The sequence below is a fragment of the Convivina intestini genome, assembly GCF_003096575.1.
Classification (GTDB): Bacteria; Bacillota; Bacilli; order Lactobacillales; family Lactobacillaceae; genus Convivina; species Convivina intestini.
This window is the reverse complement of the sequence record NZ_QEKT01000002.1, coordinates 57,672-281,128: the sequence shown is the minus strand read 5'-3', so window position 1 is coordinate 281,128 and position 223,457 is coordinate 57,672. Positions and strand designations below refer to the sequence as shown.

The following is a 223,457-nucleotide window of genomic DNA, read 5'->3' as shown; positions in this document are numbered from 1 at the left end:
GGTCAATTGCTTTTAATTTAGTTGCCAGTGAATATTTCGCCATGATAAAAGGCGCCCCCTAGTTTGGATTTCTCCAATCTAGGGGGCGCACTTCACGTTAGGCGTTTTTTTATTTGGTGATAACTTTTAGAATTTTTACCTTAATGCTCTCTCCGTTAGGAAGCGGAACATTAACCGTGTCACCAGTCTTCTTACCGATTAGGGCAGTAGCCATTGGCGACTCGTTAGAAATCTTACCGGCCAATGGATCAGCTTCGACTGAACCCACAATGGCATAAGTTTCAGGATCTTCATCTGGTAATTCTTGGAAGGTAACTTCTTTACCAAGCGATACTTCATCTTTTGCAGTGGCGTTTGCATTGATGATTTCAGCATTTTCAATCATTTTACGTAAAGTGATGATCCGACCTTCGACAAAGGCTTGTTCATCCTTGGCTGATTGATATTCTGAGTTTTCTGATAAATCACCATACGAACGGGCGATTTGAATTCGTTTTGTAATTTCTGGACGCTGGTTAGTAATTAAATCATCCAGTTCTGCCTGCAGCTTATCGCGGCCCTCGGCAGTCATTGGAAATGTCTTTTCTTCTGACATGAGATTGTCCTTTCAATGCGCAGGTGCGCTTAGATACAGCAAAAAGAATATATCACGGCCAGCCTATTCTTGCAAGCGGGGGGATGATCGGCTGATTATAATTTGACTACCCAAAATGATGACCCCAATCAAAGTGATGATTAAGCCCCAGTATAGGTAAGGCGGTACATAGCTAAATTGAACCTGATGATAACCGGGTTTAGTTTTAATGGCCAGTAGGAAATTACCAACCTGGCTGGTGGCCACCTTTTTACCATCAATTTTAACCTGCCAACCTGGTGCTGCTGGAATAGAAGTCATAATCACTGGTTTACTAGTGGTGGTGGTGATGTGTCCGCTAATCTGATTTTCTGTCCGCTGGGTAATAGTTAATGAATGTTGTTTTAATTGTGCGACGTCTTGGTTAATTGCTGCTTGATTTAAGTGATACAGGGCAACATTGCTGAGCGTTAGACTGGCAGCATTTCGCAGTCGAATCGTTAATTTTTGTTCCTGACCAGCGGCGTGATCAGTTAAGTTGACAATGACGGTATTTCGATATGAGCTAAATTGGGTGATAACTTGGTCATTAATTAATAGATCAAAGTTTTCTATTTTTAAATTACCACCTAAGGTTAAGTAATAGGGGTCATTGGTTTTAGGGGTAAAGGTTAATGTTAGTGAGCCAGGTTGACTAGAATCTTTTTTTTCTAATTGGCTATTGGTAATGGTGGTTGGTAGATTGACATTATTAGCTTGGGAAAAATCAAAATCATCTTTACTGATTAGCTGATCTTTTCGACCAGTTAAGGCCTGCCATAAACGGGCTTGATTTTGAATTGGTAGGGCACTGTTAAGATAAGTTTGTAATACTTGCTGGTTGGCTGCAAAAGCAATCGGCAGGGCCTGCGGGTTTTTGAAGATTGTTGTCGTACTAGTCTGGGCATACCGTTGATATTGCGTGAAATCAGCCCGATAGCCGGTTTTACGACTTTGGGGGCTTCCTTCGGTTTTATTAATTTGTGGACTAGGACTGAAGTAATATTTAAAGCCCAAAAGATTATCAGTTAATACAGTACCGTTACTATAATTAACAAAATTATCACCTTCGGGTTGGCCCATAGCTTGATAGAACTGCACCATCTTGTTGGGCATTAAGGAACTAAAGTGGCCACCGCCATAGAAGTCTTCCATCATACTATCCCCACGGGTACGTTGATAGGTTTGCCCAACGCGATACCAGCTCCGGTCGTTATGGATTTTATTTTTATCTGCTTTTAGGGCAGTAATGGTGGTTTGGTAATCACTTAAATTGATATAAGAAAAATTATTGAGAGTGGTGGAGATATTGGTAGTTAGGCTGATACAAGTAATAAAACCTAGCAATCCTAAACGAAGGTAATGGGGCATGGGCGCGGTGATGACGAGTAGACAAATTGAGCTCAATAGCCAAAAAATTAGGATATTATTGTTTGTTAGAAAGCTAAGCTGCTTGAGCTGGCTTAGAGCATAGAGGGTGATGGCGGTAACGATGGCAAATAAAATCGAGCAGGTAAGAAGCCGCGGTTGCCAATTGGGTCGATAGCCCCAGGCAGCTAAGAAGATTAAGAAAAAACTGATTAAAAAACTAAAACGGTAAGGATACCAGACTGGATATTGGCCACCGTGAAAGGCAAGGGTTAGTGGCGCCCAACAAGTTGCTAAGATAAGGATTGCCAAAAGAAGCAGGGCCGTTAATTTGCTTACATAAGAGATGGTCCGATTAGTGACAAAAGCCCCTAAGGCAACTAAAACAAAGGCTGAGATAAAAATATTAGCCTGTCCATTTTGCATCTGCTCAAAATCAAAACTGCCAGGAATTAGTTTGATTAGTAAATGTAGGGGATTATTTTCAAAAGCCAAGCTCCAAGCGGAATTATGGCCAATTTTCCCCTGTTGGAGTTGAAAGTAAGCCGGTAAAATTAGCCAGGCTGACATGACTGCGCCTAAGACGCTTTGGCCAATGAAAATCAAAGGGATTTTTATGGTTTTATGGGCTAATTGAGGAAAGCGCCAGAGGGCATATAAGACGATGAAAATCACCACCATAAAGGCGATGTAGTAGTTACTAATAATGGTTAAAGCTAAAAGAATACTGTAGGGCCAGCCCTTCTTACCGCCTAAGAGCCCTTCTAAGGCTAAGATTAGTAATGGTAGCAAAATGGCAGTATCCAGCCATAGTAAATTTAGATCATTGGCAATAAACCAACCACTAAGCGGGTAGGAGATGGCAAACAGACTAATATAGTGGCCTTCTTGGAGTTTTAGGCGATGAATGAGATAGGCCATGCTTAATCCGGCGGCTCCAAATTTAAAAACGGTTACCCATAAAATCGCACTAGGTAAGTGTAAATCGCTCACAAACAAGAAGATTATATTAAATGGACTCATTAAATAATAGGCCCATTCGCCCAACATATCGCCACCCAGGGCATTACTAAAGGAGTAAAGAAAGTTACTGGGATGGTTTAAGAAGGCGGCTTTGAAGGCAGCAAATTGATCAATATATTGCTGGCCGAGATCGACGGTTAAAATAGTGCTAGTGCCAAAGGGCGCCATGCCGCGGCTGGCAAAATAGCCCGTCATAAAGATGACTGGGAGCCAAAATGAAATGGCTAAGGGGGAAAGTAAGTATTTTTGAGTAAATTTACTAATTTTTTGCATGTGTTTAGGATACCAAAAACTACCTTTTTTTAGCGACAAAAATTGGATTTATGGTAAAGTAAATAGGACTATTATCACGAATTTTTGGTGAGGAATCATGAAACCTAATCCCTATTTAGAAAACCGAAATAAAAACGATGCACGGGCTAACTTACCGAACCGACTAAAAATCTTATTAGGGGTTGTTTTAGCGCTAATGGCACTCTTAGTGGTGCAATTGGCTTTTTTAACAATTAAACAAGGACCTGATTTTCAAGCCGAGGTAAAGCGCAGTGATGAGACTGTTGAAAAGGGGAATTCTCCACGTGGTCTTATTTACGATACAACCGGCCGCGTGATTACTGGTAATAAACCCCAAACAGCTGTGACCTATACCCGTGGAAAGGCGACAACCTCGACGCAAATCGCCAAGATTGCAGCGGGCCTTTCTAAGTATCTAACTATCGATACCAAGCGTTTGAGTGACCGTTCTAAGGCTGATTATTATCTAACGACCCATCCTAAGCAAGCCACTAAGATTCAAGCAATTATTGAAAAAGAATATCCTAAAGCCTCTCAGAGTTGGACAACAACTCAATTGAATACCGCCATGTCTAAATACGTGCGGCAGCAGGGCTTAGATAAAGATGTTGATGCCAACCAGGCTATGATTTTTCAGCGCATGAGTGGGGCCTATGCTTTGTCAACGACCTTCATTCAAGAATCAGGCGTTAGCGATCAGTCTCAAGCTGAAATTGGTGAGCACCTTGGGGATTTCCCAGGAGTGAAGATTGGTTCCAGCTGGACCAGAGATTACCCGCAGGGTGATGATTTCCAGCCTTTGGTAGGAACGGTAACGGATGAGGCGACTGGTCTACCGGCTGACCGTTTGCATACCTTATTAGCTCAAGGTTATTCGCAAAATGAACCGGTTGGTAGCAATGCCTTAGAAAAGCAGTATGAAAGCATTCTGAAAGGTTCTCCTTCCCAAACCTTAATTACTAGTAATGCCAACGGCCTTAAGACTAGTAAGGTTAAGTACGAGGGACAAGCCGGTGATAGCCTGAAGCTAACCATTAATTCTGAATTCCAGAAGAAAGTTCAGCAAATTTTGGATAGTAATATTCCTGGTGGTAATGTGCAAGGAATTTATACGACCGTCATTAATCCCTATACTGGCGGCATTTATGCTATGGCTGGGGTTAATCGAGATTCGTCGACTGGTAAGAAAACGGCTAATCCACTGGGAAATATTAATCAGGGGATTGTCATGGGATCGGTGGTTAAGCCAGCCATCCTAGCCACTGGTTTCCAAAAGGGAATTATCACTGCCAGCAATAATACAATGTATGATCAGGCGATTAAAATTGCCGGCACTCCGGTAATTACTTCTTACTGGAACAAGGCTGGTACGCCAACAGCAATTGATGCCTTGACGGCCTTAGAGCGTTCTTCTAACACTTACTTTGTTCAGTTAGGAATGAAAATTGGTGGGCAAACCTATGTTCCTGGTGATCATTTGGCACTAGATAGTGATGCCTTCCAAACCCTTCGAAATGGGTTAGCTCAGTTTGGCTTGGGTACCAAAACCGGTATTGATATCGAAGGTGAAACGGCCGGTTATCGAGGACCTACTACTGGGGAGGCCCAAGGAAAGTATCTATATGAGTCCTTTGGACAGTACGATTCCTATACGACGCTGCAGTTGGCCCGCTATGTTTCCACGATTGCTAATGGTGGTTATTTGGTTCGGCCGCACTTGGTCGGGTCAGTCCTTCAAAATGATATTAATAATAAACACCAAAAAGAAGTTTGGGCGGCAACGCCTCAGCTGCAAGGGCAAGTTCAGTTAACTGCTGACCAGTGGAATGTCATTCATAAGGGGATGGAACGCGTTGCCAATGGAACCGACCCCAATAACACTGGTGGTGGGGTGCATAATTTACAGCCACGAGTTTATGCTAAGACTGGAACGGCGGAAACGACGACCAACGGTAATTCAACCTTTACGGAGTCAATTGTCGTTTATGTTCCGGGTCAGCCATTTGCCATGGCTATGGCGATTCCTGGAATGGACAGTTACCTAGATGGAACCAACGGCCGTGTTGCATCAGAGATTATTAATGCTTTCTGGGACACAGTCATGCAAAAGCCATCTTAAAATAGAAAATGACGCGATTATTAGAATTTAATCGTGTCATTTTTTTGTGGACAAAAGAGCGGTAAAATTAAACGAGGAGGAGTTTATGGCCCTGAATTATCAACAATTATTATTGGCTGTGCCAGTGGTTTTAAAGGCTGGGCACGTGCCGACCATCGTCGGTGAAGCTGGAATTGGGAAATCAGCCTTAGTAGCTGATTTAGCCCATAAAATGGGGGCTAAGTTATTTACAACGGTAGTTTCACTATCTGAAAAGGGCGATTTAGCCTTGCCAATTCCCCCCCTTAATCAGCGAGATATGATTCAAACCAAGCATTATGGCCAATTGGCAGATGTTAAATTTGGTTATACGCACACCTTGATTCAAATTATTAAGCAAGCTGAAAGGCATCCCCAGCAACCAATTATTTGGTTTTTAGATGAATTTAATCGGGGAAATAGCGCCGTCCAAGCGGAATTGATGAACTTGGTGCTACAACGACAAATTAATGATATTAAGCTGCCTAAAAATACCCATTTGGTTTTGGCTGAAAATCCCGATGATACGATGGAGGGATTTGAAGAGGATCAATACACAGTTCAAGCTGCTGATGCAGCCCTAAAAGACCGTACCACGCGGTTGGTCATGGATGTCTCCGTTAAAGACTGGCTCCAGTGGGCCCAGCAAGGTAATATTGATCCGCTGATTTGCCGCTTTATTGCCGGAAACACTGATTTGCTTTACCCTAAAAATCGGAGTGGCGATTTAGATCCAACGCCCAGAGCTTGGCAACGCGTTTCTGATAATTATGGTCAGTTAAAGGCGCTGGGATCTGCTGCAATAGAAGATTTGGCTTTTGATTTATTTGCCGGTGATCTTGGTTTAGTAATTGCTAGTCAGTTGGTTAGTTTTCTTCAGGAAAACACGGTCCTGCTAACTGCCCAAGAGGTCTTTGATGGCCAGCCAGTGGGTCCACGTTTACCTAAAGCGATTCGCCAACGTTTTCAAAAGATGACTGAAATTCAAAAAATGACTGCCATGAAGTCAATCTTGGCTACGGCTAATCTTACGACCAATGACCACGCTGGTCGTTATGGGGCTTTATTAGAATTATTGGCACCTGATAGTCAATATGCCGTGGTGCAACAATTGGTTAACGATCCTGTGCTAGATGATTTGTACCAGTCAGCTGATCATTATGCCAATGTCTTATACCAACAAATTATGGATATTGCGACACGCTAATGAAAAGTTCAACTGATAAATTATTAATAATTGCAATCAAAACCCTCTTAGATGTGGCGCCTCTATATGGCAGTATTATTATTCACTTACCCCGGCAAGTTACTTCGGAATTAGCAGTGGCCTTTGCGCTGGGATGGAATGGCCAGCATTGGGTTTTAAATTATAATCCTAAATATTTTGACCAATACCAAACGCCTGATCAAATGGCCCAAGCCTTGGCTCATCAGGCCTTGCACTTAATTTGGCAGCATCCGATTCGGTATTGTCGTGCCAGCCAAAGTCAAACTGCTATTGATTGGGGGACGGATATTGCCGTTAATCAGTATCTGCCCAATAGTTTAGGGGAACTTCCCGGTGCAATTACCCTGCAAACGGTTTTTGAAAACTTTAAACAGATGTTACCAGCACGGGCTGATTCGCAGGCCTATATTCAAGTTTTAAACGATTTATTAGATAATGATGATAGTCAATCAGACGCTAAACATGGCGATAGTCATCAAGGCTGGCAGGAAGCCGGTGGGCAGCTAGCCCAAGCCCAAACAGATTTGACCAATATTATGCAGCAGGCGCAAGAGGATGCTAAACGTGCCGGTCGGGGCGAGGTGCCCAGTGATGTTTTAATGCAGGTTCAATCATTACGCCCGGTAAGACGTTCCTGGCGTCGGATGCTATCTTTGGCGCTCAGTCAAGCACCATTGAGTTTAAAGGATACCCATGCGCGTTTTAATCGCCGCCAACCGTATCGTATGGATTTGCCTGGCCGTATTAGTCGCCAAAGTGCGCAACTTTGGATTTTTATTGATAATTCTGCTTCAGTATCCAGTCTTGAGGTAGCCTCATTTTTAGCATATGCTCAGCAAATCCAAAAACAACTGGATGGACAGATTCATTTTTGCCGTTTTGATGCTCGGGTACAACCCATCGACAATATTAAAAATTGGCAACGACAAGTTGGCGGGGGAACTGCCTTTCAAGCGATTTTTGACTGGTTACTAGCCCAGCACTGCCAACCCAAAGAGACCGTGTCCGTAATTTTTACGGATGGTGCCGGTGAAAAGCAGCTTGATTCTTATCATTTTAACCGCGTATACTGGGTCATAACAGCGGGCGGAAAACTCAGTATCAATCCAGTAATTGGAAAAGTAATTCAAATGGAGGACCAAGCATGACGAGTGTGTTAAATCCAAATGATTTACGTAGTATTAGCAGGCGTGACCAGCGTTATCGTCGTGCCCAAGCAATTTTAGAACATGATTGGGCGCGGATTTTAGTGGAAGAAGATCATGGTAGTGATTTGATTACGGCTGCTGATATTAATTTTGCTCAAAAAATTAGTCAATATTCGGATCAATATGCTACCCTTGAGTTGAATTCTTTTTCCAAATTACAGCATTTTATTATAGATTTTCAGTCCTATTTACCACAGCTACTCATTCAAAAACTAAAGGAGCCATTTCTATGACTATTAATTACGTTCTTTCACCTAACCAACCCGTAAAGCAATTATTAGATTGGCAAAGTGCTGATCCAAAGCACTTCTTCCTTTTGAAAAAAGCAGACGGTATGAATGCTTTACTATTGCCAGGCGCCCAAGCCACCGCTAATTTCAGCAGTCCCTTGCAGTATCAAAGTCTGCAGGTAGGTAGTGATTTAACGGGGACTTTCGTTTATCAAATTGACTTTAAATATAGCCATGATAATGATCAAACGCTTCAAAAATTACTAGGGGATAATGCGGTTATGGCCGGTGACATTAAGGGAAAGGCCAGTGGCGTGATTTGGACTTTTTGGGATAGCCAAAAAGCGATTAATGACTTTGTTACTGGTAAAACTTTTGAAAGTTTGCAATCCTTAATCCAAGAACCCTATACCATCTTTTATCGCCGAGTAATGACCATGGATGATATGGATGAAGTCTAAAAAAAGACCTGTTAAGGTCTTTTTTTGGTGCTTTAATGATTATTTATCGATTGATTTTCAACAAAATGAGCTTGTAAAATCCGACTGGCAATAAAAACCATTAGCCCCACTAATAGACTAGAGACAGTTACATCACTGAGCCAATGGGCACCAATGCGAACACGGCTGAAGGCGGTTAAGAGACCCATCGCTAGACCAAAAATAGTTAGTCGTTTTTGCCAGAGATAGTTGCTACGCGGTACAAAGAAAGTTAGATATAAGAAGAGCCAACCGGACATGGTATGTCCGGAAGGAAACGAATTATGATGGGTATTACCATTGAGATGGTACCAAGGGGTAAAATGACCCAAAGAACCATGTAAAATATCAGTCATTTCATAGGGACGGTAGCGGCCCCAGAGCAGTTTCATTTCACCCACGGTTGAAGTCGCAACAAAGACGGTGGCGATGCCGGCCAAAGCGGCTAAGGTTAAATAATTTTTTTCTTGGAAGCTACGATGACTAATCCAACGTTGAAATGCAAAGGATAAAATCACTAGAATTACGACGGCTAGACTCCATCGTAAGGGTTCGGGATAGTTTTGAACGGCTGCGGTATTGTTGGCTACCCCCATGGGGATTCCATGTTGGAGATTGTGAATCATGGAGAAAGTATAACTGAGCATATCTTGGAGAGCGGCTAGAATTTGATTAAACGCCATTCCTAATAAAGCACCAGTTGATAAATAGCGGGAAAAAGTATCTGACATTTGCTGCCAGGCTAACCAAGCCAGCACCTCAAAAGCAACAATTAAAACAATGTTGGCGCCTTGATCAGCGTAATTTTGGAAAATATTGCCAAAAATTGAATTTTGATTCATCACAGTTTGACTAACAAGGGGATCAAAAAAAGTTGCTAAGGTTAAACTAGCTAAGCCAACTAGAACTAGCGTATAGACGAACTTATACTCGGTTTTAGTTGTGCGGAAGGGACTGGTTTTCAATTTAGCAGCAGATGACATCGGTAATTCCTCCTTTTTTCCTAACGGTGGTTTCATTTTAACAACATGTTAGTGAAATAAAGAGACTAAAGATTTATGAATTTGAATGTTATACTGGTCGTGATTTACATCTTTTCTACACAAAATACAAAACAATTGAAAAAGAACAGAAGTCAAAGCCCTTGCGGAGCTTGACTTCTGTTAGAAAATTATTTTAGTAATCTGTTTAGTTCGCATTGACGGACTTGTGAATTATTTTGTAGCAGTTTAAATTAAACCCCAAAGTCGGTAAATTTTTTTGCTTTCACCAAATTAATAAAAGCGCCCATAACAACGTTATGGGCGCTTAGTTATTTTAGAAGGCCATCAAAGTTATTCTTATTTTTTTTGCGATGATAGTCTTCACTTATTGATAGGTGATAGTTATAAATATCTTGGAAAACTCTAAAATCAGAAAATTTTAATTTTTGTAAGGTACGTAGAAATTCATAGCATTCGGTTCGTCCATGGTTGAAATCGCAATCAAAATAAAGATTAAACAGTAAATCACTAAAATTTAGTGTCAATGTTGCTGTAAAGTCTGTCAGTTCAGTAGAAAAAGTACGACTTAATTTTAAATAGTCATCAATAAAATTATACTTTCTATTTGTTAATTGAATTTGCAAGTAATTTAGGATGATACTTCCCATATTTTGGTCAATTTCCACTTTAGAATCGACCAAATCTTTATATTTTAAATGAGCCTTAACAGCGCGTTTCATGCATAAATCTAAATTGAAATTCTCCAATCTAAAAATAAAAATGCCATCAACAAATGCTCTAAACTCAACCAGTGACCATTCAGAAGATTCAAGCAAATGGAGCTTCAATGGGTATGTTGGTTCTAATGCCATATTGAAAGGATTATTTCCGTGTACATATAATTTTACATACGCTAATGCTGAAAGTATTTGACTATCCAGCGAATTCTCCAAATGGTACTGCTTATATATACTCTTCAATGCAGAAAAATTATTTGCAGAAGATGCATTATCAATGTCACGTAACACTTTTTTTAACTTATACTCATTATTTTTATAATGGATATATTCAAACTCATTTGGGGACACACTCAACCTTTTTAGAATTTTAAAAAATTTACTAGTTTCAATACCTGAAACGCCATTCTCGAATCTAGATGCAAAGTTTCGCGAAATTATTCCAGTATAAACCACACTTTGTGTTAATTTTTTTTGTTTACGAATTAATCGAATACTTTCTCCAATTTTTTTCAAATAGTCCTACCCCTTCTAAATAACAGTATTTATGTTATATAACGTATCCTTTATGCAACAAAATAGCAAACAGATTAAAAATAAAAGTGATAAATTTAATTTAACAAGGAGGCAGACATGTTAAAGAAAATTTCACTAATTTCAGCAACCAATATTTTATTTAATCTATCTGTAACAACCCTTAATTTTGTGTTTGGCTTGTATTTTTTTGAATTAACGGGTTCTGCCTTCATCTTTGGTACATTAACAATTATTGGCCCTATAGTAAGTCTATTACTAACGCCAATAATGGCCAATATTGTAGATCGTATTAACCATAAAAAAATATTGATTTACTCACAATTTTTTGCGGCTATTTCTCTTCTTACCTACGAATTTTTTCCGGTTCTTATTAGGTCGCAAAAGTTATTACTAACTTATTTGTTAATGATTTTAATTCGAATCTGTGAAGAATTGTTTAGTGTCACCTTGAAAGCGTCTGTTACGCAACTAACTACAAAAAGTAATTATTAAAAATTCAATAGTTTGATTCAATCTACTACGGCAACCGCAAATATTCTAGGGCCTATACTCGGTGGCATTATATACAGTTTGATTGATATGAAAATATTTACATTAGGTATTATTGGTATTCTTCTAATATCAATAGTATTTACCCACTATATTTATTTTGAATTTGAATCTATTCAAGAAAGCCAAGAAAAAATAAATTTTCTTTCGGTCATAGATCTTATTAAACGTAGGCCAGAAATTTTTTCCTTAATACTTATAGCAATGTTTCTTAATTTTTATGCCTCGTCAATTAATATTGGTTTACCTGTGCTTATTTTGCAGAAATTAGAGTTATCAAAATTGATTTATAGCTTTTTAGAGAGTTTAACCAGTATAGCTATGCTTGGCGGTGGCATATTGCTTGTATTTCTAAAAATAAAAAATCAATTAAAGGCTATTTACACTTCAATGCTTGCCTTCACTATCGTATTAGTGTTATTTGGAATTCCTTTACAAAGTTTCGGAGTATTTATTACGACTGGTTATATCAGTATTCTCGTACTTTGTTTTGGCTTGATTATCGTTTTTGCGAATACTGCAATGACTACATATTTGCAAAATACTGTACCAACTAATCAACAAGGCGGAGTTTATTCAATTATCAATGCAATTTCGCAATTATTTGTTCCTTTAGGAGCACTGGGTTATGGACTATTATTCGATAAATTTAATTATACTTTTGTTTTTTCTATCTCAGGCATAAGTGCACTTTTCATAGTTGTGCCATTACTACTTAGAAGTAAAAATATTGTCCTTAAAGGAGATAAATCATGAAACCATATCTAATGCAGAGGGCTACTGGCTATCAATCAGTCAGCCACAAGATATCGATTTTAAATATTTGTTGAATAGTCAAAATACATCTATCAAAAATTTTCAAAAAACCATTATTATTTTCACTCGTCGATCAGACGATGAAATCACTCTATTAGGGCCTTACTTAATTGCTGAAGGCGTCAATTATATCTGAATAGATGAAAAAGATTTTATAGATGAGTAAGAATCTAATTGAAAAACAAGCCCCTGTATCGCAAAATTCAAGGGCTTGTTTTTATTCAGCATCTTTAGGGTCAACACCATAGAGTTCAATATGATAATCGGTAATATCAAGACCGGTTGCTTCCCGGCCAGCTTGTAAGAGGGGCTGGACATCAAAATTATTGGCATCAAAAATCTCTTGGGTTTTGGTATTGATAATGTGATAGTGCGGTTCGCCGTAGAAATCATAGTGGCGTTTACCGTCGGCCGTTCCTTCAATAATCACGACCAGACCGACTTCGACCAATTTATCGAGGGTGTTGTAAATTGTGGCTAAGGAAATTTCAGGCAATTCAGCATGAATCATCTCCGCGGTTGGATGAGTTTCGTGTGTTACTAGATATCCCAATAGCGCAAGTCGTTGTTGCGTTACTTTTAGACTGTGTTTTTGGAGTAATGCTGGTATGTCAATTGCCATATAAAATCCTCCTAATGATATAGCTAACAGAAGTATATCATTTAATTAGAATTATTCCAAACAACTTGACCAAAGTTCTAATTCTTGGTATAACTTATTTAGAATCATTCTAACAGGAGATGCATATGGCAAAAGACAATAATTTGATGGAGCGAAATAATGTCATTCGAGCCGGCGTTATGGGCGGTAATGATGGGATTTTATCTATCTCAGGAATTATTTTAGGGGTGGCTGGAGCCACTACCAATGTGGGCACCATCCTGCTGGCAGGTTTTGCCGGTACCTTAGCGGGGATGGTTTCCATGGCGATGGGGGAGTATGTTTCGGTTAGTTCCCAGCACGATGCGCAAGCTAAAGTGACCAAGATTCAAACTGAAGCATTGGCCACTGATTATCAAAAGGAATTTGATTTTGTGGAGAAGAAATACCAAGATGTCGGCATTTCCAAAGAATTAGCTCAACAGGCAACTAAGGAAATGATGGATAAGGACGCCTTAGTAACCACTGTTCGTGAACGATATGGCTTTTCACCAAATAGTGTATTGAACGCTGGAAGTGCTGCTTTGGCTTCCTTTATTTCCTTTCCTTTGGGGGCGACTTTGCCTATGCTAGCCATGTGGTTAACACCAACTACTTACCGTGAAATTGTGACCTTCTTAGCTGTTTTGTTTGCTTTGGCTTTGACAGGTTACTCGGCAGCTTCTCTAAATGGTGCTGATCGTAAGCATGCTGCTATTCGTAACATTGTGGCGGGAATTTTTACCATGATCGTAACCTTTGCCATCGGTTCACTATTCCGTTAAGAGAGGGACAAAATGTTTAAAAAGAATAAGAAAAATAAAGACCATATGACCATTGATGAGCGTTTGAATGCGATTCGAGCCGGTGTTTTGGGTTCTAATGATGGTATTTTAACTGTGGTTGGGGTGGTGTTCTCGGTGGCTGCGGCGACCACGAACCGTTTTACAATTATGATTGCGGCCTTGGCCGATCTATTAGCCTGTGCTCTGTCGATGGCTTCGGGAGAATATGCTTCGGTTTCGGCCCAGTCCGATAGTGAAAAGGTTGTCGTCGTTAAAGAGCAAGAATTGCTGAAAACTGATTTCCAAAAACAATTTGATGTCATTGTGGATCACTATGTCGAGCGGGGAGTTACGCTTAGTACATCCCAAGCGATTGCTAATGAATTAATGACCAAAAAGCCCTTGGAATCAATTTTGAGTATTAAATATGATATGACCTTGGGCCATTATATGAACCCTTGGCAGGCCGCTTGGGCTTCATTATTTAGCGCAGCCTTGGGTGGTAGTTTGCCGCTACTAGCGTTAGTTATTACCCCGATTGCCTATCAATTCCCAGCTACCATTTTAGCTACGGTAATCGCCGTGGCAATTACTGGACTGATGAGTGCCAAACTTTCCAACGGAATGGTTATGCGGGCAATCGTTCGAAATATCATTATTGGTTTGATTACGATCGTGATTCACTTTGGAATTGGTAAGTTATTCTAATTTGGTATATTTCAAATTTTATAAAAATACGTGCAATTATAAAGTGAATAAATTATACTGAACTTGTGAACTTTATAAATAAGAATGGAGGATTTAAAATGAAAGTTGTAATCGTTGGTGCGTCACACGGTGGACATGAATCAGCAGTTGAGTTGTTGAGCCGTTACGAAGGGAATGATGTTACGGTTTATGAAGAAGGGGATTTTATCTCCTTTATGTCCTGTGGTATGCAGTTATACCTAGAAGATAAGGTAACTGATCGTGATGAAGTTCGTAACTTTAGCCCTGAGCAAGTTGAAAACTTGGGTGGTAAGGTTTTGACTAATCATAAGGTGACTGCCATTGATGTAGATGCTCACAAAGTTACTGTGAAGGATACAACAACCGGTGAAGTTAAGGAAGATAGCTACGACAAGTTGATTCTTTCATCAGGAGTAACACCAGCTACTTTGCCAGTTGCTGGATCAGACCTAGACAATGTTTACTTGATGCGTGGTCGCGACTGGGCCACAAAGATTTATGCCAAGGCTCATGATGAACAAGTAAAGAATGTTGTGGTGGTCGGTGCTGGTTATATCGGGGTTGAAGCTGCTGAAGTCTTTAACAAGGCTGGTAAGAAGGTTACGATCATCGATATGATTAACCGTCCTTTGGGAAACTACCTTGATGATCAATTGGCAGACAAGATTGCTGCTACTTTGACTAAGCACGGTGTTGACTTGAAGTTGGGTCACTCAGTCCAAGCTTTTGAAGGGCAAGGACAAGTAGCATCAGCTAAGAGTGATGATGGCCAAGAAATCCCAGCTGACTTAGTAATCGTTGCTGCTGGGGTTAAGCCTAATACCAAGTGGTTGGAAAACACAGTAGCTTTGGATGAGCGTGGTTTTATCAAGACTGATCCTTACTTGCGCACTTCAGCTAACGATGTTTTCGCTATTGGAGATGCAATCTTGCCACTCTTTACGCCAGCCGGTCAGCCAGCGCCAATCGCTTTGGCTTCAACTGCTCGTCGCGAGGCCCGCTACTTAGTTGAAAACATTACGATGGCACAACCAAGCCGAGTATTCCCAGGTGTTAACGGTTCTTCTGCCTTGACAGTCTTTGAATATAAGCTGGCTACTACTGGTGTTAATGCTCATAATGCTCAAATGCTAAACCTTGATACGGCTAGCAGCATTTATGAAGCGACTTTGCGTCCTAAGTTTGTCAAGGATGGTAATCCGGAAGTGACGGTAAAGTTAACTTTCAATCCTGAAAGCCACGTCATTATGGGGGGGCAATTCCTCTCTGAAGCAGATGTAACGGCTCAAGCCAATACAATTGCCTTGGCGATTAAAGCCCACATGACTTTGGAAGATTTAGCTGAAGCTGACTTCTTCTTCCAACCTGGATTTGACCGTCAATGGTCATTGCTCAACTTAGCTGCTCAAGTAGCTTTGGGTGAGACACCTAGTGTTTAATTCTTTCATTGGACATAAATAAATGAATGTGGATACCGATTTTTTGGCATAATAGAGATATTATGAATAAAAAATTGGTATTTTTTTGGAAAAAGCTGGACCAACGCTTTAACCTAGGTTTGTTAGTGGAATATTTTTCACGCTCCGAAGTCGGCTTAGTTGGTCCAACTTTTGCTTATTATTCACTTTTGACTATTTTTCCAATTATGATTGCGTTAGTGGTTATTTTATCTTTGATTAATGCTGATTCAGAAGCGGTGATGCACGTTTTGAGTCGTATTCTACCTGATAGTATTGATCAAATTATCCATCCGGTTTTAGAATCGGTGATGACTACTAAGAGTAAGTCTTATTTGTCTTTTTCAGTTGTATTCATTATTTGGTCGGTTTCCCAAGTAGTGGCCGTATTACGCCGGACTTTTAATAGTATTGCTGGGGTAGAAGATAAGGGCAGTAACATCTTAACCCGGGCTTGGTCCTTCATTTGGCTATTTTTATCCTTAATATCGTTTGTTTCCTTAATTTTTGCGGTTAATATCTTAACGATTGTTGTCCATAGTTTACCGATTAGTCCCTGGACCGGTTTTTTAAGTCATCAAACCCATTGGGCCTTGATTTTTGGGATTTGGTTGGTTTTAACGATGTTGAATTTCTTTTTACCGACGAGAGAAGCCCGTCCTCGATGGCGGTATGTTGCCTTTGGGTCGGTAGTAGAACTATTTTTCTTGAATTTATCAAATCGATTTTTCTCCTGGTATGCTAATTTACAAGTTGGCCGCTATGGGTTTTATGAATCAATTAGTTCGATTGTGGTATTTTTGATTTGGTTGAATTTAATTGCCACTATTTTAGTCTTAGGTTATGTCTTCATTATGTGGTTATCATCATTTGATAATAAAAAGGTAGAAGAGGAGTAAGAATGTTTACGAATAGTGATTTTGATGTATTCTTGGCACCAGATTTAGAGGGACGGATGGAAAAAATCCGAGCGATTATCGATCCAAAATTTGAAGCGTTTGCCAACAAGGCTTTGCCAATTTTACAAACTGATGGGCAGGAGTGGTATGCCCATGTTGCTAAACATCGGATGCGTAAAACCAATGCCCCTGATAATACCTGGGTGGCCTTTGCCCCTAATAAACGTGGGTATAAGATGATGCCTCATTTTGAGCTGGGACTATGGGCTGATAATTTGTATTTATACTTAGCGGTGGAAGAAAACATGAAACCCGCTCAGTTGGCAACCATTGGTCCTAAGTTAAGAGAAATTACTGATTTAGTGGCGCAACTGCCTAATGATTTTGTTTTAAGTCAAAATCATATGGTCAATGAAAACCAGCCGTTGACAGCCTATGAGGACCTAGTTGAGCGTTACCAGCAGGTTAAGGCTAGTGAAGTCTTGATTGGCATTAAGATTAATCAGGGAGATGTCCGTTTGGGAGACGCCCAGCTAGAAGTTGACTTGTTAGCAGCTTTAAAAACTTTACTACCTTTATATCAAAAATTGCGTTAATAAAAAGACCATTCGACTGGTTGTCGAATGGTCTTTTAACTTTATTCAATGGCTAAAGTTTCTTCCTTATTTTTCATTAACTGTAGGGCCTGGGCTTGGTTGATTTCATTAAATAAAATATTAGCAATAGCTGGTTTAATCGATTCATCCTGGACGCCCTTTTGCACATAATCATATTCATAGCGGAAGACCTGAATAAAAGTATCACTATTAATGCTGATTTGCTTTTGATGGAAATCATGTTGAATCATGGTGAAGAAGCGGTCCATGGTCTTTCGAGCCAGATAAAGCTCATTACTATTGGTCTTACTTTGTAGATTTTCTCTTAGAATATCATCTAAATGCGTATCGACGGCCTGCATCACATCGTTATTTAATTGCAGCAGGACTTCTTGATTTGCCTTCCAAGTTTTGACTTTTTCAGCAAATTTTTCGTCGGTATTTAAACGCTTTTTATAAAAGGATTTACGCTGTTTCTTCGTGATGGTTCCCGTACTAATATGGAAGCGCATTTCATGCCAAATTCGCCGGAATTGGTGTTCCAAAGAGCGAATTGGGTGGCGACGACGGTTGGGGTTTAACAAAGTTTTTTGTAAAATCTTGTTGTACATATTAATGACTTCATCACTATAAGTGGCATTAACATAATCCCCGTGGGTATAGGAACTGACAAAGTCGGCAATGTCATTTAATTCGGTTAGATATTCTTCGGAATAGCGTACTTGATCGAAATTACGAAGGTTTGTTTTTTGGGAGTTGAGCTGGGCCGAAATAGCCTCACGTATATCACGATTACTGATTTGTTCCTGGCTACGTAGCATGGCATAGTCAATCATCTGGTCCCGAATCTGATTGATTTCTTCCGGTGTGTAGTCGGTTTGTTCCCGTGGTAATAGGCGCGGAAGCATTAAGGAAGCGACTAGCATACTAATTAAGATTACCAGAGTAGCGATGATGATTAATTCAGTTCGAAAGGGGAAAGGCTGACCATTGATTGTAGTGGGTAAGGAGAAGGCCATGGCTAAGGTAATCGTCCCATGGACACCACTAATGCCAAATAAGCGGGCATTTTTGAAGCGTTCTGGTTGATCTTGATGGCCAAAGAAAGGTTGGAGTCGTTGGCTTTTTTCAACTCGGACCCAAACGAAACGGCCAATGAACATGACGGTATAGATGGCTAGACTTAGGCCAATTAATTCGAAGCTATAGTCAAAACCAATTTGAATCATTTCATTAATCACGGCAGGTAGCGATAGACCTAATAGTAAGAAGACGACTTCGTTTAAAATTGTGGTTAAAGTCTCCCAAATAGTGCTGGTTGTTAGTTGGACTTCGGTTGAATTTAAACGTAAACGGCTACTGTCCCAATTATGAACAATCCCACTGGCTACTACGGCTAAAATACCAGAAACACCCCAGTGCTCAGCCAAAAGATAAATAGCAAAGGGGGTCAAGATATTGATTGGGATAATGGTGGCGGCCGCATTAACGGCATGGGTGGTTAAATAGGTTCGGATTTTAATGATAATCAGTGAAGCTAAAATACCAACTAAGACTCCACCACCAGCGACAATTAAGAATTGGTTAATCCCATTTACTAGGGAAAAATGGCCCTGCTGCAAAACCGAAAGGGCTAAATTCAGCATTACTAAACCAGTCGCATCATTAAAGAGTGATTCCAAGCCCAAAGCGCGGTCAACGCCTTTAGGCATAGATAGACCACTGGTAATTGACTTTACGGCCACAGCGTCGGTTGGGACAACGATGGCCGCTAGGGCAATTGATAGGGGAAAGGACCAGTGGGCTTCGAGACGATCGGTTAAAACACCGACAATCAGCGCCGTGAAAATGGCTAAGGTCACTGAAAGCTCAATGATTAAACGAAAGTTGGCCCGAATCGTTCGAATCGACTGCTCCTTACCATCCATAAACATCAGTGGGGCAATGATTAATAACATAAAGAATTCAGGCTCAAGGGTGAACTCATTAAAAATTGGGATAAAAGAAAAAAGGGCACCAATGATAATTAGGACAAAGGACTCCGGAATTTTTGGAAAAAAGGGTTTGACGATATTGGCGGTAATGACACCGACCAAAATAAAGGCAATCAAATAGAGATTGGTCATGAAAGGTATTGCTCCTTAATTTGTTTGAAAGAGGTTAGTACTCTTATTATAGAGGGATTGGAGGTTCCTGACAAATAGGCAGTTAGTACATAATTATGAAAATAATTTTAATTTAATCTGAATATGTTTATAATTGGAGTAACTAAGACGATAGGTAGGTAAAATATGACAGCGATTAAGCGTTTTTATGAAACTTTTAAACCCGAGCATTATGACTTGTATTTTGACATTAGTCGAGCTAACAAGATTATTAAGGGGCAAACCAAGATTACGGGAACAGCCCTACAAGCTGATATTGCCCTACATGAACATGATTTAACGGTTCAGGAATTAAAGGTCAATGGCCAAGCAGTTGATTTTCAGGTTGATAATGACCAGGATGCTATTTTCTTTAATGTTGGCCAGGCCGGTCAAGTAACTATTGAAGTGACTTACTCAGCACCATTAACTGATAATATGAATGGTATTTATCCTTCTTATTATGAAGTGAATGGTGAAAGTAAACAGCTAGTTGGTACCCAATTTGAAACGTATTTTGCTCGCCAAGCCTTTCCTAGTATTGATGAGCCTGAAGCTAAGGCGACCTTTAGTACAGCCATTCGCTTTGATGAGCAACCTGGTGAAACAGTAATTGCTAACATGCCCGAAGACCATGAAAACGACGGGGTACACTATTTCCAAAAGACAGTTAAAATGTCCACTTATTTAGTGGCCTTTGTTTTGGGTGATTTACAAAGTAAGCAAACTCAGACCAAGAGTGGTGTTGAAGTGGGCGTCTTTAGTACTAAGGCTCATCCAATTGCTGACTTAGATTTTGCCTTAGATATTGCCAAGCGTTCGATTGAATTTTATGAAGATTACTACCAAACGCCTTATCCTCTGCCTCATTCTTGGCAGGTCGCTTTGCCTGATTTTTCAGCCGGGGCGATGGAAAACTGGGGAATTGTTACCTATCGTGAAGCTTATCTATTAGTTGATTCAGCCAACACGGCCCTATCAGTTAAGCAGGTTGTTGCCACGGTGATTGCCCATGAATTGGCTCACCAGTGGTTTGGTGACCTAGTAACAATGAAGTGGTGGGATGAGTTGTGGTTAAACGAAAGTTTTGCCAATATGATGGAGTTCGTCGCCATCAACGCCCTGGAGCCAGATTGGCACATTTGGGAAAGCTTTAACGCTAATGATGTCCAGGCAGCCTTAAAGCGTGACGCGACCGATGGTGTGCAACCGGTACACGTGGCCGTGAACCATCCGGCTGAAATTGATGCTCTTTTTGACCCCGCCATTGTTTACGCCAAGGGGGCTCGTTTATTGGTAATGGTGCGTTCTTTGATTGGGGATGATGCCTTACGTCAAGGGTTGAAAGCCTACTTTGCCAAGATGTCTTATGGTAACGCCAGTGGGGCTGATTTATGGGAAGCTTTGGGACAAGCCTCTGGTCAAAATATTGGGGAAGTCATGAAAACTTGGTTGGAACAACCAGGATACCCAGTTGTCTCAGTTAAGTTGGTTGATGGCCATGTGGTCTTACATCAAGAGCAATTTAACATCGGTAAACAGGCTGATGCTGACCGTTTGTGGCAAATTCCGCTTAATTCAACTGATCCTAACGCACCAAAGTTGATGGATACAGCTGACCTTGATTTGGGTAGTTATGATGATATTTTGGCCCGGACAGACGGTTCTTTCCGGTTAAATGTTGGCAATGCAGCCCACTATATTGTCCAATATGATGAGCGTTTGTTGGCCGACTTGCTAGAGGATTTTGAGAATTTTGATCCAATTACTCAAGCACAGTTCTTGCAAGATAACTTGTTGTTAGCTGAAGGTGGCCGTACGGGTTACGCTGATTTGCTTTGGTTGCTACCTAATCTAGCGGACAGTTCTTCGAGTTTGGTGATTGATTTGGTTTATCGAATTGTTAGTCAAATCAAGGACTTTGTCACGCCGGGTAGTGAAGAAGAACAGCTCCTAAAAGAGTTTGTGGCGCAATTAAGTGCTAATCAAATTGCCCGTTTGGGTTGGCAGCAAAAAGATACTGACAGTAATGAAGATTTGCTAATTCGGCCAACTGTGTTGGCGGCTGGTGTTTACGGCGAGGATGCTGCCGTTTTGGCCCAGGCCCATGCGCAATTTGAGGCAGTTAAGGGCCAAGTGGCGCAATTACCAGCCGATAGTCGCAGTGCCGTGTTGGTCAATGAAATTAAAAACAATCAAGGAACGAGCAATTTTGCTGATTTCTTAGAACTTTACCAAAAGAGTGCCAATGCTAGCTTGAAGGCTGATTTGCGGACGGCTTTGACTAGTAGCAAAGACAGTTCCGAATTGCAAAGTTTGGTTGATAATTTCCAAAACGCAGCAGTGATTAAGCCGCAAGATTTGCGGGGATGGTTTGCTGGTGTACTAGCTAATTCAGCCGGTCAGCAAGCGGCTTGGGATTGGTTGAAAGCACAATGGCCATGGTTGGAAGAACGCCTTGGTGGTGATATGGAATTTTCAAGTTATGTCACGGTCATCAGTCGTATTTTTCATACCCAGGATCGTTTAACTGAATTTAAGACTTTCTTTACCCCTAAAATTGATCAACCAGGTTTGAGTCGTGAGATTCAAATGGATATTGATATTATTGCTAGTCGTGTTGCAGTAATTGAAGAACAGGCGAATCAAGTGGCGATGACCCTCCGGGCCTTGGTTCGCTAATGATAGAATTATTAGAAAATGAATTACTTAATCAAAGTAGTTCATTTTTTTATTTGTAAAATAAAGGTTTTCAAATTAGAATAATTAAGATAACATTAGAAAATTATTATTTTTTGAGGAGTTGAGCTATGACAACATTAAAAATCGAGGACTTACACGTTAATGTCGCGGGAAAAGAAATTTTAAAAGGGGTTAATCTAGAAGTTAAGACCGGTGAAATGCACGCCATTATGGGGCCTAATGGTACTGGGAAGTCGACTTTATCACAGACAATTATGGGCCATCCGGCCTATGAAGTGACTGCCGGGCATATTTACTTGGATGGAGAAGATTTATTAGAACAGGGTGTTGATGAGCGTGCTCGAGCAGGATTATTTTTAGCCATGCAATACCCATCTGAAATTCAGGGTGTGACTAATGCTGAATTTATGCGGGCGGCTATCAATGCTCGACGGCCTGAGGATGATCAAATTGGGATCATGGATTTTATTACCCAATTGGATGAAAAACGAGAATTTCTATCGATGAGCGAAGAAATGGCTGATCGTTATCTAAATGAAGGATTTTCTGGTGGGGAAAAGAAACGAAATGAAATTTTACAGATGATGATGATTCAACCTAAAATTGCCATTTTAGATGAAATTGATTCAGGACTGGATATTGATGCTTTAAAGGTGGTATCGCGCGGAGTGAATAGTATGCGTTCTCCGGAGTTTGGCACACTGATGATTACCCACTATCAACGCTTATTAGACTATATCGTACCGGATTATGTGCATGTAATGATGGGCGGTAAAATTGTTAAAACTGGTGGCGCCGAAATGGCTAAAAAGTTAGAAGCTGAAGGCTATGCTGGTTTACGGGATGAATTGGGCTTGGATATTAGCCTAACGGATGAAGATGCCAATGAATACGTAATGGGGGATTAAGATGATTAAGCAAGCAAATGAAAATTTACCCATGCCAGTTTTTGAAAAGGTTCGTTATGGCCCCTGGCAGTTAGAAAAGATGCAGCCCAGTCAGTCCATTGCTGCCAGTGAAGATTTTCAAGAAGATTTTTTGGGATTAAAAGTAACCGGTTCCACGACAACTCATCAGCAACTTAGTCCCGATTTGGTGGCAGCTGGTGTTTTGTTAATGAACATTAAACAGGCCTACCAAGAGTATCCAGAATTGGTTAAAAATATGGTCGGTACCGTGATTGGACGCCATTCTGACCGCTTAGCAGCCAATAATTATGATCAGTTTAATACGGGATTTTTCTTATATATTCCGGCCAATGTTCAGATTGAACCCGATGTCCAAGTAGTTTTAAATCAAATTGCTGATGGGCAGGGGGACTTGATTGCCCGTATTTTGGTTTATGTCGGGGAAAATAGTCAGGTTAAGTTGTTGCAACGCTTGCAAACGCTAGGAAATCAGGCCAGTAAAGCTTCGGTTGTCGTCGAAGTTTTAGCCCAGCGGGGGAGTCGACTAACTTATGCTAATATTGATGACTTTGGTCCCCATACTAGTGCCTATATTAATCGCCAAGCCGATGTATTGGCTAATGCGCAGGTGGATTGGGTCAATGCTTCCTTTAATGATGGCAATACGATTACGCGTCTGGCCAGCCATGTTGATGGGGAAGGTTCAATTAGTCACGCCAAAGTGGCGGCTTTTACCAATCGAAAACAAGTCCAAGGCTTTATTACCGAAATTCAAAATAGCGGACGACATAGTTTGGGACATATTTTCCAACGGGGCGTTATTTTAAATTCCTCAGCCTTAGTTTTTAATGGTATTGGGCGAATTATTAAAGGAGCTAAGGGTTCTGATGCTCAACAAGAATCACGGGTATTGATGCTTTCTCGGCGTGGACGGGGGGAAGCCAATCCCTTGCTATTAATTGATGAAAATGATGTTACAGCTGGTCATGCGGCTTCGGTTGGGCGAGTGGACGAGCAACAACTTTATTACTTAATGAGTCGTGGTTTACCGGAAAAAGTGGCAAGAAAGCTTGTTATTCGAGGCTTTATCGGCGAAGTACTGTCGCAAATGCCAACGAACCAGGCCCAACAAGACTTAATTGATGCCATTGAAAGAAAGTTGCAGTATGAAAGAGCGTAGAGCTGATTTTCCAATTTTAAATGAAAAAATTAATGGGCAACCACTGATTTATCTTGATAGCGCGGCGACAGCTCAAAAGCCAGCCCGGGTCATTGCTAAAATACAGGATTACTATCAGCATCAAAATGCCAATGTCCATCGGGGCGTTTACACGCTTTCGCAAGCCGCAACCGATTTATATGAAGGGGCTCGTGATCAGGTCCAAACCTTTATTAATGCCGCTAATCGGGCTGAAGTACTCTTTACTCGTGGTACCACTGAGTCGATTAATTGGGTTGCGACGGCTTATGGTCCGCAACATTTGCAGGCTGGGGATGAAATCTTAGTGAGCTATTTAGAACACCATTCTAATTTAGTTCCCTGGCAAGTGCTGGCCCGTCAAACTGGTGCTAAATTACGGTACGTAGCATTGGATGAAGCCGGCCGCTTAGATTTGGCCGATTTGCATCACAAACTAAATCCATCCACAAAAATTGTTGCTTTGACCCATGTTTCCAATGTAACCGGGGTGATTAATCCAATTGCTCAAATTACTAACTGGGCCCATCAAGTGGGTGCCGTTGTGGTGGTAGATGGGGCTCAAGCAGCACCGCATTTGCCCGTTGACGTTCAAGCATTGGATGCTGATTTTTACGTTTTTTCGGGTCATAAATTAATGGGACCAACTGGTATCGGGGTTTTATATGGTAAAAAGGCGCTGTTAGAAGAAATGCAACCAGTACAGTATGGTGGTGAAATGATTGAATATGTTGGCTTGGATGAGGCTACTTTTCAACCGTTACCCTGGCGCTTTGAGGCTGGGACCCCCAATATCGCTGGTGCAATCGGGCTAGGAGCAGCTATTGAATACTTAAGGTCAATTGGCATGGCACAGATTGCAGCAGATGAGGCACAGTTAACTACTTATGCCTTAAACAAACTAGGAGCCATTGAGGGATTGCAAATTTATGGGCCAACCACTGGGCAGGATCGAACCGGAGTGATTACTTTTAATTTAGTGGGTATTCATCCCCATGATGTTGCCACTGCTTTAGATCAAGAAGGAATTGAAGTTCGAGCGGGTCATCACTGTGCCCAGCCGTTGATGCGTTATTTGGGTGTGACGGCCACTGTGCGAGTAAGTTTGTATTTGTATAATACAGCAGCTGAAATTGATCAACTAGTGGCGGCCTTAGTAGCGATTAAGGAGTATTTTGCCGATGACTTTACATAATTTAGATCAATTATATCGTCAGGTTATTATGACCTATGCCAAACATCCGCATCACTTTCAGAGCCTTAGCGTTGATAGCGGTCAAGCGGTGACTAAATACAATCCAACTTGTGGGGATTTAATTAAATTAACTTTAGTGATTGAAAACGGTAGGGTCCAGGACCTGAGTTTTGATGGCGATGGCTGTGCCATTTTTAAAGCCTCGGCTTCGATGATGACTGATTTGATTGATCATAAATCATTGGCCGAAGTACAAAGTCTAAGTCAGCAATTTTCAACAATGATGACCGATGGACAAAGCAGTAAGGCTTTAGGAGATGCTTGCAGTTTAACTGGGGTTCGTAAGTTTCCCACCCGGATTAAATGTGCGACCTTACCCTGGCATGCTTTAGATGAATTATTAACTCAAAATTGAGTCCTGAAAGGAGTATTTATGGGAGAAACCATGGAAATTGATCGCCGTGAGGCCTTAGAAAAAACACGAGCAGCGATTGGGGCTGACAAGGAATATGAGCAAGGTTTTCAAGATGATTACCAAGCTGTTTATTCAACTGGTAGGGGAATTAGTGAAGATATTATTCGTAAAATTTCTGCTAAAAAAAATGAACCGGAGTGGATGCTTGATTACCGTTTGCAGGCTTATCAGACCTATTTAGACATGCCTATGCATGAATGGGGACCTGATTTAAGCGGCATTAATTTTGATGATATTTATTATTACAATAAGCCGACTGAAGAAAAATATCGAGATTGGGACGACGTCCCAGCTGAGCTAAAAGAAACTTTTGAACGGTTAGGGGTTCCAGAGGCCGAGCGGAAGTGGTTGGCAGGCTCTTCCGCTCAGTATGAATCAGAAGTTGTTTACCATCGAATGAAAGAAGAATTTGCTAAGACGGGGATTGTCTTTACCGATACTGATACGGCCGTACAAGAATATCCGGAACTAGTTAAAGAATACTTTGGTTCCCTAGTTAAGCCCACTAATAATAAATTAGCCGCCTTGAACTCGGCGGCCTGGTCGGGTGGCACTTTTATTTATGTTCCCAAAGGGGTGCATGTAACTACCCCAATTCAATCGTATTTTCGGATTAATACTGAAAATGAAGGGCAATTTGAGCGAACTTTGATTATTGTGGATGAAGGTGCTCATGTTGACTATGTGGAAGGTTGTTCGGCCCCAATGTATTCTGGGGATGCCTTGCACGCTGCTGTGGTAGAAGTGATTGTTAAGCGGGATGCTTATTGTCGTTATACCACCATTCAGAACTGGTCAAATAACGTGTATTCTTTGGAAACAAAGCGGGCTGCGGCCCATGAAAATGCCACGATGGAGTGGGTTGATGGTAATTTTGGTTCTAAAACCACAATGAAGTACCCGTCGGTTTACTTGGAAGGTGAAGGAGCCCGGGGAACGATGTTATCAATTGCGGTCGCTGGCAAGGGGGTTAATTTGGACTCCGGTGCCAAAATGATCCACAACGCCCCCAATACTTCATCGTCAATTGTGTCTAAATCAATTGCCCATGATGGTGGCGCTACGGATTATCGGGGGACGGTTAAATTTGGCCGGGAGTCTGACGGTTCCTTTGCCCACGTTGAATGTGACACGATTTTAGTCGATGACCAATCTTCGGCCGACACGATTCCCTACAACACAATCTTAAACGGGAATGTTTCTATGGAACATGAGGCCAAAGTTTCGCGGGTTTCTGAGGAGCAATTGTATTATTTGATGACGCGGGGTATCTCGGCAGAAAAGGCCACTGAAATGATTGTCATGGGCTTTATTGAGCCCTTTACCAAGGAACTACCAATGGAATATGCCGTCGAATTAAACCGATTAATGAAATTTGAAATGATCGGATCAGTGGGGTAATGATATGGATGAAAGTCAGCATAATCGAATCATGGCAGTGTTAACAACGGTAATTGATCCAGAGTTACGCCTTGATGTTGTGAATTTGGGCTTTATTAATCAAGTTACTTTTGACCAATCTGGTTTGTTGGTGATCAAATTGGACTCAGCGACGATGGGGTGTCCAATCAGCGCCATCATTGAAGCGCTAGTGAAAGAAGCGCTGGCAGTGCTACCAGAGGTTGTTTCCGTGCGGGTTGAACACGTTTGGCAACCTCAGTGGGCGATTAATCACATGTCGCCTTTTGCCCGAATGAGTCTTGGTTTATATTGAATTGTGAAAAATATATAAAATTTCCCTTGACTTTAAATGATAATAATATTAGAATTAGCTCATAAATTAAATTAGGAGGAACACGAAATGCAAAACACTCAAAAGAACATTATTATTAATCAATCATCAGCCCTCCTCAGCTTGCTCAGGTATTCCTAGCAAGCGGGGCTTTTGAGGCTGGTTGTTAGGTAGAAACCAATGACTAGCCGCAGGAGTGCAATTCGTGTTTCTAACGGACTAGTCTATCAGATTAGTCCGTTTTTTTAGTATAAAGGAGAGAAGTAAATGAGAGAAATAACATTTTACGATACAACTTTACGTGATGGTGAGCAAACAATTGGCGTGAACTTTTCTAATCAAGAAAAGGTGAGCATCGCTCAGTCCTTGGAAGCCTATGGTGTTGATGCAATTGAAACCGGTTTCCCTGCGGCTTCTGACAAGGACTTTAAGGCCGTCCAAGCGATTGCTAAAACAATTAAGGATAGTAAGGTTGTTGGCTTGGCGCGGATGGTTCGAAAGGATATTGATGCAGTCATCGAATCAACCCGGGGAGCCGCTCATCCAGCTATTCATATTTTCATTGCAACATCGCCAATTCATCGACAATCAAAGCTGCATATGAGTAAGCAAGAGATTTTGGATAAAATTACCGCTGATATTAGCTATGTTAAAAACTACATGGATGACATTATTTTTTCACCAGAAGATGCCACCCGAACTGAACCTGAATTTTTAGTACAAGCAGTGCAAAGAGCGATTGATGCCGGAGCCAAAATGATTAATATTCCAGATACAGTGGGTTATTCCACGCCGGATGAATTTGGTCAGATTTTTGAAAACTTTAAGAGTCAAATTAAGGAATTTAATCAAATTGGTTGGTCCACCCACACCCACAATGATTTGGGTTTGGCCAATGCCAATGCCTTGGCAGGAATCGAGCATGGTGCTACCGAAGTACAGGGAACGATTAATGGGATTGGCGAACGGGCCGGTAATGTTGATTTGATTGAAACAGCGGTAGCTTTGCAAGTTCGACAGGATAAATTCCAAGTATCGACCAATATCGATTTAGTCCAATCAAAAAAAGTTTCTAATCAAATTGCTCGGATGTCTAAGATTGCTATTGCACCAAATAAACCGATTATGGGTCGCAATGCCTTTGCTCACGAATCCGGTATCCATCAGGATGGCTATTTAAAGAATCCTGAAACCTATGAAATTTTGAGTCCGGCCATGGTCGGTGCTAAAGCTAGTTTGCCGTTAGGGAAGCTATCAGGATCGCATGCGGTAATGTCCAAATTAAATGAGATGGGTTATGAAATTGGCAAAGAAGATATGCATAACATCTTTCCCCGCTTTAAAGCCATGGCTGAAGAGGTTGATATCGTCGATGAAGATCAATTGGAGAGCATGATGGCGAGTATATATGAAAAAAGGGTGGTGAATGGCTAAATGACTGGCAAGAAAAAAATCGTTGTGCTACCTGGTGATTATATTGGACCCGAAATTATGGCGGCCGGCTTGACCGTTTTGGCTGCCGCAACCCAGGGAACCGACTTTAAATATGAACTAATTGAATGTCCCTTTGGTGGGGCTGGCATTGATCAGGTTGGAGATCCCCTACCAGACGAAACCATCCAAACGGCTCAACAGGCAGATGCAATTTTGCTGAGTGCGATTGGCGGTCCGAAGTGGGATCAAGCCCCAGTTCGACCAGAAGCTGGTTTGTTAGGCATTCGTTCGGCTTTGAATTTATTTGCTAATATTCGCCCCACGCAAGTGTCACCAGCTCAGATTGAGCGCTCGCCTTTAAAGGGTGAAAATGTAACCGGTACCGATTTTGTGATTGTTCGTGAATTAACTTCGGGGGCTTACTTTGGGCAACCGCGGCGACTTGATCAGGATGAGGCAGTCGACACAATGTATTATAGTCGCGCTGAAATTGAACGGATTATGGCCGTTGGTTTCCAGTTAGCTCAACAGCGCAAGCGCCATGTCACTGTGGTTGATAAATCCAATGTTTTAGCCACTTCAAAATTATGGCGACAAATTGGGCAGGAATTTAGTCATCGTTATCCGGATGTGCAAGTTGATTATCGTTATGTTGATGCAATGTCAATGGCCATCATTGCCCATCCCGCTCAGTTTGATGTGGTGATTACGCCGAATTTGTTTGGTGATATTTTAAGCGATGAAGCCGCTCAGATTACTGGTTCAATCGGACAAATTCCATCGATGTCAATCGGGGTCAATGGGCCTAATTTATATGAACCAATTCACGGATCGGCACCCGACATTGCTGGAAAAGGGATTGCCAATCCACTTTCGATGGTTAATACCGTGGCGATGATGATGGCACAAAGTTTTAATGAAAACCAGATTGCACACAAGATTCAAGCTGCTGTTGACTATGTAATTGCCCATAAAATCGTGACATCGGATATGGGTGGGAGTCAGACGACAGCAAGTATGACCCAAGCCCTAGTTGACTTTATTAGAGAGGAGAATTAGGTCAATGAGTAAGACATTATTTGACAAAATTTGGGATGCCCACGTAATTGCTGGACAGGTGGGCGAACCACAGTTGCTCTATGTTGACCTCCATTTGATTCATGAAGTCACTTCCCCCCAACCTTTTGATGGTTTGCGGTCAATGCATCGTCGTTTACGTCGGCCGGATTTAACCTTTGCTACCATGGACCACAATGTGCCGACCAAGGATATTTTTAATGTACAAGATGAAATGTCACGGCTACAGATGGAAACGCTGGAACGCAATTGTAAAGAATTTGATGTACCCTTGGCTTCCATTGGGGATGATCAGCAGGGTATTGTGCACGTAGTAGGACCAGAACGGGGATTAACGCAACCGGCTAAAGTCATTGTCTGTGGAGATTCACATACAGCAACTCACGGGGCTTTTGGCACGATTGCTTTTGGAATCGGTACCTCTGAAGTTGAACACGTGATGGCCACACAAACGATTTGGCAGGTAAAGCCTAAAACCATGGGCATTAAAATTACGGGTACTCTACCGGCTAATACATATGCCAAAGATATTATTATGGGCATAATCGCTAAGTATGGTGTTTCCTTTGGAACTGGCTATGCGATTGAATTTTATGGCGAAGCGGTTGAAAAGTTGTCGATGGAAGCCCGCTTGACCATGTGCAACATGTCCATTGAAGCTGGTTCAAAAACGGGGATGGTTCGGCCTGATCAAACTACTTTTGATTATATTAAGGGCCGTGAATTTGCCCCCAAGGATTTTGCGGCGGCACAAAAATATTGGGAAAGTTTTTATACCGATGATGAAAGTGCCTTCGATGAAAGGCTAACCTTTGATGTCAGTGATTTGAAACCGATGATTACCTGGGGAACTAATCCGGGGATGGCCATGCCAGTCGATCAACTTACGCCGGCCATTAAAGATGGCAATGATCAGGCGGCCTATGACTATATTGGTCTACATCCTGGCATGAAGGCCGAGGAAATTCCGCTAGATTATCTGTTTATTGGTTCTTGTACTAATAGCCGCTACGAGGATCTAGAAATTGCTGCTCAAATGATGAAAGGTAAGCACCTAGCACCCAATATTACGGCCTGGATTGTCCCCGGTAGTCGGGCCATTCGAAATAAGGCCATTAAAAATGGCCTTGCTAAAATTTTTGAAGATGCTGGTTGTGAGTGGCGCGAGCCAGGTTGTTCGGCCTGTTTGGCCATGAATCCAGATAAAATTCCAGCTGGCATGCATGCTGCCTCGACTTCTAATCGTAATTTTATTGGTCGTCAAGGAGCTGGTTCACGGACGCATTTGGCCTCACCAGCCATGGTTGCAGCGGCTGGTATTGCTGGCCATTTTGTTGATATAACACAATTAGATGCTGGAGAGGGGGAGTCAAAATGAAAGCTTTTACAGAAGAAATTGGCCGGGCCGTTGTGATTCCAAACGACAGTATCAATACTGATATCATTTTGCCTAAGCAATTTTTGAAAAACATTTTAAAAACCGGATTTGGCAAAGACTTATTTTTTGATTGGCGCTACTTGGAAGATGGGTCTTTAAATCCTGATTTTGAGTTAAATAAGCCAGAACATAAAGGGGCCACCATTTTAATTACAGGAACTGATTTTGGCTCTGGTTCTTCAAGAGAACATGCCGTTTGGGCCTTGACTGATTACGGCTTTAAAGCTGTGATTGCCGGTGGCTTTTCCGATATTTTTTACATGAATGCTACTAAAAACGGCCTCTTACCCATTGTCTTGCCCGAAGCTGATCGGGCAGTCTTGCGTCAGGTCAAGGCCGATGAGTTGATTACGATTAATTTACCGCAACAAGAAGTTATTTATAATACCCAGGCTTTTCATTTTGATATTAATCCGCAATGGAAAGAAAAGTTTATTAAAGGCGAGGACGATATTGACCATACACTGCAATTTGCCAATCAAATTACGGCTTTTGAACAAAAACGTCCCAACTTTGGCTAGGAGGCAGGATGGATCCAGCAATAGAATTAAAAAATCGAATGAATATTAGTCGGGCGACACCACTTTTTTATAAGGTTTTCGCCATGGTAGCAGCCGGGATGATTTTGGATGGGGCCGATGTTTATCTGGCCAGTGCCGTCAACAGTGCCATTATTGCCAATCATTTTGCCACGATTGCCCAGGGATCAATGTTTTTATCAGCCGGCTTCCTAGGCTTATTCTTTGGATCACTTTGGGCTGGCTTAATTGGTGATTACTTTGGTCGTCGGCAGGCCTATCAAATCAATTTAGTGTTGTTTGGCTTTTTCACCGTCTTAGCTGCTTTTGCTCCAAACGTTTGGGCTTTAATTGTCCTCCGTTTTATCGCCGCGATTGGTTTAGGCGCTGAAATAGTGACTGGGTTTGCTCTTATTAATGAATTTGCCCCAGTGGCCACCCGAGGCCGTTGGTCAGCTTCAGTGTCAGTGATTGCTAATATGGCTGCCCCCTTGACCTTGGTTTTGGCAGCTGTAGTGATTCCACGCTATAGTTGGCGGTCAACTTTTATCATTATTGGTATTGCAGCCTTGATTTTATGGATTATTCGGCATAATTTTCCAGAATCCCCGCGGTGGTTGATTAGCAAAGGGCGTTATCAAGAAGCCGAAGCAATCATTCAAAAATTATAAGTCAATGGGCATACCCAATTCAAACAACCAATCAGTGACCAGGGACCCGTTCGAATTAGTTTAGGACGAGGTTTGATAGTGGCGACCGTGGCAATTTCGGCGGTCAATTTGGTTCAGTATACCTTTACCTCCTGGATGCCCACTTTGTTAGTAAAACAGGGGCTAAATGTCGTCCATTCCTTAGGGTTTTCAGCGGTAATGATGGCTGGGGCACCTTTAGGAGCCTTGATTGGGGCAATCTTAGTTGATCGAATCGGTCGAAAAACGGTCATTGTACCGGCATTTATCATAACGGCCATTTTAGGGTTAATCTATGCCCAACAACGCCAAATTGCTTGGGTTTTAATCGTTGGTTTCTGTTTGGTTACAACCATTTATATCTTGATGGCTTCAATCGTCAGTGTCTATATGTCTGAGTTGTTTCCAACTTATTTCCGCTTCCGTGGAGCCGGTTATGCCAATGCAGTGGCTAAAATTTTAACGGTCTTAACTCCCTACTTAGTGGCTTGGGCGCTAACCCGAGTTAACGCTAACTTAATTTTTTACTTCATGGCGACGGTTGCCATTATTGCGGCCATTGTAGTTGCAGTGATGGGGCCAGAAACTAAACAACGCACAATTAATTAAAGGAGAATATAACAATGTCAAATAAACATATTAGCTGGAATGGTGCTATTCAACCCGAAGCAATTGAAATTTTAAAAGGAGAAGGGGGTATGATTGTTAGTCCAACTAAGGTTGGTTACATTATCATGACTTCTGATAAGGCTGGTTTAGAGCGGAAATTCGCTGCTAAAAATCGCAAGCGGAATAAGCCTGGTGTCGTTTTGTGTGGTTCGGTGGAACAGGTCAAGGAATTGGCCCAAATGACACCTGAAATTGAAGAAATGTATCAACGCCACTGGGATCAAGATATCTTGTTGGGGTGTATCTTGCCCTGGAAGGATGAGGCTAAGAAAATGATTCCAGCCGATGGCAGTCAGGAACTAATGATGGATGGCCGCGATACCAGCTGTTTTGTGATTAAATTTGGCAGGCCTAGTGAAAAGATTGCTAAGCATATGTGGGAAGAATATGGCAAGTTCTCCTTTGCCAGCTCAGCTAATCCGTCCGGTCAGGGAAATCGTGGTTTGGTTACCGGTATTGGTGATCAAATCGAACAAACTGCCGACTTAATTATTGAAGCTAATGACTACGTGGCTTCAATTCAACCCAATGAAACAGCCGAAACTCGTTACGAGCAAGGGGTGATGGTTTCCATGGTTGATGAACAAGGAAATTTGATTCCCCAACAAAACGGTCAAGTCGGTGTTCAACCGGCCCCAATCGTTATTCGAAAGGGTCTAGATGTCGATAAAATTATGAAAAATATGAGTGATATCTTTAACTCGTGGGACTATCGCCACGGTTTCTACTACTAAGGGGTCCATAGCTGGCCCCCCTTCGCAAACAAAGGAGATAATGCGATGACTAAAGCAAATACTTTTAAAAACGACGTCATAAAATACGGAACTTTTATTCTTTTGATTCTTGTAGCAGGAATTATTTTGTTGGGTTCTGGAATGGGCCAATATCCTGAAATTATTGGTATGGCAGTATTATCCTTTACCTTTGGTTTGCGACATGCTTTTGATGTCGATCATATTGCTGCCATTGATAATATGACCCGTAAAATGTTAAACGATGGCAAGAATACTCGGGGAGTCGGTTTTAGCTTTTCCTTTGGACATTCAATGGTTGTCGTGTTGATGGCACTTGCCACGGTGGTTTTCGTTGAATGGGCCAAGAATTCTATGCCAATTTTTGAAAATATTGGCGGAGCCTTTGGGACGATGATTGCCGGGGTTATGCTGTTTTTCCTAACGGTTGTGAATACTTTTATCTTGTTTAGCATCTGGCGTAACTTTAAAAAAATTAATCAACAGGCTCAAAATGGGCAAACGGCAGAAGAATTTGTACCAGATTCGAAAATTTATACTTGGTTTACGAAAATGTTGCAAATGATTCAACATAACTGGCAAGTTGGTATTGTTGGTTTCTTGTTTGGTTTGGGCTTTGATACCGCCACGCAAATTGCAGTCCTAGCAACTTCGGCTACCGCCACTAGTGCTGGGATTGCCTGGTACACCACCTTAGCCTTTCCCTTATTATTTACAGCAGGAATGTGTTTAATGGATACTATGGATGGCTTTTTCATGAGTACCACCTACAATTGGATTATTTCGTCCTCCTATCGGAAGGTTTACTATAACTTAATCTTAACTAGTATCTCAGTTTTGGCCGCTGGTTTTATTAGCTTTGTTGATTTTACCCAATCTTTTTCAGCCATTTTTGGTTGGAATAATGGTTTGACAAATTGGGCTAGTAGCCTGGACTTTAACCAACTAGGCATTATCTTAGTGATCATCTTCGTAGTGGTATGGACGTTGGCTTTGACTATTTGGCGGGTTATGAATCTGTCTGAGCGTGAAATTGCTGATTAAAAAAATGACGTCAATCTTAGTTGACGTCATTTTTACTGTCTAACCCTGGCGGGGTTAGGGTGTCATTTTTAATAAAGCTTCTAAAATTATGATGAATCTGGGCAAAGAGTTCATCGGGCCCAGTATTAAGCATCTCTTTTGGAAAGAAGAACCGCTGATCAACTGAAGCCCGGCCTTTAATGGCAGCCACCAGGGGTGAAAGGGCCGATAACTCCTGATGGGTGCCGTCCTCTAGAATAAAGTCAATCTGAGTCCGAGGCTTTTTATCACTGGGTTTGTAATCGTCATACGGAAGGTCGTAGGCATCGTTGCGGGCGGTATAATAGTCTGGATTGTAGCCTGCTTTTTGCACAATTTTTTCGAGGTTATCCAAATAAGGCGCCGTCTTTTCATTGATTTGAATTGATTTTAACGGCCGGCGTTGTAGGAAACGTTGGGCCAAATCAGAAAGAATTTGATCAGGATGATCCTGCCAAATATTAATATAAGTCATAAAGACATGATCATCTAAACGTAAGTAATCCCTAACTGACAGGGGTTGGTCGCTAAAAAGTGGCCGCAATAGCGGACCAACAAAGTCCTCTTCGGCGACATTTTGGTTTTGCTGGAGTTCTTTAACACGATGCAATAGATGCTCTAGGATGACTTCCATGCCTCGTGAAACCGGATGGAAATACACTTGCTGATACATCTGATAGCGACTGACAATGTAATCTTCAACCGCGTGCATGCCTCGAATATCAAAGCCGATGCCCTGAGTGGTGGGCCGCATGGTGCGCATAATCCGGTCAATATCAAACTCACCGTATTTAGTACCCGTGTAATAGGCGTCACGGAGTAAATAATCCATTCGATCAACATCTAATTGACTAGAAATTAATTGCACCACCTGTTGATTAGGGTAGGTTTTAGCAATGACACTGGCGACCTTATTGGGAAAATCGGGTCCCTGTTGCAATAAAATCCGATTAATTTCAGTATCGCCAGTAATGATGGCCCGAGTCATGGCTTCGTGATCGGTCTGGAAGAGATGCTCAAAAGTATGTGAGAAGGCGCCATGACCAACGTCATGGAGTAAAGCTGCCACCATGGTTAGCAAACTCTCAGCGGGGTCCCAGCAGCCATTGCGACCATTATTTTTACTATAGTATTGATTAAAATATTCAGTGACACGTCGGGCTAATTCGTAAGCCCCCACCGAGTGACCGAAGCGGGAATGTTCAGCGCCATGGAAAACACTGCTAGTAATCCCCAACTGTTGTACTCGGCGTAAACGCTGGAATTCTGGTGTATTGATGAGATCCAAAATAATCTGATCTTGAACGTGAATGAAATTATGAATTGGATCTCTTAAAACTTTTTCTTGAACTAGTTGTGCTGACACGGTTTAACCTTTTTCCTTTTAGCTTGTTTATATTATAATGTAAAGACTTACAACTGTCATTTCTGGAGGAATATTTTGTCACAAACATTTACGGTTCAGGTGGACTTAATCACCCAAATTTGGCAGGACAGCGGCGATGAGAAGTTTGATTTTCATCTGCCAGGACAATTAATTATACGAAATGGAACCGCCTATCTTAGCTACACCGAACAATTACCTGACCAAAATGACACGGAGGTTCGCTTTAAATTAAAGCCGCAGCAAGTTGGTTTAACCCGCACTAATGAAAATACGACGCATCTAAGTTTTAAAGCCCAGCAAGATCAAGAAACGGTTTATCAAACCGCAGCGGGTCCAATGGTGCTCAATACTTATACAACTGGTTTAGACTTAGAGTTAGACCAAGCAAAGGGTGCTGGTCAACTTTTATTGGAGTATGTTTTATCCAGTCAGGGCCAAGTTGTTGGTCGTTATCGAGTTGATTTGCAATTCAAGCCATAATTGAGTATATTTAATTAGTTAGAAATGTGAAAGGACGTATGATATGTCGATACAAGCAGATGGCAATCTTAAAGAAGAAATGGCCTTAGTTGAGATTGCAACCGCCATCTTGTCAAAGCATGGTGATTCAATGCCCTTTAGTAGCCTAGTAGAGGAAATTCAAGACTTTTTAGGGGTTGATGCCGAGAGTTTTCGACCTCGACTATCACAATTTTATACGGACTTAAACACAGATGGTTCCTTTATTTCCCTGGGAAATAATGAATGGGCCTTGCGTGCTTGGTATCCAGTTGATGCCATTGATGAGTCAATTCATGAAATTGATGATGACGAAGAGAAGCCAAAGCGTAAGAAGGCCAAGAAAAAGGTTAACGTCTTTGCTGATAACGCCGCTGATGACGATGTCATTGACTATAACGATGATGATCCTGAAGACGACGACTTTGACGATGTTGCCGAAGATGATAAGTCTGATAATGACGATGATAGTTCCGATAGTGACGATGATGATTCAGTGGCTGAAGAGTCGATTGACGACAATCTAACTGAGCTAGCTGGAAGTGATGATCTTGATGACTTGAGCGATGGCGACGAAGAAAAATAATTTAAAAAAGTATTGATTTTTTACCGCTGAGAATGTAATATATATAACTGTGCTACGGCGCAAGATTATGCTCCTGTAACTCAGTTGGTTAGAGTAGGGGATTTTTAATCCCAAGGTCCTCGGTTCGAATCCGAGCGGGAGCACTGAGTTAATCAGGAGACCTTGGGAGATTCCAAAAAAGCAACTTTCTTCGGAAGGTTGCTTTTTATTTTCTTGCAAATCATTTTTGAATTGGCTACAATTGTCCTAACGTAGTGAGGATGAGTAGCTTAAAAATCCTATTCAGCGACGTCATGGATGGTGAGAATGGCGAGGGTTTTAGGTGAAGACTACTTCACTTTTGACATACTAGTAACTAAGCGTGAAACTATGACCGGCCTAACCAGCCGTTATCCTGGTCGATTAAGTGTCGCCTATGTGGCGGAACTTGGGTGGTACCACGCACAAGCGTCCCTAGATTTCTGGGGGCGCTTTTTTATGTCATGCGTAGAAAAATTAGGAGTTTGCAGATGGCAAAACAGGGAAAAGAATTGAGTCGAGATTTATCCTCTTTTCAAATGGAAATGATTGCTCTGGGAGGAACAATCGGGGTTGGACTCTTTATGGGTTCAGCCGCAACAATTAAATGGACAGGTCCATCAGTCTTATTGGCTTATATGTTGGCTGGTTTGGTCCTTTATATTGTTATGCGGGCCTTAGGGGAGATGTTATACGTTGATCCGGCAGTGGGTTCTTTTGCTAATTATGCCAGTCGCTATATTCATCCTTTGGCGGGCTATTTAACCGTTTGGGCTAATGTTTTTCAGTGGCTAACAGTTGGTATTAGTGAAACGATTGCCGTGGGGGTCTACTTGGATTATTGGTGGCCGGGCATCCCGGGGTGGGTTAGTGCGATCGTCGTTCTGGCGACCTTAACTGCTGCCAACTTATTTACTGTTAAAGCCTACGGCCGGATGGAGAGTTGGTTTTCCTTGATTAAGGTCGTAACGATTGTCTTTATGATTATCTTGGGATTCTTAGTGATTTTATTTGGTATTGGTAATCATGGGCATCCGCTTGGTTTTTCAAACCTTTGGACGCATGGTCAGTTCTTTGCTGGTGGTTTCAAAGGCTTTATGTTTGCCCTGTCAATTGTCATGACTTCTTATCAAGCGATTGAAATTATTGGCATTACCGCCGGAGAAGCCGCTAATCCACAAGAAGCAATCGTAAAATCGATTAAGTCGATTGTCGCTCGAATTTTGATTTTCTATATTGGGTCAATTTTTGTGATTATTACGATTTATCCTTGGAATCAACTCGATCAAGTTGGTTCACCCTTTGTGGAGACCTTTGCTCGGGTAGGAATTACCGCGGCGGCTGGTATTATTAACTTTGTCATGCTAACAGCGGCTATGTCAGCCCTAAATTCCGGTATCTTTTCTTCGAGCCGGATGCTTTATACGCTGGCTTTAAGTAAGGAAATTTCACCAAAATTTTTGAAACTATCCAAGCGCCGTGTTCCTGAAATTTCGGTACTAGCAATTTCGGGCGGAATTCTATTAGGTATTATCATTAACGCAGTTTTGCCACTATTTTGGCATGGTAGTTCCAGTGTCTTTGTTTTGGTGTATAGTGCCAGTACCTTGCCGGGAATGGTGCCCTGGTTTGTGATTTTGATTAGTCAAATTCGCTTCCGCAAAGCCAATCCGGGACTACTAACTGACCATCCCTTTAAGTTATGGCTATCGCCTTGGACAAACTATTTTGCCATTTTCTCTCTGGTGATTACCTTGGTCTTTATGGTAATTAATCCAGATACGCGTATTCCACTTTTTATTGGTTTAGGCTTTCTAGTGATTATGTCCCTTGTTTATCTAATGACTCATCGGAAACGGGGATGACTTTGCGAATGGCAGCAAAATTCTGATATGATAGATTGGTAACTTACTTAGGAAACTGAGTAATGTCAATCTAAATCATATGGGAGAAATTATGAATCGAAGTGAATTAAAACATTCAGTCAAAGAACGTTTAAGTGGTAATTATGGTTACTTAATCCTCGTTACTTTGCCAGCAATTATTGTGGGCTTGTTTACAGCAGGCTGGTCGGGTGCTCGTCCTACCAACTATGATAATGTTGCCAATAATACTGCAACGGCAATTGACTATATTAATATGGCTCATTTGGACTTTAACAGTGACTTTTTAAGTATTGTCGCCTTCTTTGTCGAAATTGGGGTTGCTTTTGCTTTGTTGGACTTTTATCGTAATCAAGAAAAAAAGGCCCATCCATTTCTACAATTTATCTATGTTTACCAGCAAAAAGGTCTATTTTTAGGAACTTTGGTCATTGGTATTTTGCAGTATGTTTGGATTTTATTATGGACCCTGCTATTGATCGTGCCAGGGATTATCAAGTCGTTGGCTTATTCACAGGCTGGTTTTATTTACCGAGATGCTTTGGATAAGGGCGAAAAACTCGGTTATACTGAGGCGATTACTCAGAGTCGTAAGTTGATGGACGGCCACAAGGCGGAATATTTTGTCTTGAACCTGAGCTTTATCGGCTGGTTCTTGTTAATTGGTATTACCTTTGGTATCGCTGCGATTTGGGTAGTACCATACTATCAAATGACTATGTCAGCTTATTATGACCGTCTTAGTGGATCAAGCGATGATGGTTTGATTATTGATTCTGCGGCAAACTAAAAAATAAGTTGACAAGATTAGGTCGACTTTGTAGTATATATAAGGGCTCACATTTAGTGTGAAAAACGTTTAAAGCTCTCAAGCACAGGCTTGGGGGCTTTTCTATTTTTTATTTTAGAAGGATAAGTTCCCAAAAGACATTGACTGGAAGAATTAGGAGGCATTATGGCAGATAAGCAGGTTAAGTATATTTTTGTTACCGGAGGGGTTGTCTCTTCGTTAGGAAAAGGAATCGTAGCAGCTTCATTAGGACGCTTACTAAAAAACCGGGGACTGAAGTTAGCGATTCAAAAGCTTGATCCATATATTAATATTGATCCCGGTACCATGTCTCCTTACCAGCACGGAGAAACTTTCGTGACTGGCGATGGCTTGGAAACTGATTTGGACATGGGTCACTATGAGCGTTTCATGGACATTGATACAAACATGTATTCCAATGTAACGACCGGCCGGATTTATTCTGAAGTTTTGAGTAAGGAACGGCGTGGTGACTATAATGGCGCTACGGTTCAGGTCATTCCACATGTCACCAATGCCATTAAAGATAAAATTATTAAAGCTGGCGAATCTAAAGACGCTGACGTTGTCATTGTTGAAGTAGGTGGCACGGTTGGCGATATTGAAAGTTTGCCATTTATTGAAGCCTTGCGTCAGATGAAATCCGACCTTGGTAGTGAAAATGTCTTTTATATTCACACGAGTTTGATTGTTTATTTGCGAGCTGCTGGAGAAGCTAAAACTAAGCCAACCCAACACTCAGTTAGTCAGTTGCGTTCGCTAGGCATTCAACCGGATATGATTGTTTTACGGACTGAAAAGCCTTTGGATGATAGCTTGAAGTCTAAGATTTCCACCTTTACTGATGTCAACACTCAGGCTGTGATTGAATCACGTGATGTGGAAACATTGTATGAAATTCCTTTGAATTTACAAGCACAACACATGGACGATGTAGTCTTAGAAAAGTTACATCTTCAAGCGCCAGAAGCTGATATGAGTCAGTGGAAGGAAATGGTTGAATCAATTAAGCATCCGAAAAAGAAGATTCAAATCGCCTTGGTTGGTAAGTATACTGATTTGCCAGATGCCTATATTTCAGTTAATGAAGCTTTGAAGCATGCTGGTTATTCACAGTCAACTGATGTCATTATTAAGCACATTAATTCTGAAACGGTCACGGCTGATAATGTGGCTGATCTGGTTATGGGTGTTGACGGCATTATGATTCCAGGTGGCTTTGGTTCACGTGGAACTGAGGGTAAGATTCAGGCTATTCGCTATGCGCGTGAACGTAATATTCCATTCTTGGGCGTATGTTTGGGGATGCAGTTGGCCTCAGTTGAATTTGCCCGCGATGTCTTAGGACATAAGGATGCTAATTCAACGGAGTTAAATCCACAAACGCCCGATCCTGTGATTGGTTTGATGGCTGATCAGGCTGATGTGGAAGACTTGGGTGGTACGCAACGCCTTGGTTTCTATCCAACCTGTCTTTTGGCGGGTACCAAGACGGCTCATGCCTATGGTGACCAAGCTGAAGTGCAAGAGCGTCACCGTCATCGTTATGAATTTAATACCGATTATCGTCAGGAATTTGAAGATGCCGGCATGGTCTTTTCGGCTACTTCACCGGATAATCGTTTGATGGAGGTGATTGAGTATCCTAAGAATGATTTCTTTATTGCTGCTCAATACCATCCTGAATTCTTATCACGACCAAACCGTCCCGAAGGTTTGTACAACGCTTTCATTACGGCGGCGCTTAATTACAGCGGTCAATAATTTTTAAAAGCGTACTTGCTGGTACGCTTTTTTCTATCCCATAGAGGGGGTTATAATAGGGACATGCTTGCACATCCATCACAACATATTGAAGATAAATTAACCCTTTTACCCAGTGAACCAGGCTCTTACCAAATGAAAGATGACAACGGTAAGATCATTTATGTGGGAAAGGCCAAGAATCTTAAAAATCGTGTTCGTTCCTATTTTAAACAGGATCATACCGGTAAAACGGCGGAATTAGTTAGTAAAATCGTTGATTTTGATTTTATTGTAACCAATTCCGATAAGGAAGCTTTCCTATTAGAAAATGAATTAATTAAAAAGTATAAACCTTACTACAATATTCGTTTGAAATACGGTACCGGTTATCCCTATATTAAAATAACTAAGGAACGCAATCCTAAAATGGCCCTGGTGAATGAAGTCCGCAAGGATGGGGGTTTTTACTTTGGTCCCTATCCAAACGTCTACGCTGCCCAAGAAACCTTGCATTTTTTAGAAAAGAACTATCCCTTACGGCGTTGTAATGGTTATCAGGGACGCCCTTGTCTGTATTACAGTATGGGCCAGTGCTTGGGGCCGTGTTGGCATACGGTCCCAGAAGCGGAGTATCAAGCCCAAATTGATAAAATTAAACACTTTTTGGATGGGAATACCAAGACCGTTAAGCAACATATTGCTGATCAAATGCATCAGGCCGCCGAAAATTTAGAATTTGAACGGGCAGCTGATCTACGTGATCAATTAAAATACATTAATGAAACAGTTGAAAGCCAACGAGTCTTATCCAAAGACACAACGCCACGTGATCTCTTTAATTACTATTTAGACAAGGGTTGGATGACGGTAACGGTCTTTTTCTTACGCCAGGCCCGTTTGATTCGGCAGTATAAGCGTACTTTTGCTGTTGTGGAAGATGCCTCAACTGAGTTAAGTAACTTTATCCAGCAGTTTTATTGTCAGCGTAATATTCAAAAGCCTCGGGAAGTTTTGGTACCCAAGGGGATGGATGTTCAAATTCTATCCGATATTTTGGCTGTACCGGTCCGCGTTCCAGTCCGGGGTGAAAAACGTGATTTATTAGACTTGGCTCAAAAAAACGCTCAAATTGTATTGGAAGAAAAGTTCCGTTTGTTAGAATTAAATGAACAAAAAACGACTGGCGCCATGCAAGAAATCACTGATGCCTTGCATCTTTCAGCCGGCCATCGGATTGAAGCCTTTGATCATTCTCACACCCAAGGAGTTGAGATTGTTTCCGCCATGGTGGTGTTTGAAGATGGGGTGCCAGAGCGGAAGTTGTACCGGAAATATAAAATTAAGAGTGTAGATCATGCCGATGAATGGAAAGAGACCCAAGAGGTTATTCGACGTCGTTATAGTCGTCTTTTAAAAGAAAAAGGTGACCTGCCAGACTTGATTCTGATGGATGGTGGTGAAATTCAGGTCCATGCCGCCAAGGAAGTGCTGGAAGACGAACTCGGTTTATCAATTCCGATTGCCGGGATGGTTAAAAATGATAAGCATCGGACAGCTGATTTGATTGATGGTCGCACTGGGGAAGTGGTCTTTTTGGCCCGGCAGTCGCAAGGTTTTTACTTGTTGCAGCGGATTCAAGATGAAGTGCATCGTTTTGCCATTACTTTTCATCGGCAGTTGCGCTCTAAGAACTCGTTAACCTCGCGCCTGGATAGTATTCAAGGCGTGGGGCCAAAAACTCGGCAAAAATTATTGCGTAATTTTGGTTCCTTACCTAAAATTGAAGCAGCTAGTATTGAAGAGTTACAATCATTAGGGATTAATGAGAAGCTCGCGCGGGTCATTCATTGGTCACTGACCCAGAACCATAGCTAAATAGTGATAGCTATGATACACTAAACTTTTGAGTTAATAGGAATAGAAGAGGGGTTTCCCTTAGTAGGTAAAAATATATGGCATTTGTCGATCAAGCACAAGTTGAACTAAAAGCAGGAAAGGGTGGCGATGGAATCGTCTCCTTCCGACATGAGAAATTTGTTGCTATGGGTGGTCCTTTTGGTGGGGATGGTGGCCATGGCGGCTCAATTATCCTTAAAGTTGATGAAGGTTTACGGACCTTGATGGACTTTCGTTATAACCGTCATTTTAAAGCCCAAGCGGGTGGTAATGGTGGTACCAAGGGGATGACTGGGGCTTCGGCTGACGATCGGATTATTAAAGTACCGGAAGGAACCTTAGTTTATGATGCTGATACGGGTGAATTGCTAGGAGATTTGTTGGAAAATGGCCAAACCTTAGTAGTTGCTAAGGGTGGCCGTGGTGGTCGTGGTAATATTCGTTTTGCCACGCCAGCCAATCCGGCTCCAGAAATTTCTGAAAACGGGGAGCCGGGTCAAGTTCGTAATATCCGCATGGAATTACGAGTTTTGGCCGATGTCGGTTTAGTTGGTTTCCCATCAGCTGGAAAATCTACGCTGCTATCAGTAGTTTCTAACGCTAAACCTAAAATTGGCGCTTATCACTTTACCACCATTGATCCTAATATCGGGTTAGTTCGTTTGGCGGACGGTCGTGACTTTGTTATGGCCGATTTACCTGGATTAATCGAAGGAGCTTCTCAAGGAGTCGGATTAGGATTTGAATTCCTCCGTCATGTGGAACGAACCCGTTTAATTTTGCACCTAGTTGATATGTCTGGCATTGAGGGCAATGACCCTTACGAACAATATCGCAAGATTTTAACGGAGTTAAAGGAGTATGATCCAACTTTGTTAGAGCGCCCACAAATCGTGGTAGCCACTAAGATGGATATGCCAGATGCCGCTGACTTATTAGCAACCTTTAAAAAGCAGGTTCAAGCTGATTCTGGTTTGCCAGCAGTACCTGAAATTGTACCGATTTCGGCTATTCAGCAAAATGGTGTTAATCAGTTGATGATTTTGACAGCCAACACATTAGAAACGGCACCAGTACCAGAAAGTTACCACCTTGAACCAGAAACAACTGCCGAAAAGATCTATAAATTCAAGGAAGAAAAGCCTGAATTTAAGGTTGAGTGGGTGGCTGATGAAAATACTTGGCTCATTTCTGGTCAAGCAGTCGAAAAGCTATTTGCAATGACCAACATGCAACGTGAAGCAACGATTATGCGATTTGCTCGTAAGTTGCGTCATATGGGGGTTGATGAACGTCTGAAAGAGGCCGGTGCCAAGAACGGTGATGATGTCCGTATCAATAATTCCGACTTCGTGTTTGAGTTTAGCGAATAAGGTCCTTTACAAAACTTGGCTTAGGCCAAGTTTTTTGTTTTATTACAGTGTTTTTGATGCATGAAAGGGGTAAACCATGTTGCGATTAGGAACAATTGGCACTAGTTGGATTGTGAAACAATTTATTGAGGCAAGCCATTTAGCGGGCGCTTTTGATTTAGAAGCAGTCTATTCACGGCGAGTAAGTCGGGCGGAAGAATTTTTGGCTGAGTTGATGCCAGCTAATTCATCAGCCTTAGCTTTGGATAGTTTGACTGAACTATTTGAGGCCAGTGACCTAGTCTACATTGCTTCGCCCAACTCCTTACATTTTGAACAGGTTCAAGCGGCTTTGAAGGCGGGCTGTCATGTAATTGTCGAAAAACCAGCTTTTAGTAATCCCCGTGAATTCGCTCAGATTCAAGAGCTGTTAGGACAACATCCAGACTTGAGGTTGATGGAAGCTAATCGGCATCTATACCAACCTAATTTTATCGCCTTACAAAAAGCTGTCGCACAATTACCACAAATTGATGGGGCTAACTTTGTGATGGCGCAGTATTCGTCTAAATATGACGCTTACCTAGCCGGTAAAAATCCCAATGTTTTCAATAAGGATTTTTCAACAGGAGCCCTGTATGATTTAGGGGTTTATCCCTTGTCAGCTGCTTTGGCTTTGTTTGGTCAACCGCAAGCACTACAGTACTTACCGGTTTTACTAGACAATCAAACCGATGGCAGTGGTCAAGCGACCCTGATCTATCCGGGTTATCAAGTCAGCTTACAATTTAGTAAGACTTACAATGCCTGTCGACCTAGTGAAATTTATGCTGGCCGTCAAACTGTATCAATTGACCATATTGCTGATTTAAATCACATTGATATTATTGACGATGGGCAAGTCCAAACAGCGATTGCCGAGGTGCAAGCTGAAAATCCAATGGTAGCTGAAGTGCAAACCTTTGCCCAGTGGCTAGCTGAGCCACTGGCTTATTACCAGCAATACCAACAAGCCTTACAACTTAGCCAATTGATTAATCAGACCCTGTTTGATCTACGTCAGTCGGCTCAAATAGAATTTCCAGCAGATGAGAGAGTTTATGACAATTAATCCAATTTTAAGTGAACGTTTTAATCAAGAATTTGATCAGGCGACGCCGATTCAAAGTGCAGTTTGGGAGCATATGGTTGCTGGTAAATCCATTTTTGGTTTAGCTCCAACTGGTAGTGGTAAAACTTTAGCCTTTACTTTGCCAATGCTGACTAATATTGAGGCCAACAAACAGGTTCAGTATCTGATTTTAGCACCAAGTCAAGAGTTGGCCGTCCAGTTAAGCCAAGTTATCCGGGATTGGGCTAAGAACTTGGATTTAAAGGTTATGAGCCTAATTGGGGGCGCAAATGGCCGTCGTCAGGCGGATAAGTTAAAAAAAGATCATCCCCAAGTAGTGGTTGGTACCTTGGGTCGCACCTTAACTATGTTGGCTAGTGGTGCTTTAAAGGTTACCAATTTAAAGGGGTTGATTGTTGATGAGGCCGATGAAATTTTAATACCGGAACGGACTGAAGACTTAGAAAAGTTGGCTGGGTACTTGCCCGATGACTTACAAGTGGCTCTTTTCTCAGCCACGGATGGGGTGGATTTGAAGTGGATTACGGAACTGTTTGGCCAAGCGATTTTGCCTGTCTCAGTTGGACAAACCGTACCGGCAACGATTCAACATCGTTATCAATATGTTGACGAACGTGCCAAGGTCAAAATGTTGATTCAATTAGGACGACATCATCAGCAGGCCCTGGTATTTTTTAACAGTATTAATGCTTTGGTAGCTGTCCAATCGGCCTTGCGACATGCCAATGTTCGGGTGATGAGTGTTGGTAACAATGAAAAAAGTCAGATTCGCCGGGCGGATGCGATTCGGTTATTTAAAAAGGGGGAGCTCGATTTGCTCTTGGCCACTGACGTAGCGGCTCGTGGTTTGGATATTGTGGATTTGCCCCTGGTGGTTAATGCTCAGATTCCAACCAGAAAAAAAACCTATATTCACCGGACGGGTCGGACAGGTCGAGCTGGTAAGGCTGGGTTGATTTTAAACTTGGGTAATGATCACGATGTCCGCAATCTTAAGCGAGAATTAGGGCCTGATTTTGATTTGCAGCCCTACGATGAATCTCTTTTGATAAAAGAAAAAGTGGCTACTGACCCAGATACTGTCGCTGAGACGGTGGCTTCAGCTGCACCACAGCCGGTTAAAAAAGAGCGACAGTCTGAACGGCCAGTGAAGGCAAGACCTAAAACTAAAGTTAAAGCCGCAAAGGTTGTCGATGAGCAGCCAATTAAGCCAACAAAAAAGAAGAAAAGAACCAAGCGTAATAAAGATAAAGGTAAGCCTAAGTGGGCTAAATCATAAGGTTTTAATTCAAAGAATCTACTTGGGTTCTTTTTATTTTATCCAAATGTAAATGATATAATAATTAGTAATTAATAAGGTTTAGTCCTTGATTAAGCTAACCAAAGGGTTGGCCAATTACACTAAAAATTTCATAAAATACTGATAAAAAGCCATTTAGGAGGTTATATGCCAGAGTTACCAGAAGTAGAGACGGTACGGGCTGGGCTGAGCGCTCTAGTACAGGGCGCTACCATTCAAGAAGTGGTGGTTCCTTACCCCAAAGTGATTACTGGAGATGTCGACCAATTTAAGGCCCAGGTGCTAGGTAGCACTTTTGAACGCTTTGATCGACGTGGCAAGTACCTATTATTTCGCCTGTCTAACAAACATACGATTGTTTCCCATTTACGTATGGAGGGGCAGTATTCGGTTGAACCAATTGAAGCTAAGCCACACAAGCACACTGAAATTATTTTTAAGTTAACTGATGACCGTGCACTAATGTATAACGATACTCGGCGCTTCGGTCGTTTACAGTTGGTAGAAACTGGTCAGGAAGGCCAAGCCGTTGATGGGCTGGGCAAGCTGGGACCGGAACCAACGGCTGCGGACTTGAAGTTGGATTACATGGTTAAAATTTTCCAAAAATCTCATCGAATGGTCAAACCATTTTTACTAGATCAAAGTAAAATTGCTGGACTAGGTAATATCTATACCGATGAGGTCTTGTGGCAGAGTAAAATTCATCCGGAAAGTTTAACTGATCATTTAAGCCCGGAGCAACTCGCAACATTGCGCACTAACATTATAGCTGAAATTAAACGTGCAATTGCTGAGCATGGTACCACGGTGCATAGTTTTAGTAACATCTTTGGTAAGGTGGGTGAGTTTCAAAATAAGTTGGAAGCCTACGGCCGGGTTGGTGAGCCTTGTCACCGCTGTGGCACCCCGATGATTAAATTTAAAGTGGCGCAAAGAGGCACCACAATTTGCCCAGTATGTCAGGTAAAACAGTAGTTGATACATAGAAAGGAACGCATGACAGAAGAACAAATCAGTATCCGCCGCGTTAAATTAACGGCTCGTAAACAGTTAACCGATAATTTTTTCGCTGCCTTTAAAATCAATATCTTTGTGATTGTGCGCATGATGATAAATGTTTGGGCCATCATTCTGGGTGCTGTTTTAGCCTTTTATTTAAGTACCCATTCTAATCAGACTTTGGTGAATAATGTGCAGCCTAATTACCTGACGATGATTCTTCAGCACAGTTTGATTTTGTTGGTTTCTTGGTCAACACTGTGGACGATTGTGGATCAATTCCAACAACCTAAAGAACCAGTTAAGTTTAAACGCGTCTTTCAAATTATTACCAATGGTTCTTTTTGGACAACTTTCGTACTAGCCCTGGTGCAAAATATCTTGATTTGGTTTTGGACCCTGTGTTTTATTATTCCAGGCGTGGTTAAGTATTTTGCCTATTCGCAGACCTATTATGCCTATAAAATGGACTTATTGTTTAAGCGGCAGCAACAATCGCTAACAGATTACATTACGATCAGTCGACGGGTGATGAATGGTAACAAATTGCAACTGTTTAAACTAGAAGTGAGTTTTCTGGGTTGGCATTTACTGGGTCTACTCAGTGGTGGTTTGGCTTATATTTACGTTGCGCCTTACTTAAATGCTAGTCGGGTCGTTTTTTCCAGTCAGGTATTTAATCGGGCGATGGGGAGGCTCAAGGAATGAAAGTTATTGGATTAACGGGGGGCATTGCCTCCGGTAAGAGTAGTGTGAGTGCCTTGTTCAAACAAAATGGCTTACCGATTGTTGATGCCGACCGGGTTGCTCGTGAAGTGGTTGAACCGGGGACAACTACGCTGGAAAAAATTAAATTGGCTTTTGGCCCTAATATTATTGATAATGGCGTTTTAAATCGCGCAGCCCTTGGTAAAGTTGTTTTTAGTGACCGGGCGGCTTTAGATCAATTAAATGAAATTATTCAGCCTGTAATTGCCAGCGCCATTGAGGATAAGCTGGCTTTTTGGCGCTTACAAAAAGCGCCAGTAGTGATTGTGGATGTGCCTTTGTTGTTTGAGCGGGGCTATGATCAAAAAGATTTCTTCGATAAAATCGTGGTTGTGACCATTGATCCTAAACAGCAGCTTCAACGGTTGATGGAACGTGATCATCTAGAAGAAATGCAGGCCCGGCAACGGATGGCCAGCCAGTTGGACTTAAATCAAAAGGTTCAAAAGGCTGACTATGTCATTAATAACAATGGCGATAGTGAACATCTTCAAGAGCAAGTCCTAGCTTTAATCAAGCAAATTAAGGAGTAAGTATGGCAGAATCGGCTTTGACAATTGAATTTCATGTGCAGGCGGGCGTTTTTTTGCAAGCAGACCAAGAAATCAGCACAGCCGATTTAAACCGCACTTTTGACCTTTATCTACCATTTCTAGGACCAAGTGGCTTTAGCCTTTACCAACTGCTGGTTAATGAGTTAAATGATCGCCAAAATACATTAGCTGGGCAGGATCATAACTTTATTTTGGACAGCCTCAATGTCAATTTAATCAATTTTGTTAAATTACGGCGGCGGTTGGAGGCAGTTGGTCTACTAAAGACTAGTTATTATCAGGATGCTTTGGGAGAAGCCTACACGTACCAGCTACGGCCTGCTCTAGCAGCCAGTGATTTTTTTGATGAAAAATTACTAGCGGGACTATTGTTTAAGTTTGTGGGTGAAGAGCGCTTTGTCACCCTTCAAAAACGCTACGGTAAGGTTGGTATTGCTGAGGTAAAGGGGACCAATATTTCAGCAAATTTCTTACAGGTATTTAGTCGTGAGGAAGAAACTGTTTTACCTGAGAACCTTTTGGAAAAAAATATTTTTAAACCAGTTGGTCAGCAGGATAGTTTTGATTTTGATAATTTGACCCTGCTTATTCGGGGCATGAGTAAGGAAAAATTGGCTCAGCATCGTGAATTTATTCTGGCTCAGCACGCTTTATATGGCCTAAATGAAAGTCAGTTGGCCCGGGTAATTAACGCCAACATTAGTTTGGATTACCAGGATTTAAATGAGCAGGGGGTCATGACCTTCCTGTTGGAGAACTTCGCCAATCATCCGGTCAATGCGACTGATATAACTGATACAACGGTGCCAATCCAGACCGTTCAATCCGATTCAAAACCCGCAACATCGACACTGGCTAGTTTGTATCAAGCCGCCGAACAACTCTCACCAGTGCAGTTTATTGCCCAAATTAAAAGTAATAATGGGGGCTTTGTAAGTCGCGGGGAAGAACGGATATTACGGGATTTAATCAACCAAAAGATTTTAAATCGGGCGGTGATTAATATTTTGATTTATCAAGTTTTGGTGGGCATGGACAATGCCTCTTTGAACCGTAATTTGGTCGATACCATTGCTAATTCCTGGGCCAAGGCCAAGTTAGAAACCCCTCAACAGGCCGTGGACTTTATCAAGCAACGGCAGGAAAAAGCAACTCAGACCAAGCAAAAGAAGAGCTACCGGCCAGCTAAAAAGGTTGAACCAGCCATGGTTAAAAATAGTACTAGTACAGGGGTAACTACTCAAACCAGGGCTGACGTAACGGCGGCCTTGGCCGATTTGAAACAACTGAAAACTAAGAATTGAGGTTTCAATTGAAAAACTTAGCAGATGTATTAACTGAATTTAAACAAAAGCATCCCTTGCCAGGGGACACAACCGTAGCTGATATTATTCAAAAGATTGGTCAGGATCAAGATTTACGTGACTTTTGGCAGGCCCATCAAGATGAAATGAAGGCTGATGCTTTTGAAGTAAAAATGATGGATTTATTTGAATATATCCAGCAAAAAGAGGCTAAAGTGCAAGGATTACCCAGTTTATATCCGGGTTATCAGGCCCAATTAGCAATTCAAAAGGGCTATCCGCAGGTGGTCTATCAGCCGAGCGAGCAGATGCAAAAAAAGCTCAACCAAAAGGCTAAATTAAAAACTTATCAAGTGCCCAAGGCGATTGCGCAAGCTGATTTGGCTCAAATTGCCGAAGAAAGTGCTCAGGATGGCGATCGCACCCCGGCCTTAACCGCGACGATTCAGGTGTTAAAAGAATTAGTCGCCGGTGAGGATCATTATGTTCCCGGCCTATATTTAGCTGGTGATTTTGGCGTTGGAAAAACCTATTTGATGGGGGCTTTGGCCAATGCTCTGGCAGCCAATCAGATTGGCGTTTTAATGTTGCACTTTCCGTCTTTTATTAATAACCTGAAGGCCACTTTTAATAAACCTGATCAAAGCCTAGAAGATTTAATGGTCCAGGCTAAGACCGTACCAGTTTTAATTTTAGATGATATTGGTGCTGATACCTTAACGGCCTGGAGTCGGGATGACATCCTGGGCGTTATTTTAGAATATCGGATGCAAAATGAGTTAACGACTTGTTTTACTTCTAATTTCGACTTGGCTAGTTTAGAACAATACCTAGCTCAAACGCGTGATGGTCAGGAACCGGTTAAGGCAGCGCGTTTGATGCAACGGATTAAATATTTAGCACGTCCTGTAACCATGGCCGGTAGAAATCGCCGATTAGAGTCTTAAAAATATGAAGAAAATATCAAAATGGCTAATTTTAGGATTACTGTTACTACTGACCTGGGTCTTAGTTGAACATGATAGCTTTCTTTACCAGCAGCCCGTGGGCCTAGTGACTGCCACTAAGACGCTTAGTAGCAGTGAGGTAACCGATGAGCATGGTAATGTTGACCATTTGCATACCCAGCAGGTGCAGATTAAATTTTTAAATCGTTCTGGGCAAACTAAGCTAGAGAACCAATATACTGATTCCCAGTCACTAAGTGAGCATTATCAAGTGGGTAACCAAGTCCTTTTAACCAAGCGTTCTGGGGCCTGGCAGGTGGTTAGTCTTAAACGGGATAGCCTCTTAGCAGTGCTACTGGTGCTGTTAATTTACCTTTTAATCATCTATTTGCGACCGGTGCGGGCTAGTTGGCTTCTACTAAGCATGTTGGTCAATATTGTCATTTTTATCACGGCCTTATATTTAGATGTTCATATTAAAAATATTAATGTCGTGGCTTTATTTACCATCACTGCCGCCTTGTTGGCTGGGGTCAGTTTGTTAATGGTGTTGGGGAAAAATCGACAGGCCCTCATTACCTGGCTGGCGACCATTTTATCGACCGGTTTAGCACTGGCGGTGATGACGCTCGTCTTAAACTTAACCCATCATGAAGGCGTTCATTTTGAAACCATGTCCTACGTGACCCAAGTTCCAGCAGCGGTTTTTTATGCCCAGGCCGTTATTGGTGTATTGGGAGCGGTGATGGATGAATCTTCGGATATCGTGGCCGGTTTGTTTGGGCTTAGACGGGAATCTGATCAACACCGTTTTCATGATTATTGGCAGGGGGGCTTGTCAGTCGGCCGTGAAATTTTAGGCACCCTGATTAATGTTCTCTTTATGATTTTTATTGCTGAAACCATTCCCATGGTTATTCTTATGTTACGAAATAACAATAATTGGTCATATATTTTAGATCAAATTATGAACTTGGGGATTTTGCAAAGTGTCGTTTCAGCCATCGGTATTGTTCTAGCGGTACCGATTACCAGTTTAATCACGGCGCAATTACTAACACGGGAGCAAAAACATGAACGCCATTAGTGTTTTAGCGATAATTTTATTTTTCCTATTAATTTTGATTGCTGGCCGACAGGGCTTGAAGTCATTTATCGGCTTGGTCTTAAATTTTTTGGTGATCTTCCTGCTGATTATTTTAATTAATTGGCAGTTTAATCCCTACCTTGTAACCGCCATTTTAGCCGTGGTTATTTTAGCCATTGCCATTTATTTGAGTTCCGATCGCATCACAGTGATGAATATTGCCTTTAAAACTAGCTTGATGGTGGTGGCCTGTCTCATGATCTTAGCGATTGGCGTTCAACATTTTGGTCAATTACAGGGCTTTGCGGTGGAAAATTCGGATGAATTGGAAGGTTTATCCCTAAATGTTGGCATTGCCTTTGGTAATTTGGCCATGATTGTCATGGTCATCTCAGTTCTGGGGGCTGTGGCCGAAGCAGCTATGGCCATTACCGCCGATTTATTTGAGGTGATTGAACGTTCCCCCCAGATTACGGTTCAAGGGCTCCAGGCCCAAGCCCATATAATTGGACAACAGATTTTAGGCACGGCGATTAATACCTTGTTTTTTGGCATGCTGGGGTCTAATTTACCCCTGTTAATCTGGTTTTTGCGTCTGCGCTATTCGCCGGCCCTATTGGTTAATGCCAAATTATTACTAATGGAAATTGTGACCATGCTACTAGGCATGTTAGGCATCTTATTAAGTATTTGGTTGGCCAGCTGGTTGGTGGTACACACATTTAAAAATAAAGGAAGGAGTTTAATTGATGAAACAGACCTTTGATATGATTGAAGAAATTACCCGTCTGGATGGTAGTATTTATTATCAATTGGCCAATATCAGCGAAAATAGTCGAGCCGAATATGCAGCCGACCATGGTTATATTAAAATGGTTCGGATTCTAAAAATGAATATTCCTCGCTCTAAGCACGTTGAAAAGATTGAACGTTATATTAACGACAATTATCCCCAACGAGGCTTGGAATATGATGGTTGGGAAGACTGGGATTTATCGGATGAGATTGCCGCAGAAATGAAAACAGTCTTATTGGATAATAAACTCGGATAGTTCAACTTGTAATTTTCGTGATTTTTTTCTATAATTAAACATTGTGTTAACAACAAGTTGACTATGGTGGTATAGCCAAGTGGTAAGGCAGTGGTCTGCAAAACCGTGATCGCCGGTTCGACTCCGGTTACCACCTCTTTTGACAGTAGGGTTTTGGCCTTACTGTTTTTTATTGCCTAGAAAAAGGTTAATTTTCTAATTGTGTTATAATATAACTTATAGTTTTGTTTATATAGTGCAAAAGGGAGATTTAATTTTACATGCGTATTGATAATTATGTACCAGCTGATCAAAAGAAAGCTGTCGATGAACGTCGCATTAAAGCGTTAAAAGCATTAAGCAAATTGGCGACTTTAACATGTATTTTGATGTATGTGTCGTATATTCCACAAATTATTTCAAATTTTAGCGGCAATCCCGTTAATCCTTTACAGCCAGCCGTGGCAATGATTAACGCCATCCTATGGACGGGTTATGGTTGGTATAAAACCTACCGTGATTGGCCAATTATTATCGCCAATGTTCCCGGGGTAATTTTTGGTTTAGTAACTTTAATCACTGTTTATATTCATTAACATTGTAGGCATCCATTTGGGTGCCTTTTATTTAATTTTCTGGAAAATTAATGTTAAAATGGGAAAGATTTTTAACCATAAAATCCTGACAAGGGGGACTTAATTGGGATGGCAAATTACCAAGACCAAGTGGAGACCCTGCCGGGGGTAGGGCCCAAACGGGCAGAGGCCTTGCATGCTTTAAATATTTTTACAATTGAGGATTTAGTTACTTACTATCCTTACCGTTACGAAGATTTAGCAGTCCGAACGCCGCAAGAAAGCCTGGATGGGGATAAGGTGACCTTTAAGGGTATCGTTAGTACCCCAGCAGTGGTGCGCCGGTTTGGGAAGCGCTCGCAAACTTATTTTGGCTTAATGGTTGATCAGGCTAATATTCGGGTTAATTTTTTTAATCAACCTTGGTTGGCTAAAAACATTGTTGTTGATCAAGAATTAGCCGTTTATGGCACCTATAATGCTGCTAAGGCGTCGCTAACGGGGATTAAATTGGTAACGGCTAGCAGCGATGAGTTAGCTGCCATTTATCCCGCCAGTAAGGAAATAAACGCCAAGACGATTCAAAATTTAATCGAGTTAGCTTGGAGTCAGGTTCGAGGAACTTTGCCATCCTTGGTACCCGCATCAATACGAACTAAATATCGCCTTTTAGACCGGAATCAGCAGGTCGAGTGGATGCAATTTCCACCAGATCCTTACCACGCCAAACAAGCCCGTCGCAGTGCGGCATTTGAAGAGTTTTATATTTTTCAAATGCGACTTCAGCTATTAAAGTTAAGTGATCAAAGTTTTGCCGGTGAAAAAATTCAAGTTGATCTTCAGCGCTGGCAAGCCTTTAAAGATCAGCTGCCTTTTAAGTTAACGACCGCCCAAGAACGGGTAGTTGGTGAGATTTTACATGATCAGCAGCGACCTTTGCATATGAATCGTTTGCTGCAAGGAGATGTCGGTTCGGGTAAGACGGTGGTGGCCGCTTTAGCCATGTATGCCGTGGTGACAGCTGGTTTACAGGCGACTTTGATGGCACCAACTGAAATCTTAGCCCAACAACATGCTCAGGGTTTGGCCAAATTATTTGACCAGGCGGGGGTAGATTTACGGGTCGAATTGCTAACAGCTGGCTTAAAAGCCAGTCAGCGCCGTCAAATTTTAGCTGATTTAGAGGTCGGTGACATTGATATTTTGATTGGAACGCACGCTTTGCTCCAGCCGGATGTTCATTTTCATCATCTTGGTCTAGTTGTCATTGATGAGCAGCATCGTTTTGGTGTTAATCAACGTTCTAAACTGCGAGAAGGTGGGGTGAATCCAGATGTCTTAGCCATGACGGCGACCCCGATTCCTAGAACCCTATCAATCACGGCCTATGGTGAAATGGATATTTCCATTATTGATCAGTTACCCGCCGGTCGAAAGCCGATTGAGACCCGCTGGTTGAATCATGGTCAGCTAGATCTGGCTTTAGCCTTTATGGCCGAGCAACTAGCCCAAGGTGCTCAAGCCTATGTCGTGGCCCCACTAATTGAAGAATCAGAAGTCTTAGACGTTCAAAATGCCCAAGCGGTAGCCAGTCAATTGACCGAGTCTTTTCCAAAATATCAGGTTGGCTTGCTGCATGGACGTTTATCCAATGCTGAAAAACAAGCCCTAATGGCCGATTTTAAAGCGAATCGAATTCAAATCTTAGTCGCCACCACGGTGGTCGAAGTTGGGGTGGATGTCGCTAATGCTAGTCTGATGTTAATATTAGATGCCGATCGCTTTGGCCTGGCTCAATTACACCAACTTCGGGGTCGGGTTGGTCGAGGAGAGCGGCAATCCTATGCCTTTTTGATTGCTGATCCTAAGACTGATTATGGTCGCGCTCGCTTGGAAGCAATGGTGGCGACCAATGATGGCTTTAAGCTAGCCGAAGAGGATTTGAAACTACGAGGACCTGGTGATATTCTTGGGACAAAGCAGTCCGGCGTACCCGAATTTCGGGTTGGCGATCCGATTAAGGATTTAACCATGTTGACCATTGCTCAGCAAGAAGCCATTGCTACCGTGGAAGAGTCAGCTTGGGATAATCAAGTAGAAAATCAAGCATTAGTAGAGTATTTATCACAGTCAATGGCTCAGTACCGCCATTTTGATTAATAATAGTTGAGGAAATATATATGATTACAATTGCCGTAGATGCGATGGGTGGCGATTATGCCCCTGGTGAAATTGTTAAAGGAATCGAAGCAGCCCGTGACCGCTATTTAGATTTGTCGTTTCAATTATATGGTTTGGCCGATCAAGTACCGGCGCTAATCCAAAATTCAGAACGAATTGAATTTATTTCGGTTAGTGAAGTGATTGCCATGGGCGATGAACCGGTTAAGGCTATGCGCCAAAAGAAGGATTCTTCGATGGTCCAAGCGGCTCAAGCAGTCCACGATGGCCGGGCCGATGCCCTCTTTAGTGCTGGTAATACCGGGGCTTTACTGTCCTGTGCAATTTTTATTGTCGGTCGACTTAAAGGAGTTGATCGCCCAGCCTTAGCGACTGCGCTTCCTAGCTTTGGTAGTCAACATGACCAATTTGTTTTTATGGACCTAGGGGCTAATGCTGAAAACAAACCTAATCATTTATACCAATATGGTATTTTAGGTAGCTTTTATGCGTCTCATGTTTTGGGTTATCAAAATCCACGAGTTGGTTTGCTTAATAATGGTGCCGAAGAGGACAAAGGCGACGAGTTGCATAAAGAGGCCCATCAATTGATGTTGCATACTCAGGCCTTTAATTTTGTCGGTAATGTTGAAGCCCGTGAACTCCTTGATGGTTCCGCTGATGTGGTGGTGGCCGATGGCTTTTCTGGTAATACAGCACTCAAAGCGATAGAGGGAACGGCCTTAACGATGTTAAAGCAACTTAAAAAGGCTATTTTAGGTGCTGGTTGGCGTGGAAAATTGGGTGGTCTTTTGTTAAAGCCAGCCTTTAAATCAATGGCTCAGCAGTTAGACTTTAATGAACAGGGTGGCGCGGTCGTGCTAGGGGTCAAGGCTCCAGTCGTTAAAACGCATGGTTCCGCCAAGGCGACTGCAGTTGCTAATACGATGGGGCAAATAAAAACCATGATTGACCAAGACTTAGTATCCGATACAGCGGCCTTTATTGTTGAAAATCATGAAGCCCTAAAGGTTAAAAAGTCGGCAAATTAAACTTGCCTTGCTCTAAAATTGTGTTATTATATTAGGGTTATAACATTAGAGGAGATAAAGATGGCATTAGAAAAAGAGGCAATCTATAACAAATTGGCCGATGAAGTTTCTGAACGTTTTGACGTTCCACGTGATAAGGTTGAGCCTAGTCTGAATTTAATCACCGATGTTAATGCCGATTCAATTGACTTCGTAGAGTTAGTTTTGGAAGTTGAAGACATGTTTAATGTCGAAATTTCCGACGATGATGTTGAGAAGTTAGATACCTTACAAAAGACGGTTGATTATATTTACGATCACCAAGAAGATTAATTAAGGTCAATAAAATAATTAAAAACGTTTTAGCCTTGAAGCCAAAGCGTTTTTTTAATGGCTGAGGATAGTAAAAATGGATGAAAAGCAGTTACAAGACTACGTCAAAGAGGTGTCACTGCAATACTTTAAGCGTCCCTTTGTGCATCAAGCCAATTTTAATCGACGGTTAAAAACGACCGGTGGCCGGTATCGGTTGGCTGACCATAATCTAGAATTTAATCCAAAAATGGCTGACTTACCAGAGTTTTTAGAGATTGTTAAACATGAATTAGTCCACTATCATCTTCATCTAACCCACCAAGGCTACCGTCACGGGGATAACGACTTCAAACAACTTTTAGCTCAAGTAAAGGGGTCGCGTTATGCCCCTGATATTGGTTTAAGACGGAGTAACTCAAAGTGCTTAACCTATCGTTGTGAGCAAGGCCATTTAATTAAACGCCAGCGCCGAATTAATACGCAGCGGTACGTTTGCGGTCGCTGTGGTCAACGGTTACAATTAATAACAGTAAAAAAATGAAATCATGAGGAAAGCCGTGCCAATTAAATTACAACAAATTATTTTAATTGTTTTAGGTTTAGCCTTACCCCTAGGCCTATTTTGGTTGAGTGATCGTCAGCAATGGCCAACATGGTGGACCATTTTAGCTATGGTTGGGATTGTGATTTTCGTGAATCTGGGTTTTGCTGTTATTGCTTACCAAAAATATTGTCAAAAAGAGCAATCTAAATAAATTTTTTAATTTTTGGAAAAATATTGTAAGCGTTTGCAGTAACTGCCTTTTATGCTTATAATATTAGACGAAGAAACACTTTTGAAAGCAGTGGGGGATAGGAATGTGGTAAAAAAACAAAATGCAACTATTTACGACGTTGCCAATCGAGTTGGTGTTTCCTTAGCCACAGTTTCACGGGTTGTTAATGGCAACAAGAATGTACGTGATTCAACTAAAGAAAAGGTTTTAAAGGCCATTGACGAGTTGGGGTATCAGCCCAATGCCGTTGCTCGGGGGTTGGCTTCTAAAAAGTCGACAACCATCGGGATTGTAATGCCCGATGTGACCAACCTGTATTATGCTGAATTAACCCGGGGAATCAACGATGTGGCTAACATGTATCATTATGATGTATTGCTAACCAATACCGATGATGATCCGGTTCGCGACGTCTTGGCAATCAATAGTTTAGAAAGTAAACAGGTTGATGGTATTATTTTCATGGGAAATGAATTGGATCAAGGGGTCAGGAAGACCATTGATGCGCTAAATATTCCGGTTGTCCTAGCTGGCTGTGTTGATGCGCAACAAAAGCTACCAAGTGTTAATATTGATTATATTGACGCCTTTTATGAGATAACCGCTAGTTTATTGCGGCATGGACATGAAAATGTGGCCTTGGTAATGGGTAGTTTGGATGAAGCTATTAATCGGGATTATCGCTTAGCCGGTTATACTAAGGCATTGAATGAAGTTGGTCGTCAAGTTGACGAAAAGCTCCTATTTACGACCGGTCGTGATTATCAAAAGACCCTAGAGCTAGCACCGAAAGTGGTCGCTAGTGGGGCAACAGCGATGATTGTTTATGACGATGTTGTCGCGGTTGCGCTCTTAAATTATCTCCATGACCACCATTTTGATCTACCTGGTCAGATGGAATTAGTGACTTCTAACGACACTAATTATAGTATTATCTCCCGTCCACAGTTAACGTCGATTGCCCAGCCTAAGTATGATATTGGGGCCGTAGCGATGCGGATGTTAACTAAGTTAATGAATAATGAAGACTTGAAAGAACAAGCCGTCAAGTTACCCCATACGATTGTTCAACGTCAAACGACACATGAATTGAATTAGTTCAAGCTTGATACCTCTGGTGAGTCAAGTAGTTAGGAGGTTATCTATCAATTCACAAAATATTGAAAAAAGTGACGCAGTTAGCCGGCCCAATCATCGCTATATAACTGGCCTAGATGGCCTCAGAGCACTGGCGGTGATTGGGGTCATTACCTTTCACTTACTACCAAATTGGGTCAGCGGTGGTTGGCTAGGTGTGCCACTCTTTTTTATTATCTCAGGGTATTTAATTACAACCTTATTAATTCAAGAGTATGAGCATTCGGGTAATATTGGCTTTTTACCATTTTGGGGTCGGCGTTTACGACGACTATATCCACCTTTAGTGGTGATGTTGTTGCTGACGGTGTTTTTAATTTTATTATTAGCTCCACAGCAGCTATATAATTTACGCTATATCGTTTTTTCTAATTTGTTGTATGTCTATAATTTTTGGGCGATGGGACATGGCGGTTCCTACTTTGATCAAATCAATGGGGCCTCGCTCTTTACGCATTTATGGTCTTTATCAATTGAAGCTCAATTTTACTTGCTGTGGCCAGGAATTGTTTGGTTACTGTTAAAAAGTCGTTTGAAAAAGATTGTGATTAGTACCATCTTAGTGTTAGGAGCCAGCCTGAGTGCCTTGTTAATGGGGCTTTTTTATAGTGGTGCTAGCCTTAACCGTGTTTACTATGGTACTGACACGCGGATCTTTGCGATTTTACTAGGAGCAGCCTTAGCCTTTGTGTGGCCAGCTCATCGCCTAACCACTCGCTTAGACCGAGAGATGCGCTTTTATATCAATGTTATTGGCTTAGTGGCCGCTGTAGATACTATCCTAGCCTTTTTGGTAATTAACGGACAGGCTCCCTTTGTCTATAAGGGAGGAATGTTTGCTCTAACCTTAATCATGACGATCTTTTTAGCCATCGTGGTTCATCCAGTTTCACTTTTGAATCATCTTTTGGATCGGTCTTGGCTGAATTACATTGGTAAACGTTCTTATAGTATTTACTTGTATCAACTGCCGGTTTTTGTTTTTTACCCTAAACTAGTGAAAAATTTTCATTTTTCAATTTGGCAGGCCTTAATTGAAGTTGCGCTGGTCTTAGCTATTAGTGAAGTTTCTTATCGTTATGTGGAAACGTTATTTAGACATCCTAAGCAAAGAAAACGGGCTTGGCAGTGGCTTAAGCAACGAAAATTACTCCTGTATCCAACCGCCATGGTAACTGCTTTCTTCTTGGTAACTATTGCTGGTGGCTTGATACGGCCCGAAGCGGGGATGGCTGCACCTAAAAGTGATTTACAAAAACGTCTGGAAAAGGCGCAAAAGGATCTAGCTCAGCAAAAAAGTCATACGGATCAAAAAAAGCATGACGAAGCTGCTGATGCTGCCTTAACACCGGAACAAATTAAATTAATTCAAGACTATCAGATTACAACTGACCAGTACCGGCATTTTAGCCAATTAGCCATCACGGTTGTAGGTGATTCGGTGATGCTAGATGTTTCTCCGAACTTACAAGAATTAAATGACCACTTAAGTATTGATGCGCAGGTTGGTCGTCAGGCTGATGATGCCATTCCGGCCTTAATTAATCAGATTAAAACCGGTCATTGTGCCGATACGATTTTGATTGGTTTGGGTACGAACGGGAACATTCGTGCTAGTGATATTGATGCTTTAGTGGCCGCTGCTGGTAAACAACGCCAAATTTATTGGGTTAATAATTACGTAGTTACCAAACCTTGGCAAGATAGTAATAACCGTGAGTTGGATGAAGCCAAGCAAAATAATCGCAATTTTCATGTAATTGATTGGTACTCTCTAGTCAAAGACCATCCGGAATGGTTGGCCAGTGATGGTATCCATCCTGAAACTACTGGAAATCATCATTATGCGCGTTTAGTTATTCAAGCAATTAGTAAGGACAGCCGTTAATGGTTGTTTTTTTTTTATTTTAATTTAGAATGGAAAGTAGAATGATTCTAAAGGAGAAACCATGTTTAAATCTTTGCGTCAGTTAACGCCGTTTTCATTGGTGCTATTGTTCATTGCCTTTGTCATGTCAATTAGTCAATCCACCATGACCACGGCCTATCCAATTTTAATGCACAGCTTCAACGTCAGTGCCAGCACCGTCCAATGGCTAACGACCGGTTTTATGGTAACGATGACCTTGGTGATGCCACTAAGTCCTTGGTTGTTAGATAATATTCCGCTTCGTTACTTGTTAAATGGAATTGTGATTGTCTTTTTAATTGGGACAGCTTGGGCGATTGTAACCCCTAATTTTACGGGAATCATCATTGGCCGTTTGCTGGAAGGAATCGCCGTAGGGGCCTTGTTTCCAACCTTCCAGTCCGTTATTTTAGAAAGTACGCCTAAAGACCGGCGCGGACCTTCTATGGGTGTCGTTGGTTTGGTTATGGGGTCAGCCCTAGCAGTTGGGCCAATTGTATCGGGGATTATCTTACAGTGGGGATCTTGGCGCCAATTGTTTGGTTTCTTCTTCGTTGTTTTGATTGTGCTAGTACTTTTAATTCAAAAGCAAATTAAAAATGTCCACACCCTGAAGCCTTATCGTTTTGATTGGTTATCAGCGGTGATGCTATTAGGCTTTGGTGGGATTTTATATAGCATTTCAGTGATTCCAACCCAGGGAATTAATGCCCAATGGTGGCTGATGATGGTTATTAGTACCATTGTTTTAGGAATTTTTGTTGCCCGTCAACTTAAATTAAAGACACCATTCTTGAACTTATCGGTCTTTCATTATCATGGTTATTTACCGGCCATGGTTTTGACCGGTTTATCTTATTCTGGTTTAATTACTGCCACAGTTTTGATGCCCCTCTTTTATCAAAAGGTGTTCCATTTTGATCCCTTGGCATCTGGATTACTGATGGTACCAGCTGCTATCTTCTTAAGTTTGTTAAACCCTAAGGCTGGTTATCTTTTACAAAAGATTGGCTTGAAACGCTTAGTGCGAATTGGTACTTCGATGATGATCTTAGGCTACGGCCTCTTAGCCTTAATGGGCCAGGCTAACTTTTGGGTCGGTTTAGTGGCTGCTATGTTACTAGAGGGGGGAAACGCCTTCATCATGATGCCAGCCGTTACAGCGGCCAACAATGCTTTACTAGAAGATTTAGTTGCGCACGGGACAGCGATTTTAACGACTTTACGGCAGGTTATTGGTGCTGGTAGTGTGGTGGTAGCGTCGATTTTGATTACTTCCTTTAATCAGAACATTTCATACGGGGCGGCCCTGAGTCAAACCAGTGCCTGGTTTATCTTTGTACCAGTGCTGGGACTGCTATTATCAACGCAAATTAAAGCTGAAAAATAAGTGTTTTCAAGGCTTAGTCAACTTTTTATTTTGATGAAATTGTGCTAAGATTGTCCTCATAGAAAAGAGGAGGATTGAGATGACTACATTAAGAGATGGTTCCAAAGAGAATCGGGAATCCTTTGAACGTGAAGATGACAAGCTAGCTAAGGAAAAGGTAGCAGAACAACACGAGCATAAGGAAAGTGCGGACGTTCTCCACGCTGAAAAAAAGGATGCTCGTTACGAAAAAGAAGCATTTGAACAAGAAAAGAAAGACATTGAAGGTTAATCACGATGGAGAAAAAGCACGAATTTGAAGCAGCTGATGCACGTGAAGTAGAAGATGCCAAGCGTGAAACTGAGCGTTTGGATAAGCAATCAGAATTTGTTGAATCTTCTCATGAACAACGTGAAAAGGCTGATCAGTAAGTTTAAGTGTACTGATATGCTAGAGCAACTAGATTTCTAGTTGCTTTTCTTTTGGTCTTTTTAATAAAAGGAGTAGCAATTTTTATTACTTTTGCTAAAATGGAAAAAGTGTAAATTTTTTACTCGGCCTAACGACGGTTATTATTTGAGGAGGAAGTCGTGACAAATAAGCCATTAATTATTGGTATCACCGGGGGATCTGGTTCCGGAAAGACAACGGTTAGTCGGGCGCTTTTGACCCGCTTGGCGACTCATCATCCTGTTTTATTGCAGCAAGATTCTTACTACCGCGATCAATCGGACAAACCAATGGCCGAACGAATTAAGACTAACTATGATCATCCAGATTCATTGGAAAATGATCTCTTTGTCGCCGATTTGGAACGCTTGATGCGCAACCAAGCCATTGATGTGCCAGTTTATGATTATGAGCAGCATACCCGTTCCAATCAAACCGTGCATGTCCAACCTACGGGCGTAATCATTGTGGATGGCGTTTTGTTGTTTAACGATGTTAATGTTCGTAATCTATTGGATTTAAAGGTTTATGTCGATACCGATGACGATATTCGTTTTATTCGTCGGCTACAACGAGATACCCATGAACGAGGTCGAACGGTTGAAGGGGTGATTGAGCAATACTTAGCCACGGTTAAGCCCATGCATAATCAATTTGTCGAACCAACTAAGCGCTATGCTGACATCATCGTACCCGAAGGTGGTCAGAACTTCATTGCCATTGATATGTTGATGAACCAAGCTTTGGCGATTGTTAATAATAATCAGTAAAAAAAGCCCGGCAGGGCTTTTTATTTTTGCCGGGTTTCTTCAATGACCTGGCGTAAATTGTCGACGACAATTTGGGTTTCTTTCGGTAACTGGGAACCAACTAAAGTAAAGAGGGTATCAATAATAGTCAGCTGGGCAATCAGCGAACTCATTGATTCACTACGAAAATTGACTTCTTCAGCCAATGATAAGAGTACTAGATCGGCTAAATGGGTGAGTGGTGAGTCAAAAAAAGAAGTAATGGCAATCGTGGGGACACCGTGCTCTTTGAGCATTTGAGCAATCAGGAGGGTATCTTCATTACGCCCGGAATGAGAAATCACAATGGCAGCATCTTGGTCGGTTAGTTTAACGGCCTGCATTAATTGGATATCGTAATCTGGATGGGAGACAACATTTAAAGGGGTTCGGAGAAACTTATGGTAGGCATTAAAGGCGACAATCGAAGAGCCGCCGATACCAAAGAAACCCACGTGTTGAGCCTGTAAGAGGATTTTTGCTGCTTGATCTAATTTATTAGCGGTTAGCTGGTCTAAGGTCGTATCCAAGGCGTTTTTAGCTCCTGAAAAGACTTTATTAGCAATCGCTTGGGTATTGTCATCGTCAGCAATTTCGCCGAACAAATCAACCGGTGGATTAGGTGCCGTCCGACTGGCTAAGGCTAAAGAAAAATCACGATAGGAAGCAAAACCAATTTTTTTTACAAAGCGTGAAATGGTTGCCGTGGAAACTCCGGTTTGATCAGCCATACTGCGAATCGTTAATTCACCGGCTAAGTGGGGTTGTTGGGTAATAAAATTAATGAGCTTTTTTTCAGTTTGGTTATAGTGATGATTTTGGGCGCTGAGTTGGGCCAAAACTTGATTAACCATAAATATTCTCCCTTGAAAACATCGGTAGCCCTAACTATACCGAATTAGAAAATTATTTTCAATAAAAGCGCTTGCATTGTGTAAATTATTTTCATATAATAAAAGGGTAGTTTAGTTATAGAAAAATAAAAAGGGGTAGTAAACATGAAGTTTGCGATGATTGGCCTGGGTAAGATGGGTCTTAACCTAGTTAAAAACGCCGTTGATAACGGTCATGAGGTAGTTGCCTTTGATTTGAATCCTGAATTCGTCAAGGAAGCTGCTGATTATTCTGACAAGATCGAAGCTGCAAGCAGCATCGATGATATGTTGGCAAAGTTGCCATCACCTAAGGTTGCTTGGGTAATGGTACCAGCTGGTGTACCAACTAACTCAACCATCGATACTTTGATTGATAAGATGGAAGCTGGAGACATCATCATTGATGGTGGTAACTCTAACTATAAGGACAACCTTGAGCAAAATAAGCGGACGACTGCCGCTGGTATCAAGTTCTTTGATGCCGGAACATCTGGTGGTATGAACGGTGCTCGTAATGGTGGAAACTTCATGATTGGTGGCGATGACGCCCAAGCATGGAAGGTTATCGAACCATTGTTTAAGTCAATCGCTGAACCTGATGGTTACTTGTACACTGGTCGTCTTGGTTCTGGTCACTATTTGAAGATGGTCCACAACGGTATCGAATACGGTATGATGCAGGCCATTGCCGAAGGATTTGAAGTACTTGAAGCTTCACAATTCGATTACGACTATGAAGCTGTTGCTAAGTTGTGGAACCATGGTTCGGTTATCCGTTCATGGTTGATGGAATTGGCTGAGGAACAGTTTGCTAAGGATCCAAAGCTTTCTGCTATTTCAGGACGTATGCACTCATCTGGTGAAGGTAAGTGGACAGTTGAAGAATCTCTTGATTTGGAAGTACCTGCCCCAGTTATTTATCTTTCATTGGCAATGCGCTATCGTTCATTGCAAGAAGATACCTTCACTGGAAAAGTTGTTTCAGCTTTGCGGAATGGTTTTGGTGGACACGCCATGGACGCCGCCAAGAAATAATTTAGGTTCTTCAAAAAAAGCTCCCAGTGGGAGCTTTTTTATTCTAAAACTTATTGAACGTTACCAAGGGTCATTTACAAGGACTAAATGGGTAACTAGATAATGGAGTATATGATGGAATACATGATTGGTGTCGATTTAGGCACAACTTCAACCAAGGCCGTGCTCTTTGATGATCAAAATCAAGTGGTGGCACAGGCTAATTATGGTTATCCCCTTTATCGTGACGAACCAGATATGGCCGAAGAAGATTTGGATGAAATTTTTGTAGCCTTTTCTAATGCCTTAGGTTCAGTAATTCGTCAGGCTAATTTAGCTGATGGAAACAAAATTACAGCGGTTTCTTTCTCATCAGCGATGCACTCATTGATTGCCTTTGACAAAGATTGGAAACCATTAACCCGGGTAATTACTTGGGCTGACACACGTGCGGTTGAATTTGCCGATGATTTGAAAAAAAGTGGCCTTGGACAAGAGATTTATAGTAAGACGGGTACGCCCATTCACCCCATGGCGCCTTTGTCTAAGCTTTTGTGGCTGAAAAATGCTCATCCAGATATTTTCCAGAAGGCGGCCCATTATTTGGGTATTAAGGAATATTTGTTCCACCGTTTGTTCGGTGCCAATAAAATGGATATTTCGATTGCCTCTGGAACGGGGCTGTTTAATATTTTCAATCTAGAGTGGGATTCTCAAGCCCTAGAATTGACTGGCTTAAAGCCCGAACAGTTGCCTAAACCAGTTTCACCTTACGAATATGAAACCAAGATGGTTGCTGAATATGCTGCTGTTTTGGGTATTCCAGCCGACACACCTTTTGTTTACGGTGCCGGCGATGGTCCTTTGTCCAACCTTGGGGTTGATGCCGTTAAACCCGGTGTAGCTGCCATCACTGTTGGAACTTCTGGGGCTATTCGAGTTGTTTCTGATAAGCCTGTGATTGACCCTAAGGGCCGGACTTTTACCTATGCCTTGGATAAGGACCACTGGGTCGTTGGTGGTCCCGTCAACAATGGTGGGGATGTCTTCCGCTGGGCCCGTGATAACTTGTTTGATGCCGAAAAGTCAACGGCTGCTTTGTTAGGTCGGGATGCCTATGACTTGATGACTGAAATTGCTTCACGGATTCCAGCCGGATCCAATGGTTTGCTTTTCCATCCTTATTTGGGTGGTGAACGAGCACCAATCTGGGATGCCAATGCTCGGGGGTCATTCTTTGGTTTGAACCATAGCCATACTCGTGCCAACATGTTACGGGCAGTGCTAGAAGGAATTACCTTTAACATCTACATGGTTAGTTTGGCCTTAGAAGAAGTGGTTGGAAACCTGGAATCAATTCAAGCTACCGGCGGTTTTGCCCATTCACCATTGTGGCGCCAAATGTTTGCTGATATCTTTGAGCAACCAGTAACGGTGCCAGAATCAATTGAATCGGGTGCTCTGGCAGCCGTGATTGTGGCTCAAAAAGCTTTGGGTAAGATTGATGATTTGTATGAGATTTCTAAATACATTGGGAAGTCAGCTACCTATCAACCTAACCCTGAAAACTATGAAGCTTACCGTGAATTAGCACCAATCTTCATTCGTTTGTCCCGTCAATTGCAAACTGAATACGACAATATTGCCAACTACCAACGTAAGCACAATATTAAGTAATCGTGATTTTTATTTATAAATAGGAGATGAAGTCTTGTACTTCAAACATATACTATGGCTTTTGTAATGTTATTCATCTCAATTTTAATTTTGCTTTTATTGATTACAAAATTAAAATTGAATACCTTCGTGTCCCTAGTGATTACGGCCTTTATCTTGGCCTTGTTGCTGGGTATGCCCCCAATGAAAATTCCTAATGCGGTCCTTGGATCGGAAGGAATGGGCAATATTCTAGGATCAAACGCCGTTATCTTCATTTTTGGTGGTATGATTGGTCGTTTGGTTGCCGATGCCGGTGGTTCTTACCGAATTGCTAAGACCTTGATTGATTGGTTTGGTCTTAAGCGCTTGCAGTGGGCGGTTCTATTAGCTTCCTTCATCATTGGTATTTCGATGATTTTTGGGGTTGGTATGGTTTTGCTAATTCCGATTGTCTTTGCCGTAGCGATTGAATCCGGCGTGCCTTTGTTGTACTTAGGTATTTCTATGACGGCCGCTTTGAGTTCAGCTCAGGGTTTCTTGCCTCCTCAACCAGCACCAACTGCAGTGGCTTCACAATTGCATGCCAACGTCGGTTTGATGTTGATTTTTGGCTTGCTCGTGGCTGTTATTACTGCCGTGGTTGCCGGACCAATGTTTACTAAATTAGCTCAGCGTTATGCACCGGATGCCTTTAAATTTACGGACCACATTGAAGCGGTCGGTGAAATGAAGGAATACGACTTAAAGGAAACTCCTGGTTTTGCTTTGTCAGTATTAACTTCAGTTTTCCCCTTAATCTTTATGATTATTGCCACGGTATATAAGTTGGTCGTGACCGGTGGAAAGACTCCACTTCATCCAAGCATGGTTTACCAAATTATTGATTTTTTGGCTAATCCTGCCGTAGCGATGACAATCTCTTTGATTTTTGCTATCTATACCATGGGTATTATGCAAGGTAAAAACATGAAAGTGATTGGTAATTCGCTTAACGAAGGAATGGCTGCTGTCTCTGGTATTTTGCTAATCGTTGGTGGTGGTGGCGCCCTACGTGGGGTTTTGGTTACTTCTGGTTTGTCAAACCAAGTGGCTCAGTTGTTCCAATCTAACGGTGCGATGAGTCCGCTAGCCATTGTCTTCTTTGCCTGGGCAGTTGCCTCTTTGCTACGAATTGCTGTTGGTTCAGCCACTGTGGCTGGTATTACGGCTGTCGGAGTAGTAAACGGTATTTTGGCCACTAATGCAACCAACAGTATGTTATTGGTCTTTGTAGCCTTAGCAATTGGGGCTGGTTCTTTGATTGCTTCTCATGTTAACGATGCTGGGTTCTGGATCTTTAAGGAATTCTTTGACTTGAGTGTTAAGCAGACTTTCCAAATTTGGACAGTGCTAGAAACCATCATCTCGGTGACTGGTTTAATTGTTATTTTGATTTTAACTGCTATTTTTGCTTAAAAACATTGATCAGCCATCCAATTCGGATGGCTTTTTGATTGTATTTGCAATTTAAAAAGTGAACCTGTAAAATAGTGACCATCGATTAATTAAAAAGAAGTGGTCACTTTGTGACCAACTATTTTAACTTGGAAGGGAAAACATGAAACAAAATAAAATCGGTCTGGTCCAGTTAGTACTGTTAGGACTAGGCTCTTTAATTGGCTCAGGTTGGCTATTTGGTTCCTGGGAAGCAACCATGGTTGCTGGACCGGCGGCCATTATTTCTTGGGTCATAGGGGCGATTGTGATTAGTGTGATTGCCTATAACTATATTGAATTGGGGACGATGTTCCCAGAGTCAGGGGGGATGAGTAAATTTGCTCAATACACCCACGGTTCTTTGCTGGGTTTCATTGCCTCATGGGCGAACTGGGTGTCTTTGGTAACTTTGATTCCGATTGAAGCCGTAGCGGCCGTCCAATATATGAGTACTTGGCCTTGGGCCTGGGCCAACTGGACCAGCCATTTTGTGGTGAATGGTTCCATTACTACCCCTGGTTTGATGGTGGTCTTTGGCTTTATTGTCATCTTTACCCTGTTGAACTTTTGGTCAGTAACGCTATTGACGCGTTTTACCACCTTCATTTCATTCTTTAAATTGGGTGTACCAATCTTAACGATTGTGATGTTGACTTTATCTGGTTTTCATCCGGGTAATTATGGATCGTCTTTGCACGAATTTATGCCTTACGGGAGTGCCCAAATTTTTGCTGCTACCACGGTATCAGGGATTATCTTTTCCTTTAACGCTTTTCAAACCATTATTAATATGGGAAGTGAAGTTAAAAATCCGAAACGTGATATTTCCTTAGGAATTGTTTTGTCCTTGGGCATTAGTGCAGTTTTGTATATTTTGATTCAAAGTACTTACATTACTTCGATTGATCCAACTATGTTGGCCAAGTATGGCTGGCATGGTTTGAACTTTCAATCACCATTTGCTGATTTAGCAATTTTGTTAGGCATTCACTGGCTAGCGGTCTTGTTGTATATGGATGCCTTTATTTCACCATTTGGTACGGGAGTTTCCTTTGCCGCTTCTACGGCCCGAGCCTTAGCTGCGATGGCTTCTAACAAGCATATTCCACAATTTGTCGGTAAGATTAACGAAAAGTATGGGATTCCGCGTTTGGCCATGATTGCTAATGCGATTTTGAGTATGTTAATGGTCTCAATTTTCCGGTCTTGGGGAACTTTGGCCAGTGTGATTTCCACTTCGACCTTGATTGCTTATTTGACTGGTCCAGTAACGGTGGTGTCTTTGCGGAAAATGGCACCTAACTTTAATCGACCAGTTAAATCTAAAAGCCTAAAATTCATGGCGCCGTTTGCCTTTGTGCTAGCTTCACTAGCAACTTATTGGGCGATGTGGCCAACCACAATTGAAGTTATTTTGATTATCGCTCTGGGCTTGCCCTTTTATTTCTACTACGAATGGCGTCAAGGCTGGGATCGGGAACGCTCCCGCAAGCAAGTTGCCGGTAGTTTTTGGATGATATCTTATCTAATTGTGCTTTCGGTGATGTCTTATATTGGAAGTAAAGAGTTTAACGGAATTGGTTTGATTCACTATCCGTTAGACTTCCTGATGGTTATCTTAGTTTCGCTTGGCTTTTATGCTTGGGGAACTGATAGTCGCTTGGTTACTAAATATTTCCGGCAAGCTCGAAAAGTTAACGATAAAGTTGATGAAAATTAAATTAAAACCTGTCTATCTTGATTGTTGTAGACAGGTTTTTCCTTTGTTTATGAAAAAATTGACAAAAATATGAGAAAAATGTTAATATAGTGGAGTTAATAATTTATATGAAGTCGTTGGAGGAAAGAGTATGTCAGATAAACGTCCAGGCGGTGGGTGGTTCCACCGTGCTGATCCATCTAAATTTGAACAAAGTGATGCCCATTTAAAGAAGACTTTGGGTACTAAAGAAATGTTGGCTTTGGGATTGGGAACCATTGTTTCAACCGCTATCTTTACTTTGCCAGGAATTGTGGCCGCTAACCATGCTGGTCCAGCCGTGGCCTTATCCTTTGTGGTAGCAGCAATTATTTCTGGTTTGACAGCTTTTGCCTATGCTGAATTTGCTTCAGCCTTGCCTTTTGCCGGCTCGGTTTATTCTTGGGCCAGTGTGGTCTTTGGAGAGGTCTTTGGTTGGATTGCTGGTTGGGCCTTGTTAGCTGAATATTTCATCGCCGTGGCCTTTGTTGCTTCGGGATGGTCAGCCAACTTTAAGCTTTTCTTGTCATCATTTCATTTGGCCTTACCAAATGCTTTGAATGGTTCCTTTGCCGCTGGTAACGGTGGGGTGATTGACTTGTTCTCACTTTTGGCCGTTTTGATTGTGGCCGCCTTGCTTTGGAAGGGAACTCACACTACTGCTGCAGTTGAAAACACCTTAGTGGTTGGTAAGTTGTTAGTTATCTTGATTTTCATTGCGGTTGGTTTAACAGCTATCCATCCAAGTAACTATGTACCTTTCATTCCAGCCCACAAGCCTGGGACTGAATTTGGTGGTTGGGAAGGTATTTCAGCCGGTGCGGCTCAAATTTTCTTGGCCTACATTGGTTTTGATTCAATTGCCGCTAACTCAGCTGAAGCTAAGGATCCCCAAAAGACGATGCCACGTGGAATTATCGGTTCCTTGGTGATTGCCACTGGTTTGTTTGTGACCGTGGCCTTGGTCCTAGTGGGTATGTTCCACTACACTAAGTACGCTAATAACGCAGCGCCAGCCGCTTGGGCCTTGTTAGAATCCGGTCATCCTTATGTTTCTAACTTGCTTTCAGTTGTGGCCTTGGCCGGTATGTTTACGGCGATTATCGGTATGATGATGGCTGGTTCGCGTTTGCTCTATGCCTTTGGCCGTGATGGTTTGTTGCCAAAGTTCTTAGGAGATGTTAACGGTAAGGGATTGCCAAACAATGCCTTGTTAGTATTGACCGTCATTGCGGTTTTGATTGGCTCAGTCTTTAGCTTTAATGAATTAGCCGCCCTGATTTCTGCCGGAACGTTGATTGCCTTTATCATGGTTTCGCTTGGTATGTATGCCTTGCGCCCTCGTGAAGGTAAGGATATTCAAGTACCAGCTTTCCGCATGCCGTTTTATCCAGTGTTACCAGCCCTTGGGGCAGCTGGATCAGTTTGGATTTTCACTAAGCTGGATGTTCAAGCTCAGATTTATGCTGGCGGTTGGTTCTTGCTAGGATTAATTGTCTATGCCCTTTATGGTTCTCGTCGGAGTAACCTACGTGACTAATGTAAAAAAACTCCCAGTAGTGGGAGTTTTTTTGTTCAATTAAACTAATTTGGAGGTTAAACAATGGACCAAAATCAATCAATTTTAGCAAATGAAGACCAACATTTAGCTCAGGCCAGTCGGATTAAATACTTTGATATTGTGATTGACCATGGGCAGGGCGCAACCGTGACTGATGCCGATGGGAAAACTTATTTAGACTTACTAGCCAGTGCCAGTGCCACTAATACGGGCCATTCTCATCCCAAAGTGGTTGAAGCGATTACTAAACAAGCCCAAAAATTAATTCAATACACGCCGGCCTACTTTTCTAATACTGCTACGGCTGCCTTAGTGGAACGCTTGGCAGCTATTGCGCCAGGTGATTTTGAAAAAGAAGTCGCCTTTGGAAACTCTGGTTCCGATGCCAATGATGCCATCATTAAATTTGCCCGGGCCTATACCAAACGGCCTTATGTGGTTAGTTTTACTGGGGCTTATCATGGTTCTACCTTTGGGTCGATGTCCATGTCAGCGGTTAGCTTAAATATGACCCGTAAAATGGGACCCCTCTTGCCAGGAATGGTTAAAGTACCTTATCCTGACCAACATCAACGCCGTTTGGGTGAAAGTGATGATGAATTTTCGGAGCGGATGTTTGAGCAGTTCCGCTTGCCCTTTGAAACTTATTTACCAGCCGATGAAGTGGCGTTGGTTGAAATTGAAGCAATTCAAGGGGATGGGGGGATTGTGAAAGCACCGCAACGCTACATGGACTTGGTTTATGAGTTTACTCGTCAACATGGGATTGTCTTTGCCGTTGATGAAGTCAACCAAGGACTCGGTCGAACGGGTAAGATGTGGTCAATTGATCATTTTGGCATTGCCCCAGATTTGATTGCGGTGGGAAAGTCGATTGCCAGTGGTTTACCACTAAGTGCCGTGATTGGTCGTAAAGAAATTATGGAAAGTCTCGATGCGCCGGCTAACGTTTATACGACGGCAGGTAATCCAGTTGCTGCGGCGGCTGCCTTGGCTACTCTGGATGTAATCGAAGAAGAAAAGCTCGCTGAACGCTCCGGCCAACTTGGTATCAAAGCTAAAAAATTCTTTGACGAGGCTGCTAAAAAATACAATTTCATTGGCGATGTCCGTTTGTACGGATTTAATGGGGGCATTGATATTGTGGATGCTGATGGGCAACCTGACGTTGATGCTACTACCAAATTGATTTATCGTATTTATGAATTAGGAGCGATTATGATTAGCTTGCGGGGCTCAACTTTACGCTTCCAACCACCCTTGGTCATGACCGATGAGCAGTTGGACCAGAGCTTAGCTATTATCGACCAGGCCTTTGGTGAATTGGCAGCTGGTAAATTAGCCTTACCTCAAACGGCTAATCATATCGGTTGGTAATTATATGGTATAATGAGCTTAATTCTGGATATGCAGCTGGTAAATTACTTTAAGCGAGGTACCGGTAGGTGAGAGGTGCTAGTGGTTGCCGGCTGTGCTCCCAGATTAACGACAAATAAATCAACGTGGCTCGGCGTTATTCGAGCAGAGGTAAAGATGAAAATCATTACAAATTGCGGTGGTACCACGGTAACGCGTCCGCATTTGTGGTGTTTTTTTGTTTTACAAGATAAAAGGAGAAAAAATGGAATCACGTTCTTCAGCTGAAATTCGGCAAATGTTCTTAGATTTTTTTGCTTCTAAGGGACATTTAGTTGTACCTTCTAAAAGCCTTGTGCCCGAGGATGATCCCACTTTATTGTGGATTAACTCTGGTGTGGCAACCCTTAAAAAATATTTTGATGGTTCAGTGGTGCCCCCTAAAAATCGAATTACCAACGCCCAAAAAGCGATTCGAACCAATGATATTGAAAACGTCGGTAAGACGGCTCGCCATCATACTTTATTTGAAATGATGGGGAACTTTTCTATCGGAGATTATTTCAAGGCCGAAGTTATTCCTTGGGCTTGGGAATTGTTGACTAGTCCGGAATGGTATGGCTTAGATAAGTCTAAATTATACGTAACGGTTTACCCTAAGGACCAAGAAACTAAGCAAATTTGGGCTGAAAAGACTGATTTACCCGATGGACATATTTATGAAGTCGAAGATAACTTCTGGGATATTGGGGAGGGACCTTCCGGCCCTGATTCAGAAATTTTCTATGATCGGGGCGAAGCCTTTTCTGATTTGCCTGCTGATGACCCTGAAATGTATCCGGGTGGGGAAAACGAACGCTATCTAGAAATTTGGAACATTGTCTTCTCCCAATTCAATCATTTACCTGGTTTGACGGATAACAGCCAGTATCCCGAATTGCCTCATAAAAATATCGATACGGGGATGGGATTAGAACGGTTGGTATCGGTCTTCCAAAATGGCCGGACTAACTTTGATACGGATCTATTCTTGCCAATTATTCACGCAACTGAAAAATTGACCGATAACCGGCACTATGATCAAAGCCAAGATACCGAAGATAATGTCAGTTTCAAAGTTATTGCTGATCACATCCGGGCCGTTTCCTTTGCCATTAGTGATGGCGCGTTGCCAGCTAACGAAGGGCGTGGTTACGTCATTCGTCGTTTGCTACGTCGAGCAGTTTTGCACGGTCAAAAATTAGGCATTCAAGAAAACTTCTTGGCTAATCTGGTCCCAGTAGTAGCTGAAATTATGGCTAGCTATTACCCTGAATTAGGTCAAAATACCGCTAAGATTCAAAAGACAATTGACAACGAGGAAACTCGCTTCAAGCGGACTCTAAATGCTGGGTTGGGCATGTTAGCCGAAGTGATTGCGCAAGCTCAAACTGATCATGAAAGTCAAATTAGTGGGGAAGATGCCTTTAAGCTTTCTGATACCTACGGCTTCCCCTTAGAGCTAACCCAAGAACAGGCTAGTGAAGCCGGTTTGACCGTTGATGTGGCGGGCTACCAAGTTGCCCTAGAAGCTCAGCGTAACCGGGCTCGAGCTGCTCGGAGCGACGATAAGTCAATGGGCATTCAAAATGCCGTCTTGACCGATTTGGCGGTTGATTCAACCTATGTTGGTTGGCAGCAAACTGAGGTGGATGGCGCTCAAGTTGTTGCAATCATTGGCCAAGATGAAGCCGGGGTGGACAGCCTACAAAAGTTAGCAGAAGCTGATACGGAAGTCTTAGTAGTCTTTGACCAAACACCATTTTATGCTGAAATGGGTGGGCAGGTACCAGACCATGGTCAAATTTTGAACCAAGCTGGTCAACTCCTGGGTAAGGTCGTTAACGTTCAAAAAGGACCAAAGGGCCAATACATTCACACCGTTGCGGTGGTTGCCGACTTCGCCTTGGAAGACACCGTTAATTTGCGCGTTGATTTGCAACGCCATCTTAATGTTTCTCGCAACCACACTGCTACTCATATGTTGGATCAAGCCTTGCGTAATATCATTGGTGGTGATATCCATCAGGCCGGTTCTTTGGTAGAACCAGACTACTTGCGCTTTGACTTTACCCACGAGGGTCCAGTTGATCCAGCTACTTTGACTAAAATTCAGGATTTGATTAATCAAAAAATTGCTGAGAACCTGCCCGTTACTTGGTTAGAAACTGATATCGAAAGTGCCAAGGAAATGGGGGCAGTGGCTGTCTTTGGTGAAAAGTACGGTCAAAAGGTCCGAGTTGTTTCAATTGGCGACTTTAACCGAGAATTAGATGGGGGAACTCACGTTCAATCCACAGCGGAATTAGGTCTCTTTAAGATTACTAGTGAATCTGGAATTGGTGCTGGGGTACGACGGATTGAAGCTTTGACCAGTCTACCAGCGATAGCAGCCTTCCAGGCCCAAGCAGACGCCTTGACGGCAGCTGCTAAGAGTTTGAAGGTAGCCCAGTCCTTGGATTTGCCAAGTCGGGTGGTTGAATTGCAAAATGATTTGAAGGCTAGTCAGCAATTAGTCGAATCATTGCAGGCCCAAGTGGCCAATCTAAGTGCCGGAGAAATCTTTAATCAGCTTCAAACCATCGGTAACTTTACAACGATCATGGCCCAGGTTAAGGTCGCCAACAGTGGCGCCTTGCGTCAAATGGCTGATACCTGGAAGGAAAAACAACCTTCTGATATCTTGGTTTTGGCTACGACCATTGATGATAAGGTGAATTTGTTAGTGGCTGCCAATCAGAATGCTAATCTGGCCGGTTTAAAAGCTGGAGATTTGATTAAGACCATTGCACCCCTAGTTGGTGGTGGTGGTGGTGGACGCCCTGATTTGGCCCAAGCCGGTGGTAAAAACCCAGCTGGTATTGCTGATGCTTTCAGTTCTGCTGAGACTTTTATTAAAGAACGATAATTTTTAAATTAGTATAAACTTCTGGAACTTGCTATAATATGGGCAGTACCTGCTATGAAGGGAAGGGAGAGTTACGATGAGTGTAAGTGATGAGACGGCAATCTTTGATTTTGGGAATCAATTGCCCAAAAATATTCATGAAACGTTAGACATTGTGTACGGCGCGTTAGAAGAAAAGGGATATAACCCCATCAACCAAATTGTGGGTTACCTGATGTCAGGCGATCCAGCCTACATTCCGCGTCTGCATGATGCCCGTAATTTAATCAAACGTCATGAACGGGACGAGATTATTGAAGAATTAGTGCATAGCTATTTAAGGAAATGATGCGAATATTAGGATTAGATGTTGGTAGTAAAACAGTTGGGGTAGCGATGAGTGACCCCATGGGGTGGACCGCCCAAGGGGTGGAAATCATCCGGATTAATGAAGATGAAAAAGAATTTGGCCTAGAACGTTTGGGCGAAATTATTCATCAACATAAGGTTACGGGGGTTGTGGTTGGCCTACCTAAAAATATGAACAATACGGAAGGCCCACGCGCTGAGGCCGCCCGTGATTATGCGCAAATGGTCGAGGATAATTTTAATTTGCCGACTGATTTTCAAGATGAGCGTTTAACCACGGTGCAGGCCGAACGGATGCTGATTGAAGAGGCCGATGTTTCCCGTAAAAAAAGAAAAAAGGTAATTGATAAAATTGCCGCTGAATTTATTTTGCAAAATTACCTGGATGCTAAGGGAAAGTTAGTTAAGTAAAGAAGGGGGGAGTGTGACATGCTTAAGAAAGATGGACATACTCATACCCGCTATTCCCACCATGGTAGTCAAGAAGCGTTGTCGGACTATTTGGATAAAGCCATAGCATTAGGCTTTGATGAATATGTGGTCACAGAACATGCACCACTGCCGACGCGCTTTTTGTCTGCCTTCAATCAACCGATTGCAGCGCGTTATAATTCTGCTCTGACTAAAGCTGAGCTACCAATTTATAAAAAATTAGTTGACGATGCGCAACAGCAGTATGCCCAACGCCTCCTGATTAAAAAAGGGTTTGAAGTTGATTATTTACCGGGCTATGAGGAAGAAACCCTTAAATTTTTAAAAGAGCAGGCTAACTGGTTGGACGAGGTGATTCTGTCTGTTCATTTTTTGCCAAATCAGGCCGGTGACTTAGCTGCCCTTGATTATGATGCCTTAACTTTTGAAAAATATTTTGGTCTAGATCTAGTTGATCCGCAGGCCTTATTTCAACGTTATTTTACAGCCGTCTTAGCCAGTATTGAGTTAGCTAATCAGACTAATATGCGGGTGCGAATTGGCCATTTAACCCTGATTCGAATTTATCAAAAGCGGTTTAAATTACCACCCTTTTCAGCGGATACTTTAGTTCAGATTGAGCAGGTTCTACAGGCAATTAAAGCTGGTGGGCACCAATTAGACTATAATGCGGCTGGCTTTCGTAAACCTGATAATGGGGAAAGTTATCCAACCTTAGCTATTGTAAGACGAGCGATTCAATTGGGCATTCCCCTTGTTTACGGGTCTGATGCTCATCAGGTTAGTGATTTAGGTCAACATTATGATGAAATGCAAAATAATATTAAAAAATACCTTGACTTATATGAGTGATATATTAGAATACAATTATAAATTAATACGAATTGCTAAAATTGGAAGAGTAATTAAAATCATTTTGTACAGAAAGTGCCTAAGCTAACGCATTGAGATGGGCGCCAAAATCTTTAACGAAACACACCAGTGAGCAGGACAATGCAAAGTTGTTCCGGGTCGTTCCGATATCATCGTCACCTGTGTTGGCAGGTGAGTGAGCTCTTTTACGTGAGTGGGAGAGAAAGCAAGGTGGGAACACGTAAGAACGTCCTTGTTAACTAACTTAAGTTAGTTAACAAGGACGTTTTTTATTTCTTCAATTTTATGGCGATTTTAAAGGGGAAAGTGATGGACAGAATATTAGCAGCCGGATCACGCGATGAGTATGGTCAGGTTCTTCAAGAAAAACAAGATATTATTTTTAAAATTAGTCGTCAATTAAACCAAGCCGGCTTTACACCAATTAAAACATCTTTAATTGAACGGCAAAGTACTTTTGACCGGTATCCAGGTACTGATATGTTTCATTTGTATGATCAGGCCGGAGAAAATTTGGTTTTACGACCGGATATGACGCTGCCGGTTGCCCGTTTTATTGAGACGCATTACCGTAGTCAAGCACCCAACCGGTTATATTACATTGACGATGTCTTTCGTAAGACTGATTATTTATCCGGTGATTATAACCAGGAAACTCAGGCGAGGATTGAATTAATTGGGGATGCCAGTTTGGGGGCTGAACAAAAAGCGATTGAGATTATGCTTAATTTAGCTGCTAATTTTAATTTAGGTCAATTAGAAATTGTACTGGGCGATGCGAGCTTGATTGATACGATCTTAGCCAGTTTTCCAGCCTTAAGTAATCAGCAGCGGCAAGCGCTAAAGAAATCAATTGAACAAAAAAATTTGTCACGTTTTCAAGAACTGACCAAGCATCTGCCAGATTTACCAGCCGTTTTGACTGACTGGCCGTTGGCTTTTGGTCAAAGGGGGGAAGAAATCTTACCAAAACTGGGGCAAATACCAGCAGTTAAGCCGATTATTATCAAGTGGCAAAAGATAGCGGACTTTATCCATCAGCATTTTCCAAATATTAAGGTGACGGTTGATTTAGCCGGTCAAGCGCCACAACCCTATTACACGGGAACCATGATTCAAGGTTTCTTACCAGACTTAGGAGAAACTTTGTTTAGTGGTGGTCGCTATGATTGTTTACTGAAGAATTTTCAAGGTGATTTTTGTCCAGCCTTAGGCATGGAATTAAACATTCAAAGGCTGATGGCTGCTCAAAAGCAGCCAGCTAAAGGGCAGCATCCGATTGTGGTGGTGTTAGCTAAAGGCCGGGTGGAAGAAGATGTTCGACCGCTCCTTCAAGCAGCCGGTATTGACACAAGTCCGTTAGAGCATCCTGGGCGACGATTGATTTTTGAAAGTGCTGATCACCAATTTCGTTTTATCTTGGTTAAACCGACTGATGTATTGAAATATTTAGACCGAGGGATCGGTGATATTGGGGTAGTCGGTTCCGATACAACCGATGAACAGGAACAAAATCATTATGATGTTTTAGATTTAAAGCGGGGGCAGGCTGAATTTGTGGTTGCTGCGCCGGCTGGATTCAATTTAAATAACAGTCAACGCCATCGCATTGCAACTAAATATCCTAAACGGGCCGGTAGCTATTTTAATAGTCGGGGTCAGGATGTGGAACTAATTAAATTAGAGGGTTCGGTGGAATTGGGTCCGCTAACTGGTTTGGCCGATGCCATTATGGATATTTCACAAACTGGTAATACCCTAAAGGCCAATCAGTTAGAGGTCTATGACACTGTTTGTCAGGTGTCGACCCATTTATTAGTTCGGCGGGGGGCTTTATGGCAGCATCAACAGCAATTAACTAAGGTTATTGAGGCGTTGATTAACGAGTTAAAGGGAGTATGAGCATGCAAATAATTCAAAATGAATCACTTAGTGCAATTAAAAATAAAATCCGCCAGGCTACGGAACAAACCGTCGATTCAGTAGTTGTTGAGCGGGTTGATCAAATTATTGCCAAGGTCCGTGAAAATGGTGATCAGGCCTTAAAAGACTATAGTCAAAGTTTAGATGGTGTTAGCTTAGATGATTTTTTGGTGGATCAAGCCATCATTGACCAAGCCTATAACCAATTGGATGTAGGAGTTCGCCAGGCCCTGCAAGCGGCTGCTGAAAATATTAAAAGTTTTCACCAAAGAGAACGGGCTGAATCGTTTGAAGATCGAACGGTAGCCGGTGTAGTTCGGGGCACAAAAGTAACGCCTTTGGCTCGCGTTGGTATTTATGTTCCTGGTGGCACAGCTGCCTATCCGTCTTCTGTTTTAATGAATGCGATTCCAGCTAAGGTTGCCGGTGTTCAAGAAGTTATTATGGTGACGCCACCACAAGCTGATGGGCTGAATCCAGCCGTTTTGGCTGCCGCTAAAATTGCCGGGATTGATCGAATTTACCAAATTGGTGGCGCCCAAGCAGTGGCGGCTTTGGCCTATGGTACGGAGACGGTTCCTCAGGTTGATAAGATTACCGGACCAGGAAATGCTTATGTTGCTGCTGCTAAGCGGGCCGTATATGGACAGGTTGATATTGATATGATTGCTGGTCCTTCTGAAATTGGTATTTTAGCTGATGAGGATGCTGATCCGCAAGCTTTGGCGGCGGATTTATTGTCACAAGCTGAACACGATGTTAACGCACGGGCGATTTTAATTACCAACTCACTATCCTTAGCCCAGGAAGTTTCAGAAGCAGTAGAATGCCAGTTGCTTACTCTACCACGGCAAAAAATTGCCCGACAGGCAATTGATCATAATGGCTTTATTTACTTAGTTGAAACCATTGATGAAATGATTGCTTTGATGAATGAGGTTGCACCAGAACACCTAGAAATTCAATTGAAGAATCCCGATAGTTATTTAGACCGTATTGAAAATGCTGGTTCAGTCTTTTTGGGAAAGTATACCAGCGAACCCTTGGGCGATTACTTTGCTGGTCCTAATCACATCCTACCGACTGGCGGAACTGCTCGCTTTAGTTCGCCCTTGGGTGTTTGGGATTTTCAAAAGCACATTCAATATTTGTCTTATGACCAGATGGCCTTACAACGGGACGCAGATGCGGTGATAGCGCTGGCCAATGTCGAAGGATTAGAAGGACACGCCCGAGCGATTGAAAGTCGAGGGACAGTAAATGACTAAACGACAAGCACAAGTCACACGAAATACCTTTGAAACTCAAATTGAATTAAGGTTGGATATTGATCAACAGGGCGAGATTGACATTAACACCGGGATTGCTTATTTGGATCATATGCTGACTCTCTTTGCTAAACACGGTCGTTTTGGTTTAACGATTCAAGCTCAAGGTGATTTGGTGGTTGATGCCCACCACACCACTGAAGATGTTGGGATTGTTTTGGGTACGGCCTTTCGTCAAGCCCTCGGGGACAAATCGGGGATTGAACGCTATGGTGCCCAGTATGTACCGATGGATGAATGCTTGAGCCGAGTTGTGATTGATTTATCCGGACGGTCATATTTAGTCTTTCAGGCGGAATTAACGGCTCCGAAACTGGGGAGCTTAGAGACCGAAGTGATTGAGGATTTTTGGCAGGGTTTTGCTGATGCAATTGGTGCCAATGTTCACATAACTAATTTGTATGGCCGTAATACTCATCATAAAATCGAAAGTATTTATAAAGCAGCTGGTCGTGCCCTACGCCAGGCGGTCACGATTAATGATGAAATTAAAGGTGTTAATTCTACGAAGGGGATGCTTTAAGGAGGATAGGATGGCCGTTATTATTGTCGATTATGGTGCCGGTAACATTGCAAATGTGATGAAGGCCTTGAAATATTGTGGTTTATCTGCACGTTTATCTGATGATCCGCAGGAAATTAGCAAAGCACAGGGTTTAATTGTCCCAGGCGTGGGCGCCTTTAGTACTGCTATGGATCGTTTACAGGCCAAAGGTTTGGTTCAGCCTATTCAGGCATATGCCCAAGCTGGTAAGCCCCTTTTAGGAATCTGTCTGGGGATGCAATTACTCTTTGATGAATCCGATGAATTTGGGCAAAGAGCCGGTTTAGGTTTAATTCCGGGTAAAATTATCCCTTTACCAACAGAAACTGGTTGTAAGGTTCCTCAGATGGGCTGGAATGATAATCAGGTTCATCAAAGCCGGACCCTGACGCAGGGCCTGAACCAACAAGCAACCTATTTTGTCCACAGTTACTATGCTAAAACTGATCCTAAATATATTGCTGCCAGTGTTGATTTTGGGAAATTAGCAGTTCCTAGTGTTGTTTGTCAAGATAACGTGATGGGGACGCAGTTTCATCCAGAAAAATCAGGTTTGGTGGGCTTAGCAGTTTTAAAAAACTTTAAGGAAATGGTGGATAACTATGATTTTTCCCGCAATTGATTTAAAAAATGGTCAATCTGTGCGCCTGTATCAAGGTGATTATCAACAAGAGACCATCATTAATCCAGATCCTTTGGCCCAGGTGGCACAAATTCAAGCCGCCGGACTCAGTCATTTGCATTTGGTTGATTTAGACGGTGCTAAGGCTGGTCGGCCCATTAATTTAGCCATTATTAAAAAAATCCGGGCGGCTAGCCCGCTCTTTATTGAATTGGGGGGTGGCATTCGAACGCTCAGCCAAGTCGCTCAATATTTGAATTTGGGTATCAATCGAATAATTTTAGGTTCAATTGCCTTAACCAATCCAGAACTAGTGGCTCAATGTTTACAGGAATATGGTCCGGAGAAAATTGCGATTGGCGTTGATGGTCGCAAGGGACGCGTGGCGACTGATGGTTGGTTAGAAAAATCAAATCAAAGCTTTAGTCAGGTAGTCCAGGCAATGCAAGCCCTTGGCGCGAAACATTTTATTGTGACTGATATTAGTCGTGATGGAACTTTAACTGGTCCCAATTTATCCTTTCTACAAGCTTTACAGCAGGAATTTCCGACCAGTAATATCATTGCCAGTGGTGGGGTTGCTAACCGGCAGGACTTAATTAATTTAAAAAACATCGGTATTCAGGATGTAATTGTCGGCCGGGCCCTTTATGACGGACAGTTGCACTTGACCGACCTAAAGGAGGTGGAGTAATGGCTTTAACTAAGCGAATTATCCCCGCCTTAGATATAAAAAATGGCGCGGTCGCCAAAGGGGTGCAATTTAACAATGTTAAAGCCGTGGGCGAACCGATTGCGATTGCTCAGGCTTATCAGGACAGTGGCGCCGATGAACTGGTGATGCTTGATATTACGGCTAGTTTGGAAGATAGAAAAACGATGCGCAGTGTCGTAGATGGCATTTCAGCGGCCGTTTTTATTCCCCTCACTGTTGGGGGTGGCATTCGTACTGTGGCTGATATGGCCGAATTGGTCAAAGCTGGTGCTGATAAAATTTTTGTTAATTCAGCAGCCATTAACGACCTATCGATTGTCACGCAAGGGGCCCAGATTTTTGGTTCCCAGGCGATTGTTGGCGCCATTGATGTAAAATGGGACCAAGAGGCTGGCTTTTACCGAGTGTATGTTCAGGGCGGAACTCAACCAACGGCTTGGGAAGTTGGTAAATGGGCCCAGGCATTAGTTGAGGCTGGGGCTGGTGAATTACTGGTGACTAGTATGGATGCCGATGGCATGCAAGCTGGCTATGACCTCCCCCTGTATCAAATGCTTACCCAAAAAGTGGCCGTGCCCATCATTGCTTCAGGTGGCGCCGGTACGATTGAAGATTTTGAAACTCTTTTTGAACAAACTGATGTTGACGGCGCTTTAGCTGCTTCCGTTTTTCACTTTAATACCATTCCAATTCCTAAGTTAAAGGCTGCATTGAAACAAAGGGGGATTAGTATACGATGATAGCACCGGATTTTAATAAGCAGGGCCAGGATGGTTTGATTCCGGCTATTGTGGTTGATGACCGTAATAATGAAGTTTTAATGCTAGCCTATATGAATCAGGCCAGTTATCAAAAGACGTTAGCGACGGGGCAAACTTGGTTTTGGTCGCGTTCTCGACAAGCATTTTGGCATAAAGGAGCTACTTCAGGTAATTATCAGCAGGTGGTTCAGGTCATGCTAGATTGTGACCAAGATACCCTGTTGATAAGGGTTATACCCCAGGGACCGGCCTGTCATACCGGTGCTCGGACTTGTTTTTTTACACCAGTAATGGATAGTCAAAAGGAGGCTTAAATGGCCAGTCAATCAATTGAAGAACTATACGAGTACGTGTTAGATCGTAAAAACAATCCCCAATCGGGATCATATACCGATTATCTCTATGATAAGGGCCTAGATAAAATTTTAAAAAAAGTAGGCGAAGAAGCGACGGAAGTGATTGTGGGTGCCAAAAATAATCGGGCTGAATTAACTTACGAAACGGCAGATTTACTCTTTCACTTAATGGTACTGCTAGTTGAATCAGGGGTTAGTTTGGCAGAAGTGAAGGCTGAATTAGGCGCCCGGGTGGGAACCAAGTCACGATTGCATGAACGTCAGGATTGGCGGGGAGGACAACAATGAAAGAATTGATTAAAAATTTAGCTGCTTATCAGGCCGAGGAACCGGCCGAACTGGTTAAAAAGCGTTATGGTTTAAAGGAGTTAGCGCGGCTATCAGCCAATGAATCAGTTTATGGACCGTCACCCTTGGCAGTTCAGGCCCTACAAGCTGTTGACCCTGCCGTCTTAAATTATTATCCAGATGGACAGGCGACTGCCTTGCGACAGGCGGTAGCACAAGTGGAACAAGTACCGCTGGAGAGTTTAATTTTTGGTGATGGGGCCGATGAGTTAATTGAATTATTAACGCGGACCATTTTAACGCCTGGTTCAGAGATGATTGTGCCCCAACCGACTTTTGGGGAGTATGCCATTCATGCGCAAATTGAAGCGGCGAAAACAATCCAAGTACCAATTGATGCGCAAAGTGGGCAGGTTGATTTTGATGCTTTATTGGCAGCGGTTACGGACCAAACTGCCTTAATCTTTTTAGCTAATCCGAATAATCCGACTGGGGTTTTAGAAAAGGTGGCTGATATTCGAGCTTTCTTGGATAAGTTACCATCAAAGGTGATTTTAGTAGTAGACGAAGCCTATTATGAATTTGCTAATAATCCGGCGGCGACTTGTGCGCCCCTGGTTGAACAATATGATAATTTAGTGGTCTTACGCACCCTTTCCAAAGCCTATGGCTTGGCTAATTTGCGCGTGGGTTATGGCATTGTGCCGGCTCAACTCTTTGATATCTTACAAGCGGTTCGCCTGCCTTATAATTTATCCACTTACCAAATTACTGGCGGGGCGGCTGCCGTCGCTGATCAACCTTACCTACAAAAGATTGTGCAACAAGTCAGTCAGGGGCGGCAGGATTTTGAAATCTGTCTAACTAAGTTAGGTCTGACTTTTTATCCTTCGGCCACGAATTTTATCTGGGTTAAGGTTGGGGATGCGGAGTTGGTCGGCCAAAAACTGTTAGAAAAAGGTTATCAGATCAATGCTCGCTTGAATCCAGCCTGGGTACGGATTACTTTGGGAACCCCTGATCAAAATCGTGCTATTCAAGAAATATTAGGTCAAATCTTAGCTAAGTGATTGCCCTTAAAAATAGCGCTTGGTCTTTGTCCTGAGCTAAGTTATAATAAACGTATTAAATTTAGGTAGGGATAAAACTATGACTGAAAACAACCCAGAAATCGACAAGATTACCTTAGTAGATGAAAATGGTGACGAAGCACTTTTTGAGGTGCTCTTTACCTTTCATTCCGAGGAATATGATCGCGACTATATCCTGTTAGTACCAGACGGTGTCGAAGAAGATGAACAGGTTGACGTTCAAGCTTATATTTTCAAGCCCGATGAAAACGGCGATGCCACTGAAGATGATTTGATTCCAATCGAAGATGATGCCGAATGGGATATGGTTGAAGAAGTATTAAATACCTTCTTAGACGATGACAGCAATTTTAACTAAGGATGACCACTACCGGGCGGTAGTGGTTTTTCTATGGACAAATGTTAAAAGTTTGTAAAAAGCTGGTCAAGTTGCTTATCAAGTGATAAACTAATCATGTAGTGAGCCTAATTTAAATAGGCTTTTTGGAAATTTCTGGAGGAAAAGTTATGAATGCTTTAGTGGGAATCGTTGATTTAGCGCGTTTCCAGTTTGCCATGACGACTATTTTTCACTTCTTCTTTGTGCCAATGTCAATTGGACTAGGAATTGTGGTAGCGGTAATGGAAACACTCTATGTCATCAAAAAAGACGAAATATATAAAAAGATGGCGCAATTCTGGGGTAAGATTTTCTTGCTTAGTTTTGCCGTTGGGGTTGTGACTGGTTTGATTCAAGAGTTCCAGTTCGGTATGAACTGGTCAGAATATTCACGATATGTCGGGGATATTTTTGGAGCGCCCTTAGCCGTTGAGGCCTTAGTAGCCTTCTTCGCTGAGTCAACCTTTATTGGTTTGTGGTCCTTTACCTGGGATCGCTTCAAGCCAGCGGTACATGTAATTTTCATTTGGATTACAGCCATAGCTTCGATGATTTCTTCATTATGGATTTTAGCAGCCAACTCTTTCATGCAAAACCCCGTTGGGTATGCGATTGATAATGAAAAGGGGCGGGCGGTTTTAACAAACTTTGGTGACTTGTTGTTAAACAAGCAGCTATGGATCGAGTTCCCCCACGTGGTGGTTGGTACCTTAGTGACTGCCGGCTTCATTGTGGCCGGTATGTCAGCCTTTAAGTTGTTAAAGCTAAAGCAAGATGACCCTGAGGTTCCTTTGTTCCGTAAATCAATTAATATCGCCTTGGTTGTTGGTTTGGTTGGTTTGGGCGGCGCCTTTATCACTGGTGACCAACATGCCTTTGAATTACAATCAATGCAGCCAATGAAGTATGCCGCTATGGAAGGAGTCGATGAAACCATTGATTCTTCTAAGCGAGCCGATAAGGCGCAGCCTTGGGCAGCGATTGCGGTAACTAACCCTAAGACGCACAAGTCAATTGCCAAAATCGAAGTGCCGTATGCCTTGTCAATTTTGGGTAACCACAGCTTAACTGGTGGAACGACCAAGGGTACGATTGAATTAAATAAAGAATTTGAGGCTAAGTACGGTAAGACCAAGGGCGACATTAAGGATTATTATGTTCCTGAAAATACGCTTTTCTACTCTTTCCGTGTTATGGCGATGGGGGCTGGTTTGCTAGCCTTGGTTGCTCTAGTAGCTTTGTGGTTTAATCGTAAGAAGTCGCAATTGATTTTGACCCAGCGTTGGTTCTTGTGGGTAATGGGGGTGATGACCTTCTTCCCATTTGTAGTCAACACAGCTGGTTGGTTAGTCACTGAATTAGGTCGTTATCCATGGGTTGTCTATGGCTTGATGACCATTGCCGATGCAGTTTCACCAAATGTTTCGGTCGCTTCATTGTTATTCTCAAACATTGTTTACTTCCTAACCTTTAGTACCTTAGGTGGGGTTATGATTTGGTTATCACGGCGTGTTTTGCACCAAGGACCTTATCATGAACAAGAAGCAACACAAACTGATCGTGATCCTTATGACGATTTGGCAGGAAAGGAGGCCCAAGTCTAATGTCAGTATTACAGCTTTTATGGTTTGTTCTTATCGGCGTTTTGTGGTCAGGCTTTCTTTTCTTAGAAGGGTATGATTTTGGGGTCGGCATGCAGTTTTTGACGCTGGCTCGTGATCACCACGAACGTGAAGCCCTATATAAAACAATTGGGCCGACTTGGGATGGAAATGAAGTGTGGTTAGTAACAGCCGGAGGAGCAACTTTTGCGGCCTTCCCTTACTGGTATGCTTCGCTCTTCTCTGGTTTTTACCTTCTATTGTTGGGCTTGTTGTTGGCCTTAATTTATCGTGGCGTTTCCTTTGAATTCCGTGAGCATATGCCCACTCGACAAGGAAGTGCAATTTGGGAACGTTTGATTGCGATTGCCTCTTTCTTTGCTCCGTTCTTCTTGGGGATTATCCTAACGGCCATGGTATCTGGAACGCCGATGGATGCCAAAGGTAATGTATCAGCCGGATTCTTTGATTACTTTACCCTCTTTACTTTGGTTGGTGGTATTGCGGTCGCTTTGATGAGCTATGTCCACGGTCTAAACTACACGCGTATCCGAATCGATGGACCCATGCGTGAGCGAGCAGCTGGTCAGTTGAAGGTCTTATACCCCTTGCTTTTGGCTGGGGAGGCCCTCTTTGCGGTCTTGCTCTTCTTCTACACTAACTTCATTCAAACTAAGCCGGTTGCCGTGCTATTAATTTTGGTAGTAATCGTGGCTACCACGGTTTTGGGTTGGTTCATGACGGTTAAGAAGGGTAAGGAAGTTTTGCCTTTTATCGCCTCTGGTTTGACTTTGGTCGAAGTAGCCATCTTACTCTTTGTTGGTCTATTCCCACGGGTAATGGTTGCTAACAATCCGTTGCACTCTCTTACAATTGAATCTGCCTCATCTAGTCCCTACACTTTGCAAGTCATGACGATTATTTCATTGACAGTTTTGCCAATTGTTTTGGGCTACCAAATTTGGAGTTTCTGGGTTTTCCGGAAGCGGATTATCGCTAAAAAAGTGGTAGAATGATTATCAAATAAAAACGTTTGCAACTTAGTTGTAAACGTTTTTGTACATATTTAGTTAAAAGAAATAGGTGATTTCATGTTTGATCGACGCTTATTGGCGCTTCCTAAAATTAAGGTGACCCTCCTTTATTTAATTGTGCTAACCGGCATTCAAGCCCTAGCCATTGTGGGGCAGGGAATTAGTCTTTCCCAGGCCTTAGTGTGGCTGTGGGAAGGCAAGGGACTAACTAGTATTACCCTGCCGGTGATTTTATTTACTTTGTTTTTTGGGCTACGTCAGTTGCTGGTAGTCGTAAAAAACTATGTGATGGCCAACTTTGCCGATCAGACGGTCGAAAATTATCGAATTGCCTTATTGGAAAAGTATGCCAAATTAGGCAGTCCGCTAATTGCTAAATTCGGGACGGGTCAGGCTGTGAGTGTTTTAGCTGCTGGATTGGATAATGTCAAAAATTATTTTCAACTAATCTTAATTAAGGTCGGGGATTTATCAATCATTCCTTGGATTGTATTAATTGCGATTACCTATTTTAAGTGGATTCAAGGCGTGTTCTTACTACTAATTTTCCCAGTTATCATTATCTTTTTCATTATTTTAGGTTTGGCGGCTCAAAAGAAAGCTGACGATGAGTATCAGAATTTTAAAAATTTAAATAATCGCTTTGTCGACGGCTTACGGGGCTTGCCAACCTTAAAGCAATTAGGGTTATCACGGGCCTACGGACAAGAAATTTATCAAATCTCTGAAGATTACCGTAAGACGACGATGCGGACTTTAATTATTGCCATTACCTCAACCTTTGCCTTAGATTTCTTTACCACCTTATCGATTGCCGTTTTGGCCGTTTTCTTAGGTTTGGATTTGTTAAACGCTCGTATGACCCTGTTCCCTGCCTTATCCATCTTGATTTTAGCGCCCGAGTACTTTTTACCACTGCGGAGTTTTGCTGACGATTACCATGCGACCTTGGATGGTAAAAATGCCTATGCCGAGGTCTTAGAAGTCTTAGATATGCCGGAAATGACTGACCAAAATCAACTGCATTTGGCAGAATGGAAGGCGACTAGTAATTTACAGGTGAAAAACTTAAACTTTTCCTACCAGGACCAACCGAATTTAGTTGATTTGAACTTTGATTTACGGGGTTATCAACGGGTTGCAATTGTTGGCGAAAGTGGTTCCGGAAAATCAACGCTTTTGAATCTGCTCGGTGGTCAGTTATTACCACAAGCGGGTAGTCAAATCAGTATTGATGGCCAAGACCTGCCGCATTTGGCCCAAGCTGACTGGCAGAAGCAATTTTTCTATTTACCCCAAGCCCCTTATATTTTTCATGCCTCTTTAAAGGATAATTTAACGTTTTATTACCCTCAGGCTGACCAAAAAGCCTTTGATTTAGCCATCAAACAGGCTGGTTTAACGGAATTAGTGGCTGAATTACCTGATGGTTTGGCCACTATTGTTGGAGAGGGCGGTCGTCAATTATCGGGCGGTCAGGTTCAACGAGTTGCCTTGGCCCGAATGTTTTTGGACCCAAAGCGGCGAGTACTGCTCTTTGATGAACCTACGGCCCATTTGGATATTCAAACCGAGTTAGCGCTAAAGCAAAGTATGGCACCACTTTTTGAAAATCATTTAGTCCTGTTTGCGACCCATCGCTTACACTGGCTAAAGCAAATGGACTATGTCTTAGTGATGCGGGATGGTCATTTAGTTGAGCAGGGACGACCAGCGGCACTATTGGCCCAAGCCGATAGTCAATTAAACGTATTGCGCGATGCCTTGCACCAGGGGGTTAATCTATGAAAGAACTAAAAAAATTATTAGCCCAAGATCATTGGGTCATGCCCTTTCTCCGCCAACAAAAACGTGGTTTGTGGAGTTCGATTGTTTTAGGCTTTATGACAACCTTTGCGGCTGCAGCTTTGATGTTTATTTCCGGCTATTTGATTTCTAGGTCCGCCCAGCATCCCAGTAATATTTTATTGATTTATGTGCCTATCGTATTAACCCGGGGGTTTGGAATCGCCCGGCCCGTTTTTCGCTATGTCGAACGCCTAGTTTCTCATAACTGGGTTTTACGGGTCGTCTCTAAATCTCGTCAGCGCCTGTATCAAAGTGCTGCGCAGAGTGCTAGTAGCATTCGCAGTCGTTTACAAACTGGTCAAGTTTTAGGTATTTTAGCCGAAGACTTGGAACAATTAGAGAATTTATATTTACGAACCCTATTTCCCCTAGGGGCGGGTATGCTTTTGTATCTGATTAGTAGCATTGGTTTAGGAATCTTTAGTTGGACCTTTATGTTGCTGTGGCTGTTGGTGTTAGCCTTGATTTTAATTGTGATTCCGTTAGCTAGTCTAACGCTAAATCGGGCGAAAGTTAGCCGGCAAAAGGCTTTACAAAGTGCTTTATATACTGACGCGACGGATGCCATTTTAGGTATGCAGGACTGGGTTTTGTCTGGGCGGCAGGCGGATTTAGTTGCCCAAGAAGGGAAAACTATGCAAAAACTTTCCCGAGTCAAGGGGAAGTTGATGGCCTTTGGTTGGTGGCGTGATTTTACCATTCAACTTTTATCCCTCTTACTAATGGTTTTGATCATGATTTGGGCTACCCATCAATTTGGTCATAATTTTTTGGCCAGTAATTACATCGCGGCCTTTACTTTGGCCATTATTCCATTGGTTGATAGCTTTATTGCGGTTAATCAAGGAGTCAGTGAGTCTTCATTTTATGAGGATAGCATTAAACGCTTGAATACCTTGCCTGAACCTAGCCAAAATTCAACTGCAGGAGTTAAGCCCCAATCAACGACCGTCGTATTTAACCAGGTTTCCTTTGCTTATGGTGATAAATTAGTCTTAAATGATTTATCCTTTGACTTATTAGCTGGCCAAAAAATGGCTTTGTTAGGCCCTTCGGGTGCTGGTAAAACGACCATTTTGAAATTACTAGCAGGTGATTTACAACCGACGAATGGTAAAGTGACACTTGGTGGGTTAAATCCCAATCAACTAGCTGATGAATTACCAAAAACAATGGCCGTATTGGATCAGCAGTCGTATTTATTTGATACCACGATTGAAAATAACATTCGCATGGGTAATCTAACCGCCAGTCAAGTTCAAGTTGAGCAAGCCGTTCAACAGGCTGGCTTAGCTGATTTAGTTGCTTCTTTACCCCAGGGTTATCAAACCCCCATGCAAGAAGCCGGACAACGTTTTTCGGGTGGCGAACGGCAGCGTTTTGCCTTAGCGCGAATTTTGCTCCAAGATGCGCCAATTGTGATTTTAGATGAACCTACGGTTAGTTTAGATCCTAAAACAGAGGCGGCGGTGTTAACGCAGATTTTCACGGCCTTAAAGGATCGAACGATTATCTGGGTAACGCACCATTTGACTGGGATCGAAGCTGTCGATCAAATCTATTTCCTAAATGATGGGCACTTTACCATGGCTGGATCGCCATCAGAACTATTAGCGCATTCCGAAGCCTTTAAGCAACTATACGCAATGGATCAATTTTAATGAGTCAAGGAAAAATTCTTAGATTACCTAAAAATAAGAAAAAACGTCAAATTTATTTCATTGTGGCCGGATCTCTATTGGGATTATTGATTTTAGCGATCTTAACGCCTAGCCAACCGGGTCCTAATCTTAATCCGACTTTAACGGCTCAAACCAAGCAGCATCAGGAATTGATTGCCAGCTGGGCCCCTAATGCCCGTCAAATGCAAAAGAAATATGGTATTTTAGCTTCAATCAGTTTGGCTCAAGCTATTTTAGAATCGAATTGGAATCAAAGCGAGTTAGCCCAAAAGTATCATAATTTGTACGGTGTTAAGGCGCATGGCAATCAGGCCAGTATTTTAATTGAAACCAGTGAATATGAGAACGGTCATTGGCTGGTGATTAAAGATAATTTTGCGGTTTATCCCAACTGGCAGGCCAGCATGGAAGATCATGCCCGTTTGTTAAAAGAGGGAACGCCTTGGAATGCCCTGCAATACCAGCACGTGATGGCCGCTAAGGATTATAAAAAGGCCGCCCAGGCTCTGGTAGCTGATGGCTATGCCACAGATCCAGCTTATGCCCAAAAACTTATTAATATTATTGAAACGTGGCATTTACAACGATTTGATTTGCCCACTTGAAGTCAGCAAGATATTTGCTGGCTTTTTTCAATCAAATACCAAACTGATGTTCGCCCCTGATTATGATAAAATTGAGAATGGAAATTCTGGAATAGGAAGTAATTATGACCGTTGAAAAATTAACTCAAGGAATGAATGATAAACAGGCCGAAGCGGTGGCTATCACGCAGGGTCCTTTGCTAATTATGGCCGGGGCTGGCTCGGGGAAAACCCGGGTTTTGACGCATCGAATCGCCCATTTAGTCGAAGATTTAAACGTCGCCCCCTGGCGGATTTTAGCGATCACTTTTACCAATAAAGCTGCTCGTGAAATGCGGGAACGGATCGGTCAATTAGTCGATCAAGAATTGGCTCAGTCGATTTGGGTTTCGACTTTTCACGCCTTGGCCGTTCGAATTTTACGTCGGGATGGGGAACAAATTGGTCTATCCCGTAACTTTACAATTTTAGATACTAGTGCCCAGCGGACGCTAATGAAACGAGTGCTTAATGATTTAGATTTGGATACTAAGCAGTACGATCCTCGTAGTATTTTAGGGACGATTTCCAATGCAAAAAATGAGTTAATCGAACCCAAAGCCTTTAAAAAACAAGCTCAAAATTATTACGAAGAAACGGTCGCTGAAGTCTATCAAAATTATCAACAGGCCTTATTACAAGCCCAAAGTGTTGATTTTGATGACTTGATTATGCTGACCATTCGGCTCTTCCAAGAGGTACCAGCGGTCTTAGAGCGCTACCAACAGCAATTTGAATACATTCATGTTGATGAGTATCAGGACACCAACGATGCCCAGTATCAAATCGTCCATCTTTTAGCTCAGGGTCATCATAATTTGGCGGTCGTCGGGGATGCTGACCAGTCAATTTATGGTTGGCGGGGCGCGAATATGGGCAATATTTTGAACTTTGAGCAGGACTACCCCGATGCTAAGACGGTCATGTTGGAACAAAATTACCGTTCGACCCAATCGATTTTGGATGCCGCCAACAATGTGATTAATCACAATAACGAGCGTATTCCTAAAAAGTTGTGGACTGAAAATGGTAGTGGTGAAAAAATTACCTATTACCGGGCTCAAAGTGAACATGATGAAGCCGATTTTGTCCTCAGTCAAATTAAAAAACGCCATGATAATGAGCAGGCTTCTTACAGCGATTTTGCCGTTTTGTACCGTACTAACGCCCAGTCGCGTGGAATTGAAGAAACCTTAGTCAAAGCTAATATCCCTTATACCATTGTCGGTGGACATAAGTTCTATGACCGGAAGGAAATTTTGGATATTATGGCTTATTTGAGCCTGATTGCTAATCCAGATGATAATGCTGCCTTTGAACGAATTGTCAACGTTCCTAAACGCAGTATTGGGGCTACGACAGTCGATCGCCTCTACGCCTTTGCTAATCAAATGGCTTACTCAGCCCTAAAAGCGATTGATAATATTGAATTAGCACCCGATATTCGGGCCAGCAGTGCCACCAAGCTGTTAACTTTTGCAGAAATGATGCATGATTTAAAGCGCCAGGCTGAATTTTTATCAGTTACGGAATTAGCTGAAATGGTTATGGAAAAAAGTGGTTATCGCAAGAGCTTGGCCAGTAAAAGTGACCCTGAAAGCCAGTCCCGCCTGGAAAACTTGGACGAATTTTTGTCAGTTACCAAAGAATTTGATGAAAAATATCAAGCCGATGATCCCGACGCCATTGATCCATTAACTGATTTTTTGGGATCCACAGCCTTAATGTCTGATATTGACAATGTCGGACAAGATGATGGGGTTGTCACCTTAATGACCTTACACGCCGCTAAGGGATTGGAATTTCCAGTAGTCTTTTTAATTGGCCTAGAAGAAGGAATTTTCCCACTGGGGCGGGCCAGTCAGGACGAAGATCAGCTGGAAGAAGAACGGCGTCTAGCCTATGTAGGTATCACTCGAGCCATGCAAAAGCTCTTCTTGACCAATGCCTATTCACGTTTGCTATATGGTCGTACCCAGGCTAATCCACCTTCTCGTTTCATTGATGAAATTTCACCCGAATTACTAGACCAGCAAGTCGGCGGTCAAAACCCTAATCCAGGTCTGGGTCGCCGCTTGCAACAAGCCACCGCTACTACTTATCGGGCCAGTGCCGTTCAAAAAGTAACCCAGGCCACGACCGGGGCTGAAAATACTAGTTGGCAGGCCGGCGACAAGGTTTCCCATAAAAAATGGGGTATCGGTACCGTTGTGTCAGTGAGTGGCAGTCAAGATGACCAAGAACTACAAGTGGCCTTTCCTCAAGAAGGGGTTAAGCAGTTATTAGCCGCTTTTGCGCCCATTACTAAAGTGACTGAAGACTAGGAGGAATGCGTTTAATGGCAGATAAATTACCAGTTGATCAAATGACGGTGGCCCAAGCACGCACCGAAATTGCCCAACTCCAAGACTTGTTAACTGAATATGGGATTGCCTACTACGAAAAAGATGAGCCAGTAGTTGAAGATCATGTCTACGATGAGTTATATGCCCGTTTAGTGGCTTTGGAAAATCATTTTCCGCAGTTTATTAAACAAGATTCCCCCACACAGAATGTCGGTGGGGCCCAGACTAAGTCCGATTTGGCCAAGGTAACGCATCCAGCACCCATGCTATCGTTGGGGGATGTCTTTAGTTTGGCTGAGTTACAAGAGTGGGAAGACCGCACTAAAAAAGCGCTAGATGGCCAGCAACCGCAATATAATTTGGAACTAAAAATTGATGGTTTGGCAGTCGCCTTACGGTATGAAAATGGCCGTTTGATTCAGGCTTCCACCCGAGGGAATGGGCGGATTGGTGAAGACGTAACCCAAAATGTTAAGACCATTAAGGCGATTCCACAACAATTAACCGAACCGCTAAATATCGAAGTCCGGGGCGAGATTTACATGCCCAAGGCCAGTTTCGTTAAATTAAATGAGGAACGTGAAGCTGATGGGCAAGAACCCTTTGCCAATCCTCGTAATGCGGCGGCCGGCTCTTTACGCCAGTTAAATGCAGCCATTACCCGGTCACGTAATTTATCCGCCTTTATTTACTACACGGCTGAACCGGAAGTCCTTTCGGCCACCCATCAAGACCAGGTTTTGCAACGTTTTGCCGAGTTGGGTCTACCAACTGATCACCATAACCGGGTCATCGGTAAAATGGCTGAAATCAGTGACTACATTGATGAATATACTCAAAAACGGGATGGCCTATCGTATGGGATTGATGGCGTGGTGGTCAAGGTTAATTCCTTAGATCTAGAATACGATTTAGGTAATACGATTAAAATTCCACGCTGGGCGATTGCCTATAAGTTCCCACCAGAAGAGGCCACAACCGTGGTTCAAGACATTGAATGGACGGTTGGTCGCACCGGGGCGGTGACACCCACAGCCGTCATGGATCCCGTTTTACTAGCCGGAACGACCGTGCAACGAGCTAGCCTACACAATCCAGATTACTTAATGGAAAAGGGCATCCGCTTAGGAGATACAGTCACGCTTCATAAGGCGGGGGACATCATCCCTGAGGTCGGCCAGGTCCTCTTGAGTAAGCGGCCAAGTGATAGTCAGCCCTATATCATTCCCACGACTTGTCCGGCCTGTCAGGCGCATTTAGTCCATGTCGAAGGCGAAGTTGTCTTGCGGTGTATTAATCCTTTCTGTCGAGCCCAAATTCAAGAAGGCTTGACCCACTTTGCTTCACGCAATGCCATGAACATTGATGGTATGGGACCCCGGGTGGTTCATCAACTATTAAAAGCCGGCTTTGTTAAAGATGTTGCCGCCATTTACCACTTGGAACTATCTCAATTATTAGAATTGGATAAATTTAAGGAAAAATCGGCCAATAATTTATTAAATGCTATTGATAATTCACGGGCCAATTCTTTGGAGCGTTTGCTCTTTGGCCTAGGTATTCGCTTAGTGGGGGCTAAAGCCGCTCAATTGATTGCACAGCGTTTCCAGACGATGGCTGCTATCGCTCAGGCTCCCAAAGCCGAATTAGCTAGTATTGATGGCGTCGGCGAAGCCATTGCGGATTCAATTGTGCAATACTTTGCCAAACCAGAATCACAGCAGCTCATCAATGAATTACAGACAGCTGGCGTTAACCAGGAATTTATTTCGACCCAGACAATCGCTGATGAAAATTCGTTTTTCTATGGTAAAAAGGTCGTACTTACTGGTAAACTAGAATTTAACAGTCGTCCTGCGGTAACTCAGTGGTTAACTGACCGCGGGGCCAATGTCGTTGGGTCAGTTTCAGCTAAAACTGATTTAGTGATTGCTGGAAAAGATGCCGGTAGTAAGCTTGAAAAAGCACAAGCGCTGAATATTTTAGTTTGGGATGAACAAGATTTTATGCAGGCCCAGGCAAGTAATTAAGCAAAAAAGGAATCGTCATGCTAAAACGAATTAGTGTTCGCGGATATATCATTATTGCCGTCGGGGTAGTCGCCCTAATTGCGGCAGGCTTATATTTTTTCAACGTGGTCCAGGTGACACCAACCACTCAGACGAAAAAAGGGGTTCAATTAACTCAAAATGCTAAAGGTCAGTACCAAACGGTGATTAAAGACGGGCGTTATCTAGTTAGTGCCGCCCGTGGGATCACTGCCACTTCTGAAACTAATACCTTAGATGTGAAAAATTTTGAATCTTCTTTGTTAGATTTATCAAAATCACATTTTAAAACGGGTCGTTACATCTTCCAAGAAGGACAGTATCTGTCAGCTGATAAGGTGTCATCTTTGTTAGCTCGACAGGGTAAAGATCATAGTGATGGTTTGAACCCCGAAGATAACGGCAAAACTGATAACTCACGAGCACCAATTTATGTACAAACGCTAACGGAACAAGATTTCATGACCAAGGAAGGCGACCAATTGAAGCTTTCTGGCATGGTCGTGGGTGTGGCGATGAACTCTCAAGATGCCTATCAAAAAGAGCAGTACGGTAGCACCTATTATCAAAATATTTCCAAAGAGGATCGGATTGCCTACGGTAAGAAAATTGCGCCCAAGCTATTAAAAGAAATCCGAGCTCAAAAAGGCGTTGGTGATAATATTCCAATCGTCCTAGCAATGTATGAAAATGCCCCCGGTGACTCTCTAGCACCCGGTAGTTTCTATTCCCAAGCAACTAGCCGTAAGGGTGATGATTTGTCTTCTTGGTCTGATATTTCCGAAGAAGCGGTCGTCTTACCTAAGGAATCAACTAGTAGTACTTCCCTTGGTAATGATGAAAATAATGGCTTTACCAACTTTAAAACCGATATTGCCAATTTCTTCCCTAATATCGCTGGTGCAACAGCAGTTGCGCATTATAAGAGTGGTAAGTTATCAAGTATGAACGTAACGGTTACCACCCAGTTCTACTCCCAAACAGAAATTGATAGCTTTACTAACTATGTGGCTGCTTCTGCGCTAAAGTTCCTACCTAATTCGGTGCCAATTCGAATTGTGGTCCAGACGGCTAATGAAATGCAAGCCATCCTGGTTAGAAATAGCGATGATAAGAACTTCACTGTGACTATGTTATAAAGCAAAAGGACTTCCCAAAGGAAGTCCTTTTTTATTGGTATAAGAAGCAGATTGCTAGCATCAGACAGATGAGGGCACACATCGGTTCCCAGCGCTTAAAATAGCGTTTGCTAAATTGTAATAAGAAGGGCGCTAGGCTGATGAAGATGGCTAAAAAGCTACCCAAATTGACGCCATGAATGATTAAAACGACCAACCAAAAGAGTAAAATGGTTGCTAAACTAAGCAGCCGGCCCCGGGCATTTGGTAAGAATAACGGGGTGAAAAAGTATAAAAAGGCAAAGAGCATCATCCAAGATTGGTGTAAAAATAGCTGGGTGATAAAGTTATTGGCCAAAAAATAAATGGAAACTGGAATAGCATAAGTGGCCAAAACGCTAAAAACAAGGAGTCCTAAGCCGTTTTTAATTTGGAAAATTTTCTGTGGAATCATGAATAAAAAGAAAATAAACAATAGCAAGAGCAATAAAATTTCAAACCGGGTTCGAATCTGAGAATTAGCAATCACCAGCATACTCAGGACGAGAAAGAAATAACTAGCTCGGTGGGTAAAATTACTGCGAATCATCAAGGCGATGGCAACACTGGCACTGAAGCTGTAGCCAACCAGGGGCCAGACATCCCAGTGTTGGGCCTGGGCTAAAAAGTGTTCGTAAAAGATGGGTTGTTGCCACCAAATAACATTTAAGCACAACACCATGATAATGATTGTTAACCAATGATGCTGATTGGCTGATAAATGTCGGCTGGAACGACTAGGAATGCTGTTGGTAGGAGCTGATTGTGATCGGGGCATTGATTGAAAACCTTCTTAAAAATGACATAATTGCTTTTTTTTATTTTATCATGTAAAATTTTTTAGTGAAATTAAATAGCTATCAAGAGTAGGCGAGTGATACAGCATTAAGACCCTACACCAGCCGGCAATTGCACGGTGGTACTTCTGTAAGATAGACAACTTGTTAAACGCAGCCAGTTGTCTGGTTGCGTTTTTAAATAGCATTTATTTCGACAATTACCTTGGAGGAATTACCATGACAAAATACCATACTTCTGAATCAGTTGCTAATGGCCATCCGGATAAAATTGCCGATCAAATCGCCGATGCCATTCTAGATGCCGTGCTAGAACAAGATCCTAAGGCGCGCGCTGCCATTGAAGTCACGACTTCCACCGGAGATGTTACCATTTTTGGTGAGTTAAGTACCAGTGCCTATGTTAATATTCGCCAAATTGCGACAGATACAATCCGTGCTATTGGTTATGACCGTCCGGAGTTAGGCTTTTCAGCTGATTCCATCAATGTGACCAATAAAATTGTTGAGCAATCTGGCGATATCGCCCAGGCGGTTGATCAAGCCCAAGATGATCCGGAACAATTGGGCGCCGGTGATCAGGGGATGGTCTACGGTTATGCAACCAATGAAACCGATAACTACTTACCCTTAGCCTTGGACTTATCCCACCAATTGATGCGTCAAATTCGCGACGTTCGTCAAAGCGGACAATTAGACTATTTGCGGCCTGATGCCAAGGGCGAAGTCGCCATTGAGACCGATAATCAAGGTCAGGCACAACGGATTGCCGCTGTAGTGCTTTCCACCCAACATGCCGAAAATGTTTCGTTGGCACAATTACGGGCCGATATTAAAGCTCAGGTAATTGACCCAGTATTGCCGAGTGATTTACTGGATGATCAAACGGATTACTACATCAATCCCTCTGGTCGCTTTGTTTTAGGCGGACCCCAGGCTGATTCTGGTTTAACGGGCCGTAAGCTGATCGTAGATACTTATGGCGGTGCAGCTCATCATGGGGGTGGTGCTTTTTCTGGAAAAGATGCCACTAAGGTGGATCGCTCAGCGGCTTATTATGCCCGTTATGTGGCTAAAAACCTAGTAGCAGCCGGTTTAGCCGATAAGCTTGAGTTACAGGTTGCCTATGCGATTGGGGTTGCTAAGCCGGTTTCGCTTAATATTGAAACTTTTGGCACAGAACACGTTGATTTGGCCTTAATTGACCAAATTGTGTCAGAATGCTTTGATTTTCGACCACTAGCCATTATTAATCAATTGGATTTACGCCGGCCGATTTATCAGCAAACGGCTGCTTATGGCCATTTTGGTCGTAACGACTTAGATTTACCTTGGGAACGTTTAGATAAGGTTGATCAGATTAAACAACTAGCCCATTTGGCCTAAATAAAAATCCCCGACAGATGTCGGGGATTTTTTGTGGTTTTAAGACCAAAAGGGATAGGCATAGGAATCAATAGTAAAGGCAAAGGTTCCGGTTCCTAATCGTTTACCATCGGCCGTAGCGGTTTGAATATCAGCGATGTGGACAGTGGTCATAGCCGAAACTTCTGTTTCTTCAAAGCCATGCACCTGGGCTGGTTCCTTTTGACGCTGGAGCTGCCAAAAAGCTAAAAACATCCCAATGAAATTCATTTTATCGACAATTAAGGCCGTAATTCTACCACTATCTGGATGATTAGTTAGGGTAAAGGTTAAAGTTTTACGATGACTTAAATAACGATTTTTTAAGCCTAAATAGGTTGGAAAGGAAGTCTGCAGGTTAAACTGTTCCAACCAACGCCACCAAGAAAAGAATTGATTTAAAAGATTACCCTTAACGGGTAGCTTAGATTCAAATAAGTCCAAACTAATACCCACCGTGAGCCGATTTAAAAAGTAACGGTCGGCTTTTTTGGGCAGCGCGCCAACTACATGAGCCAGGTACTGGGTGTGTGACTGCTTAACCTGTAGTAACGACTGGCTTTGTGTAATTAAGGGGTTGGGTTGATTAGTAGCTTCAGGTTCAATCGTGGCTGGAAATTGAAGATGGGCTATTGGTAATTGATAAGTTCGTTTAGCAGCAATCAGACCGTTGACAACTTCGGTCAATAGGGTGGTAGAACCAATCACTAAAACAACTGCTGGATCAGCAGTTGTATCAGGAATTCGGCGTCCTAATCGCTTGGCCCAGAAAAATGGATTTGTGTCGTCAGTCATTTGGGTCCAAGAACCTAACCGGTTGGCTTGGGTAAAGGTATTTTGAATTTGTGTCAGCAAGGAATCTTGTGCGTTCTCAGATTCAGAATTGCTGTAGAGTACATAAAAATTCTGCATGATAGCTTCCATTTGGTAGTTAAAGGGGGGCTTTTAAAAGGTCCGACTTTATTTTAACCTAAGAAATGTCGTAATTGAGCCATTGAGTTGATCAAGGCGGTTAAGGCAACGGGCGCACTGTGTTGGAATTGTACGACTTGTAAGGCAATTTCATGATGCTGTTGCTCTTCTAAGGTTTCTGGTTTGATTTCAAAGTTAAAGAGCTCTTGTAAAAACAAAATATCTTCTTCAACCTCGGCCCAGGCGGAACTATGGGTTTTTAAAATTGCCAGTGCGTCTAGATTAACAAAGCGAGCCAATTCCGTAAAGTCTTTTTTCATACTTGGATAGTGCCGGACCAAAGTTGATAGATGAGTCGCATCTAGGCTTTGAAGTGCTCGGCCAAAGCCAATAAATTCAGGCGGTACGCCAATTGAGTAGAAGGCCCCGGTAAAGTTAATGGCCCGGGGAAGTTCAATGTTGTCAACCGAACGTGAATAACCTAAGACCCCGACGTGCTGACGACGATCACGTCGTTTTGGAAAGGCCTTAAAAATCGGCTGCATATCGGGAATTAACTGATCGAGGGTGGCACGATAGTATTTAGTTGATTTTTCGGCTACTTCAATTAATAATTGTTCATCACGGTCATTTATTTCTAACGGTTTAGCCTGTGGTAAGTGCTCTTTAAGGTAGGCAATGCCGGCTTGAGCTTCATCAATTGAAAAATCGTAACGAAAGGCTGATTGCACTGTGGCCGTCCGAACACCCGGGAATTCTGTCAAATAGCGTTCTACCCGGCGAGGAGAAAGCCCCCCACGAAAAATTGGTGAGCCGGTTCCTGAAATTGGATAGATGGCAATATTTTCTTCTTCGGCAAAGCGATGCAGGCGGGCCAACGCGAGTTTGTTACCGACAATCGAACTCATAAAACCAGCCGATAAAGCCGAATCAGATCCGGCTAGGAAAACTCGCAGATATTTAGGACGGAACCCAAAGTGCTTTTCATGTAAACGTAAATATTCTTTTAAAATTTCAGGAGCATGGTATTGGGTTTCAAATTCCTCAAACAGGGGAATCATTTCAATGTAGGGCGTATTAGCCTCAGAAGGAGTAAAGGTTGAAGATTTAAACTGCGCCAAACGTTGAAAGAGATCTTGCATTTCAATGATTTGATTAGCCCGCTTAGCCATCGGTAAAATTGCTTCAAAGAGGGGGCGTTGATCAAAACCAAGATCATGGGCAAAATCCTCAGAGCTCAGAAAAGCGGTCATGGCTTGCATGAGGTTATAGCCCTTTTCCTCCCAAATGTTAGGAAAACGGAAGGTTAAAAATTTGTCACGTCCTAATTGATGACCTTTAAAATATTCATAATGGGTGGAAAATAGCCGGTCAATAACGGCAGCATCGGCATGTTTACCTTCCCAATCCCACATGTATTCTTCAATGTCTAAAATTTTAAAATTTTCATAGGCTTCTCGTGTCTCACGGTAAGCGCTGATGAAAGGCTGTTGAGAACTATCCCAGAAAGGTGCGTTGGCATTATCGGGATGCTGTGTACCCATTACGGCCGGAATATGACGATCACTCATAGGAAACTCCTTTACAAATAGCTTCATTGATTTGTATTAGTTCCAATATACCAGAAAGTTATAATAAAAAGTATGCTCTGATACACAGAGCATACTTTCTTAAATCATTATTAACATTGGTAAAATCATCGGTTTACGAGCAGTTTCCCGATGGAGATAACGAGCTAAGTCATCAATAATGGCTTGACGAATTTCTGACTCGTTAGGATTTTTGCCATTCATCACGCGACGAATGGTTGAAAAGATTACCCGACGACCTTCATTAATGAGGTCACCAGATTCACGCATATAAACAAAACCACGCGATAAGATATCTGGTCCAGATAAAATCTCTTTGCGCTTAAGGTTAATGGTGGCAGTAACAATCACCAAACCATCCTGAGATAGCTTTTGGCGATCATGTAAGACCACTGACCCAATATCACCAATACCAGAACCATCAATGTAGGTATCTTCAGCTGGGAAATGACCAGCAACTCGCGTACTTTCACCATCAAGGGCTAAAACGTCACCGTTTTGTAGGATAAAGGTGTGGTCGGTTGGAATATCAAGTTCGTGGGCTAAGCCGGCATGAACCTTTAACATCCGATACTCTCCGTGAATTGGCATGAAGAACTTAGGCTTCATTAAGGCTAACATTAACTTTTGTTCTTCTTGGCCACCGTGACCAGAAGTATGAATGTTATTAAGCTTACCGTGAATAACGTTAGCGCCACCTTCCTCTAACTTGTTAATAACGGCGTTAACTGAAGCCGTATTACCAGGAATAGGAGAAGAGGAGAAAATCACGTTGTCCTTAGGCTTAAGCTTAATTTGCTTATGACTACCTTCAGCAATTCGAGCTAGAGCCGCCATTGACTCTCCCTGGGAACCGGTTGATAAAATTAATAGTTCATCATCTGGTACGTTTTTAATTTGGGATTGTTCTAGTAAATATTCATCAGGAACATTTAAGTAACCCAGGGCACGACCATTGGTCATGGCTGATTCCATAGAACGTCCGAAGACCGCAATTTTACGACCATGGGCAATAGCTGCATCAGTTGCCATCCGGATTCGATTCATATTGGAAGCAAAAGTCGCAAAAATAATTCGGCCATGCTGCAACTGATCAAAAATTCGGTTAACTGATTTGGCAACCCAAGCTTCTGATTTAGTCCATTCAGGTCGTTCAGCATTGGTCGAATCACTTAATAGAAGTAACACGCCATCATGTCCGATACGAGCCATGGACCAAAGGTTAGGTGGCTGCTTGGTAGTAGGGGTCAGGTCAAACTTAAAATCACCGGTCTCCACAATGGTACCGACCGGTGTGTGTACGGCTACCCCAAAAACATCGGGGATGGAGTGGGTGGTACGGAAAAACTCGACACTCATTTTGTCAAAATCAATCACACTGCCATCGGTAATTTCGTGTAATTCGGCCCGATTGAGTAATTGCTTTTCTTCTAGCTTATTACGGATTAAGGCCATGGCCAGTGGACCAGCGTAAACAGGAACATTAACAGCTTGTAAAAAGTAGGCAATGGCACCAATATGGTCTTCGTGTCCGTGAGTAATTACTAGCGCCTTTACCTTGTCAATGTTGTCAACGAGATAAGTATAGTCAGGAATAACGTAATCAATTCCCAAAAGGTCATCTTCGGGGAATTTGATACCGGCATCCACAACAATAATTTCATCTTGGTATTCAATGCCGTAGGTGTTTTTACCGATTTCACCTAGACCACCAAGTGCATAAACGCCGACTTCGTTAGATTTAATGTCAACTGAATATGTCATATGTTAAAAAGTTTTGATCTCAAAGTCAGGACCAGCTTGCTCGTAAGTTAGGGCCTTATCTGAGAGTTCTTCGATAAATTCGATGTTATAGTTAGTGTTCTTTTGAACGATTTCGCGGGCATGCGCTAGACTTTCAGCTTCAATGTAGAAAGAGTGTGTGTCTTCACGCTTAGGATTGCGATCGATATCATCCTGGTAATAAATTTTAAAAACCACAATGTTCCTCCAATAATATTTTTTTGTTTGTCACGAACGAAAACCTTAAGAATAAGTATACCATATCTAGGGGTAAACTGGGCTGGCTATCTAAAAGAACAGGGCGGTTATCGCTGGTAATTGAGCTGGTTTCTGCTATAATGGAAGTTAAACAATGAATTGAAGAGGATACTAACTCATGGCAATTGGCATGAATGATTTAAAGACTGGTTTAACAATTGAATACAACAACTCGATTTGGCGAGTTATTGAATTCCAACACGTTAAGCCTGGTAAGGGAGCCGCCTTTGTACGGTCAAAGTTAAAAAACCTACGGACTGGAGCAGTCAACGAAGTAACTTTCCGTCCTGGTGATAAGTTTGAGCAAGCCGAAATTACGACGCGCCCAATGTCGTATTTGTACGCTGAAAATGGTGGCCGGGTCTTCATGGATACTGAGACTTATGATCAGATTAATATCAGTGATGACCACTTGCAAAATGCTTTGAAGTTTATGCTTGAAGGTATGGAAGTTAAGATTACTATGTATGGTAATGAAGTGCTGGGTGCCGAATTACCATCAAGTGTTACTCTTAAGGTTACAGAAACCCAACCGGGAATTAAGGGAGCTACAGCCACTGGTAGTGGTAAGCCTGCTACAGTTGAGACTGGGGCAACTATCACGGTACCTGATTTTGTTAACGAAGGTGATACTATCATTGTTAACACTGAAGATGGGTCTTATAAGGGTCGGGCATGAAGTCGACCTGGGAAAGTTACATTGATATTGGGCAGTAAGGCGGAATATGACAGTAAATAAGAATTTTGTCTTGGCAACCAGTAGTTCGGTTGCTGGTCAAACAATGATTACCCCAGAAGTATTAGAGATTATTGCCCAAAAGGCTACCCAAGATGTTGAAGGTGTATTTTCAATGCGGGGTAATCTAACTGACCGTGTTGTCCGGGCTTTTGGCTCATCAGCACGTGGTAAAGGGGTGCAGTTAACCAATACCGATCAGGGCTTAGAAATTTCAACCTATGTATTTTTGAAATATGGTGTTACGGTGCCGCAAGTTGCCCTAAATATCCAACGGGCTGTCATGACTCAAGTAGCTTCGATGACTGGTTTAGTTGTTAATCAGGTTAATGTTCACATTAGTGGTATTATTCCTAATCGCCATGAACACGGCATTGATCCCGATCACATGTTTGACCAAGCAGAAGATGGAGAGTAAAAGCATGACTGTAATAAGCCGACACCGTGAGCGACAAGCGGTGTTTCAAATTCTCTTTGCAACCGCCAAAGAAGTACCGCAAGAAGATCAACTTGATGGTTTGTACCAAATGGTACTAGGCGATGAAGAGTTTGATAGTTTCTTGCCCCAATTTATCAATGGTGTTTTGGGGAGCCAACGCGAATTAGACCAGGCCATTAGTCAACATTTGGTTGATGGTTGGAGTATCAAACGAATTAGCCGTGCTGATTTAGTTATTCTACGCATGGCGGTTTATGAGTTGCTTTACATGCCAGAAATACCTTACAAGGTGGCAATCGATGAAGCAATCGAGTTGGCCAAAGAATTTGCTAATCCAGATGATGCTAAGTTCGTCAATGGGGTCTTAAAGCACTTTGCCCGAGTAGAAAAATAAGTTAGGATCGCTAAGCGGTCCTTTTTTATTGGGGAAAATGAATGTGTTACAATTGGATGTTAGTGAATATTAAAAGTAAGGAAGATAACAATGGCCATATATGATCCTACCAAACGACCTGCTCCAACCTATGATTCTCATACTCACTTAAATGATGATCAACTGTATATGGATGTGCCCGCCTATGTCGGCCGAGCCCATGAATTTCAGGTGATGGAAATGAATGTGGTTGGTTATAATCGGCAAAGTAACCAACGGGCCTTAGAAATTGCTCAAGAATATGAAGGCATTCGGGCAGTATTGGGTTATCAACCCGAGGATACACCGGATTTTGATGAAGCTGCTTTGGCTGAACTTGATGCTGCCCTAGGTCAAGACCAGGTTGTCGGTGTTGGTGAAACTGGACTTGATTATCATTGGGATACGCCAGTTGAAATTCAAAAGCAGGCTTTTATCCAACATATGGCCTTAGCTAAAAAACACGATTTGTCTTTGGTAGTTCATAATCGTGAGGCTTTTGATGATGTTTTGGCCATGCTGAAAGCGGCCGGCATCACCCGAGGGGTGATGCACAGCTTTTCAGGAACACCTGAACAGGCGCAAGCCTTTGTCGACCTGGGCTTTTATATTTCCTTTAGTGGCGTGGTATCCTTTAAAAAGGCTGAAGAAGTTCGAGAGGCTGCCCAAGCTTTGCCATTAGACCGAATTTTAGTGGAAACCGATGCCCCATATTTGGCGCCAGTACCGATGCGCGGTAAATTAAATGAGCCGGCCTTTGTTAAATATGTTGTGGATGATTTGGCAAAAACTTTAGGTATGAAAGCGGACGAATTAGCTGAAATTACTCGTCAAAATGCTCGTCGTCTTTTCCTAAATCATGACTGATACTTTTAATGTTAAAGAGTTTATCGTGGTCGAAGGGCGGTCTGACACCCAAAATCTACGCCGTTTAGGACCGGTTGAAACGATTGAAACCGGTGGCAGTGCTTTAAATCAAGCCATAATTCAAACCATTAAACATGCCGTGGCTACGCGTGGGGCTATTATTTTTACAGATCCCGATTTTAATGGGGAACGGTTGCGACGTCTGATTACCCAGCAGGTGCCCGGGGTTAAACAAGCCTATATCAGTCAGGGACAGGGTCGAGCACATCGGGATAATCCGCATAAGTCTTTAGGGGTCGAACATGCCAGCTTATCGGTTTTAAAAAAAGCCCTGCAGCAAGCCGCTAGCTTTGACCAACAGGCATCGTCTGATGTGACGCCGGTCTTCTTACAAGAGCTGGGCTTGATTGGAGGGCCATTAGCGGCTCAATACCGTCAAGAATTAGGGGTGGCGTTGAAAATTGGTCATACCAATGGCAAGCAATTATACCGAAAATTACAGGCCTTTGGTATTGGCCAAGCTGAAGTATTACGGGTCATGAAAGGAATTTACCATGGTTGAACCATTAGACATCGCCACGCCGACTAGGACACAGGCAATTTTAACCAGTTATGGCTTACGGGCTAAAAAAAAATTCGGTCAAAACTTCTTAACTGACTTAAATATCATCGATCGTATTATTGATACGGCTGATTTAAGTGATGACGATTATGTCATTGAAATTGGGCCGGGGATTGGTGGTTTAACCGAGCAATTAGCCCGCCAAGCCAAGGCTGTTTTAGCGGTCGAAATTGATCCAGAAATGGTACGGGTCTTAAATGATACTTTGAGCCCCTATGATAATATTACGGTTATTGAAACCGATGTTTTAACGGTGGATTTAAAGAACATAATTCAAAAACAGTGGGGTCAGGTGCCTGCGGTTAAAATTGTAGCCAACTTACCCTATTACATTACGACGCCGATTTTGATGCAGCTCTTACAGGCTGGTTTATCTTGGGATACGATGGTAGTCATGATGCAACGTGAAGTGGCCGATCGCCTCACAGCACCAGTCGGGACCAAAGAGTATGGTGTTTTGACCGTCATGATGGCTTATTATGCGCAAGTACAATTGGCCGTCAAGGTCCCAGCTAGTGCCTTTAATCCTGCGCCCCGTGTCGACAGTGCCGTCGTGCGCCTACAACCTAAAAATCATCCTTATCAAGTCCAACAGCCGAAAGAATTATTTAACCTTGTTAAAATTTGCTTTGCCCACCGACGGAAAAGTTTGTGGAATAATCTGCTCCAGGCCTTTGGTAAGGATGCTGAGGTGAAAGAGAAATTAACCAGTGCGTTAGCTGAAGCGACAATTGAACCAGGTATTCGGGCTGAACGGGTAGATTTGGAGAATTTTTACCAGTTATTTTTGGCATTAAAAGCTCAAAATATTAAATTTAGGTCTTGACAGATTAGCCCTTAGTTGTTCTAGATTTGAATTTTTCCAGTAATTATGATAAAATGTAGACGATGACACTGGAAAGGTGGTTCACTATGGCAACTTTAGCGGAAATTAAGTCGCGCCTTGACGCGCATATTGGCGAGAAAGTTACAGTTATTTCACAGGCTGGCCGGAAAAAGGTTACAGAACGTTCTGGCATTTTACGGTCAACCTTCCCTTCACTTTTCGTAGTTGAGCTAAGTGATGATACACAATTTGATCGTGCTTCATACAGCTATGCGGATATTTTAACGCACAGCGTAAACATTACTTTTGCTGATTAAGATTACATATAAAACCCGGAAGGGTTTTTTATTATAGTTATTTTTACTTGAGAAATTTGGATTGGAGTTTTGCATGGACGTGATTACTGCCAAGGATTTAACCGTTAAATACGGGGAAAAAGTTATTTTACACGACGTAAATGTCACCATACCCCAGCAAAGTTTTGTGGCAATTTTAGGTGAAAATGGGGCTGGTAAAACAACTCTCATCAAAGCTTTATTGGGACAAAACCGCTCAATTACGGGCCAGTTATCCACGCAGGCCCGTCAAATCGGTTATGTGCCCCAATTTCGTAGCATTTCACGGGACTATCCACTCAGTATTCGCTCCTTTGTGGGCTTAGGTTTTAATCACGGTTGGCAGCCCTGGTATCGTGCTAGCGAAAAAAAGGCCATTACTAGAGCGATTGCCGAAGTGGATTTGACTGATTTGGCCGATAATCGTTTGGGCTTGGTTTCTGGTGGGCAAAAGCAGCGAGCCTTTGTCGCCCAAGCTCTAGCACAGGAACCGGATTTATTGATTTTAGATGAATCCACTGCTAGTTTAGATGCCCGCCATAGTATTGAATTGGTACAAACGATTGTTAAATTACAACAAGAACATCAAATGACCGTGCTTTGGATTACCCATGATACTAGTTGGGTTAAAAAATACGCGGATTATTTCTTATGGGTTCACGACCAACAGGTGACAGCTGGGCCAATTGATCAGTTACCAGCTACTGCGATTAGTCATGGACAGGAAGAAGAGGTTCATAATGTTTGAATATGCCTTTATGCAAAATGCTTTTTTGGCAGGGACGATTGTCAGTATCATTGCCGGTATGGTGGGCACCTTTGTGGTAGCGCGTAACTATGCTTTTTTGACCCACTCTTTAAGTGAGATTGGTTTTGCCGGTGCTGCTTTTGGTTTTTGGATTGGCTGGCCGGCTTTGCTGGGAATGATGTTAGCGACCGCAATAGCCTCACTTTCAATTGGGGCCTTAGAAGCAAGCTATACCAAACAAGATAACGTAACCAGTGCGGTATCGGCTTTAGCAATCGGTCTGGGAATTTTATTTTTGGCCTTGGGACATACGTCTACTAGTGCGGCTACGGGGATTTTGTTTGGTTCGGTCTTGGGGATTAGTCATCAAGATTTGTTAATTTTAATGACCTTGGCAGTTTTTGTGTTAGTTTTGCTATCAACTAATTTTCGGTCATTACGACAGTTATCATTTGACGAAGCGGGCCTATTACATAAGGGTGGTAAAAATCGCCTAGGTCGTTATTTGTTTTTGATTATTATTGCCTTATCAGTTAGTATTTCTTCGCAATTGGTCGGTTCTTTGTTAATTTTTGTTTTGGTTACTTTGCCCGCTGCGAGTGCTAAATATTTTACTGATACCGTACCAAAATTGATGTCTCTGGCCATTATCTTTGCCTTGTTTGGGACTTGGATGGGCTTAACTTTGGCCTATCTAACGAATTTACCAAGTAGTTTTTTCATTGCTGTGATTGAAGTTGCGATTTATCTAGGGGCTTTATGGCAATTTAGAATTAGTCAGTGAAAATGAAATATCCGAACGTTCGTTTTATTCTTTAATTAAAATGATATAATTACCTGTACGCTTATTAACTATAAGGAGGTAAGGTGCTGATTTAGCATCATTATCATCATGAAAACAAGACGATCCGACCGTTTGGTCGATATGGCGCGGTACCTATTAGAGCATCCGCGTCAGCTGATTTCCCTATCTTTTTTTGCTCAGCGATATGAGTCAGCTAAATCTTCAATATCTGAAGATTTAAGTATTATTAAGCGCACTTTTGACGAAAGAGGGACTGGCCTTTTACATACGGTTCCTGGAGCAGCCGGTGGAGTGCGCTTTATTTCGGCTATGTCACAGGCTGAGGCCCAAGAATTTGTCGCTGGTCTTTGTACGATGGTGGCTGATGAAACTCGGGTCTTACCAGGAGGCTATGTCTACTTATCTGATATTTTAGGTCGTCCTGATATTTTGCGACCAGCCGGGCGTTTAATTACTAGCCAGTATCTTGACTGTGAAATTGATGCAGTTATGACGGCTGCTACCAAGGGGATTCCTTTGGCCCAGGCCGTGGCTGAGGAACTCAATGTGCCCTTTGTGATTGTCCGCGATGATGCCAAGGTCACTGAAGGGCCAATGGTCTCAGTTAACTACCTTACGGGTTCATCTAAACGAGTCGAAAAAATGGCGCTGTCACGCCGTTCCTTAAAGCCAGGAGCCAGGGTTTTAATTGTTGATGACTTCATGAAGGCTGGTGGAACGATTCAAGGCATGCAGACGTTAGTGCATGAGTTTGATGGTACCGTGGTCGGAACTGCCGTTTTTGCAGAAGGTCGTTCAACGGTGCGTTTGCTGGATAATTTTACGTCACTTTTGCATGTGGAAACTAATCTAGCTAATGGAGAGCCAATTCGAGTTAATCCGGGGAATTTTGAGCAAGAGATATATCAATAGGAGTTACCATGAAAAAAGTAAATGTTGTAATCTTAGCGGCTGGCATGGGATCGCGGATGCGTTCCGATTTACCAAAAGTTTTACATCAAGTGGCCGGTAAACCAATGATTGACTGGGTATTAGATGCCGTTGAACCATTACAACCAGATAAATTAATTACTGTTACGGGCGTTGGGGCTGAAGCAGTGCAAGAACATATTGGCAATGATAGTCATTTTGTGGTGCAAGAAAAGCAATTGGGTACTGGGCATGCCGTTCAACAGGCCTATCCGGAATTAAAGGATAGTGAGGGGGTTACCCTGATTATGGCTGGTGATACTCCGATGTTTCGCACGGAAACCCTGAATGAATTAATTCAAGAACATGAACGTGGCAATAATGCGGTCACGGTGTTGACCGCCGATGCTAAAGATCCAACTGGTTATGGCCGAATTGTCCGTGGCGATGACGGTTTGGTGTTAAAAATTGTTGAACAAAAAGATGCCAGTGTTACTGAACGCCGGATTCATGAAATCAATACTGGGGTTTACATTTTTAATAATCAGCTCTTGTTTAGTGCTCTGGCTGAAGTTAAAAATGATAATGTTCAGCAAGAATTTTACTTGCCGGATACCTTGGATATTTTGCGGACCCAGGGCTATCAAATCGGGGCTCATCAAATTCAAGACTTTACCGAATCATTAGGCGTTAATGATCGGGTAGCCCTTTCAGTGGCTAACCAGGTGATGCGTCAACGGATTAACCAGCGCCATATGTTAGCAGGAGTGGAGTTTATTGACCCGCAAACTGCCTACATTGATGATCAAGTTGAAATTGGTCAAGACACGGTCATTGAAGGAAACGTTAGTTTGCAGGGCCACACGGTAATTGGCCAAGCTAATCGCATTACCACGGGGACAGTGATTAAAGATAGTCAGATTGGTGATAACAATGTGATTACTAGTTCTCATATCGAAGAATCAACGATTGCTAACGAAGTAACGATTGGCCCCAATGCTCATTTGCGGCCTAAAAGTCATCTGGCTGACCAAGTGCATATTGGTAACTTTGTGGAAGTCAAAGGGGCTGAGATTGGCCGCGGCACCAAGGTAGGACATTTGACCTATGTAGGCAATGCAATCCTAGGGGAAGATATTAATATTGGCGCTGGCACTATTTTTGTTAACTATGATGGGGTTAATAAATTCCAGACGACGGTGGGCGACCGAGCCTTTATCGGGTCTAATACTAAGATCATTGCCCCAGTTAAGATTGCTGAAGAAGCCATTACTGCGGCTGGTTCAACTATTACCGAAGATATTGAAAAGCACGCGATGGGAATTGCGCGAACTCGTCAAACCAATAAAGAAGATTTTTGGCAAAAAATGCCGCATAAAAAGGGATAGGAAACTGTCTCTTTTTTGTATATTTATGATAAAATATAAGCTATACCAATTTAGAAAAAGAGGAGTGTACAATGAATAAGAAGCTAATATGGGGTACTGTAGCAGCCTTAGTAGTTGTTGTTGCTGGGGTAGTAATCACGCTGCAAGCTAATGCTCACCAAAAGACCAATCAAGCTAAAAAAGAACAAAGTATGTCGGGGATGAACATGTCTTCGGATAGTATGAAAATGTCATCAAGTAGTACCATGCAGATGAAAATGGATGGCAAATTACCAGAAGGTCTAGCCACCGCTCAAGATCCTAAGTATAAAGTTGGTCAAGAAATCACCTTAAAGGCTACTCACATGGCTAACATGAAGAATGCTAAGGGCACTGTCGCCGCAGCCTATGATACGAAATTATATGCTGTTGACTACATGCCGACTAATGGCGGCTCGATGGTTAAAGACCACAAGTGGTTAACGATGATTGATTTTACCGATAAAATGGCCCATAAGGTTGGCGATGAAGTAACCTTGGATAGTGATCATATGGCTGGTATGCAGGGTGCGAAGGCTAAAATTGTGCAGGTTGAAAATGGACCAGCCTATGCGGTTAATTATCAGCCAACGAATGGTGGTCAAAAGGTTATGAATCATCTATACTTGGCTCAAGATGAGATTGAAGCACGTAACTAGTTAAAAGGGGATAATGATGGATTTTTCAGTATTATACATTGGTAGTGGACAGGCGACTTGGAATGGTGCGGTACCCCTGGCCAAGTCAGGGGTCAAAGTCGGCGTAATTGAAGAAAGCCAGTACGGGGGCGTTTGTTCCAACAAGGGTTGTAATGCCAAAATTATTTTGGATAAGCCCATTGAACTAGTTGAACGCATTAAGGCTTTGCAGGGACGCGGCTTAGATGGAGTTCCTAGCATTAATTGGGCTGACTTAATGGCCCATAAACATGAGCTGATCGTCCCTCAAGATCATCATGGTAAACAGCGGCTAGTTGACGCTGGGATTACCACGATTACTGGCCGAGCTGAGTTTGTAAACGCTCATACAGTTCTGGTTAATGGGCAGGAATATACAGCCGATAAAATCGTGATTGCCACCGGATTGCGGCCTCACCGGTTAAATATTGCTGGTAAGGAGCTTTTTCACGATAGTACTGATTTCTTATCCTTAGCGCAATTACCACAGCATATGACGATTTTGGGCGGTGGCTTTGTGGCCATTGAATTTGCCACGATTGCTAGTGCCTGTGGCGTTAAGGTGGATGTGATTACCCGAGGAGATCAAATCTTACGTCAGTTCCCCTCCCAGTATGTTGCCTTGGTTAAGGCTGATTTGAAAAAGCAAGGTGTGCGCTTTATTCCCAACATGACCATTAATTCAGCACAACAAGCTGGCCAAGAAATTTTGTTGCAGGGTAGCCATGAATTTAGTCTAACGACTGATTATGTTCTTGATGCTACTGGCCGGATTCCAAATCATGATCGGCTGAACTTGGATGCCCTTGGGGTGGCCTACACCGATAAGGGGATTGTCGTTGATGACCATTTGCAAACTAACGTTGCGGGTATTTATGCCGCTGGGGATGCAATTGACAAAAAGACGCCTAAACTAACCCCTACGGCGGCCTTTGAATCCCGCTACTTAGCTGCTAAGTTTATGGGTAAAAATGATCAACCAATTAAATATCCGGTGATTAGTGAAATCGTCTTTACTTCGCCAAGAATTGCCCAAGTCGGGGTTGGCTTGGATGAAGCCTTGGCTAATCCAGAACGTTACGACGTTAGTCAGGTCAGCTATGATGGTGATTGGTTCCGTCAGGTTGAAAATGAAAATGGGGCTTACTTATCATTAATTTTTGATAAGCAGGCCAATGACCAACTAGTTGGTGCGGCAGAATTATCACATGAAGCTGATAATACGATTAACACCTTGGTACCTTACATTCAAATGAAAATGACACGGGAAGCCTTAAATGATTTGATTTATGTCTTCCCTTCAATTGAATATACTTTACAACGACGGTTACCCTTAGTATAGTGATTAAAGGTAATTGGGCGATTGTTTGAACAGTGTGACCTCGGCCGCACTGTTTTTATGTTGAAAGGGTTCGTAAATGCAAATTTCCGGTGAAAAAATTTTAGCCGTCATTGAAGCACAAGACTATTATCAAGAGGCGCTAACGGTAGCCGATGGTCAGGCCATTGAGCTGGATCAACTGTTTCAAAAAGTTGATGAACATCTAATGGATGCCCAGCTAATGTCGATTAGTTTGGCGGTAAATGGCGGGGTCAGTGAAGGTGGGACTACCTTGACCTTAGAAAGTAATGTCATTAACTTGCCTTTGCGTTATCAAAATCAATTAAAAAAACTAGTCTATGTGGAAGAAGACTATGATGTCAATCTATATATGTACATTGAAAATATGGATGTCAGTCAGTCACATTTAAAAATTGCTAAAGTGAGTTCGATTACTGCTTATAGTGATGACCTTGAGGGTGGACAAGCTAAAATTTCGCAGTGGTTTGATGAGCAGTTAGCCCACATTGTCGAAGTCCAAAAGCAAGTAGCTGCAGAAGAAGTAGCTGAAAAAGAAGCCGAAAATAAAAAAGCCTAAGTTCAAGCTAATCTTCGACTTGAATGCGGGCTTTGAGGTGAAAACGCTGACTACCTTGCGTAAAAGTGGCCTGTAGGGTGGGGTTACGTTCTTGGCCTTGGACACTTTCGAGGACGCCTAAATCTAAGGCGATTAGGAGTGCTTGAGCCAGTGTTTTTTTACTTGGCTGGATTGAGTCGCTAAGTAAAAAATCATCAAAATGTTGACGGGTGCGCTCGCCATGCTTTTGTAGGGATTGGATTTGGATATCAGTTAGTTTAATCATAGCCTTATTTTAACTGAGAAGTTAGGCCGGATAAAGGACTGGTCTTCTGTAATTTAATCTGTTACAATAGTGATATGCGATGAGTCGAGCGCGTTATTGAAACGCGATCAGCGGCCTACTGTGTTCAATCACAAATCTCGGATTAGATGTAGGTGGTAACGAAATTGTGGAATTCCGTTATCTCACCATGACTATCAGTGGCAACACTGAGGTGACGTTACTTGTTTGATTAAAGTTTACTTTAATCACGCCTGTCAGAGCGTATCTGGCATGCCAAACTAACAGCTAACTTTCGAGTTAGCTGTTTTTTATTTTGCAGCTCCAATGGGACTGGTATAATAAAAATACGATAAGGAGGGTCCCATGGCCGACAAAAATCAGTACTTAAGTGTCAGTGCTTTGAGTGCCTATTTAAAATTAAAATTTGATGCGGATCCTTACTTGGGCAAGGTTTATTTAACCGGTGAGATTTCTAATTTAGGAAACCGGCGGGGGCGTCATCTATATTTTTCTATCAAAGATCCAGAAGGACAGGCAGTCATTAAGGCAGCTATGTTTTCTTATGCCAGTCGCTTAAAATTCAATCCCGAAGAGGGGATGAAGATTTTGGCTATTGGTCGGGTTCAATTGTACGAACCGAATGGTTCTTATTCGATTATCTTGGATGAAATGAAGCCTGACGGAATTGGGGAATTGTTTTTAGCCTATGAACAGTTAAAGCAGCGCTTACAACAAGAGGGCGTTTTTAGCCATCCTAAAAGACGCTTACCGAATTATCCTAAAAAAATTGCCGTTGTTACCTCGCCCACCGGAGCGGTGATTGAAGATATTGCCAAAACCGTAGCACGTCGTTTTCCAAAGGCGCAGGTGGTTTTATTTCCAGCCGTAGTGCAAGGAGATCAGGCGGCACCATCGATGATTAAGCAGTTAAATCGAATTGATGATTTGGACTTTGATGTCTTGATTATCGGACGTGGTGGAGGATCAATTGAGGATTTATGGGCCTTTAACGATGAGGCTCTGGTACGACGGATTAGTGAATTGAGTCTGCCCGTCATTAGTTCGGTTGGACATGAAACTGATAATACTTTAACTGATTTAGTCGCTGATTGTCGGGCGGCTACGCCTACTGCGGCGGCTGAATTAGCCACGCCAATCAATCAACAGCAGTTAAAACAACATATTAATGATTTACAAAATCGCTTGTTGGCGGCAACCAGTCAGACTGTCCGTCAACGACAAATCTTTTTAGATCAACTAGTTAATCGGCCGATTATGCGCCAGCCTGATCGGCTCTATACCGTTTATCAGCAACAGGTTGACGGCCTTTATGAACGGCTGGTTAGAGTTTGGGCGCACCGCCTCCAAGTTGATCGCAATCAATTAAATAACTTACAACAGCGCCAGGCCCAACTTGGGCGTCATCTATTACAACCCCAGCAAGAAAAGCTAGCTATGTTAGCCACTAAATTAAACCTAGTCAGCCCACTGACGATTTTGGGACGGGGCTATGCCATTGTGCAAAAGGATGATGCGGCCATTGTTCATAGTGTTAAGGACTTAAAGGTTGCTGATCAGGTTGATTTACGCCTGGCCGACGGTCAGGTTCGAGCTGAAATTACAGGAGTAGAAAATGACAGAAGCAGATAGTTTTGAAGATAAATTAAAACAATTAGAACTGATTGTCAGTGCACTAGAAAAGGGTGATCGGCCTTTGGAAAGTGCCCTAACGGACTTCCAACAAGGCGTTGTTTTAGCTAAGGAATTGCAGAGAACTTTGAAAAATGCCGAAGATACTTTGGCAAAAGTAATGGACGATGAGGGCCAATTAAGCGATTTGGCGTTAACCAATGAATAAATTTAGTCAATTTAGCCAAGAATGGCAACCTAAAATTAATCAAAAACTCACTGATGACCTAGCTCTAATTGCCCCATCAAGTAATAACGCTGAAATGGCGCCGATGTTAGCCTATGCCTTGTTAAATGGCGGAAAACGCTTGCGTCCTTTATTAACTTTGGCAGTTTTACAAAGTTTCCAAGCTAAGATTAGCTCTGATGATTTACGGATAGCAACCATGGTGGAGTGGGTGCACAGCTATTCATTAGTTCATGATGATCTACCCGCGATGGACAATGACCAGTATCGGCGGGGGCAACTCAGTGTTCATGCTAAGTTTGGCCATGCCAATGGGATTTTAGTTGGCGATGCGCTCTTGACCGCAGCCTTTCAGGTCGGAACGTTAGCGACTAGTATTAATCCCAAACGGCTTTTTAAAGTGATTAATAGTTTAGCCCTGCGAGCTGGTGTGACCGGTATGGTTGGGGGGCAGTTTTATGATATGCAAAACCATCAGGGCCAAGTAATTACGAAAGAATGGTTGCTAGACAAGGTGTACCAACCTAAAACGGCAGCCTTGATTAGTCATGCTCTTTTGGCTGGGGGTTATCTGTTAGATTTGTCGGCTGCAGATTGTGATTTATTGAGGCAGTATGGTGAAAATTTTGGTTTAGCCTTTCAAATTCAAGATGATCTTGATGATTATCAACAGGATGCTGACGAAGAAATTACCTCTTTACCACATCTAATTGGCCTGACAGCGACCCAGTCCGTCAAGGCTAACCTGCTAAGTGATGCCCGTTTTTGCTTGAAAAAATTGGGGCAGGGCCACTTGAATTTTAACGCCGAGTTGTTAGATCAATTTTTACAGCAATTGGAGAATAAGTAGTGAAGGTAGAAAAAGAGCGGGTTGATATCCTCTTAGTTCAACAGGGATTATTTAGTTCACGCGAACAGGCCAAGCGAGCGGTGATGGCTGGTCAAATCCTGGGTGAAAATGAAGAACGATTGGACAAGGCCGGACAAAAAATTCCAGTAACCACTAGTTTACACTTTAAGGGTGAACGCTTACCCTATGTTTCCCGGGGTGGTTTAAAGTTAGCCAAAGCCATTGAAGATTACGACTTAAAATTACAAGATCAAATCGTCTTAGATATCGGTTCATCAACCGGTGGTTTTACGGATGTGTCGCTTCAAAATGGGGCTAAGCGTGTTTATGCCTTAGACGTAGGGACCAACCAATTAGTGTGGCAACTACGGACCGATGAGCGGGTGACCGTCATGGAAAACACCAATTTTCGCTATGTACATTTGGCTGATTTTCAAGATGGGCAGCCAACCTTTGCGACCATTGACGTTTCCTTTATTTCATTAGGCTTGATTTTGCCAACCCTGGATCATATTTTGAGTCAAACCGGTCAGGTAGTCGCCTTGATCAAGCCACAGTTTGAAGCCGGCCGTGAATCGGTTGGTAAACATGGCATCATTAAAGATCCGGCCGTTCATTTGGCCGTTCTAGAAAAAGCTTTGCAAATGATGGTTGATAACCACTTTACGGTCCAGGGACTAACCTATTCACCAATTAAGGGCGGGCAGGGTAATATTGAATTTTTGGCCTTGTTGCAGCATGATTTGACGGCTCGTGTCGATGATAAAATTGACCCCCAGGAAGTGGTTAAGCTAGCCCATAGTCAGTTAGATCAACAATAAATCTATTGCTAGTTCGTACTATTGGTAAGAACGTCTAAAACGAGAAAGGTCGGTGGTTAAAATTTTAGCGGAATTAATTATTGAAAATTTTGCCATTATTGATAAAGTCGATTTAAAGTTAGACGAGGGGATGACGGTTTTAACCGGAGAAACTGGCGCCGGAAAGTCAATTATCATCGATGCTCTATCGATGTTAGTTGGCGGTCGGGCCAATTCAGGAATGATTCGTCTAGGGGCTCAAAAGGCAGTTTTACAAGCTATTTTTGATTTAAACCACCCAGATGGGCAACTGTTGGCCTTGTTGAGTAGTCAAGGAATTGCAGTTGACGATGCCCAACTAATTATTTCCCGAGAATTTAATTTAAAGGGCCGCAACACTATTCGCATTAATGGGATGGTTGTCAATCTTAAAACCTTGGCGCAGGTAGGCCGGTACTTAGTGGATATTCAAGGCCAACATGATACCCAGCGGCTATTGGATGCCGATGAGCATTTACCCCTCTTAGACCAGTATGCCGGAGAAGAGTTGATGCAAGTCAAGCGCCAGTATCAAGGTATCTTTAAGCAATTTAAACAGCTAAACCAGCAAATTAATGATTTAAAGCATAATCAACAGGCGACCAATCAACGCCTTGACCTTCTAAGGTTTCAGCAAGAAGAACTTAGTCAGGCGGCGCTAAAGGCTGGTGAAGAAGATGAATTATTAGAGCAGCGAGCTAAGTTACATAATTTCAAAAAAATTGCTGATAGTTTGCAATTGGCACAAGAGATTTTAAATGGTAACAGTGAAATTAGTCTGGTTGACCAGCTAGGGACGGCTAAAAATGCAGTTGATACTGCCAGCGGTTTTGATGGTGATTATCAAAATCTAAACCAAACTTTAACGGATAGTTATTATGCTATGCAAGAAGCTAGTCGTGATTTAAACGAACGTTTGGATAGCTTGTCATTTGATGAAAACGACCTCTTAGCCATTGATGATCGTTTACAATTAATCCACCAGTTAGAGCGTAAATATGGTAACAGTGTCGCTGAAATTTTGGCTTATCAACGCCAGGTTGAAAAAGAGTTGGATGATTGGGATAGTAGCGGTTTAGATTTAGGCCAGTTAACTGAAAAAAAGGCCGCTCTTAAAGAACAAGTCCAAGCTTCGGCAAAGCACTTGCATCAATTACGACAGGCGGCTGGTGAGCAACTAGCCCAGGAAGTCAATCAACAATTGGCCGATTTATTAATGAATGAGGCCCTGTTTGAGGTTCATTTAACGCCCATTGATGGCTTTTTACCTAGTGGTAATGATCAGGTAAGTTTTCATGTTCGAACTAATTTAGGCGAAGCCATGGGGCCCTTGGTTAAAATTGCTTCTGGTGGGGAAGCTTCCCGACTGATGCTAGCTTTGAAAACGGCTTTAATTGCCCAAGAACCAGTTGAAACAGTCGTTTTTGATGAAATTGATACCGGTGTTTCAGGCCGGGTAGCTGGTGCGATTGCTAGTAAGATGTTGGCGATTGCCCAGCGCTGTCAGGTCCTAGCCATTACGCATTTGCCACAGGTGGCTGCAGCTGCTGATCATCATTACTACATCGAAAAGCAGGCCGTAGCTAAACGCACCATTACCCAAGTAGAGCTGCTAGATGAACCTGGTCGTCAAACGGCACTAGCGCGGATGCTGTCAGGAGATCAAATTACCGAAGCAGCCCTAGAGAATGCACGCGCTTTACGGCAACAATAAAAGCCTTAGCTTATATAGCTAAGGCTTTTTTACTAGGCTAGGCATCTAAGGCAAAGAGGAAGACTAAGAAGACTAGGGCCAAAACATACATTAGTGGGTGAACTTTTTTAGCCCGACCCGTCACAATCATTGTAATCGGGTAAACGATGAAGCCCAAGGCAATACCGTTTGAAATGGAATAGGTTAAGGGCATACCGATCACAATTAAGAAACATGGGGCAGCAATGGCCAAATCCTGCCAGTGAATCTTACGTAGGTTTTCAGCCATTAAAATCCCGACAACCACTAGCGCTGGAGCGGTAACTTGCGGAGTAACCACGGATAGCAGTGGCGAAAAGAAGAGGGATAGGAAGAAGAGGCCACCGGTAACGACACTGGCAAAACCAGTTCGACCGCCGATAGCAATCCCCGAAGACGATTCAACAAAGGCTGAAGTTGGGGAAGTACCAATTACGGCACCCACGGTCATACCAACCGCATCTGACATCAAAGCCCGTCCAGCTCGAGGCATTTGATTATCCTTCATAAAGCCAGCCTGTTCAGCCAAACCAATCAAAGTACCTGCCGTATCAAAGAAAGTAACTAGTAGGAAGGTTAAGATAACAATAACCATTTGTAGAGAATTAATCGTGCCTAAAGCATTGATACTAGCGCCCATGGTGGGTGCTAGGGAAGGGGCGGGGGCCACGATTGAATGGGGAAGTTTAATAATACCGGTGACAATTCCAAGGAGGCTGGTCAAAACCATACCGATAAAAATCGAAGCTGGAATTTTACGACTCATTAGGACCAAAGTCACCACAATCCCAAAAATTGATAGCAAGGTGGTGGGTGTGCTTAGGTGGCCCAAGGAAACCATGGTGTCCTTGTTGGCGACAATTAAACCGGCGTTATGCAAACCAATAAAGGCAATAAAGAGACCAATACCAGCTGCAATGGCAACCTTTAAATCCTGCGGGATGATGTTGATGATCTTCTCGCGGATTTTAAAAAAGGTAATTAAAAGGAAGATGATGGCGGCCACTAAAATACCAGCCATGGCCGTTTGCCATTTAATTCCCATTCCCAAAACTACTGAGTAGGAGAAAAAGGCGTTAACGCCTAACCCCGGTGCTACGGCAATTGGATAACGGGCGACAATGCCCATAAAGAGGGTAGCAACCCCTGAAGCAATGGCCGTTGCCGTGAAGACAGCGCCCGCATCCATTCCAGCAACCGACAAAACGGTTGGGTTAACAAACAAGATGTAGGCCATGGCGACAAAGGTTGTTAAACCAGCAACAGTTTCAGTTTTGTAGGAAGTCTTTAATTCCTTAAACTGAAAATAACGCGCAATTGATGACATAAAATCCTCCCAGATTTGGTTATAAGACTACCTAACTAGTGTAACAATAAAAGCTAATATTTGTCGGTCTTTTTTCGTGAAATAAGCTTATTTTTTTATTTTTAAGAGAAAAATATAGATATATTACCGTAAAATACGAATTATAACTAATAATAGTTCGGATTTTAATTTATATCCATGTTAATGACTATCAGAAACTTACAGCGTATTTTGTTTTCTACTTTGGGCCTAGGTTATAATAAGAAACAGAAAAGTTTAGCTTAAATAAAGGAGTCGGTGAGATGGAAGACAGAACCTGGCAACGCATTCAAAAATATACCCAACTGCAAGGTACGTCGGGGCAGGAAGCTAACATTGCCCAAGCCTTTCGCGCTGACTTAACCCCCTTGGTGGATGAAGTTAGTCAAAACGGTTTAGGTGGCATGTTTGGTGTAAAAAATAATCAATCAACTGGCCCACGGGTCATGTTTGCGGCCCACATGGATGAAGTGGGTTTTATGGTCAAAGATATTTTACCCGCTGGAACCATTCAAGTGGTTGCTTTAGGCGGTTGGAATCCTTTAGCAGTTAGTTCACAACGGTTTAGCCTCTTTACTAAAAACGGAGTTTATCCGATTGTCAGTGCTTCAGTTTCACCACATTTACTAGCTAAAGACCAAGCAATCACCGGCTTAAAAATTGAAGATATGCTTTTTGATGCCGGCTTTGTTGATCGAGAAGAAGCCCACGAGTATGGCGTTCGTCCCGGCGATTTTATCGTACCTGATACCCAAACGACGATGCTGGCCAACCAAAAGCGTGTCGTTTCTAAGGCCTGGGATAACCGTTTTGGTTTGGTGACACTGTTAGAAGCCTTGACGCAGTTACAAGGGGTGGCAACACCAAATACTTTGATCATGGGGGCTAACACGCAAGAAGAAGTCGGTCTTCGTTCAGCAACAGCTGGCGTGGAACAAATGCGTCCAGATATTTATTTTGCTGTGGATTCAAGCGCTGCTGATGATAATCGGGGTGCTCAGGGTCATCAAGGGAAATTAGATCAAGGAACCTTATTGCGGGTTTATGATCCAACCCTGGTCACGCCGGTACGTTTGAAGGAATTTTTGCTGTCAGTGGCTGAAGATAACCATATCCCTTATCAATACTTTTTGTCTCAGGGAGGTACTGATGCTGGGGCGGCTCAAAAGGCTTTACAAGGGGTGCCTTCGGTCGCCTTAGGAGTGGCATCACGTTATATTCATACCCACGAAACAGTTTGGTCGATTGCTGATTTTGAAGCTGCCCAGGCCTTTGTGGTGGCGATTGCCAAGAATCTAGACCAAAGTAATTACGAACTAATAATGGGTAAGTGATGTTTAAAAAATTACAAAAATTAGACTACTGGATTGCCGTACCCTATGCGACTTTAAGTGCCATTGGGGTCGTGATGGTGTTTTCAGCTAGTGAAAATATCTATACTAGTCCACTCTTTAATTTTTTAAAGCAGTTATTATTTGTTTTACTAGGTTGGGGGATGGCCTTTTTAGCATTTCATTTTAGTCAAAAAGAACTCCGCCGACCTTCATTTTTAAAATGGACGATGATTGCGACGATTATTTTGTTGATTGTCGCGCGTTTAGCACCTGAAATTAACGGGGCTCACGGTTGGATTCAAATCTTGGGCTTTACGATTCAACCGGTCGAGTTAGCCAAGGTGATTTTAATTCTCTATTTTGCTGATCTCTTTGACCGCTATCCCTGGCATCAGGAATTGAGTTTGGTGCAGCAGTGGCGACGCTGGCGGCCTCGCATAACCAGCTTTTTTTTACCGTTAGTCATTTTAGTTTTAATTACGATCATGCCGGACTTGGGTAATTTGGCGATTACCTTAGGAATTATCGTATTATTGTGGATGGCTTCGGGCCTATCTCGTAAAGTAGCCTTTTGGCTGATTGTTTTGGGCGCTTTAGCCTTCATTTTTTTACCAGAAATTATTCAACTCTTTCATCTGGGTACTAGCCATTCCTATGCCATTCGACGCTTAACTAATTTCGTTGATCCCTGGGTTAACGTCGATCAGAGTCGGCAGTTACTGTATAGTTATTATGCCGTAGCCCACGGTGGCCTATTTGGCGTTGGCTTGGGCAACTCCTTAATTAAACCTTACCTGCCTGAAGCCAATACCGATTTTATTATGGCGGTAGCAACCGAGGAATTAGGTGCTTTAGTGGTTTGTGCCGTTTTAGTTTTCCTATTGGTATTAATTGGCCGCCTGTTGTACTTAGCCATTCGCCAAGGGGAGCAATATCGCCGATTGTTTTTGGTCGGTGTGTCGGCCTTGCTCCTCTTACAAGCCTTTGTTAATCTGGGTGGTGTGATTGGCCTCTTACCAATTACGGGGGTGGTTTTCCCCTTTATTTCGGGTGGTGGATCATCATTTATTGTCTTTAGTGCGGCGATTGGTTTTGCCTTAAATATTGCCGCTAAAACCAAGCAACCATTGCAACCCAATCCCCAAGATGTAATAGCTCAAAAGGATTATCGATGACATTTGAAATACAAGCACGTCGTGCTATTTATGTTTATTTAAGAAATTTAAAAAACGTCAATCAGTTAAAAAAATTTGGTCAGGTACTCTATGTTTCTGAAGCCATGAACTTGGTTGAACTTTATATCAATGAAGATCAGGTAGAAGCCTTGGTCAAAAAATTACGACAGTATCGCTTTGTCAAGCACATTAAAATTTCACCACGCCCTGATATTGATCCCGATTTGGAAAATAAGCATGATGATGTTTTCTTTGAAGATTATGATGATGAAGTCAGTAAGGTAGAGGAGCAGAATTAACATGCGCGTAATTGCCGGAAAATTTAGAGGCTTACATTTAGAAGCTGTCAAGGGTGCCAATACTCGTCCGACGACTGATAAGGTGAAAGAAGCGATGTTTAGCATGCTCATGCCTTATTTATCAGGTGGACAGGTACTGGACCTATACGCTGGTACAGGTGGTTTGGGGATTGAAGCAGTCTCACGGGGGATGGATCACGTTAGCCTAGTTGATCGCAACTTTCAAGCCATCCAAGTTATCACTAATAACGTGGCTAAGTTACATGCACCGGACTTATTTACTATCATTAAAGCACCAGCTAAGGTGGCTCTTGGTCGTTTGGCTCAGGCTGGTAAGCAGTTTGATTTGATTTTAATGGATCCGCCCTATGCCAAAGAGACGATTGCCGATGATTTGGCAGCCATGGCTGACCAAAATTTGCTTAATTCGGAAGCAATTATTTTAGTGGAAAGTGATCAAGCGGCTCAGTTGCCCTTGGATAGTGACAACTTTCAGCTTTTAAAACAAAAGCAATACGGGATCACCTATGTCACGCTTTATCAATATTTAAATCATAAGTAAGGTATGTAAAAATGAGAAAAGCAGTTTTTCCAGGAAGTTTTGACCCACTAACTAATGGGCATATGGACATTATTACGCGTGCTAGTCAGCTTTTTGATGAGGTGATTGTAGCAGTCGGAACCAACACCAATAAGACTGGATTATTTACTACCCAACAGCGTCTAGCCTTGGTGACCGAGGCCGTAGCGGATTTGGATAATGTCAGTGTGGGTGCCATTGATGGGTTAACCGTTGATTTTATGCAGGCTAAGGGTGCTAAATACATTATTCGGGGTCTTCGAAATTGTAAAGATTTTGAGTATGAACGTGATATTGCTGGGGTTAACAGTGTTTTAGCCGAAGTAGAGACAGTGCTCTTGTTGGCCCGGTCGGAAAATCAAAACATTTCTTCTTCGATGGTCAAAGAAATTGGTAAAACGGGGGCCAAAAACATGGATCAATTTGTACCACCGATTGTGGTAAAGGCCTTGGAAGAACAATTCAAATAAAAATTATGAAACTCCTCAGCTCGAGGAGCTTTTTTATGCTCATTTTTAACTTGTGATAGTTTTGGAAATTCAAACCGTACTATCTAGTAGAAAGGTGAGGTGGCAAATGGCATTTTTACAGGTAAGTCGGCAATGGCTTCAAGGACATCAACGCCTAGCATTAATGGGTGTGATTACGTTTGGGATAGTCTTAGTTTTAGTAGCTTGGGCAATGTTTAGTACTAATAGGCAACCGGCGGCTCGGCCCAATAAAGCTAATGTTGACATGGTTAGTTCGACTGATGCCAGCAGTAGTACTAGCCAGTCAACGGCGATTACTGTTGATGTCAAAGGCGCAATTGTTCATCCTGGTCTTTATCATTTGAAAGAAAATCAACGTTTGGCCGATTTAATTCAATTGGCCGGGGGATTAACAGATCAAGCTGATCAACGCCAAATCAATTTAGCCCAAAAATTAACTGACGGGCAGGCGATTTATTTAATAAGCCAGGGAGAAAATCCAATAAATCCGGATTTAAATGTTGGGAGCACACCCAGTAATAGTGCCAGAACCGTTAATTTGAATACGGCTAGTTTAGAGGTACTGCAGCAATTAGATGGGGTCGGCGCTAAAAAGGCCGAAAAAATTATTGCCTATCGGAACAGCCAGCATGGTTTTAAGAAGATTGAAGAATTAAAAGAAGTCGAAGGAATCGGGGAAAAACGATTTGAAAAATTAAAAGCTAAGGTTAGTGTATGACGACTAGAGCAGATCAATATATGCTCTTGATTAGTCTCTGGATTGCCTCAATGAGTGGGCTGATTTTTCAATTTAACGGGGTAACTGTGCTGTTAGCTAGCCTGGTTTTGGCCTTGCTTGTCTGGCAAAAGTCGCTATCTTTAATCCTATGGAGTTTATTGGTCAGTCTGATAGTTGGCTTATATTTTATTAGTCATCAAGGCCAATTAGAAAATCAGGCCCGGCAAAGTTATCCAACAACTGGGACCTATCGTGGACGGTTAATGCCTGATGAGTTAAAGGTTGATGGACAGCAGTTAAGTGGCCTAGCCCATTTTCAAAATGGCCAAACAGTCCGGTTTTTCTGGCAAATTTCTAGCCAAAAAGAGCAAAAGAATTGGCAGGTTAATCACCAAGTCCTGGATTTTGAGGCTCAGGGGAGTTTGCTGGCTCTAGAAGCTCCCAGTAATTTTAATCAGTTTGATGGTCAGGCCTATGCTAAAACGCAGGGCATCACCCATCAATTGCAGATTAAAAATTGGCATGTAAAACCGGTTCAAAGGGCTAATTGCTGGGATAGTTTTAGTTTTAACTTGCGGACTTGGCATGCCAGCTTGTTAAATCAAGCCGATCAGTTACCCCGCCCGTTAAGTTATTACACCCAAGCCCTAATCTTGGGGGCCAACTCGCAAGAACTGTATGCTGATAATCCCGGTATTTCGACCATGGGTTTGATACATTTATTTAGTGTATCTGGTTTTCAAGTTAATTTACTAACTGGTATCGTTTTTGCCATTAGTAAGCGATTGGGCCTTTTGTATGAACTGGTAGCAGGATTATTGATGATTTTGTTACCCTTATATTTTATTTTTTCTGGTAGTCCGGCCATTCTTATTCGAGCGATTGTGGCTGGGGAATTAGGCTTACTGGTTAAAATAACCACTTGGCGCATTAATCGCGTTAAGATTTGGTCAATTGGTTTGGTGAGTTCACTCATGATAGCACCGCAATTGCTATTAACATTAGGTGGGCAACTGTCCTTTGCCTTAACCTTTGGCCTACTATTTGTCAGACAATTAACGACTTGGCAACGTAATCTTTGGTTAGGCTTGATTTCTTTTCCATTAATTATTGGCCACCAATTTACCTGGCATATTTTACAAAGTTTAGTGAATTTAATCGCCATACCACTTTTTGAAATGGTCATTGTTCCCACAGTTTTAGTTGGATATCTCGGTCAGGGATGGCCCCTTATTAGTGGCTTTTGTAATGATATATTAAGAATTTTTGCTAATTTAATTGATTTTTGTGCCACCTTGCCGGGTAATTTTGTGATTGGAAAATTTCCGTGGCTGCTTAGTCTGGGCTTATTTTTAGTGGGGTGGTTTGTTTACCATGCCAATCGAAAAGTTAGTTGTGGGGCTAAAATCATTTGGGTCAGCCTCTTTTTACTGGGCTATCTTAGTGTTCATTTTCCATATCAAGGTGAATTTACGACCTTTGATATTGGCCAAGGAGATAGCGCCTTGATTCGAACGCCTTGGAATCAAAGTATCACCATGATTGACACGGGCGGAAAGGTCGAATTTGGAAAACAGGCCTCCTGGCAGCTGCGGCAATATCAGCGTTCACGAGCAGAAATGGTGATTGTCCCTTATCTTCATAGTTGTGGGATTAGTCGGATTGATAATCTGGTATTGACTCATCAAGATCAGGATCATATCGGGGATACCCAGGTGCTTTTGCAACAATTTAAAGTTAAAAACGTAATCATTCCTGCTGGTATGGAAAAACAAGCGGCCTATGCTAAAAAAATTAAGCCCTATCTGGGGAAAAGTCGCTTAATTTTAGCTACTAATCAAACCCAGGTCGCTAATTTACCCTTCCAATTTGTTCATCCTTTTCAAGCTGGTCGGGGAGAAAATGAAGATTCCTTGGCCCTGTATGGGCAATTGGGCCCTAACAAAATTTTTACCGCCGGAGATTTAGATCGTAAAGGCGAACAAGCGATTGCGAATTACTATCCAGATTTAAAAGTCGATATTGTTAAATTTGGACACCATGGCTCTAAAACGGCACGGATAGCCAAGTTATGGCTCGTTGGCAGCCAACAGTCGGAATTATTTCAGCTGGTCGCAATAATCGTTATCATCATCCTCACTTAGAAACCTTAGAAACGGCGCAGCATTATCAAATTGGCCTCTTCAATACGCAAAATAATGGTATGGTAAAATACGTGTACACTAAGCATCATGGTCATTTTGAGGTGAAATTAAACGATGAAATTAAGTCAGCTACAAGATCAAATTAAACAGGATAGTTTAGCTAGTTTATACCTAGTAGAAGGGCAAGAGGGGGCTTTGTTGGATCAAGCTCGCCGCTTGTTTATGCAAACTATTCCGGCTGACCAGCGGGACTTGAATTACAGTCACTATGATTTGGCAGAGGACCTAGTAGATGGTTTACTAGATGATCTAGCTTCCTTGCCGTTTTTAGGGGAACGTCGGTTGATTATGGTTGATAATCCGCTTTTTTTATCACCCAAAGTCAAACTGCCAAGTGCCGCTGAAAAGCAGTTTTTGGCTTTAATTCAAAATCCAATCCCTGGTAATATTTTGGTGCTAATGGTTAACGATTTAAAATTAGACCAGCGTAAAAAAGTCACTAAAACAGTAGCTACTCAATCTGAAAAAATTAGTTTACCGCTAGTACCAGAAGGGCAAATTCGTAGCATTGTTACGCAACGTTTAAATGCGCAAGGGTACGGCATTGATGATGAGGCTTTAAAGGAACTGATGTTACGAACCAATGCCTCTTACACAGATATTATGGCTCAGTTGGATAAATTAAAGGCTTATGCTAAGGATTCCCGCCAAATTGATTTAACAGCCATCCAAGGCTTGGTGCCTAAAAGTATTCATGCCCATGTTTTTGATTTAACCGATGCAGTCATGCGGGGCAAGGTAGCTGAGTCCCTTCACTTATACCAGGAACTGTTTTTAAACGGGGAGGCTCCTTTAAAAATTAATGCCCTTTTGCTAAACCAGTTTCGCCTTTTACTCCAAGTAGCAGGACTGACGGGCGATCAGGCTAGTAAAGCCCGGCTGTTAAATGTTCATCCCTATCGGATTAAATTAGCGCAGGCTTCTTTAAGTAAGTATCGGCCCAGTCAATTACGGACGGGGTATTTAGCCCTCCAATCAATCGAAATTGCTTTAAAAAGTTCACAGGCTGATCCGGCCCTACTTTTTGAAGAATTTATTTTAAAACAGAACCAGCAATAAAAGTCCTAGTAGGAGATGACATGCCTAAGATAACGAAAATTGCTACTCAAAAGCGGGTTGGCCGTTATAACGTTGAAATCGATGGTCGCTTTGCCTTTGGTTTGATGGAAAGTACCTTGGTTAAGTATGGTTTGGTTAAAAATCGAGAGCTGACGTCAGAATTGATTGCGGCCATTAAACATGATGACCAGGTGGCGCGAGCATTAAAAATGGCTTTGGATTATTTGGGGCCGACCATTCGGACGGTTCATCAGGTTAAAGAGCGTTTGCTCAATAAAGAGATTGATGCTGATATTGTGGCAGAAGTAATTGAACAACTCCTAGCTCAGCAATATTTAGACGATGCTGATTATGTGCAACATTTCATTGCCACTAAAAAAATCATTAACCCCAAGGGTCCTTTGATAGTAGCGCAAGAATTAAAACGAGCCGGCGTAGCTGAAAATCTAATTCAAGAGGGGCTTGTAGCTTATTCAATCAGTGACCAAATTGAAATTGCTACTAAAATTATTGATAATGCCCAACGTAGTTATCAGCGGGAATCAAGTTACGGTCGTAAACAAAAACTGATTAAATTACTCATGACCAAGGGCTTTGCTTATGAAATTGCCCAGCAAGTTTTGGCCAATCATGATTGGCAGGTTGATACTGAACAAGAGAAGTTAAACATTAGTCGTCAAGTAGAAAAATTAACCCATCGTTATCGAAACGAAACGCCATCGGCCCGCAACTATCGAATTAAGCAACAATTATATGCCAAAGGTTATCAAGGAGATCTGATTGACTGGGCGCTCAGTGACCAAGTTGATGACTAGTGACGATTTTTAAACTATGATATAATTGAAATGGAATTTTTTTCGGGAAAGTTGGATTAGCATGGTTGTTGATAAACCAAGTCGCGGTCCCCGCGAAGGCGATGTCATCACGATCAAAAGCTATAAACATGACGGCTCCCTGCATCGTACTTGGCGCGATACGATGGTATTAAAGACTAGCGAAAATGCGATTATTGGCCTAAATGATCACACCTTAGTTACTGAAGATAATGGTCGCCGTTGGGTGACGCGCGAACCAGCAATAGTATATTTCCATAAGAAATATTGGTTTAATATTATTGCTATGATTCGTGATAATGGAGTGTCGTATTACTGTAATTTGGCTTCTCCCTATGTGTTAGATAAGGAAGCCTTGAAGTATATTGATTACGACTTAGATATTAAGGTTTTCCCTAGCGGTGAAAAGCATTTATTAGATGCCGATGAATATGCCACCCATAGTCAGAAGTGGCATTACCCGCCTGAAATTGATCGAATCCTAAAAGATCATGTCAAAATTTTGGTGGATTGGATTAACGAAGGTAAAGGACCATTTTCGCAAGGTTATATCGACGTTTGGTATGCCCGTTACCAATATTTGATGCAGCAGCGGTTAAATGATCGTCGTTGACAAAAACACGCTTTGGCGTGTTTTTTTATTACAGATTTAGTGAGGATGATATGGCAGTAACAATCTTAATGGGATCAGGACGGCGTGATTTTCGCCAGGCAATGTTACAGGATGTGCAGAAAAAATTAACGCAAAGTCCGAATTTAACCGTCTATTATTTAGTACCTAACCACATTAAATTTGCCAGTGAAGTCGATGTGCTTGAGCGTTTTGCTCGCCTGAATCGGGTAGCCAAGGGCCAAGTCTATGCGCAAAGTCGGTTACAAGTTTATTCCTTAACTCGTTTAGCTTGGCATTTGTTACAACAATCTAGCAAAATTCAACCCAATATCATGCAAGAAGCCGGCCTATATATGGTGGTCGCTGATATTTTAAAGCAAAAGGCTAGCCAGTTACCGGTCTTTGCTCGAATGCAGGCTAAACGAGGCTTTATTGAAGCCTTAGTGGCGCAATTAGTGGAATTACGTAGTAGCCAAGTCCAAGCCAAAGAGTTATTAACCGTTTTGGATAACCTAGATCAGGCTAATCCTGACTTAGCTGGTTTGAAAGTTAATTTTAGTCAAAAATTACGGGATCTCGCCCTAGTCGCTGATGAATTTGATGCCGTTTTAGATCAAAATTGGCTTACTAAGGCCGAAACCTTAAACTTTTTTGCCGAGGAATTGCCTAATTTAACTTTAACTAACAGCGTCTTTTACTTTGATAGCTTTAATGGCTTTACCGGGCCAGAATGGGCGGTATTACAGCAATTATTAAAGCGAGCAGATATAACTTTTGCCCTATTAGGAGAGTCTGATGCTATCCAGTCGCCCATGGATGGGGCCGTTTTCCAAAAGCCCTTACAAAGTGCACAGATTTTATTAGGTTTAGCGCAACAGGCTGGTATTCCAACTGAAATTAAACCAGTTACCGTCCAGCGTTCTTTATCCCAAGATATGCAAGAACTGCTGAAAGCCTGGGAAGCTTTAGGACAGTATCAGTCCATAGAGCAAGCAGATTCGTTAGAACAGGTTCAATTTTTTAAAGCCGAAAATGTAGTGACCGAGTTAAACGAAGTGGCCCGTAGGATTCGGCAATCTTTGCTCAAAAATCCGGATCTGCATTTACGTGATATTTTAATCGTTGCCCGAGATTTGGGTCCTTATACTAATCATATTCCAGCTGTGATGCAGGCATTTGAGCTACCTTATTTTTTGGATAATGATGTTAAAATGCTTAATCATCCCTTAGTTGAGCTGATTACCAATTTGCTAAGGCCCAAGAACCAACGCTTTTATTATCAAAATTTGTTAGCTCTCTTAAAGACAGGATTTTTGCGGCCTATCCAAAATGGCCATTTACTAGATGACCAGCAGTATTTTGAAATTGTGGCTTATTTGGACAACTATGTGACGGCCCATCAACCAAGCGCTAAAATTTGGCATGCCTATGACCGGCCCTTTGTCTTATTTGAAAGTCAAGATGATCAACTATCACCTGTAGATCAAAAAATTAATCAACGGATGAATATTTTGCGCCGTTTTATTGGGGATGCCTTAGATAAATTCGAACAGGGCTTAGACCAAGCTCAGACTTTACAAGAGGCCGCAACTTTTCTAGTTAACTGGTTATATGATCAACAGGTTGACCAGGCGATTTTGCAAGTTCGTGACCAATTAGTGGGCCAAGGCGACCTTTTAAAGGGCCAGCAGGTTGAAGAAGTGTGGCAAATGTTTACCCAAACTTTAGATCAAATGGTTCAAGTCGCCGGACAACAGGCCTATCAATTGGATGATTTTCGGGAAGCACTTTTGGCCGGTTTTTCGGGGGCGCGTTTTGCCGGAATTCCTAACCAATTGGATCAGTTAACCATTTCTGAAGCTGGAATTGTACAAAGCCAACAGTATCAAGCACTCTATTTTATTGGCGGTAGTCGGCAGAATTTACCGGCTCAAGTCAAAAACCAGGCCTTAATCAATGATGCCGAACGGCTTTTAGTGCAACCAGTTTTAAGTCAGCAGGAGCAACCACGTTACCTGCAAGATACGGCTCAACAGCAAATGGCGAGTGAAAATTTACTGTTTTATGGGGCCTTAATGGCTAGCCAAACGGCAGTGACCTTTTCGTATCCAATTTTGGATGAAAGTGGTCAATTGACTGAATGTTCACCCTACTACCAACGTTTAATTAATCATTTTGCTGCACCGGTTCCTCTGGTTAAAGCCCACGCGGTAAATGGTAGTACCTTATTAAAAAATTATGTTGGTTCAGCCCGAGCAACCTTATCGCAGTTGGCTCAATTACCGGCCAGTCAACAGGACAGTAGTGCCTTTCGGGCCCTGTACGGGTTATTAAAAAAACAGCCCAACCTTCCTAATTTAGACCGTGTGTTAAGTGCTAGCCAGTATCAAAATCGAGTAGCGCCCTTACAGACTGATTTAGCCCAAGCCCTCTTTAAACAACCTTTAGCAGTTTCGATTTCCCAATTAGAAGCCTATTATCGTGATCCCTTTGAATATTTTTTGCGTTATGGACTCCGTCTACAAGAACGGCCTAGTCATGACTTAGATGTGGCGCAAACTGGTACTTTGTATCATGCGATTTTAGAAATGGTGGTGAGTCACCTGATTGGACAAAAGGCTAGTCTGAAGGAGGTTGATTTAGCTACTATTCAAAACCTAGTGGCTGAAGCGCTCAATTTGCAGTTGGCCCAGCCAACCTTTGAATTTTTGCAAGAAGCTGATCAAGGGCAGGCGATTGGACAATACATTGCCAAGGTTTCTGAGCAATTATTGGGCCAGTTAAAACAAGCGGCTGCGTATAATCAAAGCCGACCGGCTGCCGTGGAAACCCTTTTTGGTTTTCCTAAGGGACCTTTGCAAGGCTTGAGCTTGGTTGACCAAGGACAGCAAATTACAGTTCGGGGAAAGATTGACCGTTTTGACCTTCAAGATCCACAAGGCCAATTTGGTACGATTATTGATTATAAATCTAGCAATAAAAAATTTGAGTGGGGGCAGGCCTTTGACGGTTTGCAAATGCAATTGTTAACCTATTGGCAGGCGGCTCAAAATAATGCGCAGGCTTTAAATGTCAGCCAAATTGGTGGAGCTTTCTTTGCTCAAATCGCCCCTAGTAAAACCAAATTAACTGATTTTAAGGGCGATCTGGTAGCTATGTTGGCCGGAGAATTGCCTAGTCCTGATTTTAAATATCATGGTTTAATACTTTCAGATGAAACTTATCTGGATAATTTAGAAGTATTAGCGCCAGGCGAGCAGGCCGCCTATTATCAATTAAAAAAGCGTAAAGATGATCAACTAGCTGCTACTAGTGAAACGGTGTCAGCGGCTGAATTGGACTTACTGTTGGCACGTAATCAGGAAAATATTTTACGGGCTGGCCATCAAATTCAGGCCGGTGATTTTCCAATTTTACCGGTTGAAGGTTCCTTGGCCTATTCACCATATCAAGATATTGTGCGCTTCGATCGGATTTTAGGGGACCGTTATCGTCCGATTAGTCCGAACAAAAAAGCTGATATTTTAAAACGCCTGCAAGGAGAAGAGGATGCCTAGACAATTTACTGCTAACCAGCAACGAGCCATTGAATCAAGTGGTCATAATATTCTAGTGGCCGCTTCGGCCGGTTCGGGTAAGACCACCGTTCTAATTGAACGAATTTTGCAAAAAATTCTAAAAGGGCAAAGTGTCGACCAGTTCCTGATTGTCACCTTTACCAACGCGGCTGCAGCCGAAATGAAGGAGCGTTTGGAAAAGGCACTACAGGGACAACTAGTTCAAGCCCAAGGAGAACTGCGTCAACATCTACAGCGACAGTTAATGCTCTTACCAGTGGCTAATATTGCCACCATTGATGCCTTTGCTCTGAAATTAATTGAAAATTATTACTACAAAATTGGCTTGGATCCCTGTTTTCGTTTATTGTCAGATACAGCTGAACGGCAAATGTTACGCCAGGATGTTGTTGATGGAGTGTTTAGCGATTATTATGATCCTAAACATCCCCAATATGCTGATTTTATGGCACTGGTGGATAATTTTGCCAATCCAAACTATGATAATCCGCTCAAGGACCAAATTTTATGCTTAGCTGAATTTGCTCAAGCCCGTCCGGATGGGCTTGATTGGCTTAAAGAACAGGCTCAAAAAGCCAATGGGCCAGCTGATCAAGATTTATTGACCAGTCAGCCCCTTGGCCAGCATGTCCAGCAATTATTTTTAGATGAAGTCCACAATGGACAGGCCTTGTTAAAACCCCTATTATCCCAAGTTAGCGGGATTGAAGAACTGCAGAAAACAGCACAAGGTTTAAGTGAATTATTCAGTTATTTAGCCGCCATTGAAACGGGCCTAACTGGCCAATGGGACCAGTTGCAGCGTTTGGTGACTGATCCACCACAAATTAAACTAGATACCAATCGTTCCAAAAAAATCAAAGAGGCACCAGAATTAAGTCAGTTAGTCCAAGTTGCGACGCAAGTTAAAAATGATTTAATGGGTGCCCAAGCTAATTTAACCAAATTAAGTCAGACTTATTTTAGTCTAAATGCTCAGCAATGGCAGTTAGTTAACCAAAAGGGGCAGGATTTATTGCAAACCTTGGTGATGGTAACCCAGGACTTTATTCAGGCTTTTACGGCCCGTAAACGGCAGGATAATTTGTTGGATTTTGCTGATTTAGAAGTTTTGGCGTTAGAAATTTTAGATCAAGAGGATAGCCGGACCCTGATTGCCAGCCAATTTTCAGAAATCTTAATTGACGAATATCAAGATATTAACCAGCTCCAAGAAAGTCTGTTACAATCGCTATCAAATGGCCATAATCTTTATATGGTCGGGGATGTTAAGCAAAGTATTTATGGTTTTCGTCAGGCTGATCCACAACTGTTTAGTGCTAAATACCATGATTTTGAATTATCTGATAGTGATGAAAGAATTGAACTGGCTGATAATTTCCGGTCCCAGCAAAATGTGACTGAGGTGACCAATTTAATTTTCACGCAATTAATGGATCAAAATTTGGGAGATATTGCCTATCAAGATGCTGCTCGTTTAGTGCCTCGAGCCGATTACCCCAGCACGGTGGGGCCGGTTTTTGAATTGGACATTATTCAAAAAGGGGCGGGAAACCAGGCCGTTGGTACCAGAGATTCTGAAGAATTAGGAGATTGGCAAAAGCGGCAGGGACAGTACGCCCATTTGATTCAAAAAATTATTGATCTACAACAAAGTGGCCAAGTATATGACCCAAGTTTGCCCGATGGTGGCGGAATGCGCCCCGTCCGTTATAGTGATATTGCGATTTTAACCCGTTCCAAAGGGGGCTATGTTGATTTAGTTCGCATGTTTCATGAAGCCGGGTTACCGGTGCAAGCCGATGGCGTCGGTGATTACTTCCAGACGATGGAAGTTTACATTATGTTAGACACCTTACGGGTGATTGATAATCCGCATCAAGATATTCCCCTAGTAGCGATGTTGCGATCCCCGATGTTTGGTTTGGATGAAAACGATTTAGCAACCATTCGACTGCAAGATCGTGAGCATGACTTCTGGACGGCTTTTCAAGCAGCAGCCCGTCAAAATGAAAATTGGGACAAGATTTTAACGCAAATTCAGCGCTGGCAGGGACTAGCCCGTCAAAATGATTTGGTTGGCTTGTTACTGGCAATTTATGAAGATACTGGCTGGTTGGATTATATGGCCGGGATGGCCGGCGGCCCCCAACGACAGGCCAATTTACATGCCCTTTATCAGTACGCTGCTCAGTATCAGGAAAATCAACATGCTGGCTTATTCCGCTTTGTTCGCTACGTGGAAGAGTTACAAAAAAATGGGGGTCAATTGGGCGAAGTGGCGCAGGAATCAGAAGAAGAGGCTGTTCAATTGATGACGATTCATGCTTCCAAAGGATTAGAATTTCCGATTGTTTTCTTACCAGAATTAGAAAAAGATTTTAATACGAAGGATTTAAGTGGGGGCTTGTTAATTCAAAAATCGGCTGGGATTGGCTTAGATTATTTACAACCCCAAGCTCAAGTAGTGCTGCCAACCTTGCAAAAACTGTGGGTTAAAGAAGCTTTAAAAAAGCAAAGTTGGTCAGAAGAAATGCGCCTCTTTTATGTGGCCTTGACGCGGGCTAAACAGCAACTATATCTCTTGGCGACCGTTGAGGTTAATGAAGACGGACTTAGTCAGCACGTCCAAGGCTTATGGCAGGCTGCTCGGTCTAGTCGAACACCATTTTTACCAGAAAGTTTACGTTTGCGGGCTAGCAGCTATTTTGATTGGTTAAATCTGACGCTAGCTCGGACTGATAATCCAGTCTTACTAGACTGGCTGGGAGAGGTGGATGTCGCTGGTAATTTGGGACCACAAACGCCTAAAAATACCCAGATAGCGGTGGCTTTAATACCCGAAAATCAAATTAAAGCACCGCAGCAAACGAGGCGTGATTCAACTGAAGCGGTTACTGATCGTAATAATCAATATGATGCTACTGACTTTCAAGCGGCCCAGACGCTCATTGATTATCAGTATCCCAATCAATTAGCGACGCAGACGCCGGCCTACCAATCTGTTTCGGAAATTAAACGGCTCTTTGAAGATCCAGATCAGATGAATATGGTTAGTTTGAACCTGGATGAAAATGGTAAACTAAGTGACCGTAAGGTCTTGTTAAATCAAGAATTAGCCCGGCCAGACTTTATGACTAACGGCAGTCAGCGCCCTTCTAGTAGTGCAGTTGGTACTGCAACCCATCTCTTACTGCAACTCCTAGACTTTCAACATCTCTACACAGAAGCCGAATTGGTACAGTTGCGTGATGAATTGGTAGCCCAAGATCGCTTGCTAGGGCAGGTGGCTGATTTAATTAATCTAAATGATATTTTGGCCTTTTTGAATTCATCTTTGGGACAAGCGATTGCCCATCATCAAGATACTCTACGGCGGGAGGCCACTTTTGCCATGATCATGCCCGCCAATCAAATTTACCAAGACTTAACCGACAGTAGTTCGGTACTAATTCATGGAATTATTGATGGCTATTTTCTGGATGAAAGTCAAAAAACAATTACTTTATTTGATTATAAAACAGACTATGTCCGACCGGGTAGTCATGAAAAAGAAGATTTGGCCAAGCTCAAGAATCGCTACCGGGGTCAATTAAATTTGTACCGTCAAGCGCTGGTTCAGGAATATCCAACCTATCGGATAGGCGCTACTTGGTTGGTGGCTTTGAGTGTCGGTGAAAGTTTGGCAATGGATTAGGAGAGGTAGATGACTGATTTTAAAAAGGCTCCGGTGACGATAATCATCGTCGTTATGACAACTTTAGTTTTTTTAGTTGAAATATTGTTAAGTCATGGTCAGCCCGATAATATTTTCTTTTTAGTTAAATTTGGTGCAAAATACGGACCATACATTACTCAAGAACATCAATATTGGCGGTTATTGAGTCCTTTGTTTATCCATCTTTCTTGGTCCCATTTAATTCTAAATATGTTGACCCTCTGGTTTTTAGGAATGATGATTGAACCCCTGTTTGGCTCAATTCGCTTTGGACTTATCTACTTGATTGGTGGACTGGGTGGTAATTTACTATCTTACTGGTGGGCACCTCAAACAATTAGTGCAGGAGCTTCATCGGCTGTTTTTAGTCTTTTGGGAGCTTTCTTAGTCTACATTGCCTATCAAGGTCGGCATAATTCGTCTTTAAAGGCTCAAGGACAAACATTTTTAGTCTTTGTGGTGTTAAATTTGGTCGGTGATTTATTCACCCCATCAATTGACCTTTGGGGCCATTTAGGTGGCCTAGTAACCGGCATGATTTTAGCAATAGGGATGTCCTATCAGCGGCGAATACAATAAGATAAGTGGAGAAAAAACGTGCAAAATTTTTATGATGTATTAAAATATCTGAAGCGCTTTGGCGTTTACATCCATGTTGGTAAACGTTTGTGGGACATTGAAATGGCGGCTTTAGAAGTCGATAACCTCTATAAAGCCGGAGTGTTACCCGAAAAAGAATATGCCCAGATGAAGTTAGTACTAGCCCGGGAACATCGTTTAGAAGAGCGAAATGATGATTGAGCAAGGCTAACTTGATTTATTGAAAACGTTTGCACAAAGGGTCTGTTTTTTGCTAAAATAGGCTTGTAAAATTTTTTAGGAGGAATTGTGTCAGGGCATTACAAAGCTGACACAGCAGAACTATGGCTAAAGATAAATTAATTGGTGTTGACCTAGGTGGAACAACCATTAAATTTGCAATTTTGACTGATGAGGGTGAAGTTCAACAAAAGTGGTCAATTCAGACTAACGTTTTGGACGGTGGTAAGTATATTGTGCCCGATATTATCGAGTCTATTAACCACCATTTGGATATTTACCAACTTGATCGTGATCGGGTCATTGGCATTGGTTTGGGAACGCCAGGAACGGTTAATATCGCTGAAGGAACAGTCAAGGGTGCTTATAACTTGAACTGGGCGACTGAACAGCCTGTTAAAGAAGCCATTGAAGCGGGGACCGGTTTCTCACTAAAAATCGATAACGATGCCAACGTAGCCGCTCTAGGTGAAGCCTGGAAGGGTGCTGGAAACAACGATGATGATGTTTCCTTTATTACCTTAGGAACTGGTGTTGGTGGTGGTTTGGTTGCCAACGGCCAATTAATCCATGGTGCCGGTGGTGCTGGTGGAGAAGTTGGGCACATTATCGTTGAGCCAAACGGATACCTATGTACCTGTGGTAACCGCGGTTGCTTGGAGCAATACGCTTCGGCAACTGGGGTGGTTCACTTGGCCCAAGACTTTGCGGAACAATACGTAGGACAGTCTCGTTTGAAGCAAATGATTGATAACGGCGATGAAGTTACTTCTAAAATTATCTTTGATTTGGCTAAAGATGGTGATTTCTTAGCCAACGAAACAGTCAACAAGGTGGCTTACTACCTTGGTTATGCTAGTGCTATGATTGCCAACACTTTGAACCCATCGGCCATTGTTATTGGTGGTGGGGTAGCCGCTGCTGGTGAATTCCTACGTGAGCGGGTTGAAAAAGATTGGAAGCCATTTGCCTTTCCAACTGTTCGGACTTCAACACGGATTAAGTTGGCTGAGTTGGGTAATGATGCCGGTGTTATTGGCGCAGCATCCTTAGCTCGTTAATTTGTAACTATTAAGTTTAAAGCAGCCCTAGCTATTTGGGCTGTTTTTTTATTGTCACCAAAACAGATAAGAAATTCTTGTGGTAAAATTAAAATATGTGTATTTTTGAGATGATTTTCCTGGAGGTGATTACGTGGAATGGAAAAGTTTCTTACTCCCTTACACCCAAACTGTATCGGAGTTAAAAGTTAAGTTACGTTATCTACGGGATCAATATCTGGCAGCTGGAAAAGATTCCCCGATTGAATTTGTAACGGGCCGGGTGAAAACCCAGGCTTCAATTGAAGAAAAGATTGTTCGTCGTCACTTAGACGAAAGTCGGTTAGCTTTAGATTTGCAAGATATTGCTGGTCTAAGGATTATGACTAAATACATTGAAGATATTTACACGGTTGTTGAATTATTACGCAGCCGAACTGATTTTCAAATTTTAGAAGAACGTGATTATGTGATGAACGCTAAGCCTTCGGGTTATCGTTCATATCATATTGTGATTGAATATCCAGTGCAGCTGTATTCTGGAGAAAAAAAGGTCTTGGCCGAAATTCAAGTGCGAACAATGGCCATGAACTTTTGGGCGACAATCGAACATGATTTACGCTATAAGCATGGACAGTTGAGTCCTGATATGGCTGAGAAATTAACGCAGATATCGGATAATGCTTTCACTTTGGAACAGGAGTTATCCGATATTCGAAGTACTGGTCATTAGACTGGAAATCGGTTGAAATAAATGAAGATTGCGATTTATCATAATGATTTAACAAAGTCACAGGGGATTGTTAATCATCTTAAGCAGGCAATTGCCGAGCGGGGCTTGATTTTAGATAATCAAAATCCCGATGTGGTTATCTCAGTTGGTGGGGATGGGACCCTATTAGGTGCCTTTCACCACTATATTGATTTACCGCAAGAAGTGCGCTTTGTTGGTTTACATACTGGTCATTTGGGTTTTTATACGGATTGGCTGGGGAGCGAAGTACCTGAATTAGTTGACAGCTTAGTCCACGATAGTGGTCAAAAAGTTGCCTATCCAATTTTACAAATGCAAACACAGCACCAAGATGGATCAATTAAAACCTATTTGGCCCTCAATGAAGCCACGGTTAAGCAGCCGGTAGGGACTTTGGTAGCTGACATTTGTTTGGGATCGCAGACCTTTGAACTCTTTCGAGGCGATGGGGTGGCTGTGTCTACGCCAACTGGATCAACGGCCTACAATAAGGCTAATGGCGGTGCGGTTTTACATCCTGATTTGGCGGCCATCCAAATGTCTGAAATTGCCTCAATCAACAATCGGGTCTTTCGAACTTTAGGATCGCCCTTGATTGTGCCACGGGGGCAAACTATTCGGGTAAAACCTCGTTCGAATCGTTTTTTAATTACTTGCGACCAACTCGAAATTGTCGCTAAAAATGTCGTTTCCGTTGAATTTCAAGTGGCCGATAAGCAGGTATACTTTGCCAGCTATCGTCACTTGGATTTTTGGAAACGCGTGCAAAATGCATTTATCCGAGGCAACTAGTTTAGTGATAATGCTACATATTAGCAGGAAAGCAAATTATGGAATTTACTTGGACCTATCAAGGCGATGAGCAACGTAAAGTGCGAACTTTCCTACAAGGACATGGTGTTTCTCATCGGATGTTTAGTCAGATGAAACATAATGGGGGCGCTATTTTAGCCAATGGGCAGCCGGTGTACACCGCTGACTATATTAAAAATGGCGACCAGGTTACGATTGTGATGCCAATTGAAGAAAGTAACGACTTAGTGGTGCCGGACTTTCACCCCCTTGATATTATTTTTGAAAATGAGCATTGGCTCGTTGTTGATAAGCCTTACGGGGTAACGACTGTACCGGGACATGCTGACCGCTTGCATACATTAGTTAATCAGGTTAAGGGTCATCTAATTGATGAAAAAGCCGAAGATCTGGTACCTCATGTGGTAACCAGACTTGATCGGGATACTTCTGGTCTAGTGCTACTGGCTAAACACCGTTTTGCTCATGCCGTTTTAGACCAGCAGTTACAAGATCATTCGGTTGAAAAGTTCTACATTGCCTACGTGCAGGGGATTTTGCCAGAAGATCACGGCCTGATTGATGAGCCGATTGGTCGGATGGACGGCGATTTTATTAAGCGTATCGTGCGTGAAGATGGGAAAGTCTCAAAAACTGAATACTGGGTTGAGCGGCGCTATCAAGATGACCCCGATCATCCCATGACGCGGGTGAAAGTCCAATTGCACACAGGCCGAACCCACCAAATTCGAGTTCATTTTGCTCATTTGGGTTATCCCTTAGTCGGGGATGATTTGTATGGTGGCCCTTTGTGGTTTGGACTTAAGCGCCAGGCTCTGCACGCCTATCAAATGAAGTTTTATGATCCTTTCATTGAAGAAAATCGTCAGCTATCAACTGATTTGCCAGCTGATCTACTAGCTTTAAAAAATCTTTAATTGCCAATATTTTTGGAGGAAAATTACCATGGAAATGGATAATGAACAACAATTAGACGAAACAGTCCATTCGCTGTCGGACTTGTTGGAATCTGGTCAAGATGAGGAATTCATCAACGCCTTTGATAACTTACATGATTTTGAAATGGGTAAAGTTTATGCTGCTTTACCAGCCCGAGTGCGTGAAGTGGCTTGGCGGACCATGGATGATGAGACCCTAGCTAGCATCTTTGATAACTTGGAAATTGAAGATAGCGATGTCGTTGATTTGTTGTCGGAATTACCACCTAAAAAGGGTGCTGACATTTTGGAACGGATGTATGCCGATAACGAGGCTGATTTGCTTCAGGCCATGCCGGCCCGAATGGTCGCAACTTATCTCCAGCTTTTACCTGCTGAAGATGCCCAAGAAATGCGCAAGTTAATCAAATACGATGATCAAACTGCTGGAGCTTTGATGGCGACCGAATATTTGGCTGTACAAAAGGGAATGCGAGTTGCTGAGGTCTTAGAAAAGGTCAAAGAACAGGCTTCTGAAGCCGAATCAATCATCTACATCTATGTTATTGATGCCGACCAACGTTTAATTGGAGTGGCCTCATTACGGGATTTACTAACCCATCCGGATGAAATGTTGATTGATGAAATCACCAACACCCGTGTCGTTTCAGTTGGAGCCGAAGATCCGCAGGGGGATGTGGCTCAAGTTGTGGCTGATTATAATTTCTTCTCGATTCCCGTTATTGATAAAGAACAACATTTATTGGGCATTATCACTGTCGATGATATTGTTGATGTGATTGATGAAGAAGCGGTAGGGGAGTATTCGGGTTTGGCAGCCGTTGATGTTAGCCAAACTGATGATACCCCTTGGCATTCAGCCATTAAAAGAATCCCATGGTTGTTGGTCTTGTTAGTCCTTGGTCTAACCACAACAGCTCTGGTTGGTAGTTTTGAAGGCAGTATTCGTCAAGCACCAGTTCTAGCAGCTTTTATTACCTTAATTACTGGAACCGCTGGAAATGCTGGTACCCAGAGTTTGGCCTTGTCAATTCGACGTTTGTCAGTTGGAAATGATAAAAGTATTGCTAAAAATTTCTTCAGCGAATTGTTATCAGCGGCTATTTTAGCCCTAGCAGCTGGAATTACCATCGGTTTGGTGGTCTTATTATGGCGTCAAAATAACGATTTGGCCGCAGCCATTGGTTTGTCCATGGCGGCCGCAATCTTTTTGGCCAGCCTCCTGAGTGCTATTATTCCAGTTATTATTGATAAGCTGGGCTATGATCCAGCCGTAGCTAATGGGCCCTTTATTACTACCTTGTGTGACTTAACTTCGGTAGGTATTTACTTTATTATTGCCCAACAATTTTTAACTTACTTTGTGGGTTCATAAATTCGTTAAACATGCCACAATTAAAGTCGTTCATGCCAGCTGGGCCGTTCAGTAAATTGTTTTTATATATCATATAGGAAAGTTTACGGAGGTCAGTTGAAGCGAATGGTTGAAGGACAAACATCTTTTACTAAATTATTATGCCAATTAATGGTTTGTGGGGTTCACTTTGATTTGCAGCGAGTATTATTTAACGCCAATCAATCAAGTTCTTCCTCATAGAGATAGATTAGAGAGGGAAGTATGAAAAAAATAATTTTAGGTATCGTAGCCGCAGTGGTGGTTGCAGTTGGTGGGGCTACCGGCTATACCTACATGCAAAGCAGCAGTAATCATGCTAGCCACACTACGACTAAGAGTAGTTCGAGCGCTAAAAGCAGCAGTCAGTCTAGTTCAACTTCTAGTAGCTCTGCTGCCCAAAGTAGTCAGCCAATGAGCAGTTCTACTAGCGTACCAGCTAGCAGCCAAAGCCAAAATGACGCTGCTGTTAATCCTCAAACTGGTGCTAATTATGATCCCAACAAAACTTTAAACGGGACTGAAGTAACCAGTACGATGATTCAAAGTGCCCAGCAACAACTTATTCAAGCCGGTTTGCCAGCGGATCAGTGGGCACCAAGTGATATCAAAAAAATTATTACTAATGCTTCGCAAGAAGGTGTGTCAATTGTCGACTATGCCCGCGCGAATTTTCATGCCTAATCTAGGAATATAAAGTTAAAAAATCGGTAAGAGTCGGACTCTTGTCGATTTTTTTATCGTGATTAAAAGGGTGAATTTGTCAAGATATGATAAAATAAATATGTATGTCATTGTGGGCTCATTAAATAGAAAGTACCGGTTTTAAGTTTTTATGACAAAAAGTGATCAAGATATTATGGTTCAGGCCGAGGCCATTACCAAAAATTTTCAACTTTATGCGAATCAAACTGAAAAATTAAAATCAACTTTTTTAGGTAACCAGTCAGAAACAAATTTCTGGGCCTTACGTGGTTTGAGTTTTGAAGTAAAGCGGGGTGAAGTGATTGGGATTGTCGGGACCAATGGTTCCGGAAAGTCAACTTTACTTAATATTTTAAGTGGTGTTATTCCGCAAACCTCTGGAAAGCTAAAGTTAAATGGCTCCATTGGGGTTGTAGCGATTAATGAGGGCCTGAATTGGGAACTAACGGGACGTGAAAATATCCGCATTAAGCAGCTGATGATGGGAAAAAGTAATAAAGAAATTACGAAAGTTATGCCCTCAATTATTGATTTTGCTGAATTAGGAGAATTTATTGACCAACCGGTTAAGGATTACTCCAACGGCATGCGGGCTAAGTTAGGCTTTTCAATTGTTACCCATAATAATCCTGATATTTTGATTATTGATGAAGCTCTTTCGGTTGGAGATAGTAATTTTTCTAAAAAGGCTTTGGGTAAAATTCGGGAGTTTATTGCCGAAAATAAAACTATTTTCTTTGTTTCCCATGATTTAGATCAGGTACGTGAATTTACCACTAAGGTGATGTGGGTTCAATATGGTGAGATGCGTGCTTTTGGTCCAACTCAGGTTGTGGCCGATGAATATCAAAAGTTTACGCAAGACTTAGATAAATTGGATGAAGCCAACCGAGACCAATACGTTGAAAAACAAAAACAGGGACAACAAATTTTTACCTTGGAGCAGTTACAAGATCGCTTGGTTCACCAGGGTAAAAATTTTGACCAAGCTCGTAATTTAACAGCAATCCGAAGTTTTGAAGGCTTTAGTGCTATATCCTTGTATAGTACTTTAATTATTATTTTTGGTTTGATGGCGATTGTGATCTATTTCTATCTAACAAAGGGGCAGCAACCATGATTACGATTGTAAAATCAATTGGACAATTGATTATTGAACAAATTACTCACTTAGGAATGGCCATTCGTTTGGCCATTTATGATACGCGAGCTAATAACGCGCATAAGTATCTGGGTAATTTGTGGGAAATCTTAGACCCCTTGTTTCAGGTGTTAACCTATGCTGTCATCTTTGGTGGCGGTTTCCGAGCCGCTGCGCCAGTAGAAAATATTCCCTATTTCGTTTGGATGTCGGTTGGATTTTCAGCTTGGTACCTTGTTAACCAAGGCTTTAGTGATACGATTCGTTCGATTCAAACCCAGATATTTATGGTTCGTAACGTCCGTTTCCCGGTGTCCATTTTACCGACGATTCGGGTCTTACAAGTATTTCCAGCGGTTCTATCGATTACAGTCGTAGCAGCGATTAGTATGATTTTGAAAAATCAATTTCATCCATCGCTCTATTGGCTACAAATTTTTTACTACTTACCAGCAGCCCTGGTAATGCTCTTTTTCTTAGGAATCTTTAGTGCCACCATTAACATTTTGATTCCCGATTATGATTTGGCGATTCGTCAAGTTCTGCGGTTACTATTCTTTGTTTCCGGTATCTTATTCCAACCAGAAAAGGGTAATGTATTTAATACCTTTATTTTCTATATTTCACGAATTAATCCCTTTTATTACATTGTTAACGGTTGGCGGGAGACTTTCTTAGTTAATAGTTGGTTTTGGGATTCGCCCTTACAGATGGCTATGTTTTGGCTAGAAATTGCCTTATTTGCTGTGATTGGTACCAATTTATATCTGAAATTTAAAGATCAATTAATTGATTACATCTAAACCTTAGGAGAGAAATTATGTCAAAAACGGTTAGTGCAGCCATTGTGACTTATAACCGATTAGAATTGTTAAAGGAGTCCTTGGCGGCCGTTTTAGCTCAAAGTGATTACCTTAGCCATGTGATTGTTGTCAACAATAAATCTACCGATGGTACGGCTGAGTACCTAGACCAACTCGATGATCCCCGTTTGGTAATTTATAACTCGCCGGATAATTTAGGGGGAGCTGGTGGCTTTAATCAAGCTGTTAAGCTATTTGCTAATGAGCTAGATGATGACTACATCTGGTTGATGGATGACGATACCGTTGTTGAACCAGATGCCCTAAAGTATTTAGTTGAATTTATGGAAGATCATCCGCAGACTAGTTTTGTTAATTCTCAAGTTCGTTGGGGAGCTTTGGATGGTAATCCATCATGGATGAATGTCACGGCGCCGCGTGGTTTTACTTGGGCCCTTAATTTGGATCGTAAAAATCCTGGTGTTGAAGTAGTGAATGCGACCTTTGTGTCAGTTATGTTCTCACGCGAAATGGTGGGGATGGTTGGTCTGCCGCAAAAAGAATACTTCATTTGGGGCGATGACATGGAATATACGAATCGCCTAGCCGACGTTTATCGTGGCTATACGGTTATTAATTCAATTGCCGTCCACAAATCAAAAGAAAATACTTTACCCGGTGATATTGTTCGTGAGCGTGATGCTAGTCGATTGTGGCGTTACCGTTATGAATATCGTAACCGGATTCTAACTGCACGTCGTATTTCTAAAAAAGATATGTTCAGAACATTTTTTGGTATTTATCGCCATGACCTTCCACGGGTTATGCTAAAGCGTCAGGTTGCCTTCCGGTTCCGTAAAATCGGGATGGTTTCTTGGGGTGGTATCCGCGGACTATTTTTTAATCCTGAGATTGAATATGCAGCCGATTTGCAGCGGATTAAGCCACGTTCAATTAATAAGTTAATGAAGAATCTGATCAAGGAACGTAAGGCGGCCAACATTAAGGACAATCTCCTCTTAGATGACGAAATTAACTTGATTGAGAAAGGCTAGATAGGCTGTTTGTGACAGTCTAAATTTTGAAGGTGGTTAACAGTGAAAGAAAAATTATTATACGCTGTTCCCAAACGCACCCTTGATATCTTGGTTTCTTTGACAGCCATGATTGTCTTGTCACCAGTGTTTTTAATAGTAGCTTTGCGAATTAAGTTTGATAAAAAGACAAGTCGAATTATCTATCAGCAAGAACGAGTCGGCCTGATGGGTCAACCATTTAAAATTTATAAGTTTCAAACCATGGTCGATAATGCTGAACAGATTTTAAAGAGTAATCCAACTCTTTATCAAAAATTTTTAGATAATGGTTATAAGTTACCAACCAAAGAAGATCCTCGAATTACTAGCTATGGTAAATTTCTACGCCGAACCTCATTGGATGAGTTACCTCAGTTTATGAATGTTTTACGAGGAGACATGACTATTATCGGTCCGCGCCCAATTGTGCGCGATGAGCTCAAAGAATATGGCAATCAGATCGATACTTTTTTGTCAGTTAAGCCGGGTGTTTTCGGTCTCTGGCAGGCAGAAGGCCGGAGCAATATTCACTATCCACAGCGGGCTGAGATTGAACTTGAATATGTTAAACGGGCCAGTTTGAGTTTTGATTTTTATGTATTGTTTAAAAACGTCATTATGGTTTTTAAACAGGATGGGGCATTCTAATGGCTAAAGCAAAAATATACGTCGCCAGCCATAAAGAATACGCTATGCCCCAAAATTCACTCTATCAACCAATTTTTGTTGGGAGTAGTCTGAAAGATGGGGTTCCAGCCGGTTATCAACCTGATAATACTGGCGATAATATTTCCGGAAAAAATCCAAACTACAACGAATTAACCGCCCTGTATTGGATTTGGAAAAATGATCAAAATTCCACCGTGATTGGTTTAAACCATTATCGGCGTTACCTGGGTGCTAAAGCTAGCCATCAGTTAGCCGATCGCTTGACGACAGAACAGATTGAAAACTTGCTTAACCAGGCTGATATCATCTTGCCCAAGGCGCGCAACTACTACATCGAAAATCAAGGAGATCATTATCTTCATGCTCATGCGCATGCGCCTTATGAGATAATGAAGAGGGTCTTGGCTGAAAAGTTTTCAGCGTATTATCCGGCTTTCCAGGCCTTGGAAAAATCGACTTCAGCCCATCTGTTTAACATGTTCATCATGCCTCGGGCTTATTTTGAAGAGTACGCTGCCTTTGTGTTTGCGGTCTTGGCTGAGGTTGAGCAGCAAGTTGATATTGATCAGTTAGAGGGGCAAGAAAAGCGGGTATTTGGTTTTCTGAGCGAATTACTGATGGATACCTGGGTTAATACCAAGGGCTTGAAAGTAGTTGAGTGTCCGGTGATTAACTTAGAAAAAACCAATTGGTTGGATAAGGGGTATCACTTCTTAAAGCGGAAGTTTTTACCCAATACAAAAAAGAAGGTACATTTTTAACATGACAAAGCAATTTAACACTAAAAATTACGATTATCTAGTTGTCGGCGCCGGTCCGTTTGGGATGACTTTTGCTTATGAGGCTGCAAAGCGGGGTAAGCGTTCCTTGGTCATTGAAAAGCGCGCCTTTGTGGGTGGCAATACCCATACCCATACTGAAGACGGGATTACAGTTCACGACTTTGGGGCTCACATTTTCCATACTGATAATAAAGAAGTTTGGGATTATGTTCGTCAATTTGCTGAATTTAACGGTTTCCAAAACCAGGTGATTGCCAATTATAAGGGTGATTTGTATAACTTGCCTTTTAACATGAATACTTTCTACCAAATGTGGGGAACCAAGACACCGGATGAAGCCAGGGCCAAGATTGAAGAGCAAAAAGCAGCGGCTTTGAGCGAACTAGGTGATCGGCAACCTCGTAATTTGGAAGAACAAGCAATTTCATTGATTGGGACTGACATTTACCAAAAGTTGATTAAGGGTTATACCGAAAAGCAGTGGGGTCGTAAGGCGACCGAATTACCAGCCTTTATCATCAAACGTCTACCAGTTCGTTTTATTTACGATAATAACTACTTTAATCACCGGTATCAGGGAATCCCAGTTGGTGGCTACACGCAAATCTTTGAAAAGATGATTGAGCGTTCAAACGGTCTGATTGATGTCATGACGGATACTGATTTCTTTGAGCATCGTGAAGTCTTCATGGATGAATTCCCTCGAATCTTGTATACCGGTATGATTGACCAATTCTTTGACTATAAGTTTGGTGAATTGGAATATCGTTCTTTGCGCTTTGAAAGTGAAACTAAAGATAGTGATAATTACCAAGGAAATGCGGTTATCAACTATACTGATGCCCAAACTCCTTATACGCGAGTAATGGAATGGCGTCATTTTGATGGCTTGGCCGATGAAGGTAAAACCATTATTACCAAGGAATACCCACAAGATTGGGATCGCAGCAAGGAAGCTTACTATCCGGTTAACAACGAGCGCAATACTGAGATTTACAAACAGTATGCTAAGGAAGCTCGCCAAAACCACCCCGAAGTCATCTTTGGTGGTCGTTTAGGTAAGTACCGTTACTTTGATATGGATCAGGTGTTTAACGACGCCTTTAACACTGTTCGGGATGAATTTAAGGTCGATGACCAGTTTAATTTTGCCCATGATGTAGTGAAATAAGTTAGAAAAATATCCTAGAGATTCTGAGTAGGAAGTTTAGATGGGCGAACTGTCATGTCAACCACAGACTAAAAAATTATTAACGATTGTAGTGCCACTTCATAACGAAGAGGGAACGATTGAAATTTTTTATCATACAATCCAAAAAATTTTGCCTAAGTTAAATGTTGAAATATCATTTTACTTTATAGATGATGGTTCTAGTGACCATACCTTAGTAATTTTAAAACAATTAGCTAAGTTGGATAGTCGTATACATTTTATTAGTTTTTCTCGACAGTTTGGTAAGGAAGCCGGTATTTATGCTGGTTTACAGCATGCCAAAGGTGATTATGTAGTCGTAATGGATGTGGATTTACAAGACCCACCGGAATTATTACCAAAGATGTTAGCTGATGTGCAGTCGGGAGATTATGATGCTGTAGCGACCCGACGGATTGATCGAATTGGGGAGAAGAAACTTCGGGCCTGGTTTGCTAAGCGATTTTATAATTGGATGAACCGCATTAGCCAGACAGAATTTATCGATGGTATGCGTGATTATCGGGTTATGACTCGACAAATGGTTGATGCTATTTTAGCTTTACCCGAAAATCAGCGTTTTTCAAAAGGAATTTTTACTTGGGTTGGTTTTCGTACCAAATATATACCGCTATCCAATCATCAAAGAATAGCTGGTCGAAGTTCTTGGTCATTTTGGGAATTATTTAAGTATGCAATTGAAGGAATTGTGGCCTTTTCTACCGTCCCATTGACAATTGTGACAGTTGTAGGTCTGCTGTCTTCTGGATTAGCTGTATTAAGTATGCTGTTTATTATTATCCGAGCACTGGTTAGTAACAGTAGCGTGGCTGGCTGGCCATCAATGGTAACTATCATACTTTTTATTGGTGGTATTCAGTTGTTGAGTTTGGGAATAATTGGCCGTTATGTTGCTGCTGACTATATGGAAGCAAAGCGTCGACCAATTTATATTGTGAAAGAAAAGTGTTAAAAGGGAGAAAACGAATGGATAAGTTAGCGATTTTAATACCGGCTTATAACGAAGCACAAACAATTGGGAAAGTTGTTAGTGATGTTAAAGCGGTTACTAATAATATTCCTGGGACATCAATTTATGTCTATGATAATAATTCTAGTGATGATACAACGGCTATAGCTCAAGAAGCCGGTGCAATTGTTCGGCATGAATATGCTCAGGGCAAAGGTGCGGTTATTCGACGTATGTTTAGGGAAATCGATGCTGAAGTATACATTATGATTGATGCGGATGATACTTATCCAGTTGAAGCTATTCCAGAAATGTATAGTCGTGTTGTTAATCGGGGTGTTGATATGGTTGTCGGGGATCGTTTGTCTTCAACATATTTTGAGGAAAATAAGCGGCCATTTCATAACGTTGGGAATAGTTTAGTTCGTTGGTTAATCAATTTCCTCTTTAAAACTGATATTCGTGATATTTTAACTGGTTATCGTGCCTTTAGTTTCCGATTTGTTAAAACTTTCCCAGTATTATCACGGGGATTTGAAATTGAAACTGAGATGTCAATTCATGCTACTGAAAAAAGAATGTTAGTTGAAAATCAGGTAGTTTCTTATCGAGATCGTCCTGAGGGATCAGAGTCTAAATTGGATACATATGGGGATGGTTTTAAAGTTCTAAAGACCGTTATTAATCTGTATCGTGGTTACCATCCTTTTGCTTTTTACTCTATCTTTTCATTGATTGCTTTAATAGTTGCTGTATTATTATTTGTTTGGCGGGTAGCTATTCCTTACTCTAATACGCAGATGGTCGCTAACTTACCAACATTGATTGTGTCAATGATTCTATTGGTTCTTTCGGTCATTGCTTTCTTTTCTGGTTCGATTCTTAATGCAATTCAAACTAATGATAAACGAAACTTTGAATTAGCGTTAATTCATACTGAGGATCGACTAAAGGACCTCAATCATGAGCAATAATTGGTTTCATAGACAATTAAAAATTTCTTGGATACAGTGGCTATTTATTTTTTTAATTTCCACTTTTTTGGGCTTTTTTAATATTTTTGGTCAACTATTTAATGGGCATGATGGGACCTTAGCCAATAGTTTTACTATTACTCGTATCTGTTATTGGATTTTATGTAGTTTTGTTTTTGCTATTACTATGCTTAGCTTGTTATGGTTTAACCAAAAACTTGCATTAAGTAAAGGGACGATTCAGTTGTCTGGAACGTTCAAAAATTGCACTAAGTTTTTCAATAATCCTTGGAAGATTGCAGCCTTTTTAACTATTGTATGGGGATTATTTTTATTGCCCTTTATTCCAGTAATTTCTGGATGGGATTTTGTAGCTCAAGTCCGCGAGATGACTACTTTACGTTCGGCTGATCCAGTAAACGATATTTATAATATTTATCCAATCGGCCATTATTTAACCAGTAAGACGAGTTCAATGTGGAGTAATCAACATGGTGCTATCCTGACTGCTTTTTATGGATTAAGCGCTAAATGGAGTTGGCAGTTAGCTCATAGTTTCTTACCGGCATATCTATTCTTGGGAATAACTCACTTTGGTTTTGCTATTGCCGCTTACTCTTATGCTTTAAGTACTTTTTTACGAAGAATAAGCAATGTTTACTGGAAATTATTTACTTTTGTTCTGATTGTTTTTAATCCGATTATATTTTTGAACACAATTTCTTTAAGTAAAAATCCGTTATTTGTATCATCCTTTGTGCTGTTTATGGCGTTAATGGTCAAATTGTTCGATCAAAATGGTAAAGTTAATCGAACATGGATTCTCTCAATGTTTTTAACTGTTTTAATTGGTATCATTGCCGTTAAATGGGCTGCACAAATGTATCTTGTTGTATTAATTGGTTATTTAATTGTTTACCGTAAGGTAGCATGGAAACAATTATTAATTGGTATAGCCTTTCCTTTAATACTAATGAAAATTATTGTATGGGGATTGATGACTACCGGAGTTGTTATTGCTGATGATCCAATTGAGGCAAAGGGGATTCAAATTCAGCAAGTAGCACGATACATGAAAGAATATCCACACGATATTACCGATCAACAACGATCCGAATTAAATGAAATTTTTGTTGTAGATAATTTAGGAAAAATATATAATCCCAACATTTCTGACCCAATTAAGTCATCTGGCTATGCTAAATTTAATGATAAATTTGCAATGGGATATCGCTATTGGACTGCTAAACCAAAAGATTGGGTTCATTTTCATAAGATTTGGTTGTCTTTATTCGCTAAACATCCAGTCGTCTTTTTAGATGCCTTTATGGCTAAAATGGCAGGGTATTTCAATATCCGTGATATTCCTTTTAATGATATTAGTACAACCATGTATGCTGATGTGGTTGGTAATGGATATGGGTCACTCCAAACGGGTGTCCATCGTCTATATAATAATCAGTTTAGGGAACATGCTAGTAATCTTTTTTATAAAACTTTCAATCAACGATGGAAAGGTTTATTGATGCATGGGAACTTTTGGATTGTTCTAGGTTTATTATTGCTTCCTATTTTCCTAACTAATTGGAAATCATTTTTAATTGAGTTGCCGATTCTATTGCAAACGGGTATCGTAATTTTATCACCAGTGGAAAATTCACAAAGATATGCATTGGGAATTATGGTTGGTGTAATTTTGTTAATGATGATGCTTGGTACAAAAAAGCAGAACTTTTTGCTTAAATAGTAGATGTTTTGCCATGTCAAATAATTACTGAGTAATCAGGATATTGAAGTTTAAATTTTAGAGAGAAAAAACATGCGGAATAGATTGTCGAAAAGCTTTTTTCCATTAATAATATTTTTCCTATTTTCCTTGTCACTAGGAAGTTTATATATTAAAAATATTGGCCCTAAGTCTGTAGGAGACTACGACATGCATTTTTATAATACTTATATTTTAGCGACAGGGCAATTTAACGATAATTTTAAATCTGACTTAGAAAATCATAATATGAAAAAAATGGTATTTGTCGGGCCAGAAAATTTTTTAAACTTAAATGGCGCTGATTATGGTTATGAAGGTAAAATTCTATCTCCATTGGAAAAGGACCCTAATTGGCAAGAACAGCTAGATTCTTATAATATATCAAATGGATCAACTCGTCATTTGGTACGGACTCAGTATCCACCGTTAAATTGGATTTTTCAGGCAATAGGATTAAAAATTGGTATGTTACTACATCAATCACCATTTCATGCCTGGCAAATGGCTCGTGTTGCTAATTTTTGTGGTTTTATAACCATTATGATATTAGCCATTGTTATTATTCCACGAGGGAAATGGGTATTGACAGCTGTTGGCATTTTTCCTATTTCTGTTTTTCTTGCTTCCTCAATGAGTGGAGATGCAATCAATATTTCTATTTCAGCCTTGTTGGTTGCCTATATAATGCACCTTCGTTTTTCGTCTCAACAATATCAAATTATTAAATTGAGTCAAATTATAAAATTGATGGGGCTAGTTTTGATTATTTTTAATTTAAAAGTAGCCTATGTACCTATGCTGGTGATTATCTTTTTGATTCCAAATAAATTTTATAGTTTAAAGAAAAAAATAATTTCTGTTGGAATTGCTAGCTTATTAGGACTTTTGATGTATTGGTTATGGTCTTCTAAATTTGGGACTGTTTTATTAGGTTTCGCAGATTTACCTCAAAATATACTTTTTGTAAAAGAACATTTGATAACAGCACTATTCTCGGTAATTATATTTACGTTAAACATACCATTCTATTTTATAGCTGGATTGAGTACTGGTGGAGCTGTAGGTGTTTTAGGATTTATCACAATTATATTTGCTATTCTATTAATTATTCAAACAATTAGCGTTAATTATCAGAGTATTAATATTAATGTTTCAAAGCTATCCGAACGTATTATGTTGTATCTTCCTATTATGCTAGGATTGTTGGCGTTTCTAGGAGTTATGATGTTAACTAGTTTTGCACTTTTAACGACCTGGACCAAAGTTTATCCAGGTGGTGTGGGAAAGACATTTGGAATGACCGATATACAAGGTTTACAGGCAAGATATTTAGTTCCTTTAATGCCCTTAATTGCATTGATATATGGTGTTTCAAAAGATTTTATAGTTACAGCTAAAAATAGTATTTCAGAAAATTAAAAGTTGGGTGGATTTAAAGGTGGGAAATAAAATTAGTGCAGTAATCGTCACCTATAATCGTTTGTCCTTGTTAAAAGAAGTAATTAATAGTCTAAAAAATCAACAAATCTTATTAAGTCACATCATTGTGGTGGATAATGCTAGTAAGCAGGATACGCAGGATTATCTGGAATCATTAGGGAATCAAATTGATTATCTACGTCTTCCTGAAAATATTGGTGGGGCTGGTGGCTTTAATCGAGGTGTACGTCATTTTATGGAGCATACTGGCGATGATTATGTCTGGCTCATGGACGATGACACAGTACCTTATCCCGACACTTTAACAGCTTTGTTAAATTTTGCCCAGCAACAACAAAATTTTGGATTTTTGGCCAGTGACGTGCGTTGGACTGATGGACATCGCGCCAAGATGAATCGTCCAGCACCGATGAACCGCCTACAAGTCATTCCAGAAGATCAGATAGAGCCAGTGCAACTTCAAAATGCTACTTTCGTGTCTTTACTGTTAAAACGGTCAGTAGTTAAACAAATAGGGTTACCTATCACTGAATTTTTCATCTGGGGTGATGACATTGAGTATACGGAAAGGGCAGGACGAATAGCGCCAGGATATTTCGTACCTAGTGCAAAAGTGGTTCATAAAATGACTACTAATGTTGGTAGCAGTATTTTAAATGATGTGCCAGCACGGATCCCACGCTATTTTTATTCTTACCGTAATAAAATGTACTATGCTAATCAACGAGACTTTTATCGTAAAAATCGAGCTCGGGCGAGAATGTTGTACGAATATTTGCAATTGTACTTTTCAAAAGTGCCTCAGCGTAAAGAGCGTTTAGCAGTCTTTAAAAAGGGTATTAAGGCCGGGTGTTCTTTTAAACCTACTGTAGAATATGCTTCAGACTCTACAAATAAATAAGTAAGATTAGAGACTTTATTAAAGTTTAATCTTACTTCGATATAGTTTACTTATCATAAAATAAGGCTAGATAGTGGAGTTAAACATGATTGATACGGTAAAAAATTTATATCAAAAACATCGAGAAACAATTTTATATCTATTTTTTGGTGGTGCTACTTTTGTGGCAAATATGATTTGCTACTATGTACTGGCAGATTTATTAAATTTGGATGTGACCATTTCCTATCTCATATCGTGGTTTGTGGCGGTTTTATTTGCTTATTTAACCAACAGAATATGGGTGTTTCAGTCTCAGGTAAAACATTGGCAAGGAATTGCACAAGAGGTTTGGCAATTTTATTTAGCTCGAATTTTAACTGGAATTTTAGGGTGGTTAATTTTAGTTTTTGGAGTCGAATTACTACATCAAAACGGTTTATTATGGAACGGAATCCAAAATATCTTTGTAATTGTTTCTAATTATGCTTTAAGTAAGCTTTACATCTTTAAAGACAAATAAAAAAACCTGGTAATCATTGATTACCAGGTTTTTTAAATCTTACTTAACGTACTTTGATAAACGTGACTTTTGACGAGAAGCCTTGTTCTTCTTGATCAAGCCCTTTGAGTAGGCGTGGTCAATAGCCGCAGAAGCTTCGCGGTAAAGCTTTTCCAAATCACCTTCGCCAGCAGCAGCGGCCTTTTCTAAACGCTTGATAGTCGTCCGGTAAGCACTACGTAGTGGCTCATTACGATCGTGTTGCTTTTGAGTTAAGCGCACACGTTGAATTGAAGATTCAATAATAGGCATATGTCTTTCTCCTTAAATTTGATACGAGGTTTTGAGTTAATCCAGTGATTAACGACGCAAACCTAGGCGTTGAATCAACTCACGGTAACGGGCAATATCGTTGTTACGTAGGTAACGCAACAAGTTACGACGGCGACCGATCTTCTTCATCAAACCACGTTGTGAGTGGAAATCATGCTTGTGAGCTGCCATGTGTCCGTTTAATTCGTTAATGTCAGCAGTTAAAACTGCAACTTGAACTTCAACTGAACCTGTATCGCCTTCTTGACGGGCATATTCCTTAATGATTTCGTTCTTACGTTCTTGTGTAAGGGCCATAATCATATCCACCTTTCTAATTTGTCTCCGCTAGCTGAGTGAAACGACGGTGAGACGCTAAACTAAGGTAACGGACGGTTGTGTTATCACAACGCTCTCAATTATACCTACTTTTCTTTAAAAAGCAAATTAGGCGCAATCTAATCTATGTTAAAATAGACGAGTATAACAATTTAGAAAGGATAGTAGTTCGACTTGTTTTCAAGCAAGTTCAAATGAAAGTGGTAAATATGGCGGAAACGATTTCCAGAAACGATGTTGCCCACGTTGCCAGCTTGGCAAAGTTGGCTTTTGATGAGGCTAAATTAGACCAGTTCACTGATCAATTAACTGATATCTTAACCCTTTTTGAAACCCTATCAGAAGTCGATACCAGTGCGGTTGAACCAACCTATTCGGTTACACCAAATGTGAATCATTTGCGTGAAGATGTCGCTGATAATTGGCATCAAAAACAAGAACTATTGGCAAATGCGCCTGAAGAAGCAGCGGACCTAATCAAGGTTCCAGCCATCATTAAGGGGGAAGATGATTAATGACATTTAATTACTTTGACCATGATTTGAGTGATCTTCATCAAAAGCTCCTTAATCATGAGCTAACAGCCCAGGAATTAACGCAGGCAACGCTTGATAACATCACAGCTAGTGATGGTGATGTTCAGGCCTTTCTTGGTACAAATGGTCCTGAAGCCTTGCAGCAAGCTCAGGAATTGGATCAAAAGGGTGACTTTTCAAATCCATTAGCTGGAATTCCCATGGGGCTAAAAGACAACTTATCGACTAAGGGTCTAGAAACTCGGGGGGCTTCCAAAATTTTGGCTGGTTTCAAACCAGTTTATGACGCCACAGTCGTTCAAAAGTTGCAAGCAGCTGGGGCTATTTCCGTTGGAAAACTCAACATGGATGAATTTGCCATGGGTGGTTCTACTGAAAACTCAGCTTACCAAAAGACAACTAATGCTTGGGATCATACCAAGGTTCCGGGTGGTTCTTCTGGTGGATCGGCTGCTGCTGTAGCTGCTGGTCAAATTCCTTACGCCCTTGGTTCTGATACCGGTGGCTCTATTCGTCAGCCAGCAGCCTTTAACGGGATTGTTGGACTTAAGCCAACCTATGGCCGGGTGTCACGATTTGGTTTGTTTGCGATGGCTTCATCACTAGACCAAATTGGACCGCTAACTCGGACGGTTAAAGATAACGCCTTGGTACTAAATGCCATTGCTGGGTTTGATAAGATGGATTCAACTTCAGTTAAAAGCGAAGTACCTGATTTCACGGCTCAATTGAACCAAGGAATCAAGGGCATGCGGATTGCGGTTCCCAAGGAATACTTTGAAGAAGGAATTGATCCTAAGGTGGCTCAGCAAGTTAAAAGTGCCATTGAGCAACTCCGTGAGTTGGGGGCGACCGTTGATGAAGTTTCTTTGCCTCATACTCGTTATGGAGTAGCGGCTTATTACATTATTATGTCGTCTGAAGCTTCCTCAAACTTGCAACGTTATGACGGTATTCGGTATGGTTTCCGGGCTCCTGAGGCTAAGAGTTTGGAAGAGGTCTACGTTCAAACACGTTCGCAAGGCTTTGGTGATGAAGTTAAGCGTCGGATTATGTTAGGAACCTTCTCATTGTCGGCCGGTGCTTATGATGCCTTCTTTAAAAAGGCAGCACAGGTCCGGACTTTGATTGTCGAAGACTTTAACAAGGTCTTTAATGATTACGATTTGATTGTTGGGCCAACCGCACCAACGACAGCCTATGGCTTAGGTGAAGAAATCAATGATCCTAAGGCGATGTATTTGGCTGATGCCTTGACAATCCCAGTTAACTTAGCTGGTTTGCCAGGTTTGTCAATCAATGCTGGTTTTGTCGATGGATTGCCCGTCGGTTTGCAATTAATTGGTAAGCCATTTGATGAAGCTACAATCTATCAAGCCGCCCAGGCCTTTGAAGATGCAACCCGTTGGTTTGAAAAGCGACCTGCTGTCGCAGAAAAGTACTGAGGAGGAAAAAATGGCAAACGGAAATTTTGAAACAACGATTGGACTTGAAGTTCACGTTGAAATGCAAACCAATTCCAAACTATTATCACCCTCACCGGTACATTATGGGGATTCACCCAATGCTAATACCAATGTGATTGACTGGGCCTATCCAGGAGTTTTGCCAGTCGCTAACAAGGGTGCTTTGGAATACGGGATGCGGGTGGCTTTGGCCCTAAATGCAAAGATTTCACCCTTTATTCGCTGGGATCGGAAGAACTATTTCTACCCTGATAATCCGAAGTCTTATCAGACCACTCAGTCCCAAACGCCATTGGGAACGAATGGTTATTTAGACGTTAAGCTAGAAAATGGCGAAACTAAGCGGGTGCGCATTCACGAATTGCACGTCGAAGAAGATGCGGGTAAAAATACCCACGGAACCGATGGTCATTCCTATGTCGATTTGAACCGTCAGGGAACGCCTTTGGTGGAAATTGTTTCTGAACCAGATTTGCACTCACCAGATGAAGCCTATGCTTATTTGGAACAGTTGCGTCAAGTCATCTTGTTTACTGGCGTTTCCGAAGCCAAGATGCAAGAAGGGCAGATGCGAGCTGATGTCAACATCTCAATTCGTCCTTACGGGGCCAAGGAATACGGTACCCGAGTGGAAATGAAGAACGTTAACTCCTTTAACTATGTGCGTAACGCTTTGATTTATGAAGAAAAGCGTCAAGCGGCGGCTTTGCGCGCTGGTGAAAAGTTAGTTCAAGAAACTCGTCGTTACGATGAACCAACTAAGTCAACGATTTCCATGCGAGTCAAGGAAGTTGCCGATGATTATCGTTACTTCCCTGAACCAGATTTGTCACCAATTGAAATTAGCCAGGACTGGATTGATGAAGTGGCCGCTAACTTACCTAAGTCAGCAGCGCAACGGCGTCAGTACTACGTGGATGATTTGGGAATTGAACCTTATGATGCCGAAGTGTTGACACAGACCTTGGCTATGGCTGATTTCTATGACCAAACCGTTCAGGCGGGCGCCGAGCCTAAGCGAGCTGCTAACTACCTGATTGGGGATGTGAATGCTTACTTGAATAAGACCCAGCTAGAATTACAAGAAACTAAGCTAACGCCAGCTAATTTGGCTGGAATGGTGAAGTTGATTGAAGATGGTACGATTTCAACTAAGCAAGCCAAGAAGGTCTTTGAGGCCATCATGGATGGAGAAGAACCGGAAGCCTTCGCTAAGAAGAATGGTTTGGTGCAGATCAGTGATCCAGCGGTCTTGTTGCCATGGGTAACCGAAGTTTTGGACGCAAACCCACAATCAATTGAAGACTTTAAGGGTGGTAAAGATCGTGCCGTTGGTTTCTTAATCGGACAATTGATGAAGAAGTCTAAGGGACAAGCTAATCCGAGTGTCTTGAACCAAATTTTGATGCAAGAATTAAAGCAACGTTAAATTTATTTAAGTGAACCGTGCTGGTTCGCGTACATATTAGTAAGAATGAAAGAAAGGTCCAGCCAAGGGCTGTGATGGCAAGGTAAAGATGAAAAGAGCTCGAATTATTTATAATCCAACCTCTGGTCGTGAAGTTATTAAACGTGAGATGCTCGATATTTTAGCAGTCTATGAACAGGCCGGCTATGAAACCTCTGCTTTTGCTACCACACCCGATCCGCTCAGTGCCGCTAAGGAGGCGGAACGGGCTGCTAAGGAGGGATTTGATTTAATCGTGGCTGCTGGTGGTGATGGGACCATTAATGAAGTGGTCAACGGGGTGGCTCCTTTACGCAAGCGGCCGATGATTGCCATTATCCCAGCGGGGACGACCAATGACTATGCTCGGGCCTTAAAAATTCCCCGAGATGAGCCCTTGGAAGCTGCCAAAGTCATTTTTAAAAATGAAAATATAAAAATGGATATTGGTAAAGTCAATAATCAAACGGGCACTAAGTACTTTATGAATATCGCGGCCCTGGGCACGATTAGTGAAGTAACCTATTCGGTACCCTCAATTATGAAGTCCCTTTATGGTTACTTAGCCTACCTAATTAAGGGAACCGAATTAATCGCCCGGGTTAAAAATGTTAATGCCCGCGTTAGTTATGATGGTGGTGAATATTCGGGTAGTATTTCAATGATTTTCCTAGCTTTGACGAATTCAGTCGGTGGCTTTGAGTCGATTGTGCCCGATGCCAAGCTGGATGATGGTAAATTTACCCTGTTGATTGTGAAAACGGCTAATATTTTCCAAATTATGGAGTTAGTGGCGCAAACGCTTAATGGTGGTCGCCACATTGATAATGAGAATTTGATTTATAAAAAGACCAATAAAGTTGAGATTACACCACTAAGTGATGAACAATTAAAAGTTAACTTGGATGGCGAATATGGTGGCGATGCGCCAATGAGTTTTAAAAATTTGAGGCAGCATATTCGTTTTGTAGCCAACCGATCGGCCATGTCTGTCCGTGCAATCGAAGAAAATGCCAAGCAGCAGTTTGTCGAAGAAGTTGAAAAATTAGAAGCCCAAGAACAAAAAGAAGACTAGGAAAATAATGGCAAAAAAAAATCGTTTGGTTCAGTTAAAAGCGCCAGTCCAAAAAAATGATGAGATCGAGGCTCAAGTCGTTGATTTGAGTTATCAGGGGATGGGAGTGGTCAAAGTCGACCATTTCCCAATTTTTGTGTTAGATGCCTTGCCCGATGAGTTAGTTAAAATTCAGATTACTAAGGTCTTAAAAAACTACGCTTTTGGCCGTGTGTTGCAACGTTTAAAGGCTTCTGCTCAACGAGTCGAGTTGACTGATCAGGTAGCTTTGAGCTCAGGAATTGCCCCTTTAGCTAATTTGGCCTATCCGGCTCAATTAGACTTTAAAACACGTCAAGTAGAAGAAGTCTTTAAAAAGCAACATTTATCCGTTACTGTGGCCCCAACGATTGGGATGGAAGATCCGACCCATTATCGAAATAAGGCGCAGGTGCCGGTGCAGATGATTAATGGTCAGTTGAGCACTGGTTTTTATCGGCGCGGTTCCCACCGCTTAATTACCACGGATAGTTTTTACATTCAAGATGAGCACGTCGACCAGGCGGTCCGAGTGACCCGTGATATTTTGCGTTCACTGGGCATTAGTGCTTATGACGAAGACAATAAAAAGGGCGTTGTCCGTCATATTATGGCGCGCTGGGGTTATCATTCCCACCAATTGATGGTCGTGGTGGTTACTAGAAGTGCTAAGTTACCTCAAGCTGATCGACTAGTCGAAGAATTACAGGCTCAATTACCACAGTTAACCAGTGTCATTCAAAATATCAATGGCGCACCAACCAATGTCATCATGGGGGCTAAAAACCATGTTTTGTGGGGCCAGCCGGCCATTGAAGATGAACTTTTGGGTAAGCGCTATGTAATTGGCCCTAACTCTTTTTATCAAGTTAATCCCCAAACGACAGCCACCGTTTATCAATTAGCCGTTCAGGCGGCCCAGTTAAAGACCAGTGATACGGTTATTGATGCCTATTGTGGGATTGGGACAATTGCTTTAACGGTTGCCGATCAGGTCAAGCAGGTTTACGGTGTTGAAGTTGTGCCCGAAGCGATTAAAGATGCACAACATAATGCCCAGTTAAATCATGTGCAAAATGTTGATTTTGTGACAGCTGATGCGCCCGAACAAATGTTGGCCTGGTCGCAAGCTGGTTTGCAACCGGATGTGATTTTTGTTGACCCACCACGTAAGGGTTTGACGCCGGAATTGATTGATGCTTCGGTCAGCATGCAGCCGGAAAAAATTGTTTATGTAAGCTGTAATCCAGCCACTTTGGCTCGGGATGCGGCTCAGCTGGCTGAACAAGGCTATCAAATTGTCAACCCAGTTCAGCCAGTGGATCAATTCCCACAGACCTTACATGTTGAATGCGTGGTTACTTTTGTAAAATCCTAACAGATAAGAGAGGATTACGATGCCAAAAAACGCTGATACACCAATGATGGAACAATACCATCAAATAAAAAAACAGTACCCCGATGCCTTTGTTTTCTATCGGCTTGGGGACTTTTTTGAGTTGTTTGAAGATGATGCTATTTTAGGCGCTAAGTTACTGGAATTAACCCTAACTTCCCGTAATAAAAATTCTAAAAATCCAGTACCAATGGCTGGTATACCTCATCATGCGGCTCAAAATTATATTGATATTTTAGTTGATCAGGGCTATAAAGTCGCCATTGTCGAACAAATGGAAGACCCAGCCGCTGCTAAGGGAATGGTGAAACGGGATGTTGTCCAATTGGTCACACCTGGAACCAAATTAAACGGCCAGGGCCAAGATGGTAAGGAAAATAATTATCTGGCAGCGCTGTATCCTTGTCCAACTGGCTTTTCTTTGAGTTATCTTGATTTATCAACTGGAGAATTAAAAGTTACCAGTATGACTCATTTGGCGGATGCACTGGATGAATTAAGCTCAATCGAAGCTAAAGAAGTGGTCCTTTTACGTAATGATGAGCAAACCACGCAGTTACACTTAGCTGATCAATTGGGTCAACGGGGGATGGTAGTTTCCCATGAAGAATTAGGCGAAGCCAGTGCCACCATTAGCTATCTCATCAATCCCTTGGATGCTAGTGAACAACGCTTAGTGACAACCTTATTACTCCAGTATTTGTTTGAAACCCAAAGAAGAAATCTAGATCATATTGTGCCAGCGCAAGCTTATGAGCGTCTGGCCTATTTGCGTTTTAATCAGGCGACGCGCTTAAATTTGGACTTAGTTGAGAATGCTCGGACCAAGAAAAAATCCGGTTCTTTATTAGGCCTAATTGACCAAAGTAAAACGGCGATGGGGGGGCGATTACTTAAGCAGTGGCTGTTACGGCCCTTGCGCACTGTGGATAAGATTAACGAACGCCTGGACTTGTTAACGGCTTTTACCGAAGAATTTTTTGTACGGGGCACGATTCAAGATCAGTTGAAGTCGGTTTATGACTTAGAGCGATTAGCCGCTCGAGCGGCTATGGGTAGTATGAATGCCCGCGAATTAGTCCAGTTAAAGCGTTCATTGCGGTCAATTCCAGCGATGAAGACTGCCTTGGAAGCTGCTGATAGTCCTCTATTAAAGCAAGCTGGTACTAGTCTGGATGGTTTAGTTGATTTAGCCGATTTAATTGAGGCAGCGATTGTTGACGATCCACCAATCAGTGTGCGAGAAGGGGATTTGATTAAGGATGGCTATGAACCAGCCATTGATCAGTACCGTTCGGTCCTTAAGGATAATCAGGATTGGCTGGCTAGTTTTGAAAAAAGTGAACGACAAGCCACTGGTATTTCCTCTTTAAAGGTCGGCTACAATAAGAATTTTGGCTACTTCTTGGAAGTAACCAAGGCCAATATTCCTAAATTAGCACCAGATCGCTATGAACGCCGGCAGACTTTAACGAATGCCGAGCGGTTTGTGACGCCCGAATTAAAAGAGCATGAAAGTTTGATTGTCGAAGCCCAAGCTAAGCGGACAGAACGTGAATACCAAGTCTTTACAACGGTTCGAGATCAAGTTAAGGCCGAAATCAAACGGCTCCAGCAGTTAGCTCAGCAGGTGGCGCGTTTAGATGTCTTAGCCGCTTTGGCTGACGTGGCCGAACAACGAAATTATGTCCGGCCGACATTTTATCAAAACCATGCCCAAATCAATATTCGCCAAGGCCGTCATCCGGTCATTGAATCGCTCTTGGGACCGGGCGAATTTGTCGCTAATGATGTTATTTTTGATGAAAAAACCAACATTCAATTAATTACTGGACCCAACATGGCTGGTAAATCAACCTATATGCGGGAACTGGCGTTGATTGTGGTCATGGCTCAAATTGGTAGTTTTGTCCCGGCTGATCAGGCCCAATTACCAGTTTTTGACCAGATTTTCACTCGCATCGGGGCCAATGATGATTTGGTCAACGGCCAGTCAACCTTCATGGTGGAAATGGCTGAAGCTAATTTAGCCTTGCAAGAAGCCAGTGCCCATTCGTTAATTTTATTTGATGAATTGGGCCGTGGTACGGCAACCTATGACGGCATGGCCTTAGCTCAGGCCATCATCGAATATTTGGATCAACATATCCATGCTAAAACTCTGTTTTCAACGCACTATCATGAATTAACGGTTTTAGCTGACCGTTATGCTGATATTGAAAATGTTCATGTGGGGGCTGAAGTTGATGACCAAGGCAAGCTACATTTCCTACATCAAGTCCAAAAGGGACCGGCCGACCGTTCTTATGGAATCCATGTGGCGGCCCTAGCCGGTTTGCCACAGCCACTGATTCAAAATGCAACGACTATTTTAAGTGATTTAGAGGCTGGTGGTAGTCAAACTGTGCCAGTTTCTAAACCAGTTATGCCAACTGCTGATAATCTGGCCGAAGAAATTCCACTCTTTACCTTCCAGGAAGAGCAAGATGCCAGCCAGCAGGTCTTAAAGCAACTCGATGAGCTGAAAATTAACGAATTAACACCTTTGGAAGCCCTCAATACTTTGAATCAATTGCAGAAAATGAGGTTAGACAATGGCCAAAATTCATGAGTTATCCAATTTACTTGCCAACCAAATTGCGGCCGGAGAAGTAATTGAACGGCCAGCCAGTGTAGTCAAGGAGCTGGTCGAAAATGCCATTGATGCTAAAGCCAGTCAAATTCATGTTTTAGTCGAAGATGGTGGTAAAAAGTTAATTCGCGTGGTTGACAATGGGCAGGGAATCGAGCAAGAAGATATTCCCTTGGCTTTTGTGCGTCATGCTACTAGTAAAATTTCCAACCGGCATGACTTGTTTCAAATTTTATCTTTGGGATTTCGGGGTGAAGCACTGCCTTCGATTGCTGCCGTAGCTGATGTTACCTTAGCTTCCCGAGCTCAAGATGAAGATCAGGGCTTAACCTACCAGGTTAAGGGGGGCGAAGTAATTGGGAGCCAAGCAGCCAATGGGCGGTTAGGAACCTCGGTTTCAGTCCGGGATTTGTTTTATAACACGCCCGCTCGTTTGAAATACCTCAAGAGTAAGAGTACCGAACTGGCAAAAATTGTTGAAAATATTAACCATTTAGCCTTGGCCTATCCAGAAATTGCCTTTCATTTGGCTCATAACGGTCAGGTGCTTTTCCAATCCGCAGGTAAAGGTAATTTACAGCAGGTAATTGCCAATATTTATGGCCGAGATGTGGCGCAAAAGATGCGTTCAATTACTGGTCAAAGTGAGCATTTTAAAATCGATGGTTGGATTTCTCGACCCGATTTAACCCGTAGTTCTCGCGATTATTTAACGGTTTTGGTGAATCATCGTTTTGTTAAAAATTTTTCGATTACCAATGCTGTCGTGCAGGGCTACGGCTCTAAGCTAATGGTCGGCCGTTTTCCAGTCGGTGTGATTAACGTTGAATTAGATCCGCTTTTGGTAGATGTTAATGTGCATCCGCAAAAATCTGAAATTCGTTTGGCCGAAGAGGGCGAATTGACCCAACTAGTAACTCAAGCAGTTCGAGACATTTTGGGGGAGGAGAATTTAATCCCAGATGCCTTGGAAAATTTGTATGGTCCTAAGAATCAAGCAGTCCGTCCAATTACTAGTGAGCCGTTATCCCAAGAGGCCCAACCAGTAGCAACTACTGAAATTAAGCCACAAATGACGATCACGGATGCGCCTATTCTGATTGAACACGCTAGTCAGTTGGCCCAACCAGCTGTTCAAGCCTTTACGCAAAAATATCAAGCCGAGGCTTGGCTGCCGATTTTTGATGAGCAGCCAGAGTCAACTACTAATCAATTAGCCCAAGAGCCCAAAGCTTATCAAAGTAGCAGTTCAGCCAATGAACAGTTAGATTTGGACTTTAATACCAGTAAGGAAACGGGTTTTCCAGTCTTGGATTATATCGGCCAAATGCATGGTACTTTCTTATTTGCTCAATCGGTTCAGGGTCTGTACTTAATTGACCAACATGCAGCTCAAGAACGGGTTAACTATGAGTATTTCCGTCAGGCAATTGGCCAAGTTAGTCGTGATCAACAGCAGTTGTTGACTCCCTTGGTTTTGCATTATTCAACGGCGGATATCTTAAAAATTATGGATCATCAGCAACAACTTCAAGAAGTGGGATTACAGTTAGAAAGTTTTGGACCGACCAGCTTGATTTTACGTGAGCATCCAACTTGGTTTATCAAAGGCCAGGAAGAAGCAACGATTCGGGAAATGATTGACTGGATTTTGCGGGAAGGTAGCCTAACCGTGGCCCAGTTCCGTGAAAAAACAGCCATCATGATGAGTTGTAAGCGGGCTATTAAGGCCAATATGGCCTTAGACGATGTCCAGGCCCGACAACTCCTAGTTCATTTAGCCCAGTGTGAAAATCCTTATAACTGTCCGCATGGTCGGCCAGTTCTGATTTCCTTTAGTTTGGCTGACATGGAAAAGATGTTTAAACGGATTCAAGATGCCCACCAAGCCTGGCAAACTTATGACACGCATCCCTTCTAATTAATTGAAAGGTAAATAATGAATAATAATGATATTGTGATTCGCTTGCGTTACGCTCTGAATTTAACCAGTGCGGACTTGCGCCACATTTTTAGTCTAGGGGACCTGGAAATTTCAGGGGCGACTTTAGATAAAGTAATGACTAAACAAGATGCCGAAACACCCTTTGATCAACACCTCAGTACCCATGACTTAGAAGCCTTTTTAAATGGTTTAGTGGTTTATAAACGTGGCGTTAAAAAGGATGCTCAGGGACAGGAGGTCAAACCTAGTTTTGACATTACTGAACCAGCCATGATTAATAACGTGGTAATTAAAAAGATTAAGATTGCCCTGCACTATACCAGTGAAGATCTACAAGAATTGATGGAACTGGCTGGTGATCAGATTTCAAAGGGTGAATTAAGTGCGGTCTTGCGGAGCCCCGATCATCGTAACTATCGACCAGCCGGTGATCGTTATCTCCGTAAAATTTTAAAGGGGATGGCCCTTAAATATCGGTCAAATTGATTTTAATCGTTAAAAATTTTTGATTTGGTACTATAGAAGTAGTGAGATATTCAACAGGAGTTGAAAGCGATGTACTTAGGAAAAATGGAAATCTTAGAAAATGAACCCCTCGCACCCTATGCTTATACCCAAGCTGGTGGCCCGGCGGATTTTTTAGCTCAGCCAGAAACGATTGAAGAACTACGCAGTCTTTTAAATTGGGCGCAGGAGCGAGAATTGCCAATTTTTGCCTTTGGTCGTCTTTCAAATATTGTGGTGCGTAATGGTGGTCTTAAAGGCTTGGTAATTTTACTGTCCAATTTAAAGACTATTGAGCAAATTGATGCCACCACGATTCGCGCTCAAGCTGGGTGCGACCTAATCTGGGCCGCTAATCAAGCTTTAGCCTGGCACTTAAGTGGTTTGGAATGGGGCGCTGGTATTCCCGGTAGTGTTGGTGGGGCAGTCTTTATGAACGCTGGTGCTTACGGCGGACAGGCTGATATGGTAGTCCAACAAGTAAGTGCCCTAATGCCCGATGGGCAGTTAGTAACCTTTACCAAAGATCAATTAGCCTTTGGTTACCGGCAATCGGTATTTCAAGATAACGGGGGCGTGATTGTTAGTGCAGATTTTGCGCTTAAACCAGCTGATCCAGCTTTAATTCAAGCCCAGATGGATGAAAATAATTATCGAAGAGCAAGTAAACAACCCCTTAACTATCCTTCCAACGGCTCAGTCTTTAAGCGGCCAGTGGGTCATTTTGCCGGTAAATTAATTATGGATGCCGGTTTGCAAGGTAGTCGACGGGGTGGTGTAGAAGTCTCTAAAAAACATGCGGGCTTTATGGTCAACGTTGACCGAGGCAATGGAAATGATTATGAAGATTTAATTCATCATGTTCAAGCAACCATTAAAGCCCAAGATGGATTGGACTTAGAAACTGAAGTCCGTATTATGGGGGAACGTTAAACTATGGGAATTATTGAACTGATCATTGTATTAGTGATTGGCGTTACTGTTTCAAATATTATTTCGCACTTCATTCCTTTCATACCAATCAGTCTATTTCAAATTTTAATTGGTTTAGCCTTAGCGCTGGTGGCAGGGGTTGATATTAAAGTTGATAGTCATTGGTTTATGCTACTTTTCGTGGCGCCCTTGCTATTTAATGATGCTTGGCGCTTTCCCAAAAGAGAACTTTGGGAGCTCCGGGGACCGATTTTAGGAAATGCCATTTTGCTGGTGTTGATTACTACACTGGTTGGTGGCTTTTTAATACATATTGTGGTACCGCAGTTGCCAATTCCAGTCGCCTTGGCCTTGGCGGCGGTGATTTCTCCGACTGATCCAGTGGCCGTCCAGGCCATTGCCAAACGAGTAAAATTACCCGAAAACGTCATGCACGTGGTGACCGGTGAGAGTTTAGTTAACGATGCGACTGGCCTGGTTAGCTTTAATACGGCGGTTAAAGCGACAGTTGTTGGTAGTTTTATGATTGGCGATGCCTTGATTAATTTTGCCTGGATGACAATTGCCGGCGTCATCGTCGGTGGCTTAGTCGGCGCCCTAATCGTGTGGGTGCGTGATTCGATTGCCCGTTTTGGTCTCAATGATATTGTTTTTTACACGGTGATCACCTTGTTAATTCCCTTTATTGTATATTGGGATGCCGAAGTGCCGATCCATTCATCGGGCTTAATTGCTGTGGTGACTGCTGGTATTGTAGCTAAATTGCTTAACGATCGGCATCAAGGCCTCCAATCCTCGGAAGCTTCAATTATGTCGGTTCATATTTGGGAAGTGTGGGTCTACTTACTAAACGGGTTGATTTTTGTTTTATTGGGGATTATCCTACCGTCTGCGACCCATAATATTTTTGAAAGTAATCAAATTCACAACTTTACGGCGATTTATTATGGTTTCATGGTGTGGTTGATTATCTTTAGCCTTCGTTCCCTCTGGGCCTATGGTATTCAATGGGGACATTATTGGCGCCATCATAGTGCGATTCCTTCGTTTCGTACTGCCATTATTTCTGGTTTAACCGGCGTTCGTGGAGCGGTTACCATGGCCGCGGTGCTAACCATTCCAACTGTGACCGCTAGTGGCCAGGTTTTTCCAGGTCGGGATTTGGTGATTTTCTTAGCAGCAATGGTGGTTATTTTGAGTTTGTTAGTGGCTTCAATCATGTTGCCAATTGTGACCAAGCAAAAAACCCGCCACGATTTCACGCAGCCGGAAATGGACGTAGAAATTGATAGCGACGATGATTCAACGGATAAGAAAAGCGAACAATTAGATGAAGTTCAGGCGCGAATTTGGATTGTACGGATTGGTATTCAACAGTTACGTGATTTACAAAATGATGAAAACCGGCGGATTATCTTTGAACTGGTCACTCGACGCCAAAAAACAATTCGCCAATTACGTCAAGAAATTGGCGATGATTCCAACCAGTATGATTTAATTTCCGAACAGGAGCAAGAATTACTAGACAGTGCTGTCCAGGCTGAGCGGGATGCCTTACAACAGTTATTAGTTAGTGAACAAATCTCACCAATGACCTATTCCATTCAAGCCCGTCATTTGGATCAGGTAGCTGATAGCTTGGAAAGCCACCACCGTTATCGTGCCCAACGTGGACTTAAGCCACTATTACATAAAGCCCGAGTAGCTATTCATGTTTGGTTGTCCGGCCAATCAAGTGATAAAGTTAGAGAAGAAAGTGATTTAGTAGTGCGGGAAATGTCTAAGGCCGCTATTAAATGTTTATCTAATTTAGCTAGTGAACAAGTGGGAGATACGGTTAGTCAGCGAATTTACCGTCAGTCAGCCTATAATTTGATTGTTGTTTATCGTTATCAAATTGAGCAGGCTAAGCACAGCGATTCGATTTCTCAACGAGATTTAGACGATCGTTGGCGTTTGGAATTGGAATTGAAGGCTTTAAATGCTGAACGTGATATGACCCAGCAGTTGTACGAACAGGGTCGGATTAACCGACAAACCAGTATTAACTTGCGCCAATTCATTAACTATGCAGAAACAAAGGCCTTGGTCGGTCGCAATGAGGAGTAGAAGATGGATTTTTTGTCATATGTAACTGGTAATAATCTAGTTCATTTGCTAGATATTCTCATTATTTGGTTCTTACTTTATAAGGTAATTACCTTTGTCGAGGGAACGCGGGCCCTGCAAATTTTGTTAGGCATCGGGGCCATCATTTTAATCAAGGTCATCAGTTGGTATACCGGTTTGACCACGGTTTCTTGGTTGATGGATCAATTAATCACCTGGGCACCAATTGCGCTGGTGGTTATTTTCCAACAAGAAATTCGGCGGGGATTGGAAAGCTTGGGGCGGCGGATGACCGTTCGGCGACGGCACTTAGATAATGCGCAAGCTCATGAATTAATTCAATCTTTGGATATGGCCTTGCAGTATATGTCTAAACGGCGGATTGGGGCTTTAATTACCATTAATCGTAAGGAAAGTCTGGAAGAATATATTAAAACTGGGATCGCTTTAGATGCCGATGTCAGTGGACAATTACTGGTTAATATTTTTATTCCAAATACACCCTTGCATGATGGGGCCGTGATTATTAATAATGGTCGAATCGCCGTTGCTGCAGCCTACTTACCACTATCAGAGAGTACCCGTATTCCTAAAGAATTGGGCACTCGTCACCGGGCAGCAGTGGGAATTTCTGAGGCCACCGACGCCTTGACAATTGTGGTTTCTGAAGAGACTGGTGAGATTACAATTACGCAAAATGGCGAGATGTTACGTAATATGAATTCAGAAACATATACGAACTTCTTTGAAAAGCAGTTTATTACTACGGAGGCAGCGGCTAAACAGCCTTGGCATCGTAAATTTTTGGGGAGGTTTGGTCAATGAATAAATGGACGAATTCAAAGATTTTAAACCTGATTTTTTCGTTGTTTCTAGCTGTTTTACTCTCAGCCTATGTATTGAGTACCCAATCAGCTAGTCGTAATGGTAATAATGAATTTACTTCAATTTTGCCCGAGAAAAAAATAAATCTAACAGTTCCGCTTAATCTGCAATATAATAATGACGAATACGTTGTGGTGGGCGCACCGACCTCGGTAAGTTTGGCAGTCCATGGACCAGCGGCCTTAGTGACTACGACGCAAAGTCATAATGACATTCAGGCCGTTGCTGATTTACGCGATTTGGGTGTGGGGCAGCACACAGTAAAATTGGCCGTTAAAGGAGTTAATTCGGCGCTAACATCAACAGTTAGCCCGCAGACGGTTAATGTTACGATTGCTAAGAAAACCTCTGAAAAACGTAAAATAAAGATCAACTATGACGACAGTAAGTTGGCCCAGGGCTATTCGGTTGTTAATAGTGTCATTAATCCTAAAACGGTTACCGTATCGGGACCAAAATCAAACGTGGATGCCGTTGACCATGTCACGGCTGAGGTTGAACTAGCCAAAGATACCAAGACGAACGTGAACCAAACCGTGAAATTAGTGGCCTATGATCGGAATGGCACGCTGGTAGAAGTTCAATTGAGTAATCGAACGGCTGAAATTAATCTAACAGTTAATAATAGCGATGCCAGCAAGAAGGTTGATTTGGTAGCTGATCCTAGCGATGGCGATGCCAATAATTTTAGTATTACTTTAGGCGCAAAGACGGTCACAATTTATGGTGCTAGCGATACTTTGTCTAATGTTGATCAAATTAAGGTGCCAGTTGATTTAAGCCAGATTACTGAAAAAACAACGTTACATGTCGATTTACCCAAGCAACAAGGGATTAATCGTTACAGTGAATCAACAGTTGAGGTGACAGTTACACCTAAATAAGGAGAACTGGTAATTTTAAATTTGCCAGTTGGGAGTAGAAATTTCATGACAGATTTTAAGTTGAAGTATTTTGGTACGGATGGTGTCCGTGGCGTTGCTAATCAGACCCTGAGTCCTGAATTAGCCTTTCGTTTGGGTCGTACGGGTGGCGCGGTTTTAACTCGTCACAACGATGACGTTACTAAAAAGCCAGTCGTGATTGTTGGTCGCGACACTCGAATTTCGGGGGAAATGTTGGAAGAATCCATTATTTCTGGTTTACTATCCGTTGGTGTGGATGTTTTACGATTAGGCGTTATTACGACGCCAGCCGTAGCTTACTTGGTGGAAAGTCTGCAGGCCGATGCTGGGATTCAAATTACCGCTTCCCATAATCCAGCCCGTGATAATGGCATCAAGTTCTTTGGTAATGATGGTTTCAAGTTATCCGATGAGTTGGAATACGAAATCGAAAAGTTGCTGGACGCCGACCAAGACCAGTTGCCTCGGCCAACCGCTACTGGGTTAGGCGTAGTGAATAATTATCCTGAAGGAGCACAGAAGTACTTAGCCTTTTTGGAAAAAACCATTCCTACTAATCTAAGTGGTTTACATGTAGCTTTGGATGGTGCCAATGGCGCCACCAGTTTCTTGATTCCGCGCTTGTGTGCCGATTTGGATCTTGATTTTAATACGATGGGGACCAAGCCGGATGGGTTAAATATCAATGATCAGGTGGGCTCTACTCATCCACAAGCGCTGGCTGAAATGGTCGCTGAAGGTGACTATGATGCTGGTTTGGCCTTTGATGGTGATGGTGATCGTTTGATTGCTGTCGATGAGACTGGTCAGATTGTTGATGGTGATAAAATAATGTTTATCACTGCTAAGTTCTTGAATGAACAGGGATTGCTCAAGCATAGTACGGTCGTTTCGACTGTGATGAGTAACATTGGTTTTTATAAGGCCTTGGCTCAAAATGGGATTGAAAGCGTCCAAACTGCCGTTGGTGATCGTTACGTCATGGAAAAAATGATTGCTGATGATTACAACCTCGGTGGGGAACAGTCTGGTCACATTATTTTTAGAGATTGGGCCAAGACTGGGGATGGCCTCTTAACGGCCTTACAGCTGCTCTTTGTGATGAAGGAAAGTGGTAAGAAGTTGTCTGAATTGGCCGCTGAAGTGACCCTTTATCCCCAAAAACTGGTTAACGTACCGGTTGAAAACAAGGCTGAAATGTTAGATAATCCTGCTATTCAAGCTGAGATTAAGGCTGTGGAAGAAACGATGGCCGGTGATGGCCGAGTTTTGGTTCGACCTTCGGGAACGGAATCACTATTACGGGTCATGGCTGAAGCACCAACGGTTGAATTAGTTGACCGCTATGTCGAAGATATTGTTAAGGTTGTGGAAGAACAAGCCCAGCCAAATGAGGACTGATAAGAATCAGTCCTTTTTTATAATGGTTAAGCTACTTTTAATATTTGGTATAATAGTCGTAAATCAGTTTTGAAAGGAATTTAACGTGTCACAGGCTAGTTTCAAAGAATTTTTGTGGAAGAACTATCAGATTGCCTTTAAGAATCAAGACTTATTGCAAGAGGCCCTTACCCAACGGAATTATCTTAACGAACATCCGCAAGAGCATGGTCGTGATTACCAACGCTTGGAGTTTTTGGGGGATGCGGTGATGCAAGAGGCCGTGACTGAATACCTATTTAAGCGCTATCCTAATTGGCATGAAGGTCAGCTGACTGAAATGCGAATTACAATGGTTCAAACGCGCTCGTTTGCTCATTTTGCCCGCGTGATTCACCTTGATGAAGGCATTCGTCTGGGTAAAGGTGAAGAGATGAATGGCGCCCGTAACCGTGATAGCCTCTTGGAAGATATTTGGGAGGCCTTTATCGGGGCCTTGTATTTGGATCAAGGCAGTCAAGTATTACGTCAATTATTAGAAAAGACTTTATTTGCTGCGATTGATGATAACTTCTTTGATCAATTTATTGATTTTAAAAGTCGTTTACAAGAACGGCTTCAAGTTAAAGGTGCTGTTGCAATTGAGTATGTAACCCTTAAGGAAGAAGTACTACCAGATCATATCCAACGCTTTGAAGTCAGTGTTTCCGTGGATGGTCAGGAGTTAGCCCAAGGAAGTGGTCGGTCGATTAAAGACGCTGAAAAAGCGGCTGCTCGTTTGGCCCTTCAGGAATTAGATAATAAGAAGTAGTCTATGAAGTTAAAAACGCTAGAAATTAGTGGATTTAAATCTTTTGCCGATAAAACTGTAATTGATTTTATGCCGGGGATGACCGGTATTGTTGGCCCCAACGGATCTGGTAAGTCTAATATCATTGAAGCCATTCGCTGGGTCATGGGGGAACAAAGTGCCAAGGACCTGCGTGGTAATAAAATGAGTGATGTCATTTTTGCGGGGACTAAAAAACGCCGGGGACTTAATCGCGCTGAAGTAGCAATTACCTTTGATAACAGTGATCACTACGTTAAGTCCGATTACACTGAAATTCGGATTACCCGGCGTCTATATCGGACGGGGGAAAGTGTTTACCAGCTCAATGGTAGTGATTGTCGCCTACGTGATATTCATGAATTATTTATGGATACTGGTCTAGGTCGGGAAGGTTTTTCAATCATTTCCCAGGGCCGGGTTGAAAGTATTTTTAATGCTAAGCCCGAAGATCGCCGCGGTATCATCGAAGAAGTGGCCGGCGTTTATAAATATAAGCAAAATAAACATAAAGCGCAGCAGGATTTAGCCCAAACGCAACTGAATTTAGATCGGCTCTACGATATTATTACCGAGGTACAAAACCAGTTGGAACCGTTGGAAAAACAAGCCACGGTCGCCCATCAGTACTTAAAGCAGCGCGAAGAGTATGAACAACTAGATCAGCAACGATTGTGCCTGGAATTAAGTCAGGTTAATGAGCAATTGCAACAACGGCAAGCCGACTTAAGTCAGCAAAACCAAGACCTTGAAAAGGCCAAAGGTCAGTTAGCGAAGCGTCAAGCTGAGTTGGAAAATAGTCGCCAGGAGCAAGTAAATCTACAACAAGAGCGAGATAGTCTCCAAACCAAGCTGGTGGCTGGTACGCAACAAAAAGAGCGCCTAATTGCTAGCCAGCAGTTAGCGGAACAGAAGTTAGGCAGCTTGGAGCGGGAAAATCAGCAACTAAGCAGTCAAGCTCAGCACCTTAGCCAAACGCTGCAAAGCAAACAAGCTGATTTAAAGGCTTTACAGCAGCAAATCTCAGTTTGGCAGGAACAAAAAACGACCCTTAGTGCTAAAATTACCGAAATTGATCAAGCTTATGGCGCTAATCGTCTTAAAGATTTAGAAAGACAACTTGAAAATCATCGGCATACTTATATTCAAACGCTACAAAATGTAGCTAATTTACATAATACCTATAATTATCAGGTTAAAAATCAAACCCAACTTGATCATCAAATTAATCAGCAGAGCAAAGATATTAAAGTTGCCCAAGACCAGTTAAATCAGGCCCAAACAGCCTTGGCACAATATCAGGCCAACCATCCTAACCAGCCAGAAGGACCTCGGCAAAATTGGGATGAAAAAATTCAGCAATTAACCCAAACTTTACAAGACCTGCAAAAAAAATATCAAACGCTAACTGATCAATGGCGATGGGCTCAGCGTCAATTAGAAACCAAGCAGAGTCGTTATGAAGCGATGAAAGCCTTGGATGATTATGCTGGTTTTTATCAAGGGGTTCGAAACTTAATGGCCCCTAAAGTTCGCCAACAATTTACCGGAATTAAGGGTGTTGTGGCCGAATTAATGACGGTTCCTAGCCCTTATACCTTAGCGGTTGAAACGGTATTAGGCGGCGCCCTACAGCAAATTGTGGTTGATTCAACGGGAACAGCCAAACAAATCGTTCGTTATTTGACCCAAAAACGACTGGGGCGGGTTACGATTTTACCCTTAGACACAATTCGGAGTCGTCAAATTCGTGATTTACAAGTAGTTAGTCAGTTAGATGGTTTTGTGGGTTTGGCCGCTGATTTGGTGACTATGCCAAGCGGGATGGATAATATTAAATCATCCTTGCTAGGGACGACGGTTGTAGCTGAAAATTTGGATGCAGCGACTAAGATTGCGCAAAAGGGACAGCATCGTTTTCGGGTCGTATCCTTGGATGGACAGCTAGTCAATGCTGGTGGTTCTATTACTGGAGGAGCGAATCAACGGCAGGGACATACGCTTTTAAGCCGTCAGGCTCAACTTCAGGAATTAACCCAATCTTTAGAAAATGAGCAGGATAAATTTGAACAATTAACTGCTCAACGAGATGCCTGTCAACAAGCCGGCATCCAGGCCCAACAGACCTTAGCTGATGCTAAACAAGAACAACAAGAGCAAGAAAATCAGGTCAATCAGACTGACTATGAATTAAGCCGCAAAGAAGACGCCTGCCAACAACATCAGCGCCTGGTGCACGGGCTAGAACAAGAACTAGCTAATTTAAAAGAGCAACAAAGTCAGTTAGCAGAGCAAATTCAAGTTAGTCAAACCGATTGGCAGAATGCTCAGGCCCAGCAAGCTGAGCAGGAAGTAGCTACTGAAAAGCTCAACCAACAGTTAGCCCAATTAAATCAAGATTTAGAAGGGGTTAATCAACAGCGTAACCAGTATCAAAATGAATTGGTGGCCGTGCAAACGCGTTTAGAAAGCGCTCAAAGTGACAGTCAGCGCTTGCAAGCTGAACTAAGTCAGCTTCAGGAAGATCAAACGGCGTTACAACAACGGCAGGCGCAACTTGAAACGGCTGTTAATCACAGTCAAAATGCCCTTCAAGTTGAGGCTGAATTAGCAGCAATTCAACAAGAACTCGAACAGGTTCAAGCAGCAATCCAAATTAAGCAAGACGATTGGACACAACTTTTAAAGCAGCTTAAGCATGTAGAAGAGCAATTAAGCCAGCAACAAGACCAACTTAATCAAAAAATGAGTCAGCTTAGTCAAATGGATCTAGCCTTAAAACAAACCCAACGGTATCAGGATGGTTTAACCAGTGATTTACTTAGTCAATATGGTATTCAAGCTAACCAAGATTTAACTGTCTACCAAACCAAGCAATCGTTGGGGCAGCTCAAGGAGCAGTTACACAGGTTAAAAAGTGCCCTAAATCAATTAGGATCAGTCAACATTGGGGCAATTGACGAATATCAAAGCATCCAAGAACGATATGATTTTTTGACCCAGCAACGTGATGATTTACAAAGTGCCCAGGCAACATTAAAAGCGACAATTAGTGAGATGGATCATGAGGTTGAAAGCCGCTTTAAAGCTACCTTTGAAACGGTTGCCCAGCATTTTGAAGTGGTCTTTAAACAGATTTTTGGCGGGGGTCAGGCCAAAATTAGCCTAACCGACCCAAAGGAGTTATTGACAACTGGGATTGATATTACCGCTCAGCCACCAGGGAAAAAGTTCCAGCATATGAGTCTACTTTCCGGTGGCGAAAAAGCCCTCACAGCGATTTCTTTACTGTTTGCCATTTTACAAGTTCGACCGGTTCCGTTTGTGGTGCTAGACGAAGCTGAGGCGGCTTTAGATGAAGCTAACGTTGATCGTTTTGCCCATTATCTCAAGAGCTTTGGCGGAAGTACCCAGTTTATAACGATTACCCACCGAAAGGGTACCATGGCTAACGCCAATATTTTGTACGGTGTGACCATGCAAGAAGCCGGTGTTTCCAAAATGGTGGCCGTTGATTTGGACCAGATTCACCAATAAAATAAGTCTAGAAGAGGTTAATTTATGGGACTATTTGATATTTTCCGTAAGAAGAAAAAAATTGAAAATGAGCAAGGACAGTCACAAACGGCTAGTGCAAGTAGTTCGGAGTCAGTTGTCCCTGTAAGTACAAGTCAGTCAACTTCAACTACTGAACCAGCCTCTCAGAGTACTTTACAACGCCCATTGAATGAAAAAGTTGAGTTGGTTACTGATAGTGAGGCGGCCATCTGGCAGGCAGCCTTGGATAATCAGACGCCTGCTAGCCAACCTAGTTCGGTTACACCGATTGTGACTGAACGGCCAATGGTCAATGAGGACAGTCAAAGTGATCAAGCAGAGACCTTAGTAAGTCAGCATTCAACTGTTGATGAGGCTAGTCAGTCTGAATCTCAGTCAACGCTATTCGTTAGCCAATCTGAATCTAATTCAGTCCTAGCTCACAGCCAGTCGGAATTGGCATCGAAGGTAGCAGTTGAGGACAGCCAATCTGAATATCAATTAATGGCAGAGCAGAGTCAGTCAGACTCTAGTTCGACTGCAGCAATCAGCCAGCCTAACTCAGAATTAGCCGCAGAAGATGCTGATCAAGTCGTTTATGATCGTGGTTTGAAGAAAAGTCGTTCCGGCTTTGCTGACCGATTTAACCGCTTTTTGTCTAATTTCCGTTCAGTAGATGAAAACTTCTTTGAAGATTTAGAAGAAACTTTAATTGGCGCTGATGTTGGTTTTGACCTAGCTTTGCGAATTAGCGATGAATTACGGGAAGAAGTTAAGCTCCAAAATGCTAAGCGTAAGGAAGATGTTCAGGCCGTTATCATTCAAAAGATGGTCGAATTATATGAAGCTGATGGTCTGAATGAAGACAGTCAGATGCACTTTGCCCCCGCTGGCGAGCCGACTGTGATTTTGATGGTTGGAGTTAACGGTGTCGGAAAGACAACCACGATTGGTAAAATGGCCGACCGTTTTCGTCAAGAAGGGCGCTCAGTCCTACTAGCTGCTGCAGATACTTTCCGTGCTGGTGCCACTAAGCAGCTCCAGGAATGGGGGCAACGCAGCCAAGTGCCGGTCGTAGCCGGTAAAGAAAAGGCTGATCCAGCTTCGGTGGTCTATGAAGGCTTACAGCGCGCCAAGCATGAAAATTATGATATATTATTGGTTGATACGGCGGGGCGTTTGCAAAACAATGTTAATTTAATGCAAGAATTAGCAAAGATGAAGCGAATTATTCAACGTGAATTACCAGCAGCGCCGCAAGAAGTTTTGCTAGTCCTAGACGCTACAACGGGACAAAATGCCTTGCAACAGGCGAAGCTGTTCAAAGATTCTTCCGATGTAACTGGCATTGTCTTAACTAAGGTTGATGGTACCGCTAAGGGTGGGATCGTTTTTGCAATTCGAAGCCAGATGCATTTACCAGTTAAGTGGATTGGCTTTGGTGAAAAAGCCAGCGATTTGCGGGTCTTTAACTCAGAAGAATTTATTTATGGTCTGTTCAAAGATCTGATAACGGAGTAATGATGGATTTAGCCAAAAAGACGAAAGTCAATGCGCTCTTTGATTGTTATGGCGCCTTGCTGACAACCAAACAGGCGGAGTACCTCCGAGATTATTTTGAAGATGACTATTCGATTATCGAAATTGCTAAGGCTGAAAATGTCAGCCGTCAGGCAATTTCTGATAATTTAAAACGAACAGTAGAGCAGTTGGAACATTACGAACAGGCCTTACACCTGTACTGTGATTTTCAATCCCGGCAGCGACTAGAAGCTGATTTAGCGGAATATGTACAGCAGCACTATCAACAAGACCAGCAGTTAAGACTTTTAGTAGAACGCTTACGTAATCAAGAGATTAATTAGAAAGGAAATAATTGGTTCGCCCAATTATAAACAGTTTATGGCTTTTGAAAATTTAACTGAACGCCTTTCCAAGGCGATGAAAAATTTGACCGGTCGTGGTCGGATTAACGATGAAGATCTTCAGGCGACCATGCGTGAAATTCGATTGGCCCTGTTGGAAGCCGATGTTAACTACACAACCGTAAAGAAGTTTGTTAACAACGTGCGTCAAAAGGCCAAAGGAGCCGACATAATGTCTGGCTTAAATGCCGCTCAGCAAATCGTTAAGATTGTTAATGATGAATTAACAGCAACAATGGGCGAAGAGGCGGTGCCGCTTAATAAATCTGATAAAATTCCAACTGTCATCATGATGGCTGGATTACAAGGAGCCGGTAAAACGACTACGGTTGCTAAACTAGCTTATAAATTAAAGCGGGAAGACCACGCTCGGCCATTGCTAATTGCTGCCGATGTTTACCGGCCAGCGGCCATTGATCAGTTGGAAATTTTAGGTCGCGATTTGGAAATTCCAGTTTTTTCAATGGGAACCGATGTTGATCCACGTGAAATTGTTAAAGCTGGTTTGGCTAAAGCAGCTCAAGATAAAAATGATTACGTCTTCATTGATACGGCCGGACGTTTGCAAATTGACCAAACTTTGATGCAAGAATTAAAGGATATTGAAGTCATTGCGCATCCAGATGAAATCTTGCTAACGGTTGATGCCATGACTGGTCAAAACGCCACTGAAACGGCTCAAGGTTTTGCGGATGCCTTGGATATTACCGGAGTCGTTTTGACCAAGCTTGATGGCGATACCCGTGGTGGAGCGGCCCTCTCAATTCGAGATGTGACTGGTAAGCCAATTAAATTTGTCGGTCAAGGTGAAAAGCCAACTGACTTAGATGTCTTTTATCCCGACCGGATGGCTTCTCGAATTTTGGGAATGGGTGATATCCTAACCCTGATTGAAAAAACGCAACGTGAAGTCGATGAAAAGCAACAAGCTTCTCAACTAGAAAAGATGCGGCAAAATACCTTTGACTTCAACGATTTTGTGGCTCAGTTGCAACAGGTTCAAAACATGGGACCGATGGAAGATTTGTTAAAAATGATTCCCGGTATGGCTAATAATCCGGCTTTGGCTAATTTGAATTTGGACGAAAAGCAGTTCAAGCATCTAGAAGCCATCGTTCAATCAATGACGCCTGCCGAACGTGAAGATCCAGAGTTGATTAATCCTTCCCGCCGGCGACGCCTAGCTGCTGGAGCAGGACGGCCAATTGTTGAAGTTAACCGGATGATTAAGCAATTTGATCAGATGCGTAAGATGATGAACCAAGCTACCAATGGTAATTTTGGTGGTTTGGAGAAAATGATGGGCGGCACTGGCATGGATATGGGCGCCATGATGGGGGGCGGTATGCCAAGTGGTAACTTTGGTCAAAAGGTTCAAGGTTTTGCCATGAAACAAGCAGCCCGTCGTATGAAAAAGTTGAAGAAAAAGCGTGGTAAGCGTTAATTCATATTAGCTAGTTATTGGATTGATAATAATGGTGGATATAAATGGCAATAAAATTAATTGCAACTGATTTAGATGCAACTTTTTTACATGATGATAAGCATTTTGATGAAGCACTCTTTACCCAAGTTTTAAAAACATTAAAAGAGCAGGGCATTCAGTTTGTGATTGCAACGGGCAATCATCCCGACAAGGTCGCGCGCTACTTTAAAAATTTTTTAGGACAGTACCAATTAATTGCTAATAATGGTGCCCAGATTATTGTGGATGGACAGTTACAAGCAGTGGCCGCCATCCCAGCTCAGGTATTTGCGCCCCTAGGTCAATTGGCCCATACTTACCGGCATGACATTCGGATGGGGATGGTTTTCACCGGACAAAGTGAATCATACATGCTAGCCGATCAGGCCCAGATTGGTAATAGTTTAACTACCGCCCGGGGCTATTTTCAAAATTTAAAAGTCATTGATGATGTGGCCGAAATTAAGCAACCGATTGCTAAAATAACGATTGAAATTCCGGTTAAAGAACATGTTTTCATGGCCGATGTCCGGCATTTATTAGGCAAGCAAGTCCACGTAACCACGTCAGGCTATGGCTCAGTTGATATTGTTAATAGTGAAGTTAACAAGGGAGCGGCCTTGGCAAAATTGGCTGAAATTTGGCAAATTAATTCCCAAGAAATGATGGCCTTTGGTGATGGTTTAAATGATGCTGAAATGTTAAATTATGTCGGTCAACCAATTGCCATGCCTAATAGTGATCCTTTATTACTAGAAAAGGGTTATCCGCAAGCTCTGGCTGATAATAATCATGACGGGGTCTTAAAGACGATTGTGGCCCAATTGTCTGAATCTAATTGAAAAGAGTAGATGAATGAAAAAGTTTATGAGCAAATGGTTACGCTGGATAATTGCTCTGCTTTTACTAGTTGTGGCCTTGGTTTGCGCTGGTATTTGGGTTGAACATCAGCCAGCCATGAGTCCAGTCAAGCAATTTTCAAAACAATTGACAACGACTGGCGATAATAATTCCCTTAGTAAAAGTCAGCGAGATAAAATTGCTCAGGCAGTCATGAAAGATGACCAAAAGGGTGCTAATTTAAATAAGCAAGGTTTTGTAGCCATGCCCAATTTAAGCATCCTGATGCCCGTTTATGATAATGCCTATAGTTTGGCGGCCCTTGATTTGGGGGCTAACACGGCTAATAAAGGAACACCTGTACCAACTATGGGTGAGGGAAATTACACCTTGGCGGCCCATAACTGGGATAATGGTTATACTGGTTTTTCAGCCATGCAACAACATATTAACCAAGACGCACCCTACCTGGTAGATGGTAAAATGGGTGGTAGCGATTGGTTAAATGGCAAACAAATTTATCTCGCCAATGCCAAGGGAATTTATACTTATACGGTTAAAAATCAAACCACCGTTGATCAAAATGATGTTTCCGTTTTGGATGTCGATGCTCGTTTGAATAATAAGGCTAAGTTGACAATTATCACCTGTCTCTTTCCCAATACCGATTATCGAATTATTACTAACGCCCAGTATACCGACTTTGATAGTTGGCAATCAGCCCCAAGTAAGTTAGTAAGTAAGTTTGATACCAGTAAGCATAAAACTAATATTACCCCTTAAGTGAATGGCAACGCAGGTTGCCTTTTTCTATTACATAATCTAAGTGATGAGGTTAAAAATGTATGAATATCTCCAGGGCCTAATCAGTATGGTCCGGCCGAGTCATATTGTTCTTGAAAGCAAAGATGGCATCGGTTATTATCTCTTTGTCGGTAATCCCTATCATTTTGAAGAGGGACAGCAAAGTCGTGTTTATGTCCAACAAATTGTTCGTGAAAACGAAATTAGTCTCTATGGCTTTAGCCAAGAGAGTGAAAAAATTTTGTTTAATAAACTCTTGGGGGTCTCAGGTATCGGTCCTAAAAGTGCACTGGCCATTATTGCTGGTGGGGCGGTAACTGGTCTAGCCAGTGCGGTGGCTCAGGATAATGTTGACTACTTAGTGCAGTTTCCCGGAATCGGTAAAAAAACTGCTCAGCAAATTATTTTAGATTTGAAGGGTAAATTAGACGACTTAATTGCCGAAAATCAAACCTTAGATATTCAGCCAGCTGGTCAACCAGATGCCACTGGTGCTTTGGAAGATGCGCTGGAAGCCTTACTAACCTTGGGCTATAGTAGTCGAGATATTAATCGGATTAAAAAGCAGTTATTAGCCGCTAACTTGACTAGTACGCAAGATTATATTGCTTTAGCGTTAAACTTATTAGTAAAGTCTTAAGCAACAAATTGCATAATGTGAAAAAGGGAGGAATACATGGTGATTATTACAGCAGGGATGATTGGGGTTGGTAAAACCACATTAACAGGTCTGATTGCCGACCATCTGGGCAGTCAGGCATTCTACGAGCCGGTGGGGGACAATCCAGTTTTGCCACTTTATTATTCTGACCCTAAGCAGTATGGCTTTTTACTCCAAATTTTCTTTTTGAACCGACGCTTTGATATGATTAAAAAAGCCTTGGTTGATGACAATAATGTTTTGGATCGTTCAATCTATGAAGATGAGCTTTTTACCGAAGAAAACCACAAAGACGGTAATATTACAGATATGGAAATGGCCGTTTATCATGATCTTATGGGCCACATGATGGATGAATTAAAGCAGTTACCAAAAAAAGCCCCCGATTTGCTGGTTTATGCGCAGACTGATTTTGAAACGATCTTGTATCGAATCAAGAAGCGGGGGCGGGATTATGAGCAATTTGATAATAATGACGCCTTAAAAGATTACTATTTCAAGATGTGGCAGGCTTATCAGCAATGGTTTGAAGACTATGATATCTCACCTAAAATTAAAGTTGATTTGCAAAAATACGATTTAGAAAAAGTTGAAAATCAAAAAATTATTTTAGATCAAATTGATGCTGCTTTGGCCAAGCGTTAACTAAAAAGGAATTCCTACTCAGTAGGAATTCCTTTTTAGTTATTTTTTTCTAGTAAGGTTTTAATTTCTTGCAAAACTGCCAATTGTGGATCTGGTTGTGTTTTTTTAGGTTCTGGCTTGACCAAAAAGCGGCTGATAAATTTCACTAAGATGAAGACCACCAAGGCGGTGATTAAGAAGTTAATTAAATCATTTAAAAATTCACCATAGGTGAAGACTAGGTTTTTATTTACCACTAATTTAAGATTACTTAAACTCGATGATTTGCCCGTGAACAGACCAATCAAAGGATTAATCAAATTACTGGTGATTGATTTTACTAAGCCCGTGAAGGCACCACCAATAATGACCCCAATCGCCAAATCAATAATATTACCGCGATTGATAAAGGCTTTAAATTCTGTTAGAAAATTATGCATGGTTACTTCCTTTCTTGATGACTGGATGTTTATTTAGTTTTTAATTGATTAATTACTTGGCTTGTTGGTGTGACATAGAGGGTTTGCTGTCCCTCAAAAATGACATAACCAGGCTTAGCTCCATTGGGCTTTCGTAATTTACCAGCTGGCAGATAGTCAACCGCCACATTGGCTGAATCACGGGCCTTGCTATAATAGGCTGCTAATTCGGCCGCTTCTTGTAGGGTTTGTTCACTGGGCGCATTACTATGAATAATAACGTGGGAACCGGGGATATTTTGAACATGGAGCCAAATATAGGAGCGATTGGCTTTTTTCAAGGATAACCGTTCATTTTGTAAATTGTTCTTACCCACTTCGATTAAGGTACCATCACTGGCAGTAAATTGATCTGGTTGTGAAACTTTAGGCTTTTGTTTATTCTTACCCTTAGTCCGTAGATAGCCACCATGGATCAGCTCCAGCTTGATATCAGCGACATCTTTAGGCGAGGCAACCGCTAGTTGAGCGGTAATTTGGTCAAAATAATCGACCTCGGCCTGGGTTAAGATAATTTGCTGGTCAACAAAGTCCTTAGCAGTTCGCAGTTTTCGGTACTTGCGGAAGTATTTTTCGGCGTTTTTTAAACCATCTAGACGTGGATCGAGCGGAATTGTCAACAAGGCATTATTATCGTAATAATTTTCAATTTGAACTGATTGCATTCCTTTTTGGACTAAATGAGGATAGGTAATTAATAAATCGCCCATCACCTTGTATTGGTCGGCATTTTGACTATCTAATAAGGTTTGGTTGAGCTTTTTTAATTTATTATGATTTTTTTTCAGCTCATTTTTTACCAAACGTACCAAGGAGCCGGCTTGTTGGTTAACTCGTTCCCGTTCCGCCTTACCTAAGTAGTAGGCATCCAAAAGTTCTCCCAGGGAATCAAATGTTTGACGATCTGTGATGGGGCTAGGCCAGTCAAAAGCCGCAAAGCTTAATTCACCATTAGGGGCTCGAAGTAAAGTGGGTTGTAAATGATCAAATTGGGCTAGCCAATTTTGAGCACCGGCCAGAGAATCATCAGCATTTTCAATAGCTAAAGCTAAGGATTCGGCTGACTGCCGACTGACCCCTTCATAGGTGGACATGATGATTTTAGGCCATTGGCTTGGTTCCTGGTCTAAAATCATCGGCGCTAACTGGGCAAAGTCTTGTTTAAAGGGATTTATTTTATTTTGAGCGGGTGGAAATTGATAAGTTGCTCCTGGAAAAAGGGACCGCACTCGATTTTGATCAGCCGGTACATGCTTAATTAATTCCAAAATTCGTTGGTCTTTTTGTCGAATCAAAAATAAATTGGAGTGTCGTCCCATCATTTCTAAGGTTAGCGAAAGGGTTTGGCGGTCCCCCAGTTCATCAAATGTCTGAACTAGCAAATTCACAATTCGATCATTATTAACCTGTTCAATGCCAGTTAACCGCGCACCTTCAAGATTGCGTCGTAAAAACATCGCAAAGGCTGGTGCAGTTTGGGGATTTTCGTAAGGAATTTTGGTGATTTGCATCCGAGCAAAGGCCGGGTGGGCACTAAGTAAGAGGGGATAATTTTTTCCACCCTGCCGAATGACTAAAATAATTTCGTTGGGGTAGGGTTGGTGAACCTTAGTAATTCGACCCCCAACTAAAGTAGGTTGAAGTTCATGCACGAGGGCGTGGGTAAAGAGACCATCAAGGGGCATAGGCATTCCTTTCTAGATATCACAATCGCTATTAATTATATACTAAAGCTGGTAAGGGAAGTATTTTCTTATTAAATTAAAAAACGATGCCGAGGCACCGTTAATCAATTCATTATTTAGAAGTTTGGAAGAGCTGATTTTTCATCATCTTTTCAGGATCAGAATCATATTGATAAATCGTAACCTGACCATCATTGGTATCGACCCGAACTAAGGTAGTCGCACTGTCAACCCGCCAAACATAAAGGGTTGCATTTTCGTTACCTTGCTGTTGTAAATATTTTTGTGGTTGAGCTTGTAAATCTTGAACCGACAACTTACCAAAATACTTGGCATTATCGTTTAATTGTTGTTTTTCATCTTTGTTGGCTAAGCTGGAGCGCGCAGCATTGTTAGCCGTAATGGTTGCTTTTTGATGACGGAAGGTATTAAAAGCAAACACACTGGCAACAATCAAGCCAATTAAAACGAGTAGCATCCAAAACCAAGGTTTTTGAAAGAAATATTCATTGGGGATGCCGCTATTCTTGGATTTTTTTTGACCCATGCGTGATAAACTCCTTTTCTTACAACAAAAAACCCACCTTAAACAGTGGGGATTTGTCATGAATTACTTATTTTCAGTAACTTGCTTACCGTTGTATGCACCTGATGGTGAGACACGGTGAGAGACGCGGTATTCACCAGTTGTTTGGTCCAAAACGATGTTTGGAACGTTCAAACCGATGTGTCCACGACGGTTACGCTTATGTGACTTAGAATTTTTGTTTGATGGGGTAGCCATGAAGGCACCTCCTTTCGCTTCAGAATTATCAACTTTTTTAGTTTACAAAAAAAGGCCGTCACTGTCAACCAAAGAAAATAAAGCTAACCGCATTTTTCGGAATTAATCAAGTGATTAATCAGGTTAATTTGATAAAATATGTTTTATTGAGAATTAGAACAACGGAGGAAGATATGTTATTAACTGTCCAAAATTTATCGGTCAGCAATATTTTAAGCAATATTAATTTGACTGTTGATCAAGATGAGACGGTCACAATTTTTGGACCATCGGGAAGTGGGAAAAGCACACTTCTTAAAGCCCTAGCTCGTTTAGAAGATCATGCTAGTGGTCAAATCGATTTATTAGGTAAACCAGCCATCAGCTATCCAATTGATCGGTATCGACAGTTGGTTTCTTATGCGGTTCAAAGTGCCAATTTATTTGGCCAAACTGTGCGAGATAATTTAGATTTACCTTTTAATGTCCGACAAAAGGCCATTGATGAGGACTTACAAAAGACTATGTTAGCAGCGGTTGATTTGGATGCAACTTTTTTAGATAAGCAAGTTGCTGATTTGTCGGGTGGACAACGTCAGCGAGTAGCGGTTTTACGTAATTTAATTTTCCCACCCAAGGTGCTCTTGTTAGATGAAATTACCACCGGTTTAGATGAAACAACGAAACAGGTTGTTTGGCGCTTTATTAATGAAGAACAGGGTAAAAATCATTTTGCGATTTTAAGTGTGACGCATGACCAACAAGAAATTCAAAGTGCTAAAAAAACTTTGCAGGTAATTGGAGGGAAATTAGATGATTAATAAAACTGTTGAAATTTCCAATCTTTCATTGGGACTAGCCTTTGTGATGGTGGTGATTTCCTTAGTTATCTCATATCAACAAAAATTAGGACTGGAAAAAGAAACCTTAATTAGTGTCGCTCGAGCCATTGTGCAACTAATTGTGGTGGGGTATCTGCTACGCTTTGTTTTCCATGTCAATAATCTAGTTTTGACGATTACCATGATGGCCTTTATTTTATTTAATGCCTCATATAATGGTGAAAAAAGAGCGCGGGGAATTTCACATTCCCTGCGGATTTCTTTTGTTGCCCTGTTACTTGGTGGTGGTACGACCATGTTATTGCTAGTGCTAACGGGCGCTATTAAACCCGTTCCTTGGCAATTAGTACCGGTTACAGGAATGGTGATGAATAACGCCATGATTGCCGTTGGTTTGGTTTACCGTAGCTTGGGACAAATGTATACCGATCAAAAAAATCAGGTTTTTGAACGTTTGGCCCTAGGAGCTAACCCTAAAGAAGCCAGTGGGGATATCATCAAACAGGCCATTAAGTTTGGTATGCAGCCAACCATTGACTCAATTAAAACCCTTGGGTTAGTTTCTTTGCCAGGGATGATGTCGGGATTAATCATGGCTGGAGTTGAACCGGTTCTGGCCATTAAATACCAAATTATGGTAACCTTTATGATTTTATCTTCCACGGCTTTGTCTAGCGTGTATGCTAGTTATGCAGCTTATAAACGTTTCTTTGATGAAAATTGGGTACTACAGTTGCCTAAGGATAAATAGATGTTAAAATTAGGAATGAATGCTTGTCAGTAGCAAGCTAATTAGATTGAGAGAGTGTTGTATGGGTCATAACGTTAAAAATATTGTCATTATTCACCTAGTTGTTTTTCTATTTATGTTATTTGTTTTCTTTACACCGACCCATTTTACATTTTTAATTTGGAATGTCTTTTTGGCACTGTTGCCGCTTGATTTTGCCCTCATAGCAGCGCATTCAAAGCCAATTTTTGCTATGCTAGCTGGCATCTTGTGGTTACTATTTTTCCCCAACACCATGTACATGATTACGGACTTTATTCATCTGCAATACATCAGTACTGCCATTGATGTGCGTTATCAGTATTTTAATTATTCGGTATTAGCAGCTGGGATTTTTATTGGCGTAACCCTGGGGGTTTTGAGTCTAGAGATTATTATTCGGCGCTTTTTTGATCCTAATAAAGACTTCTTGAAATTATTATTTATGATGGCCTTGTCGCTGATATCTGCCTTAGGTATTTATTTGGGACGTTTTCTACGACTTAATTCTTGGGATGTCTTTACTAGAGCTGACTTTGTTTGGCAAAGTGTACAGAATTCATTGGGTTCCCATATGCTAACCTTTGTGGTTTTGTTTGCCGGGGTTCAGTTTGCCTTACTAATTGTTTATCATTATGGTGGACAGCTACTAACAAACTTAACGCTTGACAAGTTAGACTGATTCGTAGTAGTATTGAAGGCGTTGAACAAGTAGAAGCACCCGCTTCTCGCCAAGTGATAAATACGTTGCTTGGCAGATACAAGTTATACCGGAAGGTATGCCAATGTGGAGTGGGTGGAACAATTGTTTCATCTACTTTTTCTTTGTTCACAAAAATTATTTTGGAGGTATCTGGCTATAGCACGTCAACCAAGACAAGTTGATTTAGTCAACGACAACATTCGGGCACCCCGTGTTTTACTCATCAATGATGGTAAGCAAGAGGAAATGTCCACTCGCGATGCTCAAAAGATTGCTGACGACCAAGGGCAAGATTTGGTTTTGGTTCAAGCTAATGGTAATCCACCAGTTGCTAAGATTATGGACTGGGGTAAGGCCAAGTTTGAGTCGCAAAAGCGACAAAAAGAACAACGTAAGAATCAAAAGATTGTTCAAGTCAAAGAAGTCCGTATGTCACCCGTAATTGATTCTGGTGATTTTGAGACACGTAAAAAAGCTGCAATCAAGTTCCTTGAAAAGGGTAACAAAGTTAAGCTTAATTTACGTTTTCGTGGTCGGATGATTACCCACCAAGATATTGGACGGGAAGTTCTTGAACGAATGGCCGAAGAATTAGACGACATTGCCAAGGTTGAGCAACGTGCCAAGATGGATGGTCGCCAAATGTTTTTGGTTTTGGCCCCTCGGAAGGCTAAGTGATACTAGTAACTAATTTGAGCACTGCTCGAGCTAGCACAAAACGATAGGAGATTGGTCCACATGCCAAAGATGAAGACACACCGCGCTTCTGCAAAGCGCTTTAAGAAGACTGTTAATGGTGGATTTAAGTCCGCTTCAGCCTACACATCTCACCGTTTCCATGGTAAGACAAAGAAGCAACGTCGCCAATTGCGTGGTACGCGGATGATGAATAAGACAACCGTAAAGACTTACGCTAAGTTGTTGAGTACACTCTAATTTTAGGGTTAATCGAATTTAAAATTTCTAGGAGGAATACCCATGCGAGTTAAGGGTGGTACAGTTTCACGCGCACGTCGTAAAAAGTTTATTAAGTTGGCCAAGGGTTACCGTGGACAACGTCGCATCAACTATAAGGTTGCTAAGCAACAGGTATACAAGTCATACCTATACGCTTTCCGCGATCGTAAGAACCGCAAGCGTAACTTCCGTAAGTTATGGATTGCTCGTATCAACGCAGCCGCTCGGATGAACGGTTTGTCATACTCAAAGTTGATGCATGGTTTGACTCTTGCTGGTGTTGAATTGAACCGTAAAATGTTGGCTGATTTAGCAGTTTCTGATTTTGAAACTTTTGGTAAGATTGCTGATCAAGCTAAGGCTGCACTTGCTAAGGATCAAGTTTTGGTTCAAGAGCGCACTGCTGCTACAACAGAAACAACTGTTAAGGTTGAGCGTTAATTTGATTAAGTCCCCATTCGGGGGCTTTTTTTGTGTCCAAAGGTTGTATACCTGCCAACAACTACTGAAATATGATAAAATAGTATCAATTGTAATTCGAGACAAGATTTAAGGGCCAGTTAGCGTACTTAACGAAGCCCATCCAAGTCAAATTATTAATATTAAATTTCAGTATGTAAAGGATGGATTATGACCAATTTAAGTATTATTCCCTTCGGGGGCGTGCGTGAAAACGGTAAGAATATGTATGCAGTTACCGTACACGATAAGATTTTTATTTTAGATGCCGGATTAAAGTATCCGGAAAGTGAACAATTAGGAATCGATGTTGTTATTCCTGATTTTGAGTATTTATTAAACCACCAGGATCAAATCGCCGGAATCTTTTTGAGTCACGGGCATGCCGATGCCATTGGTGCTTTACCATATTTCTTGCAGCAGGTTAATGTACCAATTTTTGGTTCAAAAATGACCATGGCCTTAGCTAAGTTAGCTATTCAAGATACCAAGGAATTAGCTGATTATGACGATTATCATATCGTTAATGCTAAAACCGAGATTGACTTTAACGACGTTAAGGTTTCTTTCTTTAACACGACCCATTCAATTCCTGAATCAATGGGAATTGTCTTGGAAACTGAGTATGGTCAGGTGGTTTATACTGGTGACTTTAAATTTGATCAGACGGCTGAACCAGCCTATCAGACTGATTATCGCCGTCTAGTCGAAATTGGCTCTAAGCCGGTCTTGGCCTTGCTAGGTGATGCAGCTGGTACTGAAGATAGTGGCCCGACTGCTAGTGAACGTGAAATTCATCAATACGTGCACGATACCTTTGTGGAAAACAAGGGAAAACGGATTATTGTTGCAGCCGTAGCTTCTAATATCCAACGGATTCAGCAGGTCATTGATGCTACAGCGGCTACAAAGCGTCGCTTAATTTTATCTGGTAATGATATCGAAAGTGTCGTTAAAACGGCATTGGAATTGGGAAAGTTACATCTACCTATCCCTCAAAACCAACTTTTTACTAATATTAAAAACATGAGTAAGGTACCGGCTGAACAAACCGTTATTTTAGAAACCGGCCGGATGGGCGAACCAATTAAGCATCTTAATCGGATGGCCAGTGGGGAAGACCGTCATATTAACATTGGTGATGGTGATTTTGTTTTCATCACCACGACCCCGGCCTTTGCCATGGAATCCTATGTTGCTCATACACGTAATATGTTGTTCCAACGGGGAGCAGATGTTAAGTTAATTAGCTCGGATTTGCGTTCGAGTGGACATGCTTCCTACGATGATTTGCAGTTAATGTTGAACTTCATTCGCCCACAGTATTTCATTCCGGTTCAAGGTGAATACCGGGTGATGGTTACTGCACAACAAGCGGCCGAAGGGGTTAAGATTCCAGCTGATCATATTTTAATGGCTCAAAAGGGTGATCAGTATCAATGGAATAATGGACAATTTGTGCTGGAGGGTTCCTTTACTGTTGGCGATACCATGATTGATGGTTCTGGTGTTAGCGATATTGGTAATTTAGTGTTGCGAGATCGGCGTATCCTGTCAGAAGATGGTGTTTTTGTTTCAGTTGTTACAATTGATCGTAAAAAGCGCAAGGTTGTTTCTAAGCCTAAGTTAACTTCCCGTGGTTTTGTCTTTGTTAAGGCTAATCGCGACCTGATGAAGGAAGCTTCCAACATTACCGTGGAGCGGATTGAAGATTATTTGGCTAATGTTAAGGACTTTGACTGGAACGAATTAAAGGGAAGTGTACGAGAAGGATTATCCCGTTATCTTTTCAACGAAACCCGTCGCCGGCCAATGATTATGCCAGTGGTAATGGAAGTTAACCAGAACCGCCGTCCTAAGCATAAAACTAGCGCTAATAATAAAAAGAACACTCATCCTAACAAGAAAAATAATAACCCCAAAAAAGTAGCTGTTAAAAAGGATCACCAAGAAAACAAAGAAACTGCTCCACAGTAATTATTAAGGAGATAGCGTGACAGAAAATTTACCTGATCAACTTAAATCACTCTGGGATCAAGGACTAGCAGCTAATCGTCAGGACGATTGGGCTAAAGCTGCTTTGATTTGGTCCGAATTGTACGAAAGTTTAAATACTTTTGAAGTTAACTATCGCTTAGTTGTAGCACTCTTTATGAATGAACAGTATCGGCTTGCTTTTGATATTGCTGCTGACTATTTAGATGATTATTTAGTTGATGATGATTTGCAACAATTACTAATTAGTTTGGCAGTACAAAACCAAGAGTTTGTCTATGCCCAGCAATTAGCCCTGTTAGTTACTGATGAAAAGCAGCAACAAGAGCTAGTAAGTGAGATTCGAGCAGCCGAAGATGATGCGCAAGAAACCATGGGGACAACCTTTCAAACGGTAGCGCGGCATTTTTATCATCTCAGTGATTATGATTTAATCAGTCAAGAACAGCGGTACCAGGAGGCTTACCAATTACCGGTCAAGCTGTTCCAAGCTGGCGCCCGATATCTACTCTTGGACCCTTTTTGTTCACCTGTCATGCGGGCGAGTCTCTTGGTTGATTTAAAGAAATTAGGCCTGGAGGAGACAGTCAGCTACTATTGGATCGATGATGAGAAGTATGAAGTCAATCTAGAGCAAGTGAACTTACCTCTGGATAGTCAAGCTTATCAAGCAGTTAAAGCCGTACTTCATGAACAAATGGCCAATCAAGACCCGATTGCCTTCCAGACGCTATTAGAACAAGTTCGACTAGAAGTCTCGATGTTGTTTCCAAAAATAACAGCCAGTATCACTGATCCAAAGGCCTGGGCTCAAGCTGACATTCAGCACTACCAACAGCAACAAAGTAGCTTAGAATCCGCTTCACAAGCACAAATTCATCAAAAAGTTAATCAATTATTAGACCAGCTTTTCACTTAATCAATTGTCGAGAATATATTTATTTACAATTGAGAGGGAACTTAGTATAATAAAGCTCGGCTCAGATGCCATAAAAACGTAAAGATAGCTTGTGTTTAAGCTGCTTGCGTTGTAAAATATAGTTATACGATTTTTTCAGTTTACTGGAAAAATAAAAATTGGAGGAAACTAAATTGGCTAAGGAAACTTACGTTCGTAACAAGCCCCACGTTAACATTGGTACTATTGGACACGTCGATCACGGAAAGACTACTTTGACTGCCGCTATCTCAAAGGTATTGGCTGAAAAAGACGGTGGTGTTGCCACTGATTTCGCTGAAATCGATAACGCTCCTGAAGAAAAGGAACGTGGAATCACTATTAACACTTCTCACATCGAGTATGAGACTGACAAGCGTCACTACGCCCACATCGATGCCCCTGGTCACGCGGATTACGTTAAGAACATGATCACTGGTGCCGCTCAAATGGACGGTGCTATCCTTGTTGTTGCCGCAACTGATGGTCCTATGCCACAGACTCGTGAGCACATCTTGTTGGCTCGCCAGGTTGGTGTTGAACATTTGGTTGTCTTCTTGAACAAGACTGACCTTGTTGACGATGAAGAATTGGTTGACTTGGTTGAGATGGAAGTTCGTGAATTGTTGTCTGAATATGATTTCCCAGGTGACGATATCCCTGTTATCAAGGGTTCAGCTTTGAAGGCTCTTGAAGGTGATCCAGAGCAAGAAAAGGTTATCATGGAATTGATGGATGCTGTCGATGAATACATCCCAACTCCAGCCCGTGAAGATGACAAGCCATTCTTGATGCCTGTCGAAGATGTCTTCACTATCACTGGTCGTGGTACTGTTGCATCTGGTCGTGTTGACCGTGGTGTTTTGACTACTGGTACTGAAGTTGAAATCGTTGGTTTGAAGCCTGAAGTTACAAAGACTACTGTTACTGGAATCGAAATGTTCCGTAAGACTTTGGAAGAAGCTCAAGCTGGTGATAACATCGGTGCTTTGCTTCGTGGTGTTGATCGTAATGAAGTTGAGCGTGGTCAAGTTTTGGCTGCTCCTGGCTCAATCAAGACTCACAAGAAGTTCAAGGCCGAAGTTTATGTTTTGACTAAGGAAGAAGGTGGACGTCATACTCCATTCTTCACTAACTACCGTCCACAGTTCTACTTCCACACAACTGATGTTACTGGTGTTGTGGAATTGCCTGAAGGCGTAGAAATGGTTATGCCTGGTGACCAAGTGACTTTCGATGTTGAATTGATTGCTCCTGTTGCCATTGAAAAGGGATTGAAGTTTACTGTTCGTGAAGGTGGCCACACTGTTGGTGCCGGAACTGTTACTGAAATCGAAGGTTAATATCCTTCAAAAAAGCATTCCAACGGAATGCTTTTTTCTTTGTCTGTGAATAAAAAGAGCGACCATTTGGTCGCTCTCTTAGCAGATTTATTTAGTTTTTTTATTGCCTAAAGCAGCATCCCGGGTGGATTTGGTATCCGCTGGGGCTTGGTCTGGTAATTGAATTAAATCATCAATCGGGCTACTCATTCGTTCTTCACGGTTTACAATTTTGGCCATGTCAAACCTCCTTCATTATTGATATTAATTATATCATGACAGGTTAAATCAACTTAAATTCGCTCAATCAAAAAAGTCGTTATTTCATTGGTTTGGTAACGAGCTTGTTGATAATCTTCAGCAAAAAGGCTATCTATAAACGCCTCCCAGTCGTTGGGAACAGTATTAAATTTAACTAATAGGAGCCCTTGATGTTTTAGCAAGTTTAAAGCTCTTTGAATGCCATTGAGGTGATTAATTTCGAGCTGGTTTTGATTATCGGCATCACTGGAGTAATCAAAGATAGCTAAACTAGCTCGCTGCTTTTTAAAATGCTCGGGGGCCTGGGCTTGACTAGCAAACGAACTGTTGTAAACAATAACCCGCTCATTAAGGCCAGTTAGTAGCAGAGAAGCCGCGGTGTCATTGGCGGCCTGCTGAGATTGATGATAACTAAAAACAACTCCTTCTGAGCCAACACGACTAGCCAAAAAGCGGGTGTTATTGCCATTGCCTGTCGTAGCATCGATGACTAAATCACCGACCTGAACTTGGTCTTCAATCATTTGATGACAAAAAGTATTACTATTTAAGATCATGATTTCCTCTTTATTTTAGCTAGTATTCCTTCTTAGATTATATCGGATTTAAGGCGCTTTATGTTATAATGGGAGCACATTTCAACACTAGTAGCTTAGCAATGGTCAACAGCAAATAGGCGGCGATGAAAGCCTATCAAGTGGCTTGGTGAACTCGGTTGAATGCCATTATTGGTGAACTTAAGTCAGTAGCTAATGACGTTTCCACCGCGTTAAGGTGATTAAGACGTAGTAATATGCGTGAACATAGGTGGTACCGCGATTCATTCGCCCTGTGATAGACCCAGTGGGTTTATCACAGGTTTTTTATTAAAGGTACAATTACAAGGAGGATGGCAGAAAATGGATTTTAATCATCAGCAAATCGAAAAAAAGTGGCAGGAATATTGGGACCAGCATAAAACTTTTCAAGCAAAGGACGAGTCTGATAAGCCTAAGTACTATGCTTTAGATATGTTCCCTTATCCTTCTGGTCAGGGACTGCACGTTGGACATCCGGAAGGTTATACGGCAACCGATATTGTGAGCCGTTATAAGCGGGCCCAGGGATTCAACGTATTGCATCCAATGGGGTGGGATGCGTTTGGTTTGCCAGCAGAACAGTACGCAATCAAAACTGGTAATAATCCAGCCACCTTCACCAATGAAAATATTCAGGTTTTTAAAAAACAAATTAAGTCATTAGGATTTTCATACGATTGGTCACGTGAAATTAATACAACGGACCCCAATTACTACAAGTGGACCCAGTGGATCTTTGAAAAGCTTTATGAAAAGGGGTTGGCTTATGAAGATGAGATTATGGTTAACTGGGCCCCGGATTTTCCTGGTGGCGGCATCGTGGTTGCCAATGAAGAAGTAATTGATGGTAAGACTGAACGTGGTGGTTATCCAGTCTATCGCGTGCCAATGCGGCAATGGGTATTAAAGATCACGGCTTATGCCGATCGTTTGTTAGATGATTTGGATGACTTGGACTGGCCTGATGCCATTAAAGAACAGCAACGAAATTGGATTGGCCGCTCGATTGGGGCTGCCGTGGTCTTTGATGTCCAAGATCACGCCGGTCAAAGCGTAGAAGTTTTCTCAACTCGGCCAGATACCTTGTTTGGGGCATCTTACTTGGTTTTGGCACCCGAGCACGAATTGGTTGACCAAATTGTAACCGATGACCAAAAGGCTGTCGTAGAAGCTTATCGGGAAAAGATTGCGGCTAAGTCTGATCTAGAGCGGACTGATTTAAATAAGGAAAAGTCAGGAGCCTTTACTGGTGCTTATGCAATTAATCCCGTTAATGGCGATAAACTACCAATTTGGATTGCTGATTATGTTTTGGCTTCTTACGGAACCGGAGCAGTTATGGGTGTTCCTGCTCATGATCAACGTGATTGGGATTTTGCCACGAAGTTTGACTTACCCATTGTCCCTGTAATTGAGGGCGGCGATGTGACTCAAGAAGCCTATACGGGGGATGGCCTTCACATTAATTCTGATTTCTTGAATGGTCAAGAAAAGCAAGCTGCGATTGATACCATTATTGATTGGTTAACAGAGCACAAGGCTGGTACCAAGCGCGTTAATTACCGTTTGCGAGACTGGATTTTCTCCCGTCAGCGTTACTGGGGTGAGCCAATTCCAGTTATTCACTGGGAAGATGGTACGCAATCTTTGGTACCAGAAGACGAATTACCACTACGTTTGCCAGAAATGCAACAAGAGCAAATGAAGCCTTCTGGTACCGGAGAATCTCCTTTGGCCAATGCGACTGATTGGTTAAATGTTACCCGGGCCGATGGCGTAAAGGGTCGTCGCGAAACCAACACGATGCCACAGTGGGCTGGATCATCATGGTACTACTTACGCTACATTGATCCTAAAAACCGTCAGATGCTAGCTGATCCAGAGAAGCTGGCTTACTGGAGTAATGTTGATTTGTATGTTGGTGGGGCTGAACATGCTGTTTTGCACCTGCTATATGCTCGTTTTTGGAATAAGTTTTTGTACGATTTGGGCGTTGTACCAGAAAAAGAACCCTTCCATAAGTTAGTTAACCAGGGCATGATTTTGGGTGAAAACCACGAAAAGATGTCTAAATCTAAAGGCAACGTGGTTAACCCCGATGAAATCGTGGCACAATACGGTGCCGATACATTGCGTATTTACGAAATGTTCATGGGACCTTTGACCCAAAGCAAGCCTTGGTCTGATGAAGGAGTGACTGGTTCTCGTCGTTGGTTAGATCGGGTATGGCGTTTGTTAATTGATGATGAGGGTCGGGTACGTGACCACGTAACGACTTATAACGATGGTAAGTTGGATAAAATCTACAATATGACTGTTAAAAAAGTCACAGAGGATTTGGAAAACTTGCGCTTCAATACAGCCATTTCCCAATTAATGGTCTTTATTAACGAAGCATATAAGGTTGATGGTTTGCCAATTCAATACATGAACGGTTTTGTTCAACTGTTGGCACCATTTGCGCCTCATTTGGCCGAAGAACTTTGGCAACGTTTGGGTCATGAAGATCAGTCAATTTCATATGTTGCTTGGCCACAATACGATCCAGAGGCTTTGGTGGATGATACAATCGAAATCATTTTCCAAGTCAACGGAAAGGTTCGTGGTAAGGCAAGCATGGATCGCAATGCTGACCGGGATGCCATGATTGCTGTGGCTCAAACCGATGATAATGTGCAAAACTTTATTGCTGGTAAAGAAATGGTTAAGGTTATTGCCGTTCCAGGTCGTTTTGTTAATATGGTTGTTAAGTAAAAATTTTTAACCCGTAGTTTTACGGGGTACATATCACAAAGGAAGAGTGGCATGACTCGCAAGGATTCATCAACAAAAAAGGCCCATCGAAGTTCATGGAAAAAGGGTGTGAAAGTCAATGGAGCGATTCTGACGGAATCAGAGCTAATTGAACAATTAGATGCTGATTTAAAGCAAATTGGCAAGCCACAACCAGCGATGTTAGATCAGAAAGCCGAGCAACCTATTAAAAAAATGAAATCTAAAAATTTGTTTTCAAAAGGAAAACGCCGTCAGCCACAACCAGCTTCCGCTAAGGTAAGCGATCATGAACTATTAGAAGGGGCAGTTCAGGCTGCTAGTGATGCAGCGACTGATGAACAAAAATTAAACCAGGCGCAAACTGATAATCAAACCTTAGTTAAAGGGTCAATTTGGTTATCAGCTGGAAATATTATTTCCCGTCTCTTAGGGGCTGCCTTTATCTTGCCCTGGTTAGCAATGTTGGGGGTCAATGCTAATCGTTCCAACGCCTTATTTTCGCAGGGATATACCATTTATGGCATTTTATTAGCAGTTGCAACTTTTGGTTTCCCATCAGCGATTTCTAAGGTCCTAGCTCAGTTAATGGCCAAAAAAGATTGGATTGAAACTCGACGGTTAACCCGGCAATCTTTGTGGGTTGGTGTTATTTTGGGTCTGGTGTTTGGTCTATTGCTTTATGTGGGTGCGCCCTTTTTATCAAATGGCAATCCCAATGTGATTCCGGTGCTGCATTCACTGGCCCCAGCAGTTTTAATTTTCCCTTTAATGTCAATGATGCGTGGCGTCTTTCAAGGACATCAATTGATGCATATCTCAGCGATCTCTGACATTGTGGAACAAATTGCTCGAATTGTGTATTTGCTAGTAATGACCATTGTAGTTTTGAATTTGAATCCTAATAATTGGGTTGGAGCCGTTGTTCAAGCCACCTTTGCTGCCTTTATTGGGGCGCTCTTTAGCATGGTCGTGCTCTTGTGGGGCTGGATTAAATATCGTGCCACTATTATGCCTCCTGCTCCTAAAAGTAAGGGGAGTGAAAATAAGATTTTATCGATGGTTGGCCATATTTTGAGAGAATCATGGCCCTTTGTCGTAATTGGTTCGGCAACTAATCTGTTCTTGTTTGTTGATCAGTATACTTTCTTTAACATTATGCGGACCTTTTTTAATTACTCAAGTGATCAATTACAAATTGATTTTGCCTTGTTTAGTGCCAATCCCAATAAGTTAATTATGATTGTCATTTCCTTTGCCATTAGTATTGCGACCACTGCCCTGCCACTTTTGTCTGGTAGTAAGGAGGGGCAAGAACCGGGGGTGATTCAACGTCAATTGGATCAGGTGTTGCGTTTATCAACCTTGGTGCTACTACCAAGTGCTTTGGGGATGTTTGCCGTGGCCGATCCTTTGTATAAGCTTTTTTATACGATTGATGAAACTAGCCAGGCTGGTATCTATCTTTTGCAGTTTTCAACCATTATGACGATTGTCTTTAGTTTCTTTATGCTGTTGTCATTGGTATTGCAAGCCTTATCTGAGACCAAAATTGTTATGTATGCCTTTGGCCTTGGTTTAGTGATTAAAATTATCCTACAATTACCTTTGGTATATGCTTTCCAAGGCTTGGGGGCCTTGTTAGCTAGCACCATCGGGATGGGTATTTCAGTAGCCTGGATGTTAATTTATCTCCAAAAACACTATCAGGTTGGCTTAACCAACATTAGTGCAGATTTGGGCCACAGTTTTTGGTCTTCAGTTGTTATGGCGGTGGTTGCCTACCTATCAATTTGGGTAATGCAAACCTACATTTTTGTAGTCGATACTAAGCTACATGTTGCCCTGGAAACTGGGGTGGGTGTCATCGTCGGGGCTGTGGTACTAGTCCTCTTGTATGCCCATTATGGTTTGGCCGATAACCTCTTGGGTTCCCGTTTTGCAAAATTTATTCCGGTCAAAAAAGCAAAAGTAAAAATTAAAGATTGATTATGATACGATAGACCTAGCAGTTTATCTAGAAATTTATAAGGGTAGGTTCGGGCATTGGTGGATCTAATTAAAACGAGTTGGCGTAAGATTGCGCTGACAATTTTCTTTTTTGTGATAAGTGTTATTTTGCAAGTTATTGGATTGAACTACTTTTTAATCCCAAATGATATTTTCTCAGTTGGAATTAACGGGGTTTCCCAGTTGATGTCTATTTTTGCCCGTACTTTCTTCCACTTACACATTGATACGGGTTTGTTCCTGTTACTATTTAACATTCCGATTGGTGTTATTGGTTGGAAGTTAATTGGTGGGAAGTTTACCATTTTAAGTTTCCTAAACTCGGTGACGGTATCATTGGCTATGATTTTTGTACCAGCTCAGCCCTTTACCACGCAGCCGCTACTAGCTTCATTATTTGGGGGCTTACTAGTTGGAGCTTCCGTGGGGGTGGCTCTGCGTTACGGATTTTCTACTGGCGGTTTGGATATTATCGCCATGGTTATTCAAAAGCGAACTGGTAAATCAATTGGCGTCTTCATGAATGCCGTTAACTTTGTGATTGTCTTGATTGCGGGTTCTTTCATTGGTTGGCAAAATGCGTTGTACACCTTGATTGGTATTTATGCCACTGGACGGGTGGTTGATACCATGTATACTGGTTATCAGAAGCTAACTGCCCTGATTGTGACCAGTAAGGGGAGTGAGGTGGTGGACGTCTTACACCGCGATCTGATTCGTGGGATTACCATCTTGCCTTCTCAGGGAGCTTACACTAAACGTGATTCGACCACTTTAATGATGGTGTTATCACGATATGAATTGTTTGAAATGCAAGAGGCAGTCCGTCAGGTTGATCCGAAGGCCTTCATTACTTTCTTGAGTACAGTAAACGTGGCCGGGGAGTTCTTAGACGCTGATCGCCAGTTGCAAATGCGTAAATCATTGTCGCCTAAACCAACAACCATTGATGCGCAGCTGCAAGCTGAAAAGAGTTTAGAAGAGCAATTGCAACAGTTAGAAAACGAACGAATTGAAAAAGGAGAAAAATAATGCCAGTTGTACAAGTTGAATTATTAGAGGGTCGTAGCAAGGAACAATTAGCCAAGATGGTCGAGGATGTCACGGCGGCAATTGTTAAAAATACCGGTGCCCAGCGTGAGGCAGTTCACATTATTCTACGGGAAATGCCCAAGGATCACTATGCGGTTGGTGGTGTCCTAGCCAGCGACCGTTAATCTTAAAAATCAAGTTGCAGTAATCGAGTTTGTTTAATCGATTACTGCAACTTGATTTTTTTAATAAAAGTCGGTAAAGTATTACCAATAACTTAATTATTATTTGCAGATATATCGCTGGGAAATGGCCAGCAGTCTCTACCACGCACCAAAAGCCGTGACTATCCGTAAATGCTGTAAATCGTTTTTTTGGTGAAAGCATTTGTCGGATCTGTGTTCCTACGAGTGCTTTTTTTGTTTGATAGCGTCTGTTGCTAGTTACTAAGATAGTCCATCAGAAGAGGAGAATTTATGGCAACGTTTCGCATCAAAAATAAGTTTATTCCAATGGGTTTGACCTTTGAGGATATGGCGATTGTACCCCAGCCAAGCGGGGCGATTGATCCCCAGACAGTTGATATTACAACTAGTTTGACGCCAACCTTGAAATTAAACATTCCGCTTTTATCAGCGGCGATGGACACTGTTACTGAAGCGCCTTTTGCCCAGGCTTTGGCGCAATTTGGTGGTTTGGGTGTAATTCATAAGAATATGACCATTGATCAACAAGCTGACCAAATCCGTCAGGTGAAACAGGCTAATTTTGATGCTAATACTTATCCTCAAGCAGCTGTTGATGCGCAGGGACATTTACTAGTTGCTGGAGCAGTTGGTGTAACCAACGACACGGTTAAACGGGTGGCAGCCATGGCTGAAGCTGGTGCTGATGCGATTGTTTTAGACTCTGCCCATGGTCATTCAGAGGGGGTCTTACGAAAGGTTCAAGAAGTTCGTCAGGCCTTTCCGGAGTTAAATATTATTGCTGGTAACATTGCCACTCAAGCCGGTGCTGCTGCTTTGTATGATGCGGGGGCTGATGTAGTCAAGGTCGGTATTGGACCTGGTTCAATCTGCACGACCCGTATTGTGGCTGGTATTGGGGTACCTCAATTATCGGCCATTCGTGATGCCGCTAAAGAAGCTAAAAAGCGCGGGAAGGCGATTATTGCTGATGGTGGTGCTAAGACTGCTGATGACGTTATGAAGGCAATGGCAATGGGCGGTAATGCCGTTATGTTGGGCTCAATGTTTTCTGGTACGGCGGAAACACCCGGCGAAGTCTTTACCGATGGAAATCAGCAATATAAGTTCTATCGTGGCATGGGCTCAATTGCTGCTATGGAAAATGGTTCCAAGGATCGTTATTTCCAAGGCGAAGTTAATGAGGCCAAAAAGATGGTGCCCGAAGGAATCGAAGCCCGCGTGAATTATAAGGGGACGCTGGCTGAAATTTTGACGCCAATTGTTGATCATGTTCGTCAAAGCATGGCGGCCATGGGCACTCAGAACTTAGCTGAAGTTCGTCAAGATAATGACATTAAGCGAACAACCACGGAACATGACTATCAGGCTAGTCTGTAAATCCTAGATTTTTAGTTTGAAACACAACAATCACATTAATTAGGAGAGAATATGACACAGGAAAATCAGCCAGGATTGGGCTATGATGAAGTCCTTTTGGTACCAGCCGCTTCCAATGTTTTGCCCCATACGGTTTCATTGGCTACTAAACTAAATCAGTTTGGATTAAAAACACCTTTGATGGCAAATGGCCAAGCAGCTGGCGTTGATGATTACGTATTACCAATGGCTTTGGCCGGTGGTTTGAGTGTAATTACCGCTACCGATGATGTAAACCAGCAGGTGACTGCCCTTCAAACTGTTAAGGAATATGCCGTTGCTGCTGACCAAGCTGACGAGGCCTTGGTCGGTTTGGACGGTAAATTACAAGTAGCGGCAGAATTGTGGTTGGCCAGTGATGCTAGTCAACGGTTACAAGCGCTAGTTGCTGTGGGAGTAGATGCTGTAGTTTTGTATCTACATCAAGCCCTAACGACTGAAATGTTGACTGAAATAAAGTCCTTACATGCCCAAGCACCAGAGCTTTTGTGGCTGGTAGGTGTCATTGAAGACCCTAAAGCGGCCCGTCAGCTATATGAAGCTGGTATGGACGGCGTAATTGTCGGTCGTTCGGTTGATTCTCAGTTGCCTAACAACAGTCATTATCCTTTCTTAACCGTTACAATGGGCATTGCTGAAGTAGCTGCTGACTTGGATAAGGCTGTGGTGGCTGGTAGTGGCGTGCATTACTCCGGTGATGTTGTCAAAGCCTTAGCTGCTGGTGCTGATGCCGTGTTAATTACTGACTATTTGGCTGGTGATGAAGCCCCAGCTGATGCCATCTTCCAAATTGATGGTGGTTTGCGGGCCGGCATGGGTTACACTGGTTCCAAGGATGTACCAGCCCTAAAGCAGGCCGCTCAGTTTGTTCAAATTACTGATAATGGTTTGCGTGAATCCCATCCCCACGATGTTGAAATCACCAAGCAAGCCCCTAACTATTTAAAAGAAGAAAGTGAGTAAACATGGTTCAAGAGACACTTGATAAGGTTTTAGTACTTGACTATGGTAGTCAATATAACCAGTTAATTACCCGCCGAATTCGTGAAATGGGTGTTTTTTCTGAATTAAAGTCCAGTAAAATGACTTTGGATGAAATCAAGGCCTATCAACCTAAGGCCATTATTTTATCAGGCGGACCTAAGTCGGTTTATGATGAGGATGCCTTCACCATTAATCCTGAAATTTTTAAGTTGGGTATTCCAGTTTTGGGTGTCTGCTATGGAATGCAGTTAATGGCCCAGGATTTGGGTGGAAAAGTTGAAGCCAATCCTGGTAACGGTGAATTTGGTCAAACTGAAATTACTCAAAGTGAAAATAGTAGCGCTTTGTTTGCCGATACACCACAGCAGCAAATCGTCTTGATGAGCCATTCTGATAATGTAACTAAGTTACCCGATAATTTTGTGGTAGCTGCTGGTTCACAAAAGACACCAATTGCCGCCATTGCTAACGATGCTGACCGTTTGTACGGGGTCCAGTTCCACTCTGAGACAACTTTGTCTGAATATGGTAAGCAAATTTTAAAGAATTTTGTGATTAATATTGCTGGGGCTCAGGCTAACTGGACCATGGATGGCTTTATTGATGAACAAATCGCTAAAATCCGTGCCCAAGTCGGCGACCGCAAGGTCTTATTGGGCTTGTCTGGTGGGGTTGACTCTTCCGTGGTCGGTGTTTTGTTGCACCGCGCCATTGGTGATCAGTTGACTTCGATTTTTGTTGATCATGGTTTGCTTCGTAAAAACGAAGCTCAACAAGTCATGGAAATGCTGGGTGGTAAGTTTGGCCTAAATATTGTCAAGGTTGATGCGCAAGAACGTTTCCTTGGCAAGTTAGCCGGGGTGACTGATCCAGAGCAAAAACGTAAGATTATTGGTAATGAATTTATCCAGGTCTTCAACGACGAAGCGACGAAGCTTAATGGCATTGATTTCTTAGCGCAAGGAACTTTGTATACTGATGTCATTGAGTCCGGAACGGATACAGCCCAAACAATTAAGTCCCATCACAATGTGGGTGGTCTGCCAGAAGACATGCAGTTCCAATTGATTGAACCGCTGAATACACTTTTCAAAGATGAAGTCCGTGAACTCGGTGAAAAGTTGGGGATGCCACATGAAATGGTTTGGCGTCAGCCTTTCCCAGGTCCTGGTTTGGGTATCCGAATCATGGGTGACATTACCGAAGATAAGCTCAAGATTGTTCGTGATTCCGATTGGATTTTGCGAGACGAAATCGCTAAAGCTGGTTTGGAAGGGGATGTCTGGCAGTACTTCACTATCCTAACTAACGTGCGTTCGGTGGGTGTCATGGGTGATTACCGGACCTATGATCACACGGTTGCCATTCGCGCAATTACCTCAGTTGATGGCATGACGGCCGACTTTGCTCGTTTGCCATGGGAACTCTTGCAAAAGATTTCTTCTCGAATTGTCAATGAAGTTGATCATGTTAACCGGATTGTCTATGACATTACGGCTAAGCCACCAGCAACAGTTGAGTGGGAATAGTTTATTAAACTAAAAAAGCATGTCAGATAATTTTTCTGATATGCTTTTAAATTTGCTGACGATTGAAGAAACCGCCGTGCACACTAGCTGTATCGGAGACTGTAATGAAAACATCGGGGTCAGCCGCTAAGACTTTACGGACAAAGCGGGGATATTCCTGAGTATCTACGACAATCATTAAAAGTTCTTGCTCAGAATCCTGAAAGCCGCCACGAGAGGGGATGACGGTTAGACCATAGGATAAATCATGACCCAGGGCATCTTTTAACTCAGTAGTGCTGATATTGCTACTAATGAAGAGGGTCTTTTTACGGTTAAAGCCACTTTCAATGTAATTCATAATTAAACTAGTAATCACAATCGAAAAAACCGCGTAGACAAAGGCTTCAAGACCAGCTGTGAAAATATTTCCAAAAGACACGCAGATATCAATAATCAGTAAACCGACCGGGGCCTTTAAATTGAAGTATTTTTTGAAAATTAATGGGGGAACGGTAGTACCACCACTGGAAGCATCAATATTGTAAAGCAAGGCGATTCCAGCAGCAAAGATAGCACTGCCGACAATGACTGCAAATAAAGTGTCGTTGACAACTTTTGTTTGGGGAATAATGGCCAGCATGACGGGCAGCATGAAGCTACCAAAGAGAATCCGCAGGACCGTTTCTCGTGCTAGAAAAATAGCCGCCAAGATTAACATAATGATGTTAACCCCTAAAGTTGTTAAAAAAAGCGGCCAGCCAAAGAGTTCCTGAGCTAAGATGGCTAGCCCAGTCGCCCCTCCAGCTGCAATATTGTGGGGCGAAAAGAAGAAATTGATGCTCATCGCAATTAAAAATAAGGCGCCGAGAAACACAAGATAATGAGATAGTGTCTTATTTAAAGAGTTAATGGTCGACCTCCAGTGAGAATTTTTAGCGTTTATTACGTATTAATGATATGATACCAATTTCAGCTGGTGGACGTAGTGAATCTTTGGTAGGCTAGTTAAATATCTACGTGTACTTAATTTAAAATTTCCTCTATAATAAAAAATGCTTGATTTTTTAGTGAAAAGAGAAAGAGATGAATCAATGAAAAATAAATGGATCTTCATTATTAGCATTATCTTCTTTGGCACGATTATGCGATCAACCTTCACGACCTTGCCGGTCGTGGCCAACGATATTGCTAATAGCCTACATATTCCCCTGGACCAACTTGGTCTTTTGACTTCGATTCCCTTGGTGGCCTTTGCCCTAGTATCACCCTTTGTTAGTAAAATTACTGATAAGTTTTCAATTGAAAAAACTTTGGCCTTTGCTTTGGTAACGGTTTTAATCGGTTCTTTTATTCGAATCTTCAATGCCCCTTTGTTAATGCTGGGGACTGCCTTAATTGGGGTGGGAATTGCCTTTATTAACGTCCTACTTCCCGCAGCAATTTTTGAGTATGCACCCGATAAAATTGGCCCTTACACGGGGATTTACAGTACCCTGTTGATGATTATGACCTCAGCCTTTCAAATCATTGCTGTCCCTGTGGCCGATAAAGTGAATTGGCAGGGCTTAGTATTACTTTTGACTGTCGTGGTCTTGATGTCCCTAGTTACTTGGTCGTTAAATATTAAAATTAATGCCACTGTTGCGCCTAGCCAAGCCCAACCCCAAGCACATGAGCATAAGGCAGCAACGATTAACCCTTGGACCAATAAATATGCTTGGATGCTATTGATTATTGCTGGTCTTCAATCAGCCATTTTCTACTCCTTAATTGCCTGGATGAGTGTGATTGCCCAACGGACCGGCGTATCTGGCTCGCAGTCAGGTCTCTTGGTTGGCTTGCTGTCAATGGTTGGGATTCCTTTTGGGATGATTATTCCAAACTTTATTTCAAATTCTTCCTTTAAAACTCGCCGAAATGCTATGATTTCTGCTTGCTTCTTGTGGATTCTTGGTTTAGCTCTAATGAATAATCATCATATTTCTTTTGTTTTGTGGTTAGTCATTAGTAGTGTTTTGGGTGCCGTAGGTTCGATTATGTTTATCTATGTCATCACTTCTTATGCTACTCGGACAAAAAAACCCCAGGAAAGCGCGGCTTTGTCCGGGATGGCTCAGTCTGGTGGGTACCTAATCGCTTGCTTGATTCCTTGGTTATACGGATTAATGTTTGGTATGACGCAAAATTGGTATGTACAAAATATTATTTTTATTTTGATGTTGGTCGTCATGATTGTCTTGATTTATCTCTTTGAACGAGAAAAGACAATTTTTGATTAAGATAAAAATCGGGACTCGCTAAATGAGCGAGCCCTTTTTGATTGCTTATATTTTCTTTAAAAAGCTCTTTTGGGTTTTAACCAATCTAAAACCCAGTGCTTGATAAAATTGGTGGGCACTGGTCCGCTCACTCCCAGAATTAAGACGAATGGCATCAATACCTTGAGTTTTTCCAATCTTAATAAGGTCATTGATGAGGGCGGTACCAATGCCTTGCCTTTGATAATTTTGATCAACAGCTAGCCCCAAGAGATTAAATTTTAGTTCGGCATATAAGGTTGCATAGTATTCAGCATGGATATAGCCTAATAATTGCTGAGTTTTGGGATCAATTGCTACTAAAATTAGATGATGTTTAGCATCTTCTAATAGTTCAGCTAAACGATTTTGACTTTTATCCAAGGAGTATTGGTAGCCCATTTCGTGACGATTTAATTGCCAAAGTGCTTGGCTGTCGTGTTTTTCAGCCGGTCTAATGAGAATTGTTGTCATAATAGTCCTCTTTTTTTAATTTTATTATAGTTTATTTTTTAATAAACTAGCCTTCCTTATTCGTACATTGCTGTAATAGCTCGTTTTTGCTACTATTACAGTAGTTCATAAATTTGAAGTAGAGAAATGGGAATAGTATGACTGAAAAACTAATTAAACAAACTTTGGTCGTTACTGCCGCCACGACAGCAGCAGTGACTTTGGGACTTAATGCAGCTCAAGCCGATGATATTACCGCCAGTAATCAAGCTGATTTAGGTCAAGCAGCTCAGACCACAGCTAATAGCGCCACTACTGCAGCGGATGTGCAAACTGCTCAAAATGATAAAGAAGCAGCTCAGCAAGAGGCTCAAAAGGCTCAGCAGGCAGCCGATTTAGCTAAGACAGCGGTTACTGATCAGACAAAACAAGTTCAGGTAGCCCAAGATAATCAAACGCAAGCCCAAGCTGATTTGAAAACAGCGACAGCTAATACGCAGACTGCCAGTGAAAACAAAGATAAAGATCAGCAAGCTGTGACCAAAGCCCAAGCCGACAACGACCAGGCTCAAAAGGCCGTTCAAGCTGCTCAGGGAGTTGTACAGCAGGCTCAAGCTCAACATGATGAGCAACAAAAACAAGTTGATAAAGTCCAAGCTGATTTAGACTTGGCAAAAACCGCTGGCGATAAGGCTCAAACAGCATTAGACCAGGACCAAGCCACCTTAAACACTACGAAAAAAGATTTAGCTGATAAGCAGACTGACCTAACTGCTAAAGAAGCTGAATTAAAGGCCGCCCAAGCTGGTCAAGGGGGCCAAGCAGATCCTAAAGCCTATCAAGAGGCCCTAGCTAATCAACAAAAAGCGCAAGTTGCAGTCGATCAAGCACAAGCTAAAGTTGATGCCGCTCAGAAACAAGTCGATAGTTTAGATAAACAAACCAGTTATGCGATTACCTTGCCAGCTGGCACTAAAGCGACTGATATGATTAATTGGTCCGATAGTCAGTGGGCGCAATGGGCCCAACAAATTAAAGCAGCTGGGTATGTTCACGATCCAGCCGCTCAGGCGCAAAATATTGATTTGAACAACTTAACGGCGGAGCAAAATCAAGCGCTCCAGAATTATTACGGTGGTTTACTAAATCAGCTGCTTAAGCAGGCTGGCCAACAACCGATTAGTGTTAATGCCGCCGGTATGTTAGCCGGTGTCAAGCAGGTTGCGGATGGGTATTCCAATGATAATTGGGATATCTGGACACATGCGGATCATAATCAAAAGGTTTTGCAGCAGGCTTATAGTAATAGCCATCTAAATTCGGTGTCGGAAAACTGGGGGTCATCATTTGATCAAGGAAACAAGGCTGGTTTTGATGGTCATACTACCTTAGATGCTGCCCAGGAACAAATTTACGAAACCGTTTTGGCTATGATAAACAATGATGGGGATAGTCATTGGGGACATACTAAAAACTTCTTAATGGCTAAGGGGCAAGATGTTCACGGTAAATCCGCTAAGGGGTATTCAGCGGTTGCCTTTGATAAAATGGGGGCTTCCCATTTCTTCAGCGGTTTAGTAGCTGATACTAATTCAGCCTTTAACGCAGCTGGCGCAACGGTGCCAGCCGGTACAACTAACCCATCACAGAGCTTGATTGATGCCCAGACAATTTTGGCTAATGCTAAAAAAGACTTAGCCAACAGTCAGGTTGCTCTTCAAACTGCTCAAGACCAAGTCGCCAAGGCGGCTGGTCAGGGAAAGGCCGACACTAAGGCCCTCCAAGCTGAAATTGCTCAGTTAAAGGACGCAATTGCCCATGGGCAAAAGCAAGTCCAAGAGTTGGAAACTAATTTACCAAAGTTAGTTGAACAAGCTAAGGATGCCAAGGAAATTCAAGCCACTGCGCAACAGAACTTAGCTACTGCTAAGCAAGCCGTTTCAGATGGACAAGCTAATTTGGTTAAGCAAATTACGGTTTTGAATGCCGCTCAAAAACATGCTAGTGAACTAGCTAACAACTTGAAGCAGGATCAAGATAAGTTAGCTAAGGATCAAAATGCCGCAGCTACTCAACAAGCAGCAACCAAAAAGGTTGCTGAAGCTACGCAAGCCTTGGCTGATGCGCAAACTTTGTTAAAGCAATTGGAAGAAAAGAGCCAAGCTGCGCAACAAGAAGTTAGCCAGGCCCAGGGTAAGTATCAGGCCGCTGCTAGTCGTTATCACGATGTAGTAATGGCTTATCAATATGAGCAACAAAAAGCTCAAAAGGCCGCTAACCAAGCCCAGGGAGAGGTAACGCCGACAGCTAATGCTGCAACTGACAAGCAAGCCACTAATAATGGTGGTTCCACAGTTGCCTTTAATTCAGCTGGTGGAGTTGTTAAATCAGTTGCTGGTAACACTACAGCCACTGCTAATTCGGCCAAGCTACCACAAACTGCTAGTCAAACTCGTACTAATAGTCAGGCATTAACCTTGATCGGTTTGTCAGTAGTGCTAGTTAGCTCAGCGTTCTTTGGTTATAAAAAGTACAAAGATTAATTAATTTATTAAAATAACAGAAAAGCACTAGACCAATTGAGTTTAGTGCTTTTTTTAGTGGAAAAAAACTGCCTTAACATGTACAATTTGTACATAAAGAGATCACTATGTTAAAAGACGATCAAGCTAATTATTTTTCTGAAAGAGGAATGCTTTTTTAATTTCATTAGTGATTCTATTGGGGATATGGTGTTGAAAAGGACAATTTTGAGAATGTTTTCATGTATTGCTTTTTCACTCCATAGGTGAGGGACTTTAAAATGTTATATAACAAATATGATTATAAAAAGATTAATGACAAAAAAATTTTGCACAAGGTAAAAAAGCACTGGGCTTTGATGTCATTGTCAACTTTTGCGGTATTGGGCACTGCAGGTCTATTTGTTGACAAGACCGAAGCGATGGCTGATACAGTCGATGCTAATGCTGTGGAGCCTGGTAGCAATGCCTTGATGGGGAAGGCAGTTTTCTTACAGCCAGATAGCCAGTCAACAACCCAGCAAATTCATACCAAGAGTACAACTAACGTTAGCCAGTTGACTGCTGCTGCGACTAGCGATGCTGATACTACTGCTAGTTCCACGCAATCATTACCGGCCACTATTAACACCGACCTGCCAGCTGACATGACTGTAAAAGAGCCAGTCGGCTCAACAGCTGATTCATCGATGGCCAGTCAGCCCGTGGAATCAACAAGCGACTCATCTACAACAAACCGGACAGTGGCATCAACAGCTGATTCATCCACGACCAGTCAGACCGGAAGTCTAGTTGACCAACAGAAAAGTCCGCAGGTAGCAGCCGCTATTCCTGCTGAATCAAGCCAGCAAGCTGGTCAGTCTGGCGTCACGGCAACACCCAGTATTGATCAGATTCTTGCCGATATTAGTACCGATAATTGGCAAAAGGATGGCGGTTACGCCCATCCGACGATTAATACTGTCACCAGTGGGAATCACTATCAACTCAATATAACCCCAGGTAAATACACCGCTGGTGATACTCAGGCAGTTGAAAATCTGTATGGTTTTGGTATTCAAACAATTAATTTAGACAAAATTCACTTGTCTGATTTAGGTTTTACTAGTACGGCTGATTTATCCAATGTGACCGTTACCTATCCTAACGGTAAGGTTTATCATCCCAAGACAGTTTATTTAATTGACCGGACGGGTAAATCAGTTGATAACTTTACCCAGGCAACCGGTTTCTTAGTACCATTGCATGATAATTTGCAACCTTCAACTTTTCAAGGTGGTATCGGTGATGATGCTGATGCGAATCAGGGCTTGAATGCTAATACTGAACCAGTTAAATATCTAGTTGATTTTGATGTAAGTGACAAGATTAATCATCGAACTGAACTAGATTTGGACGGGGTCGCTCATTTTGGGACGACTTATCCTCAACTTGTTAAAACCTACTACGTTGATGAGAATACTGGCCAGCAAATTGTTACTCCCTCAGTACAAGGTTATGACGATAAATTACAGGATAAAGTGACGATTAACCAAAAAGACTTATCCAAATTAGGTTATTACCGTACGGCAATGGTGGTGCGCTATGGCAATGAATCCGATCAGGAACCGTATGATTATCAAGCAATTTCCCGCTTTGATTCGGTAGTTGATGTAAATGCCATTGTTACTAATTATAAACAAACCTTAGTGTACCTATATGACAATACTGCCTATACAAGGGTCTATTACGTAGCAGTCGATGCCGATGGAAATGACATTGCTGATTTGGCTCCTGCAGAATTAAAAGTGGGTAAAACTGGTCAACCGTTAAACGCATCGGCCAAGGCATTTGCTAATTACCATTTGGTTAGCACAACCGGTAGTAACGGTGTTAATTTTATGATGCCCATTAGTATTAATGATAGTCAGTCTGCTAATGATTCCAACCAAGGCTATTTACTATATGGGTATCGAGGCAACGAGGAGCATATGACAGTTAATTATATTGATATTGATGATCATAATGTCGTTGTCCTTTCAGATCAAGTGACTGGTGCATACAACGAAACGGCTGAATACAACACAGCTGATCGAATTGCCGCTTTTGGAAAGCGGGGCTTTGTCTTAGTAAAGGATGAATATCCAAAAGGACACGTTTTTGGGGCTGATACACCAACATTTGTTGTTGAATTTAAGCATGGCACTAAGACGGTAACACCACAAACTCCTGGTACGCCGGGCCAGCCGGTTGATCCTAGTAATCCTAATGGGCCTAAATATCCACAGGGAACGGATATTCATAGCTTAGTCAAACAGATTCATCGGGTAATTAACTATGTTTATGATGATGGTCGGATAGCTGCGCCAACTGTTGATCAAAGTGTTGAATATAGTCGTAATGGCACTTTTGATTTGGTTGATGTTGACAAGGCAGTTGCTTACACGCCCTGGGTGACTAATCAAGCAATTTATGAGGCGGTGACTTCGCCGGTGATTAATGGCTATATTGCTGATAAAACCAATATTCCATCAGAAATGACTACTGCAACAACGGGTGATACGCATATTACGGTTGTTTATCATATCGATCAAAACAGTCAGTCAACTTCAACATCATCTTCTATCTCTGGCTCTGAATCGGCAGCCAGCGCATCAACTTCGAGTTCTATTTCTGGCTCTGAATCGGCAGCCAGCGCATCAACTTCGAGTTCTATTTCTGGTTCTGAATCGGCAGCTAGTGCGTCAACTTCGAATTCTATTTCTGGTTCTGAATCAGCAGCTAGTGCGTCAACTTCAAGTTCCATCTCTGGTTCTGAATCAGCAGCCAGCGCATCAACTTCGAGTTCTATTTCTGGTTCCGAATCGGCAACCAGCGCATCAACTTCGAGTTCTATTTCTGGTTCCGAATCGGCAGCCAGCGCTTCAACTTCAAGTTCCATCTCTGGTTCTGAATCAGCAGCTAGTGCGTCGACTTCGAATTCCATCTCTGGTTCTGAATCGGCAGCCAGCGCGTCAACTTCGAGTTCTATTTCTGGTTCTGAATCAGCAGCTAGTGCGTCAACTTCAAGTTCTATTTCTGGTTCCGAATCGGCAGCCAGCACGTCGACTTCGAGTTCTATTTCTGCTTCTGAATCTGCAGCTAGTGCATCAACTTCAACTTCTAGCTCAGACTCTAAGTCTGCCAGTGGCTCTACGTCAAAATCTAGTTCAGAATCAAAGTCAGCAAGTGAGTCCACGTCCACTTCAAGTTCAGAATCAAAGTCAGCAAGTGAGTCCACGTCCACTTCAAGTTCAGAATCTAAATCAGGTAGTGACTCTAAGTCCACTTCCAGTTCAGAATCAAAGTCGTCAAGTGAATCTACTTCAACTTCTAGCTCAGAATCTAAGTCAGCTAGTGGTTCTACGTCCACTTCAAGTTCAGAATCTAAATCAGCCAGTGATTCTACGTCCACTTCAAGTTCAGAATCAAAGTCGGCCAGTGACTCTAAGTCCACTTCAAGTTCAGAATCTAAATCAGCAAGTGGGTCCACGTCAACCTCAAGTTCAGACTCTAAGTCGATCAGTGGTTCTACTTCAACTTCTAGTTCAGAATCAAAGTCGGCCAGTGGGTCTACGTCGAAATCTAGTTCAGATTCAACATCGGCTACTCAACCAACAAGTGGCTCTCACAATGGCGCTACATCGGATTCCACTAGTGATTCACAATTAATTCCTAGTTCTAATTCCAATCGGACTGTAATGCCAATGAGTACGGCTGCTACTGGATTAAACTATAATTCTAGTTCGTTATTTTCCACTAACGACGGTTCTCAGCAAGCGGGCACTTTGCCAGCCACTGCTACAAGAGCTAGTCGACACGCTGTAAAAAATACCAGTATTGTCGGGGCTTTGGCCCTTACGGCAGCTTCAGTATTTGGTATCAGTGCTCGTCGTAAGCGCAAGCATTAATATTAAGAAGCACTGGAAATCATCCAGTGCTTTTTTAATAGAAAAGTTCAGCAATCCACAGTTAAATCAGCTACAATGTAGGCGACTACTTAATGATTAAAAAGTGGAGTGAAAAATGGTAAAGAAAATTATTTTAGATATGGATCCTGGTGTTGATGATGCCGCTGCTCTGGCAGTTGCCGTCAATAATGCAGCTTTGGATGTTCGCTTAATTACCACAGTAGCCGGTAATGTTAGTGTTGATAAGACGACTAATAATGCTTTGAAATTATTAGAATTTTTCAACAAAGACATTCCCGTTGCCGCTGGTGCCAAACGGCCTTTAAAACGAGATTTTACAGATGCTTCCTATATTCATGGGGAATCGGGGATGCCTGGCTATGATTTCGTTCAGCCTAGCCGTCAAGCATTAGAGATTGACGCCGTAACGGCGATTCATAATGAATTGCAGACCCAAACCGAACCAATTACCCTGATTGCCACTGGTGCTTACACCAATATTGCCTGCTTGATCCAGCAGCATCCCGAAGATTTAAAAAACATTAAGGAATTAATCCTGATGGGAGGATCGCTTAGCGGTGGCAATGTTAGTTCGGTTGCTGAATTTAATGTCTTTACTGACCCAGATGCAGCTCAAATTGTCTTCCAAAGTGGTTTGCCTATCGTAATGATTGGTTTAGATGTTACTTTAAAGGCCTTAATTACGCCGGAAACAACCAATGCCTTACAAAATTTAGGCGAGGCGGGGAAAATGTTGTATGGCATGATTACTGCTTATGGGGATGTCCATGTTGGTGGTAAACCAATGCATGATGTTAATACGATTTTATATGCCTTAGCACCGGATAAAATTAAAACCCAACCCCAAGCAATCGAGGTGGCAGTCGATGGTCCGGCCGTTGGTGCGACTGTTTCAGATTTTCAACATCGCTGGCATCCAAAAGATTTTTATAATGCCCTGGTTGGTTATGACATTGATGCTAACGACTTTAATCAATGGTTCTTAGAGCAAGTGGCTTTGATGAATTAAATACTAAATCAAATAACCGTCTTAATAAAAGATTTCAATCAAAAAATAACCCTCATATAATGGCAGGCAATCGGTCATTGTATAGGGTTATTTTTTATGATAGTTAGATTTAGTTGTTTACTGTCATCAATTGCCACAGGGGGAGGTCATCTTTTAAAGGTTATTTAAACATAGTCCAAAGCCTTTGATAGAGCAGTTAGTAAATCATCTACATTTTCAATACCAATGGATAAGCGAATTAAATCAGGAGCAATACCGGCTGCCGCCAATTGCTCATCAGAGAGCTGAGCATGAGTGGTTGATTTTGGATGGATGACTAAGGATTTCACATCACCCACATTGGCTAATAGTGAGAAAATATCTAAGTGGTTAATAAAGGTTTGGGCACCAACCTCACCGGATTTGAGGCCGAAAGTAAAAATTGACCCGGTACCGCGAGGGAAATATTGCTTTGCTAATTCTTGATAAGGAGAATTTTCTAGTTCTGGATAATTAACCCAAGCAACTTTATCATGCTGATTTAAGAAGTGAACAATTTTCCTAGTATTGGCTACATGACGCTCAATTCGCAACGATAGGGTTTCTAAACCTTGAATGAAATACCAGGCGGATTGGGGTGATAGGGTTGGACCAGTGTCACGTAGGTATTCAGCTCGAATTTTAGTGACAAAAGCTCCTGGACCTAAGTCGGCCCAAACTAAATTATTATAAGCAGGTCGTGGCTGGATAAAGTCGGGATAGCGGTTTGAACGGCGGTAATCAAAGTCCCCCTTTTCGATAATGACCCCGCCCAAAGTGGCCCCGTGACCACCGATAAATTTAGTCGCTGAGTGGACAACAACGTCAATGCCATAATCCAAAGGTTTTACTAAAAATGGTGTAGCGAAGGTAGAATCAACGATGGAAATAATTTGATGTTTTTTTGCAATCTTAGCTACAGCCTCAAAATCAATAATATTAATATTAGGATTACCTAAACTTTCAAAGTAAATGACCTTGGTGTTGGCTTGAATTGCTTTTTCAAAATTTTGTGGATTGTCTGGATCTACAAAGGTGGTAGCAATACCTAATTTGGTTAAAGTTTCAGAAAACAACTCGACGCTGCCGCCGTAAAGGGTTGAGGCGTCCACGATATGATCACCACTACCGGCTACATTTAAAATGGCGGCGGTAACTGCCGCTGCTCCCGATGCTAAAGAAATAGCAGCAGCGCCACCCTCTAGGGCGGCTATCCGTTCTTCAAAAACAGCATTGGTTGGATTAGTTAGCCGACCATAAATATTACCAGGATCTTTTAGGCTAAAGCGTTGAGCAGCTTCTTGGGTATTTTTAAATACAAATGAAGCAGTTTGATAAATGGGGGTAACCCGTGCTCCGGTAGTTGGATCAGGTTGGGCTTGACCAGCATGGGTTTGTAAGGTTTCAAAGGCATAGGGTTGATTAGTCATAGAATTTCCTCTTTTTCTTTATAACAAAAAAGTCATTACCAAGAGGCGAGCCCTTGGTAATGACTTAAATTCGGTTTGAAATACTTAGCAATTAACGAAGTACACAAAAAGAGTCACCAACATGGGATAACCTAATTTTTTGATATGTGTACATCATCATCATATTTGGCTTAATCATATTAGGACTCCTTTCATACTTACTATGCCTTGCAGTCTAACACTCATAAAACTAACTGTCAAACTGGTTATTAATTAAAAAATATTTTTTAAATCTAATTTTTGTTCGATTAAATGCCTATATATAAGAAAATTATTATGCTGTTTTAATTAGAGCTAAATAAAAATAATTCTCACTATTGACATTTTTATTTTTATTGATAAGCTTAAAAGCAACGAAATATGAAACTTAACTACAAAGAAGAGATGAGTAGTTGATCTAACAATTCTACAGAAAACCGTACTAGCTGAGAGGCGGGGTCTTGTTTATCAATGAAGATGGTCTTGGAGTGGTCTTTAATTGGTGAGTTCTGCTGAATAAGCCAATTACGGTTAATACACGATACAGTATTTTAGTATAGCTAGCACGAGTGTACTAATTTGAGCTCGACAATAGGTCGATAAATGTGGGTGGTACCGCGCTTGTTTAAGCGCCCCTAGGTTGCAGGATAACTGTAACTTAGGGGCTTTTTTTATATTTCAATTTAACTAAAAGGGGAGAAATAGCTATGCCAAAGTTTAAGGATCAAGTTGTTCATTATGATATTGTTGGGAGTTTTTTGAGGCCGGAAATTTTACATCGAGCTCGGCAGGATTTTGAAAAAGGTACGCTTAGTTTGGCGGAATTTACTAAAATCCAAGATCAAGAAATCCAAAAGTTAGTGGCAAAAGAAGTCGCAGCTGGCTTGAAATTTGTGACTGATGGGGAGTTTAGAAGAAGTTGGTGGCATTTAGATACTTTTTGGAGCTTTGCTGGTATTAAGAAAACCGAAATTAATCAAGGATATCTCTTTCATAATGTTGAAACCCGGCGCGAATCTGCTCAGGTTTGTGGCAAAATTAGTTTTACCAAAGACCACTGTGATTTAAAGGCCTTTCAATATTTATATCAAATCACCAAGGATCTAGATGTAATTCCTCGGCAGAGCATTCCATCCCCAGCTCAGTGTTACGCTGAATTGGTTCGTGGACAGGCTAATTTAAAGGCCTTACATCAATATTACGCCAACGATGAAGAATTGTTAGATGATTTAGGAAAAGCCTATCATGATTTGATTTTAGCCTTATATGATGCCGGTTGCCGGGATTTGAAGCTGGATGACTGTACCTGGGGAATGCTAGTTGACCGTAGTGTTTGGGAAAAGATGGGCTATGATGTTGATGATATTCAAAAAATTCAAGATAAGTATTTAGCCTTTAATAACCGAGCTTTGGCTGACTTGCCGGAAGATTTACATTTGAGCACACATATCTGCCGGGGTAATTATGCTTCTGATTGGGCTTCAGCTGGTGGTTATGAGGCCGTTGCTAAAACAATTTTTGGTAAAGAAAAAGTCGATGCCTTTTATCTTGAATTTGATGATGCTCGTTCCGGTGATTTTCAACCGTTACAAGAGGTGCCGTCAGGAAAGGAAGTTGTTTTGGGTTTGGTAACTTCTAAAAGTCCAGAGTTGGAGAATCCAGTTAATTTAGCTAATCGGATTAAAGAAGCCAGCCAATATCTACCTTTGGAAAATCTTTCGTTAAGTACTCAATGTGGTTTTGCCTCAACCGATGAGGGTAATCATTTAACGGAAGCTCAACAATGGCGTAAGATTCAATTGGTAGTTGATACCGCTAAGAAAGTTTGGTCGGATTAGAATAAAATGAAAACTGAAAGTTAATGGATTTAACTGATGGTCTGAGATTGATTAAATAATAGATAAAAGAAGGCTTAAGAACCTTCTTTTATTTTTTGTAACCAAAATATTTATAAATGGTTTACAATAAATGTATATATTAAATTAAGAAGGGGTAGCTGTGACGTTTCAATTTCAAAAATTAGTGTCCAAATATCATCAAAAGACGGCCCTAAAATTTTCAAACCGAGAGTACACTTATGATCAGTTAGACGATGCCGTAGCCCAAGCAGCGGAGAAAATCCAGACCAATAACCAATTGATTTTGGTTAATGATGTTAC

General features: G+C 42.0%; 204 protein-coding genes, 2 tRNA genes, 1 pseudogene and 1 riboswitch (1 of these 208 only partly in view). Of the genes and pseudogenes, 181 read left to right on the top strand and 26 right to left on the bottom strand.

The annotated features are described in order from the left end of the window. Positions 1-109 precede the first annotated feature (109 nt). Positions 110-595, bottom strand: a complete 486-nt coding sequence (gene greA, locus C7384_RS03420) for a transcription elongation factor GreA (protein WP_089937945.1) — start codon at positions 593-595, stop codon at positions 110-112. Between the two features lie 63 nt (positions 596-658). Beyond that, positions 659-3,277 (bottom strand): YfhO family protein, encoded by a 2,619-nt coding sequence (locus C7384_RS03415; RefSeq protein WP_089937947.1) that lies wholly within the window; start codon positions 3,275-3,277, stop codon positions 659-661. 97 nt (positions 3,278-3,374) lie between these two features. On the opposite strand from C7384_RS03415, the gene C7384_RS03410 reads away from it, so the two are divergent. From C7384_RS03410 to C7384_RS03390, 5 genes are all read left to right on the top strand, one after another. Beyond that, a complete protein-coding gene (locus C7384_RS03410; protein ID WP_089937949.1) occupies positions 3,375-5,417 on the top strand; it encodes a peptidoglycan D,D-transpeptidase FtsI family protein in 2,043 nt (680 codons plus the stop codon). 85 nt (positions 5,418-5,502) lie between these two features. Next, a complete protein-coding gene (locus C7384_RS03405; protein WP_089937951.1) occupies positions 5,503-6,642 on the top strand; it encodes an AAA family ATPase in 1,140 nt (379 codons plus the stop codon). Next, positions 6,642-7,811 (top strand): vWA domain-containing protein, encoded by a 1,170-nt coding sequence (locus tag C7384_RS03400; RefSeq protein WP_089937952.1) that lies wholly within the window; start codon positions 6,642-6,644, stop codon positions 7,809-7,811. The genes C7384_RS03405 and C7384_RS03400 overlap by 1 nt, the downstream gene beginning before the upstream one ends. Further along, on the top strand, positions 7,808-8,104 hold the full coding sequence (locus C7384_RS03395) for a hypothetical protein (RefSeq protein WP_089937953.1): 297 nt from the start codon (positions 7,808-7,810) through the stop codon (positions 8,102-8,104). The genes C7384_RS03400 and C7384_RS03395 overlap by 4 nt, the downstream gene beginning before the upstream one ends. Further along, positions 8,101-8,562, top strand: a complete 462-nt coding sequence (locus C7384_RS03390; protein ID WP_089937955.1) for a hypothetical protein — start codon at positions 8,101-8,103, stop codon at positions 8,560-8,562. Before C7384_RS03395 ends, C7384_RS03390 begins: the two co-directional genes overlap by 4 nt. 32 nt (positions 8,563-8,594) lie before the next feature. Here the strand turns inward: C7384_RS03390 and C7384_RS03385 are convergent, their stop codons facing one another. Together C7384_RS03385 and C7384_RS03380 are read right to left on the bottom strand one after the other, a co-directional pair. Beyond that, on the bottom strand, positions 8,595-9,563 hold the full coding sequence (locus C7384_RS03385; protein ID WP_243400705.1) for a phosphatase PAP2 family protein: 969 nt from the start codon (positions 9,561-9,563) through the stop codon (positions 8,595-8,597). Positions 9,564-9,892: 329 nt separating this feature from the next. Then, the gene (locus C7384_RS03380; protein ID WP_089937959.1) at positions 9,893-10,816 is read right to left on the bottom strand and encodes a helix-turn-helix domain-containing protein; all 924 of its coding nucleotides are present in this window, start codon (positions 10,814-10,816) and stop codon (positions 9,893-9,895) included. Positions 10,817-10,933: 117 nt separating this feature from the next. Between C7384_RS03380 and C7384_RS08255 the strand changes: the two genes are divergently transcribed. Together C7384_RS08255 and C7384_RS03375 are read left to right on the top strand one after the other, a co-directional pair. Further along, positions 10,934-11,329, top strand: coding sequence for a hypothetical protein (locus tag C7384_RS08255; protein ID WP_243400704.1), 396 nt, complete (start codon positions 10,934-10,936; stop codon positions 11,327-11,329). 12 nt (positions 11,330-11,341) lie between these two features. Continuing rightward, complete coding sequence (locus C7384_RS03375; protein WP_243400703.1) at positions 11,342-12,142, top strand: MFS transporter; 801 nt, start codon at positions 11,342-11,344, stop codon at positions 12,140-12,142. A 277-nt stretch (positions 12,143-12,419) separates the two neighbouring features. On the opposite strand, the gene C7384_RS03365 is transcribed toward C7384_RS03375, so the two are convergent. Then, positions 12,420-12,824: a Fur family transcriptional regulator gene (locus C7384_RS03365; RefSeq protein WP_089937963.1), complete on the bottom strand. Its 405-nt coding sequence runs from the start codon at positions 12,822-12,824 to the stop codon at positions 12,420-12,422. A 125-nt stretch (positions 12,825-12,949) separates the two neighbouring features. Between C7384_RS03365 and C7384_RS03360 the strand changes: the two genes are divergently transcribed. From C7384_RS03360 to C7384_RS03340, 5 genes are all read left to right on the top strand, one after another. Then, positions 12,950-13,627: a VIT1/CCC1 transporter family protein gene (locus tag C7384_RS03360; RefSeq protein ID WP_089937965.1), complete on the top strand. Its 678-nt coding sequence runs from the start codon at positions 12,950-12,952 to the stop codon at positions 13,625-13,627. A 12-nt stretch (positions 13,628-13,639) separates the two neighbouring features. Further along, positions 13,640-14,335 (top strand): VIT1/CCC1 transporter family protein, encoded by a 696-nt coding sequence (locus tag C7384_RS03355; protein ID WP_089937967.1) that lies wholly within the window; start codon positions 13,640-13,642, stop codon positions 14,333-14,335. 98 nt (positions 14,336-14,433) lie between these two features. Next, a complete protein-coding gene (locus C7384_RS03350; RefSeq protein ID WP_089937969.1) occupies positions 14,434-15,795 on the top strand; it encodes an FAD-dependent oxidoreductase in 1,362 nt (453 codons plus the stop codon). A 62-nt stretch (positions 15,796-15,857) separates the two neighbouring features. Further along, on the top strand, positions 15,858-16,712 hold the full coding sequence (locus C7384_RS03345; protein ID WP_165806771.1) for a YihY/virulence factor BrkB family protein: 855 nt from the start codon (positions 15,858-15,860) through the stop codon (positions 16,710-16,712). 2 nt (positions 16,713-16,714) lie between these two features. Further along, positions 16,715-17,308, top strand: coding sequence for a DUF1054 family protein (locus C7384_RS03340; protein ID WP_089937973.1), 594 nt, complete (start codon positions 16,715-16,717; stop codon positions 17,306-17,308). Between the two features lie 41 nt (positions 17,309-17,349). Here C7384_RS03340 and C7384_RS03335 read toward each other — a convergent pair whose 3' ends face one another. Then, positions 17,350-19,434, bottom strand: a complete 2,085-nt coding sequence (locus tag C7384_RS03335) for a cation:proton antiporter (protein WP_089937975.1) — start codon at positions 19,432-19,434, stop codon at positions 17,350-17,352. A gap of 165 nt (positions 19,435-19,599) precedes the next feature. On the opposite strand from C7384_RS03335, the gene C7384_RS03330 reads away from it, so the two are divergent. The 14 genes and pseudogenes from C7384_RS03330 (at position 19,600) to C7384_RS03265 (ending at position 35,284) form a co-directional block, all read left to right on the top strand. After that, a complete protein-coding gene (locus tag C7384_RS03330; protein WP_089937977.1) occupies positions 19,600-22,134 on the top strand; it encodes a M1 family metallopeptidase in 2,535 nt (844 codons plus the stop codon). A 128-nt stretch (positions 22,135-22,262) separates the two neighbouring features. Beyond that, positions 22,263-23,063: a Fe-S cluster assembly ATPase SufC gene (gene sufC, locus C7384_RS03325; protein ID WP_089937979.1), complete on the top strand. Its 801-nt coding sequence runs from the start codon at positions 22,263-22,265 to the stop codon at positions 23,061-23,063. A gap of 1 nt (position 23,064) precedes the next feature. Further along, on the top strand, positions 23,065-24,243 hold the full coding sequence (gene sufD, locus C7384_RS03320) for a Fe-S cluster assembly protein SufD (protein WP_089937981.1): 1,179 nt from the start codon (positions 23,065-23,067) through the stop codon (positions 24,241-24,243). Then, positions 24,230-25,456: a cysteine desulfurase gene (locus tag C7384_RS03315; protein ID WP_089937983.1), complete on the top strand. Its 1,227-nt coding sequence runs from the start codon at positions 24,230-24,232 to the stop codon at positions 25,454-25,456. Before sufD ends, C7384_RS03315 begins: the two co-directional genes overlap by 14 nt. Next, the gene (gene sufU, locus C7384_RS03310; protein WP_089937985.1) at positions 25,443-25,871 is read left to right on the top strand and encodes a Fe-S cluster assembly sulfur transfer protein SufU; all 429 of its coding nucleotides are present in this window, start codon (positions 25,443-25,445) and stop codon (positions 25,869-25,871) included. Before C7384_RS03315 ends, sufU begins: the two co-directional genes overlap by 14 nt. Positions 25,872-25,901: 30 nt before the next feature. Beyond that, positions 25,902-27,332: a Fe-S cluster assembly protein SufB gene (gene sufB, locus C7384_RS03305; protein ID WP_089938324.1), complete on the top strand. Its 1,431-nt coding sequence runs from the start codon at positions 25,902-25,904 to the stop codon at positions 27,330-27,332. Positions 27,333-27,336: 4 nt separating this feature from the next. After that, positions 27,337-27,645 carry a metal-sulfur cluster assembly factor gene (locus C7384_RS03300; protein WP_089937987.1) on the top strand — a complete coding sequence of 103 codons (309 nt, stop codon included), beginning with the start codon at positions 27,337-27,339 and terminating at the stop codon, positions 27,643-27,645. A 285-nt stretch (positions 27,646-27,930) separates the two neighbouring features. Then, positions 27,931-29,097: a 2-isopropylmalate synthase gene (locus C7384_RS03295; RefSeq protein ID WP_089937989.1), complete on the top strand. Its 1,167-nt coding sequence runs from the start codon at positions 27,931-27,933 to the stop codon at positions 29,095-29,097. Further along, the gene (gene leuB, locus C7384_RS03290) at positions 29,098-30,156 is read left to right on the top strand and encodes a 3-isopropylmalate dehydrogenase (protein WP_089937991.1); all 1,059 of its coding nucleotides are present in this window, start codon (positions 29,098-29,100) and stop codon (positions 30,154-30,156) included. A gap of 4 nt (positions 30,157-30,160) precedes the next feature. Beyond that, entirely contained in the window at positions 30,161-31,552 is a 1,392-nt protein-coding gene (leuC, locus tag C7384_RS03285; RefSeq protein WP_089937992.1) for a 3-isopropylmalate dehydratase large subunit, read from the top strand. Next, entirely contained in the window at positions 31,549-32,133 is a 585-nt protein-coding gene (gene leuD, locus C7384_RS03280) for a 3-isopropylmalate dehydratase small subunit (RefSeq protein ID WP_089937994.1), read from the top strand. Before leuC ends, leuD begins: the two co-directional genes overlap by 4 nt. Positions 32,134-32,141: 8 nt before the next feature. Then, a pseudogene (locus C7384_RS03275) lies at positions 32,142-33,428 on the top strand (MFS transporter). A gap of 14 nt (positions 33,429-33,442) precedes the next feature. Continuing rightward, complete coding sequence (locus tag C7384_RS03270) at positions 33,443-34,222, top strand: L-threonylcarbamoyladenylate synthase (protein WP_089937996.1); 780 nt, start codon at positions 33,443-33,445, stop codon at positions 34,220-34,222. 45 nt (positions 34,223-34,267) lie between these two features. Further along, positions 34,268-35,284, top strand: coding sequence for a HoxN/HupN/NixA family nickel/cobalt transporter (locus tag C7384_RS03265; RefSeq protein ID WP_089937998.1), 1,017 nt, complete (start codon positions 34,268-34,270; stop codon positions 35,282-35,284). Between the two features lie 16 nt (positions 35,285-35,300). Here C7384_RS03265 and C7384_RS03260 read toward each other — a convergent pair whose 3' ends face one another. After that, complete coding sequence (locus tag C7384_RS03260; RefSeq protein WP_089938000.1) at positions 35,301-36,668, bottom strand: HD domain-containing protein; 1,368 nt, start codon at positions 36,666-36,668, stop codon at positions 35,301-35,303. A gap of 75 nt (positions 36,669-36,743) precedes the next feature. Here C7384_RS03260 and C7384_RS03255 point away from each other — a divergent pair, with 75 nt between their 5' ends. The 31 genes from C7384_RS03255 to udk all read left to right on the top strand — a co-directional run bounded on the left by C7384_RS03255 (position 36,744) and on the right by udk (position 65,097). Then, a complete protein-coding gene (locus tag C7384_RS03255) occupies positions 36,744-37,169 on the top strand; it encodes a YwiB family protein (protein ID WP_165806770.1) in 426 nt (141 codons plus the stop codon). A 43-nt stretch (positions 37,170-37,212) separates the two neighbouring features. Continuing rightward, positions 37,213-37,773 (top strand): DNA-directed RNA polymerase subunit delta, encoded by a 561-nt coding sequence (rpoE, locus tag C7384_RS03250; RefSeq protein ID WP_089938005.1) that lies wholly within the window; start codon positions 37,213-37,215, stop codon positions 37,771-37,773. Between the two features lie 69 nt (positions 37,774-37,842). After that, positions 37,843-37,916, top strand: a tRNA-Lys gene (locus C7384_RS03245). A gap of 366 nt (positions 37,917-38,282) precedes the next feature. Next, a complete protein-coding gene (locus C7384_RS03235) occupies positions 38,283-39,656 on the top strand; it encodes an amino acid permease (protein WP_089938009.1) in 1,374 nt (457 codons plus the stop codon). Between the two features lie 91 nt (positions 39,657-39,747). Then, positions 39,748-40,464 carry a DUF975 family protein gene (locus C7384_RS03230; RefSeq protein WP_165806769.1) on the top strand — a complete coding sequence of 239 codons (717 nt, stop codon included), beginning with the start codon at positions 39,748-39,750 and terminating at the stop codon, positions 40,462-40,464. Between the two features lie 165 nt (positions 40,465-40,629). Next, positions 40,630-42,249 carry a CTP synthase gene (locus C7384_RS03225; protein WP_089938012.1) on the top strand — a complete coding sequence of 540 codons (1,620 nt, stop codon included), beginning with the start codon at positions 40,630-40,632 and terminating at the stop codon, positions 42,247-42,249. A 63-nt stretch (positions 42,250-42,312) separates the two neighbouring features. Then, positions 42,313-44,106: an excinuclease ABC subunit UvrC gene (uvrC, locus tag C7384_RS03220; RefSeq protein WP_089938013.1), complete on the top strand. Its 1,794-nt coding sequence runs from the start codon at positions 42,313-42,315 to the stop codon at positions 44,104-44,106. A gap of 77 nt (positions 44,107-44,183) precedes the next feature. Further along, complete coding sequence (obgE, locus tag C7384_RS03215) at positions 44,184-45,500, top strand: GTPase ObgE (protein ID WP_089938015.1); 1,317 nt, start codon at positions 44,184-44,186, stop codon at positions 45,498-45,500. Between the two features lie 76 nt (positions 45,501-45,576). Next, the gene (locus C7384_RS03210) at positions 45,577-46,590 is read left to right on the top strand and encodes a Gfo/Idh/MocA family protein (protein ID WP_089938017.1); all 1,014 of its coding nucleotides are present in this window, start codon (positions 45,577-45,579) and stop codon (positions 46,588-46,590) included. Beyond that, entirely contained in the window at positions 46,580-47,890 is a 1,311-nt protein-coding gene (locus tag C7384_RS03205) for a DEAD/DEAH box helicase (protein WP_089938020.1), read from the top strand. The genes C7384_RS03210 and C7384_RS03205 overlap by 11 nt, the downstream gene beginning before the upstream one ends. Positions 47,891-48,058: 168 nt before the next feature. Next, the gene (mutM, locus tag C7384_RS03200) at positions 48,059-48,889 is read left to right on the top strand and encodes a DNA-formamidopyrimidine glycosylase (protein ID WP_089938022.1); all 831 of its coding nucleotides are present in this window, start codon (positions 48,059-48,061) and stop codon (positions 48,887-48,889) included. A 21-nt stretch (positions 48,890-48,910) separates the two neighbouring features. Then, on the top strand, positions 48,911-49,621 hold the full coding sequence (locus C7384_RS03195; RefSeq protein WP_089938024.1) for a DUF975 family protein: 711 nt from the start codon (positions 48,911-48,913) through the stop codon (positions 49,619-49,621). After that, the gene (gene coaE, locus C7384_RS03190; protein ID WP_089938026.1) at positions 49,618-50,214 is read left to right on the top strand and encodes a dephospho-CoA kinase; all 597 of its coding nucleotides are present in this window, start codon (positions 49,618-49,620) and stop codon (positions 50,212-50,214) included. Before C7384_RS03195 ends, coaE begins: the two co-directional genes overlap by 4 nt. Positions 50,215-50,216: 2 nt before the next feature. Continuing rightward, positions 50,217-51,539, top strand: coding sequence for a DnaD domain protein (locus C7384_RS03185; protein ID WP_089938028.1), 1,323 nt, complete (start codon positions 50,217-50,219; stop codon positions 51,537-51,539). 8 nt (positions 51,540-51,547) lie between these two features. Then, positions 51,548-52,486, top strand: a complete 939-nt coding sequence (gene dnaI, locus C7384_RS03180) for a primosomal protein DnaI (protein WP_089938030.1) — start codon at positions 51,548-51,550, stop codon at positions 52,484-52,486. A 4-nt stretch (positions 52,487-52,490) separates the two neighbouring features. After that, positions 52,491-53,573, top strand: coding sequence for a YibE/F family protein (locus C7384_RS03175; protein WP_089938032.1), 1,083 nt, complete (start codon positions 52,491-52,493; stop codon positions 53,571-53,573). Further along, positions 53,560-54,339: a YibE/F family protein gene (locus C7384_RS03170; protein WP_089938034.1), complete on the top strand. Its 780-nt coding sequence runs from the start codon at positions 53,560-53,562 to the stop codon at positions 54,337-54,339. The genes C7384_RS03175 and C7384_RS03170 overlap by 14 nt, the downstream gene beginning before the upstream one ends. Beyond that, positions 54,323-54,625, top strand: a complete 303-nt coding sequence (locus C7384_RS03165; RefSeq protein ID WP_089938037.1) for a hypothetical protein — start codon at positions 54,323-54,325, stop codon at positions 54,623-54,625. The genes C7384_RS03170 and C7384_RS03165 overlap by 17 nt, the downstream gene beginning before the upstream one ends. A gap of 65 nt (positions 54,626-54,690) precedes the next feature. Beyond that, a tRNA-Cys gene (locus C7384_RS03160) sits at positions 54,691-54,761 on the top strand. Positions 54,762-54,885: 124 nt separating this feature from the next. Further along, a complete protein-coding gene (locus C7384_RS03155) occupies positions 54,886-55,200 on the top strand; it encodes a SemiSWEET family transporter (RefSeq protein WP_089938039.1) in 315 nt (104 codons plus the stop codon). Positions 55,201-55,308: 108 nt separating this feature from the next. Next, positions 55,309-57,339: an ATP-dependent DNA helicase RecG gene (recG, locus tag C7384_RS03150; protein ID WP_089938041.1), complete on the top strand. Its 2,031-nt coding sequence runs from the start codon at positions 55,309-55,311 to the stop codon at positions 57,337-57,339. A gap of 23 nt (positions 57,340-57,362) precedes the next feature. Further along, on the top strand, positions 57,363-58,391 hold the full coding sequence (gene plsX, locus C7384_RS03145) for a phosphate acyltransferase PlsX (RefSeq protein WP_089938326.1): 1,029 nt from the start codon (positions 57,363-57,365) through the stop codon (positions 58,389-58,391). 60 nt (positions 58,392-58,451) lie between these two features. After that, positions 58,452-58,703: an acyl carrier protein gene (locus C7384_RS03140; protein ID WP_089938043.1), complete on the top strand. Its 252-nt coding sequence runs from the start codon at positions 58,452-58,454 to the stop codon at positions 58,701-58,703. 76 nt (positions 58,704-58,779) lie between these two features. Then, positions 58,780-59,226 carry a SprT family protein gene (locus tag C7384_RS03135; RefSeq protein WP_089938045.1) on the top strand — a complete coding sequence of 149 codons (447 nt, stop codon included), beginning with the start codon at positions 58,780-58,782 and terminating at the stop codon, positions 59,224-59,226. 16 nt (positions 59,227-59,242) lie between these two features. After that, positions 59,243-59,440: a hypothetical protein gene (locus C7384_RS03130; protein WP_089938047.1), complete on the top strand. Its 198-nt coding sequence runs from the start codon at positions 59,243-59,245 to the stop codon at positions 59,438-59,440. A gap of 105 nt (positions 59,441-59,545) precedes the next feature. Further along, complete coding sequence (locus C7384_RS03125; protein WP_089938049.1) at positions 59,546-60,559, top strand: substrate-binding domain-containing protein; 1,014 nt, start codon at positions 59,546-59,548, stop codon at positions 60,557-60,559. 19 nt (positions 60,560-60,578) lie between these two features. Next, on the top strand, positions 60,579-62,486 hold the full coding sequence (locus C7384_RS03120; RefSeq protein ID WP_243400702.1) for an acyltransferase family protein: 1,908 nt from the start codon (positions 60,579-60,581) through the stop codon (positions 62,484-62,486). A 61-nt stretch (positions 62,487-62,547) separates the two neighbouring features. Then, entirely contained in the window at positions 62,548-63,897 is a 1,350-nt protein-coding gene (locus C7384_RS03115) for an MFS transporter (protein ID WP_089938051.1), read from the top strand. A 79-nt stretch (positions 63,898-63,976) separates the two neighbouring features. Continuing rightward, entirely contained in the window at positions 63,977-64,168 is a 192-nt protein-coding gene (locus C7384_RS03110; protein ID WP_089938054.1) for a hypothetical protein, read from the top strand. A 5-nt stretch (positions 64,169-64,173) separates the two neighbouring features. After that, complete coding sequence (locus C7384_RS08325) at positions 64,174-64,308, top strand: hypothetical protein (RefSeq protein ID WP_276329404.1); 135 nt, start codon at positions 64,174-64,176, stop codon at positions 64,306-64,308. A gap of 159 nt (positions 64,309-64,467) precedes the next feature. Next, positions 64,468-65,097, top strand: a complete 630-nt coding sequence (udk, locus tag C7384_RS03105; RefSeq protein ID WP_089938056.1) for a uridine kinase — start codon at positions 64,468-64,470, stop codon at positions 65,095-65,097. Positions 65,098-65,117: 20 nt separating this feature from the next. Here the strand turns inward: udk and C7384_RS03100 are convergent, their stop codons facing one another. Continuing rightward, positions 65,118-65,969, bottom strand: coding sequence for a MurR/RpiR family transcriptional regulator (locus C7384_RS03100; RefSeq protein WP_089938058.1), 852 nt, complete (start codon positions 65,967-65,969; stop codon positions 65,118-65,120). Between the two features lie 144 nt (positions 65,970-66,113). Here C7384_RS03100 and gnd point away from each other — a divergent pair, with 144 nt between their 5' ends. The 28 genes from gnd (at position 66,114) to C7384_RS02960 (ending at position 99,721) form a co-directional block, all read left to right on the top strand. Then, the gene (gene gnd, locus C7384_RS03095; protein WP_089938060.1) at positions 66,114-67,025 is read left to right on the top strand and encodes a phosphogluconate dehydrogenase (NAD(+)-dependent, decarboxylating); all 912 of its coding nucleotides are present in this window, start codon (positions 66,114-66,116) and stop codon (positions 67,023-67,025) included. Positions 67,026-67,139: 114 nt separating this feature from the next. After that, the gene (gene gntK, locus C7384_RS03090) at positions 67,140-68,681 is read left to right on the top strand and encodes a gluconokinase (protein WP_089938062.1); all 1,542 of its coding nucleotides are present in this window, start codon (positions 67,140-67,142) and stop codon (positions 68,679-68,681) included. Positions 68,682-68,735: 54 nt separating this feature from the next. Further along, positions 68,736-70,118: a gluconate:H+ symporter gene (locus tag C7384_RS03085; RefSeq protein WP_089938064.1), complete on the top strand. Its 1,383-nt coding sequence runs from the start codon at positions 68,736-68,738 to the stop codon at positions 70,116-70,118. 142 nt (positions 70,119-70,260) lie between these two features. Next, positions 70,261-71,859 (top strand): APC family permease, encoded by a 1,599-nt coding sequence (locus C7384_RS03080; RefSeq protein ID WP_089938066.1) that lies wholly within the window; start codon positions 70,261-70,263, stop codon positions 71,857-71,859. 130 nt (positions 71,860-71,989) lie between these two features. Next, entirely contained in the window at positions 71,990-73,417 is a 1,428-nt protein-coding gene (locus C7384_RS03075; protein WP_089938069.1) for an APC family permease, read from the top strand. A 63-nt stretch (positions 73,418-73,480) separates the two neighbouring features. Continuing rightward, the gene (locus tag C7384_RS03070; RefSeq protein ID WP_089938072.1) at positions 73,481-74,815 is read left to right on the top strand and encodes an aspartate aminotransferase family protein; all 1,335 of its coding nucleotides are present in this window, start codon (positions 73,481-73,483) and stop codon (positions 74,813-74,815) included. Between the two features lie 244 nt (positions 74,816-75,059). Beyond that, entirely contained in the window at positions 75,060-77,741 is a 2,682-nt protein-coding gene (alaS, locus tag C7384_RS03065; RefSeq protein ID WP_089938074.1) for an alanine--tRNA ligase, read from the top strand. A gap of 76 nt (positions 77,742-77,817) precedes the next feature. Next, positions 77,818-78,069 (top strand): IreB family regulatory phosphoprotein, encoded by a 252-nt coding sequence (locus tag C7384_RS03060; protein ID WP_089938077.1) that lies wholly within the window; start codon positions 77,818-77,820, stop codon positions 78,067-78,069. Further along, entirely contained in the window at positions 78,066-78,500 is a 435-nt protein-coding gene (gene ruvX, locus C7384_RS03055; protein WP_176760688.1) for a Holliday junction resolvase RuvX, read from the top strand. The genes C7384_RS03060 and ruvX overlap by 4 nt, the downstream gene beginning before the upstream one ends. Before the next feature lie 18 nt (positions 78,501-78,518). Beyond that, complete coding sequence (hisJ, locus tag C7384_RS03050) at positions 78,519-79,373, top strand: histidinol-phosphatase HisJ (RefSeq protein WP_089938083.1); 855 nt, start codon at positions 78,519-78,521, stop codon at positions 79,371-79,373. Positions 79,374-79,703: 330 nt separating this feature from the next. Continuing rightward, positions 79,704-81,296: an ATP phosphoribosyltransferase gene (gene hisG / locus C7384_RS03045; RefSeq protein ID WP_243400701.1), complete on the top strand. Its 1,593-nt coding sequence runs from the start codon at positions 79,704-79,706 to the stop codon at positions 81,294-81,296. 2 nt (positions 81,297-81,298) lie between these two features. Next, a complete protein-coding gene (gene hisD, locus C7384_RS03040; protein ID WP_089938086.1) occupies positions 81,299-82,585 on the top strand; it encodes a histidinol dehydrogenase in 1,287 nt (428 codons plus the stop codon). After that, complete coding sequence (gene hisB, locus C7384_RS03035; RefSeq protein ID WP_089938089.1) at positions 82,578-83,168, top strand: imidazoleglycerol-phosphate dehydratase HisB; 591 nt, start codon at positions 82,578-82,580, stop codon at positions 83,166-83,168. Before hisD ends, hisB begins: the two co-directional genes overlap by 8 nt. Before the next feature lie 10 nt (positions 83,169-83,178). Further along, positions 83,179-83,811, top strand: a complete 633-nt coding sequence (gene hisH, locus C7384_RS03030) for an imidazole glycerol phosphate synthase subunit HisH (RefSeq protein WP_089938092.1) — start codon at positions 83,179-83,181, stop codon at positions 83,809-83,811. Beyond that, positions 83,792-84,505 (top strand): 1-(5-phosphoribosyl)-5-[(5-phosphoribosylamino)methylideneamino]imidazole-4-carboxamide isomerase, encoded by a 714-nt coding sequence (hisA, locus tag C7384_RS03025; RefSeq protein ID WP_089938095.1) that lies wholly within the window; start codon positions 83,792-83,794, stop codon positions 84,503-84,505. The genes hisH and hisA overlap by 20 nt, the downstream gene beginning before the upstream one ends. Next, positions 84,505-85,266: an imidazole glycerol phosphate synthase subunit HisF gene (gene hisF, locus C7384_RS03020; RefSeq protein ID WP_089938098.1), complete on the top strand. Its 762-nt coding sequence runs from the start codon at positions 84,505-84,507 to the stop codon at positions 85,264-85,266. Before hisA ends, hisF begins: the two co-directional genes overlap by 1 nt. Next, positions 85,263-85,601 carry a phosphoribosyl-AMP cyclohydrolase gene (gene hisI / locus C7384_RS03015; protein WP_089938101.1) on the top strand — a complete coding sequence of 113 codons (339 nt, stop codon included), beginning with the start codon at positions 85,263-85,265 and terminating at the stop codon, positions 85,599-85,601. Before hisF ends, hisI begins: the two co-directional genes overlap by 4 nt. Then, entirely contained in the window at positions 85,602-85,931 is a 330-nt protein-coding gene (gene hisE / locus C7384_RS03010) for a phosphoribosyl-ATP diphosphatase (protein WP_089938104.1), read from the top strand. It begins immediately after the preceding gene. Continuing rightward, positions 85,928-87,001, top strand: coding sequence for a histidinol-phosphate transaminase (gene hisC, locus C7384_RS03005; protein WP_089938106.1), 1,074 nt, complete (start codon positions 85,928-85,930; stop codon positions 86,999-87,001). Before hisE ends, hisC begins: the two co-directional genes overlap by 4 nt. Before the next feature lie 79 nt (positions 87,002-87,080). After that, a complete protein-coding gene (locus C7384_RS03000) occupies positions 87,081-87,380 on the top strand; it encodes a DUF1292 domain-containing protein (protein ID WP_089938108.1) in 300 nt (99 codons plus the stop codon). Positions 87,381-87,529: 149 nt separating this feature from the next. Next, positions 87,530-89,005 (top strand): cytochrome ubiquinol oxidase subunit I, encoded by a 1,476-nt coding sequence (locus C7384_RS02995; protein ID WP_089938110.1) that lies wholly within the window; start codon positions 87,530-87,532, stop codon positions 89,003-89,005. Further along, the gene (gene cydB / locus C7384_RS02990; RefSeq protein ID WP_089938111.1) at positions 89,005-90,018 is read left to right on the top strand and encodes a cytochrome d ubiquinol oxidase subunit II; all 1,014 of its coding nucleotides are present in this window, start codon (positions 89,005-89,007) and stop codon (positions 90,016-90,018) included. Before C7384_RS02995 ends, cydB begins: the two co-directional genes overlap by 1 nt. 75 nt (positions 90,019-90,093) lie before the next feature. Then, complete coding sequence (cydD, locus tag C7384_RS02985) at positions 90,094-91,824, top strand: thiol reductant ABC exporter subunit CydD (RefSeq protein WP_089938114.1); 1,731 nt, start codon at positions 90,094-90,096, stop codon at positions 91,822-91,824. Continuing rightward, positions 91,821-93,545, top strand: a complete 1,725-nt coding sequence (gene cydC, locus C7384_RS02980) for a thiol reductant ABC exporter subunit CydC (RefSeq protein ID WP_089938116.1) — start codon at positions 91,821-91,823, stop codon at positions 93,543-93,545. The genes cydD and cydC overlap by 4 nt, the downstream gene beginning before the upstream one ends. Beyond that, positions 93,545-94,171 (top strand): glycoside hydrolase family 73 protein, encoded by a 627-nt coding sequence (locus C7384_RS02975; RefSeq protein WP_089938118.1) that lies wholly within the window; start codon positions 93,545-93,547, stop codon positions 94,169-94,171. Before cydC ends, C7384_RS02975 begins: the two co-directional genes overlap by 1 nt. 104 nt (positions 94,172-94,275) lie before the next feature. Further along, on the top strand, positions 94,276-96,513 hold the full coding sequence (gene pcrA, locus C7384_RS02970; RefSeq protein WP_089938120.1) for a DNA helicase PcrA: 2,238 nt from the start codon (positions 94,276-94,278) through the stop codon (positions 96,511-96,513). Positions 96,514-96,527: 14 nt separating this feature from the next. Beyond that, positions 96,528-98,564 carry an NAD-dependent DNA ligase LigA gene (gene ligA, locus C7384_RS02965; protein WP_420838706.1) on the top strand — a complete coding sequence of 679 codons (2,037 nt, stop codon included), beginning with the start codon at positions 96,528-96,530 and terminating at the stop codon, positions 98,562-98,564. 17 nt (positions 98,565-98,581) lie between these two features. Continuing rightward, positions 98,582-99,721: a CamS family sex pheromone protein gene (locus C7384_RS02960; RefSeq protein ID WP_089938124.1), complete on the top strand. Its 1,140-nt coding sequence runs from the start codon at positions 98,582-98,584 to the stop codon at positions 99,719-99,721. A 31-nt stretch (positions 99,722-99,752) separates the two neighbouring features. Here C7384_RS02960 and C7384_RS02955 read toward each other — a convergent pair whose 3' ends face one another. Next, on the bottom strand, positions 99,753-100,517 hold the full coding sequence (locus tag C7384_RS02955) for a hypothetical protein (protein WP_089938126.1): 765 nt from the start codon (positions 100,515-100,517) through the stop codon (positions 99,753-99,755). Between the two features lie 238 nt (positions 100,518-100,755). Here C7384_RS02955 and metK point away from each other — a divergent pair, with 238 nt between their 5' ends. Next, positions 100,756-101,922, top strand: coding sequence for a methionine adenosyltransferase (gene metK, locus C7384_RS02950; protein WP_089938127.1), 1,167 nt, complete (start codon positions 100,756-100,758; stop codon positions 101,920-101,922). Positions 101,923-101,961: 39 nt separating this feature from the next. Here the strand turns inward: metK and C7384_RS02945 are convergent, their stop codons facing one another. The 4 genes from C7384_RS02945 to C7384_RS02930 form a co-directional block, all read right to left on the bottom strand. Then, a complete protein-coding gene (locus C7384_RS02945; RefSeq protein WP_089938129.1) occupies positions 101,962-102,852 on the bottom strand; it encodes a hypothetical protein in 891 nt (296 codons plus the stop codon). A gap of 53 nt (positions 102,853-102,905) precedes the next feature. Next, positions 102,906-104,423, bottom strand: a complete 1,518-nt coding sequence (gene ppcA / locus C7384_RS02940) for a phosphoenolpyruvate carboxylase (RefSeq protein ID WP_089938131.1) — start codon at positions 104,421-104,423, stop codon at positions 102,906-102,908. Positions 104,424-104,522: 99 nt separating this feature from the next. After that, a complete protein-coding gene (rnjA, locus tag C7384_RS02935; RefSeq protein ID WP_089938133.1) occupies positions 104,523-106,205 on the bottom strand; it encodes a ribonuclease J1 in 1,683 nt (560 codons plus the stop codon). A gap of 3 nt (positions 106,206-106,208) precedes the next feature. After that, positions 106,209-106,421 (bottom strand): DNA-directed RNA polymerase subunit epsilon, encoded by a 213-nt coding sequence (locus C7384_RS02930; protein ID WP_089938136.1) that lies wholly within the window; start codon positions 106,419-106,421, stop codon positions 106,209-106,211. Positions 106,422-106,599: 178 nt separating this feature from the next. On the opposite strand from C7384_RS02930, the gene efp reads away from it, so the two are divergent. From efp to C7384_RS02860, 14 genes are all read left to right on the top strand, one after another. Then, complete coding sequence (efp, locus tag C7384_RS02925; protein WP_089938138.1) at positions 106,600-107,160, top strand: elongation factor P; 561 nt, start codon at positions 106,600-106,602, stop codon at positions 107,158-107,160. Between the two features lie 46 nt (positions 107,161-107,206). Next, on the top strand, positions 107,207-107,635 hold the full coding sequence (locus C7384_RS02920; RefSeq protein WP_089938140.1) for an Asp23/Gls24 family envelope stress response protein: 429 nt from the start codon (positions 107,207-107,209) through the stop codon (positions 107,633-107,635). A 4-nt stretch (positions 107,636-107,639) separates the two neighbouring features. After that, positions 107,640-108,050, top strand: coding sequence for a transcription antitermination factor NusB (gene nusB / locus C7384_RS02915; protein WP_089938142.1), 411 nt, complete (start codon positions 107,640-107,642; stop codon positions 108,048-108,050). Positions 108,051-108,140: 90 nt separating this feature from the next. Beyond that, complete coding sequence (locus C7384_RS02910) at positions 108,141-108,935, top strand: TatD family hydrolase (RefSeq protein WP_089938144.1); 795 nt, start codon at positions 108,141-108,143, stop codon at positions 108,933-108,935. After that, complete coding sequence (gene rnmV / locus C7384_RS02905; protein ID WP_089938146.1) at positions 108,928-109,497, top strand: ribonuclease M5; 570 nt, start codon at positions 108,928-108,930, stop codon at positions 109,495-109,497. Before C7384_RS02910 ends, rnmV begins: the two co-directional genes overlap by 8 nt. Next, positions 109,490-110,383 carry a 16S rRNA (adenine(1518)-N(6)/adenine(1519)-N(6))-dimethyltransferase RsmA gene (gene rsmA, locus C7384_RS02900; RefSeq protein ID WP_089938148.1) on the top strand — a complete coding sequence of 298 codons (894 nt, stop codon included), beginning with the start codon at positions 109,490-109,492 and terminating at the stop codon, positions 110,381-110,383. The genes rnmV and rsmA overlap by 8 nt, the downstream gene beginning before the upstream one ends. 86 nt (positions 110,384-110,469) lie before the next feature. Next, positions 110,470-110,700 carry a Veg family protein gene (locus C7384_RS02895; RefSeq protein ID WP_089938150.1) on the top strand — a complete coding sequence of 77 codons (231 nt, stop codon included), beginning with the start codon at positions 110,470-110,472 and terminating at the stop codon, positions 110,698-110,700. A gap of 73 nt (positions 110,701-110,773) precedes the next feature. Continuing rightward, complete coding sequence (locus tag C7384_RS02890) at positions 110,774-111,466, top strand: metal ABC transporter ATP-binding protein (RefSeq protein WP_089938152.1); 693 nt, start codon at positions 110,774-110,776, stop codon at positions 111,464-111,466. Next, positions 111,459-112,250 (top strand): metal ABC transporter permease, encoded by a 792-nt coding sequence (locus C7384_RS02885; protein WP_089938154.1) that lies wholly within the window; start codon positions 111,459-111,461, stop codon positions 112,248-112,250. Before C7384_RS02890 ends, C7384_RS02885 begins: the two co-directional genes overlap by 8 nt. A 108-nt stretch (positions 112,251-112,358) precedes the next feature. Then, complete coding sequence (purR, locus tag C7384_RS02880) at positions 112,359-113,183, top strand: pur operon repressor (protein WP_089938156.1); 825 nt, start codon at positions 112,359-112,361, stop codon at positions 113,181-113,183. Positions 113,184-113,191: 8 nt separating this feature from the next. Next, positions 113,192-114,568, top strand: coding sequence for a bifunctional UDP-N-acetylglucosamine diphosphorylase/glucosamine-1-phosphate N-acetyltransferase GlmU (gene glmU / locus C7384_RS02875; RefSeq protein ID WP_089938158.1), 1,377 nt, complete (start codon positions 113,192-113,194; stop codon positions 114,566-114,568). A 71-nt stretch (positions 114,569-114,639) separates the two neighbouring features. After that, positions 114,640-115,245 (top strand): YdhK family protein, encoded by a 606-nt coding sequence (locus C7384_RS02870; protein ID WP_243400700.1) that lies wholly within the window; start codon positions 114,640-114,642, stop codon positions 115,243-115,245. A 16-nt stretch (positions 115,246-115,261) separates the two neighbouring features. After that, complete coding sequence (locus C7384_RS02865; RefSeq protein WP_089938161.1) at positions 115,262-116,605, top strand: dihydrolipoyl dehydrogenase family protein; 1,344 nt, start codon at positions 115,262-115,264, stop codon at positions 116,603-116,605. 76 nt (positions 116,606-116,681) lie between these two features. After that, positions 116,682-117,182, top strand: coding sequence for a hypothetical protein (locus C7384_RS02860; RefSeq protein WP_089938164.1), 501 nt, complete (start codon positions 116,682-116,684; stop codon positions 117,180-117,182). A gap of 7 nt (positions 117,183-117,189) precedes the next feature. Here the strand turns inward: C7384_RS02860 and C7384_RS02855 are convergent, their stop codons facing one another. Next, positions 117,190-117,447: a hypothetical protein gene (locus tag C7384_RS02855; protein ID WP_089938166.1), complete on the bottom strand. Its 258-nt coding sequence runs from the start codon at positions 117,445-117,447 to the stop codon at positions 117,190-117,192. A gap of 363 nt (positions 117,448-117,810) precedes the next feature. Here C7384_RS02855 and xseA point away from each other — a divergent pair, with 363 nt between their 5' ends. The 5 genes from xseA (at position 117,811) to recN (ending at position 122,726) form a co-directional block, all read left to right on the top strand. Then, the gene (gene xseA, locus C7384_RS02850; protein ID WP_089938168.1) at positions 117,811-119,097 is read left to right on the top strand and encodes an exodeoxyribonuclease VII large subunit; all 1,287 of its coding nucleotides are present in this window, start codon (positions 117,811-117,813) and stop codon (positions 119,095-119,097) included. After that, on the top strand, positions 119,081-119,305 hold the full coding sequence (locus C7384_RS02845; protein WP_089938170.1) for an exodeoxyribonuclease VII small subunit: 225 nt from the start codon (positions 119,081-119,083) through the stop codon (positions 119,303-119,305). The genes xseA and C7384_RS02845 overlap by 17 nt, the downstream gene beginning before the upstream one ends. Beyond that, entirely contained in the window at positions 119,298-120,173 is an 876-nt protein-coding gene (locus C7384_RS02840; protein ID WP_089938172.1) for a polyprenyl synthetase family protein, read from the top strand. Before C7384_RS02845 ends, C7384_RS02840 begins: the two co-directional genes overlap by 8 nt. Beyond that, a complete protein-coding gene (locus C7384_RS02835; protein WP_089938174.1) occupies positions 120,173-120,994 on the top strand; it encodes a TlyA family RNA methyltransferase in 822 nt (273 codons plus the stop codon). Before C7384_RS02840 ends, C7384_RS02835 begins: the two co-directional genes overlap by 1 nt. A 61-nt stretch (positions 120,995-121,055) precedes the next feature. Beyond that, the gene (gene recN / locus C7384_RS02830; RefSeq protein ID WP_089938334.1) at positions 121,056-122,726 is read left to right on the top strand and encodes a DNA repair protein RecN; all 1,671 of its coding nucleotides are present in this window, start codon (positions 121,056-121,058) and stop codon (positions 122,724-122,726) included. 37 nt (positions 122,727-122,763) lie between these two features. On the opposite strand, the gene C7384_RS02825 is transcribed toward recN, so the two are convergent. Continuing rightward, positions 122,764-124,071 carry an NCS2 family permease gene (locus tag C7384_RS02825; protein WP_089938175.1) on the bottom strand — a complete coding sequence of 436 codons (1,308 nt, stop codon included), beginning with the start codon at positions 124,069-124,071 and terminating at the stop codon, positions 122,764-122,766. A 281-nt stretch (positions 124,072-124,352) separates the two neighbouring features. On the opposite strand from C7384_RS02825, the gene pepA reads away from it, so the two are divergent. From pepA to C7384_RS02665, 32 genes are all read left to right on the top strand, one after another. Beyond that, positions 124,353-125,423 carry a glutamyl aminopeptidase gene (pepA, locus tag C7384_RS02820; protein WP_089938177.1) on the top strand — a complete coding sequence of 357 codons (1,071 nt, stop codon included), beginning with the start codon at positions 124,353-124,355 and terminating at the stop codon, positions 125,421-125,423. Continuing rightward, positions 125,423-126,598: an FtsW/RodA/SpoVE family cell cycle protein gene (locus C7384_RS02815; RefSeq protein ID WP_089938179.1), complete on the top strand. Its 1,176-nt coding sequence runs from the start codon at positions 125,423-125,425 to the stop codon at positions 126,596-126,598. Before pepA ends, C7384_RS02815 begins: the two co-directional genes overlap by 1 nt. Continuing rightward, positions 126,595-126,897: a YlbG family protein gene (locus C7384_RS02810; protein WP_089938181.1), complete on the top strand. Its 303-nt coding sequence runs from the start codon at positions 126,595-126,597 to the stop codon at positions 126,895-126,897. Before C7384_RS02815 ends, C7384_RS02810 begins: the two co-directional genes overlap by 4 nt. A 1-nt stretch (position 126,898) precedes the next feature. After that, positions 126,899-127,459, top strand: a complete 561-nt coding sequence (gene rsmD / locus C7384_RS02805) for a 16S rRNA (guanine(966)-N(2))-methyltransferase RsmD (RefSeq protein ID WP_089938183.1) — start codon at positions 126,899-126,901, stop codon at positions 127,457-127,459. A gap of 11 nt (positions 127,460-127,470) precedes the next feature. After that, positions 127,471-127,947 (top strand): pantetheine-phosphate adenylyltransferase, encoded by a 477-nt coding sequence (gene coaD, locus C7384_RS02800; RefSeq protein ID WP_089938185.1) that lies wholly within the window; start codon positions 127,471-127,473, stop codon positions 127,945-127,947. A 106-nt stretch (positions 127,948-128,053) separates the two neighbouring features. Next, positions 128,054-128,686 carry a ComEA family DNA-binding protein gene (locus tag C7384_RS02795; protein WP_089938187.1) on the top strand — a complete coding sequence of 211 codons (633 nt, stop codon included), beginning with the start codon at positions 128,054-128,056 and terminating at the stop codon, positions 128,684-128,686. After that, positions 128,683-130,830: a DNA internalization-related competence protein ComEC/Rec2 gene (locus tag C7384_RS02790; protein WP_089938189.1), complete on the top strand. Its 2,148-nt coding sequence runs from the start codon at positions 128,683-128,685 to the stop codon at positions 130,828-130,830. Before C7384_RS02795 ends, C7384_RS02790 begins: the two co-directional genes overlap by 4 nt. 114 nt (positions 130,831-130,944) lie before the next feature. After that, on the top strand, positions 130,945-131,949 hold the full coding sequence (holA, locus tag C7384_RS02785) for a DNA polymerase III subunit delta (protein WP_089938191.1): 1,005 nt from the start codon (positions 130,945-130,947) through the stop codon (positions 131,947-131,949). A gap of 20 nt (positions 131,950-131,969) precedes the next feature. After that, positions 131,970-132,764 carry a RecX family transcriptional regulator gene (locus tag C7384_RS02780; RefSeq protein ID WP_089938193.1) on the top strand — a complete coding sequence of 265 codons (795 nt, stop codon included), beginning with the start codon at positions 131,970-131,972 and terminating at the stop codon, positions 132,762-132,764. A gap of 61 nt (positions 132,765-132,825) precedes the next feature. After that, positions 132,826-133,395, top strand: a complete 570-nt coding sequence (gene ntdP, locus C7384_RS02775; protein ID WP_089938195.1) for a nucleoside tri-diphosphate phosphatase — start codon at positions 132,826-132,828, stop codon at positions 133,393-133,395. Between the two features lie 50 nt (positions 133,396-133,445). Further along, complete coding sequence (locus C7384_RS02770) at positions 133,446-136,952, top strand: PD-(D/E)XK nuclease family protein (protein WP_089938197.1); 3,507 nt, start codon at positions 133,446-133,448, stop codon at positions 136,950-136,952. Continuing rightward, positions 136,945-140,670 carry a helicase-exonuclease AddAB subunit AddA gene (gene addA, locus C7384_RS02765; RefSeq protein WP_089938199.1) on the top strand — a complete coding sequence of 1,242 codons (3,726 nt, stop codon included), beginning with the start codon at positions 136,945-136,947 and terminating at the stop codon, positions 140,668-140,670. Before C7384_RS02770 ends, addA begins: the two co-directional genes overlap by 8 nt. 9 nt (positions 140,671-140,679) lie before the next feature. Then, positions 140,680-141,270: a rhomboid family intramembrane serine protease gene (locus tag C7384_RS02760; protein ID WP_089938201.1), complete on the top strand. Its 591-nt coding sequence runs from the start codon at positions 140,680-140,682 to the stop codon at positions 141,268-141,270. 18 nt (positions 141,271-141,288) lie between these two features. Beyond that, positions 141,289-141,492: a YqgQ family protein gene (locus tag C7384_RS02755; RefSeq protein ID WP_089938203.1), complete on the top strand. Its 204-nt coding sequence runs from the start codon at positions 141,289-141,291 to the stop codon at positions 141,490-141,492. 122 nt (positions 141,493-141,614) lie between these two features. Then, positions 141,615-142,571 carry an ROK family glucokinase gene (locus tag C7384_RS02750; protein ID WP_089938205.1) on the top strand — a complete coding sequence of 319 codons (957 nt, stop codon included), beginning with the start codon at positions 141,615-141,617 and terminating at the stop codon, positions 142,569-142,571. Positions 142,572-142,704: 133 nt separating this feature from the next. Then, the gene (locus tag C7384_RS02745) at positions 142,705-143,283 is read left to right on the top strand and encodes a GTP pyrophosphokinase (protein WP_089938207.1); all 579 of its coding nucleotides are present in this window, start codon (positions 142,705-142,707) and stop codon (positions 143,281-143,283) included. Between the two features lie 21 nt (positions 143,284-143,304). Continuing rightward, positions 143,305-144,096 (top strand): NAD kinase, encoded by a 792-nt coding sequence (locus tag C7384_RS02740; RefSeq protein ID WP_089938209.1) that lies wholly within the window; start codon positions 143,305-143,307, stop codon positions 144,094-144,096. A gap of 38 nt (positions 144,097-144,134) precedes the next feature. Next, positions 144,135-145,034, top strand: coding sequence for an RluA family pseudouridine synthase (locus C7384_RS02735; RefSeq protein ID WP_089938211.1), 900 nt, complete (start codon positions 144,135-144,137; stop codon positions 145,032-145,034). Positions 145,035-145,062: 28 nt separating this feature from the next. After that, a complete protein-coding gene (mgtE, locus tag C7384_RS02730) occupies positions 145,063-146,430 on the top strand; it encodes a magnesium transporter (protein ID WP_089938213.1) in 1,368 nt (455 codons plus the stop codon). Positions 146,431-146,673: 243 nt separating this feature from the next. Further along, entirely contained in the window at positions 146,674-147,132 is a 459-nt protein-coding gene (locus tag C7384_RS02725; RefSeq protein ID WP_089938215.1) for a hypothetical protein, read from the top strand. 151 nt (positions 147,133-147,283) lie between these two features. Next, positions 147,284-148,273 (top strand): ABC transporter ATP-binding protein, encoded by a 990-nt coding sequence (locus C7384_RS02720; RefSeq protein ID WP_243400699.1) that lies wholly within the window; start codon positions 147,284-147,286, stop codon positions 148,271-148,273. After that, positions 148,270-149,097 (top strand): ABC transporter permease, encoded by an 828-nt coding sequence (locus C7384_RS02715; protein ID WP_089938217.1) that lies wholly within the window; start codon positions 148,270-148,272, stop codon positions 149,095-149,097. The genes C7384_RS02720 and C7384_RS02715 overlap by 4 nt, the downstream gene beginning before the upstream one ends. Positions 149,098-149,114: 17 nt before the next feature. After that, on the top strand, positions 149,115-150,152 hold the full coding sequence (locus tag C7384_RS02710) for a glycosyltransferase family 2 protein (protein WP_420838705.1): 1,038 nt from the start codon (positions 149,115-149,117) through the stop codon (positions 150,150-150,152). A gap of 42 nt (positions 150,153-150,194) precedes the next feature. Further along, the gene (locus tag C7384_RS02705) at positions 150,195-150,821 is read left to right on the top strand and encodes a sugar transferase (RefSeq protein WP_089938221.1); all 627 of its coding nucleotides are present in this window, start codon (positions 150,195-150,197) and stop codon (positions 150,819-150,821) included. Further along, the gene (locus C7384_RS02700) at positions 150,821-151,603 is read left to right on the top strand and encodes a DUF4422 domain-containing protein (RefSeq protein ID WP_089938223.1); all 783 of its coding nucleotides are present in this window, start codon (positions 150,821-150,823) and stop codon (positions 151,601-151,603) included. The genes C7384_RS02705 and C7384_RS02700 overlap by 1 nt, the downstream gene beginning before the upstream one ends. Position 151,604: 1 nt before the next feature. Next, entirely contained in the window at positions 151,605-152,795 is a 1,191-nt protein-coding gene (gene glf / locus C7384_RS02695) for a UDP-galactopyranose mutase (RefSeq protein WP_089938225.1), read from the top strand. Between the two features lie 40 nt (positions 152,796-152,835). Then, entirely contained in the window at positions 152,836-153,789 is a 954-nt protein-coding gene (locus tag C7384_RS02690) for a glycosyltransferase family 2 protein (RefSeq protein ID WP_089938227.1), read from the top strand. Positions 153,790-153,803: 14 nt separating this feature from the next. Then, positions 153,804-154,760, top strand: coding sequence for a glycosyltransferase family 2 protein (locus C7384_RS02685; protein ID WP_089938229.1), 957 nt, complete (start codon positions 153,804-153,806; stop codon positions 154,758-154,760). Further along, positions 154,750-156,507, top strand: coding sequence for a DUF6020 family protein (locus C7384_RS02680; RefSeq protein WP_089938231.1), 1,758 nt, complete (start codon positions 154,750-154,752; stop codon positions 156,505-156,507). The genes C7384_RS02685 and C7384_RS02680 overlap by 11 nt, the downstream gene beginning before the upstream one ends. 72 nt (positions 156,508-156,579) lie before the next feature. After that, entirely contained in the window at positions 156,580-157,947 is a 1,368-nt protein-coding gene (locus tag C7384_RS02675) for a DUF2142 domain-containing protein (protein ID WP_089938233.1), read from the top strand. A 19-nt stretch (positions 157,948-157,966) separates the two neighbouring features. After that, the gene (locus tag C7384_RS02670) at positions 157,967-158,869 is read left to right on the top strand and encodes a glycosyltransferase family 2 protein (RefSeq protein WP_089938338.1); all 903 of its coding nucleotides are present in this window, start codon (positions 157,967-157,969) and stop codon (positions 158,867-158,869) included. Between the two features lie 85 nt (positions 158,870-158,954). Then, positions 158,955-159,371, top strand: coding sequence for a GtrA family protein (locus tag C7384_RS02665; RefSeq protein WP_338064695.1), 417 nt, complete (start codon positions 158,955-158,957; stop codon positions 159,369-159,371). A gap of 39 nt (positions 159,372-159,410) precedes the next feature. Here C7384_RS02665 and rpsT read toward each other — a convergent pair whose 3' ends face one another. After that, positions 159,411-159,662 carry a 30S ribosomal protein S20 gene (gene rpsT, locus C7384_RS02660; RefSeq protein WP_089938234.1) on the bottom strand — a complete coding sequence of 84 codons (252 nt, stop codon included), beginning with the start codon at positions 159,660-159,662 and terminating at the stop codon, positions 159,411-159,413. Positions 159,663-159,710: 48 nt separating this feature from the next. Next, entirely contained in the window at positions 159,711-159,980 is a 270-nt protein-coding gene (gene rpsO / locus C7384_RS02655; protein WP_089938236.1) for a 30S ribosomal protein S15, read from the bottom strand. Between the two features lie 230 nt (positions 159,981-160,210). Between rpsO and gatC the strand changes: the two genes are divergently transcribed. The 22 genes from gatC to C7384_RS02545 all read left to right on the top strand — a co-directional run bounded on the left by gatC (position 160,211) and on the right by C7384_RS02545 (position 187,938). Further along, positions 160,211-160,516 carry an Asp-tRNA(Asn)/Glu-tRNA(Gln) amidotransferase subunit GatC gene (gatC, locus tag C7384_RS02650; protein WP_089938341.1) on the top strand — a complete coding sequence of 102 codons (306 nt, stop codon included), beginning with the start codon at positions 160,211-160,213 and terminating at the stop codon, positions 160,514-160,516. Beyond that, positions 160,516-161,982: an Asp-tRNA(Asn)/Glu-tRNA(Gln) amidotransferase subunit GatA gene (gatA, locus tag C7384_RS02645; protein ID WP_089938238.1), complete on the top strand. Its 1,467-nt coding sequence runs from the start codon at positions 160,516-160,518 to the stop codon at positions 161,980-161,982. Before gatC ends, gatA begins: the two co-directional genes overlap by 1 nt. Before the next feature lie 10 nt (positions 161,983-161,992). Then, positions 161,993-163,432: an Asp-tRNA(Asn)/Glu-tRNA(Gln) amidotransferase subunit GatB gene (gene gatB / locus C7384_RS02640; RefSeq protein WP_089938240.1), complete on the top strand. Its 1,440-nt coding sequence runs from the start codon at positions 161,993-161,995 to the stop codon at positions 163,430-163,432. An 88-nt stretch (positions 163,433-163,520) separates the two neighbouring features. After that, a complete protein-coding gene (locus tag C7384_RS02635) occupies positions 163,521-164,525 on the top strand; it encodes a diacylglycerol kinase family lipid kinase (RefSeq protein WP_089938242.1) in 1,005 nt (334 codons plus the stop codon). Between the two features lie 7 nt (positions 164,526-164,532). Continuing rightward, positions 164,533-165,921, top strand: a complete 1,389-nt coding sequence (gene rlmD, locus C7384_RS02630; RefSeq protein ID WP_089938244.1) for a 23S rRNA (uracil(1939)-C(5))-methyltransferase RlmD — start codon at positions 164,533-164,535, stop codon at positions 165,919-165,921. A gap of 19 nt (positions 165,922-165,940) precedes the next feature. Further along, complete coding sequence (mutS, locus tag C7384_RS02625; RefSeq protein ID WP_089938246.1) at positions 165,941-168,550, top strand: DNA mismatch repair protein MutS; 2,610 nt, start codon at positions 165,941-165,943, stop codon at positions 168,548-168,550. Further along, a complete protein-coding gene (mutL, locus tag C7384_RS02620) occupies positions 168,534-170,492 on the top strand; it encodes a DNA mismatch repair endonuclease MutL (RefSeq protein ID WP_089938248.1) in 1,959 nt (652 codons plus the stop codon). The genes mutS and mutL overlap by 17 nt, the downstream gene beginning before the upstream one ends. Before the next feature lie 18 nt (positions 170,493-170,510). Beyond that, on the top strand, positions 170,511-171,002 hold the full coding sequence (locus tag C7384_RS02615; RefSeq protein WP_089938249.1) for a YehS family protein: 492 nt from the start codon (positions 170,511-170,513) through the stop codon (positions 171,000-171,002). 69 nt (positions 171,003-171,071) lie between these two features. Continuing rightward, positions 171,072-171,953 (top strand): UDP-N-acetylmuramate dehydrogenase, encoded by an 882-nt coding sequence (murB, locus tag C7384_RS02610; protein ID WP_089938251.1) that lies wholly within the window; start codon positions 171,072-171,074, stop codon positions 171,951-171,953. A gap of 3 nt (positions 171,954-171,956) precedes the next feature. Beyond that, on the top strand, positions 171,957-174,062 hold the full coding sequence (locus C7384_RS02605; protein ID WP_089938253.1) for a cation:proton antiporter: 2,106 nt from the start codon (positions 171,957-171,959) through the stop codon (positions 174,060-174,062). Between the two features lie 3 nt (positions 174,063-174,065). After that, positions 174,066-174,887, top strand: coding sequence for a diadenylate cyclase CdaA (gene cdaA, locus C7384_RS02600; RefSeq protein ID WP_089938255.1), 822 nt, complete (start codon positions 174,066-174,068; stop codon positions 174,885-174,887). Next, a complete protein-coding gene (locus C7384_RS02595) occupies positions 174,884-175,831 on the top strand; it encodes a CdaR family protein (RefSeq protein ID WP_089938256.1) in 948 nt (315 codons plus the stop codon). Before cdaA ends, C7384_RS02595 begins: the two co-directional genes overlap by 4 nt. A gap of 45 nt (positions 175,832-175,876) precedes the next feature. Beyond that, on the top strand, positions 175,877-177,253 hold the full coding sequence (gene glmM / locus C7384_RS02590) for a phosphoglucosamine mutase (RefSeq protein ID WP_089938258.1): 1,377 nt from the start codon (positions 175,877-175,879) through the stop codon (positions 177,251-177,253). 85 nt (positions 177,254-177,338) lie between these two features. After that, a complete protein-coding gene (gene rnc / locus C7384_RS02585) occupies positions 177,339-178,043 on the top strand; it encodes a ribonuclease III (protein WP_089938259.1) in 705 nt (234 codons plus the stop codon). Between the two features lie 3 nt (positions 178,044-178,046). Continuing rightward, on the top strand, positions 178,047-181,598 hold the full coding sequence (gene smc / locus C7384_RS02580) for a chromosome segregation protein SMC (RefSeq protein ID WP_089938261.1): 3,552 nt from the start codon (positions 178,047-178,049) through the stop codon (positions 181,596-181,598). 24 nt (positions 181,599-181,622) lie between these two features. Further along, positions 181,623-183,119: a signal recognition particle-docking protein FtsY gene (ftsY, locus tag C7384_RS02575; protein ID WP_089938263.1), complete on the top strand. Its 1,497-nt coding sequence runs from the start codon at positions 181,623-181,625 to the stop codon at positions 183,117-183,119. Positions 183,120-183,121: 2 nt separating this feature from the next. Continuing rightward, the gene (gene ylxM / locus C7384_RS02570; protein ID WP_089938266.1) at positions 183,122-183,463 is read left to right on the top strand and encodes a YlxM family DNA-binding protein; all 342 of its coding nucleotides are present in this window, start codon (positions 183,122-183,124) and stop codon (positions 183,461-183,463) included. Positions 183,464-183,500: 37 nt separating this feature from the next. Next, positions 183,501-184,967, top strand: a complete 1,467-nt coding sequence (ffh, locus tag C7384_RS02565; RefSeq protein ID WP_089938268.1) for a signal recognition particle protein — start codon at positions 183,501-183,503, stop codon at positions 184,965-184,967. Positions 184,968-185,011: 44 nt separating this feature from the next. Further along, positions 185,012-185,830 (top strand): HAD-IIB family hydrolase, encoded by an 819-nt coding sequence (locus C7384_RS02560; RefSeq protein ID WP_089938270.1) that lies wholly within the window; start codon positions 185,012-185,014, stop codon positions 185,828-185,830. 13 nt (positions 185,831-185,843) lie between these two features. Next, positions 185,844-186,611, top strand: coding sequence for a class A sortase (locus C7384_RS02555; protein WP_089938272.1), 768 nt, complete (start codon positions 185,844-185,846; stop codon positions 186,609-186,611). A 58-nt stretch (positions 186,612-186,669) separates the two neighbouring features. Continuing rightward, positions 186,670-187,272: a Holliday junction branch migration protein RuvA gene (ruvA, locus tag C7384_RS02550; RefSeq protein WP_089938274.1), complete on the top strand. Its 603-nt coding sequence runs from the start codon at positions 186,670-186,672 to the stop codon at positions 187,270-187,272. A gap of 36 nt (positions 187,273-187,308) precedes the next feature. Continuing rightward, the gene (locus tag C7384_RS02545; RefSeq protein WP_089938277.1) at positions 187,309-187,938 is read left to right on the top strand and encodes a deoxynucleoside kinase; all 630 of its coding nucleotides are present in this window, start codon (positions 187,309-187,311) and stop codon (positions 187,936-187,938) included. 35 nt (positions 187,939-187,973) lie between these two features. On the opposite strand, the gene mscL is transcribed toward C7384_RS02545, so the two are convergent. The 4 genes from mscL to rpmF all read right to left on the bottom strand — a co-directional run bounded on the left by mscL (position 187,974) and on the right by rpmF (position 190,865). After that, positions 187,974-188,357: a large conductance mechanosensitive channel protein MscL gene (mscL, locus tag C7384_RS02540; RefSeq protein WP_089938279.1), complete on the bottom strand. Its 384-nt coding sequence runs from the start codon at positions 188,355-188,357 to the stop codon at positions 187,974-187,976. 29 nt (positions 188,358-188,386) lie between these two features. Then, a complete protein-coding gene (locus tag C7384_RS02535) occupies positions 188,387-190,081 on the bottom strand; it encodes an NFACT RNA binding domain-containing protein (RefSeq protein WP_089938281.1) in 1,695 nt (564 codons plus the stop codon). A 112-nt stretch (positions 190,082-190,193) separates the two neighbouring features. After that, positions 190,194-190,628 carry a hypothetical protein gene (locus C7384_RS02530; RefSeq protein WP_089938282.1) on the bottom strand — a complete coding sequence of 145 codons (435 nt, stop codon included), beginning with the start codon at positions 190,626-190,628 and terminating at the stop codon, positions 190,194-190,196. 63 nt (positions 190,629-190,691) lie between these two features. Next, a complete protein-coding gene (rpmF, locus tag C7384_RS02525; RefSeq protein ID WP_089938284.1) occupies positions 190,692-190,865 on the bottom strand; it encodes a 50S ribosomal protein L32 in 174 nt (57 codons plus the stop codon). Positions 190,866-191,038: 173 nt separating this feature from the next. On the opposite strand from rpmF, the gene C7384_RS02520 reads away from it, so the two are divergent. From C7384_RS02520 to tuf, 9 genes are all read left to right on the top strand, one after another. Further along, on the top strand, positions 191,039-191,665 hold the full coding sequence (locus C7384_RS02520) for an ABC transporter ATP-binding protein (RefSeq protein WP_089938286.1): 627 nt from the start codon (positions 191,039-191,041) through the stop codon (positions 191,663-191,665). Then, positions 191,658-192,437 carry an ABC transporter permease gene (locus C7384_RS02515; RefSeq protein ID WP_089938288.1) on the top strand — a complete coding sequence of 260 codons (780 nt, stop codon included), beginning with the start codon at positions 191,658-191,660 and terminating at the stop codon, positions 192,435-192,437. Before C7384_RS02520 ends, C7384_RS02515 begins: the two co-directional genes overlap by 8 nt. Before the next feature lie 61 nt (positions 192,438-192,498). Beyond that, on the top strand, positions 192,499-193,137 hold the full coding sequence (locus C7384_RS02510; RefSeq protein ID WP_089938290.1) for a DUF1361 domain-containing protein: 639 nt from the start codon (positions 192,499-192,501) through the stop codon (positions 193,135-193,137). Positions 193,138-193,308: 171 nt separating this feature from the next. Beyond that, the gene (gene infC, locus C7384_RS02505; protein ID WP_243400708.1) at positions 193,309-193,836 is read left to right on the top strand and encodes a translation initiation factor IF-3; all 528 of its coding nucleotides are present in this window, start codon (positions 193,309-193,311) and stop codon (positions 193,834-193,836) included. 60 nt (positions 193,837-193,896) lie between these two features. Next, positions 193,897-194,094, top strand: a complete 198-nt coding sequence (gene rpmI, locus C7384_RS02500; RefSeq protein WP_089938292.1) for a 50S ribosomal protein L35 — start codon at positions 193,897-193,899, stop codon at positions 194,092-194,094. Between the two features lie 42 nt (positions 194,095-194,136). Next, complete coding sequence (rplT, locus tag C7384_RS02495) at positions 194,137-194,556, top strand: 50S ribosomal protein L20 (protein ID WP_089938294.1); 420 nt, start codon at positions 194,137-194,139, stop codon at positions 194,554-194,556. Between the two features lie 189 nt (positions 194,557-194,745). Next, entirely contained in the window at positions 194,746-196,551 is a 1,806-nt protein-coding gene (locus tag C7384_RS02490; RefSeq protein WP_089938296.1) for a ribonuclease J, read from the top strand. 16 nt (positions 196,552-196,567) lie between these two features. Next, entirely contained in the window at positions 196,568-197,488 is a 921-nt protein-coding gene (locus C7384_RS02485; protein WP_089938298.1) for a hypothetical protein, read from the top strand. A gap of 173 nt (positions 197,489-197,661) precedes the next feature. Continuing rightward, a complete protein-coding gene (tuf, locus tag C7384_RS02480) occupies positions 197,662-198,849 on the top strand; it encodes an elongation factor Tu (protein WP_089938300.1) in 1,188 nt (395 codons plus the stop codon). Positions 198,850-198,936: 87 nt separating this feature from the next. On the opposite strand, the gene C7384_RS08320 is transcribed toward tuf, so the two are convergent. Both C7384_RS08320 and C7384_RS02475 read right to left on the bottom strand, forming a co-directional pair. Next, entirely contained in the window at positions 198,937-199,068 is a 132-nt protein-coding gene (locus C7384_RS08320; protein ID WP_276329403.1) for a hypothetical protein, read from the bottom strand. A gap of 53 nt (positions 199,069-199,121) precedes the next feature. Next, positions 199,122-199,646 (bottom strand): class I SAM-dependent methyltransferase, encoded by a 525-nt coding sequence (locus C7384_RS02475; RefSeq protein ID WP_089938302.1) that lies wholly within the window; start codon positions 199,644-199,646, stop codon positions 199,122-199,124. 342 nt (positions 199,647-199,988) lie between these two features. Between C7384_RS02475 and leuS the strand changes: the two genes are divergently transcribed. From leuS to guaA, 7 genes are all read left to right on the top strand, one after another. Further along, positions 199,989-202,421, top strand: coding sequence for a leucine--tRNA ligase (gene leuS, locus C7384_RS02470; protein WP_089938304.1), 2,433 nt, complete (start codon positions 199,989-199,991; stop codon positions 202,419-202,421). A 51-nt stretch (positions 202,422-202,472) separates the two neighbouring features. After that, positions 202,473-204,428 carry a putative polysaccharide biosynthesis protein gene (locus tag C7384_RS02465; protein WP_089938306.1) on the top strand — a complete coding sequence of 652 codons (1,956 nt, stop codon included), beginning with the start codon at positions 202,473-202,475 and terminating at the stop codon, positions 204,426-204,428. A gap of 60 nt (positions 204,429-204,488) precedes the next feature. Beyond that, positions 204,489-205,481 (top strand): YitT family protein, encoded by a 993-nt coding sequence (locus tag C7384_RS02460; protein ID WP_089938308.1) that lies wholly within the window; start codon positions 204,489-204,491, stop codon positions 205,479-205,481. Further along, a complete protein-coding gene (locus C7384_RS02455) occupies positions 205,481-205,666 on the top strand; it encodes a 2-hydroxymuconate tautomerase (protein ID WP_089938310.1) in 186 nt (61 codons plus the stop codon). Before C7384_RS02460 ends, C7384_RS02455 begins: the two co-directional genes overlap by 1 nt. 87 nt (positions 205,667-205,753) lie before the next feature. Then, positions 205,754-205,850, top strand: a riboswitch (purine riboswitch). A gap of 107 nt (positions 205,851-205,957) precedes the next feature. After that, the gene (gene guaB, locus C7384_RS02450) at positions 205,958-207,067 is read left to right on the top strand and encodes an IMP dehydrogenase (RefSeq protein ID WP_089938312.1); all 1,110 of its coding nucleotides are present in this window, start codon (positions 205,958-205,960) and stop codon (positions 207,065-207,067) included. 51 nt (positions 207,068-207,118) lie between these two features. Next, complete coding sequence (locus C7384_RS02445; RefSeq protein ID WP_089938314.1) at positions 207,119-208,069, top strand: IMP dehydrogenase; 951 nt, start codon at positions 207,119-207,121, stop codon at positions 208,067-208,069. 2 nt (positions 208,070-208,071) lie between these two features. Further along, the gene (guaA, locus tag C7384_RS02440; protein WP_089938315.1) at positions 208,072-209,619 is read left to right on the top strand and encodes a glutamine-hydrolyzing GMP synthase; all 1,548 of its coding nucleotides are present in this window, start codon (positions 208,072-208,074) and stop codon (positions 209,617-209,619) included. Between the two features lie 46 nt (positions 209,620-209,665). Here guaA and C7384_RS02435 read toward each other — a convergent pair whose 3' ends face one another. Further along, entirely contained in the window at positions 209,666-210,511 is an 846-nt protein-coding gene (locus C7384_RS02435; RefSeq protein ID WP_420838708.1) for a YitT family protein, read from the bottom strand. A 181-nt stretch (positions 210,512-210,692) separates the two neighbouring features. Here C7384_RS02435 and C7384_RS02430 point away from each other — a divergent pair, with 181 nt between their 5' ends. After that, the gene (locus C7384_RS02430) at positions 210,693-211,880 is read left to right on the top strand and encodes an MFS transporter (protein WP_165806767.1); all 1,188 of its coding nucleotides are present in this window, start codon (positions 210,693-210,695) and stop codon (positions 211,878-211,880) included. A gap of 45 nt (positions 211,881-211,925) precedes the next feature. Here the strand turns inward: C7384_RS02430 and C7384_RS02425 are convergent, their stop codons facing one another. Beyond that, positions 211,926-212,372 (bottom strand): GNAT family N-acetyltransferase, encoded by a 447-nt coding sequence (locus tag C7384_RS02425; protein WP_089938320.1) that lies wholly within the window; start codon positions 212,370-212,372, stop codon positions 211,926-211,928. 137 nt (positions 212,373-212,509) lie between these two features. On the opposite strand from C7384_RS02425, the gene C7384_RS02420 reads away from it, so the two are divergent. From C7384_RS02420 to rihC, 3 genes are all read left to right on the top strand, one after another. Next, positions 212,510-214,894: an SEC10/PgrA surface exclusion domain-containing protein gene (locus tag C7384_RS02420; RefSeq protein WP_089938322.1), complete on the top strand. Its 2,385-nt coding sequence runs from the start codon at positions 212,510-212,512 to the stop codon at positions 214,892-214,894. Between the two features lie 260 nt (positions 214,895-215,154). Further along, complete coding sequence (locus C7384_RS02415) at positions 215,155-218,802, top strand: mucin-binding protein (RefSeq protein WP_116585373.1); 3,648 nt, start codon at positions 215,155-215,157, stop codon at positions 218,800-218,802. A 115-nt stretch (positions 218,803-218,917) separates the two neighbouring features. Next, positions 218,918-219,832, top strand: coding sequence for a ribonucleoside hydrolase RihC (gene rihC, locus C7384_RS02410; RefSeq protein WP_089939528.1), 915 nt, complete (start codon positions 218,918-218,920; stop codon positions 219,830-219,832). A 164-nt stretch (positions 219,833-219,996) separates the two neighbouring features. On the opposite strand, the gene C7384_RS02405 is transcribed toward rihC, so the two are convergent. Beyond that, positions 219,997-221,280 carry an O-acetylhomoserine aminocarboxypropyltransferase/cysteine synthase family protein gene (locus tag C7384_RS02405; RefSeq protein ID WP_089939525.1) on the bottom strand — a complete coding sequence of 428 codons (1,284 nt, stop codon included), beginning with the start codon at positions 221,278-221,280 and terminating at the stop codon, positions 219,997-219,999. Between the two features lie 725 nt (positions 221,281-222,005). Between C7384_RS02405 and C7384_RS02400 the strand changes: the two genes are divergently transcribed. Both C7384_RS02400 and C7384_RS02395 read left to right on the top strand, forming a co-directional pair. Beyond that, a complete protein-coding gene (locus tag C7384_RS02400; protein ID WP_089939523.1) occupies positions 222,006-223,136 on the top strand; it encodes a 5-methyltetrahydropteroyltriglutamate--homocysteine S-methyltransferase in 1,131 nt (376 codons plus the stop codon). A 160-nt stretch (positions 223,137-223,296) separates the two neighbouring features. Further along, positions 223,297-223,457, top strand: partial view of an AMP-binding protein gene (locus C7384_RS02395; RefSeq protein WP_089939520.1) — the 5' portion only. Its footprint extends 1,045 nt past the window's final position; the window shows 161 of its 1,206 coding nt (coding positions 1-161); it begins with the start codon at positions 223,297-223,299; its stop codon lies off the right edge, out of view.

Coding starts and splice junctions, on each gene's coding strand:
- greA (WP_089937945.1), bottom strand. CDS start 595: ATGTCAGAAGAAAAGACATTTCCAATGACTGCCGAGGGCCGCGATAAG.
- C7384_RS03415 (WP_089937947.1), bottom strand. CDS start 3,277: ATGCAAAAAATTAGTAAATTTACTCAAAAATACTTACTTTCCCCCTTA.
- C7384_RS03410 (WP_089937949.1), top strand. CDS start 3,375: ATGAAACCTAATCCCTATTTAGAAAACCGAAATAAAAACGATGCACGG.
- C7384_RS03405 (WP_089937951.1), top strand. CDS start 5,503: ATGGCCCTGAATTATCAACAATTATTATTGGCTGTGCCAGTGGTTTTA.
- C7384_RS03400 (WP_089937952.1), top strand. CDS start 6,642: ATGAAAAGTTCAACTGATAAATTATTAATAATTGCAATCAAAACCCTC.
- C7384_RS03395 (WP_089937953.1), top strand. CDS start 7,808: ATGACGAGTGTGTTAAATCCAAATGATTTACGTAGTATTAGCAGGCGT.
- C7384_RS03390 (WP_089937955.1), top strand. CDS start 8,101: ATGACTATTAATTACGTTCTTTCACCTAACCAACCCGTAAAGCAATTA.
- C7384_RS03385 (WP_243400705.1), bottom strand. CDS start 9,563: ATGTCATCTGCTGCTAAATTGAAAACCAGTCCCTTCCGCACAACTAAA.
- C7384_RS08255 (WP_243400704.1), top strand. CDS start 10,934: ATGTTAAAGAAAATTTCACTAATTTCAGCAACCAATATTTTATTTAAT.
- C7384_RS03365 (WP_089937963.1), bottom strand. CDS start 12,824: ATGGCAATTGACATACCAGCATTACTCCAAAAACACAGTCTAAAAGTA.
- C7384_RS03360 (WP_089937965.1), top strand. CDS start 12,950: ATGGCAAAAGACAATAATTTGATGGAGCGAAATAATGTCATTCGAGCC.
- C7384_RS03355 (WP_089937967.1), top strand. CDS start 13,640: ATGTTTAAAAAGAATAAGAAAAATAAAGACCATATGACCATTGATGAG.
- C7384_RS03350 (WP_089937969.1), top strand. CDS start 14,434: ATGAAAGTTGTAATCGTTGGTGCGTCACACGGTGGACATGAATCAGCA.
- C7384_RS03345 (WP_165806771.1), top strand. CDS start 15,858: ATGAATAAAAAATTGGTATTTTTTTGGAAAAAGCTGGACCAACGCTTT.
- C7384_RS03340 (WP_089937973.1), top strand. CDS start 16,715: ATGTTTACGAATAGTGATTTTGATGTATTCTTGGCACCAGATTTAGAG.
- C7384_RS03335 (WP_089937975.1), bottom strand. CDS start 19,434: ATGACCAATCTCTATTTGATTGCCTTTATTTTGGTCGGTGTCATTACC.
- C7384_RS03330 (WP_089937977.1), top strand. CDS start 19,600: ATGACAGCGATTAAGCGTTTTTATGAAACTTTTAAACCCGAGCATTAT.
- sufC (WP_089937979.1), top strand. CDS start 22,263: ATGACAACATTAAAAATCGAGGACTTACACGTTAATGTCGCGGGAAAA.
- sufD (WP_089937981.1), top strand. CDS start 23,065: ATGATTAAGCAAGCAAATGAAAATTTACCCATGCCAGTTTTTGAAAAG.
- C7384_RS03315 (WP_089937983.1), top strand. CDS start 24,230: ATGAAAGAGCGTAGAGCTGATTTTCCAATTTTAAATGAAAAAATTAAT.
- sufU (WP_089937985.1), top strand. CDS start 25,443: ATGACTTTACATAATTTAGATCAATTATATCGTCAGGTTATTATGACC.
- sufB (WP_089938324.1), top strand. CDS start 25,902: ATGGAAATTGATCGCCGTGAGGCCTTAGAAAAAACACGAGCAGCGATT.
- C7384_RS03300 (WP_089937987.1), top strand. CDS start 27,337: ATGGATGAAAGTCAGCATAATCGAATCATGGCAGTGTTAACAACGGTA.
- C7384_RS03295 (WP_089937989.1), top strand. CDS start 27,931: ATGAGAGAAATAACATTTTACGATACAACTTTACGTGATGGTGAGCAA.
- leuB (WP_089937991.1), top strand. CDS start 29,098: ATGACTGGCAAGAAAAAAATCGTTGTGCTACCTGGTGATTATATTGGA.
- leuC (WP_089937992.1), top strand. CDS start 30,161: ATGAGTAAGACATTATTTGACAAAATTTGGGATGCCCACGTAATTGCT.
- leuD (WP_089937994.1), top strand. CDS start 31,549: ATGAAAGCTTTTACAGAAGAAATTGGCCGGGCCGTTGTGATTCCAAAC.
- C7384_RS03270 (WP_089937996.1), top strand. CDS start 33,443: ATGTCAAATAAACATATTAGCTGGAATGGTGCTATTCAACCCGAAGCA.
- C7384_RS03265 (WP_089937998.1), top strand. CDS start 34,268: ATGACTAAAGCAAATACTTTTAAAAACGACGTCATAAAATACGGAACT.
- rpoE (WP_089938005.1), top strand. CDS start 37,213: ATGTCGATACAAGCAGATGGCAATCTTAAAGAAGAAATGGCCTTAGTT.
- C7384_RS03235 (WP_089938009.1), top strand. CDS start 38,283: ATGGCAAAACAGGGAAAAGAATTGAGTCGAGATTTATCCTCTTTTCAA.
- C7384_RS03230 (WP_165806769.1), top strand. CDS start 39,748: ATGAATCGAAGTGAATTAAAACATTCAGTCAAAGAACGTTTAAGTGGT.
- C7384_RS03225 (WP_089938012.1), top strand. CDS start 40,630: ATGGCAGATAAGCAGGTTAAGTATATTTTTGTTACCGGAGGGGTTGTC.
- uvrC (WP_089938013.1), top strand. CDS start 42,313: ATGCTTGCACATCCATCACAACATATTGAAGATAAATTAACCCTTTTA.
- obgE (WP_089938015.1), top strand. CDS start 44,184: ATGGCATTTGTCGATCAAGCACAAGTTGAACTAAAAGCAGGAAAGGGT.
- C7384_RS03210 (WP_089938017.1), top strand. CDS start 45,577: ATGTTGCGATTAGGAACAATTGGCACTAGTTGGATTGTGAAACAATTT.
- C7384_RS03205 (WP_089938020.1), top strand. CDS start 46,580: ATGACAATTAATCCAATTTTAAGTGAACGTTTTAATCAAGAATTTGAT.
- mutM (WP_089938022.1), top strand. CDS start 48,059: ATGCCAGAGTTACCAGAAGTAGAGACGGTACGGGCTGGGCTGAGCGCT.
- C7384_RS03195 (WP_089938024.1), top strand. CDS start 48,911: ATGACAGAAGAACAAATCAGTATCCGCCGCGTTAAATTAACGGCTCGT.
- coaE (WP_089938026.1), top strand. CDS start 49,618: ATGAAAGTTATTGGATTAACGGGGGGCATTGCCTCCGGTAAGAGTAGT.
- C7384_RS03185 (WP_089938028.1), top strand. CDS start 50,217: ATGGCAGAATCGGCTTTGACAATTGAATTTCATGTGCAGGCGGGCGTT.
- C7384_RS03175 (WP_089938032.1), top strand. CDS start 52,491: ATGAAGAAAATATCAAAATGGCTAATTTTAGGATTACTGTTACTACTG.
- C7384_RS03170 (WP_089938034.1), top strand. CDS start 53,560: ATGAACGCCATTAGTGTTTTAGCGATAATTTTATTTTTCCTATTAATT.
- C7384_RS03165 (WP_089938037.1), top strand. CDS start 54,323: ATGAAACAGACCTTTGATATGATTGAAGAAATTACCCGTCTGGATGGT.
- C7384_RS03155 (WP_089938039.1), top strand. CDS start 54,886: ATGCGTATTGATAATTATGTACCAGCTGATCAAAAGAAAGCTGTCGAT.
- recG (WP_089938041.1), top strand. CDS start 55,309: ATGGCAAATTACCAAGACCAAGTGGAGACCCTGCCGGGGGTAGGGCCC.
- C7384_RS03140 (WP_089938043.1), top strand. CDS start 58,452: ATGGCATTAGAAAAAGAGGCAATCTATAACAAATTGGCCGATGAAGTT.
- C7384_RS03135 (WP_089938045.1), top strand. CDS start 58,780: ATGGATGAAAAGCAGTTACAAGACTACGTCAAAGAGGTGTCACTGCAA.
- C7384_RS03115 (WP_089938051.1), top strand. CDS start 62,548: ATGTTTAAATCTTTGCGTCAGTTAACGCCGTTTTCATTGGTGCTATTG.
- C7384_RS03110 (WP_089938054.1), top strand. CDS start 63,977: ATGACTACATTAAGAGATGGTTCCAAAGAGAATCGGGAATCCTTTGAA.
- C7384_RS08325 (WP_276329404.1), top strand. CDS start 64,174: ATGGAGAAAAAGCACGAATTTGAAGCAGCTGATGCACGTGAAGTAGAA.
- C7384_RS03100 (WP_089938058.1), bottom strand. CDS start 65,969: ATGGTTAATCAAGTTTTGGCCCAACTCAGCGCCCAAAATCATCACTAT.
- gnd (WP_089938060.1), top strand. CDS start 66,114: ATGAAGTTTGCGATGATTGGCCTGGGTAAGATGGGTCTTAACCTAGTT.
- gntK (WP_089938062.1), top strand. CDS start 67,140: ATGGAATACATGATTGGTGTCGATTTAGGCACAACTTCAACCAAGGCC.
- C7384_RS03085 (WP_089938064.1), top strand. CDS start 68,736: ATGGCTTTTGTAATGTTATTCATCTCAATTTTAATTTTGCTTTTATTG.
- C7384_RS03080 (WP_089938066.1), top strand. CDS start 70,261: ATGAAACAAAATAAAATCGGTCTGGTCCAGTTAGTACTGTTAGGACTA.
- C7384_RS03075 (WP_089938069.1), top strand. CDS start 71,990: ATGTCAGATAAACGTCCAGGCGGTGGGTGGTTCCACCGTGCTGATCCA.
- C7384_RS03070 (WP_089938072.1), top strand. CDS start 73,481: ATGGACCAAAATCAATCAATTTTAGCAAATGAAGACCAACATTTAGCT.
- alaS (WP_089938074.1), top strand. CDS start 75,060: ATGGAATCACGTTCTTCAGCTGAAATTCGGCAAATGTTCTTAGATTTT.
- C7384_RS03060 (WP_089938077.1), top strand. CDS start 77,818: ATGAGTGTAAGTGATGAGACGGCAATCTTTGATTTTGGGAATCAATTG.
- ruvX (WP_176760688.1), top strand. CDS start 78,066: ATGATGCGAATATTAGGATTAGATGTTGGTAGTAAAACAGTTGGGGTA.
- hisJ (WP_089938083.1), top strand. CDS start 78,519: ATGCTTAAGAAAGATGGACATACTCATACCCGCTATTCCCACCATGGT.
- hisG (WP_243400701.1), top strand. CDS start 79,704: ATGGACAGAATATTAGCAGCCGGATCACGCGATGAGTATGGTCAGGTT.
- hisD (WP_089938086.1), top strand. CDS start 81,299: ATGCAAATAATTCAAAATGAATCACTTAGTGCAATTAAAAATAAAATC.
- hisB (WP_089938089.1), top strand. CDS start 82,578: ATGACTAAACGACAAGCACAAGTCACACGAAATACCTTTGAAACTCAA.
- hisH (WP_089938092.1), top strand. CDS start 83,179: ATGGCCGTTATTATTGTCGATTATGGTGCCGGTAACATTGCAAATGTG.
- hisA (WP_089938095.1), top strand. CDS start 83,792: ATGATTTTTCCCGCAATTGATTTAAAAAATGGTCAATCTGTGCGCCTG.
- hisF (WP_089938098.1), top strand. CDS start 84,505: ATGGCTTTAACTAAGCGAATTATCCCCGCCTTAGATATAAAAAATGGC.
- hisI (WP_089938101.1), top strand. CDS start 85,263: ATGATAGCACCGGATTTTAATAAGCAGGGCCAGGATGGTTTGATTCCG.
- hisE (WP_089938104.1), top strand. CDS start 85,602: ATGGCCAGTCAATCAATTGAAGAACTATACGAGTACGTGTTAGATCGT.
- hisC (WP_089938106.1), top strand. CDS start 85,928: ATGAAAGAATTGATTAAAAATTTAGCTGCTTATCAGGCCGAGGAACCG.
- C7384_RS03000 (WP_089938108.1), top strand. CDS start 87,081: ATGACTGAAAACAACCCAGAAATCGACAAGATTACCTTAGTAGATGAA.
- C7384_RS02995 (WP_089938110.1), top strand. CDS start 87,530: ATGAATGCTTTAGTGGGAATCGTTGATTTAGCGCGTTTCCAGTTTGCC.
- cydB (WP_089938111.1), top strand. CDS start 89,005: ATGTCAGTATTACAGCTTTTATGGTTTGTTCTTATCGGCGTTTTGTGG.
- cydD (WP_089938114.1), top strand. CDS start 90,094: ATGTTTGATCGACGCTTATTGGCGCTTCCTAAAATTAAGGTGACCCTC.
- cydC (WP_089938116.1), top strand. CDS start 91,821: ATGAAAGAACTAAAAAAATTATTAGCCCAAGATCATTGGGTCATGCCC.
- C7384_RS02975 (WP_089938118.1), top strand. CDS start 93,545: ATGAGTCAAGGAAAAATTCTTAGATTACCTAAAAATAAGAAAAAACGT.
- pcrA (WP_089938120.1), top strand. CDS start 94,276: ATGACCGTTGAAAAATTAACTCAAGGAATGAATGATAAACAGGCCGAA.
- ligA (WP_420838706.1), top strand. CDS start 96,528: ATGGCAGATAAATTACCAGTTGATCAAATGACGGTGGCCCAAGCACGC.
- C7384_RS02960 (WP_089938124.1), top strand. CDS start 98,582: ATGCTAAAACGAATTAGTGTTCGCGGATATATCATTATTGCCGTCGGG.
- C7384_RS02955 (WP_089938126.1), bottom strand. CDS start 100,517: ATGCCCCGATCACAATCAGCTCCTACCAACAGCATTCCTAGTCGTTCC.
- metK (WP_089938127.1), top strand. CDS start 100,756: ATGACAAAATACCATACTTCTGAATCAGTTGCTAATGGCCATCCGGAT.
- C7384_RS02945 (WP_089938129.1), bottom strand. CDS start 102,852: ATGCAGAATTTTTATGTACTCTACAGCAATTCTGAATCTGAGAACGCA.
- ppcA (WP_089938131.1), bottom strand. CDS start 104,423: ATGAGTGATCGTCATATTCCGGCCGTAATGGGTACACAGCATCCCGAT.
- rnjA (WP_089938133.1), bottom strand. CDS start 106,205: ATGACATATTCAGTTGACATTAAATCTAACGAAGTCGGCGTTTATGCA.
- efp (WP_089938138.1), top strand. CDS start 106,600: ATGGCAATTGGCATGAATGATTTAAAGACTGGTTTAACAATTGAATAC.
- C7384_RS02920 (WP_089938140.1), top strand. CDS start 107,207: ATGACAGTAAATAAGAATTTTGTCTTGGCAACCAGTAGTTCGGTTGCT.
- nusB (WP_089938142.1), top strand. CDS start 107,640: ATGACTGTAATAAGCCGACACCGTGAGCGACAAGCGGTGTTTCAAATT.
- C7384_RS02910 (WP_089938144.1), top strand. CDS start 108,141: ATGGCCATATATGATCCTACCAAACGACCTGCTCCAACCTATGATTCT.
- rnmV (WP_089938146.1), top strand. CDS start 108,928: ATGACTGATACTTTTAATGTTAAAGAGTTTATCGTGGTCGAAGGGCGG.
- rsmA (WP_089938148.1), top strand. CDS start 109,490: ATGGTTGAACCATTAGACATCGCCACGCCGACTAGGACACAGGCAATT.
- C7384_RS02895 (WP_089938150.1), top strand. CDS start 110,470: ATGGCAACTTTAGCGGAAATTAAGTCGCGCCTTGACGCGCATATTGGC.
- C7384_RS02890 (WP_089938152.1), top strand. CDS start 110,774: ATGGACGTGATTACTGCCAAGGATTTAACCGTTAAATACGGGGAAAAA.
- C7384_RS02885 (WP_089938154.1), top strand. CDS start 111,459: ATGTTTGAATATGCCTTTATGCAAAATGCTTTTTTGGCAGGGACGATT.
- purR (WP_089938156.1), top strand. CDS start 112,359: ATGAAAACAAGACGATCCGACCGTTTGGTCGATATGGCGCGGTACCTA.
- glmU (WP_089938158.1), top strand. CDS start 113,192: ATGAAAAAAGTAAATGTTGTAATCTTAGCGGCTGGCATGGGATCGCGG.
- C7384_RS02870 (WP_243400700.1), top strand. CDS start 114,640: ATGAATAAGAAGCTAATATGGGGTACTGTAGCAGCCTTAGTAGTTGTT.
- C7384_RS02865 (WP_089938161.1), top strand. CDS start 115,262: ATGGATTTTTCAGTATTATACATTGGTAGTGGACAGGCGACTTGGAAT.
- C7384_RS02860 (WP_089938164.1), top strand. CDS start 116,682: ATGCAAATTTCCGGTGAAAAAATTTTAGCCGTCATTGAAGCACAAGAC.
- C7384_RS02855 (WP_089938166.1), bottom strand. CDS start 117,447: ATGATTAAACTAACTGATATCCAAATCCAATCCCTACAAAAGCATGGC.
- xseA (WP_089938168.1), top strand. CDS start 117,811: ATGGCCGACAAAAATCAGTACTTAAGTGTCAGTGCTTTGAGTGCCTAT.
- C7384_RS02845 (WP_089938170.1), top strand. CDS start 119,081: ATGACAGAAGCAGATAGTTTTGAAGATAAATTAAAACAATTAGAACTG.
- C7384_RS02840 (WP_089938172.1), top strand. CDS start 119,298: ATGAATAAATTTAGTCAATTTAGCCAAGAATGGCAACCTAAAATTAAT.
- C7384_RS02825 (WP_089938175.1), bottom strand. CDS start 124,071: ATGTCATCAATTGCGCGTTATTTTCAGTTTAAGGAATTAAAGACTTCC.
- pepA (WP_089938177.1), top strand. CDS start 124,353: ATGGAAGACAGAACCTGGCAACGCATTCAAAAATATACCCAACTGCAA.
- C7384_RS02815 (WP_089938179.1), top strand. CDS start 125,423: ATGTTTAAAAAATTACAAAAATTAGACTACTGGATTGCCGTACCCTAT.
- C7384_RS02810 (WP_089938181.1), top strand. CDS start 126,595: ATGACATTTGAAATACAAGCACGTCGTGCTATTTATGTTTATTTAAGA.
- rsmD (WP_089938183.1), top strand. CDS start 126,899: ATGCGCGTAATTGCCGGAAAATTTAGAGGCTTACATTTAGAAGCTGTC.
- coaD (WP_089938185.1), top strand. CDS start 127,471: ATGAGAAAAGCAGTTTTTCCAGGAAGTTTTGACCCACTAACTAATGGG.
- C7384_RS02795 (WP_089938187.1), top strand. CDS start 128,054: ATGGCATTTTTACAGGTAAGTCGGCAATGGCTTCAAGGACATCAACGC.
- C7384_RS02790 (WP_089938189.1), top strand. CDS start 128,683: ATGACGACTAGAGCAGATCAATATATGCTCTTGATTAGTCTCTGGATT.
- holA (WP_089938191.1), top strand. CDS start 130,945: ATGAAATTAAGTCAGCTACAAGATCAAATTAAACAGGATAGTTTAGCT.
- C7384_RS02780 (WP_089938193.1), top strand. CDS start 131,970: ATGCCTAAGATAACGAAAATTGCTACTCAAAAGCGGGTTGGCCGTTAT.
- ntdP (WP_089938195.1), top strand. CDS start 132,826: ATGGTTGTTGATAAACCAAGTCGCGGTCCCCGCGAAGGCGATGTCATC.
- C7384_RS02770 (WP_089938197.1), top strand. CDS start 133,446: ATGGCAGTAACAATCTTAATGGGATCAGGACGGCGTGATTTTCGCCAG.
- addA (WP_089938199.1), top strand. CDS start 136,945: ATGCCTAGACAATTTACTGCTAACCAGCAACGAGCCATTGAATCAAGT.
- C7384_RS02760 (WP_089938201.1), top strand. CDS start 140,680: ATGACTGATTTTAAAAAGGCTCCGGTGACGATAATCATCGTCGTTATG.
- C7384_RS02750 (WP_089938205.1), top strand. CDS start 141,615: ATGGCTAAAGATAAATTAATTGGTGTTGACCTAGGTGGAACAACCATT.
- C7384_RS02740 (WP_089938209.1), top strand. CDS start 143,305: ATGAAGATTGCGATTTATCATAATGATTTAACAAAGTCACAGGGGATT.
- C7384_RS02735 (WP_089938211.1), top strand. CDS start 144,135: ATGGAATTTACTTGGACCTATCAAGGCGATGAGCAACGTAAAGTGCGA.
- mgtE (WP_089938213.1), top strand. CDS start 145,063: ATGGAAATGGATAATGAACAACAATTAGACGAAACAGTCCATTCGCTG.
- C7384_RS02725 (WP_089938215.1), top strand. CDS start 146,674: ATGAAAAAAATAATTTTAGGTATCGTAGCCGCAGTGGTGGTTGCAGTT.
- C7384_RS02720 (WP_243400699.1), top strand. CDS start 147,284: ATGACAAAAAGTGATCAAGATATTATGGTTCAGGCCGAGGCCATTACC.
- C7384_RS02715 (WP_089938217.1), top strand. CDS start 148,270: ATGATTACGATTGTAAAATCAATTGGACAATTGATTATTGAACAAATT.
- C7384_RS02710 (WP_420838705.1), top strand. CDS start 149,115: ATGTCAAAAACGGTTAGTGCAGCCATTGTGACTTATAACCGATTAGAA.
- C7384_RS02700 (WP_089938223.1), top strand. CDS start 150,821: ATGGCTAAAGCAAAAATATACGTCGCCAGCCATAAAGAATACGCTATG.
- glf (WP_089938225.1), top strand. CDS start 151,605: ATGACAAAGCAATTTAACACTAAAAATTACGATTATCTAGTTGTCGGC.
- C7384_RS02690 (WP_089938227.1), top strand. CDS start 152,836: ATGGGCGAACTGTCATGTCAACCACAGACTAAAAAATTATTAACGATT.
- C7384_RS02685 (WP_089938229.1), top strand. CDS start 153,804: ATGGATAAGTTAGCGATTTTAATACCGGCTTATAACGAAGCACAAACA.
- C7384_RS02680 (WP_089938231.1), top strand. CDS start 154,750: ATGAGCAATAATTGGTTTCATAGACAATTAAAAATTTCTTGGATACAG.
- C7384_RS02675 (WP_089938233.1), top strand. CDS start 156,580: ATGCGGAATAGATTGTCGAAAAGCTTTTTTCCATTAATAATATTTTTC.
- C7384_RS02665 (WP_338064695.1), top strand. CDS start 158,955: ATGATTGATACGGTAAAAAATTTATATCAAAAACATCGAGAAACAATT.
- rpsT (WP_089938234.1), bottom strand. CDS start 159,662: ATGCCTATTATTGAATCTTCAATTCAACGTGTGCGCTTAACTCAAAAG.
- rpsO (WP_089938236.1), bottom strand. CDS start 159,980: ATGGCCCTTACACAAGAACGTAAGAACGAAATCATTAAGGAATATGCC.
- gatC (WP_089938341.1), top strand. CDS start 160,211: ATGGCGGAAACGATTTCCAGAAACGATGTTGCCCACGTTGCCAGCTTG.
- gatA (WP_089938238.1), top strand. CDS start 160,516: ATGACATTTAATTACTTTGACCATGATTTGAGTGATCTTCATCAAAAG.
- gatB (WP_089938240.1), top strand. CDS start 161,993: ATGGCAAACGGAAATTTTGAAACAACGATTGGACTTGAAGTTCACGTT.
- C7384_RS02635 (WP_089938242.1), top strand. CDS start 163,521: ATGAAAAGAGCTCGAATTATTTATAATCCAACCTCTGGTCGTGAAGTT.
- rlmD (WP_089938244.1), top strand. CDS start 164,533: ATGGCAAAAAAAAATCGTTTGGTTCAGTTAAAAGCGCCAGTCCAAAAA.
- mutS (WP_089938246.1), top strand. CDS start 165,941: ATGCCAAAAAACGCTGATACACCAATGATGGAACAATACCATCAAATA.
- mutL (WP_089938248.1), top strand. CDS start 168,534: ATGGCCAAAATTCATGAGTTATCCAATTTACTTGCCAACCAAATTGCG.
- C7384_RS02615 (WP_089938249.1), top strand. CDS start 170,511: ATGAATAATAATGATATTGTGATTCGCTTGCGTTACGCTCTGAATTTA.
- murB (WP_089938251.1), top strand. CDS start 171,072: ATGTACTTAGGAAAAATGGAAATCTTAGAAAATGAACCCCTCGCACCC.
- C7384_RS02605 (WP_089938253.1), top strand. CDS start 171,957: ATGGGAATTATTGAACTGATCATTGTATTAGTGATTGGCGTTACTGTT.
- cdaA (WP_089938255.1), top strand. CDS start 174,066: ATGGATTTTTTGTCATATGTAACTGGTAATAATCTAGTTCATTTGCTA.
- C7384_RS02595 (WP_089938256.1), top strand. CDS start 174,884: ATGAATAAATGGACGAATTCAAAGATTTTAAACCTGATTTTTTCGTTG.
- glmM (WP_089938258.1), top strand. CDS start 175,877: ATGACAGATTTTAAGTTGAAGTATTTTGGTACGGATGGTGTCCGTGGC.
- smc (WP_089938261.1), top strand. CDS start 178,047: ATGAAGTTAAAAACGCTAGAAATTAGTGGATTTAAATCTTTTGCCGAT.
- ftsY (WP_089938263.1), top strand. CDS start 181,623: ATGGGACTATTTGATATTTTCCGTAAGAAGAAAAAAATTGAAAATGAG.
- ylxM (WP_089938266.1), top strand. CDS start 183,122: ATGGATTTAGCCAAAAAGACGAAAGTCAATGCGCTCTTTGATTGTTAT.
- ffh (WP_089938268.1), top strand. CDS start 183,501: ATGGCTTTTGAAAATTTAACTGAACGCCTTTCCAAGGCGATGAAAAAT.
- C7384_RS02560 (WP_089938270.1), top strand. CDS start 185,012: ATGGCAATAAAATTAATTGCAACTGATTTAGATGCAACTTTTTTACAT.
- C7384_RS02555 (WP_089938272.1), top strand. CDS start 185,844: ATGAAAAAGTTTATGAGCAAATGGTTACGCTGGATAATTGCTCTGCTT.
- ruvA (WP_089938274.1), top strand. CDS start 186,670: ATGTATGAATATCTCCAGGGCCTAATCAGTATGGTCCGGCCGAGTCAT.
- C7384_RS02545 (WP_089938277.1), top strand. CDS start 187,309: ATGGTGATTATTACAGCAGGGATGATTGGGGTTGGTAAAACCACATTA.
- mscL (WP_089938279.1), bottom strand. CDS start 188,357: ATGCATAATTTTCTAACAGAATTTAAAGCCTTTATCAATCGCGGTAAT.
- C7384_RS02535 (WP_089938281.1), bottom strand. CDS start 190,081: ATGCCCCTTGATGGTCTCTTTACCCACGCCCTCGTGCATGAACTTCAA.
- C7384_RS02530 (WP_089938282.1), bottom strand. CDS start 190,628: ATGGGTCAAAAAAAATCCAAGAATAGCGGCATCCCCAATGAATATTTC.
- rpmF (WP_089938284.1), bottom strand. CDS start 190,865: ATGGCTACCCCATCAAACAAAAATTCTAAGTCACATAAGCGTAACCGT.
- C7384_RS02520 (WP_089938286.1), top strand. CDS start 191,039: ATGTTATTAACTGTCCAAAATTTATCGGTCAGCAATATTTTAAGCAAT.
- C7384_RS02515 (WP_089938288.1), top strand. CDS start 191,658: ATGATTAATAAAACTGTTGAAATTTCCAATCTTTCATTGGGACTAGCC.
- C7384_RS02510 (WP_089938290.1), top strand. CDS start 192,499: ATGGGTCATAACGTTAAAAATATTGTCATTATTCACCTAGTTGTTTTT.
- rpmI (WP_089938292.1), top strand. CDS start 193,897: ATGCCAAAGATGAAGACACACCGCGCTTCTGCAAAGCGCTTTAAGAAG.
- rplT (WP_089938294.1), top strand. CDS start 194,137: ATGCGAGTTAAGGGTGGTACAGTTTCACGCGCACGTCGTAAAAAGTTT.
- C7384_RS02490 (WP_089938296.1), top strand. CDS start 194,746: ATGACCAATTTAAGTATTATTCCCTTCGGGGGCGTGCGTGAAAACGGT.
- C7384_RS08320 (WP_276329403.1), bottom strand. CDS start 199,068: ATGGCCAAAATTGTAAACCGTGAAGAACGAATGAGTAGCCCGATTGAT.
- C7384_RS02475 (WP_089938302.1), bottom strand. CDS start 199,646: ATGATCTTAAATAGTAATACTTTTTGTCATCAAATGATTGAAGACCAA.
- leuS (WP_089938304.1), top strand. CDS start 199,989: ATGGATTTTAATCATCAGCAAATCGAAAAAAAGTGGCAGGAATATTGG.
- C7384_RS02465 (WP_089938306.1), top strand. CDS start 202,473: ATGACTCGCAAGGATTCATCAACAAAAAAGGCCCATCGAAGTTCATGG.
- C7384_RS02455 (WP_089938310.1), top strand. CDS start 205,481: ATGCCAGTTGTACAAGTTGAATTATTAGAGGGTCGTAGCAAGGAACAA.
- guaB (WP_089938312.1), top strand. CDS start 205,958: ATGGCAACGTTTCGCATCAAAAATAAGTTTATTCCAATGGGTTTGACC.
- C7384_RS02445 (WP_089938314.1), top strand. CDS start 207,119: ATGACACAGGAAAATCAGCCAGGATTGGGCTATGATGAAGTCCTTTTG.
- guaA (WP_089938315.1), top strand. CDS start 208,072: ATGGTTCAAGAGACACTTGATAAGGTTTTAGTACTTGACTATGGTAGT.
- C7384_RS02430 (WP_165806767.1), top strand. CDS start 210,693: ATGAAAAATAAATGGATCTTCATTATTAGCATTATCTTCTTTGGCACG.
- C7384_RS02425 (WP_089938320.1), bottom strand. CDS start 212,372: ATGACAACAATTCTCATTAGACCGGCTGAAAAACACGACAGCCAAGCA.
- C7384_RS02420 (WP_089938322.1), top strand. CDS start 212,510: ATGACTGAAAAACTAATTAAACAAACTTTGGTCGTTACTGCCGCCACG.
- C7384_RS02415 (WP_116585373.1), top strand. CDS start 215,155: ATGTTATATAACAAATATGATTATAAAAAGATTAATGACAAAAAAATT.
- rihC (WP_089939528.1), top strand. CDS start 218,918: ATGGTAAAGAAAATTATTTTAGATATGGATCCTGGTGTTGATGATGCC.
- C7384_RS02405 (WP_089939525.1), bottom strand. CDS start 221,280: ATGACTAATCAACCCTATGCCTTTGAAACCTTACAAACCCATGCTGGT.
- C7384_RS02400 (WP_089939523.1), top strand. CDS start 222,006: ATGCCAAAGTTTAAGGATCAAGTTGTTCATTATGATATTGTTGGGAGT.